General features: G+C 61.4%; 201 protein-coding genes and 1 tRNA gene (2 of these 202 cut by a window edge). 123 read left to right on the plus strand and 79 right to left on the minus strand.

Translation table 11 applies throughout. From position 1 onward, the window contains the following. The 3 genes from ACU0FH_RS21200 to ACU0FH_RS21210 all read left to right on the plus strand — a co-directional run. A protein-coding gene (locus ACU0FH_RS21200) for an MATE family efflux transporter (protein ID WP_446196683.1) crosses the window boundary here: on the plus strand, window positions 1–1,017 show its 3' portion. It extends 405 nt beyond the left edge of the window; 1,017 of the gene's 1,422 nt are visible here — the last part of the coding sequence; its start codon lies off the left edge, out of view; the stop codon is at window positions 1,015–1,017. Next, window positions 1,017–1,886: a 50S ribosomal protein L11 methyltransferase gene (locus tag ACU0FH_RS21205; protein WP_446196684.1), complete on the plus strand. Its 870-nt coding sequence runs from the start codon at window positions 1,017–1,019 to the stop codon at window positions 1,884–1,886. Before ACU0FH_RS21200 ends, ACU0FH_RS21205 begins: the two co-directional genes overlap by 1 nt. A 112-nt stretch (window positions 1,887–1,998) precedes the next feature. Next, entirely contained in the window at window positions 1,999–2,343 is a 345-nt protein-coding gene (locus ACU0FH_RS21210; RefSeq protein ID WP_238370096.1) for a hypothetical protein, read from the plus strand. A 191-nt stretch (window positions 2,344–2,534) separates the two neighbouring features. On the opposite strand, the gene ACU0FH_RS21215 is transcribed toward ACU0FH_RS21210, so the two are convergent. Beyond that, window positions 2,535–2,753 carry a DUF1127 domain-containing protein gene (locus tag ACU0FH_RS21215; RefSeq protein WP_446196685.1) on the minus strand — a complete coding sequence of 73 codons (219 nt, stop codon included), beginning with the start codon at window positions 2,751–2,753 and terminating at the stop codon, window positions 2,535–2,537. 341 nt (window positions 2,754–3,094) lie between these two features. Between ACU0FH_RS21215 and ruvC the strand changes: the two genes are divergently transcribed. The 13 genes from ruvC (at window position 3,095) to ftsH (ending at window position 14,800) form a co-directional block, all read left to right on the plus strand. Then, on the plus strand, window positions 3,095–3,583 hold the full coding sequence (ruvC, locus tag ACU0FH_RS21220; RefSeq protein WP_446196686.1) for a crossover junction endodeoxyribonuclease RuvC: 489 nt from the start codon (window positions 3,095–3,097) through the stop codon (window positions 3,581–3,583). After that, window positions 3,580–4,269, plus strand: coding sequence for a Holliday junction branch migration protein RuvA (gene ruvA / locus ACU0FH_RS21225; RefSeq protein WP_446196687.1), 690 nt, complete (start codon window positions 3,580–3,582; stop codon window positions 4,267–4,269). Before ruvC ends, ruvA begins: the two co-directional genes overlap by 4 nt. 7 nt (window positions 4,270–4,276) lie before the next feature. Next, the gene (gene ruvB / locus ACU0FH_RS21230; RefSeq protein WP_238370100.1) at window positions 4,277–5,296 is read left to right on the plus strand and encodes a Holliday junction branch migration DNA helicase RuvB; all 1,020 of its coding nucleotides are present in this window, start codon (window positions 4,277–4,279) and stop codon (window positions 5,294–5,296) included. 64 nt (window positions 5,297–5,360) lie between these two features. Beyond that, the gene (locus tag ACU0FH_RS21235; protein ID WP_446196688.1) at window positions 5,361–5,984 is read left to right on the plus strand and encodes a hypothetical protein; all 624 of its coding nucleotides are present in this window, start codon (window positions 5,361–5,363) and stop codon (window positions 5,982–5,984) included. Beyond that, window positions 5,981–6,364 carry a tol-pal system-associated acyl-CoA thioesterase gene (ybgC, locus tag ACU0FH_RS21240; protein WP_446196689.1) on the plus strand — a complete coding sequence of 128 codons (384 nt, stop codon included), beginning with the start codon at window positions 5,981–5,983 and terminating at the stop codon, window positions 6,362–6,364. The genes ACU0FH_RS21235 and ybgC overlap by 4 nt, the downstream gene beginning before the upstream one ends. Before the next feature lie 107 nt (window positions 6,365–6,471). Then, complete coding sequence (gene tolQ, locus ACU0FH_RS21245; protein ID WP_088634748.1) at window positions 6,472–7,167, plus strand: protein TolQ; 696 nt, start codon at window positions 6,472–6,474, stop codon at window positions 7,165–7,167. A 3-nt stretch (window positions 7,168–7,170) separates the two neighbouring features. Then, the gene (tolR, locus tag ACU0FH_RS21250) at window positions 7,171–7,656 is read left to right on the plus strand and encodes a protein TolR (RefSeq protein WP_088634747.1); all 486 of its coding nucleotides are present in this window, start codon (window positions 7,171–7,173) and stop codon (window positions 7,654–7,656) included. A 9-nt stretch (window positions 7,657–7,665) separates the two neighbouring features. Then, entirely contained in the window at window positions 7,666–8,805 is a 1,140-nt protein-coding gene (locus tag ACU0FH_RS21255) for an energy transducer TonB (RefSeq protein ID WP_446196690.1), read from the plus strand. Further along, window positions 8,802–10,121 (plus strand): Tol-Pal system beta propeller repeat protein TolB, encoded by a 1,320-nt coding sequence (gene tolB, locus ACU0FH_RS21260; RefSeq protein ID WP_446196691.1) that lies wholly within the window; start codon window positions 8,802–8,804, stop codon window positions 10,119–10,121. The genes ACU0FH_RS21255 and tolB overlap by 4 nt, the downstream gene beginning before the upstream one ends. An 83-nt stretch (window positions 10,122–10,204) precedes the next feature. After that, entirely contained in the window at window positions 10,205–10,717 is a 513-nt protein-coding gene (pal, locus tag ACU0FH_RS21265; protein WP_238370105.1) for a peptidoglycan-associated lipoprotein Pal, read from the plus strand. Window positions 10,718–10,720: 3 nt separating this feature from the next. Further along, window positions 10,721–11,554 carry a tol-pal system protein YbgF gene (gene ybgF, locus ACU0FH_RS21270; RefSeq protein ID WP_446196692.1) on the plus strand — a complete coding sequence of 278 codons (834 nt, stop codon included), beginning with the start codon at window positions 10,721–10,723 and terminating at the stop codon, window positions 11,552–11,554. Beyond that, window positions 11,551–12,801, plus strand: a complete 1,251-nt coding sequence (gene tilS / locus ACU0FH_RS21275) for a tRNA lysidine(34) synthetase TilS (RefSeq protein WP_446196693.1) — start codon at window positions 11,551–11,553, stop codon at window positions 12,799–12,801. Before ybgF ends, tilS begins: the two co-directional genes overlap by 4 nt. A gap of 79 nt (window positions 12,802–12,880) precedes the next feature. Beyond that, window positions 12,881–14,800, plus strand: a complete 1,920-nt coding sequence (gene ftsH, locus ACU0FH_RS21280; protein WP_238370108.1) for an ATP-dependent zinc metalloprotease FtsH — start codon at window positions 12,881–12,883, stop codon at window positions 14,798–14,800. A 234-nt stretch (window positions 14,801–15,034) separates the two neighbouring features. Here ftsH and ACU0FH_RS21285 read toward each other — a convergent pair whose 3' ends face one another. Beyond that, window positions 15,035–15,559, minus strand: coding sequence for a hypothetical protein (locus ACU0FH_RS21285; protein ID WP_446196694.1), 525 nt, complete (start codon window positions 15,557–15,559; stop codon window positions 15,035–15,037). Window positions 15,560–15,830: 271 nt separating this feature from the next. Here ACU0FH_RS21285 and ACU0FH_RS21290 point away from each other — a divergent pair, with 271 nt between their 5' ends. The 4 genes from ACU0FH_RS21290 (at window position 15,831) to folD (ending at window position 20,049) form a co-directional block, all read left to right on the plus strand. After that, entirely contained in the window at window positions 15,831–16,607 is a 777-nt protein-coding gene (locus ACU0FH_RS21290; protein WP_446196695.1) for a methyltransferase domain-containing protein, read from the plus strand. 33 nt (window positions 16,608–16,640) lie between these two features. Next, the gene (locus ACU0FH_RS21295; protein ID WP_446196696.1) at window positions 16,641–17,225 is read left to right on the plus strand and encodes an MOSC domain-containing protein; all 585 of its coding nucleotides are present in this window, start codon (window positions 16,641–16,643) and stop codon (window positions 17,223–17,225) included. A 173-nt stretch (window positions 17,226–17,398) separates the two neighbouring features. Next, window positions 17,399–19,075, plus strand: coding sequence for a formate--tetrahydrofolate ligase (locus ACU0FH_RS21300; RefSeq protein WP_446196697.1), 1,677 nt, complete (start codon window positions 17,399–17,401; stop codon window positions 19,073–19,075). Window positions 19,076–19,152: 77 nt separating this feature from the next. Beyond that, complete coding sequence (gene folD, locus ACU0FH_RS21305) at window positions 19,153–20,049, plus strand: bifunctional methylenetetrahydrofolate dehydrogenase/methenyltetrahydrofolate cyclohydrolase FolD (protein ID WP_238370113.1); 897 nt, start codon at window positions 19,153–19,155, stop codon at window positions 20,047–20,049. A gap of 9 nt (window positions 20,050–20,058) precedes the next feature. Here the strand turns inward: folD and ACU0FH_RS21310 are convergent, their stop codons facing one another. The 4 genes from ACU0FH_RS21310 to ACU0FH_RS21325 are packed head-to-tail and all read right to left on the minus strand — an operon-like array spanning window position 20,059 to window position 24,332. Continuing rightward, on the minus strand, window positions 20,059–20,496 hold the full coding sequence (locus ACU0FH_RS21310) for a PaaI family thioesterase (protein WP_446196698.1): 438 nt from the start codon (window positions 20,494–20,496) through the stop codon (window positions 20,059–20,061). 17 nt (window positions 20,497–20,513) lie between these two features. Then, entirely contained in the window at window positions 20,514–21,176 is a 663-nt protein-coding gene (gene pdeM, locus ACU0FH_RS21315) for a ligase-associated DNA damage response endonuclease PdeM (RefSeq protein ID WP_446196699.1), read from the minus strand. Window positions 21,177–21,217: 41 nt separating this feature from the next. Beyond that, the gene (locus tag ACU0FH_RS21320) at window positions 21,218–23,641 is read right to left on the minus strand and encodes a ligase-associated DNA damage response DEXH box helicase (protein WP_446196700.1); all 2,424 of its coding nucleotides are present in this window, start codon (window positions 23,639–23,641) and stop codon (window positions 21,218–21,220) included. 37 nt (window positions 23,642–23,678) lie between these two features. After that, the gene (locus tag ACU0FH_RS21325; RefSeq protein WP_446196701.1) at window positions 23,679–24,332 is read right to left on the minus strand and encodes a MarR family winged helix-turn-helix transcriptional regulator; all 654 of its coding nucleotides are present in this window, start codon (window positions 24,330–24,332) and stop codon (window positions 23,679–23,681) included. Window positions 24,333–24,487: 155 nt separating this feature from the next. On the opposite strand from ACU0FH_RS21325, the gene ACU0FH_RS21330 reads away from it, so the two are divergent. Then, window positions 24,488–26,062 (plus strand): MDR family MFS transporter, encoded by a 1,575-nt coding sequence (locus ACU0FH_RS21330; RefSeq protein WP_446196702.1) that lies wholly within the window; start codon window positions 24,488–24,490, stop codon window positions 26,060–26,062. 2 nt (window positions 26,063–26,064) lie between these two features. Here ACU0FH_RS21330 and hrpB read toward each other — a convergent pair whose 3' ends face one another. After that, window positions 26,065–28,518: an ATP-dependent helicase HrpB gene (gene hrpB / locus ACU0FH_RS21335; RefSeq protein ID WP_446196703.1), complete on the minus strand. Its 2,454-nt coding sequence runs from the start codon at window positions 28,516–28,518 to the stop codon at window positions 26,065–26,067. A gap of 103 nt (window positions 28,519–28,621) precedes the next feature. On the opposite strand from hrpB, the gene meaB reads away from it, so the two are divergent. The 3 genes from meaB (at window position 28,622) to ACU0FH_RS21350 (ending at window position 30,590) form a co-directional block, all read left to right on the plus strand. Next, the gene (gene meaB, locus ACU0FH_RS21340) at window positions 28,622–29,614 is read left to right on the plus strand and encodes a methylmalonyl Co-A mutase-associated GTPase MeaB (protein ID WP_446196704.1); all 993 of its coding nucleotides are present in this window, start codon (window positions 28,622–28,624) and stop codon (window positions 29,612–29,614) included. Window positions 29,615–29,768: 154 nt separating this feature from the next. Then, window positions 29,769–30,056: a 50S ribosomal protein L28 gene (gene rpmB, locus ACU0FH_RS21345; protein WP_238370120.1), complete on the plus strand. Its 288-nt coding sequence runs from the start codon at window positions 29,769–29,771 to the stop codon at window positions 30,054–30,056. Window positions 30,057–30,152: 96 nt separating this feature from the next. Beyond that, window positions 30,153–30,590: a copper chaperone PCu(A)C gene (locus tag ACU0FH_RS21350; protein ID WP_446196705.1), complete on the plus strand. Its 438-nt coding sequence runs from the start codon at window positions 30,153–30,155 to the stop codon at window positions 30,588–30,590. Here the strand turns inward: ACU0FH_RS21350 and ACU0FH_RS21355 are convergent. Further along, window positions 30,587–31,297, minus strand: coding sequence for an NAD-dependent deacylase (locus tag ACU0FH_RS21355; protein WP_446196706.1), 711 nt, complete (start codon window positions 31,295–31,297; stop codon window positions 30,587–30,589). The two genes, ACU0FH_RS21350 and ACU0FH_RS21355, sit on opposite strands and share 4 nt — an antisense overlap. A 55-nt stretch (window positions 31,298–31,352) precedes the next feature. Between ACU0FH_RS21355 and ACU0FH_RS21360 the strand changes: the two genes are divergently transcribed. Continuing rightward, complete coding sequence (locus ACU0FH_RS21360; protein WP_446196707.1) at window positions 31,353–31,841, plus strand: low molecular weight protein-tyrosine-phosphatase; 489 nt, start codon at window positions 31,353–31,355, stop codon at window positions 31,839–31,841. A 143-nt stretch (window positions 31,842–31,984) separates the two neighbouring features. Here the strand turns inward: ACU0FH_RS21360 and ACU0FH_RS21365 are convergent, their stop codons facing one another. Next, entirely contained in the window at window positions 31,985–32,950 is a 966-nt protein-coding gene (locus ACU0FH_RS21365; protein ID WP_446197003.1) for a LysR family transcriptional regulator, read from the minus strand. Between the two features lie 80 nt (window positions 32,951–33,030). Here ACU0FH_RS21365 and hisD point away from each other — a divergent pair, with 80 nt between their 5' ends. After that, complete coding sequence (gene hisD, locus ACU0FH_RS21370) at window positions 33,031–34,335, plus strand: histidinol dehydrogenase (RefSeq protein WP_446197004.1); 1,305 nt, start codon at window positions 33,031–33,033, stop codon at window positions 34,333–34,335. Between the two features lie 3 nt (window positions 34,336–34,338). On the opposite strand, the gene ACU0FH_RS21375 is transcribed toward hisD, so the two are convergent. Together ACU0FH_RS21375 and ACU0FH_RS21380 are read right to left on the minus strand one after the other, a co-directional pair. Beyond that, on the minus strand, window positions 34,339–34,674 hold the full coding sequence (locus ACU0FH_RS21375; protein ID WP_238370124.1) for a hypothetical protein: 336 nt from the start codon (window positions 34,672–34,674) through the stop codon (window positions 34,339–34,341). 111 nt (window positions 34,675–34,785) lie between these two features. After that, window positions 34,786–36,591 (minus strand): calcium-binding protein, encoded by a 1,806-nt coding sequence (locus tag ACU0FH_RS21380; RefSeq protein ID WP_446196708.1) that lies wholly within the window; start codon window positions 36,589–36,591, stop codon window positions 34,786–34,788. Between the two features lie 125 nt (window positions 36,592–36,716). On the opposite strand from ACU0FH_RS21380, the gene lepA reads away from it, so the two are divergent. Beyond that, window positions 36,717–38,516 carry a translation elongation factor 4 gene (gene lepA / locus ACU0FH_RS21385; protein WP_446196709.1) on the plus strand — a complete coding sequence of 600 codons (1,800 nt, stop codon included), beginning with the start codon at window positions 36,717–36,719 and terminating at the stop codon, window positions 38,514–38,516. Between the two features lie 312 nt (window positions 38,517–38,828). On the opposite strand, the gene ACU0FH_RS21390 is transcribed toward lepA, so the two are convergent. The 3 genes from ACU0FH_RS21390 to ACU0FH_RS21400 all read right to left on the minus strand — a co-directional run bounded on the left by ACU0FH_RS21390 (window position 38,829) and on the right by ACU0FH_RS21400 (window position 40,209). Beyond that, window positions 38,829–38,948 carry an entericidin A/B family lipoprotein gene (locus ACU0FH_RS21390; protein WP_238370127.1) on the minus strand — a complete coding sequence of 40 codons (120 nt, stop codon included), beginning with the start codon at window positions 38,946–38,948 and terminating at the stop codon, window positions 38,829–38,831. 135 nt (window positions 38,949–39,083) lie between these two features. Continuing rightward, on the minus strand, window positions 39,084–39,278 hold the full coding sequence (locus ACU0FH_RS21395) for a hypothetical protein (RefSeq protein WP_446196710.1): 195 nt from the start codon (window positions 39,276–39,278) through the stop codon (window positions 39,084–39,086). Window positions 39,279–39,453: 175 nt separating this feature from the next. Next, window positions 39,454–40,209: an alpha/beta fold hydrolase gene (locus ACU0FH_RS21400; protein ID WP_446196711.1), complete on the minus strand. Its 756-nt coding sequence runs from the start codon at window positions 40,207–40,209 to the stop codon at window positions 39,454–39,456. Between the two features lie 91 nt (window positions 40,210–40,300). On the opposite strand from ACU0FH_RS21400, the gene ACU0FH_RS21405 reads away from it, so the two are divergent. Next, the gene (locus tag ACU0FH_RS21405) at window positions 40,301–40,666 is read left to right on the plus strand and encodes a hypothetical protein (RefSeq protein WP_446196712.1); all 366 of its coding nucleotides are present in this window, start codon (window positions 40,301–40,303) and stop codon (window positions 40,664–40,666) included. 137 nt (window positions 40,667–40,803) lie between these two features. Here the strand turns inward: ACU0FH_RS21405 and glyA are convergent, their stop codons facing one another. After that, window positions 40,804–42,099 carry a serine hydroxymethyltransferase gene (gene glyA, locus ACU0FH_RS21410; RefSeq protein WP_446196713.1) on the minus strand — a complete coding sequence of 432 codons (1,296 nt, stop codon included), beginning with the start codon at window positions 42,097–42,099 and terminating at the stop codon, window positions 40,804–40,806. 171 nt (window positions 42,100–42,270) lie between these two features. Between glyA and ACU0FH_RS21415 the strand changes: the two genes are divergently transcribed. Continuing rightward, window positions 42,271–43,032, plus strand: coding sequence for an NAD kinase (locus ACU0FH_RS21415; RefSeq protein WP_446196714.1), 762 nt, complete (start codon window positions 42,271–42,273; stop codon window positions 43,030–43,032). 645 nt (window positions 43,033–43,677) lie between these two features. Here the strand turns inward: ACU0FH_RS21415 and ACU0FH_RS21420 are convergent. Both ACU0FH_RS21420 and ACU0FH_RS21425 read right to left on the minus strand, forming a co-directional pair. Next, window positions 43,678–45,237, minus strand: a complete 1,560-nt coding sequence (locus tag ACU0FH_RS21420; protein WP_446196715.1) for a long-chain-fatty-acid--CoA ligase — start codon at window positions 45,235–45,237, stop codon at window positions 43,678–43,680. A gap of 58 nt (window positions 45,238–45,295) precedes the next feature. Next, window positions 45,296–46,726: an amidase family protein gene (locus ACU0FH_RS21425; RefSeq protein ID WP_446196716.1), complete on the minus strand. Its 1,431-nt coding sequence runs from the start codon at window positions 46,724–46,726 to the stop codon at window positions 45,296–45,298. A gap of 252 nt (window positions 46,727–46,978) precedes the next feature. On the opposite strand from ACU0FH_RS21425, the gene ACU0FH_RS21430 reads away from it, so the two are divergent. Next, window positions 46,979–47,188, plus strand: coding sequence for a CsbD family protein (locus ACU0FH_RS21430; protein ID WP_088634717.1), 210 nt, complete (start codon window positions 46,979–46,981; stop codon window positions 47,186–47,188). Window positions 47,189–47,263: 75 nt separating this feature from the next. Here ACU0FH_RS21430 and prpE read toward each other — a convergent pair whose 3' ends face one another. Together prpE and ACU0FH_RS21440 are read right to left on the minus strand one after the other, a co-directional pair. Continuing rightward, window positions 47,264–49,153: a propionate-CoA ligase PrpE gene (prpE, locus tag ACU0FH_RS21435; RefSeq protein WP_446196717.1), complete on the minus strand. Its 1,890-nt coding sequence runs from the start codon at window positions 49,151–49,153 to the stop codon at window positions 47,264–47,266. Between the two features lie 574 nt (window positions 49,154–49,727). Beyond that, the gene (locus ACU0FH_RS21440) at window positions 49,728–52,001 is read right to left on the minus strand and encodes an NADP-dependent malic enzyme (protein WP_446196718.1); all 2,274 of its coding nucleotides are present in this window, start codon (window positions 51,999–52,001) and stop codon (window positions 49,728–49,730) included. Between the two features lie 151 nt (window positions 52,002–52,152). Here ACU0FH_RS21440 and ACU0FH_RS21445 point away from each other — a divergent pair, with 151 nt between their 5' ends. Further along, window positions 52,153–53,238, plus strand: coding sequence for a cupin domain-containing protein (locus tag ACU0FH_RS21445; RefSeq protein ID WP_446196719.1), 1,086 nt, complete (start codon window positions 52,153–52,155; stop codon window positions 53,236–53,238). Between the two features lie 6 nt (window positions 53,239–53,244). Here the strand turns inward: ACU0FH_RS21445 and ACU0FH_RS21450 are convergent, their stop codons facing one another. Next, window positions 53,245–53,457, minus strand: coding sequence for a hypothetical protein (locus ACU0FH_RS21450; RefSeq protein WP_446196720.1), 213 nt, complete (start codon window positions 53,455–53,457; stop codon window positions 53,245–53,247). 46 nt (window positions 53,458–53,503) lie between these two features. Here ACU0FH_RS21450 and ACU0FH_RS21455 point away from each other — a divergent pair, with 46 nt between their 5' ends. The 5 genes from ACU0FH_RS21455 to ACU0FH_RS21475 all read left to right on the plus strand — a co-directional run bounded on the left by ACU0FH_RS21455 (window position 53,504) and on the right by ACU0FH_RS21475 (window position 58,418). Further along, the gene (locus ACU0FH_RS21455; protein ID WP_446196721.1) at window positions 53,504–53,965 is read left to right on the plus strand and encodes a cytidine deaminase; all 462 of its coding nucleotides are present in this window, start codon (window positions 53,504–53,506) and stop codon (window positions 53,963–53,965) included. A gap of 3 nt (window positions 53,966–53,968) precedes the next feature. Further along, a complete protein-coding gene (locus tag ACU0FH_RS21460; RefSeq protein WP_446196722.1) occupies window positions 53,969–55,276 on the plus strand; it encodes a thymidine phosphorylase in 1,308 nt (435 codons plus the stop codon). Further along, window positions 55,273–56,484 (plus strand): phosphopentomutase, encoded by a 1,212-nt coding sequence (locus ACU0FH_RS21465; RefSeq protein ID WP_446196723.1) that lies wholly within the window; start codon window positions 55,273–55,275, stop codon window positions 56,482–56,484. Before ACU0FH_RS21460 ends, ACU0FH_RS21465 begins: the two co-directional genes overlap by 4 nt. A gap of 67 nt (window positions 56,485–56,551) precedes the next feature. Beyond that, entirely contained in the window at window positions 56,552–57,184 is a 633-nt protein-coding gene (gene upp, locus ACU0FH_RS21470) for a uracil phosphoribosyltransferase (RefSeq protein ID WP_238370143.1), read from the plus strand. 67 nt (window positions 57,185–57,251) lie between these two features. Beyond that, the gene (locus ACU0FH_RS21475) at window positions 57,252–58,418 is read left to right on the plus strand and encodes an SPOR domain-containing protein (protein WP_446196724.1); all 1,167 of its coding nucleotides are present in this window, start codon (window positions 57,252–57,254) and stop codon (window positions 58,416–58,418) included. 3 nt (window positions 58,419–58,421) lie between these two features. On the opposite strand, the gene ACU0FH_RS21480 is transcribed toward ACU0FH_RS21475, so the two are convergent. Together ACU0FH_RS21480 and ACU0FH_RS21485 are read right to left on the minus strand one after the other, a co-directional pair. Further along, window positions 58,422–59,435, minus strand: a complete 1,014-nt coding sequence (locus ACU0FH_RS21480; RefSeq protein ID WP_446196725.1) for a hypothetical protein — start codon at window positions 59,433–59,435, stop codon at window positions 58,422–58,424. Window positions 59,436–59,515: 80 nt separating this feature from the next. Beyond that, the gene (locus ACU0FH_RS21485; RefSeq protein ID WP_446196726.1) at window positions 59,516–61,141 is read right to left on the minus strand and encodes an AMP-binding protein; all 1,626 of its coding nucleotides are present in this window, start codon (window positions 61,139–61,141) and stop codon (window positions 59,516–59,518) included. A 129-nt stretch (window positions 61,142–61,270) separates the two neighbouring features. Between ACU0FH_RS21485 and ACU0FH_RS21490 the strand changes: the two genes are divergently transcribed. After that, window positions 61,271–61,924: a sulfotransferase family 2 domain-containing protein gene (locus ACU0FH_RS21490; protein WP_446196727.1), complete on the plus strand. Its 654-nt coding sequence runs from the start codon at window positions 61,271–61,273 to the stop codon at window positions 61,922–61,924. A 171-nt stretch (window positions 61,925–62,095) separates the two neighbouring features. Here the strand turns inward: ACU0FH_RS21490 and ACU0FH_RS21495 are convergent, their stop codons facing one another. The 10 genes from ACU0FH_RS21495 to ACU0FH_RS21540 form a co-directional block, all read right to left on the minus strand. Beyond that, window positions 62,096–62,767, minus strand: a complete 672-nt coding sequence (locus ACU0FH_RS21495; protein WP_446196728.1) for a VPLPA-CTERM sorting domain-containing protein — start codon at window positions 62,765–62,767, stop codon at window positions 62,096–62,098. A 339-nt stretch (window positions 62,768–63,106) separates the two neighbouring features. After that, entirely contained in the window at window positions 63,107–64,633 is a 1,527-nt protein-coding gene (locus ACU0FH_RS21500; RefSeq protein ID WP_446196729.1) for a cryptochrome/photolyase family protein, read from the minus strand. Then, window positions 64,627–65,289 carry an SDR family NAD(P)-dependent oxidoreductase gene (locus tag ACU0FH_RS21505; RefSeq protein ID WP_446196730.1) on the minus strand — a complete coding sequence of 221 codons (663 nt, stop codon included), beginning with the start codon at window positions 65,287–65,289 and terminating at the stop codon, window positions 64,627–64,629. Before ACU0FH_RS21505 ends, ACU0FH_RS21500 begins: the two co-directional genes overlap by 7 nt. A gap of 201 nt (window positions 65,290–65,490) precedes the next feature. Beyond that, window positions 65,491–67,692, minus strand: a complete 2,202-nt coding sequence (locus ACU0FH_RS21510) for a 3-hydroxyacyl-CoA dehydrogenase NAD-binding domain-containing protein (protein WP_446196731.1) — start codon at window positions 67,690–67,692, stop codon at window positions 65,491–65,493. Window positions 67,693–67,714: 22 nt separating this feature from the next. Beyond that, entirely contained in the window at window positions 67,715–68,926 is a 1,212-nt protein-coding gene (locus tag ACU0FH_RS21515) for an acetyl-CoA C-acetyltransferase (protein ID WP_446196732.1), read from the minus strand. A 10-nt stretch (window positions 68,927–68,936) separates the two neighbouring features. Beyond that, on the minus strand, window positions 68,937–69,575 hold the full coding sequence (locus ACU0FH_RS21520) for a glutathione S-transferase family protein (RefSeq protein WP_446196733.1): 639 nt from the start codon (window positions 69,573–69,575) through the stop codon (window positions 68,937–68,939). 298 nt (window positions 69,576–69,873) lie between these two features. Then, complete coding sequence (locus tag ACU0FH_RS21525) at window positions 69,874–71,031, minus strand: acyl-CoA dehydrogenase family protein (protein WP_446196734.1); 1,158 nt, start codon at window positions 71,029–71,031, stop codon at window positions 69,874–69,876. Between the two features lie 246 nt (window positions 71,032–71,277). Next, entirely contained in the window at window positions 71,278–73,059 is a 1,782-nt protein-coding gene (locus tag ACU0FH_RS21530; RefSeq protein ID WP_238370155.1) for an acyl-CoA dehydrogenase C-terminal domain-containing protein, read from the minus strand. Between the two features lie 55 nt (window positions 73,060–73,114). Continuing rightward, entirely contained in the window at window positions 73,115–73,516 is a 402-nt protein-coding gene (locus tag ACU0FH_RS21535; protein WP_088634893.1) for a MerR family transcriptional regulator, read from the minus strand. 211 nt (window positions 73,517–73,727) lie between these two features. Then, on the minus strand, window positions 73,728–74,096 hold the full coding sequence (locus ACU0FH_RS21540; protein ID WP_446196735.1) for a MerR family transcriptional regulator: 369 nt from the start codon (window positions 74,094–74,096) through the stop codon (window positions 73,728–73,730). 124 nt (window positions 74,097–74,220) lie between these two features. On the opposite strand from ACU0FH_RS21540, the gene ACU0FH_RS21545 reads away from it, so the two are divergent. From ACU0FH_RS21545 to ACU0FH_RS21605, 13 genes are all read left to right on the plus strand, one after another. Further along, a complete protein-coding gene (locus ACU0FH_RS21545) occupies window positions 74,221–74,640 on the plus strand; it encodes a PaaI family thioesterase (RefSeq protein WP_446196736.1) in 420 nt (139 codons plus the stop codon). Further along, window positions 74,640–75,161: a PaaI family thioesterase gene (locus tag ACU0FH_RS21550; protein WP_446196737.1), complete on the plus strand. Its 522-nt coding sequence runs from the start codon at window positions 74,640–74,642 to the stop codon at window positions 75,159–75,161. Before ACU0FH_RS21545 ends, ACU0FH_RS21550 begins: the two co-directional genes overlap by 1 nt. Then, window positions 75,154–76,491 carry an MATE family efflux transporter gene (locus ACU0FH_RS21555; RefSeq protein ID WP_446196738.1) on the plus strand — a complete coding sequence of 446 codons (1,338 nt, stop codon included), beginning with the start codon at window positions 75,154–75,156 and terminating at the stop codon, window positions 76,489–76,491. The genes ACU0FH_RS21550 and ACU0FH_RS21555 overlap by 8 nt, the downstream gene beginning before the upstream one ends. 380 nt (window positions 76,492–76,871) lie before the next feature. Then, on the plus strand, window positions 76,872–77,438 hold the full coding sequence (locus tag ACU0FH_RS21560; RefSeq protein WP_446196739.1) for a hypothetical protein: 567 nt from the start codon (window positions 76,872–76,874) through the stop codon (window positions 77,436–77,438). A 40-nt stretch (window positions 77,439–77,478) separates the two neighbouring features. Next, complete coding sequence (locus tag ACU0FH_RS21565; protein WP_446196740.1) at window positions 77,479–80,073, plus strand: methyl-accepting chemotaxis protein; 2,595 nt, start codon at window positions 77,479–77,481, stop codon at window positions 80,071–80,073. A 33-nt stretch (window positions 80,074–80,106) separates the two neighbouring features. Further along, window positions 80,107–80,655 carry a chemotaxis protein CheD gene (locus tag ACU0FH_RS21570; protein ID WP_446196741.1) on the plus strand — a complete coding sequence of 183 codons (549 nt, stop codon included), beginning with the start codon at window positions 80,107–80,109 and terminating at the stop codon, window positions 80,653–80,655. Between the two features lie 12 nt (window positions 80,656–80,667). Next, window positions 80,668–80,940, plus strand: coding sequence for an STAS domain-containing protein (locus ACU0FH_RS21575; RefSeq protein ID WP_446196742.1), 273 nt, complete (start codon window positions 80,668–80,670; stop codon window positions 80,938–80,940). Then, complete coding sequence (locus tag ACU0FH_RS21580; RefSeq protein WP_446196743.1) at window positions 80,937–81,305, plus strand: response regulator; 369 nt, start codon at window positions 80,937–80,939, stop codon at window positions 81,303–81,305. The genes ACU0FH_RS21575 and ACU0FH_RS21580 overlap by 4 nt, the downstream gene beginning before the upstream one ends. A gap of 4 nt (window positions 81,306–81,309) precedes the next feature. Further along, a complete protein-coding gene (locus tag ACU0FH_RS21585) occupies window positions 81,310–83,424 on the plus strand; it encodes a chemotaxis protein CheA (RefSeq protein ID WP_446196744.1) in 2,115 nt (704 codons plus the stop codon). Next, a complete protein-coding gene (locus ACU0FH_RS21590; protein WP_446196745.1) occupies window positions 83,425–83,898 on the plus strand; it encodes a chemotaxis protein CheW in 474 nt (157 codons plus the stop codon). After that, on the plus strand, window positions 83,888–84,766 hold the full coding sequence (locus ACU0FH_RS21595; RefSeq protein ID WP_446196746.1) for a protein-glutamate O-methyltransferase: 879 nt from the start codon (window positions 83,888–83,890) through the stop codon (window positions 84,764–84,766). Before ACU0FH_RS21590 ends, ACU0FH_RS21595 begins: the two co-directional genes overlap by 11 nt. A gap of 12 nt (window positions 84,767–84,778) precedes the next feature. Beyond that, entirely contained in the window at window positions 84,779–85,165 is a 387-nt protein-coding gene (locus tag ACU0FH_RS21600) for a response regulator (RefSeq protein WP_446196747.1), read from the plus strand. A 2-nt stretch (window positions 85,166–85,167) separates the two neighbouring features. Beyond that, the gene (locus ACU0FH_RS21605) at window positions 85,168–85,542 is read left to right on the plus strand and encodes a hypothetical protein (protein WP_446196748.1); all 375 of its coding nucleotides are present in this window, start codon (window positions 85,168–85,170) and stop codon (window positions 85,540–85,542) included. Between the two features lie 476 nt (window positions 85,543–86,018). Here the strand turns inward: ACU0FH_RS21605 and truA are convergent, their stop codons facing one another. Next, a complete protein-coding gene (gene truA / locus ACU0FH_RS21610) occupies window positions 86,019–86,783 on the minus strand; it encodes a tRNA pseudouridine(38-40) synthase TruA (protein ID WP_446196749.1) in 765 nt (254 codons plus the stop codon). A 105-nt stretch (window positions 86,784–86,888) separates the two neighbouring features. Between truA and ACU0FH_RS21615 the strand changes: the two genes are divergently transcribed. The 5 genes from ACU0FH_RS21615 (at window position 86,889) to ileS (ending at window position 94,338) form a co-directional block, all read left to right on the plus strand. Then, window positions 86,889–88,292, plus strand: a complete 1,404-nt coding sequence (locus ACU0FH_RS21615) for a YcjX family protein (RefSeq protein ID WP_446197005.1) — start codon at window positions 86,889–86,891, stop codon at window positions 88,290–88,292. Continuing rightward, entirely contained in the window at window positions 88,289–88,738 is a 450-nt protein-coding gene (locus ACU0FH_RS21620) for a GNAT family N-acetyltransferase (protein ID WP_446196750.1), read from the plus strand. Before ACU0FH_RS21615 ends, ACU0FH_RS21620 begins: the two co-directional genes overlap by 4 nt. Continuing rightward, window positions 88,735–89,739 (plus strand): YcjF family protein, encoded by a 1,005-nt coding sequence (locus ACU0FH_RS21625; protein WP_238370171.1) that lies wholly within the window; start codon window positions 88,735–88,737, stop codon window positions 89,737–89,739. Before ACU0FH_RS21620 ends, ACU0FH_RS21625 begins: the two co-directional genes overlap by 4 nt. A 126-nt stretch (window positions 89,740–89,865) precedes the next feature. Then, on the plus strand, window positions 89,866–91,167 hold the full coding sequence (locus tag ACU0FH_RS21630; RefSeq protein WP_446196751.1) for a calcium-binding protein: 1,302 nt from the start codon (window positions 89,866–89,868) through the stop codon (window positions 91,165–91,167). Between the two features lie 249 nt (window positions 91,168–91,416). Next, complete coding sequence (ileS, locus tag ACU0FH_RS21635) at window positions 91,417–94,338, plus strand: isoleucine--tRNA ligase (RefSeq protein WP_446196752.1); 2,922 nt, start codon at window positions 91,417–91,419, stop codon at window positions 94,336–94,338. A gap of 169 nt (window positions 94,339–94,507) precedes the next feature. On the opposite strand, the gene ACU0FH_RS21640 is transcribed toward ileS, so the two are convergent. Further along, complete coding sequence (locus ACU0FH_RS21640) at window positions 94,508–96,304, minus strand: serine protease (protein ID WP_446196753.1); 1,797 nt, start codon at window positions 96,302–96,304, stop codon at window positions 94,508–94,510. A 207-nt stretch (window positions 96,305–96,511) separates the two neighbouring features. Between ACU0FH_RS21640 and ACU0FH_RS21645 the strand changes: the two genes are divergently transcribed. The 9 genes from ACU0FH_RS21645 to glmM all read left to right on the plus strand — a co-directional run bounded on the left by ACU0FH_RS21645 (window position 96,512) and on the right by glmM (window position 108,065). After that, window positions 96,512–97,441 carry a glycine--tRNA ligase subunit alpha gene (locus ACU0FH_RS21645; protein ID WP_446196754.1) on the plus strand — a complete coding sequence of 310 codons (930 nt, stop codon included), beginning with the start codon at window positions 96,512–96,514 and terminating at the stop codon, window positions 97,439–97,441. Beyond that, window positions 97,438–97,971, plus strand: coding sequence for a DUF6446 family protein (locus ACU0FH_RS21650; RefSeq protein ID WP_446196755.1), 534 nt, complete (start codon window positions 97,438–97,440; stop codon window positions 97,969–97,971). The genes ACU0FH_RS21645 and ACU0FH_RS21650 overlap by 4 nt, the downstream gene beginning before the upstream one ends. Before the next feature lie 68 nt (window positions 97,972–98,039). Then, entirely contained in the window at window positions 98,040–98,909 is an 870-nt protein-coding gene (locus ACU0FH_RS21655) for a DUF1206 domain-containing protein (protein ID WP_446196756.1), read from the plus strand. Window positions 98,910–99,102: 193 nt separating this feature from the next. Further along, window positions 99,103–101,190 (plus strand): glycine--tRNA ligase subunit beta, encoded by a 2,088-nt coding sequence (glyS, locus tag ACU0FH_RS21660; protein ID WP_446196757.1) that lies wholly within the window; start codon window positions 99,103–99,105, stop codon window positions 101,188–101,190. A 130-nt stretch (window positions 101,191–101,320) separates the two neighbouring features. After that, window positions 101,321–103,915, plus strand: a complete 2,595-nt coding sequence (locus ACU0FH_RS21665; RefSeq protein ID WP_446196758.1) for a putative PEP-binding protein — start codon at window positions 101,321–101,323, stop codon at window positions 103,913–103,915. A gap of 128 nt (window positions 103,916–104,043) precedes the next feature. After that, on the plus strand, window positions 104,044–104,685 hold the full coding sequence (locus ACU0FH_RS21670; protein ID WP_446196759.1) for a cell wall hydrolase: 642 nt from the start codon (window positions 104,044–104,046) through the stop codon (window positions 104,683–104,685). A 112-nt stretch (window positions 104,686–104,797) separates the two neighbouring features. Next, on the plus strand, window positions 104,798–105,718 hold the full coding sequence (locus ACU0FH_RS21675; RefSeq protein ID WP_446196760.1) for a dihydroneopterin aldolase: 921 nt from the start codon (window positions 104,798–104,800) through the stop codon (window positions 105,716–105,718). Next, a complete protein-coding gene (folP, locus tag ACU0FH_RS21680) occupies window positions 105,715–106,713 on the plus strand; it encodes a dihydropteroate synthase (protein ID WP_446196761.1) in 999 nt (332 codons plus the stop codon). Before ACU0FH_RS21675 ends, folP begins: the two co-directional genes overlap by 4 nt. Window positions 106,714–106,718: 5 nt before the next feature. Then, window positions 106,719–108,065 (plus strand): phosphoglucosamine mutase, encoded by a 1,347-nt coding sequence (glmM, locus tag ACU0FH_RS21685; RefSeq protein ID WP_446196762.1) that lies wholly within the window; start codon window positions 106,719–106,721, stop codon window positions 108,063–108,065. Window positions 108,066–108,220: 155 nt separating this feature from the next. On the opposite strand, the gene ACU0FH_RS21690 is transcribed toward glmM, so the two are convergent. The 4 genes from ACU0FH_RS21690 to ACU0FH_RS21705 form a co-directional block, all read right to left on the minus strand. Further along, window positions 108,221–108,295: transfer RNA gene (locus ACU0FH_RS21690), tRNA-Gly, on the minus strand. 303 nt (window positions 108,296–108,598) lie between these two features. After that, window positions 108,599–109,120 (minus strand): DUF1697 domain-containing protein, encoded by a 522-nt coding sequence (locus ACU0FH_RS21695; RefSeq protein WP_446196763.1) that lies wholly within the window; start codon window positions 109,118–109,120, stop codon window positions 108,599–108,601. Between the two features lie 33 nt (window positions 109,121–109,153). After that, window positions 109,154–112,594: a pyruvate carboxylase gene (locus ACU0FH_RS21700; protein WP_446196764.1), complete on the minus strand. Its 3,441-nt coding sequence runs from the start codon at window positions 112,592–112,594 to the stop codon at window positions 109,154–109,156. A gap of 91 nt (window positions 112,595–112,685) precedes the next feature. Next, the gene (locus ACU0FH_RS21705) at window positions 112,686–113,852 is read right to left on the minus strand and encodes an alpha-hydroxy acid oxidase (RefSeq protein ID WP_446196765.1); all 1,167 of its coding nucleotides are present in this window, start codon (window positions 113,850–113,852) and stop codon (window positions 112,686–112,688) included. Window positions 113,853–113,997: 145 nt separating this feature from the next. On the opposite strand from ACU0FH_RS21705, the gene ACU0FH_RS21710 reads away from it, so the two are divergent. Then, window positions 113,998–116,412, plus strand: a complete 2,415-nt coding sequence (locus tag ACU0FH_RS21710) for an ATP-dependent helicase (protein WP_446196766.1) — start codon at window positions 113,998–114,000, stop codon at window positions 116,410–116,412. A 32-nt stretch (window positions 116,413–116,444) separates the two neighbouring features. On the opposite strand, the gene ACU0FH_RS21715 is transcribed toward ACU0FH_RS21710, so the two are convergent. Then, on the minus strand, window positions 116,445–118,853 hold the full coding sequence (locus tag ACU0FH_RS21715) for a methyl-accepting chemotaxis protein (RefSeq protein ID WP_446196767.1): 2,409 nt from the start codon (window positions 118,851–118,853) through the stop codon (window positions 116,445–116,447). A gap of 185 nt (window positions 118,854–119,038) precedes the next feature. Between ACU0FH_RS21715 and ACU0FH_RS21720 the strand changes: the two genes are divergently transcribed. From ACU0FH_RS21720 to modC, 4 genes are all read left to right on the plus strand, one after another. Continuing rightward, on the plus strand, window positions 119,039–119,398 hold the full coding sequence (locus ACU0FH_RS21720) for a winged helix-turn-helix domain-containing protein (protein WP_446196768.1): 360 nt from the start codon (window positions 119,039–119,041) through the stop codon (window positions 119,396–119,398). A gap of 64 nt (window positions 119,399–119,462) precedes the next feature. Continuing rightward, window positions 119,463–120,239, plus strand: coding sequence for a molybdate ABC transporter substrate-binding protein (modA, locus tag ACU0FH_RS21725; RefSeq protein WP_446196769.1), 777 nt, complete (start codon window positions 119,463–119,465; stop codon window positions 120,237–120,239). Next, window positions 120,236–120,928 (plus strand): molybdate ABC transporter permease subunit, encoded by a 693-nt coding sequence (gene modB, locus ACU0FH_RS21730; RefSeq protein ID WP_446196770.1) that lies wholly within the window; start codon window positions 120,236–120,238, stop codon window positions 120,926–120,928. The genes modA and modB overlap by 4 nt, the downstream gene beginning before the upstream one ends. Continuing rightward, a complete protein-coding gene (gene modC, locus ACU0FH_RS21735; RefSeq protein ID WP_446196771.1) occupies window positions 120,925–122,028 on the plus strand; it encodes a molybdenum ABC transporter ATP-binding protein in 1,104 nt (367 codons plus the stop codon). The genes modB and modC overlap by 4 nt, the downstream gene beginning before the upstream one ends. Here modC and ACU0FH_RS21740 read toward each other — a convergent pair. Then, the gene (locus tag ACU0FH_RS21740) at window positions 122,017–130,617 is read right to left on the minus strand and encodes a calcium-binding protein (RefSeq protein WP_446196772.1); all 8,601 of its coding nucleotides are present in this window, start codon (window positions 130,615–130,617) and stop codon (window positions 122,017–122,019) included. The genes modC and ACU0FH_RS21740 overlap by 12 nt on opposite strands. 61 nt (window positions 130,618–130,678) lie before the next feature. Next, window positions 130,679–131,683, minus strand: a complete 1,005-nt coding sequence (locus ACU0FH_RS21745; protein WP_446196773.1) for a hypothetical protein — start codon at window positions 131,681–131,683, stop codon at window positions 130,679–130,681. 282 nt (window positions 131,684–131,965) lie between these two features. Between ACU0FH_RS21745 and ACU0FH_RS21750 the strand changes: the two genes are divergently transcribed. Further along, window positions 131,966–133,129 (plus strand): amidohydrolase, encoded by a 1,164-nt coding sequence (locus tag ACU0FH_RS21750; protein ID WP_446196774.1) that lies wholly within the window; start codon window positions 131,966–131,968, stop codon window positions 133,127–133,129. On the opposite strand, the gene metG is transcribed toward ACU0FH_RS21750, so the two are convergent. The 4 genes from metG to ACU0FH_RS21770 all read right to left on the minus strand — a co-directional run bounded on the left by metG (window position 133,126) and on the right by ACU0FH_RS21770 (window position 137,790). Beyond that, window positions 133,126–134,835 (minus strand): methionine--tRNA ligase, encoded by a 1,710-nt coding sequence (gene metG / locus ACU0FH_RS21755; protein ID WP_446196775.1) that lies wholly within the window; start codon window positions 134,833–134,835, stop codon window positions 133,126–133,128. The genes ACU0FH_RS21750 and metG overlap by 4 nt on opposite strands. A gap of 135 nt (window positions 134,836–134,970) precedes the next feature. After that, the gene (locus tag ACU0FH_RS21760) at window positions 134,971–135,591 is read right to left on the minus strand and encodes a lectin-like protein (RefSeq protein ID WP_446196776.1); all 621 of its coding nucleotides are present in this window, start codon (window positions 135,589–135,591) and stop codon (window positions 134,971–134,973) included. Between the two features lie 177 nt (window positions 135,592–135,768). Then, complete coding sequence (locus ACU0FH_RS21765) at window positions 135,769–137,004, minus strand: MFS transporter (protein ID WP_446196777.1); 1,236 nt, start codon at window positions 137,002–137,004, stop codon at window positions 135,769–135,771. A gap of 135 nt (window positions 137,005–137,139) precedes the next feature. Beyond that, complete coding sequence (locus ACU0FH_RS21770) at window positions 137,140–137,790, minus strand: ImuA family protein (protein ID WP_446196778.1); 651 nt, start codon at window positions 137,788–137,790, stop codon at window positions 137,140–137,142. Between the two features lie 109 nt (window positions 137,791–137,899). Between ACU0FH_RS21770 and ACU0FH_RS21775 the strand changes: the two genes are divergently transcribed. Then, window positions 137,900–138,943 (plus strand): aldo/keto reductase, encoded by a 1,044-nt coding sequence (locus ACU0FH_RS21775; RefSeq protein WP_446196779.1) that lies wholly within the window; start codon window positions 137,900–137,902, stop codon window positions 138,941–138,943. Window positions 138,944–138,983: 40 nt separating this feature from the next. Here ACU0FH_RS21775 and ACU0FH_RS21780 read toward each other — a convergent pair whose 3' ends face one another. Continuing rightward, a complete protein-coding gene (locus tag ACU0FH_RS21780; RefSeq protein ID WP_446196780.1) occupies window positions 138,984–139,976 on the minus strand; it encodes a GlxA family transcriptional regulator in 993 nt (330 codons plus the stop codon). An 81-nt stretch (window positions 139,977–140,057) separates the two neighbouring features. On the opposite strand from ACU0FH_RS21780, the gene ACU0FH_RS21785 reads away from it, so the two are divergent. The 4 genes from ACU0FH_RS21785 to ACU0FH_RS21800 all read left to right on the plus strand — a co-directional run bounded on the left by ACU0FH_RS21785 (window position 140,058) and on the right by ACU0FH_RS21800 (window position 143,858). Then, window positions 140,058–140,969 carry a 3-keto-5-aminohexanoate cleavage protein gene (locus ACU0FH_RS21785; RefSeq protein WP_446196781.1) on the plus strand — a complete coding sequence of 304 codons (912 nt, stop codon included), beginning with the start codon at window positions 140,058–140,060 and terminating at the stop codon, window positions 140,967–140,969. Window positions 140,970–141,058: 89 nt separating this feature from the next. After that, the gene (locus tag ACU0FH_RS21790) at window positions 141,059–141,550 is read left to right on the plus strand and encodes a lipocalin family protein (RefSeq protein WP_446196782.1); all 492 of its coding nucleotides are present in this window, start codon (window positions 141,059–141,061) and stop codon (window positions 141,548–141,550) included. A gap of 74 nt (window positions 141,551–141,624) precedes the next feature. Continuing rightward, window positions 141,625–143,100 (plus strand): carnitine 3-dehydrogenase, encoded by a 1,476-nt coding sequence (locus ACU0FH_RS21795; protein ID WP_446196783.1) that lies wholly within the window; start codon window positions 141,625–141,627, stop codon window positions 143,098–143,100. Continuing rightward, the gene (locus tag ACU0FH_RS21800) at window positions 143,097–143,858 is read left to right on the plus strand and encodes an SDR family oxidoreductase (protein WP_446196784.1); all 762 of its coding nucleotides are present in this window, start codon (window positions 143,097–143,099) and stop codon (window positions 143,856–143,858) included. Before ACU0FH_RS21795 ends, ACU0FH_RS21800 begins: the two co-directional genes overlap by 4 nt. Before the next feature lie 145 nt (window positions 143,859–144,003). On the opposite strand, the gene ACU0FH_RS21805 is transcribed toward ACU0FH_RS21800, so the two are convergent. Continuing rightward, window positions 144,004–144,864, minus strand: a complete 861-nt coding sequence (locus ACU0FH_RS21805; protein WP_446196785.1) for a helix-turn-helix domain-containing protein — start codon at window positions 144,862–144,864, stop codon at window positions 144,004–144,006. A gap of 105 nt (window positions 144,865–144,969) precedes the next feature. Here ACU0FH_RS21805 and ACU0FH_RS21810 point away from each other — a divergent pair, with 105 nt between their 5' ends. After that, window positions 144,970–145,896, plus strand: coding sequence for a fatty acid desaturase (locus ACU0FH_RS21810; protein WP_446196786.1), 927 nt, complete (start codon window positions 144,970–144,972; stop codon window positions 145,894–145,896). 14 nt (window positions 145,897–145,910) lie between these two features. Next, on the plus strand, window positions 145,911–146,810 hold the full coding sequence (locus ACU0FH_RS21815) for an EamA family transporter (protein ID WP_446196787.1): 900 nt from the start codon (window positions 145,911–145,913) through the stop codon (window positions 146,808–146,810). Window positions 146,811–146,814: 4 nt separating this feature from the next. Here ACU0FH_RS21815 and ACU0FH_RS21820 read toward each other — a convergent pair whose 3' ends face one another. Together ACU0FH_RS21820 and ACU0FH_RS21825 are read right to left on the minus strand one after the other, a co-directional pair. After that, complete coding sequence (locus tag ACU0FH_RS21820; RefSeq protein ID WP_088635565.1) at window positions 146,815–147,510, minus strand: NUDIX hydrolase; 696 nt, start codon at window positions 147,508–147,510, stop codon at window positions 146,815–146,817. Between the two features lie 24 nt (window positions 147,511–147,534). Then, entirely contained in the window at window positions 147,535–147,960 is a 426-nt protein-coding gene (locus ACU0FH_RS21825) for a DUF983 domain-containing protein (RefSeq protein WP_446196788.1), read from the minus strand. A 191-nt stretch (window positions 147,961–148,151) separates the two neighbouring features. On the opposite strand from ACU0FH_RS21825, the gene ACU0FH_RS21830 reads away from it, so the two are divergent. The 4 genes from ACU0FH_RS21830 to ACU0FH_RS21845 all read left to right on the plus strand — a co-directional run bounded on the left by ACU0FH_RS21830 (window position 148,152) and on the right by ACU0FH_RS21845 (window position 150,269). Further along, window positions 148,152–148,658: an EF-hand domain-containing protein gene (locus ACU0FH_RS21830; RefSeq protein WP_446196789.1), complete on the plus strand. Its 507-nt coding sequence runs from the start codon at window positions 148,152–148,154 to the stop codon at window positions 148,656–148,658. 205 nt (window positions 148,659–148,863) lie between these two features. Then, window positions 148,864–149,439 (plus strand): RNA polymerase sigma factor, encoded by a 576-nt coding sequence (locus ACU0FH_RS21835; RefSeq protein ID WP_446196790.1) that lies wholly within the window; start codon window positions 148,864–148,866, stop codon window positions 149,437–149,439. After that, window positions 149,426–149,788, plus strand: coding sequence for a hypothetical protein (locus tag ACU0FH_RS21840; protein WP_446196791.1), 363 nt, complete (start codon window positions 149,426–149,428; stop codon window positions 149,786–149,788). Before ACU0FH_RS21835 ends, ACU0FH_RS21840 begins: the two co-directional genes overlap by 14 nt. A gap of 1 nt (window position 149,789) precedes the next feature. Further along, on the plus strand, window positions 149,790–150,269 hold the full coding sequence (locus tag ACU0FH_RS21845; protein ID WP_446196792.1) for a periplasmic heavy metal sensor: 480 nt from the start codon (window positions 149,790–149,792) through the stop codon (window positions 150,267–150,269). A gap of 10 nt (window positions 150,270–150,279) precedes the next feature. Here the strand turns inward: ACU0FH_RS21845 and ACU0FH_RS21850 are convergent, their stop codons facing one another. Continuing rightward, window positions 150,280–151,677: a diguanylate cyclase domain-containing protein gene (locus ACU0FH_RS21850; protein WP_446196793.1), complete on the minus strand. Its 1,398-nt coding sequence runs from the start codon at window positions 151,675–151,677 to the stop codon at window positions 150,280–150,282. A 94-nt stretch (window positions 151,678–151,771) separates the two neighbouring features. On the opposite strand from ACU0FH_RS21850, the gene ACU0FH_RS21855 reads away from it, so the two are divergent. The 3 genes from ACU0FH_RS21855 to ACU0FH_RS21865 all read left to right on the plus strand — a co-directional run bounded on the left by ACU0FH_RS21855 (window position 151,772) and on the right by ACU0FH_RS21865 (window position 154,438). Beyond that, on the plus strand, window positions 151,772–152,056 hold the full coding sequence (locus tag ACU0FH_RS21855; protein WP_446196794.1) for a DUF3572 domain-containing protein: 285 nt from the start codon (window positions 151,772–151,774) through the stop codon (window positions 152,054–152,056). A gap of 3 nt (window positions 152,057–152,059) precedes the next feature. Then, on the plus strand, window positions 152,060–152,749 hold the full coding sequence (locus ACU0FH_RS21860) for an HAD family hydrolase (protein ID WP_446196795.1): 690 nt from the start codon (window positions 152,060–152,062) through the stop codon (window positions 152,747–152,749). 129 nt (window positions 152,750–152,878) lie between these two features. Next, window positions 152,879–154,438 carry a trimethylamine methyltransferase family protein gene (locus ACU0FH_RS21865; RefSeq protein ID WP_446196796.1) on the plus strand — a complete coding sequence of 520 codons (1,560 nt, stop codon included), beginning with the start codon at window positions 152,879–152,881 and terminating at the stop codon, window positions 154,436–154,438. A 4-nt stretch (window positions 154,439–154,442) separates the two neighbouring features. Here ACU0FH_RS21865 and ACU0FH_RS21870 read toward each other — a convergent pair whose 3' ends face one another. Next, window positions 154,443–154,913, minus strand: a complete 471-nt coding sequence (locus tag ACU0FH_RS21870; RefSeq protein WP_446196797.1) for a GNAT family N-acetyltransferase — start codon at window positions 154,911–154,913, stop codon at window positions 154,443–154,445. 158 nt (window positions 154,914–155,071) lie between these two features. Here ACU0FH_RS21870 and ACU0FH_RS21875 point away from each other — a divergent pair, with 158 nt between their 5' ends. From ACU0FH_RS21875 to ACU0FH_RS21945, 15 genes are all read left to right on the plus strand, one after another. Further along, complete coding sequence (locus ACU0FH_RS21875) at window positions 155,072–155,659, plus strand: heme NO-binding domain-containing protein (RefSeq protein ID WP_446196798.1); 588 nt, start codon at window positions 155,072–155,074, stop codon at window positions 155,657–155,659. Beyond that, window positions 155,656–156,717 (plus strand): diguanylate cyclase, encoded by a 1,062-nt coding sequence (locus ACU0FH_RS21880; RefSeq protein ID WP_446196799.1) that lies wholly within the window; start codon window positions 155,656–155,658, stop codon window positions 156,715–156,717. The genes ACU0FH_RS21875 and ACU0FH_RS21880 overlap by 4 nt, the downstream gene beginning before the upstream one ends. Before the next feature lie 420 nt (window positions 156,718–157,137). Further along, complete coding sequence (locus tag ACU0FH_RS21885) at window positions 157,138–157,824, plus strand: hypothetical protein (RefSeq protein WP_446196800.1); 687 nt, start codon at window positions 157,138–157,140, stop codon at window positions 157,822–157,824. 2 nt (window positions 157,825–157,826) lie between these two features. Beyond that, window positions 157,827–159,470: a trypsin-like peptidase domain-containing protein gene (locus tag ACU0FH_RS21890; RefSeq protein ID WP_446196801.1), complete on the plus strand. Its 1,644-nt coding sequence runs from the start codon at window positions 157,827–157,829 to the stop codon at window positions 159,468–159,470. A 3-nt stretch (window positions 159,471–159,473) separates the two neighbouring features. Continuing rightward, a complete protein-coding gene (locus ACU0FH_RS21895) occupies window positions 159,474–160,697 on the plus strand; it encodes a hypothetical protein (protein ID WP_446196802.1) in 1,224 nt (407 codons plus the stop codon). Continuing rightward, complete coding sequence (locus ACU0FH_RS21900) at window positions 160,667–163,756, plus strand: virulence factor SrfB (RefSeq protein ID WP_446196803.1); 3,090 nt, start codon at window positions 160,667–160,669, stop codon at window positions 163,754–163,756. Before ACU0FH_RS21895 ends, ACU0FH_RS21900 begins: the two co-directional genes overlap by 31 nt. A 14-nt stretch (window positions 163,757–163,770) precedes the next feature. Beyond that, window positions 163,771–166,398 (plus strand): virulence factor SrfC family protein, encoded by a 2,628-nt coding sequence (locus tag ACU0FH_RS21905; RefSeq protein WP_446196804.1) that lies wholly within the window; start codon window positions 163,771–163,773, stop codon window positions 166,396–166,398. Further along, entirely contained in the window at window positions 166,395–167,450 is a 1,056-nt protein-coding gene (locus tag ACU0FH_RS21910) for a hypothetical protein (RefSeq protein ID WP_446196805.1), read from the plus strand. Before ACU0FH_RS21905 ends, ACU0FH_RS21910 begins: the two co-directional genes overlap by 4 nt. Next, the gene (locus ACU0FH_RS21915; protein WP_446196806.1) at window positions 167,434–169,356 is read left to right on the plus strand and encodes a vWA domain-containing protein; all 1,923 of its coding nucleotides are present in this window, start codon (window positions 167,434–167,436) and stop codon (window positions 169,354–169,356) included. The genes ACU0FH_RS21910 and ACU0FH_RS21915 overlap by 17 nt, the downstream gene beginning before the upstream one ends. 6 nt (window positions 169,357–169,362) lie before the next feature. Continuing rightward, entirely contained in the window at window positions 169,363–170,085 is a 723-nt protein-coding gene (locus ACU0FH_RS21920; RefSeq protein WP_446196807.1) for an ABC transporter ATP-binding protein, read from the plus strand. After that, complete coding sequence (locus ACU0FH_RS21925; protein ID WP_446196808.1) at window positions 170,079–171,275, plus strand: ABC transporter permease; 1,197 nt, start codon at window positions 170,079–170,081, stop codon at window positions 171,273–171,275. Before ACU0FH_RS21920 ends, ACU0FH_RS21925 begins: the two co-directional genes overlap by 7 nt. Then, entirely contained in the window at window positions 171,275–172,846 is a 1,572-nt protein-coding gene (locus ACU0FH_RS21930; protein ID WP_446196809.1) for a formylglycine-generating enzyme family protein, read from the plus strand. Before ACU0FH_RS21925 ends, ACU0FH_RS21930 begins: the two co-directional genes overlap by 1 nt. Before the next feature lie 197 nt (window positions 172,847–173,043). Beyond that, complete coding sequence (locus ACU0FH_RS21935) at window positions 173,044–174,375, plus strand: peptidoglycan-binding domain-containing protein (protein WP_446196810.1); 1,332 nt, start codon at window positions 173,044–173,046, stop codon at window positions 174,373–174,375. A 221-nt stretch (window positions 174,376–174,596) separates the two neighbouring features. Beyond that, complete coding sequence (fdxA, locus tag ACU0FH_RS21940) at window positions 174,597–174,935, plus strand: ferredoxin FdxA (RefSeq protein ID WP_088635587.1); 339 nt, start codon at window positions 174,597–174,599, stop codon at window positions 174,933–174,935. Between the two features lie 275 nt (window positions 174,936–175,210). Continuing rightward, window positions 175,211–175,720, plus strand: coding sequence for a CarD family transcriptional regulator (locus ACU0FH_RS21945; protein ID WP_088635588.1), 510 nt, complete (start codon window positions 175,211–175,213; stop codon window positions 175,718–175,720). Between the two features lie 55 nt (window positions 175,721–175,775). Here the strand turns inward: ACU0FH_RS21945 and cobS are convergent, their stop codons facing one another. Further along, window positions 175,776–176,537 carry an adenosylcobinamide-GDP ribazoletransferase gene (gene cobS / locus ACU0FH_RS21950; RefSeq protein WP_446196811.1) on the minus strand — a complete coding sequence of 254 codons (762 nt, stop codon included), beginning with the start codon at window positions 176,535–176,537 and terminating at the stop codon, window positions 175,776–175,778. Window positions 176,538–176,618: 81 nt separating this feature from the next. Between cobS and cobT the strand changes: the two genes are divergently transcribed. Beyond that, window positions 176,619–177,635, plus strand: a complete 1,017-nt coding sequence (cobT, locus tag ACU0FH_RS21955) for a nicotinate-nucleotide--dimethylbenzimidazole phosphoribosyltransferase (RefSeq protein WP_446196812.1) — start codon at window positions 176,619–176,621, stop codon at window positions 177,633–177,635. A 32-nt stretch (window positions 177,636–177,667) separates the two neighbouring features. Here the strand turns inward: cobT and ACU0FH_RS21960 are convergent, their stop codons facing one another. Continuing rightward, window positions 177,668–179,557 carry a monovalent cation:proton antiporter-2 (CPA2) family protein gene (locus ACU0FH_RS21960; protein ID WP_446196813.1) on the minus strand — a complete coding sequence of 630 codons (1,890 nt, stop codon included), beginning with the start codon at window positions 179,555–179,557 and terminating at the stop codon, window positions 177,668–177,670. Between the two features lie 39 nt (window positions 179,558–179,596). Next, a complete protein-coding gene (locus ACU0FH_RS21965; protein ID WP_088635592.1) occupies window positions 179,597–180,052 on the minus strand; it encodes an Lrp/AsnC family transcriptional regulator in 456 nt (151 codons plus the stop codon). Between the two features lie 145 nt (window positions 180,053–180,197). On the opposite strand from ACU0FH_RS21965, the gene hppD reads away from it, so the two are divergent. After that, window positions 180,198–181,292, plus strand: a complete 1,095-nt coding sequence (gene hppD / locus ACU0FH_RS21970) for a 4-hydroxyphenylpyruvate dioxygenase (RefSeq protein WP_446196814.1) — start codon at window positions 180,198–180,200, stop codon at window positions 181,290–181,292. A gap of 86 nt (window positions 181,293–181,378) precedes the next feature. Here hppD and ACU0FH_RS21975 read toward each other — a convergent pair whose 3' ends face one another. Continuing rightward, the gene (locus tag ACU0FH_RS21975; protein WP_446196815.1) at window positions 181,379–184,123 is read right to left on the minus strand and encodes a hypothetical protein; all 2,745 of its coding nucleotides are present in this window, start codon (window positions 184,121–184,123) and stop codon (window positions 181,379–181,381) included. Between the two features lie 182 nt (window positions 184,124–184,305). Here ACU0FH_RS21975 and ACU0FH_RS21980 point away from each other — a divergent pair, with 182 nt between their 5' ends. Continuing rightward, window positions 184,306–185,022 (plus strand): SIMPL domain-containing protein, encoded by a 717-nt coding sequence (locus ACU0FH_RS21980; protein WP_446196816.1) that lies wholly within the window; start codon window positions 184,306–184,308, stop codon window positions 185,020–185,022. 72 nt (window positions 185,023–185,094) lie between these two features. On the opposite strand, the gene ACU0FH_RS21985 is transcribed toward ACU0FH_RS21980, so the two are convergent. Then, a complete protein-coding gene (locus ACU0FH_RS21985; RefSeq protein WP_446196817.1) occupies window positions 185,095–186,387 on the minus strand; it encodes an O-acetylhomoserine aminocarboxypropyltransferase/cysteine synthase family protein in 1,293 nt (430 codons plus the stop codon). A gap of 182 nt (window positions 186,388–186,569) precedes the next feature. On the opposite strand from ACU0FH_RS21985, the gene ACU0FH_RS21990 reads away from it, so the two are divergent. Further along, window positions 186,570–187,214 carry a hypothetical protein gene (locus tag ACU0FH_RS21990; protein WP_446196818.1) on the plus strand — a complete coding sequence of 215 codons (645 nt, stop codon included), beginning with the start codon at window positions 186,570–186,572 and terminating at the stop codon, window positions 187,212–187,214. A 48-nt stretch (window positions 187,215–187,262) separates the two neighbouring features. On the opposite strand, the gene ACU0FH_RS21995 is transcribed toward ACU0FH_RS21990, so the two are convergent. The 3 genes from ACU0FH_RS21995 to ACU0FH_RS22005 form a co-directional block, all read right to left on the minus strand. Then, window positions 187,263–187,679, minus strand: coding sequence for an ester cyclase (locus ACU0FH_RS21995; RefSeq protein WP_446196819.1), 417 nt, complete (start codon window positions 187,677–187,679; stop codon window positions 187,263–187,265). Further along, the gene (locus tag ACU0FH_RS22000) at window positions 187,672–188,280 is read right to left on the minus strand and encodes an exonuclease (protein ID WP_446196820.1); all 609 of its coding nucleotides are present in this window, start codon (window positions 188,278–188,280) and stop codon (window positions 187,672–187,674) included. Before ACU0FH_RS22000 ends, ACU0FH_RS21995 begins: the two co-directional genes overlap by 8 nt. 134 nt (window positions 188,281–188,414) lie before the next feature. Then, window positions 188,415–189,419 (minus strand): hypothetical protein, encoded by a 1,005-nt coding sequence (locus tag ACU0FH_RS22005; RefSeq protein ID WP_446196821.1) that lies wholly within the window; start codon window positions 189,417–189,419, stop codon window positions 188,415–188,417. Between the two features lie 147 nt (window positions 189,420–189,566). Here ACU0FH_RS22005 and ACU0FH_RS22010 point away from each other — a divergent pair, with 147 nt between their 5' ends. Then, window positions 189,567–190,289, plus strand: coding sequence for a hypothetical protein (locus ACU0FH_RS22010; RefSeq protein WP_446196822.1), 723 nt, complete (start codon window positions 189,567–189,569; stop codon window positions 190,287–190,289). A gap of 110 nt (window positions 190,290–190,399) precedes the next feature. On the opposite strand, the gene ACU0FH_RS22015 is transcribed toward ACU0FH_RS22010, so the two are convergent. Next, window positions 190,400–191,089 (minus strand): helix-turn-helix transcriptional regulator, encoded by a 690-nt coding sequence (locus tag ACU0FH_RS22015; protein WP_446196823.1) that lies wholly within the window; start codon window positions 191,087–191,089, stop codon window positions 190,400–190,402. 73 nt (window positions 191,090–191,162) lie between these two features. Here ACU0FH_RS22015 and ACU0FH_RS22020 point away from each other — a divergent pair, with 73 nt between their 5' ends. Next, window positions 191,163–191,366, plus strand: coding sequence for a hypothetical protein (locus ACU0FH_RS22020; protein ID WP_446196824.1), 204 nt, complete (start codon window positions 191,163–191,165; stop codon window positions 191,364–191,366). Here the strand turns inward: ACU0FH_RS22020 and ACU0FH_RS22025 are convergent. The 6 genes from ACU0FH_RS22025 to ACU0FH_RS22050 all read right to left on the minus strand — a co-directional run bounded on the left by ACU0FH_RS22025 (window position 191,363) and on the right by ACU0FH_RS22050 (window position 198,457). Then, a complete protein-coding gene (locus tag ACU0FH_RS22025) occupies window positions 191,363–192,979 on the minus strand; it encodes an AMP-binding protein (RefSeq protein WP_446196825.1) in 1,617 nt (538 codons plus the stop codon). The two genes, ACU0FH_RS22020 and ACU0FH_RS22025, sit on opposite strands and share 4 nt — an antisense overlap. A gap of 2 nt (window positions 192,980–192,981) precedes the next feature. After that, window positions 192,982–194,112, minus strand: coding sequence for an acyl-CoA dehydrogenase family protein (locus tag ACU0FH_RS22030; RefSeq protein WP_446196826.1), 1,131 nt, complete (start codon window positions 194,110–194,112; stop codon window positions 192,982–192,984). A gap of 67 nt (window positions 194,113–194,179) precedes the next feature. Continuing rightward, the gene (locus ACU0FH_RS22035) at window positions 194,180–194,983 is read right to left on the minus strand and encodes an enoyl-CoA hydratase family protein (protein WP_446197006.1); all 804 of its coding nucleotides are present in this window, start codon (window positions 194,981–194,983) and stop codon (window positions 194,180–194,182) included. 5 nt (window positions 194,984–194,988) lie between these two features. After that, entirely contained in the window at window positions 194,989–195,429 is a 441-nt protein-coding gene (locus ACU0FH_RS22040) for a MarR family winged helix-turn-helix transcriptional regulator (RefSeq protein ID WP_446196827.1), read from the minus strand. Then, entirely contained in the window at window positions 195,426–196,175 is a 750-nt protein-coding gene (locus ACU0FH_RS22045) for an SDR family NAD(P)-dependent oxidoreductase (RefSeq protein ID WP_446196828.1), read from the minus strand. The genes ACU0FH_RS22040 and ACU0FH_RS22045 overlap by 4 nt, the downstream gene beginning before the upstream one ends. After that, a complete protein-coding gene (locus tag ACU0FH_RS22050) occupies window positions 196,172–198,457 on the minus strand; it encodes a bifunctional salicylyl-CoA 5-hydroxylase/oxidoreductase (protein ID WP_446196829.1) in 2,286 nt (761 codons plus the stop codon). Before ACU0FH_RS22050 ends, ACU0FH_RS22045 begins: the two co-directional genes overlap by 4 nt. Before the next feature lie 248 nt (window positions 198,458–198,705). Here ACU0FH_RS22050 and ACU0FH_RS22055 point away from each other — a divergent pair, with 248 nt between their 5' ends. The 3 genes from ACU0FH_RS22055 to ACU0FH_RS22065 all read left to right on the plus strand — a co-directional run bounded on the left by ACU0FH_RS22055 (window position 198,706) and on the right by ACU0FH_RS22065 (window position 202,838). Next, on the plus strand, window positions 198,706–200,040 hold the full coding sequence (locus ACU0FH_RS22055) for an NAD(P)-dependent oxidoreductase (RefSeq protein ID WP_446196830.1): 1,335 nt from the start codon (window positions 198,706–198,708) through the stop codon (window positions 200,038–200,040). A 67-nt stretch (window positions 200,041–200,107) separates the two neighbouring features. After that, window positions 200,108–201,412 carry an NAD-dependent dihydropyrimidine dehydrogenase subunit PreA gene (gene preA, locus ACU0FH_RS22060; RefSeq protein ID WP_446196831.1) on the plus strand — a complete coding sequence of 435 codons (1,305 nt, stop codon included), beginning with the start codon at window positions 200,108–200,110 and terminating at the stop codon, window positions 201,410–201,412. An 85-nt stretch (window positions 201,413–201,497) separates the two neighbouring features. Then, complete coding sequence (locus tag ACU0FH_RS22065; RefSeq protein ID WP_446196832.1) at window positions 201,498–202,838, plus strand: MFS transporter; 1,341 nt, start codon at window positions 201,498–201,500, stop codon at window positions 202,836–202,838. A 142-nt stretch (window positions 202,839–202,980) separates the two neighbouring features. Here ACU0FH_RS22065 and ACU0FH_RS22070 read toward each other — a convergent pair whose 3' ends face one another. After that, window positions 202,981–203,598: a TetR family transcriptional regulator C-terminal domain-containing protein gene (locus ACU0FH_RS22070; RefSeq protein ID WP_446196833.1), complete on the minus strand. Its 618-nt coding sequence runs from the start codon at window positions 203,596–203,598 to the stop codon at window positions 202,981–202,983. Between the two features lie 146 nt (window positions 203,599–203,744). Between ACU0FH_RS22070 and ACU0FH_RS22075 the strand changes: the two genes are divergently transcribed. The 9 genes from ACU0FH_RS22075 (at window position 203,745) to ACU0FH_RS22115 (ending at window position 212,014) form a co-directional block, all read left to right on the plus strand. Continuing rightward, window positions 203,745–204,029: a cupin domain-containing protein gene (locus ACU0FH_RS22075; protein ID WP_446196834.1), complete on the plus strand. Its 285-nt coding sequence runs from the start codon at window positions 203,745–203,747 to the stop codon at window positions 204,027–204,029. 11 nt (window positions 204,030–204,040) lie between these two features. Beyond that, the gene (locus ACU0FH_RS22080) at window positions 204,041–205,294 is read left to right on the plus strand and encodes a Zn-dependent hydrolase (RefSeq protein WP_446196835.1); all 1,254 of its coding nucleotides are present in this window, start codon (window positions 204,041–204,043) and stop codon (window positions 205,292–205,294) included. A gap of 4 nt (window positions 205,295–205,298) precedes the next feature. Next, entirely contained in the window at window positions 205,299–206,348 is a 1,050-nt protein-coding gene (locus ACU0FH_RS22085) for an acyltransferase family protein (protein WP_446196836.1), read from the plus strand. A gap of 37 nt (window positions 206,349–206,385) precedes the next feature. Continuing rightward, window positions 206,386–206,700, plus strand: a complete 315-nt coding sequence (locus tag ACU0FH_RS22090; protein ID WP_446196837.1) for a hypothetical protein — start codon at window positions 206,386–206,388, stop codon at window positions 206,698–206,700. Window positions 206,701–206,715: 15 nt separating this feature from the next. Continuing rightward, a complete protein-coding gene (hydA, locus tag ACU0FH_RS22095; RefSeq protein WP_446196838.1) occupies window positions 206,716–208,170 on the plus strand; it encodes a dihydropyrimidinase in 1,455 nt (484 codons plus the stop codon). 108 nt (window positions 208,171–208,278) lie between these two features. Continuing rightward, the gene (locus ACU0FH_RS22100; protein WP_233145592.1) at window positions 208,279–209,052 is read left to right on the plus strand and encodes an ABC transporter ATP-binding protein; all 774 of its coding nucleotides are present in this window, start codon (window positions 208,279–208,281) and stop codon (window positions 209,050–209,052) included. A gap of 42 nt (window positions 209,053–209,094) precedes the next feature. Next, a complete protein-coding gene (locus ACU0FH_RS22105; protein WP_446197007.1) occupies window positions 209,095–210,024 on the plus strand; it encodes an ABC transporter permease in 930 nt (309 codons plus the stop codon). Window positions 210,025–210,109: 85 nt separating this feature from the next. Next, complete coding sequence (locus ACU0FH_RS22110; protein ID WP_446196839.1) at window positions 210,110–210,955, plus strand: ABC transporter permease; 846 nt, start codon at window positions 210,110–210,112, stop codon at window positions 210,953–210,955. A gap of 63 nt (window positions 210,956–211,018) precedes the next feature. Next, window positions 211,019–212,014, plus strand: coding sequence for an ABC transporter substrate-binding protein (locus tag ACU0FH_RS22115; protein WP_446196840.1), 996 nt, complete (start codon window positions 211,019–211,021; stop codon window positions 212,012–212,014). A gap of 58 nt (window positions 212,015–212,072) precedes the next feature. Here ACU0FH_RS22115 and ACU0FH_RS22120 read toward each other — a convergent pair whose 3' ends face one another. Beyond that, window positions 212,073–212,474: a VOC family protein gene (locus ACU0FH_RS22120; protein ID WP_446196841.1), complete on the minus strand. Its 402-nt coding sequence runs from the start codon at window positions 212,472–212,474 to the stop codon at window positions 212,073–212,075. A 145-nt stretch (window positions 212,475–212,619) separates the two neighbouring features. Between ACU0FH_RS22120 and ACU0FH_RS22125 the strand changes: the two genes are divergently transcribed. The 3 genes from ACU0FH_RS22125 to ACU0FH_RS22135 all read left to right on the plus strand — a co-directional run bounded on the left by ACU0FH_RS22125 (window position 212,620) and on the right by ACU0FH_RS22135 (window position 214,927). Continuing rightward, on the plus strand, window positions 212,620–213,333 hold the full coding sequence (locus ACU0FH_RS22125) for an ABC transporter permease (protein ID WP_446196842.1): 714 nt from the start codon (window positions 212,620–212,622) through the stop codon (window positions 213,331–213,333). Further along, complete coding sequence (locus ACU0FH_RS22130) at window positions 213,326–214,060, plus strand: ATP-binding cassette domain-containing protein (RefSeq protein ID WP_446196843.1); 735 nt, start codon at window positions 213,326–213,328, stop codon at window positions 214,058–214,060. The genes ACU0FH_RS22125 and ACU0FH_RS22130 overlap by 8 nt, the downstream gene beginning before the upstream one ends. Before the next feature lie 90 nt (window positions 214,061–214,150). Continuing rightward, entirely contained in the window at window positions 214,151–214,927 is a 777-nt protein-coding gene (locus ACU0FH_RS22135) for an extracellular solute-binding protein (protein ID WP_446197008.1), read from the plus strand. Between the two features lie 105 nt (window positions 214,928–215,032). Here ACU0FH_RS22135 and ACU0FH_RS22140 read toward each other — a convergent pair whose 3' ends face one another. From ACU0FH_RS22140 to ACU0FH_RS22190, 11 genes are all read right to left on the minus strand, one after another. Then, a complete protein-coding gene (locus ACU0FH_RS22140; RefSeq protein WP_446196844.1) occupies window positions 215,033–215,905 on the minus strand; it encodes a substrate-binding domain-containing protein in 873 nt (290 codons plus the stop codon). A gap of 2 nt (window positions 215,906–215,907) precedes the next feature. Further along, entirely contained in the window at window positions 215,908–216,033 is a 126-nt protein-coding gene (locus tag ACU0FH_RS22145; protein WP_273544946.1) for a hypothetical protein, read from the minus strand. 21 nt (window positions 216,034–216,054) lie between these two features. After that, entirely contained in the window at window positions 216,055–217,314 is a 1,260-nt protein-coding gene (locus tag ACU0FH_RS22150; RefSeq protein WP_446196845.1) for a c-type cytochrome, read from the minus strand. A 16-nt stretch (window positions 217,315–217,330) separates the two neighbouring features. After that, entirely contained in the window at window positions 217,331–218,545 is a 1,215-nt protein-coding gene (locus tag ACU0FH_RS22155) for a formate dehydrogenase subunit gamma (RefSeq protein ID WP_446196846.1), read from the minus strand. 279 nt (window positions 218,546–218,824) lie between these two features. Then, window positions 218,825–219,796 carry a calcium-binding protein gene (locus tag ACU0FH_RS22160; protein ID WP_446196847.1) on the minus strand — a complete coding sequence of 324 codons (972 nt, stop codon included), beginning with the start codon at window positions 219,794–219,796 and terminating at the stop codon, window positions 218,825–218,827. Window positions 219,797–219,997: 201 nt separating this feature from the next. Next, window positions 219,998–220,591, minus strand: coding sequence for a formate dehydrogenase FDH3 subunit beta (fdh3B, locus tag ACU0FH_RS22165; protein WP_088632752.1), 594 nt, complete (start codon window positions 220,589–220,591; stop codon window positions 219,998–220,000). 13 nt (window positions 220,592–220,604) lie between these two features. Next, window positions 220,605–223,640 (minus strand): formate dehydrogenase subunit alpha, encoded by a 3,036-nt coding sequence (locus ACU0FH_RS22170; protein ID WP_446196848.1) that lies wholly within the window; start codon window positions 223,638–223,640, stop codon window positions 220,605–220,607. 154 nt (window positions 223,641–223,794) lie between these two features. Next, window positions 223,795–223,986: a ubiquinol-cytochrome c reductase iron-sulfur subunit N-terminal domain-containing protein gene (locus ACU0FH_RS22175; RefSeq protein ID WP_238370308.1), complete on the minus strand. Its 192-nt coding sequence runs from the start codon at window positions 223,984–223,986 to the stop codon at window positions 223,795–223,797. Window positions 223,987–224,055: 69 nt separating this feature from the next. Next, a complete protein-coding gene (locus tag ACU0FH_RS22180) occupies window positions 224,056–224,664 on the minus strand; it encodes a TorD/DmsD family molecular chaperone (RefSeq protein WP_446196849.1) in 609 nt (202 codons plus the stop codon). Further along, entirely contained in the window at window positions 224,661–225,248 is a 588-nt protein-coding gene (locus ACU0FH_RS22185) for a DUF3306 domain-containing protein (RefSeq protein ID WP_446196850.1), read from the minus strand. Before ACU0FH_RS22185 ends, ACU0FH_RS22180 begins: the two co-directional genes overlap by 4 nt. After that, on the minus strand, window positions 225,245–225,772 hold the full coding sequence (locus tag ACU0FH_RS22190; protein WP_446197009.1) for a DUF3305 domain-containing protein: 528 nt from the start codon (window positions 225,770–225,772) through the stop codon (window positions 225,245–225,247). The genes ACU0FH_RS22185 and ACU0FH_RS22190 overlap by 4 nt, the downstream gene beginning before the upstream one ends. 252 nt (window positions 225,773–226,024) lie before the next feature. Here ACU0FH_RS22190 and ACU0FH_RS22195 point away from each other — a divergent pair, with 252 nt between their 5' ends. From ACU0FH_RS22195 to apbC, 3 genes are all read left to right on the plus strand, one after another. Next, window positions 226,025–227,977 carry a 4Fe-4S binding protein gene (locus ACU0FH_RS22195; protein ID WP_446196851.1) on the plus strand — a complete coding sequence of 651 codons (1,953 nt, stop codon included), beginning with the start codon at window positions 226,025–226,027 and terminating at the stop codon, window positions 227,975–227,977. Between the two features lie 72 nt (window positions 227,978–228,049). Beyond that, complete coding sequence (locus ACU0FH_RS22200) at window positions 228,050–228,244, plus strand: DUF6494 family protein (protein WP_446196852.1); 195 nt, start codon at window positions 228,050–228,052, stop codon at window positions 228,242–228,244. 3 nt (window positions 228,245–228,247) lie between these two features. After that, window positions 228,248–229,238: the 5' portion of an iron-sulfur cluster carrier protein ApbC gene (apbC, locus tag ACU0FH_RS22205; RefSeq protein ID WP_446196853.1), read on the plus strand. The gene runs 71 nt beyond the window's last position; 991 of the gene's 1,062 nt are visible here — the first part of the coding sequence; it begins with the start codon at window positions 228,248–228,250; its stop codon lies off the right edge, out of view.

Raw genomic sequence — 229,238 nt, forward strand, 5'->3', positions numbered from 1 at the left:
GGGGAAACCGCCGATCTGGCCGCTCGCTACCTGCTGATCTCGGTGCCCTCGCTGTCGGTGATGGCGATTTCGATGGTCGCCAACGGGGCGCTGCGGGCGCATGGCGACGGGGCGCGCTCGATGTATGTGACCCTGACCTCGGGCGCGATTGCGATGGTCGTAGACCCGGTCCTGATCTACGGGCTTGGCCTTGGGCTTGACGGTGCCGCCATCGGGATTTCCCTCTTTCGCTGCGTGATGCTGATCATGGCGCTGCGCTTTGCAATCAGCGTGCATGACCTGATGGCGAAAACCTCTCTGGCCTATATGCGTGAACTTTTACACCCGTTTTTCCTGATCTCGATCCCGGCGATCCTGACCCAGATGGCCACTCCGGCAGGAAACTACTTGATCACGACAGTCGTGGCTCGTTTCGGCGACGATGCAGTTGCAGGCTGGGCAGTCGTGGGACGTCTGAGCGTCGTGGCTTTTGGCGGGATCATGTCGCTGTCCGGTTCGGTCGGTGGCATTTTTGGCCAGAATTTCGGCGCGCGTCGATATGACCGGCTCGAGACGACGTTCCGCGATGCCATGCGATTTGGCATCGGTTATTCCCTTGTTGCCTGGGGGCTTCTGTCGCTCAGCGCGCCGCTGGTCATCAAGGGCTTTGACCTTGAACCGCTGGGGGCCGAGGTGGTGCGGGCTTTCACCAATGTCGGCGCGGGCGGGTTCGTTTTTGCTGCCGCGCTTTTCGTGTCGAACGCGGCGTTCAATTCTCTGGGCCGTCCGACCCGGTCCACCGTCATCAACTGGCTGCGCGACGGGGCGATGACCCTGCCGCTGGCGCTGCTGATGACCGGGTTGTTCGGGGCGGCCGGGGTGATTTATGCGCAGGCGGGGGCAAATCTCATCGTCGGATCGCTTGCGGCCTGGTGGGCGTGGCTGTACATCCGGTCCCTGCATCGGCTAGCCCTGCCACCGGTAGAGGTGGAACCGCCGCGCCCCTATGCCAATGCCGATCGTTTCCGGAGACGCTGATGACGACCTTTACCGCCCTGACCACCCTGAACGGCAAACGCCCCGCCGAAGCGCTTGGCGAAGCGATGGAACGGCTTGAGCCCGAACCCACCGGTATCGGTGTCTTCGAGGTCGAGGATGATTCCGGGCTCTGGGAAGTTGGCGGCTATTTCACCGAAGCCCCGGACGAGGCTGCGCTGGCACTGCTGGCGGCAGCGTTTGAGGCAAAACCCTTTGTCATCTCGGAACTGCCCGAAACCGACTGGGTCGCCCATGTGCGCCGCGAACTGGCGCCGGTGCGGGCCGGGCGGTTCTTTGTCTATGGCAGCCATGATGCCGACAAGGTGCCCGCGGGCGTTCAGCCCTTGCTGATCGAGGCCGCGATGGCCTTTGGCACGGGTCACCATGGCACCACGCTCGGCTGTCTGCGGGCGCTTGAAACCCTGCTTGGCAAGGGGTTCGAGGCCGAACGGGTTGCGGATATCGGTTGCGGCACCGCGGTGCTGGCCATGGCGGCGGCGCGGGTCTGGCCGGGACGTTCGATCCTTGCCAGCGACATCGATGACGTGGCGGTGGACGTGGCCATGGCCAACCTGCGGGCCAATGACATGGAGGGCGAGGTGACCTGCCTTCAGGCCGCAGGATTCGACAATGACGCGCTCAAAGGATCGGCGCCCTACGATCTGATCTTTGCCAATATCCTGAAGGGGCCGCTGATAGCGCTTGCAGGCGATCTTTCGGCCAATCTGCGCCCCGGTGGTTATGCGATTCTGTCCGGCATTCTTGAGGACCAGAGCGCCGATGTCGAAGCAGCCTATGCCGAAGCCGGGGTCAATCTTGTCGAAAAAGAGCAGATTGGCGACTGGATGACGCTGCTTTTGCAAAAGTAGGCGGCGGGTCGGCTGTTTTCCGCCAATCCGGCCCGGATTGCCAAAGTTTGGCCTTATTCCCTTAGAAACATGGATCCCGGGCGGCTGGGGGCCACCTCATGGGGACGGTAAAATGTCTGGACATGCAGAGTTTCGGGAAAGGATCACACGGCTGCTAAAAAAGCACCGGGAAATGGCGCATGGCTATGCGGCTGTGATGGGGCCGGACGGTCTTGTCGAATTCAAGCCAAGGCGCGCGAGCAGCAATTCCGCCTCGCCGCGATATTTCGCGATCTTCCTTGGTGCCTTCGTGTTGTTCAAGGGGACGCTTCTGGCTGAACTGGGGCCGGAAACCTATGACCGGCGAGTCGATATTCTGAACACAGGAAACGTCATTGCACAGGCCGGAGCGCTGGCCATGCGGGTGGATCCCCTGTCGGAGATCGTTTCGGGTCAGATCCGGCGTGTATTTCACTGAAATCCGGGGGTGATAGCTGTACAGCATCTGTACACCCCCTGTACATCGCGATGGCAGCTTTGCGTGCTTTCGACCGTATGATGCGCCGCTGACCGTCGACAGCGTTAATAAACCCTGAAAATTGAAAAAGCGCCTCGTGAGGGCATCACGCTGCGCTTTTAACAATAGCCGTGAGTGGCTTTGCCTGTGGTTCAGAACAGGCGGTGGCTTTGGGCGACCTGATCGATATCGCCACGAACCAGACCGATGTCTTCGAGTTCGCGGTCGGTCAGGGCAGACAGAGCGTTGCGGGTAACGCGGGCGTCGTTCCAGTCAACGACGGACGCGTAGACGTTCGCCAGAACGGTGCCGATACGGCCAGCAAAAGTTTGAAGGCCATCGTGAGAGCGGGTGATGTAATATGCAGCCATATCCTTGTCCTCTTTTCAGGGGTTGCAGTTTCTGTTGTTGTCCCGGGCAATTAGGGGGGAAATTTTGCCCGGGCAAGTCTGCAAAATGCATAATGACCATGCGCTTTTTGCATGGCTTGCACATAAGATGATCGTTTTTGAAAAATTTATGACTTCAGCGTGTCTGTTTTGCAGATTTTAGTTGATTTTTGGTATCGTTTTTGAGCCGAGCTGTCGCTCTGTGGCTGGCGGGTGTCGGTTTCAGACTTTGCGCGAAAGGACTGGCCCGTGTTCACGTTTCGTGCTATTTCCGAAAAAAACTGGTAACATCCGTGAGATATCGCGGCGGGACAGGGCAGGACATGCGAATTCTGGGTATCGATCCGGGGTTGAGAAACTCTGGCTGGGGCGTAATCGATTCGGTCGGCTCACGCCTGAGCCATGTCGCAAATGGGGTCTGTGTCTCGCAGGGCGAGACTCTCGCAGAACGGTTGCTGTCCCTTTATAGTCAATTGAGCGATGTGATTGCGCGCTATGGTCCGGATGCGGCTGCGGTCGAGCAGACCTTTGTCAACAAGGACGGGGCCGGGACGCTGAAGCTGGGGCAGGCGCGAGGCATTGCCATGCTGGTGCCTGCAAAGGCCGGGCTTGTCGTTGGGGAGTATGCGCCGAACACGGTCAAGAAGACGGTCGTGGGGGTTGGCCATGCGGACAAGCAGCAGGTTCTGCACATGGTCTGCCTGCAATTGCCGGGATGTGACCCGGCGGGGCCGGATGCGGCCGATGCGCTGGCCATCGCAATTTGCCATTCCCGTCATGCCGGTCACGTGCTGCGCGAGGTGGCGTCTTGATCGGGCGGCTGCGCGGGCGGCTCGATTACCGGGCCTCGGATCATGTGCTGATCGACGTGGGCGGGGTGGGTTACCTTGTCTATTGTTCCGAGCGCACGCTGGCATCGCTGCCGGGGATCGGTGAGGCGGTGTCGATCCATACGGATCTATTGGTGCGCGAAGACCTGTTGCAGCTTTTCGGGTTCGCGACGCTGGTCGAGAAAGAGTGGCACCGGTTGCTGACCAGCGTGCAGGGGGTCGGGGCCAAGGTGTCGCTGGCGATCCTCGGGGCGCTGGGGCCGGACGGGGTGAGCCGGGCCATCGCGCTGGGCGACTGGAACGCGGTGAAGGCGGCCAAGGGTGTCGGGCCGAAGACGGCGCAGCGCATCGTGCTTGATCTCAAGGACAAGGCCCCGGCGGTGATGGCGATGGGCGGAGAGCCGGACGGCGCGTTCCCGGCGGCGGGTGATGTGATCGACGCGGGCGACGGGGCAGATACGAGCGGCGCGGCCGCCCGAGCGCCTGCGGCCGCTGTTGCGCGGGGATCGGGCGCGGCGCAGGCGGATGCGCTGTCGGCGCTGGCCAATCTTGGCTACGGGCCAAGCGAGGCGGCGGCGGCGGTGGCCGAAGCGGCAGCAAATAACCCCGACGCAGGCGAGGCGTTGTTGATCCGCGCGGCGCTGAAGCTCTTGGCACCGAAGTCGTGAGGCGGGGATGATGGAAAGCGATCCGACCCTGCGCCCAGAACCCCTGCCGGAAGATCATGACCGTGCCCTGCGGCCCCAGGTGCTTGATGAATTCATCGGGCAGGCCGAGGCGCGAGCCAATCTCAAGATTTTCATCCAGTCGGCGCGGCAGCGCGGCGAGGCGATGGATCATACGCTGTTTCACGGACCGCCCGGTCTTGGCAAGACGACGCTGGCGCAGATCATGGCGCGCGAGTTGGGAGTCGGTTTTCGCATGACCTCGGGACCGGTGCTGGCGAAGGCGGGCGATCTGGCGGCGATCCTGACAAATCTCGAAGCGCGCGACGTGCTGTTCATCGACGAGATCCACCGGCTGAACCCGGCGGTAGAGGAGGTTCTCTATCCAGCGCTGGAGGATTTCGAGCTGGACCTCGTGATCGGCGAGGGACCGGCGGCGCGAACCGTGCGGATCGAATTGCAGCCCTTTACACTGGTCGGGGCAACCACGCGGATGGGGCTTTTGACAACGCCGCTGCGGGACCGGTTCGGAATTCCGACCCGGCTGCAATTCTATACGGTCGAGGAGTTGCATGAGATCGTGACGCGCAATGCCCGCAAGATGGGCGCACCGGCGGATGATGCCGGGGCGCGCGAGATCGCGCGCCGGGCGCGGGGCACGCCACGGATCGCCGGACGTCTGCTGCGCCGGGTGGTGGATTTCGCGGTGGTCGAGGGGGATGGTCGGATCAGCCGGGAGTTGGCGGATAATGCGCTGACGCGGCTGGGGGTGGATCACCTTGGGCTGGACGGGGCGGACCGGCGCTATCTGCGGCTGATCGCGGAGAATTACGCAGGCGGGCCGGTCGGGATCGAGACCATGTCGGCGGCGCTGTCAGAGAGCCGGGACGCGCTGGAAGAGGTGATCGAGCCCTACCTTTTGCAGCAGGGGCTGATCCAGCGCACGCCGCGCGGGCGGATGCTGGCGCAGAAAGGGTGGGACCACCTTGGACTGCCAGCGCCCAAGGGGCAGAACGATCTGTTCGGTTGATCTGTTGCTTTCTAGATTTTATGCCTCCGGCGGGGATATTTTGAAACCCAAAGAAGAGGCGGCCATGTCACCGGAAGAGATCGAAACCCTGTTTACCCGCGATGACGGGTCTTACCGGTTTGCCCGCTGGGGGCGGCCGTTGGCACCGGTTGTGTTCGGGGTCGAGGAAGAGACGCTGTCGGTGCTCAAGGGGGCGTTCGAGGCGGTGGTCGTGTTAGCGGATCACAAGATGGCCGAGACCGATCCGGAATTCGGCAGCAATTGCATGATCTTTTTCATGCGGGACTGGTCCGAGCTGCTGGCTGTGCCGAATCTGGGCAAACTGATCCCGGAGCTGGACGAGATGGTTTCGCGCCTGCGGGAGGCGGGGGCGAACCAGTACCGGGTGTTCCGGTTCGACGAGGATGGCGCGATCAAGGCGGCGTTTGTGTTTATCTGCATGGACGCGGAGATGGCGGCGCAGCCTGCCGGGGATCTGGCGCTGAACCAGGTGGTGCAGGTGATGCTGCTTTGGTCGGAAGGGGCGTTCCGGGAACGCTCGCCGCTGGCGCGGGCCGGGGAGTCGACGATCTTGCGACCAGAGATCGCCGGGGTGATCCGGGCGGCCTATGATCCGGTGATGCCGGGAGCGGCGGTGGACAGCGCCCATGCGCTGCGGCTGTTCGCGCGGATGGAGGCGGGGGCATGATCCATCAATTTCCGGTGCAGGTTTATTATGAAGATACCGATATGGGCGGGGTGGTGTATCACGCCAATTACCTCAAGTTCATCGAGCGGGCGCGCAGCGATTACGTGCGCCAGCTGGGCAATGACCAGAACGCGATGCGCGAGGCGGGGATCGTCTGGGTGGTGCGGCGGATCACGGCGGAATACATCGCCGCCGCGCGTTTCGAGGATCAGCTGGTGATCGAAACCGAAGTGACAAGCGTGTCGGGCGCGCGCCTTAGCATGGGTCAGCGGGTGCTGCGCGGCGATAAGGTGATCTTTACCGCCGAGGTCGAGGCGGTCTGCATGAACGCCAAGGGGCGTCCGGTGCGGCTTCCGGCAGAGATTCGCGCACTCCTGTAACAAAAACGCGTGCCGCTGCGGTATTGTTGGCAATTGCATCGGATCTGCGCTAGATCGTTTGGCAATGAAGGGCCGAACCAATACGGCCCGCTGAAACGAGCAGGCTTATGGAAACAGAAACTCTGGCGCTGGCGCAGGAGATCGATTTCTCCATGTGGGCGCTTTTTGCGCGTGCAACCTTTACAGTGAAACTGGTGATGCTGCTGTTGCTGGCAGCCTCTGTCTGGTCCTGGGCGATCATCATCCAGAAACATATCCTGTACCGCTGGGCGCGGCGCGAGGCCTCGGTCTTTGATCAGGCCTTCTGGTCGGGTGAGCCGCTGGATACGCTGTTCGACCAGATCGGCGCGGATCCGGAGGGCAATGCGCAGAAGGTCTTTGCCGCCGGGATGACCGAATGGCGTCGCTCGCATCGTGACAACGGGGCGCTGATCCCGGGCGCGCAGGCGCGGATCGACCGGTCGATGGATGTGGCGATCAACAAGGAAGCCGAGGATTTGCAGCGCGGCTTGCCGGTGCTGGCGACTGTTGGCTCTACCGCGCCATTCATCGGGCTGTTCGGTACGGTCTGGGGCATCATGCATGCCTTTGTGCAGATCGCCGAGCAGCAAAATACCAACCTTGCCGTCGTCGCGCCCGGTATCGCCGAGGCGTTGCTGGCGACGGGTCTGGGGCTGATCGCGGCCATTCCGGCAGTGATCTTTTACAACAAGCTTTCGGCGGACAGTGACCGGATCGTGGCGGGGTATGAATCCTTTGCCGATGAATTCGCGACCATCCTGTCGCGGCAGCTGGATTCCTGAACGATGGGCGCGGCAGTACAGCAACCGGGCGGAGGCGGGGGCAAGCGCAGGCGGTCCCGGCGCAGCAACCGGCCAATGTCGGAAATCAACGTCACGCCTTTCGTGGACGTGATGCTGGTGTTGCTGATCATCTTCATGGTGGCGGCGCCGTTGATGACAGTGGGTGTGCCGGTGCAGCTGCCCAAAACCGCCGCCAGCGCCCTGCCGGGCGATGAGGAAGAGCCGCTGACGGTGACGATCACCGCCGAGGGGCAGGTTCAGATCCAGACGACCGATACGGCGCGGGACGAGCTGGTGCCCAAGCTGCGCGCGATTGCAGCCGAACGCAGCAGCGACCGGATATTCCTGCGCGCCGACGGGGCGATTCCCTATGAGACGGTGATGCAGGTGATGGGCGCGCTGAACGCGGGCGGATTTTCCAACGTGGGTCTTGTGACCGATACGGGCGGGCCGACATTCGACGGGACGCCGGGCGGCGCGGACAGGTAGGGTGGCACCGTGCAGACGGGCACAAAAATCTCAGGCGCGGGTCATGTCGCCGTCATCCTTTTCGCCCTTTTTGCCGGCAGCTTTGACAGCGAGCCGTTGCCGTTTGACGTGGCCAATGTCTCGGTCGTGACGGAAGAGGAATATGCCGCGCTGACCGCGCCGCAACAGGCCGAACAGCAGGGGGCAGAGCCTCGGCCTGCGGAGCCTGTGGAACCGGTCGTTGAGCCGGAACCGGAACCCGAACCGCAGCCTGAACCTGAGCCCGTGGCCGAGCCGGAACCGGCGCCGGAGGTGTCTCCGGAGCCGCCGGTCGTGCCCGATCCGCCTGCGCCCGAGGTGGCTGATGACCCCCAGCCGGAGCCGGAACAGCCCGAAGTGATTGCCGAGCCTGAGCCGACTCCCGAAGTCGTCGCACCGCCGCCGATCGAGCGTGTCGCGCCCGAGGTGGTCGAAGCACCGCCCGAAGATACGCGGCCCGACGAGGTCGAGCAGAGTGAGGTCGTGGAGGACGACGGGGCGGAAACCGCGCAGGAGGTGCAGGAAGCAACCGCACCCGAGGCCGCGACCGACCGGATCGAGCCGGAAACCGCGCCGGAAGCCCGGCTGGCGCCAAGCCAATCACGCCGCCCGCCCACACAGCGTCCTGCGCCGCGTCCCGAGCAGCCGGTCGAGACCGCCGAAACCAGGCCCGAGCCGGAGCCTGCGCCCGTTGAAACGCCGCCCGCCGAACCCACGCCTGCGCCCATCGACACCACCGATGCGGTGAACGATGCGCTGGCGCAGGCCCTTGGCGGGGCGAGCGAAACCGCGCCTGCGCCGTCGGGTCCGCCGCTGTCGGCGGGGGAAAAAGAGGCATTGCGTGTGGCGGTGTCCCGGTGCTGGAACGTTGGGTCCTTGTCAACAGAGGCATTGAGGACAACAGTGGTTGTGACCGTATCAATGTCACAGGATGGAACGCCGGATGTCGGAACCATTACCATGACGTCGAGTTCCGGTGGAGACAGTACCTCGGCACGTCAGGCTTTCGAGGCCGCACGCCGGGCGATCATCCGCTGCGGCGCCTCCGGCTTTGACCTGCCGGTCGATAAATACGCGCAATGGCGCGAGATCGAAATGACATTCAATCCTGAAAGGATGCGCATAAGATGAAGCGATTTCTGCTGAGCCTTTTCGTTGGTCTCTCCTGTGTTACGACTCCGGTGCTTGCGCAGAATGGGCCGCTCAGGATCGAGATTACCGACGGGGTGATCGAACCGCTGCCTTTCGCGGTGCCAAACCTTGTGCCCGCGACGCCGGGGGATGTGCAGATCGGGGCCGATCTGGCGCGGGTGATTTCGGCGGATCTGTCGGGAACGGGTCTGTTCCGCGAAGTGCCGTCGAGCGCCTATATCAGCGGCATCAATGACTTTAACGCGCCGGTTCAATATGCGGACTGGAAGGCGGTCAACGCGCAGGCGCTGGTGACCGGGTCGGTCAGCACCTCGGGCGACACGCTGACGGTGCAGTTCCGCCTTTATGACGTGTTTTCCAACGCGGAACTGGGCAACGGGTTGCAATTCACCGGTTCGGTTCAGGGCTGGCGGCGCATGGCGCACAAGGTGGCCGACGCGGTCTATTCGCGGATCACGGGCGAGGGTGGGTATTTCGACAGCCGCGTGACCTTTGTGTCGGAAAGCGGGCCCAAGGATCAGCGGGCCAAGCGGCTCGCGATCATGGATTACGATGGCGCGAATGTGCAGTACCTGACGGACAGTTCCTCGATCGTGCTGGCGCCGCGGTTCTCGCCCAGCGGTGACCGGGTGCTTTACACGAGTTACGAGACCGGCGCGCCGCGGATTTACGTGCTGGACGTGGGGCAGGTGCAGCGCCGGGTGCTGGAACAGAAGGAAGGCACCATGAGCTTTGCGCCGCGTTTCGCGCCGAACGGGCACACGGTGGTGTTCTCTCTGACCGAGGGTGGCAACACGGACATTTACACGATGGAGATCGCCTCGGGCGAGATCGTGCGGCGCACCAGCGCGCCGTCGATTGAAACCGCGCCAAGCTATTCGCCGGACGGCAGCCAGATCGTCTTTGAGAGCGACCGTTCGGGTACACAGCAGCTTTACGTGATGCCGGCAGCGGGGGGCGAGGCCACGCGGATCAGCTTCGGGCAGGGCCGCTATGGCACGCCGGTCTGGTCGCCGCGCGGCGACATGATCGCCTTTACCAAGCAGAGCAAGGGCCGGTTTCACATCGGCGTGATGCGCACGGATGGGAGCGAGGAACGCCTGCTGACCGCGTCTTTCCTTGATGAAGGTCCGACATGGGCGCCGAATGGCCGCGTCATCATGTTCGCCCGTGAAACGCAGGGCGCTCAGGGACGGTCGGGGCTTTATTCGGTCGATATCTCGGGGCGCAACCTCAAGCCGATCCCGACGCCGGATGGCGCGTCGGACCCGGCCTGGTCGCCCTTGCAGGATTGATCGCGGCCCTGCAGGGCGGCGTTCACAAGGCGTTTTGCCTGTGATAGACAGGAAGCAACAATAAACCCGATCGAGGCATCGAGATGAGCATTCTGAAGAAGACTTTGATGATTGGCGCGATGGTCGCCATCAGCGCCTGTACCAATGCGGGCCGATTTGGCGATGACGCCTATGGCAGCGGCGGCGCGGGCAGCGGCGCGATCGTACCGGGATCGGCCAATGACCCGACCTCGACCGCCTATTTCAACCAGACGGTCGGTGACCGCGTTCTGTTCCTCGTGGACCAGTCGAACCTGTCGCCCGAGGCGCAGCTGGTGCTGGACGGTCAGGCGAAATGGCTTATGACCAACGCGGATTATGTCGCCGTGATCGAAGGTCACGCGGATGAGCAGGGCACGCGCGAATATAACCTTGCGCTGGGTGCCCGCCGGGCCAACGCGGCGCGGGAATACCTGATTTCGCGGGGCGTTGCGCCGAACCGGCTCAAGACGATCAGCTATGGCAAGGAACGCCCGATCGAGATTTGCAGCGAAGAGGCCTGCTATGCCAAGAACCGCCGCGCGGTCACGGTGCTGTCGGCCGGTCTGACGGGGTAAGCCATGAAGGTCGGAGGTCTTCTTGTCGCCGCGCTGGTTCTGGTCGCTCCGGTACCCGCTATCGCGCAGGACCGCGAACAGACGCTTGCCGATATCCGGCAGGAGCTGAACGTGCTTTACGTCGAGATGCAGAAGCTCAAGCGCGAGATGTCGACAACCGGCGCGCCAAGCGCGACGGTCACCGGATCGTCCGTGCTTGAACGGGTGGCGTCGATGGAGGCCGAGCTTCAGCGGCTGACGTCGCATACCGAGGAACTGACCAACCGGGTGAACCGGATCGTGGCGGACGGGACCAACCGGATCGGCGATCTGGAATTCCGTCTGGTCGAGCTTGAAGGCGGCGACCTTTCCAAGCTGGGCGAGACGACGACGCTCGGCGGTCCGACTGAAACCGTGCAGCCGTCGGCGGTGACGCCGCCGCCAGCCTCGGACGGGGTCCTGACGACCGAACTGGCCGTGAGCGAGCGCACCGATTTCGAAAACGCCAGCAAGGCGCTGGACGAAGGCGATTTCCAGAAGGCGGCGCAGCTGTTCGCCGGGTTCAACCAGACTTATCCGGGCAGCCCGCTGGCCGCGCAGGCCGAGCTGAAACGCGGCAAGGCGCTGGATGGGGTTGGCGATACGCGCGAAGCGGCGCGGGCCTATTTAGCCAGCTTCAGTGCGGATTCCGCCGGGCCGGTGGCGCCGAGTGCGCTGTTCGAACTGGGCGCGGCGCTGGGCCGGTTGCAACAGACGGAACAGGCCTGCATCACGCTGGGCGAGGTCGGCACGCGGTTTCCGGGTGATCCCGCGGTCGCCTCGGCGCAGTCGGAAATGGCCAAGCTGGGCTGTTCTTGACCGAAAGCGAGGCGGTGATCCTGCGAGCGCTGGAAACGGCGCTCGCGGATCAATCTCTTGAAAAACTGGGTGTCGCCGTGTCCGGCGGCAGCGATTCAACCGCGCTTTTGTATGGGCTGCAGGCGGTTCTGGGCGACCGGGTGCAGCTTTTCGTTGCGACTGTGGACCACGGGCTGCGGCTCGAGGCGGCAGCGGAGGCGGAGGCCGTAGCGGCCAGCGCGGCTGCTCTTTCTCTTAGACATGACACGCTGAAATGGACCGGCTGGGACGGGGCGGGGAACCTGCAGGACCAAGCGCGGCGCGCGCGGTACGGTTTGCTGGCGAAATGGGCCGGGGTACATGGACTGGACGCGGTGGCGCTGGGGCATACGGCGGACGATCAGGCGGAAACCCTGCTAATGCGGTTGGGCCGGTCCTCGGGGATCGACGGTTTGTCGGGCATGGCCCCGGTGCGGGAGGTCGACGGCGTCCGATTTCTGCGGCCCCTGCTTGGGGTGACACGGGCGGAGCTGCGCGCCTATCTTACCGGGCGCGGGATCGGCTGGATTGATGATCCGAGCAACGAGAACGAGAACTTTACCCGAATCCGGGCGCGTCGGGCGCTTGGGGAGCTGGGCGATCTTGGAATTTCCGCGCGGGGACTGGCTGACGTTACGGCAAATCTGGCGGAAGCCCGCGAGGCGCTGGCCTATTTCGCGCATGATGCCGCCTGTGCGCTGGTGCGGATCGACGGAGGCGATGTGCTTGTCGACATCGCGGGCTTCATCGCGCTGCCCGCCGAGACCCAGCGGCGTCTGCTGGTGCATGCCTTCGGCTGGATCAATCAGCGCGCCTATCCGCCGCGCCGCGCGCCGGTTGGCGACGCGCTTGCCGCCATCGCTGAAAAACGGCCCGTTACGCTGGCGGGATGCCGGGTGCTGCACGAGAGCGACAGCTTTCGGATTTGTCGCGAGTTCAACGCGGTACGCGATGAAGTTTGTGCGGTTGACGGGCTTTGGGACGGGCGCTGGCGGATCACCGGTGACGGGCTTGAGGGGGGCGAGATCCGTCCCCTTGGCGAGGCGGGGCTGGCGCAATGCCCGACGTGGCGTGAAACGGGGCGTCCTCATGCCGCGCTGATTGCTACTCCGGCGCTCTGGCAGGGGGGTGAACTGGTCGCGGCCCCGCTTGCCGGGGCGGGCGGTTCTTGGCGCGCTGATCTGTCGTCTGGCGCGGAGTCGTTTTATACGACACTATTATCGCATTGAATCTGGCCCGTTCATCTCTATTTTAAGTCGGAAGCCAAAGCCCTGCGAAACTTGCGGGGCAAAACGAGGAGAGTTCCCTTTGGGCAATGCACGCAACATCGCGTTCTGGGTCGTTCTGTTTCTGCTGATTCTTGCCCTGTTCAACCTGTTCAACGGGCCGGGCGGCACCTTGCAGAGCCGCGAAATCACCTATTCCGACTTTGTGACGGCGGTGGAATCCGGCGAGGTCAGCCAGGCGACGCTGGATGGAGAGCAGATCCGTTTCCGCGGTGCGGGTAACGAAGACTACGTGACTATCAAGCCGGAAGATGCTGAAATCACGCAACTTCTGATCGAAAATGATATTCCGATCCGGGCCGAGAAACAGCAGCAGTCGCTGTTCCAGTCCTTCCTGATCACCCTTTTGCCATTCCTGCTGCTGATCGGTGTCTGGGTTTATTTCATGAACCGGATGCAGGGCGGCGGCAAAGGCGGGGCCATGGGCTTTGGCAAGTCCAAGGCCAAGATGCTGACCGAGAAGCATGGCCGTGTCACCTTTGACGACGTGGCCGGTATCGATGAGGCCAAGGAAGAGCTGGAAGAGATCGTGGAATTCCTGCGCAACCCGCAGAAGTTCAGCCGACTCGGCGGCAAGATCCCGAAAGGCGCGCTGCTCGAGGGCCCTCCGGGTACCGGTAAGACGCTGCTGGCCCGTGCGATTGCGGGTGAGGCAGGTGTGCCGTTCTTTACCATCTCGGGCTCTGACTTTGTCGAGATGTTCGTCGGTGTCGGTGCAAGCCGTGTCCGCGACATGTTCGAGCAGGCCAAGAAAAACGCGCCCTGCATCGTGTTTATCGACGAGATCGACGCGGTGGGCCGCCATCGTGGTGCCGGCTATGGCGGCGGCAATGACGAGCGTGAACAGACGCTCAACCAGTTGCTGGTCGAGATGGACGGTTTCGAAGCCAACGAAGGTGTGATCATCATCGCGGCCACCAACCGTAAGGACGTTCTGGACCCGGCGCTGCTGCGTCCCGGTCGTTTTGACCGTCAGGTGACCGTCGGCAATCCCGACATCAAGGGCCGCGAAAAGATCCTTGGGGTGCATGCGCGCAAGACGCCGCTGGGGCCGGATGTGGATCTGCGGGTGATCGCCCGCGGGACGCCCGGTTTCTCGGGTGCCGATCTGGCGAACCTTGTGAACGAGGCGGCGCTGACCGCCGCGCGTCTGGGGCGTCGGTTCGTGGCGATGGTCGATTTCGAAAGCGCCAAGGACAAGATCATGATGGGCGCCGAGCGCCGGTCCATGGTGCTGACGCAGGACCAGAAGGAAAAGACCGCCTATCACGAAGCCGGTCACGCCATCGTGGGCATGAAGCTTCCCAAGTGCGATCCGGTCTACAAGGCCACGATCATTCCGCGTGGCGGTGCGCTTGGCATGGTGATGAGCCTGCCCGAGATGGACAAGCTGCAGATGTTCAAGGACGAATGCGAACAGCGCATCGCCATGACCATGGCAGGCAAGGCGGCCGAGATATTCAAGTACGGTGCTGCCGAAGTGTCCTCGGGTCCGGTGGGTGACATCATGCAAGCGAGCCAGCTCGCCCGGGCGATGGTCATGCGCTATGGCATGTCGGACAAGGTCGGTAACATCGACTACCAGGAAGCCGCGGCAGGCTATTCGCCCAATGGCGGGGCCGGGGGCTTTTCGGTGTCGGCAGCGACCAAGGAGCTGATCGAATCCGAGGTCAAGCGGATCATCGACGAGGGCTATGAAACGGCCCGCACCCTGATCGAGGAGAACCAGCAGGAGTTCGAATATCTTGCGCAGGGTCTGCTTGAGTACGAAACCCTGACCGGCGAGGAAATCCGTCGCGTCATGCGGGGCGAGCCGCCCACCACGGATGACGAGGATGACAACTCGGATGCGGGTAATGCGCCCAGTGTCACGGCTATTCCGAAAACCAAGCCCAAGAAATCGCCCCCCGAGGGCGGGCTAGAGCCGGAACCAAGCGCCTGACAGGCATTGAAATGAAATACGGCCGGGCATCACGCCCGGCCGTTTTCGTTTGCACCGTCTTTCAAGTCCTACCAAGGTCACCTGCTACGGGCAGCGCAAGGGTACTCTTGCAGCGGTTGGACCGCAGGGTTTGGCAGGTGCCAGTCGGGCCATGACGCCGAGGTATCGCCATGGCGCGGCTTTGGCCGGAACAGCGTATGACTTCTGCTCCAATCCCCCCGCCCGGGATCTCGATCAGGGGTTAAGGGTCAGGTTGCATTCCTTGGCGGCTTCGACAGCGGCAGCGCCTCCTGACAAGTCAAATACGACGGACATTTCGGCACCGTCTTCAAAGACGACCACCTCCTTGGCGACGGTCGCGCCCTCGGCAAAGCTGAGATCGTCCGCCTTGATATAGGTGCCGGTATATTCGACCCCCTCACGGGTGTTACGGCGCGGCACGACAGTGACTTGCTCCTCTCCATTCACTTCAAGGAATATCTCTTCTTTCTTGTTCATGTGCTCTGGGGGCAAGGGCATGAAAAGACCGAGATAGGCGTGGTCGTGGTCTTTGGTCAGCCCGACCTGAACCGCGTTGCGGTTGGCGTCGAACTTTTCGATCAGGCAGGTCTGGCGTTCGTTATCGACAAAGATGATCCAGTCGCCGGATTTGCCCCATTCGGTGAAGCCGTCGCTTCCCGGCGGTACCGCGTCCTGGGCGCTTGCGATCGGTGCGGCGAGCAGGCCCGATAACAGAGTCAATATCTTGGCGGTTCTCATGAAAGTCCTCCTTCAGATCAAGTAGAAGCGTGGCAGCACATCGGCCCCGTACAATCATAGGCTGTATAAAATTTTAAATGCAACAGCTTAGGTTGATTTTTGCCGGGGATACTCGCCTTAAGCGAGTGATCGCTTACATCCGGGCCGGGCAATGGCAGGCAAGAGCCCGTCCCGCGACGCATCGGTTTGATGTTTTGGGGTGGCTCCGGGGCACATGTCGCGGCATACAAGAGGCTGGTTGACCTGTACCCGAGACAGACAAGGGAGCCACATGGCAGATACAGACTGGAACCCCGAGAGCTATGGCCGTTTCGCCAGCCTGCGGCTTCGTCCGGCGCTGGACCTCTTGATGCGGGTCGGAGACCTGCCCGCAGGGGATATCTGCGATCTCGGCTGCGGCGCGGGGGCGATGGGGCTGATCCTGATGTCGCGTTACGACGGGCGGCGGATCGTCGGCATCGATTCTTCTCAGGCGATGCTGGAGAAGGCGCACGGGACCGGCGGATATGACCAGCTGATCGAAGCCGATATCGCGCGGTGGGTGCCGGAAAACCCGCCCGCGCTGATATTTTCAAATGCGGCGCTGCACTGGCTGCCGGAGCATGGGAAGCTCTTGCCGCGGCTGGCCGGTCTGCTCGCGCCGGGCGGGACGCTGGCGGTGCAGGTGCCGCATCAGAACCGGGCGCCGTCCCATCGGCTTTGGCACGATCTGGCGGAACAACTGTTCCCGGGCCGTTTCGATCCCGGTTCGGGCCCCGGTGTGCTGGAGCCGGTGGATTACCATCGCGTCCTTTCCCCGCTGGGCGATGTAGCGCTTTGGGAGACCGAGTTCTACCAGCAATTGCCCGCTGCGGACGATGGCCACCCTGTGCGCCATTTCACGTCTTCGACCTATGCGCGGCCCGTCTTGCAGGTGCTGGACGAGGCTGAGACCGCACGACTGGTCGAACGCTATGACACGGCAATGGAAACGGCCTACCCGCTGGCATCCGATGGCAGCGTCCTGTTCCCGTTCCGCCGTCTGTTTTTTACCCTGACCGTTAGATGAGACGCCCGTGGCGTCGCCTGTGAAAGTCCTGACATGCCTGTACTGATCGAATCCGAATATTGCGCCGAAGTGGTCTGGCTGGGCCATGTACCCGGAGACCGGGAGAGCTTGCGCGCCGAGGCGGTGGACCGTCTTGACCTCGGCTTTGCCGGGGACGAAGGCGCACGGCATGAGGGCGTCAACCGTGCCTCGTGCACACGGGTCAAGAACCTGTACCCGGTCGGTACCGAGATCAGGAACGTGCGCCAGCTGTCGATCCTTTCCGAGGAAGAACTGGCGGTGATCGCCGACAAGATGAAGCTCGACTCGCTTGATCCGGGGCTGGTCGGCGCGTCGATGATCCTGCGTGGTATTCCCGATTTCACCTATGTACCGCCATCTTCTCGCCTGCAGGCGGAGTCGGGGCTGACGCTGACCATCGACATGGAAAACCGACCCTGCGTTCTGCCGGGGCGTGAGATCGAGGCTGTCGAGCCCGGGCATGGCACGGCTTTCAAGCGGGCGGCGACGAACCGGCGGGGCGTGACCGCCTGGGTCGAACGGCCGGGGAATATCCGGGTCGGTGAAACGCTGACGCTGTTCCTGCCCGATCAGCGCGCCTGGGCGCCGAAGGGCTGAGCCTTGCTGCCGTCGGGGGCCATTGCGTTCCGATCAGGTGCGCGGTGCTTCGAATAGGGAACCGACAGAACGGGACGGGGGAGAAAGCGCCGGAAATTCCGCTGAGCCGGCGCTCATCAACTTGTAAGAAAATCAGCGGACGATAACACCGACAATATCCTGGGGAATTCGCAATGACATACAAGACCGACATCGAAATCGCGCGGGACGCACAGAAGCGTCCGATCCAGGACATCGGGGAAAAGCTGGGCATCCCGACGGAGGCATTGCTGCCTTATGGGCATGACAAGGCGAAGGTCAGCCAGGATTTCATCCAGTCGCTTGACGAGCGCGAGAACGGCAAGCTGATCCTTGTAACCGCCGTCAACCCGACCCCGGCGGGCGAGGGCAAGACGACGACGACCGTGGGGCTTGGCGACGGGCTGAACCGGATCGGCAAAAAGGCGGCGGTCTGCATCCGCGAAGCCTCGCTGGGGCCGAACTTCGGGATGAAGGGCGGGGCAGCCGGGGGCGGCTATGCACAGATCGTTCCAATGGAAGAGATGAACCTGCATTTCACCGGCGATTTCCACGCGATCACCTCGGCGCATAACCTGCTGGCGGCGATGATCGACAACCATATCTACTGGGGCAATGCGCTGGATATCGACACCCGCCGCGTGGTCTGGCGGCGCGTGGTCGACATGAACGACCGGGCGCTGCGTCAGGTGAATGTCTCGCTTGGCGGCGTGTCGAACGGTTTCCCGCGCGAGGATGGCTATGACATTACCGTGGCCTCCGAGGTCATGGCTATCCTGTGTCTGGCGCGGGATCTGCCAGATCTGCAGGAGCGGCTTGGGCGGATGATCGTCGCCTACCGCCGGGACAAGAGCCCGGTCTATTGCCGCGACATCAAGGCCGATGGTGCGATGACGGTATTGCTGAAGGATGCGATGCAGCCGAACCTTGTGCAGACGCTCGAGAATAACCCGGCTTTCGTGCATGGCGGGCCGTTCGCGAATATCGCCCATGGCTGCAATTCGGTGATCGCGACGACGACCGCGCTTCGGCTGGCGGATTACGTGGTGACCGAAGCCGGGTTCGGGGCCGATCTTGGGGCGGAGAAATTCCTCAATATCAAGTGCCGCAAGGCCGGGCTGGCACCGTCCTGCGTGGTGCTGGTGGCGACGGTGCGGGCGATGAAGATGAACGGCGGTGTCGCCAAGGACGATCTTGGTGCGGAGAACGTGGCCGCTGTTCTCGCCGGGTGCAGCAACCTTGGGCGCCATATCGAGAACCTCGGGCAGTTCGGCGTGCCGGTAGTCGTGGCGATCAATCATTTCGTCACCGATACCGAGGCCGAGGTCGATGCGGTGAAAGGATTTGTCTCTTCGCTGGGGGCCGAGGCGGTGCTGTCGCGGCACTGGGAACTGGGCTCGGAAGGTTCCGCCGATCTGGCGGCGAAAGTGGTCGAGGTGATCGACCGGGGCGAGGCCGACTTCGCGCCGCTTTATCCGGACGAGATGTCTCTGGCGGACAAGATCACCTCTGTTGCCACTCGTATCTATCGCGCCGACGACGTGGTCATGTCACTGGCGGTGAAACGTCAGCTGGAAGCCTGGGAGGCACAAGGATATGGCGATCTGCCGGTTTGCATGGCCAAGACGCAGTATAGTTTCACGACCGATCCGACCCAGCGCGGCGCGCCGAGCGGGTTCAGCGTGCCGGTGCGCGAAGTGCGCCTGAGCGCGGGGGCCGGGTTTGTCGTGGCGATCTGCGGCGAGATCATGACGATGCCGGGCCTGCCGCGCCAGCCGGCGGCGGAAACGATCCGGCTGAACGCCGAGGGGCAGATCGAGGGATTGTTCTGACGCGGGCGTCGCGCGGGGCGTGAGGTTGGGACCGCCTCCGGCGGCCGTATTTGAAACGAGAAGAAGAAGGTGAGCGCATGGTCGCGAAAATCATAGACGGCAAGGAATTCGCGGCGCGGGTGCGTGGCGAGGTTGCGGCGCAGGTTTCGGCCCTGGCCGGGCACGGTCAGCCCGGGCTGGCGGTGGTGCTGGTGGGCGAGGACCCGGCGAGCCAGGTCTATGTGCGCTCAAAGGGCAAGATGACCGTCGAGGTGGGGATGAAGTCGGTGGAGCACAAGCTGCCGGCCGAGACCTCGGAGGCGGAGCTGCTGACCGTGATCGCGGATCTGAATGCGGATGAGAGCATTCACGGGATTCTCGTGCAACTGCCGCTGCCGGGTCACATGAATGAGGATCTGGTGATCAATGCCATCGATCCGGCCAAGGATGTGGACGGGTTTCATATTTCGAACGTCGGGTTGCTGGGCACGGGGCAGAAAAGCATGGTGCCTTGTACGCCGCTGGGCTGCCTGATGATGCTGCGCGATCACCATGGGTCGCTTTCGGGGATGGATGCGGTGGTGATCGGGCGTTCGAACATCGTGGGCAAGCCGATGGCGCAGCTTTTGCTTGGCGACAGCTGCACGGTGACGATCGCGCATTCGCGGACCAAAGACCTGGCCGATGTGGTGCGGCGCGCGGATATCGTGGTGGCGGCGGTGGGCCGGCCCGAGATGGTGCCAGGCGACTGGATCAAGGAGGGGGCCACGGTAATCGACGTCGGTATCAACCGGATCGATGCGCCGGAAAAGGGCGAGGGCAAGACCCGGCTGGTCGGCGACGTGCATTTCGAGAGCGCGGTCGAACGGGCCGGAGCGATCACGCCGGTGCCGGGCGGGGTGGGGCCGATGACCATAGCCTGCCTGCTGGCCAATACGCTGACCGCGTTCTGCCGGTCGAAAGGATTGCCGGAGCCGGAGGGGCTGACCGTCTAGTCGGTTCAGTTACGCGGGCGCGATGGGGATCATCGTGCCCTGCATCACGGCGATGAGGGTTTCGCGGCCCTTGTCGTCGATGGCGTGGATGTCGCTGCTGACCACGACGATGCGCCGGCCGGATTTGATGACATGGCCGGTGGCGCGGAGTTCGGCGCCTTTGGCCGGGGCAAGCAGGTTGATCTTGATCTCGGCGGTGAGCACGTTCCAGCCGGGATCGAGCGCGCTGATCGCCGCGTAACCGGCGGCTGTGTCGCCGAGGGCAAACGTCAGCGCGGCGTGCCCATAGCCGTTTTGTTGTTTCGTACCCGGCAGGATCGGGGCGGCGATCTGCACCTCTCCCTTTTGGATGGTGGAAATCCGCGCGCCGATGGTTTCCATCATGGTCTGGGAGGCAAAGCTGTCCCGGATCAGGGATTTGTGGCTTGCATCCAATTCGGTGGTCATTCGGCGTTTCCTTTGTCTCAGCGCGGCATTGGTACGGCGTATGCCCGGGGGCCGGTGAGAATGGCAAGCGCGTCGGGGCGCATCAGGGTGGTAAGCGTGGCATCGTGGCTGTGCAATCCCCCTGTATAGGTGCCATAGGCGGGCATGATGATGCGGTCTCGATCCGACAGAAAAGCGGCACGGGTGATGCGGCGGGCGCGGGTCGTGAGGCTGGCCTTGGGGTGGTAATGGCCCGAGATCTCGCCGCGCGCGCCGGTCTGTGCGATATGGCGGAAGATCAGCGGCCCAAGCGCCAGTTCGGCCAGATGTGTGCCGCCAAGGTCGACAGGGCCGGAGTCGTGATTGCCCTCGATCCAGATCCAGCGGCGGCCCGCCTGCATCCGGGTGAGCGCGGCCTGATCCTCTGCCGCGAGGGCGCGGGCGGCGTCGAGATCGTCGAAACTGTCGCCAAGACAGATGACCGTGGCGGGTTTCATGCGGTCGAGATCGTCGGCGAGGCGCAGCAGGGTGTCGCGGGTTTCATAGGGGGGCAGGATGGTGCCGCCGCGCCGGGCGATGCGCTCGGATTTCCCGAGATGCAGGTCAGAGACGCAGAGTAGCCGTTCTGCGGGCCACCAAAGCGCGCCAGAGCCCAGCGCGACGAGCTTGGCACCGGCAAGGGAAAGGGAGCAGTTGTTCATGCTCCGTTCCTTGCTCAGGGCGGGCGGTTTTGCAAGCGGTTTCAGGCGGTGCCGGTCAGATCGGCGATCCCGGCGGTTTCCAGCAGGCGCTCGGCCTCTTCGGCAAGCAGGCGTTCCTCGGCGGCGCCTTCGACCGGGACGCGGCCCATCTCGAGCAACAGCGGCGCGGCGAGCGGAGTGACGCGGGACAGGCGCTTGTGATCGATGCGGCCCTGAATGCGCGCGACCATTTCCTCGATGCGGCCGAAATCGACGAGGCCGGTGTGGGCTTCTTCGCGGGTGATCTTGAGCATCAGGTGGGTCGGGTCGTATTTTTGCAGCGTGTCATAGAGAATGTCGGAGGAAAATGTCGCCTGCCGCCCGGATTTGCGCGCCGAGGGGGTGTTGCGTTCGATCAGGCCGGCAATCGTGGCCGAGGCGCGAAAGGTGCGTTTCATCACCGCGTTCCCGGCAAGCCAGCTGTCGAGACCGTCCTGCAGGGCAGCAAGGTCGAAGAGCGGCGCGGGGTCGTCGAGCCGGTCGAGGCCCCAGATCAGCGTCGCGTAATCGGTGGCGACAAAGCCAAGCGGGTGCAGTCCGATCTCCTCCATCCTCTTGGTCAGCAAGAGGCCGAGGGTCTGCTGTGCGTTACGACCAGCAAAGCCGTAGACGCAGGTATGTTCGCGCCCGTCATGGGGAAAGCTCTCGATCAGCAACCGGCCTCGTTCGGGCAGACGCGAGACATCGCGCTGGAGCGCCAGCCATTCGGCGGTATGGGGCGGAAGCTCGGGCCAGTTTTCCTGCTGGAACATGCGCAGGATGCGGTCGGAAAGCTGGGTGGAGGTTGCGAACTTGGTCCCGGCAAAGGTGGCGATCTTGGGTTTCTTATCGGCGCGGCGGGTGACTTCGACCGTCATTTCGCGCAGCCCCTCGTAGCGCACGATCTGGCCGCCGATCAGGAAGGTATCGCCGGGGGTGAGCGAGGCGGCAAAGCCTTCCTCGATCTCGCCCAGCGGCTTGCCGCCCCGGTTGCGGCGCAGGCGCACCTTGAGCGTATCGGTATCCTGGATCGTGCCGAGGTTCATACGGATGCGTTGGGTGGCGCGGGGATCGCGCAGCTGCCAGAGCCTGTCGGGGCGCTGCTTGAGCCTTTGCCAGCGGTCATAGGCGGCCAGCGCATAGCCACCGGTGGCGCAGAAATCGAGACACTCGTCGAATTCGGCACGGGTCAGGGCGGCATAGGCCCCGGCGGTCGTGACCTCGTCATAGAGCGTGTCGGCATCGAAAGGACCGGCGCAGGCGGCGATCAGGATATGCTGGCAGAGCACGTCGCGCGGGCCGGGGCGGCGTGGCTCGCCATCCAGATCGCCTTCGCGGACGGCTTCGAGCGCGGCGACGCATTCCACCACTTCGAACCGGTTGGCGGGCACCAGCAGCGCCTTGGAGGGCGCGTTATAGCGGTGATTGGCACGACCGATCCGCTGCACCAGCCGTTTGACGTTTTTCGGGGCGCCGATCTGGATCACCAGATCGACATCGCCCCAGTCGATGCCAAGATCGAGCGAGCCGGTGCAGACGATGGCGCGCAGCTCTCCCCTCACCATCGCCGCTTCGACCCGCTGGCGCTGGGTCTTGTCGAGGCTGCCATGGTGGATGCCGATGGGCAGGCTGTCGTCATTGGCAAGCCATAGATTGTGAAAGAATATCTCGGCCTGCGCCCGGGTGTTGTGAAAGATCAGCGTGGTCTTGTGGGCCTTGACCTGTTCCAGAACCGCCGGGATCGCATGGGCGGCGCCACCCCCGGCCCAGGGTGGGCGTTCCTCGGTCGTCAGCATCTGGATGTCCGGGGCGGGGCCGGGATCGGCCAGCAGGATGTCGCAGGGGTCCGGGTGGCGCGCGAGCAGGGTGGCGATGGCGGCGGGGTCGTCCACTGTCGCCGACAGCCCGACGCGACGCAGATCCGGGCAGAGCGTCTGCAGGCGCGAGAGGGCGAGGAACAGCTGATCGCCACGCTTGCTTTCCGACAGGGCGTGGATTTCGTCGATGACAATGCGCTTCAGCCCGGCAAAAATGCGGGGCGCGTCCTCGTATGAGATCAGCAGCGCAAGGCTTTCCGGCGTGGTCAGCAGGATCTGCGGGGGATCGACCCGCTGACGTTTCTTCTGAGTGGCGGTGGTGTCGCCGGTGCGGTCCTCGATGCGGATGTCGAGCCCCATCTCGGCCACCGGTCCGGTCAGGTTGCGTTTAATATCGGCGGCCAGCGCCTTGAGCGGGCTGACATAGAGCGTGTGCATGCCCGCGCGCGGAGTCTTGGCAAGATCGACGAGGGTGGGCAGGAAACCCGCCATTGTCTTGCCGCCCCCCGTAGGGGCGATCAGCAGGGTGGCGGGGTTGTCGGCGCGCTCCAGCATGGCGCGCTGATGCGGATGGATCTCCCATCCGCGTTTCTCGAACCAGCCGGTGATGATCGGGGGAATTGCACTCATGCAGGGGATGTAGGGCGCGAGCCCGCCATTGGGAATGTCACCCCGAGGCGGTTTCGCGCATATGCGCCACGATTTCAGCGACTTCTTCGGTGAAACGGTCAGGGCCGACCTGCGCGGATTCGTCCGTCCAGGCGCTGAAGCGTTCCATCAGCGGGATGAAGGTGGCGATTTCCTCTTCGCTCCAGCCCGACAGGAATTCGCCCATAACAAGGAATTTGAACCGGCGCACGGCATCGACCACCGCCTCTCCCTTGTCGGAGAGTTCCACGATGGTGCGGCGCGCATCCTGCTGGCTGACCGCCCGGCGGGCGTAGCCGCGTTCGATCAATTCGCTCACAAGGCGCGAGGCGCGGGAAGGGTCGATGCGCAGCCGTTCCGCGATGGTGGAGACCATCGTTTCCTGCTGCTGGTCGGCGCCGAATTCGTTCAGCGGCGCGCGGATTGCGACCAGCACGTCAAGCTGCGCAAGATCGAGTTCGTCCTTGAGTTCGAGCGCTTTCAACGCGCTATGGCCCAGTTCCTGCTTGGACACGCGGCGACGCCAGCGTTGCAGCACCGCATCAAGCGTCAGCGAGGCATCGGCAACTCGACCGTCGATTCCGGCCTTGGCCAGAAAGGCCTTTAGATTGGTGTCGCGCGTGGATATCGATCCGTCCTCCGGTTGGTTGAGCCGCATATTCCACAAAAACATGCTGCGCCGCAATACATGCCGTTGACATGTAATTGTTCGTGACACATATATGATTGCAACACAGGGCTTACCATACTCCCCCCTGAGCCCGGGATGGCCGTTCAAGCCCATGAAATGCGCCGTCCCGGCTCTTTTTTGTTCGCTAGGTTTGAAAATTGTCTGACGTACACCCGAACCCCGATTCTTCTGCCGATGATGCGCTGGACTGGACCCGCATTCGCGTGGTCCTGTCTGCCGTTGCGGTCACGCTTTTCCTGGCCTCGCTGGGGCAGACCGTTGTTACCACCGCCTTGCCCACGATTGTCGGAGAACTGGGCGGTCTGGACCAGATCACATGGGTGATCACTGCCTATTTGCTGGCCGCCACGGTGGCCGCGCCCATTTTCGGCAAGCTGGGTGATCTGTTCGGGCGCAAGGCGATCCTGCAATCGGGGATCATTGTGTTTTTGACCGGGTCGATCATCTGTTCGCTGGCCCCGAATATCTGGCTTCTGGTGCTGGGACGCGCGGTACAGGGGCTTGGTGGCGGTGGGCTTATCGTGGTGTCGATGGCCACGATTGCCGACGTGCTGCCACCGCGTCAGCGGGGCCGGTTCCAGGGGCTGATGGGCGCGGTGTTCGGCATGTCGACGGTGATCGGGCCGCTCGCGGGCGGGTTCATCGTGCAGCATATCAACTGGCACTGGATCTTTCTGATGAACCTGCCGCTGGGCGTGCTGGTCTTTGTCGTGCTGGCCTTTGCGCTGGAAACGCCGGAGCCGGGCAAACGGCCCAAGATCGACTATATTGGCGCCTCGTGCCTTGCGCTACTGTTGTCGGTTCTGGTGATCGTGGCAAGCCTTGGCGGGCAGACATTCGCATGGGACAGCGCCACCATGCTGGCGCTTTATGCCGGCGCGGTGACCGCCCTTATCGGTTTCCTCGTGGCCGAGACCCGCGCGCCGGAGCCGCTTTTGCCGCTGAGCCTGTTTAAAATCAACAACTTCATCGTGTCGAACTCGGTCGGTTTCATCACCGGGATCTGCATGTTCACGACGATCACCTTCGTTCCGTTCTTCATGCAGGTGGTGAAAGGCGTCTCGCCCTCGGCTTCGGGGATGTTCACCTTTCCGATGATGGTCGGGCTGATCACCGCTTCGACGCTGTCCGGTCAGTTCATGTCACGGACCGGGCGGTACAAGTATCTACCGGTGTTCTCGACCCTGTTGCTGGGGCTGGCGATGACGCTGATGGCGACGCTGACACCACATACCCCGAATGGGCTGATCGTGCTCTTCATGCTGATGACGGGCCTGGGGATCGGGCCGGTGATGGGCGTCGGAGTGACCGCGATCCAGAACTGCGTGCCGCCGCGTATGGTCGGGGTCGGGACGGCCAGCGCCAATATGTTCCGCATGATCGGGGGCTCGCTGGGTACGGCAGCCTTTGGTGCGCTGTTCGCGGTCGGTCTTGGCCGCCATCTGGGCGATGTGCTGCCCGGCACCAATCCGCGCGGGTTGAGCGCCCAGACTATCTCGGCGATGGATGACGGGATGCGCGAAGCGGTGGTGCAGGGGATCGCCCATGCGCTGCACCCGGTGTTCTGGTCCGCCGCCGTTCTAGCTTGTATTGCCAGCGGCATCGCCATGCTGATGATCGAGCGGCCGCTGTCGGATACCCTGCCGGGCGCCAAGGTTTCGCGGACACCGGCGCAGACGGCGCAGTCGGTGGGGCAGACCCCGGCGGAGTAATCTTACCGGTTTCGCGGCTTGGCACGCAGGGTCGGATCGGCCTGCGTCGGGTCCTCGGGCCAGGGGTGCTTGGGGTAGCTTGCCCGCATGTCCTTGCGCACATCCGCATATGACCCGGCCCAGAACCCCGGCAGGTCGCGGGTGATCTGGATCGGGCGCTGGGCGGGTGACAAGAGCGTGATCTTGAGCGGCACGCCGCCGCTGGTCGGGTGCCGGGTGACGCCAAATACCTCTTGCAGACGCAGCGAAATCTCGGGGCCGTCCTCACCGTAGGTGATGGGCACCTCGCGGCCGAGCGGGGTGGTGAACCGGGCCGGGGCCTCGCGGTCGACAAGCTGCTGCTGGTCCCAGTTCAGCATCGCGCGCAGGGCGGGGAGGACATCGAACCCTTTCCAGTCCTGCGCGGAACGCACGCCCGAGAGCATCGGCAAAAGCCAGTCCTCGAGGCTCTCCATCAGCGCAGTTTCGGTCATGGCGGGCAGGTCCGCGCCCTCGGCCCGGACCAGTTCGACCCGCGCGGCAAAGCGCCATGCCGCGCCTTTCAGCCGCAAGCCAAGTATGCGGACACCGTCCAGCATGGCGCGGGCGATGGCCTCGTCCGGCGCGTCTTTCCAGATCCGGTCCGAAAGCGTGATCGCGCCGAACCTTTCCTGCTGCCGCGCCACCACGCGATTGTCGCGCCGGGACCATTCGCAGATGTCGTGCCAGCCGATCTGATCCGCAAAGAGGTCTCGAATCTCGGATTCGGTGATCTGGGTGGCTAGCCGGATGCGCGCCTCGCGCGGGTTGCCGTCGGTGTCGATTGCCACGAGGTAGGGCGCATTGGCAAGTGGATCGGACTCCGTCAATACCGCGCCTTTTCCACCCGAGAGCACATAGCGCGCGGCATCGCCCTTGCGGCGCTGGCCGATCCTGTCGGGATAGGCGAGCGCGGCCATGGTGGCGGGGCTGTGCGCTCCGGTCGCGCCCTGCTGGCCGGCCAGACGTTTGCTTTCCGTTCGGATGCGTTCGACCACGCCCCGGTTCAGCTCATACCGGTGCTGGCGGGCAAAACCGCTGGGATCGCGCAGGGCTTTCAGGCGCAGCGCCAGATCAACGGGCGCACCCCGCAGGGGGTCACGCTCGGCCATCAGTGCGGCAAGGGGGGCTGCGTCACTGCCCGCGATGACCAGCATGTGCGCCAGACGCGGGTGCAGGGGCAGGGCAGAGAGGGCGCGCCCATGCTCGGTAATGCGGCCCGCATCGTCCAATGCGCCGAGCATATGCAGCAGGGTCTGCGCCTCGGCCATCGCACCTTCGGGCGGGGCGGTCAGAAAGGGCAGATCGCACGGCTGCGCGCCCCAGAGCGCCAGTTCCAGCGCCAGACCGGTGAGGTCCGCCGCCTCGATCTCGGCCGGGGGAAAAGCGGCAAGCGCGCCTTCCTCGCCACGGGTCCAAAGCCGGTAACAGGTGCCTTCCGCCACACGTCCGGCGCGGCCCCGGCGCTGTTCCGCCTCGGCGCGGGTGACGCGCTCGGTCACCAGCCGCGACATGCCCGAGCCGGGATCGAACCGCGCGCGGCGCGACTGGCCCGCATCCACCACGACGCGGATGTCTTCGATGGTGAGTGACGTTTCGGCGATGGAGGTCGCAAGGACGACTTTCCGGCCCTTGGCAAGCGGAGCTATGGCGGCGCGCTGGGCGTCGAATTTCATCGCGCCGAAGAGCGGGCGGATCTGGCATTCCTGCGGCAGACGGGCGCTTAGCATGGTTTCGACACGGCGGATTTCGCCCTCGCCGGGGAGGAAGACCAGAATGCCGCCGCCGGTGGCGCGGGTTTCCTGTTCGGCCTGCACCACAAGGTCCGCCAGCGCGTCAAGCCGCCGCGCCTGTGGCCCGAGCGGCCGGTCGAGCCAGCGGGTTTCGACCGGGTAACTGCGCCCCTCCGAGGTAACGAGCGGGGCATCCATCAGCGCGCCAACTGGCCCGGCATCCAGCGTGGCCGACATGGCCAGCAGGATCAGGTCGTCGCGCAGGGCGCCCGCGACCTCGAGGCAAAGCGCGAGGCCAAGATCGGCGTTCAGGGAGCGTTCGTGGAATTCGTCGAAGATCACCGCACCCACGCCCGGCAGGTCCGGGTCGGATTGCAGCATCCGGGTTAGGATGCCTTCGGTGACAACCTCGATCCGCGTGGCCTTTGAGGTCTTGGATTCGCCGCGAATGCGATAGCCCACGGTCTGCCCGACCGGTTCGCCAAGACTGTCCGCCATGCGTTCGGCTGCGGCTCGGGCGGCAAGGCGGCGGGGTTCGAGCATGACGATGCGCCCCTTGGTCAACCCGGCGTCGAGCATCGCCAGCGGCACGCGCGTTGTCTTGCCCGCGCCGGGGGGCGCCTGCAGCACGGCGCGGCCACGGTCGCGCAGGGCGTCGATCAGGTCGGGCAGGGCCGCGTCGATGGGCAGGGTGGTCTTTGACATGGCTCGCTTATCGCCAAAGCGGCGGGCAAGGTCCAGCGTGCTGCTCTGGACATTGCGGGGCCCGATGCGTCATGTATCCGAGGCGAAAAGACGGGACGCAGGCATGGATATCAAAGAGCTGGGCGCAAAGATCCTCACGGGCGACCGGCGCGCGCTGGCGCGGGCAATCACGCTGGTGGAAAGCCGCCGCGACGATCATCGCGCCGCCGCCGGAGAGCTGCTGGATGAATTGGCAGGGTCAGGGCGCGAGGCACTGCGGATCGGTCTTTCCGGCACGCCGGGGGTGGGCAAATCCACCTTTATCGAGAGTTTCGGCATGATGCTGACCGGGCAGGGGCTGCGCGTCGCGGTGCTGGCTGTCGATCCGTCGAGCGCGCGCTCGGGCGGATCGATCCTTGGCGACAAGACCCGGATGGACCGTCTGTCGCGCGATCCCAACGCCTTTATCCGGCCCTCGCCCAGCCAGACGCATCTGGGTGGGGTGGCGCGCCGCTCACGCGAGGCGGTGGCGCTTTGCGAGGCGGCGGGGTTCGATGTGGTGTTGATTGAAACCGTGGGCGTCGGCCAGTCGGAAACCGTGGTGGCGGAAATGTCCGACCTCTTCGTGCTCTTGCTGGCCCCGGCGGGTGGCGATGAATTGCAGGGGGTCAAGCGCGGCATCATGGAGATGGCCGACCTGATCCTTGTGAACAAGGCCGATGGCGATCTGAAAGCCACCGCCACGCGCACCTGTAGCGATTACGCGGGCGCGCTGCGGCTCTTGCGCAAACGCCCGCAGGATCCCGAGGGTTTTCCGAAGGCGCTGATAGTTTCGGCGGTCGAGGAAAGCGGTCTGGACAAGGCATGGGAAGAAATGCGCGCGCTAACCGACTGGCGGCGCGAGAACGGTCACTGGCAGGGACGGCGGGCGGCGCAGGCGCGGTACTGGTTCCGGCAGGAGGTGCAGCAGGCGCTGATGTCGCAGCTTGAAACCCCGGCCATGCGCGCGCTGATGGAAGAGCTTGGCGACAAGGTGGCCGACGGCGATATGGCCCCGGTCATGGCGGCGCGCGAAATCCTCGGCAGGCTGGGTGAAACGCCTGCCGAGCCGGACTAGGGCGGATTTGCGGGGAAAGCCGGTCTTCGCCCTTGACGCTTGCTGCGATTCCCCCTAAACGCAGCAAACGAATTCAGGGCGCGGCGATTTGCGGCGTCCTTATGTTTTGACCGGGCCACCTGACGCGCCCGATGACGAACCAGAGGATGATCTCATGTCGCGCGTTTGCGAATTGACCGGAAAAGGCCCGATGTCTGGCAACAATGTCAGCCACGCCAACAACAAAACCCGTCGGCGTTTCCTGCCGAACCTGAACGACGTTACCCTGCAGTCCGAAACGCTCGGTCGCGGCATCAAGATGCGCATCTCCGCATCTGCGCTGCGCAGCGTTGACCACCGCGGTGGGCTCGACAAGTTCCTTGCAAAAGCCAAGGACACTGAACTGTCGACCCGCGTTCTGAAGATCAAGAAAGAGATCGCCAAAGCTTCCGCTTCGGCCTGATCCGTTTCTGACGATCACGAAATGCAAAGCTCCGCTTCGGCGGGGCTTTTTGCGCTTGTCGCGCCTGTTGGAATACAACGTAACGAGGAGAGAACCATGTCGGGCAAAACGATCCTGCTGGGGGGCGTCATGGCGGCGCTGGCGTCTGTGGCGATGGCCGGAGAGAGCATCGAGGTACGCGACGGTTACCTGATCACATCGCGCCCGAACGCGCCTACGGCGGCGGCCTTCATGGAGCTTGCGAACAGCGGCGATCAGGATGACCGGCTGGTGTCGGCCGCGAGCGAGGCCGCCTCGATGGTGGCGCTGCATACGCATGATGTCGACGACAACGGCGTGGCCCGGATGGGAGAGATCGAGGGTGGTCTGCCCGTAACCGCTGGGTCGACGCGCGCGTTGGAACGGGGCGGCGACCATATCATGCTGATGGGATTGACGCGCCCGCTGAATGATGGCGACACGGTGCCTGTCACGCTGACCTTTGAGCGGGCAGGCGAGATCACCATCGACCTGCCGGTCAATCCGGTCCGTTAAGACCCCAATAGCTCGCTGACCCAGGCCGGGACGGTCTGTCCCGCCGGGCCGGGGCGGGTTTCTGCGAAATCGGACACGACAGCGGACGGGTCGAGATTCAACTCGATCGTGTGAGCGCCCGATGCGGCGGCCTCTTGAACAAAGGCGGCGGCGGGGTAGACTTGGCCCGAGGTGCCGATGGCGGCGAAGAGGTCCGCCTCGGCGAGATGGGCAAAGATCTCCTCCATGTGATAGGGCATTTCGCCGAACCAGACGACATCGGGCCGTGCGGTCGGATTGGCGCATTGAGGGCAGGGCTCTCCGACCGCCATGCTCTCGGGGGCGGTCCATCGGTGACCGCAGGCGGCGCAGAGCGCCCCGGCGAGTTCACCGTGCATGTGAATGACCGAGTCAGACCCGCCGGCCTCGTGCAGGGCATCGACATTCTGCGTCACGATCACTACCTCGCCCGGCCATTCCTGCTGCAACCGGGCCAGCGCCTGATGGGCGGGGTTGGGCGCGGCTTTTGCGGCGGCCTGACGACGCTGGTTGTAAAACTCCTGAACCAGCGCGGGGTTGCGGGCAAAGCCCTCGGGCGTGGCGACATCCTCGATCCGGTGCTGCGACCAAAGCCCGCCCTCGTCCCGGAACGTGCCCATGCCGCTTTCTGCGGATATGCCCGCCCCGGTCAGGATGACGATCTTTTCGGGCCTTCTCTGGCTGGTCATGGCAGGCGCTTTCCCTCTAGTCTCTTGCCCGGACCCTAACCAAGAGCGATGCCCGATGCCCAGAAGAATTCTCTTTGTCTGCCTTGGCAATATCTGCCGTTCTCCCGCCGCCGAAGGGGTGATGCGGGTGCGTCTGCCGGGGTATGAATACGACAGCGCGGGCACCTCGGGCTGGCATGTCGGAGAGCCGCCTTATCCGCCGATGCGCCGGGCCGCCGCCGAGCGCGGCTATCCTATCGACGATCTCAGGGCACGGCAGTTTTCGCCCGGTGATTTCGACGCCTTCGACCTGATCGTTACGATGGATGACGACAATCTTGCAGCGGTCGAGGCGATGCGCCCGCAAGGGTCCGACACGCGGGTTGTGCGCTGCGTCGATTTCCTGACCGACCCGGTGAGCAATCACGTGCCCGATCCCTATTATACCGGCGATTTCGAAACCGTTCTGGATATGCTGGAAGAGGCCGCGCCCGGTTTGGAAGTGGCGATGAAGCAGGCAGAAACGGGCGGACTATTAAGCAAAACCAAATCTGGGCGGTCCTGATTCGGAATCTCACATCTTGGCCATTGTCTTGCCGTGATCGCGTGCGTTGATGGATGAAACGCAGCCTTTGACGTGGTTTCATGCGATCAGCGACACGCATATCCAGACCGACAGCGCGGCGGGTTTCAGCCCGCTCGCAGGCCTCAGGAGTCGATGACGCTGAAGCGTCCCGACAGCCACGGGAGCTGCGTCAGCGCCGGATCGATCACGTGGTTCTGCACGAGGTGCCGCATCGTGCGGGAGACGTCGCGGGGCACCTGATCGACCCAGTCGGTCCCGGCGAACAGCGAGATATTGCGCGAGAAGGCGCCAAAGGGCAGCGGGAAAACATCGATATCCGGATGCGAACGCGCCGCGCGCATATAGCCAAGCGGCGTGGTGATCGCCCAGCCGATACGCCGCGCCACCATCGCCATCAGCGCCGGGTTCGAGCCGATCTCGAAACGGGTTTCAAAATCGAGTTTCTGGCGCGCAAGATGGGCTTCGATCTGTCGGGCGATCAGCTGGTCGCGGCTGTAGCGCAGCAACGGAAGCTCGGCCAGATCGCCCATGATATCGTTCTTGTTGCGCACGATCCCATGCGGCGCGACAAGGATGAATGGGTCACGCACGATCGGGTATTCGGTAATGCCCGGCGCCACGTCGCCGGTACTCGCGGCCACCGCCATGTGCAATTCGCGCGCCTTCATCGCCTCCTGGATCTGCGTGCTCGACGCGGTGATCAGCTTGAAACGGCATTTGGTCAGGCTTTCGGCCAGAACGGTGGCAAGGCGCGGTGTAAGATCGCTGTCGAAATCGTCGATCAGCCCGACAGAGAGCGTGCTGAGATGGCTGAGATCCATCACCGTCAATTCGCTCTGGGCAAGGCGCAACTCGTTCAGCACGGCCTCGGTACGCGCAAGAAAGCTGCGACCGGCGGGGGTGACGCGCATGGGGCGGCGGCTGTGGTCCACCAGTTCGGTGCCCAGCGCGCTTTCGAGATTACGCAACTGCTGGCTCACGGCGGGCTGACTGAGGCCGGTCATATCGGCCGCCTGTGCCACCGATCCCGTCGAGGCCAGCGCCTCGAAAACTTCGAGCCCGCGCAGGGTGACACCTTTGATAAGCAGCTTTTTGACCTCCGGGGTTTCACTATTTGTGAAACTCCGGCTGTTAAGGGTCAAGGGCCAAATCCGAAAGGCTCCGCATGATGGCGACGCACTATCTCAAGCACTCCACGATCCCCGATCACGGGTCAGACGAAAAGACTGTTGCGATCGTGCAGTCGATGCTCGCCCGGATCGCCGAAGAGGGCGAGGCCGCGGTCCGGGACTATGCCGAAACGCTGGACGGCTGGACCGGGCCGATTGTCGTGACCGAGGCGCAGATTGCAGCAGCGGCGGGACAACTGCCCGAGGATCTCAAGGCTGACATCCGCTATGCCCATGAAAACATTCGCGCCTTTGCCCTTGCCCAGCGGGCCAGCGCGCATGATATGGAAATCGAACTGCGCCCCGGACTTTTCGCCGGTCAGCGCCATATCCCACTGACAACCGCCGGTTGCTACGTGCCGGGCGGGCGCTATGCCCATATCGCTTCGGCGCTGATGTCGATCACCACGGCGCGGGCAGCTGGTGTCAGCAATGTGATCGCCTGCACCCCCGCGCGCGGAGCCGAGGGGCCGGCCGCGGCCGTGCTTTACGCGATGCAGCTTGCCGGGGCGGATTGTATCCTGACCCTGGGAGGTGTGCAGGGGATCGCCGCTTTGGCGCATGGCCTGTTCGGCGGTGCGCCCGCCGATATCCTCGTTGGGCCGGGCAATCAGTTCGTGGCCGAGGCCAAGCGCCAGATGTTTGGCCCTGTCGGTATCGACATGTTTGCGGGGCCGACGGATTCCTTGATTGTGGCCGATGACACGGCGGATGCGCTGACCGTGGCCTGGGACCTTGTGGGGCAGGCGGAACATGGCGCCAATTCGCCGGTCACGCTGATCACCGACGCCGCAAGCCTTGCGCGCGACGTGATGCGGCTGGTGCCGCGCTGTATTGCCGAATTGCCGGAGTCGAACGCGCAGGCCGCGCGTGCCGCCTGGGAGGCGATGGGCGAGGTGATCCTGTGCGAAATCCGCGAGGAGATGGCCGTCCAGGCCGATCTTGCCGGTCCCGAGCATCTGCATGTGCAGGCCCGCGACCTAGACTGGTGGAAAGATCGCCTGCGGTCCTATGGCTCGCTGTTCCTTGGTGAGAATACCACCGTTGCCTTTGGCGACAAGGCCGCCGGACCGAACCATGTGCTGCCCACGGCGGGCGCGGCGCGCTATACGGGCGGGCTGAGCGTGCACAAATTCCTCAAGACCGTCACATGGCAAAGGGTCGAGGATCAGGCGCTGCCCGATCTGGCGCAAGCGACCGCGAATATCTCGCGCCACGAGGGAATGGAGGGCCACGCACGCACCGCCGACATCCGGCTGGACCGGTTCAGCCCGCCGCCGATGGTTGCCAATAGTGGTAGTTAGGCCTCAGGTGCAGATCTTGGCGGCCTGATCGCCAAAATCGCGCCAGCGTTTCCAGAATGCGGAATGGGAGCTGCTGCTTGACTGACGGATTTCCTGTGCCGCGTGAGGATCGCCGAAAAAGCTGGCACCAAGACGTTGATCGCTGCCTGAAAGCGTCTGGTTGGCGACGCTTTGCACGCAGCTGCACCGTTGAACGGTCGCGCCCTTGCGACCCTGTTCAAGACAGGCGGAATTGATCGGCCCGCCGACGACCCGTGTCATTCCGCCGTGCCCGCGCTGCCCGCCGCCACAAGCCCCAAGCGCCGTGACCGCCAGTGCCAAAACCAACATACCCTTCATGCAAACTGCCCTTGTTTCGCCTGCGTTTTACCCCTGCCGGTGTATCCCCGGCTGCGGCGCAATATGAAGCATTCCGGGCAGTGGTTCAATCTGGTTGACCGTTCAAGTACTTCACGTTGCAAAGAGGAAATGGCTCTCGTTCAGGTTCGAATACTGGTTCTGAATGATGATATCGACGATGAGCACTTCGTTGGCAAAGCCGATGGTGTAGCGTTCATTGACATGGCTGATCGACAGGTCGTCGTAGGTGAGGCCGGTGCCGAAATGGGTGAGATCAATGGTCTCCCGGTCGAAATCCCTGATGTAGTCGGTCTCGCCATCCGCGATAAAGACAAAGTGATCGCGATCAGTGCCGCCATAGAGAATGTCTTCGCCTGCGCCGTCTATCAGCGTGTCCTCGCCGCTGGCGCCCTTTAACAGGTCATCGCCGTCGCGGCCGAAGAGGAAATCGTCTCCGCCGCCACCGATCAGCGTGTCATCGCCCTCGCGCCCGTCGAGCATATCGTTACCTCCCTGACCATAGAGCTTGTCCGACCCGTCATCGCCGATCAGAAAATCGTCGCCACCGCCGCCCTTGAGCTTGTCATTGCCGTCCCCGCCAAAAAGGCTGTCACTCCCGTCGCGACCGATCAGCTTGTCCTTGCCGTTGCCGCCGTCGATGGCATCGTCGCCATTACCGCCATCAATCCTATCCTTGCCGTCCAGCCCGGTGATCTGGTCAGCCTGGCCGGTGCCGCTGATCGTATCGTTCGTGTTGCTGCCCTCGATCACCGTGGATTCAGGTTTGAATTCAAAGGACTGAACAGAATCCTCCTGACCGCTGAGGGAAAAGAGGAATTGTTTTCCGCCGATCTCCGCCTCGTCGAGCTGAAGGATGAATTCCTCGGAATTGGGGCCGAAATCATAGCTGTCAATCCGGGTGAGCGCGCCGCGTTCAGACATTTGGAAAATCACCAGCGGGGTCTTGAACCCGCCCGCAGCAACGTAGTGCACGCCCTCGAATTCAAAGGCACGCAACACCCCGGCATCCGCGCCGGTCACCCAATCGTCAGCGGCAATCACCTGATCGACAAGCAGCAAATCTCCGTTTTCGTCGACCTCGTAGACAACCGCCCGTCCGCGATCGTCTTCGGTGACCACGGCAAAGCCGCGTTTGCCGATTTCGACGGTTTCGATGTCGCTGACGTTATGACGTTCGATGGCGCCGTCGTAATGGGGCGCGTCAAAGGTATGGGTAAGCGACCCGTCACGCTTGAACTGGTGCACCTGCAACTCGGGGCCCAGATCCTTGCTTGAAACAAGGAACGTCTTGCCACCCGCCGTCACCGTGTCGTTGATATAGGCCATCCCATGCTCAAGCTCGGTGGCGGCAAGCTCTTTTATCCGGCCGCTTTTGGCGATCTTGTAGGTGGTCACGACATCCTCGGCATAGGTGGTGGTGCCGGTTGTCGTATAAACCACGTCTTTCTTGCCAATTTTCAGGGTATTGAGCGGATAGCTCGTCAGCGGATCGGTGGCCTCGAAATCCACGATCACAGGCGCGCCGCTGGCGTTCAGCTTGATCGTGACGATGGCCTTGGTCGAGATATTCGGCGTCCCCGGTTCCGTGATATGGGTCGCGAGCAGCGCAAATTCCTTGCCGCCCTTTGTAAAGCTGAGCGGCTTGCTGCCCGCCATGTATCGGCCAAGGTCATCCTGAGTCCGGTTAGTCAGGTAGACGTCATCGACCGAGAGCTTGCCCGACCCGGCAATGTCGACAACGGCGATGCCGCCACCCACGCCGCTTGCCAGCAGGTGCGGCTTGCCCTTGATGGAGGTGAAATCGATGGCGAACGGCATGATGTAGCTGCTGCCATAGGCATGTTTATAGGAAAAATCACGCTCGTCCTGAAGCGAGCCGGTCCGGAGAATCGACATGAAAAATGACCTTGATGCTGTAATTGCCCTCTGACGCTACGAAGAGCTTTGAACCCTGTCAAACTTATTGGATCTGCCCTCACGTGGCGCTTGACCGATGCCGCGTTCCCATACATATCACCGCCATGACAGACCTCGCACATATCCGCAATTTCTCCATCGTCGCGCATATCGACCATGGGAAATCCACGCTTGCCGACCGGTTGATCCAGTCGACAAACACCGTCTCGGCACGTGAGATGAAAGAGCAGTTGCTCGACGCGATGGATATCGAACGCGAACGCGGCATCACCATCAAGGCGAACACTGTCCGGATCGAGTATATCGCGGATAACGGGGAGCTTTATGTCCTCAACCTGATCGACACGCCCGGCCATGTTGACTTTGCCTACGAGGTATCCCGGTCGATGCGCGCGGTGGAGGGGTCGCTGCTGGTCGTGGACTCGACCCAAGGGGTGGAGGCGCAGACTCTGGCGAACGTCTATCAGGCCATCGACGCGGATCATGAGATCGTGCCGGTGCTGAACAAGATCGATCTGCCGGCCTCGGAGCCCGACCGGGTGCGCGAGCAGATCGAGGATGTGATCGGCATCGATGCCTCTGAGGCTATGCTGGTTTCGGCCAAATCGGGCATCGGCATTCACGAAACCCTCGAGGCGATTGTGCACCGGCTGCCCGCGCCGACAGGGGATCGGGATGCGCCGCTCAAGGCGATGCTGGTCGACAGCTGGTACGATCCCTATCTCGGCGTTGTCGTGCTTGTCCGGATCATGGACGGCGTGATGAAAAAGAACGAGCGCGTGCGGTTCATGCAGAACGGCACCGTGCATCAGATCGACCGGATTGGTGTGTTCCGTCCCGCGATGCAGAACGTGGATGAGCTTGGCCCCGGTGAAATCGGGTTCATCACCGCATCGATCAAGCAGGTGCGCGACACCAAGGTGGGCGACACGATCACCCATGAGAAAAAGGGTGCGGACAAACCGCTTCCCGGCTTCAAACCGTCGATCCCGGTGGTCTTCTGCGGTCTCTTCCCGGTGGATTCCGCCGAGTTCGAGGACCTGCGCGATGCCATCGAGAAACTGGCGCTGAACGATGCGTCGTTCTCTTATGAAATGGAAACCTCGGCGGCGCTTGGGTTCGGGTTCCGCTGCGGTTTCCTCGGCTTGCTGCATCTTGAAGTGGTCCGCGACCGGCTTGAACGTGAGTACGATATCGAGCTTATCACCACGGCACCGTCGGTGGTTTACCATGTCTTCATGAAAGACGGGACGATGCAGGAGCTGCATAACCCCGCCGACATGCCCGACCTGACCTATGTCGATCACGTGGAAGAACCGCGGATCAAGGCCACGATCATGGTGCCTGACGATTACCTCGGCGACGTGCTGAAGCTGTGCCAGGACCGTCGCGGTATCCAGCAGGAGCTGACCTATGCCGGTTCGCGCCCGCTGGTGGTCTATGACCTGCCGTTGAACGAGGTGGTGTTCGATTTCTATGACCGTCTGAAATCGGTCACCAAGGGCTATGCCTCTTTCGATTACCAGATGATCGGCTACCGTCAGGACAATCTGGTCAAGATGCAGATCCTCGTGAACGATGAACCGGTCGATGCGCTGTCGATGATGGTTCACCGTGATCGCGCGGAAGCGCGCGGGCGGGCCATGTGCGAGAAGCTCAAGGAGCTGATCCCGCGCCACATGTTCAAGATCCCGATTCAGGCGGCGATCGGGGGCAAGGTTATCGCACGGGAGACGTTGTCGGCCATGCGCAAGGACGTGACCGCGAAATGTTACGGCGGTGACGCGACCCGTAAGAAAAAGCTGCTGGAAAAGCAGAAGGCGGGCAAGAAGAAGATGCGCCAGTTCGGCAAGGTGGACATCCCGCAGGAAGCGTTCATTTCCGCGCTCAAGATGGACGGCTGATATGTCCGGCTGCGTGACGTTTCGCGGCCGGAACATTTTCTATTCGAAAAAATGTCGGAAAATCCAAGTAATTGCTGCATGCGCAAAATAACTTTGCAATTGCAGCAATTGCGCGTGCTTTACCTTGCGTAAATTATACGCCGACCCTCGTGGAAATACCGATATGAATTGTGCGGCAGAAACCTAAATTAAGTCTGAACCAAAGCTTTCCGCCAATAGAACACCGGTCGATACAACAGGCGTATCGACGACATGCGAATGCCGGAAATGCGGTCGGTTGTGATTTGGTTGAAGAGGGGCCGAGGCCGCGGATTATTCCGCTTCGTCCTGGATATTGCGGCCGAGAGATTCAACGTCCTTGCCGAAACCCTTGGCGGTTTCACAGGCGGCGAGAGGCAGAAGGACGAGGGTGATGGCAAGGATGCGCAGCATGACAAAGCTCTTGATTCAGACGGGGTGAGACGCAGAATTCGGGCTTAATCTCGATATCTGCACGGCATATTCAACCACATCTAGTGGTTGCTGCGCAAGCGGGCAATGGCCTGAGACGACGATTGCCCGGCTATGTCAGCGTGCGGCCCGAAAAGTGTTCTCGCGCATGTTATTGCTGATCAGCACTGCCGCGACCATGGCCGCAAGCCCGGCCCAGCCGCCGATCAGATACCATCCGAGTACGTGTATCAGGTCGTTTCCATAAGCGAGAAGCCCCAAGGCACCTCCGAAAATGCCCGTCATAGAAGACGAGAGTATGTATCCAGTCATTCTGTCCGCCCTTACCCATCCAAGTCCTCTTATAGAGAATCAGGTGATTCCTGCCCAGACGGCATTCTTCAATTTTGAAGAATTAGTGACATTTGTGACCTTAGGTTACTAATTCAACGTATTAACAAATGTTAATGAATGCCCTGCGAGGCTCATAAATAACTGAATTGGCTATTCAATCGAGGAACACGCGCAGGGTGGCTTCGAATTCACGGGGCTTGTCTGCGTGGAGCCAGTGGCCCGCACCGGGCAGTTTTGCAAAGCGGGCAGAGGGGAACAGGCTGCGGATCTTGTCGCGATTGTCCGATGTTACGTAATCGGAATCGGCGCCGCTGAGGAACAGGGCAGGGCCGTCCCATTGCGCCTCGATATCGGGAAAGGCCATGATCTCGGGCATATTCGCTTCGAGCGCGTCGAGGTTCAGTTTCCACTTTTGGTTGGCGACATCGAGCGACTGGGTGAAAAAGCTTTGCAGGGCGGGTTCGACGCCAAGCTCGGCCAGTTGCTGCGCCGCCTCGGAACGACGGGTGACGCGCTCCAAATCCACCGCGCGCATCTTCTCGATAAAATGCAACTGCGTGTGGGTGTAGGCCACGGGGGCAATGTCCGCGATTACCAGACGGTTCAGGTGCTCGGGGTGGGTCAGGGCCAGCATCATCGCGGCCTTGCCGCCCATGGAGTGCCCAACCAGATCCACCGGGCCGGGCAGGGTGGCCATCACCTCGGCCAGATCATCGGCCAGATCGGCGTAGGTATGGCTGTCATGCCATGGGCTTTCGCCGTGATTGCGCAGATCGACGGCGATGACCTCGCGGCTGTCGGAGAGCCGTTTCGCAATCACGCCCCAGTTGCGGGCAGAGCCGAAAAGGCCATGCACGATGAGAAGGGGCGGGAGATCCGTGGCGGTGCCGTGGCGAATGGTGTTCAACATGACATCTTGTCTAGCGACTGCCCGGGATGGCTTCCAGCCCCATTGAGCACGCGCCGACAGCGCGCTATGTCTGGGGATGTGAGGGTGAGTGATGAGCCAGGTTCAGGAACAGACTTTAGAGCTGAAGAAATTAATGCGCGACAAACTCGGCGTGCGTGCGGGCAGCTTTTCTGTCGCGCTGCGCAAGGCCGGGCGTCGCCTGCCACGTTCAGTGCGCCGTTACGGGCGTGAACTGGCCAAGGCCGAAGGTTTGGCAGAACACCCCAAGCTGCGGAATACATTGGATGAATCGCGTCTTGATACGGCGGCGAGCCGCATTCGCGAACACCTCACCGGCATTAATGTTTCGGATCGCCGCAAGGGCTATTTCCTTGGCGTTCTGGGCGTGGTTGCGTTCAATATTCTGGTGATTGCCGCGATCCTGATGGCCATCCTGATGTGGCGCGGCTTTATCTGACAGCCTGTCGGACCCGCGTCGTCCGGGTGGAATGCCCCCCGAAATGAGGGGGTGATTCCCGTACACTACCTGTACACCCCCTGTACATCGGGCGTGCATCGGCGCCGGGGCTTTTGCCCCGGGCCTGTTTGATCAGGTCAGAGGTTGGGGTAGATCGGGAAGCGGGCGCAGAGCTCTTCCACTTCGGCTTTGACCTTTTCCTCGACCGCGCTGTTGCCGTCTTCGCCATTGGCGGCCAGACCGTCGACCACTTCGATGATCCAGTCCGCGATCTGGCGGAACTCGGCCTCGCCAAAGCCGCGCGTGGTGCCCGCGGGCGAGCCCAAGCGGATGCCGCTGGTCACGGTCGGTTTTTCCGGATCGAAAGGAACGCCGTTCTTGTTGCAGGTGATATGCGCGCGGCCCAGCGCCTTCTCAGTGGCGTTGCCTTTGACGTTCTTGGGGCGCAGATCGACGAGAACAACGTGGGTGTCGGTACCGTGGGTCACGGTGTCGAGTCCGCCCTTGATCAACTGGTCCGAGAGCGCCTGCGCATTGGTGACGACCTGCTTGATGTAGTCCTTGAATTCGGGACGCAGCGCCTCGCCAAAGGCGACGGCCTTGCCCGCGATCACATGCATCAGCGGCCCGCCCTGGATACCTGGGAAGATGGCCGAGTTGAACTTTTTCGCCAGCGCCTCGTCATTGGTGAGGATCATGCCGCCACGCGGACCACGCAGGGTCTTGTGGGTGGTGGTGGTCGCCACATGCGCGTGCGGGAACGGGGAGGGATGCTCGCCCGCCGCGACGAGACCGGCGAAATGCGCCATGTCCACGTGCAGGTAGGCGCCGACGCTGTCGGCAATCTCGCGCATGCGCGCAAAGTCGATCTGGCGCGGGATGGCAGAACCGCCGGCGATGATCAGCTTGGGCTTGTGCTCTTTCGCGAGTTCTTCGACCTGGTCGTAGTCCAGCAGGTTGTCCTGCTTGCGCACGCCGTATTGGATCGCGTTGAACCACTTGCCCGACTGGTTGGGCGCGGCGCCGTGGGTGAGGTGGCCGCCGGCGTCGAGGCTCATGCCGAGGATGGTGTCGCCGGGCTGCAGCAGCGCGGTGAAGACGCCCTGGTTGGCCTGCGAACCGGAGTTCGGCTGCACATTGGCAAATTCGCAGTCGAACAGCTTGCAGGCGCGTTCGATGGCGAGGTTCTCGGCGATGTCGACGAACTGGCAGCCGCCATAGTAGCGACGGCCCGGATAGCCTTCGGCATATTTGTTGGTCATCACCGAACCCTGCGCTTCCATCACGGCGGCCGAGACGATGTTTTCCGACGCGATCAGCTCGATCTCGTCGCGCTGGCGGCCCAGTTCGGAGGTGATGGAGCCATAAAGCTCGGGGTCGCGGCTGGAGAGGGATTCGGTAAAGAAACCGTTGTCACGAGTGGGCGCGTTCATTGGATGCTCCGGGTAATGAAAGGGGCGTGATTGCGGGGTTTCGTATCGGAAACGGCGCAGCGTGGAAAGGCTGTAAAGCGACGAATTGTACCCCGCGCGCGCCAAGGCTGGTCACGCCCGGAAAGGTATGATTGTTTCGGAACAAGTTGCGTAATACCGGAAACCTTTGGAATGACCCTGAAAATCGCGTTCATGGCCGGCAAGAGCGAAGTGGCCCAGTCGGCCCATGATGTGCTGACCGCGAGATATGGCGACGTGCCGCCAGCCGAGGCGGATGTGATCGTGGCGCTCGGCGGGGATGGTTTCATGCTGCGCACGCTGCATACGACGCAGGATCTTCCGGCCCCGGTTTACGGCATGAACTGCGGTACCATCGGCTTTTTGATGAATGAATACAACGAGGATGGCCTGATGGAGCGCCTCGAGGAGGCGGTTCAGGAAGATATCAACCCGCTGTCTATGCAAGCGATGGACCAGACCGGGCGGGTGCATCGGGCGCTGGCGATCAACGAGGTCTCGCTATTGCGGGCGGGGCCGCAGGCGGCCAAGCTTAAGATTACCGTCGATGGCAAGGTCCGGCTGGACGAACTGGTCTGCGACGGGGCGCTGCTGTCCACCCCGGCGGGATCGACCGCGTATAACTATTCGGCCCATGGGCCGATTCTACCAATCGGGTCGGATGTGCTGGCGCTGACGGCGATTGCCGCATTCCGGCCCCGGCGTTGGCGCGGGGCTTTGCTGCCGAAACGGGTCACGGTGCGGTTCGACGTGCTGGAATCGGCCAAGCGCCCAGTCATGGCGGATGCGGATTCGATTTCCATCGACAATATCGACTGGGTCGAGATCAAATCCGATCCGACGATAAAGCACCGGATTCTCTTTGATCCTGGCCACGGGCTGGAAGAGCGGCTCATTTCCGAACAATTCAACTGATTTCCTCGCTGCTGGCTTTTGGAAATTTCTGAAATCTTCATTCCTATTTGTGAAGAAGATCACGGAAGTTCCAAGCGGGCTTCGTCATACAAGGATCATCGGATCGGGCGCCACCGGTTAGGCGCTCTCCGAGTACGAGTGAGCGAGTTTGTAAAGAGTATGCGTGTTTCGCGAAGTCGCGGGCGTGGGGCCCCAAACTCCACGTCCGCACTTTGCCGGTACGAGTGATTTTTCCCCGTGTTTCATACCGGTGTGACAGACGTCGATTACTGAGTCGTCATACCAAAGGCATAGACCCCTTGGCTGAATTGACAGTGATCTGTTCTCGGATCGGGAAAAGCGTAAAAGGTAAGCGGTTTCAAATCAGGAATGGCGGGTGCAGGGGAAACCCTGTGCCCGCAATTATGGTAGGATCGGCCCGGTATTGTGATGCCTTGCCGGGCGTTCTTGCCCGAAAATCCAAAAGCGGCATGTTTTTTGGAATTAGGCTAATGATTGTGCTTTTATTTTTACACAACCATGGCATGAACCATGCAGGCTGAGTTTTTCAGCACCCTGGCCGCTTTCCCTCGGCCGCAGTAATTGTTCCGAGTTTTGCGGGCCCGGCGTGAAAACACCGGGTCCGTTATTTTTTGAGGGCGCGCTTCAGGCGATCTGCCGCTCCTGTCCTTCCCAATAGGGCTTGCGCAATTCCGTCTTGAGCACTTTGTTGGCGCCGGACAGCGGAAAGGCTTCGGTGCGGAATTCCACGCTGCGCGGGCATTTGTACCCGGCGATCAGCTCGTGGCAGTGGTCCTTGATCTCCTGCTCGGTGGCTTCAGCTCCGGGTTTCAGGATGACCAGCGCATGAACTGCTTCGCCCCATTGTTCGCTCGGGATTCCGATCACCGCGCTGGTGGCGACGGCCGGGTGCTGGCCAATGGCGTTCTCGACCTCGGCGGAATAGACGTTTTCGCCGCCCGAAACGATCATGTCCTTGAGACGGTCCATCAGGAAGATGAAGCCTTCGTCATCCATATAGCCCGCATCGCCGGTATGGACCCAGCCGTTGCGGATGGTCTTGGCGGTGACATCGGGTTTCTGCCAGTAGCCGAGCATGGTGATTGGCCCCTTGACGGTGATTTCGCCCACCTCGCCGCGCGGAAGCTCGTTGCCGTCCTCATCGACGACGCGGATCTCGACACAGCGGGTGGCACGACCGGCGGAGCGCAGCTTGCCCGCCTTGGGGCCTTCGACCACGTGGTAATCGGTGGCAAGCACCGTCGCGACGGGGGAAAGCTCTGTCTGGCCAAAGGCTTGCAGGAACTGTGCCTTGGGGAAACATTTGAACCCGTTTTCCAGCGCCGCCTGTGTGATGGGCGAGGCACCGTAGGCGATAAGCTCAAGCGAGGAGACGTCGGTTTCCGCCAGCTTCGGGCTGGCCATGACCATCTGCAGCATCACCGGGACCAGCAGGATGTGGCTGGGGCGATGGGTTTCGATGGCTTCCAGCGTCGCGTCCGGCGTGAAGGAGGGGATCGAGACATGGGTACCAGAGACGAAGGTGATGGCCATGAACCAGAGCAGGTCGGCGATATGGAACATGGGCGCGGCGTGGAGATAGACGGTGCCGTCACGCACCCCCAGTTCCTGCGCGTTCGACAACCCGCCGACGTAGAAATTCGTATGGCTGAGCATCACGCCCTTAGGGAAACCGGTGGTGCCGCCGGTATAGAAAATTCCGGCGAGATCGTCGCCCGATCGGCCCGCATCCTCGACCGGATCGGCAGCGGCGATGATCTCTTCGTAGTTCTGCATCCCCTCGGGCGTGTCGCCGTCACCGCAGAAGATAAGCGTTTTCAGGCCTTTGGCTTTCTCCTGGATCGGTGCGGCAGCCTTGGCAAAGGCATCATCGACGATCAGGATCTCGGCCCCGGCATCGTTCATCGCATAGGCGCATTCTGCTGGCGACCAGCGGATGTTCATCGGCATCATCGCCCCGCCGCCCCAGACTGTCGCAAAGAAATATTCGATGAAACGGTCCGAGTTCAGCGACAAAAGCGCGACCCGGTCGTTCGGCTTCATGCCCAGTTTCTGCAGCGCGCCGGCCAGTTTCTGCACCCTGTTCAACAGGGTCTCCCATGTCTGGCTGCGGTCTGCGTGAACGGTGGCCGTGGTCGTCGGATTGACCTGCGCCGCACGGCGCAGGGCTGACGATATCTGCATTTAAGTCTCCTCCCAGGACGTTATGCAAAGGCGCAAGCGCCTGTTATGTAGAGGTAATTTACCCCATTCTCTCCCAAAGTACATCACACATGCGCCCGACGCGCGATTCAATCGCGATCATCGCGTCAACGATGAGATCCTCGCGCCAGCGCTGTCCGATCACCTGCACATTGATGGGTTGGGGACCTTTGGGCAAGTCCGCAAGCCGCGCGGGCACGGAGCCGGCGGGCAGACCAACAAAGTTCATCGAATAGGAGTAGAGCGCGGCGCCCAGCACCTCGAGCACGCCTGCCGCACCCTCGAGGTCGCGATCGGGGCCAAAGAAGGGGGTGGGCATAAAGGGCGTGAGCGCGAGCGGGTATTCGGCGAGGAACAGCGAAAGCTCGCGCGCGTAATGGGTGCGCTTGGCCATCATCGCGAGCAGTTCGGCCCCTTCAAACGGTTGGAACTGATCGAAATATTCGTTGAAGAGCGCGTTGATATCGTTCGATCCAAGCACCTTGATGTCGTCGCGCATCATGCCGGCCATCTCGCCCATGAGGGTTCGATAGCCCTCCATGCCGCAGTCGCGGATAAGGGGCGGGTCGATTTCCTCGACCTGGTAGCCCGCGTCCTCGAGCGCTTCGCGGGCGGTATCCAGCGCCTTTTCGACCTCGGGGTGGAGATCGAATTCAAAGGTGTTCTTGGTGAAGGCCACTTTGATGGGAGAGCCGAGCGGGGCGCCCTGCCATGGCAGCGGGATATGGAAGGGATCGCGCGGATCGGGGGCGATCATGCTGGGCATGGACATGTGCAAATCCTGCGCGGTGCGGGTGATCAGCCCCTGCACGGACATGGATTGCGACAGCATCCCGCGTTCGGCTTTCTGGCTCGGGTTATAGGCGGGGACGCGGCCGAGGCCCGGCTTGACGGTCACCGCGCCATTGGCGGCGGCGGGAAAGCGCAGTGAGCCGCCGATGTCGTTGCCATGAGCGAGCGTGCCGATCCCGGCCATGATCGACGCACCCGCACCGCCCGAAGAGCCGCCGGGCGAGATATGGGTGCCCCAGGGGTTGCGCGTGCGGCCGTAGAGCGGGTTGTCCGTATCGGCGCGGAAGGAAAATTCGGGTGTATTGGTGCGTCCGATCACGATAGCACCTGCCTTTTGCAGGTTTTCAACCACCGGGGCGTCATGTTCGGCGATGACATCACGCAGGGCGAGCACGCCGTTTGTCGTCGCGTGACCGGCCTGGTCGACGTTGACCTTGATGGTGACGGGCAGACCGTACAGCGGGCCGGGGGTGGCGCCACCGGCGCGGGCCTTGTCGAGCGCAACCGCGCGTTCCATTGCCTCATCGCCGAGGTCTTCGACAACGGCGTTCAGGTCGGGGTTCACCGCGTGCATCCGCGCGATGGCGGCGCTGACGGCAGCTTCGGCACTCAGCTCTCCGCTGCGGGTTTTTTCGGCGGTTTCGGTCGCGCTCAGGCGCCAGATCGTATCATTGGTCATGTGTATTCTCCTGCGCGGGCACGTTAGGCGCGCGGCGCAGGGAAAGCCAAGAGGGGACGGGCAGAAACATCGCCCCGCACGGCTCATCAGGACAACAAATGTGCTCGTAGTGACCACAGGCAAAACCCCGCCATCGTGTACTGTGACAGCGATTTGAGCGGAACCAACGGCCTGCTGTCACGTTTTGTCCCCGAGGCAACGCAGGGTGCGGGGCCTTGGGGTGGAAGCCCCGCAAAGAATAGGAGTTATGTTATGAACTGGGATCAAATCCAAGGTAACTGGAAACAGATCAAAGGCTCGATTCAGCGCGAATGGGGCGAGCTCACCGATGATGACCTCGACAAGGTCGAAGGTGATCGCACCAAGCTGATTGGTGTTGTTCAGGAACGCTATGGCCTTGCCAAGGACGAAGCTGAACGCAAGGTTGATGAATTCGCTGCGCGCGATCACAGCGCAGTCTGAATTCAAAGCATTTAAGCGGTACAAGGGCGGCTGTTTCAGCCGCCCTTGCGCGTTTCCGGGTGTCGGTTCGGCTGGTTAGCCGCCGTAGCCAATCGATTTGAGCGCATCGCGAATTTCGTCGAGAATGGCGGGGTCGTCAATCGTGGCGGGCATCTTGAAATCTTGATTGTCTGCGATCTTGACCATGGTTGCCCGAAGGATTTTGCCCGAACGCGTCTTGGGCAGGCGATCAACGACAACCGCCAGTTTGAAGGCCGCGACTGGTCCGATCTGGTCACGGACGAGTTTCACGCATTCCGAAGTGATTTCCGCCTCTGGCCGGTTCACGCCCTTGGTCAGGATCACGAACCCGACGGGCATCTGGCCCTTGAGGTCGTCGCTGACGCCGATCACGGCGCATTCGGCGACATCCGGGTGGCTGGCCAGCACTTCCTCCATCGCGCCGGTCGACAGACGGTGCCCGGCGACATTGATCACGTCATCGGTGCGGGCCATGATGTAGACATAGCCGTTTTCGTCGATCATCCCGGCATCGCCGGTTTCGTAATAGCCGGGGAAATGTTCGAGGTAGGATTTTTTGAACCGTGCCTCGGCGTTCCAGAGCGTCGGCAGCGTGCCGGGAGGCAGTGGCAGCTTGATCGCGATGGCGCCGAGCTCACCCGGTTTCATCTGGTGCCCGGCCTCGTCGAGGATCTGGATATCATAGCCGGGCATGGCGACGGTGGGTGAGCCGATCTTGACCGGCAAGGCCTCGAGCCCCGCCGGGTTGCCCGCGATGGTCCAGCCGGTTTCCGTCTGCCACCAGTGGTCATAGACCGGCTTGTCGAGGACGCGCTGGGCCCATTCTATGGTGTCCGGGTCGGCGCGTTCCCCCGCGAGATAGAGGGCGCGCAGGCAAGAGAGGTCGTATTTCTTGAGATATTCGCCTTTGGGGTCTTCGCGTTTCACCGCGCGGATCGCCGTTGGCGCGGTAAAGAAAGACCGCACGTTGTGTTCCGAGATGACGCGCCAGAAGGTGCCGGGGTCGGGGGTGCCGACAGGCTTGCCCTCGAACACGATGGTGGTGTTGCCGTGGATAAGCGGGCCATAGGCGATGTAGGAATGGCCCACGACCCAGCCCACGTCGGATGCCGCCCAGAAGGCGTCGCCGGGATCGACGTTGTAGATGTTCTTCATCGACCAGTTGAGCGCGACAAGGTGCCCGCCTGTGTGGCGCACCACGCCCTTGGGCGCACCTGTGGTGCCGGAGGTGTAGAGGATATAGGCGGGGTGGGTGCTTTCGACGGGGAGGCAATCGGCGGGCTCAACACCGTATTGAAAACCGTACCAATTGAAATCGCGGCCCTCTTCGAGATGAGCAACCTCTTGTTCGCGCTGGAAGATCACGCAGAAATCCGGCTTGTGCGTGGCCTGTTCGATGGCCCCATCCAAGAGCGGTTTGTAATGGACGACGCGGCCCGGTTCGATCCCGCAGGAGGCGGCGATGATCGCCTTTGGTTGGCAGTCGTCGATCCGCACGGCCAGCTCATGCGCGGCGAACCCGCCGAAAACGACCGAGTGGATGGCGCCGATCCGGGCGCAGGCGAGCATGGCCTCAATCGCTTGCGGCACCATCGGCATGTAGATGATGACCCGGTCGCCCTTTTCGATGCCCTTGGCGCGCAGGGCACCGGCAAGCATGGCGACGCGGTTGCGCAACTCGTCATAGGTGATCTTCTGGATCGTGCCCGTGACGGGGCTGTCATGGATCAGCGCGATCTGCGCGCCGCGCCCGGCTTCGCAATGGCGGTCAACCGCGTTCCAGCAAGTGTTGACCATGCCGTCGTTATACCAGGTGTAGAGCGGGGCGTTTTCGTCGTTCAGCGCCCTTGTCGGAAAGCGGTCCCAGTCGATTGACTTGGCCTGTTCGAGCCAGAACCCGTTCGGGTCGGCCATGCTGGCCTCGTAGACTTCCTTGTAAGACATGAGATCCTCCTCCGCATCCGTTAGGGTTTGTTAAGGAGCGAAGGCAGGTCCGGCAAGCCGCGAGACCGGTGGCGCGACAGTCTGGCGCAAATTTTCGTGACCGTTAGCGCAACAGTTTGCAAACCGGGTAGGGCGGTCTTTGTCGCAAGGGTCGGGTTTGCAAAGTTTCCATATGATCCGGAGGGTTCGGCAGCAAATTGCCGCAAGGGAAAACGAGGTTAAAATGCGACGTCGAGGTCGAAAATGGGCAAGCTGGAATCAGGGACGCGGTGGTAAATCTGGTCACAGGGCAGGCATGGTGCCTGTACCTTTGCATTGAGGATTGCCCCGATGGGCGACAAGAAGTCCAAGCCGTCTAAACCCGGCGAGAAAACCGTCAAGAAATAACTGACCCACCCATTTTTCCTAAAGTATCCGCCATGTGGGTTGCCACATGGCGGAATTGCGTTCTGATGCGGGCTTTTTTCACTGTATTGAGTTTAGCCAGAATGCGCGCCGTAATTTCAGAGCTTCGTAGCGCTGCATCTGTCGGCGGATATTCTCGCCCCGCTAACGGGGCGAGGGGAGAAGGCTCCTAGCCGTATTGCGCAACCGGGGTGCCTGCGATGGCGGCCATGTTCAGCAACCCGCGCGTGGTGATTGAGGGGCTGACGATATGGGCTCGGTTGCCCATGCCCATCAGGATCGGTCCGACTTCGAGCCCGCCCGCGCGCATCTTGAGGATGTTGCGCACGCCGCTGGCTGCGTCTGCATGGGCAAAGACCAGCACGTTGGCTATGCCTTCCATGCGAGAGTTCGGGAAGACGCGAGCGCGAAGTTCCCCGTCGAGCGCGGCTTCGACGTTCATTTCGCCTTCGAATTCAAAGGAGCAGCCCTTGCGGTTCAGAATGTCCATCGCGGCGCGCATGCGCTGGCCGGAACTGTCGTTCTGGCTGCCGAATTGCGATTGCGAACACATGGCGACCTTGGGGGTTAGGCCAAAGCGGCGCACGTGACGCGCGGCCCCGATGGCGATATCCGCGAGTTCCTCGGCGCAGGGTTCGGTGTGAACCTGCGTGTCGGCGATGAAAAGCGGCCCCTCTTCGAGGATCATCAGGCTGAGTGCGCCCGCAGGATGCAATTCCTCCGATCCAAGTACCTGATTGATGTAGTTCAGGTGCCAGCGGTATTCGCCGAAAGTGCCGCAGATCAGGCAATCGGCCTCGCCTCGCTGCACCATGATCGCGCCAATGGCCGTGGTATTGGTGCGCAGGATCGCCTTGGCGAGGTCCGGTGTGACACCGCGACGTTCCATGATCTCGTGATACGAAGTCCAGTAATCGTAGTAGCGGGGGTCGTTTTCCGGGTTCACGAGCTGCACATCGCGGCCCGGGCGGATATCGAGCCCGAACCGTTCGCAGCGCTGCTCGATCACTTCGGGGCGACCGATCAGGATTGGCGTTTCGGTGGTCTCTTCTAGCACCGCCTGCGCGGCGCGGAGAACACGTTCGTCCTCGCCCTCGGCAAAGACGATCCGGCGCGAGGCGGAGGCGGCGGCCTCGAACACCGGGCGCATCAACAGTGCAGAGCGGAAGACCGACTGGTTCAGCTTGTGCTTATACGCGTCGAGATCCTCGATCGGTCGCGCGGCAACGCCGCTTTCCATCGCGGCGCGGGCCACGGAGGACGAGACCACGGCAATCAGGCGCGGATCGAAAGGCTTGGGGATCAGGTAATCGGCGCCAAAGGTAAGCTGTTCACCGGAATAGGCGGCGGCGGCCTCGGCACTGGTGGTGGCGCGGGCGAGTTCCGCGATCCCGTCGATACAGGCAAGCTGCATCTCGTCGTTGATCTCGGTCGCGCCAACGTCCAGGGCCCCTCGGAAGATAAAGGGGAAGCAGAGTACGTTATTGACCTGATTGGGAAAATCGCTGCGTCCCGTGGCGATGATCGCATCCGGTGCGACTTCGCGGACAAGGTCGGGCATGATCTCGGGTGTGGGGTTGGCGAGGGCAAAGATGATCGGACGGGTCGCCATGCGCGCCACCATTTCTGGTTTGAGCACGCCGGGGCCTGAGAGACCGAGGAAGAGATCGGCACCGTCGATGACCTCATCCAGTGTGCGCAGATCGGATTTCTGCGCATATTCGGCTTTTTGAGGGTTCATGTCCTCGGTGCGGCCTTCGTAGACGAGACCGTGAATATCGCAGAGCCAGACATTCTCGCGTTTGACGCCCAGTTTCAGCAGCATATTGAGGCAGGCGATGCCCGCCGCGCCACCGCCGGTCGAGACGATCTTGATGTCCTCAAAGGATTTCTGCGCGACGAAAATCGCGTTCTTGGCGGCCGCGCCGACAACGATGGCGGTGCCGTGCTGATCATCGTGGAACACCGGGATGTTCATGCGTTCGCGGCAGATCCGTTCGACGATGAAACAGTCGGGGGCCTTGATGTCTTCGAGATTGATCGCGCCAAAGGTCGGTTCCATCGCGCAGACGAGATCGGCCAGCTTTTCCGGGTCGGGTTCGTTCAATTCGATATCGAAACAGTCGATGTTGGCGAATTTCTTGAAGAGCACGGCCTTGCCCTCCATCACCGGTTTCGAGGCCAGCGCGCCGATGTTGCCAAGCCCCAGAACCGCAGAGCCATTGGAGACCACGCCGACCAGATTGCCCCGCGTTGTGTAGCGCGCGGCGTTTGCTTCATCTTCCTTGATTTCAAGGCAGGCCTCGGCCACGCCGGGGGAGTAGGCACGGGCCAGATCGCGCCCATTCGCCATTGGCTTGGTGGCGCGGATTTCGAGTTTTCCGGGCTTGGGATGTTCGTGGTAATACAGCGCAGCCTGGCGCAGGCTCTGGTTTTCGGACACGGGAACGGACCTCTTTCTGGGTTTAGTTTAGTGCTAAACCATTTTTTTGTGGCGTTAAACGGTTCTTTTCGCATCCTTCACCAAGCCGCTTGCTTGCAAGTTTGGCGGCGGCTCGTCAAAGTCGCGAAAAACACGGTGAAAGAGAGCAAAGATGACCGAGATCCGGGGGGAAATCCGACTTCCCACGCAAGAGCTGCGCGATGATATTCCGTTTTTTACCAAGGTGTTGGGGATGCGGCTGGATATGATCTATCCGGCGGATGACCCCCAGGTGGCGGTTTTTTCCGGGCATGGGCTGCGGCTGCGGGTCGAGAATGGCGCGGCGGAATCTCCGGGGACTTTGCGTATTCTGACCGACGCGCCGGATGAATTCGCTGAGGGCAAGCGGGAGCTTATGGCGCCGAACGGCACGAAGATCGAAATCGATGAGTTGAACCCGCCGATGCAGATGCCGACGACTGTGCATTCCTTTGTGGTGCGGCGGCTGGCGGATCAGGCGCCGTGGATCATCGGGCGGGCGGGGATGCATTACCGTGACCTGATTCCCGACCGGCTGGGCGGGTCTATCATTGCGAGCCATATCCGGATTCCCGACGGTGGCCCGGTGCCCGACATGGTGCATTTCCACAAGGTCGGCTTTCAGCTCATCTTTTGCATAAACGGTTGGGTGGACGTGGTTTACGAGGATCAGGGGCCGAAGATGCGCCTGACGGCGGGCGATTGTTTCATCCAGCCGCCCGAAATTCGCCATCGTGTGCTGGAAGCGAGCGACAATGTTCAGGTGATCGAGATCGGCGTACCCGCCGAGCATGTCACGGAAATCGACCACGAGATGGAACTGCCGACACCGCATCTTCGCCCTGAGCGCGAATGGCAGGGGCAGCGTTTCGTTTACAATCAGGCGAAGGATGCGATCTGGGCACCGTTCCGGATTCCGGGGTTCGAGGCGCGGGACACGACGATTGCCGAGAATACCAAGGGTGTGGCCGGTGTTCAGGTGGTGCGCAAGGGACAGGGTGCGCCGGACTGGGCGCGCCACGACACGGATATTCTTTTCACCTTTGTGATGTCGGGTAAGGTGACGCTCGACGGAGAGGGGCGTGAGCCTTATCCGCTGACCGAAGGGGATGCATTCGTCATCCCGCCCGGCATGAAAACGCGGCTGAGGGATGCCAGTGAAGACATTGAATTGCTTGAAGTATCGCTGCCGGGCGTGTTTCAGACAAAGCTCGGCTGATACGTGTCAGGACTCGCGGTGCCGCTTCAGCTGGGCGATCCGGAGACGCGCCTCGCGCTCGGTCAGTTCGCCGAGTTCGGGGTGGCCTTCCTGCTCGGAAAGCCGCAGAAGTTCGGCCTCGGTGCGCGACGTCGCCGGTTTCTTGCGTTCTTCGTGCTGGGGTGTGCCGCCGTTCTTCTTCAGGGCGACACGGGGGCGAGAGTAGAGTGAACTTGTCATGGACCTGTACCGGTTGCTGCGGTGTCAGAACGCGCCGCGGCATTTAATGTTCCTTGCATCCAATGGTTACAGCCGGGAACATGACATAGCTATGAAAAAGAAGGGCCTTGAGATGAAAGATCTGAGAGCGGCGGCGAGCGCGGTGCGAAAGAATGCCCATGCGCCCTATTCGGCGTTCAAGGTGGGGGCTGCGATCCGGTCGGACTCTGGCGCGGTGTACATCGGGTGCAACGTGGAAAACGTCGCCTATCCAGAGGGGACCTGCGCCGAGGCGGGTGCGATTGCCGCGATGGTCGCGGCGGGCGAAACAACGCTTGCCGAAGTCTATGTCATCGCGGGGTCGCCTAGCCCGGTGCCGCCCTGCGGCGGGTGCCGTCAGAAGCTTGCCGAATTCGGTGGCGGCGATGTGCCGGTGACCCTTGCGACAGTGTCGGGAGAAGAGTTTCGGACCACCATTGGCGATCTGCTGCCGGGCGCTTTTGGAGCGGCGCATATGAGCGGGGAATAAACCGTGGATGCGCGTTCGATCATCGCGCGGCTGCGGCGGCGCGAGGTGCCCGATGTGGCCGAGCTGCGCTGGTTTGCGCAGGGGCTGGCCGATGGCACGGTCAGCGATGCGCAGGCGGGGGCCTTTGCGATGGCGGTCTGCCTTGGCGATCTGGGCACCAAGGGGCGTGCGGCGCTGACGCTTGCCATGCGCGACAGCGGTGAGGTTCTGTCATGGGATATTGACGGGCCGGTGATCGACAAGCATTCGACCGGCGGCGTCGGCGATTGCGTGTCGCTGATCCTTGCCCCGGCGCTGGCGGTCTGCGGGGGCTATGTGCCGATGATTTCGGGGCGCGGGCTTGGGCATACGGGCGGTACGCTGGATAAATTGGAATCGATCCCCGGATTCACGACAGCGATTGCGCGGGACCAGTTTCAGCAGATTGTCGGCAAACATGGCTGCGCCATCGTGGGCGCGACCGAGGGGATCGCCCCGGCGGACCGCCGACTTTACGCGATCCGGGATGTGACTGGGACGGTGGAAAGCCTTGACCTGATCACGGCGTCGATCCTGTCGAAAAAGCTGGCGGCGGCGCCTGGCGCGCTGGTGCTGGATGTTAAACTGGGCAGCGGCGCTTTCATGAAATCCCTGCCCGAGGCGCAGGCGCTGGCACGGGCCCTGCGGGACACCGCAGAGGCGGCAGGATGCCCGACAAGCGCGGTGATCAGCGATATGAATCAACCGCTTGCACCCAGCCTTGGCAACGCGCTTGAAGTGGCCGAGGTGATGCAGGCACTGAGTGGAGAGGACGGTGGGCCGCTGGTCGAGATCACTGTCGCGCTGGGCGGTGTGCTGCTAGCCGATGCGGGGCTGGCCGATGATGCGGCGGCGGGAGAAGCGCTGATCCGAGCGGTTATCGCCGATGGGCGCGCGGGCGAGAAATTCGGTCAGATGGTAGCGGCGCAGGGCGGGCCGGTGCAATTCCTCGACAATTGGCGGCGGCTGCTGCCAGAGGCAAATATCATGCGCGAGGTCGTGGCCTCCGAGGCTGGTTATGTCGCCTCGATAGACGGCGAGGCGCTGGGGCTAGCGGTGATCAGTCTGGGCGGCGGGCGTCAGGTGGAAAGCGACCGGATTGACCCTTCGGTCGGGCTGTCAAAGATTGTGCGGCTGGGCACGCGGATTGAAAAAGGGACGCCGCTGGCGATGGTGCATGCGGCGCGCGAGGAGGCGGCGGAAGCGGCCCGTGCGGCCGTGCAAAAAGCGATTGTGATCGCGCCTGAAAAGCCCGCGATACCGCAAGTTGTTCACGAGAGGATCGTCAGATGAGCCGTGCCTTTTTGATCGTCATGGATTCTGTCGGGATCGGCGGGGCACCGGATGCGGACCGGTTCCTTAACGGCGATCTGCCGGATACGGGCGCGAACACGTTGGCGCATATTGCGATGGCCTGCGCCGAGGGGCGTGCCGAAGAGGGGCGGAGTGGGCCGTTGAAAATGCCCAATCTCGACCGGCTTGGGCTTGGGGCGGCGGTCCGGCTGGCCTCGGGCGAGGACGCACCGGGGCTTGGGGCGGAACCCGAGGGCATGTGGGGCGCGGCGAGCGAGATCTCACCCGGCAAGGACACGCCTTCGGGACATTGGGAGCTGGCAGGCGTGCCGGTGCCATGGGACTGGCATTACTTCCCCGAGGAACGTCCAGCCTTTCCCGAAGACCTGAGCCGCGCCGTGGCCGAAGCGGCGGGCACCGGAGGCATTCTTGGCAATTGCCACGCCTCGGGCACGACGATCATCGAAGAACTTGGCGCGGAGCACATGAAAACCGGCTGGCCGATCTGCTATACCTCGGCGGACAGCGTGTTCCAGATCGCCGCGCATGAAGAGACATTCGGGCTGGAGCGCCTGCTGAAGCTTTGCAAGAACGTCGCGCCACGGTTGCATGCGATGAAAGTGGGCCGGGTCATTGCGCGGCCCTTTGTCGGCTCGCCTGAAGAGGGGTTTCAACGCACCACGAACCGGCGCGACTATGCGATTGAACCGCCTGCACCGGTGCTGGGCGAATGGGTGCAGCAGGCCAGCGGGCGGGTTTATGGTGTAGGAAAGATCGGCGACATATTCTCCATGCGGGGAATCGATGACCTGCGCAAGGGATCGGATGCCAAGCTTATGGATCATATGGAAGATCTCATGCGCGAGGCAGTACCTGGTAGTCTGACATTCGCCAATTTCGTGGAGTTTGACAGCCTTTATGGGCACCGACGCGACATTTCGGGCTATGCCCGGGCGCTGGAGTGGTTTGACGCCAAGGTTGGTGCTCTTGTCGCGGCGATGCAGCCGGGCGACATGATGCTGTTCACGGCGGATCATGGGAACGATCCAAGCTGGAAGGGCACCGATCATACGCGCGAGAGGGTTCCCGTTCTGGTTGCAGGAAGAGGGGCGGGCCCGCTGGGACAGGTTGCGTTCACGGATGTGGCAGCCAGTGTCGCGGCGCATCTTGGAGTGGCATCACAGGGCCCCGGGCGCAGCTTTTTCTGAGCGATGGCTTGCCTGCATCGTCTCGCTGTCACAATAAGGGGAAAATCTCTTAGCCGGAGCGCGCCACATGACTGAGCATCTGACCGAAGTGAAACACCCGCTTGTGCAGCACAAGCTGACCTTGATGCGGGACAAGGCGACCTCGACCGCGGTGTTCCGCCAACTTCTGCGTGAGATCACGCAATTGCTGGTCTATGAAGTCACACGCGAGATGCCGCTTGAGGACAAGACTATCCAGACTCCGATGGAGACGATGGATGCGCCGTCGCTTGCGGGCAAGAAACTGGCGCTGGTGTCGATTCTGCGGGCCGGGAACGGGATGCTGGATGGCGCGCTGGAGCTGATCCCCTCTGCGCGGGTGGGTTTTGTCGGTCTTTATCGCGACGAGGAAACGCTGCAACCGGTGCAGTATTACTTCAAGGTGCCGGAATCGCTCGACAACCGGTTGGTGATCGCGGTCGATCCAATGCTGGCGACGGGCAATTCCTCGGCGGCGGCGGTCGATCTGCTGAAAAAGGCCGGGGCGACGGATATCCGGTTTCTTTGTCTGCTGGCCGCTCCCGAGGGGATCGCGCGGATGAAAGAGGCGCATCCGGATGTGCAGATCGTCACGGCGGCGGTCGATCGCGGATTGAACAGCAAGGGCTATATCATGCCCGGTCTGGGCGATGCGGGTGACCGGATGTTCGGCACCAAGTAACGAAAGGCTGCTTTACTCAGCGTCCGATTCGCTGCATCTTTGACCGCAATATATCGTGGGTGCTGCTGTGAAGATAACAAGAACTATTGCTATCTCTCTGCTGCTGGCGGGCGCCGGCCCGGCGGTGGCACAGCCGCTTCGCGATGCCCGGCCTCCGGCCGAATTCCCGCCAAGTTCCTATACCGCAAGGCAATATGTCGACAGCCGGGGCTGCATCTATATCCGCGCCGGGATCGACGGGACCGTCACATGGGTGCCGCGCGTGGATCGCGCGCGGCGGCAGGTCTGCGGGTATCAGCCGTCGTTGAGCGAGGCGCAGCGGGCAGAGCTTGCGAGTGGATCGGGCGGACGGGCCTCGACGACGGGGCCGGTCGAGATCATCGAGCTTGACCCGTCAGATCGCGCCACCGCGCCTGCCGGTCCATCGGCTCCGCCAAGGGTGACAACCGCCCCGCGCGAACCATCGCCGGGACCGGCGCCGACCGTATTTACGAACGAACCATCCGCGCCCGCGCCGCGTGTCACCACCGCGCCGGAGAGTGCGCCAACGGCCCCTGTTCGCAAACCGTCCCCCGGACCGGAACCGACGGTGTTTACCAACGTGCCCGCTGCGGAAGCTGCACCCCAGCCCGCTGCGCCGCCGCGCACTGCCCGGCAAACCGCGCCCGCACGCCAGCCCTCGGCAGGACCTGCGCCGACGGTATTCACCAGCACGGCACCGGCCAAACGGACGGCGACGGCTAAGGTCACGACTTCTTCGGAGGCCGCGCAGGCGGGATTGTCACCGGATACGCGCGCCGTTCGTCGCCATATCTATGAGAACCGCAAGAACGCAGGCACGTTTACCGTGCCAAAAGGCTATCGCCCGGTCTGGACTGATGACCGGCTTAACCCGAAACGGGCGGAAATGACGCTGCGGCCAAGCGTTGTCACCCATGGTCCGGCCGTACCCATAGGCTATCGCCCGGCATGGGACGACGACCGGCTGAACCCCAAGCGCGCCTTGGTGTCGCAAACCGGAGAGGCGCAGACGGACAGGATCTGGAGCAAGGACCTGCCGCGCCGTCTTTTGCCGCAGGATGCGTCTGCGCGCGTGGTCACGGTAGAAGAACCGGCGGTGCGGGGCAATTCGCCATTCTGGACTCCGCCCGTTGCGCAGACGGCGCCGGTTGCGCGGGTGTCTACCCGTTCGGCCCCGGCAAACAAGGCGGGCAATCGGGGTGGAAGCCGCTAGGTTTCAGCCGCCGCAAATACCCTGAAGTAGGACCCAGTCGCGATCCCTCATCAGAGAGGTCTGGGCTTTCCCGGTGAGGGGATCGGCCTCGATCAGGCCGATCGTGGTTTCCCCGGTCACATCGACGGCATAGGCATAGGGCTTGGTGGAAAGCTTGGCCTCGGCAAAATTCTCAAGCAGCGCGTCCTGGGGCAGGGGCGTCTTGGGCGCGACCACGATGCGCTCGCTGTAGCCGTCGAGGATTTCCTGCGTGAGTTCGCCAGTGGTCAGCAGGTGGAAAGAAGCGACAACGCCGCTTTCCTGCAGCAGTTCTTTCAGCGGGTCGAGATGCTCGGCACGGGTTTTCTCAGCCAGCACATATCCGGCGGCGACGGCGGGGTCCTCATAATCTTCGACCAGCGCCTTGTTCAGCACGACGACATCGCCGGGCAGGTGGAGGCTGTCGCGGACACCGGCGGGCAGGATCACGATGCGGCGCACGCCAAGTTCACGCGCGAGCCGTTTGAGGACCGGCTGGGTTTCGGCAGAGCGGCAGGCCCGGCCGGATACGCGTTCGAGCCGGCCAAGCAGTGCCTCGCCTATGTCCTGACGCCGGATGTCCGGCACCACGTTCAGCGTGTGGCGCATCATCGCGCCGGGCAGCCAGAGCGTCGCGGCAGCGATCATCCCGATCACGACGGCGGCGATGCCGACACCGCGCAGTCGTCCGGGCCGGGGGCGGGCACGATCGACGGCGCGACGCAGCCTTTCGATGGCCTCGATCATTTCCGCTTCGTTTTCCGAGAGTTCAAGCGTTTCATCCGGATCGCCATCGGGGTGATAGATGGCAGGCATGCTGTTCGGATCGGCCCGTTCAATCGCGGCGAGAGACCAGTGGGTCAGCGCCTGATTGTGAAAATTCGAAATGGTCAGAGTGGCCTTGCCAATGGAAACATAAACCTCTCGCCGCTGCTCCTGCGGGTTCGGTCGCCAGAGGCCGGTGGCCTCCAGCCGTTCATACTGGGTCAGGGCTGTCATCTGCGCCGGTTTTGCCTGTGCCTCGGTGTTTTTCTTTTCATAACATGGCCAATGTCAGCAGGGCAAACTTCTGACAAGTGTCAGAGTGCCTTGGCGCGGTTGCGCAGCTCGAATTTCTGGATTTTGCCTGTCGATGTCTTGGGCAATTCCTCGAAAACGACGGTCTTGGGCGCCTTGAAATGGGCGAGGTGGTCACGCGCATAGGCGATCAGCCCCGCGGCATCGGTGCTTGCGCCGGGTTTGAGTTCCACGAAGGCGCAAGGGCTTTCGCCCCATTTCTCGTCCGGCTTGGCGACAACGGCGGCAAGATTTACGTCCGGGTGGCCCATCAGCACGTTTTCGACTTCGACCGAGGAAATGTTTTCGCCGCCCGAGATGATCACATCCTTGGCGCGGTCGGTGATCTGCATGAACCCGTCGGGATGCTGGATGGCGATGTCACCGGAGTGGAAGTACCCGCCTTTGAAGGCCTCGGCGGTAGCTTCGGGGTTCTTATAATAGCCCTTCATCACGCCATTGCCGCGCATCACGATTTCCCCGTGATCGACGCCGTCCATTGTAATCTGGTCCATGTTATCATCCACCACGGTGATATGTTCAAAGATCGGCATGGCAACGCCCTGTCTCGCCTTGACCGCGGCGCGGTCGTTGCCCTGTAAACCGTCCCACTGTTCGCCCCATGTGCATTCGGTGGCAGGCCCATAGGTTTCGGTCAGGCCGTAGACCTGCGTGATGTTGAAGCCCATCGGTTCGATCTTGGCGAGCGTGGCGGGGGCCGGCGGGGCACCGGCGGTAAAGACCTCGACCACGTGGTCGAATTCGCGACGCTCGCTTTCCGGCGCGTTGACCAGCGCGTTCAGCACGATGGGTGCACCACCGAAATGGGTCGCGCCCTCATCCGCGATGGCGTTGAAGATCGCGGGCGCGGTGATGTCGCGGCAGCAGATCAGGCGGCCGCCAACCATCGGCATCATCCATGTGTGGCACCAGCCGTTGCAGTGGAACAGCGGCACGATGGTCAGGTAGCGGGGCCGCAACACCATGCGCCAGCTGAGGATCTGGCTCATCGCGTTCAGATAGGCGCCTCGATGGTGATAGACGACGCCCTTGGGTCGCCCGGTCGTGCCGGAGGTGTAGTTGAGCGCGATGCTTTCCCACTCGTCCTCTGGCATGATCCAGTTGAATTCGGGATCGGCGCTGACCAGCATGTCTTCGTAGGTTTCGAAGTCTCCGCTCGCGGGGTGGTTCGCGTGATCGTCGGGTACCTCGATGACTTCGGGTTTTGTCTCTCCCATGCGGGAAAGCGCGTCTTTCATGAGGGGGATGAACTGGCTGTCGACCAGCACGATCTTCGCCCCGCCATGATCAAGGATATAAGCGACGGTATCGGCGTCGAGCCTTGTGTTGATCGTGTTCAGCACGGCGCCGCAGGCGGGCACGCCGAAATGAGCCTCGGCCTGGGCGGGGAGGTTGGGGATCACAGTTGCGACCACATCGCCGGGATTTACACCTTTGGCCGCCAATGCAGAGGCGAGCCGCGTCACGCGATCGGTGTATTCGCGGTAGGTTTTGCGGTGCGGGCCATAGACCACGGCCAGTTCGTCAGGATAGATCAGCGCGGCCCGTTTCAGAGTGGAAAGCGGCGTGAGAGGCACGTAATTGGCCGCGTTACGCTCCAGCCCGGTTTCATCCTGCATCCAGCCCATGATCTGTCCCCTCCCAGACGGTGTGTTGTCGCGTAATATTGCGCCGCGCCGAGGGTATTGAAAAGAGGCAGATGCGCAATATTCGCAGCTTGTTATTGCGGGGCCATGGAAATCGGATAGCGTTGGTACATGATCCTAAGTCCCGGACGCCGTTATGTTTTCATCCATATCCCCAAGACCGGAGGGACCTCTCTGGCGCTCGCGCTCGAGGGGCGGGCGATGAAGGATGACATCATGCTGGGCGATACGCCCAAGGCGCTGAAGCGGCGGCACAGGGTCAGCGGCAAGAACACGCGGGGTCGGTTGTGGAAGCATTCCACCCTCGCCGATATCGAGGGTCTGGTGCCGGATCCGGTGATGGACGGGCTGTTCGCCTTTACGCTGGTGCGCAACCCGTGGGACCGGGCGGTGAGCTATTACCACTGGCTGCGCGAACAAGCGTTCGGCCATCCGGCTGTGGCGCTGGCCGGTGCCTTGGATTTCACGGATTTCCTGTGCCATCCGAAAACCTGCGCGGCTTTTGCGGCCTCTCCGGCGGCAAGCTACATGCGGCGCAGCGACGGGCGGGAACATTGCGGCGCTTATATCCGGATCGAAGATTTCGAGCGGGGCTCCAGTGTTTTGTGGGAGCATCTTGGGTTCAAGCTTGATCTGCCGCATGTGAACCGGTCGGACAGGGTGTCGGATTACCGCAGCTATTACGACGATCGCGCCGCAGAAGCGGTTGCCGATTCCTGCGCCGAGGATATCGCGCGTTTCGGGTATCGGTTCGAGGGGGTCTAGACGGGCCGCTCTGGCGGTATCGGTTGAAATGGCAGGGATAGAGCCGAGTGCCCGTTCAGGGAGCCTGATCGCTTGTTGGCAAATGTGAATGCCGGTTAAAATAGCGCGTTTCACATAGAAACGCGCGCTGCATTGGTCACGCCAGTTTGGGAACCCCGGATGGTTTGAACTCTAACGCGGGTCCGTCACCACGTGTTGCCGTCCCCGAAACGCGGCAAATCCCATCAGTCCTGAGAGCAGCAGAATGCCACCCGCAGGCAGCGGGATCACCGGTGTGGGAACCGATTCCGCCACGAAGCTCACAAATTCCCCTTGCACCGTGCCATTGAAGGAAAACCGGGCAACTGCGTCGGGGTCCAATAAGAGCGCCTCGACATCGGCAAAGAGCGTTGGCGCGGGAGCGCCCGGCTTCAGGATCGAAAATGAACCTGCCAGCGTACAGCTCAGGGCAATGCAGTCCGCACCGGCTAGCGAAATTGTGATATTGCTGAAGCTCCCGTTGCTAAAGCGGGCGCCACCCGGGAAACCGAAAATGCTCACATCGGACAGGTCGGAGGTTAGCCCGCCAATCGTCGCCTCTGCGTCGGCGAGAGACTGGGAAAGAGGGGCATCAACATTGATGCCTGTCAAAGGATCTCCGTCAGAGTCCAGTGTGGCGGCATCCAGAAGGAAGGTCACGGTCCCGACCGTCCCGACATCCGGCAAATCGAATGTTGGCGACGGCACGACATCGATGCTTTCGACAACTTGGACGTTGAAAACAAAGGTTGCTGCCATGGCCGGCAGTGCTGTTATTGAAACAGCTGTGGATACCAAAGCCCCGATGATGCTGCGGAATTTCATGCAATAAGCTCCTCTTTAAAGTCGTTCTTTTAACAGGCCATTCGGACCTCGAAGCAGGCCAATGAGTTTGAAAAATTTATTACTTAGAAGTAAAAGATACGCGAACGCCCCTTGGAATGAAAGGCGCGTGTAGGGCCATCGCAGGGCGAACGGCGGGTTACTGCTGTTCGACCAGCACAAGATTTTATCCGGGACGCGGTGTTGAACGTTGGTCAGGCTTTTCGACGCGTGCAATATGCTTGCAGAAGCTCGCGAAAGCCGGGTCGGAGCCCTTGCCGAGGGATCAAACAGTGGGTTATCTGCCGGGACGGGTATTACGGCGGTAGCTACCAAGCTTGCTCAGACCGGGTCGCCCGCGTCCATACGGCTGAGGAAGTCTTCCGCGCCGGTCAGGATCTCATCCTGGCGATCGGACTCCATCTTGTCCCATGTGCGATACATCATGGCCATGCGGGGATTGTCTGAGAACCGGCTGCGATGGCGGGACAGGAAATGCCAATAGAGCAGGTTGAACGGGCATGCGTCTTTTCCGGTTTTTTCCTTTACGGAATAGGAACATTCGGAACAGTAGTCCGACATCCGGTCGATATAGCTGCCCGATGAGACATAGGGTTTGGATGCGACCAATCCGCCGTCGGCGAACTGGCTCATGCCCACGGTGTTCGGGGCCTCGACCCATTCGAAGGCATCGAAGTAGACGGAAAGATACCATTCATGCACCTGGGCAGGGTCGATCCCGGCCAAAAGGGCGAAATTCCCGGTGACCATCAGTCGCTGGATGTGATGCGCGTAGGCTTCCTCATTGGTCTGTTCGACAGTTTTTGAAAGACAGGTCATGCCGGTTTTCTGCCCCCAGTAGAGACCTGGAAGCGCCCGGTCGTGTTCGAGCCAGTTTCTGTTGGCGTAGTCGGGACCTTCATGGAAATAGATCCCGCGCACGAATTCGCGCCAGCCGATGATCTGGCGGATGAAACCCTCTGCAGAATTGAGCGGGGCGTGCCCTTTCTGCCATGCCTTTTCCACCCGGCGGCAGACGTCCAGCGGGTCGAGCAAGCCGATGTTGAGATAGGCAGAGATCAACGCGTGGTAGAGGAACCGGTGCCCGGACAGCATAGCATCCTGATAGTCGCCAAATTGGGGCAGGGCGGTTTCGATGAAATTGTCGAGCACGGCCTCGGCCTCGGTTGCGTCGGTGGCAAAACCAAAGTGGCGTAGTTCGCCGAAGTTGTCGGGAAAGGTCGCTTCGACGAGGTCGAGCACTTCCTGCACGGTTTCGTCCGGTTCGAAATTCAGCGGACTGGGCATGAAGAGATCGGGTTTGGCTGGCTTGCGGTTGTCCTGGTCGAAATTCCATTTGCCCCCGGTTGGCTCATCATCCTCCATCAGAAGTCCCGTCTTGCGACGCATCTCGCGATAGAAATACTCCATGCGCAGCTGTTTGCGCCCGTCCGCCCAAGCGTTGAAATCGGCATGGCTGGCGACAAAACGGTCGTCTTCCAGGATGTCGAGATCGAGCGGCGTGTCCTCCAGCGCCTCGATCAGCCGCCATTCGCCGGGGCGCGTGGCGATCACGCTGGATGCGCCGCTATCAGACGCGCGGCGAAGCAGCTCTCCCGGGATCGACCCGGCGTTGTCCGGATCGTCGAGCCGGGTGTAATCCACCGTCCAGCCGTCGTCGCGAAGCTGTTGCGCGAATTTGCGCATGCAGGCGAAGACCAGCGCGATCTTTTTCGGGTGGTGGGGGACATAGGAGGCCTCGGAGGTCACCTCGGCCATGACGACGCGATCATTTGCCTTGTCTGCCGCGCGGAGCGAGGCAAGCGTCGGGGTGAGCTGGTCGCCGAGAACGAGGACCAGTTTCACCACGGGACTTCCTTTCCAGCCCAGTCGAAGAACCGTCCGTTATCGTTTCGGTCCAGCCCGTCGATCACGCGCAGAAGGTTTTCGGCGGCCTCCGTCGGCGCGACCTTTCTGTGACCGGGATAGTCTTGGGTGAAACTGGTGGCGACCGTCCCGGGATGAAGCGCGACGACGACCGCCGATTTATTCTTTCGCCCGATTTCGATGGCCGCTGTGTGGACGATCTGGTTGGCGGCCGCTTTGGAGGCGCGATAGCTGTACCAGCCGCCGAGGGCATTGTCGCCGATCGAACCCACGCGCGCCGTGAGAACCGCGACGACAGGCCGACCTTCTTGCGCTAGTAAACGGGGGGCATGGCGCAGAACCAGCGCCGGGCCAATCGTGTTGACGGCCAGCAACTCTGCCATTGCCGCCGCGTCGATCTGGTCGAGCGATTTCTCGGGTTGTCCGCCCTGCGGTGCGAGGATGCCTGTTGTGACTAGGATCAGGTCGAAGGGGCCGGTCAGTTCCCCAAGCACGCGGTCGACCGAGTCCGCGTCGGTGACGTCCAGTTGATCGCTGCTGCGCGACAAACGGGTCACCTCGATCTCGCTCTCCTCAAGCCTTTTGGCGATGGCTTTGCCAATTCCCCCGGACGCTCCGATGATCAGGGCCTTTTTCACGCGCTTCTCCCTTTTGGTAGCGCTTGGATCTAGTTCTGATCGGTGGGATTAAAACCCCGGGGATCAGGCCATCGGGGACAGGGGCGTGCGGTCGGAAACGGTCATAGGGGCTCGCAGGATGTGGCCAATGAGGTGATCCCGGTGCGTATCGTTGGACCAAAAGAAAAGGGCGCCACGCGGGCGCCCTTTAGCTTTTGTCGATCAGGCCGCTTTGGCCTCGGGCGAGAAGCGCCCGTAAAAGGTCTGGTTCTTGGACGCCATCTCGCGCAGGAGATCGGGGCATTTGAACCGCTCGCCGAATTTCGCCTCAAGCTGGTCGCAGCGTTCGGCGGCATAGGGCGTGCCGATGATGTCGAGCCAGCTGAACGGGCCACCGGACCACGGCGCAAAGCCCCAGGCGAGGACCGCGCCGACATCGCCTTCGCGAATGTCTTCCAGTACGCCCTCTTCCAGCGCGCGGACAGCTTCGAGCACCTGCGCGAACATCAGCCGTTCCTGAATCTCGATCAGGTCGGGCTGTTCATCGGCCAGCGGGTACTTGTCGTGGATACCTTTCCAGTAGCCCAGACGTTTGCCTTTTTCGTCATAGTCGAAGTAACCGGCCTTGGCCTTTCGGCCCAGACGGCCTTCTTCCTCCATCCAGAACACCAGATTGTCGGCCTCGGACGCGGGGTATTCGTTGCCCATCGCTTCCTTGGTGGCGCGGGTGATCTTGGCGGCAAGGTCGATGCTGGTTTCATCGCCCAGCTGGATCGGACCGACGGGGAAGCCAAGCTGGCGCGCGGCATTGTCGATCAGCACCGGTGCGACACCTTCGGTGACCATGCGGGTCGCCTCGTTGCCGTAGGGGATGATGCAGCGGTTGCAATAGAAGAAGCGCGCATCGTTCACCACGATCGGGGTCTTGCGGATCTGGCGCACGTAGTCGAGCGCCTTGGCCACGGCCCGGTCACCGGTTTCCTTGCCCTTGATGATCTCGACCAGCAGCATCTTCTCGACAGGCGAGAAGAAGTGGATGCCGATGAACTGCTCGGGGCGCTTGGACGCCTTGGCCAGCCCGGTGATCGGCAGGGTCGAGGTGTTGGAGGCAAAGATGCAATCCTCGGGGATGATCGCCTCGACCTTCTGGGTCATCTCGGCCTTGACCTTGGGATCTTCGAAAACGGCTTCGATGATCAGGTCACAGTCTTTCAGCGCGTCGAGATCCGGGGTCGCGTTGATCAGGCCAAGCATCGCCTCTTTCTTTTCGGGCGTGACCTTTTTACGGGAAATGCCTTTGTCGAGATAGGCCTCGGTATAGGCTTTGCCTTTGTCGGCGGCGGCCTGATCCCGGTCGATCAGCACGACCTCCATCCCGGCCTGAGCTGAGACAAGCGCGATGCCCGCGCCCATCATGCCCGCGCCAAGAACGCCCAGCTTTTTCACGCGCTGATCCGGTATACCTTCGGGGCGGACCGCGCCTTTTTCCAGAGCTTCCTTGTTCACGAAAAGCGAGCGGATCATTGCGCCCGAAGAGGGGTTCATCAGCACATGGGTGAACCACCGCGCCTCGATCTTGAGCGCCGTGTCAAACGGAACAAGCGCACCCTCGTAGACCGCGCTCAGCAGCGCCTTGGCCGCCGGGAAGGCGCCCTGCGTCTTGCCGTTGACCATGGCGTTCGCGCCCACGAAGGTCATGAAACCTGCCGGGTGGTAAGGCGCGCCGCCGGGCATCTTGTAGCCCTTGGCATCCCAAGGTTTCAGGATGTCTGCGTCGGTCGCGTTCAGCACCCATTCGCGTGCAGCGGCAACCGGATCGGCGACAACCTCGTCGATTACGCCCGCGCCTTTGGCTTTGGCCGGTTCCAGCATCTTGCCTTCGAGCAGCAGCGGCGAAGCTGCCATCGCGCCAAGCTTGCGCACCAGTCGCGTGGTGCCGCCCGCGCCGGGGAAGATTCCGACCATGATTTCGGGCAGGCCGATCCGTGCCTTGGGATTGTCGGCGACAAAGATGCGGTGGGTGGCCAGCGGCAGTTCCAGACCGATACCGGCCGCGGTGCCGGGCAGGGCGGCGGCAATCGGTTTGCCGCCCTTGTTGGTTTTCGGATCCATTCCGGCGCGCTCGATCTTGCGCAGCAGGGCGTGCATTTCCATCGTGCCCTCGAAGAGCCCTTTGGCCGGATCGTCGCCCGCGCTTTCCTTGAGCGTCGCAAGCAGGTTCAGGTCCATGCCACCGGCAAAGGAGCCTTCCTTGCCCGAGGTGATGACCACGCCTTTTACCGCATCATCCGCCAGCGCGTCATCGATGCAGGATTCCAGTTCCTTCAACCCGTCGATCGACATGACATTCATCGTCTTGCCGGGGCAGTCCCAGGTGATCAGAGCGACGCCATCGGCGCCTTTTTCCATCGTGAAATCAGTCATTTGATGTCTCCTCTTTCCCGGCTTACACGCGTTCGATGATGGTGGCCGCGCCCATGCCCGAGGCGATGCAAAGCGTCGCCAGACCGGTTTCCTTGTCGGCGCGTTCCATTTCGTCCAGCAGGGTGCCGATGATCATCGCCCCGGTCGCGCCCAGCGGGTGGCCCATCGCGATGGAGCCGCCGTTCACGTTGACCTTGTCGCTATCCACATCGAAGGCCTGCATGAAGCGCAGCACGACAGCGGCAAAGGCCTCGTTCACCTCAAACAGGTCGATGTCCTTGATGTCCATACCGTTGTCGGCGAGGATCTTCTGCGTCACCGGGACAGGTCCGGTCAGCATGATGGTCGGATCGGTGCCGATCTTGGCGGTTGCCCTGATGCGGGCGCGGGGTTTCAGCCCGTATTTCTCACCGAATTCCTTGTTGCCGATCAGCACGGCGGCGGACCCGTCTACGATGCCAGAAGAATTTCCCGCGTGGTGGATGTGGTTGATCTTTTCCAGATGCGGGTATTTCAGCATCGCCACCTTGTCAAAGCCGGGCATGACTTCGCCCATCGCCTGGAACGAAGCATTCAGCGCACCAAGGCTTTGCATGTCGGTCTGGGGGCGCATGTATTCGTCATGATCGAGGATCGGCAGACCGTTCTGGTCGCGCACGGTGATCACCGATTTGTCGAAACGCCCGTCGTCCCAGGCGGCCTTTGCGCGGCGCTGGGATTCCACGGCCAGCGCATCGGCCTCGTCGCGGGTAAACCCGTATTCGGTGGCGATGATGTCAGCGGAAATGCCCTGCGGCACAAAGTATTTCTCCATCGCCAGTGTCGGGTCGACGGCAATGGCCGCCCCGTCGCTGCCCATGGCCACGCGGCCCATCATCTCGACGCCGCCCGCGATATAGGCATCGCCAGCACCACCCTTGACTTGGTTTGCGGCTAGGTTGACCGCCTCCATGCCCGAAGCGCAGAACCGGTTGATTGCGAGACCGGGGATCGATTCATCGAGATCCGAGGCAAGCACCGCCGAGCGTGCAAGGCAGCCACCCTGTTCCGTCACCTGGGTAACATTGCCCCAGATCACGTCCTCGACCGCATGGCCATCAAGATTATTGCGCTCTTTCAGCGCGTTCAGCGTCAGGGCGGAAAGGCGCAGCGAGGTCACCTCGTGCAGGGCGCCGTCCTTGCGGCCCTTGCCCCGTGGCGTGCGCAGCGCGTCATAAATGTAAGCGTCGGTCATATGGTCCTCCTTAGGCCCGGTCGGCAGGCGATCCGGGCATCAAGTCATAGGGGTGTTTCCAGCCCGGCTGTTCGCTGAGGCGCGCCAGCCAGGTATTGATATGAGGCCAGTCCTTGCGGTCGAAACCGAAGGGTTCCGGGTAATAGAGATACCCGCAGCAGGAAAGGTCCGCATTGGTGACGTCGCTGCCCACGATCCAGTCGCGCTCTGCGAGATGGTCGTTCAGCGTCGCATAAGCCGATTTCAGGCGGCCGAGGTTGAAAGAGATTACATCTGCCGGTCGTTTGTCCTCGGGCAGGAAGTTCATGAGAAAACGGGTCAAACCGGCCATGGAACTGAGCTTGTGGTTGTCCCAAAGCACCCAGCGCAAAACGTCGTATTTCTCGGCCTGATTCTTGCCTGCGAATTTGCCCGATTTGTCGGACACATACTGCTGGATAACGCCCGACTGGCTGAGGCGGATATCTCCATCGATCATCACAGGCGCTTCGCCCATGTTGTTGACGGTGCTCCGGTAGTCCGGGCTGCGCGTCGCGCCGTTGAAAAAATCAACGTAAACCGGTTCCCAGTCGAGGCCCGAGAGTTGCAGCGCTATCGCGGCCTTGTAGGAATTGCCGCTTTCACCGAAACAGTGCAGCTGGATCGTCATCGTTCAAGCCCTCCCAAGGCGTGTGCTGAGATGTCGGAATTTCCGTATTTGAAACGAGAAGAAGCACAGGGTGCGTTTCTTTCGTAACCTTGTCTTAAAGTTTTAGGTGTCAAGTGAGAGCTGCGGTACAGGCTGCCGAGCCGATGACCGCACGAGGAGAAGCCCCGCGGCCCCGCTCGAGTGACGGAGAGTCGGATCGGCGCCGGGTCGCGGGGTGAACGCATACAGCCTTTCTTCTCGTTCCAAATACGGCCGCCGGAGGCGGGAGCAAGGGGGCAGGTTGCGGGACGCTGCTGTGTCAAAGCGACCTCGCAATCAACTCTTTCATGATCTCGTTGGTGCCCCCGTAGATGCGCTGGACGCGGGCATCTGCCCACATGGCGCCGACCGCATATTCCATCATGAAACCGTAGCCGCCGTGTAGCTGTACGCATTCGTCAAGCACCTCGCATTGGGTGTCCGAGGACCAGTATTTGATCATTGCGGCTTTTTCGACGCTCAGCTTGCCTTCGAGGTGTTCTAGCATGCATTCGTTGAGGAAAGCGCGGGAAACCATCGTTCTCGTCTTGCATTCGGCAAGCTTGAAGCGGGTGTTCTGGAACTGGGTAAGAGGGCCGTTGAAGGCCTGTCGTTCCTTGCAATAATCGATCGTGCGCTCGACTGCGCCTTCCATTGCGCCCTGCGCGGTGCAGGCGATGGTCAGACGCTCCTGTGGCAACTGGCTCATCATCTGGTAGAACCCCTGTCCCTCTTCGCCGCCAAGGACGTTTTCGGGCGGGATTTCCACGTTATCGAAGAAGAGCTCCGAGGTATCTGCGGCATGCATGCCGACCTTCTCAAGATTTCTGCCACGCTGGAAGCCGCTGGCACCGTCGGTTTCAAGGACCACCAGCGACACGCCTTTTGCCCCGAGGGACGGGTCCGTTTTGGCAGCCACGACGATCAGGTTCGCGTGCTGGCCGTTCGAGATGAATGTTTTCTGACCGGAGAGCTTGTAGGAATTCCCATCACGGATCGCCTTTGTCTTGATGTTCTGTACGTCTGACCCGGTTGAGGGTTCGGTCATTGCAAGAGCGCCGACCAGTTCGCCGGAGACCATTTTTGGCAACCAGCGTTGTTTCTGTTCTTCGCTGCCATAGGCCAAGATGTAATGCGAGACGATCGGGCCGTGGATGGCCGCGCCCCAGCTGGCGAGGTTCGCGCGGGCGGCTTCGATGAGGATCGCGGCTTCGTGGCCGAAATCCCCGCCGGCGCCGCCATATGCTTCGGGAATGGAGGGGCAGAGCAGGCCGAGCGCACCGGCTTCCTGCCAGATCTCGCGATCCATCTGACCCTGATGGCGCCATTTCTCGAATTTCGGGGCCCATTCGCGATTGATTAACTGGGCCGTCATATCGGCGAGCATGTGATGATCGTCGCTCATCCACGCGCTTGTTGCCGAGAACGTATTTTTCATTGTGCCTTTCCTCCCCTGGCATTCGACCGGCTGTCCCGCGCTGGGCGGGGCGCGCCTTTCTTTCATGCAGTGAACGCGAAACCGGTCTGGTGGCATCTGCAGGCGGGATCCGATAAACGGAAAACCTCCGGCAGCGCCATCGAACCGGAACAATGCGCAGTTTCGCATTAACAGGTTGCGTCTTTCTTGAGTTCTCCTCTTGCCGGGAAGCCGGGCGGCGTACCGCCCGGTTCGCAGGAACGGGGTTCAGAAATTCGCTGCTTCCAGCGCCATGACCGTGTCGGCACCGCTCTGGATGCGCGAGAGGTGCAGAGCCGTCGCCGGGAGCTGGCGCGCCATGTAGTAACGACCGGTGGCGAGCTTGGTTTCATAGAACTCCTTGTCCGAGGCGCCATCGGCGAGCGCGGTCATAGCGGCCTTGCCCATCTGCGCCCAGACAAGCCCCAAGCAGACATGACCGAACATGTGCATGAAGTCATAGGACCCGGCCAGCGCGTTGTTCGGGTTCTTGATTCCTTCGGCCATGAAATACATGCCTGCGGCCTGAAGGTCTTTCGAGGCCTTCTTGAGCGGCTCGAGAAAGTCCTTGTCGAACGCTTCGTCCTGACCCGAGTTCTCTTTGATGTAGTTCTTGACCAGATCGAAGAAGGCCATCACGTGTTTGCCACCATCGACAGCCAGCTTGCGGCCCACAAGGTCCAGCGCCTGCACGCCGTTGGCACCTTCGTAGATCATCGCGATGCGGGCATCGCGGGTGAACTGCGACATGCCCCATTCCTCGATATAGCCGTGACCGCCGTAGATCTGCTGGGCCTTGACGGTCATGTCGTAGCCCTGATCGGTGAGGAAGCCCTTGATGACCGGGGTCAGCAGCGACACCAGGCCGTCGGCATCCTTGTCGCCTGCACGGTGGGCGCGGTCGATCATGCTGGCGCCCCAGAGGATGAAGGCGCGGGCACCTTCGGCGAAGCTTTTCTGGTCCATCAGCGAACGACGGATGTCGGGATGCACGATCAGCGGATCGGCCGGGCCATCGGGGTTCTTGACGCCGGTCACGTCGCGGCCCTGAAGGCGGTCCTTGGCATATTCAAGCGCGTTCTGGAACGCGACCTCGGCCTGCGACAGGCCCTGCATGCCGACGCCGATGCGGGCTTCGTTCATCATGGTGAACATCGCGCGCATGCCCTTGTGCTCTTCGCCGAGCAGGTAACCGGTGGCCTCGTCGTAATTCATCACGCAGGTCGAGTTGCCGTGAATGCCCATTTTCTCTTCGATCTTGCCGCAGGCGACGCCATTGCGCGCGCCAAGGCTGCCGTCCTCGTTGACGAGGAATTTGGGCACGATGAAGAGGGACACGCCCTTGATGCCTTCCGGCGCGCCGGTGATCTTGGCCAGAACGAGGTGGATAATGTTGTCGGCCATCTCGTGCTCGCCTGCCGAGATAAAGATCTTCTGGCCGGAAATCTTGTAGCTGCCGTCATCCTGCGGTTCGGCCTTGGTGCGCATCAGGCCAAGATCGGTGCCGCAATGCGGTTCGGTCAGGTTCATTGTGCCAGTCCATTCGCAGGACACCATGTTGGGAAGATAGGTGTTCTTCTGCTCGTCCGACCCGTGGGCAAGAATGGCCGAAGCCGCGCCGTGGGTCAGGCCTTGGTACATGGTAAAGGCCTGGTTGGCGGAGGAGAACATTTCACCCACGGCGGTGTTCAGCACGTAGGGCATGTTCTGGCCACCATATTCCTCGGGCATGTCGAGCCCGGGCCAGCCGCCTTCCTTTACCTTGTCAAAGGCTTCCTTGAAGCCCGTGGGGGTACGAACGACGCCGTTTTCCAGCTTGCAGCCTTCGGTATCGCCCACCGCGTTCAGCGGCTGGAGCACCTCGGAGCTGATCTTGCCGGCCTCTTCGAGGATGGCATTGGTAAACTCGGGCTCAAGTTCTTCGTAGCCCGGAACATCGGCCTGCGTGACTTTCAGCACCTCGTGCAGAATGAATTGCATATCCTTTGTAGGGGCAGTGTAACTTGGCATATGGGCGCTCCGTCTTAGCTGGTTTGCGTCGTTGTGGGGGGAAGGAAGGGCCGCCTTATTCGGCGGCCTGCTTCGGGTTTTCGTCGGCCTGCATGATCTTTTCGGCCCAGCTCATCTGCTCCTGGAGGTCCGAAATGGCCGCGTCGAGTTCATCGCGCTGGCGCTGCATGTCGGCCAGTCTTTCGCAGGCGACCTCGTAGGTCTTGCGGATCTGCGTCTGTTGCTGGTCATCGATGTGATAGAGGTCCAGCAACTGGCGCACCTGCTCCAGCGAAAAGCCAAACCTCTTGGCCCGCAGGATCAGCTTGAGCCGCGCGCGGTCACGCTTGGTGAACAGCCGCTTCTGTCCCTGGCGGACCGGAAACAGAAGTTCTTTGGATTCGTAGAACCGCAAGGTACGTGCGGTGACGTCGAAGACGTCGCACATTTCGCGGATGGTCAGGAATTTTTCTGTCATCATGTCTTATTGCTCGTGTGGGTTGTGTTCTCGCGAAATGATGATCTGGGCGCCTCATTACAACGAAAGTTGACGTTCACGTAAGTTGAACGTCACGTCATTTCACAAACGGCGCAAGAGAATTTCTTCAGCCTTGGCTGTCAGGAAATATTTTACCTAAGGGAATGTGGAATTCGCGCAGGAAACGGCAAGTGTGAGGGGCGGAATCGACTCAGTCGATCTCTGATTCAGCCTCACTGCGAAGCTTGCGAAGCTCGCTCATCGCTTCTTCGATCTGCTGTTTCTGCTCCGCAAGGTCCACGAGCTGGCGATCGGCCATTTCGACAAAGGCCCGCATCTGCGGTTTTGTGCCGTCTTTCTCGTATATCAGTAGCCACTGACGGATATCTTCCAGCTGAAAGCCGAATCTGCGCCCGCGCAGGATCAGCTTCATCCGGGCAATTTCACGTGGTCCGTAATGGCGCGTGCGCCCCTCGCGGTGGGGGTGGATGAGTTCAATATATTCGTAATAGCGCAGGGTTCTTGGCGTAACGTCGAACCGCGCGCACATTTCTTTGAAACTCAGGTTAACGTCGGCCATCGGATTTCTCTGCTTGCATAGTTCAAAGGTTAAGGCCGCAGGCGCGTAGACGCAACCAGCGGGCTTGCCCTTTGGGGAAGGGTTTGATCATAAGGTGATGACAGCAGGAAAACAGGAACGCGGCATGTCTGAAAAAACCGAACTGGCCCAACAGTTCATTCACGCCCTGCCGCATGCGCGTGAACTCGGCCTGAAGATTACCCAACTTGGGGCCGGATATGCCGAAATGACGATGCCCTATGACGAACGTCTTGTCGGCGATCCGCAGACAGGTGTCCTGCATGGCGGTGCGGTTTCCACGGTGATCGATACCTGCTGCGGCACGGCGGTCATGAGCCATCCGGACGCGCGGGGCATAACAGCAACGATCGATCTTCGTATTGAATACATGCGTGCGGCGACGCCGGGACAGTCGATTGTCGCCCGCGCCACCTGCCATCACATCACCCGCAACGTCGCTTTTGTCGAAGCGACTGCCGTGGACGATGATACCGACGTGCCGGTGGCGCGCGCCTCGGGGTCGTTCACCGTGGGAGAAGCATGATGGCGCGTGCCCGTCCCGAACCGGTCCAGGTCGTCAAGCAACGCCGGGACGGGGCCCTGTCCGCTCTGGTCGAGGGGGTGCCTTACGTGCGCTTTCTGGGCATCGATTTCGACCGGCGTGGCGACGAACTGACGGGCGTTCTGCATTTTTCCGAGAAACTGATCGGCAATCCGATGCTGCCTGCCATCCATGGCGGGGTTACGGCGGCCTTTCTCGAGGTGACATCGATCATTTCGCTCAGCTGGGCCTATCTTTGGCCCGATATCGAAAGCGGCGCGCTGGATCTGTCCGAGGTCACGCCGATAACCATGCCACGGCTGCCTAAGACAATCGGATTCACCGTCGATTACCTGCGCACCGGTTTACCGCGCGACGCTTATGCCCGCGCGACGGTGACCCGGCAGGGACGGCGCTATGCCTCGGTCCGTGCCGAGGCCTGGCAGGACAATCGCGACAAGCTCTTTGCGCAAGGGTCCGGCCACTTCCTCATGCCGCCGGCTGTGTCGGTGGCCGATGACTGAAACGGTCGCGCCTACGCCACCGAAGCCGATCACACATCGCCGCGTTCTGAACATCGCGGCGCCTATCGTTCTGTCCAACGTAACGGTGCCGATCCTTGGGATCGTTGATACCGGCGTTGTCGGGCAGATAGGCGAGGCCGCCCCGATTGGCGCGGTTGGGATCGGCGCGATCATCATCACGACGCTTTACTGGTTTTTCGGCTTCCTGCGGATGGGCACGACCGGGCTGACGGGGCAGGCCGAAGGAGCAGGCAATAGCCGAGAAGTGACCGCGATCTTGATGCGGGCGCTGCTGATCGGCGTTTCTGCCGGTGTCGTGCTGATTCTGTTGCGACTGCCGCTGCTCTGGGGCGCATTCATGCTCTCTCCCGCGTCGGAAGAGGTAGAAACTCTCGCGCGGTCCTACATGTCGATCCGGATCTGGTCGGCCCCTGCCGCCATCGCGATATTCGGCATCACCGGCTGGCTGATCGCGCTCGAGCGGACACGTGCCGTTCTTGCGATACAGCTCTGGATGAACGGGCTGAACGTACTGCTGGACCTGTGGTTCGTACTGGGGCTTGACTGGGGCGTGTCCGGTGTCGCCATCGCGACGTTTCTGGCCGAGTGGTCCGGTCTGGTGCTGGCGCTCTGGTTCTGCCGAGGTGCTTTCCACGGCCCGGACTGGCGCGACCGGTCGTCGATCTTCGATCCGGTGGCCTTGCGCCGGATGATGGTCGTGAACAGCGATATCCTTGTCCGATCACTGCTGTTGATGTCGGTGATGGTTTCCTTCCTGTTCCTCGGCGCCGATTTCGGAGACGTGACGCTGGCCGCTAACCAGATCCTGTTGCAGTTCATCGAGATAACCGCCTGCTTCCTTGATGGTTTTGCCTTTACGGCCGAGGCGTTGGTTGCGCAGGCGATTGGCCGAAAAAGCATCCCGCGACTGCGCCGTTCCATCGTGATGGCGTCGGTATGGGCCGTCGTAGGGGCGTTTCTGCTTGGCGCTGCATTCGCATTGTTTGGCGGGATGATCGTGGACACGATGGCAAAGGTGCCCGACGTACAGGCAGAGGCACGGGTATACCTTGCCTATATGGTCGCCGTGCCCGTTCTGGGCGTGGCAAGCTGGATGCTGGACGGTGTTTTCATTGGCGCGACTCGCACCGGCGATATGCGCAACATGGCCTTTATCTCCACCGGAGCTTACGCCATTGCGGTTGTGGTGCTGGTGCCGATCTGGGGCAATCACGGCTTATGGATGGCTTTCCTGCTGTCCTACGTCGCGCGGGGCCTGACGCTTGCGGCGCGCTACCCCGCGCTGGAACGTGGTGTCGCTCCTGATTAAGGGCAGACTTCCCGAAAAATATCACGCTGTTACCTGCGGGGAGACAATCTATCGGGTGCCGGTTCCTGCATTTCCTGCAAATTTTAGCAGTAATTGTGCAATCGGTTCAGAACCTTCGAAGCGACATAGCTGATAAACGGCGAACAAGAATCCGCTCCGGTTTCCTGAAATCGTTTGTTTCCAGTTCCTTGGCTTATGGATAGGCGCTGTCTCGCGACTCCTTAGGGCAGCGATGCATGCCCGTAAAACCCCGAAATCACCGCCCATTGCACCTTTGATATGCGCGACGTCAGAGCATTTCCGACTTCACCGAAATTTAAGCCTTTGCCCCCAGTTTCACCGGCATCAGCGCAATGCCCAGTTATCGAATGGACAATTCAATGAAAAAGACACTTCTTTCGACCGCATTTGTTTTCGCGGCATCCCTTGTCAATGCGGCAGAGCCGGACGCAGGGATGGTCGATTTTGTAAATTCCACCGCGCGCGCATGGTTCCAGACGGATGAAGCGCAGGCCGCGATCAAGGCCAGCAACGCAGAACATGCTTCAGTGTCGGAGGAGAAACTGATTCAACTCGACCGGGAATGGCGGGATCAGGTCGGACAATCCGACCAACCGCTGATCGCATCCATTATGGACTCGTCCTTTTCGGATACGCTGCGCGCCCATGCCGAGGCAAGCCAGGGCGTCATCAGTGAAATCATCGTTATGGACAATCGGGGCATGAATGTCGCCCTGAGTTCGGTGACCTCTGACTTTTGGCAGGGTGACGAAGCGAAGTATCTCGAGACGTATCCGCGTGGTGCCGATGCGATGCATGCCGGCGATATCGAACTGGATGAATCCAGCCAGACTTATCAGGTTCAGGTTTCTTTCACGGTTACAGATTCTGCCACGGGCAATGCGATCGGCTGCGTCACCATTGGCTTGAACGCCGAAGCATTCTGAAAATGAAAACAAGTGAAGCCAGAGGCCATCGGAGAAATTGATGTCGGGCAAGGTAAAATTAAAAGGTTTGCAGTCCATTTTCGCAAAGATAGCGATTGTAATTATTCTTTCCATGGCAGTCGTCGTCGCCACCATAACTTTTGTTGAAGATCATTTCACCGAACGGCTTACAGCAGAGATCATTTCTGAGATGGCGTCGTCGAAAACGGTGCTAGTTGGTGAAAACATCGCTGGCGCTGTCAAGTTCGGTAAGGGTGACATTGCGACAGCCGCCCTCGAACAGATGAAAGAAAACTCGGACGGACAGCTTCTGGGATTCGTCGCGCTCAATCAGGCCGGTGAAGTCCTTGCGAATGGATCGAGCGAGGGGCTGGACAATGCCGAATTGATGCAACTTGCACGCCGGGCGTTGGAGCTCAAAGAAGAAGCCCGGTCGGAAAATGGACACCTGATCGCGACACCTGTTCAATTTGGGGCCAATGGCGATGTGGTCGGAGCCGTCGCAACAGGTTGGACGCCGGACGTCATCCTCGCAAAACAATCTGAAGCAGCCCAGACTGCGCTGCTGGCTGCAGGGGCGGTGTTCCTTTTGTCGGTCATATGTTCGATGTTGATCTTCGGACGCTCGATCATCACGCCAATCAAGAAATGCACTCGCGCCATCAAATCGATGGCCAATACGAATTACGACATAGAAATTCCCGGGTTAAAGCGCGGCGACGAGATCGGCGAAATCGCGAATTCGCTGGAAACGCTTAGAAAAGAGCTTGCGACGGCACAAGCCGCACAGGTCGATACAGCCTTCAAAAGCGCGGGTTTCATGTCAGCTTCTGCCGCGATCATGATCACGGATCAGGAAATGAGAATAAACTATGTCAATCCAAAACTCACCGCGTTCTTCGAAACGCATATTGAGGAATTGCGAAAGACGATACCCGATATGCATCCGGACAAGTTGGTTGGAAAGTCGATTGAAGATTTCCACGGCGTCACCGGGTTTCGCGGCGATGCCCAACAGATCAAAAGACGACTGGCAGCGCTGGGGGGCCAAGAGTTCCAGGCCATTGTTCAGTTTGGAGAGTCGCGGATTTCGCTAAAAGCGAGTACCGTCTATCAGGATAACGGCGAAGCCATCGGCTATGTCTTGGAATGGGAAGACGTTACCCAGCAGTTCATCAACAACGCAATTATAGACGCGATCGACGCGAACCAGGTAAAAGCGCAGTTTGACATCACTGGAGATTGTTTAAGTTGTAACAAGCTGTTTTCAAAAGCCAGTGGCGTCAGCGTTGAAAGTTCCAGGCAGCTGAAACTGCAAACCCTGGTGTCCACCGCCGAAGATGCATCGAGCGAAAAAACTGACCTCGTTTCCTATGTATTGAACGAAAAGCCTTACATTGGGCAGTTTCAGATTGCGGGAACGGATGGGGGAAAGACGACAATCGACGGCAGCCTGAGTTGCGTCAGAAACCACAAAGGAGATCCGATCCGGATATTGTTACTTGGCAAGGATGTCACCGAATCCGAAGCGGAACTCAAGGCGTCACGACGAGAGCGTGTCGAAAATGAGCGTAGTCAAAACCAAGTTGTTGAAGAACTGCGCATCGGCCTCAGCAAGCTAAGTGGTGGAGATCTTACCTCAATCATTTCTACGCCTTTTCATGAAAAGTATGAAGAGCTTAGGTCTGATTTCAACCAGGCGGTACAAAATCTCGCTAAAGCAATGAACGAGATAGCCGAAGATGCCGAAAACATCCACAACGAAGCGCGCGACATCAGTACGACTGCTGACGGTTTGTCGAAACGAACCGAGAGCACCGCTGCGACGCTAGAGCAAACCGCGGCGGCTCTAGATGAATTGACCAGTTCCGTCAACGAAACAGCAGGCGGCGCGGCGAAGGCGGACCAAGCGGTAACAGCTGCTAAGGGTAATGCTGAAGAAAGTGGAAAAGTCGTACTGGATACGGTCGCCGCTATGGATCAAATCGCTGATTCATCCGAGCGAATAACATCAATCATCAAGGTGATCGACGATATCGCCTTCCAAACCAATTTGTTAGCTCTGAATGCGGGTGTAGAAGCCGCAAGAGCAGGAGACGCTGGAAGGGGCTTCGCCGTTGTGGCTTCAGAGGTCAGAGCGCTAGCTCAGCGTTCTTCTGATGCCGCCAGGGAAATCAATGAGCTTATCGAGAAGAGCGGATCTAAGGTTAAAACCGGTGTGGATTTAGTCGGAAAAACGGGCGTTGCGTTGCAGCAAATTGTTGGGTCCGTTTCGGAAATATCCAAATTGGTTGCGAATATAGCCGAATCCTCTCGTCAACAATCAGAGAATCTAACCGAAATTAACTCTTCGCTGTCTCAATTGGATCAATCAACTCAGCAAAACGCTGCGAGATTGGAGGAAACTACAGCAGCCAGCGAGTCGCTCAGGAATGATGCTGTTTCGCTTGTAAACACTGTTTCGCATTTCAGGTTGTCCAAAGCGGATCGGATTGAGGCTAAAGGCAGTTTAAAGCTGCATCAAGAAAAGCAGGGAAAGCTAGAGCCAAATCGAAAGCCGAGTAAGGTCGCGAGTTCGGGTTATAGTAAAGGGTCGCAGGTCGAAAAAATAAAAGACGAGTGGGAAGATTTTTAGAAGTGGAAATTTTGTAAGCTGAGGACTGAATGATTGGAAGAGAAAAATAAGCTATTAGGCGCTGATACCAAAAATGTACACCACGTAATTCAAGGCGAATATTTTGTTTCAGACGATCCGTCCATTGTTTTAACAACAATTTTGGGATCCTGTGTCGCAACATGTCTCTGCGATCCCGTCGCAAAAGTTGGAGGTATAAATCATTTCTTGCTTCCAAACGGAGATGGCAAAGGCGGGATGGAGTTTCGGTATGGAATTCTTTCCATGGAGCTATTGGTTAACGGTTTACTGAAAATGGGCGCAAGTAAGGCAAGATTGGAGGCGAAAATATTTGGAGGGGCGGCAATGAACAATGGTCTAGCACGCATCGGAGAATCGAATAGCCGGTTTGCGTTGAGCTATTTAAATGACGAGAACATTAAATGCCTTTCTAAAAGTTTAGGTGGGAGCAATGCGAGGAGAGTGAGGTACATTCCGACGACAGGCCAAGCTCAGCAAATGTTGGTATCGGAGCAAGCTACAGAGGAATTAAATTACAGTAAAAAGTTGGCAAAAGTTGAGCCTGACGTAACTCTATTCTAGGGGCTGAAAGAAATGAAGAATATTAAGCTAAGCGAAAAAATGGATTTAAAATACGCGGACGAGCTTAAGTCAGAGTTAATTGAAAGTCAAGGCTTGGATGTAAATTTGGATGGAGCTCATGTGTCTGCCATGTTTGCGACATGTTGCCAAGTGCTAGTAGCTGCAAAAATAGCATGGATAGATAGGGGTAAAGTCTTATCAATTAGCCCTTCAGAGAACATGATAAGAGATCTAGAGACGCTTGGCGCAAAGAAATTTTTAATTGCCGAGGAAATTAAGTTATGACGGTGAAGGTTCTAGCGATCGATGATTCGAAGACGATAAGGGAGATGCTGAGGCACACATTGTCACAAGGTGGATTCGAGGTTTACGTTGCGGATGATGGAGTTGATGGTTTGGAGAAGCTTGAATGCATAGGGCCGGATGTAGTGATAACGGACATAAATATGCCGCGGCTCGATGGTTTTGGAGTAATTGAGAAAATTCGATCTCAAGCAGTTTATTCAGCTCTTCCAATACTGGTGCTGACGACGGAGAGTGCACAAGATTTGAAGCAAAGGGCAAAGAATAGTGGGGCGACAGGATGGGTCGTTAAGCCCTTTGATGATGAAAAATTAATTCATGCTATAAAAAGAATTACAGTCGGGTAGCGAGATGAGTTCTTCAGCAGAAATAAGGCAGACTTTCTTTCAAGAGTGTGATGACCTTCTTGAAGCTCTGGATGACGGTCTTTGTGAAATTGACGAAGGGGTGTCAGATTTATCTTTCGATCCAGAAACAGTTAATGCTGTTTTCCGATCAGTGCACTCAATTAAGGGAGGCGCTGCAGCTTTTGGGTTGGATCAGCTGGTTCAGTTCGCTCATCAATTTGAAACAGTTCTCGATTCGATGCGTTCCGGAAGTTTGACTGTAAACGAAGAAGTTTTGAAATTATGTCATAGAGCGGCAGATTGCCTAAATGACTTAGTTGTTGCAGGTCGCGATGATATCAATCCACCGGAAAATGTAAGCCAAGATTTGGTTGAGAAGCTTGCAAATTTAGTTCCAAATAAAACAGAAAATGCAAGTGTTCAAAGTGAAGGGGCAAGTGACGATTTCAGCTTTGCCCCAACTTCAATTTCAATAATTGATGAGGTTCGAGAAGCGGTTTCCGCTGGTTCGACTTATATAGTGAAGTTGCGCCCTCACAAAAGTCTCGCGTCAAGCGGCAATGATCCGCTCTTGCTATTTAGAGAGCTATCAGAGCTTGGTGACTTAAAAGTGTCAGCAGACTTTGCAGAGGTAAAATCGCTTGAGAACCTTCAGGTTGAGGAATGCCGAATAACTTGGGTGCTGGAGATCAATACAAATTTCGGTGAGGCGGAGATCCGAGAGGTTTTCGAATTCGTCGATGGAATGTGTGATCTTGATATTTCCAAGCTGAACTCGACTGTTTTGCAAGATGATCCATATTCAAGTACGAACCAGTCCGAGGTTGGTGCAAATCCTGAAAATGACGCTAATGTCCCCAGCGGAAGCGACCCGGTTGGGCGTGGGAAGAGTGGTGCTGTGGGCGGGGCTGCCAATGCTACGGTTCGTGTAAATCTTGAGTTGGTTGATAGGTTAATAAATATGGTAGGGGAGCTGGTAATAAACCAGGCGGTGCTGACCCAGTGTATTGATGACGCAGGTGTGTTGGATAATGGTGAGCTATCTACCAGTCTCGCAGAGTTCAAAAATTTGGCGCGCGATATTCAAGAAAGCGTTATGGCAATTAGAGCGCAGTCTGTTAAGCCGTTGTTTCAACGAATGGCGAGGATTGTCAGGGAAGCGTCGGAACTATCGGGAAAAGAAGCGCTCTTCGAGACAGAGGGAGAAACAACAGAAGTGGACAAGACTATTATTGAGCGTCTTGTCGATCCATTAACTCACATGATCAGAAATGCCGTTGATCATGGGTTGGAGGCTCCAGAACTGAGAAGGTCGGTGGGCAAATTAGAGACAGGCAAAGTGAAATTGTCTGCAGCGCACCGATCGGGCCGCGTTATCATCGAGGTATCTGACGATGGAGCCGGAATAAACAGAGAAAAGGTTTTCAATATTGCTGTAGAAAAGGGTCTTATACCGGCTGATTCTTCATTGAAGGACAGTGAAATTGACAATTTGCTTTTTCTTCCAGGGTTTTCAACAGCAGAAAAGGTTTCTAATCTCTCCGGTCGAGGGGTTGGTATGGATGTCGTCCGGAGCGCAATTCAAAAATTGGGTGGAAGGGTAAATATATTCTCTAAACCCGGCGCCGGTACAACGATGTCAATTAGCCTGCCGCTGACTCTTGCCGTTTTGGACGGTATGGTTGTGGATGTTGCTGGGCAGACTATGGTTGTTCCTATAACAGCTATTGTCGAAACACTCCGTCCCGACCCAGACGACATACATAAATTAGGAAGTGATAATACAGTCGTTTCGGTTCGAAACAAACTGGTTCCGGTCGTTGATCTAGGTGTCGTATTCGGTCACCGATCTTCTGCCGTATCTTTGTCGGAAATGGTTTTGCTCTTGGTTGAGTCTGACGATGCTACGAGTTGGGCCTTGGCTGTAGATCAAATATTTGATCAAAGACAAGTTGTAATTAAAGGACTCGAGTCAAATTATGGGTATGTACCTGGTGTTGCTGCTGCAACAATTTTGGGCGATGGAAATATAGCTCTTATTATTGATCCCGAAGAAACTGCGCGTCGCTCCGATGAGGCGGGGGAATCGCTGAATATTCTTGCCATGGAGGGAAAGTAGATGTCTGAACCTGCACTGTCTCAATCCGGTCATCGTGAGCTCGTCACCTTTCGAGTCGGTAATCAGGATTTTTGTATTGATATTATGCTAGTTAGAGAAATACGTGGCTGGACGCCCGCCACGATATTGCCGCACGCTCCATCATACGTTTTAGGAGTGATAAACTTGAGGGGGTCTGTTGTCCCCATAGTGGACTTGTCGGCTCGTCTGGGTCTCCAAGCTTCGGTACCTGACGACCGGCATGTTATTGTAATAGCTGTAATTGATAGTCAAACCGTTGGTTTTCTTGTTAGCTCTGTTTCGGACATTATAAGTATTGATCAAGTGGATATTCAAGGAACGCCAGACGTAACATCAGAAACGACTAGGGCTTTCATCGAAGGCGTTATAGTTACTGATGAGCGAATGTTGCGAGTTATTGATATAAAAACAGTTCTTCCAAAGTCGGTTGAAAAACGGCTGCATGATGAATAGCTTGAATACAACCTCAGGGAGATCCAGCGCGGCTTCTGATGTTTCTTACACTTCAGAGGATTTTACTCGAATATCAGAAATTTTGCATTCCATATCTGGTATCAAAATGCCGGAATCCAATGAGGCATTGGTTTTTTCAAGGTTGTCTAGAAGGGTTCGAAACTTGGGCTTGGGCGGCTTCAGGGATTACATAAATATTCTGGAATCAGGGGGCGACATCGAAGAAAAAGAGTATATGGTTTCTGCCTTAACAACTAATACGACTAGATTCTTTCGTGAGGATTACCATTTTGCAACTTTCTCTGATGATGTGCTGCCTTCGTTGGTTTCCAGGGCTCGTAAGGGAGAGCGTATTAGGATTTGGTCTGCGGGATGTTCTTCCGGGGAGGAGCCGTATTCGATCGCGGCTTGCATATTGAAATCATTTCCAGATGCATATCGTTTCGATTTCAGGATATTGGGCACAGATATTAATAAATCCGTTTTAAGTGTTGCGGAGAAAGGTGTTTACGAGAAATCTGTCTTAAATTCTTGCGGGCATCATCTTATTGCGGATGTATTTGAGGATGAAGTAGGGGTTAGCGGGCGCTTATCGGTGCGTGAGGATCTTAGAAAGTTGATTACCTTTCGCTACATGAACTTTATGGATCCATGGCCGGTTCGAGGTCCATTTTCAACTATTTTCTGCCGAAATGTGATGATTTACATGGAGAACGATGTTCAAAGCATGGTCTGGAAGGGGATGTCGAAAATTCTAGAGCCGGAAGGTTACCTCTTTATCGGGCATTCGGAGCGAATAGGTGACGAGTTAAAAAGTGAACTTGAACTTGTCGGAAAGACCACTTTTCGAAAATTAGAAAAAAAGTAAAGAGGTGATTAAATGGCTTTGAGGGATTCTCTTCAGATTTTGGTTGTTGATGATATGGCGACTAGTCGGAGCTTGATCATTATGGCTTTGGAGGAAATTGGGATAAAGAAAATAGATTTTAGTGTTGATGGGAAGTCAGCCTTGCAGTCATTGTCAGCGCGTCCCGCGCATCTGGTGATTTCAGACTACAATATGCCTGAAATGGATGGTTTGCATCTTTTGCACGCGTTGAGGAATGGTCCTGCGACAAAAGGCATTGGGTTCATACTAGTAAGCGGCAGAGTTGATCAAAAGATTATCTCAACGGGGAAGCAGCTCGGAATGAATAACTTTATACAAAAGCCATTTACTACTCCGCAAATGAAAGACTGTATTCAGGCAGTTGTTGGCCCATTGTAGGAATGCCCAAAGTAGAAATTGCTCCAGTTGCAATGGGTCCCTTGTTGTCACGGGTGTCTGTTCAACTTCAAGAGCTACAAAGAAATGGAAGAGTTGTTGAGGATGCGATCGCACGGTCTTTGTTGGGGGATGAACTCTCGATCAAGGAAAATCTGACGAATCTCCAGGGTATAGATTCTATTGTTCAAGTCCTCGGAGAGTTGGAAAAGTATATCGGTAACCTTGCGGATCAGGCATGTAGCGATCATTTAGTTGATATCAATGTGTCGGTTCAGGAAATTAAGCTTAGAGACCTGGCTCGAAACTTGGTGGGTCCACTTACGGAAGCCATTGTTGACGAAGACGGCGGGGTTAGTGGTGAAGTGGACCTGTTCTAATTAGCGCTTCTTTTCTAACGTATGAACTTAGTATCCTTTGTGTGCTAATGATTGGTGGTTCCCTTTTCTCGGATCGATGTGGTATTAAATTGGTTCCACCAGCTTGGCCCAACTGTTGAAGCAGCTAATCGCTTAGTGGAAAATATTGCGCTGGCCAGCTGTAATGGGATGAACGGATACAACGGATTTGTTTAAGTTGGGAATCTCAATCTGGGGCTCATGGGCTAAGGTTAAGTTTTTCGAACTGAATTAGGCATGCCATTTAGGCAGTATCATTGCGTTGAGAAAACAACGCCTGGGTCCGAGTATTTATTTGCGAAACGACCCAGCCTACGAGTTTGGGATGGTGTGTGATATTGAAATTGGGTATTCAGTTCTATTTGTGATGCAGGGACGACAATTGGCTTGAATTTTCCAATCGTGCTTAGACCTTTTCGCAATGCCAATTGTCGAACGCCGAAGATAACGTGCCGAGCTCAGAACAGCTCGTTGTCATACTCCACTCGCTTCAAATACAGCCCTTGCGGAGGGCAGACCGGGCCGCAGGCGGAACGGTCTTGCGCGGCGAGGGCCGACGCCACATCTGCGGGGTTCCATGCTCCGGCTCCTACGCGTTCGAGTGTTCCGACGAAGCTGCGCACCTGGTTGTGCAGGAAGGATCGCGCGCGGACCAGAAAATGGATTTCGGAACCAGACAGTCCATCAGTTCGAAAAACCTGAAGGGAATCCAATGTTTTCACCGGGCTCGCTGCCTGGCAGATCGAGGCTCGGAAGGTGGTGAAATCGTGGCGGCCGATGAGGTGGTTCGCAGCTTCCTGCATAGCCTCTGCGTCAAGGTCATGACCGATCTGCCAGACAAGGCCCATTTCATGGGTGGCCGGCGCGCGCCGCACCAGAATTCGAAACAGGTACTCGCGTTTCGTGGCAGAAAACCTTGCATGCCAGTCATCCGCTACTTTCGCGCAAGCGATAATGGCAACGGGCGCCGGTTTCAGATGGTAGTTCAGCGCCTCGGAAAGCCGAAAGGGATCCCACTCCTTTACCATGTCACAATGGGCAACCTGACCCAACGCATGCACGCCGGCATCGGTCCGGCCCGCTGCCGCAATTGTATGGGCACGTGGTTCTAGCCTTGCGAGAGCGGCCTCGATCGCACCCTGTACGGATGGCTGATCGGCCTGCCTTTGCCACCCGGCAAAAGGTGCACCATGGTATTCGACCTTGAGAGCATAACGTGGCATGTCAGCGCCTTAACCAAAGCTCAGCTCGCGGACAAGTGGCCTTGGCTCTGGTAAGAGGGCAGGGGCTTGCTTATCTTGGTGTTCAAGGCAGAGCAGGGTTTTGGTTTGGGTATTACTTCGATTGCGGATGAATTGTTGCGTCGGGCCGACCGTGTGAGCGGCGCAGTAACCGAAGCCTTCTTTGAACCCGTGATCCGCCTTGGTGTGACGGGGCTTGCGCGTTCTGGCAAGACGGTCTTCATTACCTCTCTGGTTGCCAATCTAATGGAACGCGGACGAATGGGGGGCCTCGTCGCAGTGCGCGAAGGCCGTGTCGATGCGGCGTTTCTGCAACCTCAGCCCGATCATACGGTGGCGCGTTTCGAATACGAAGATCATATTGCCGCGCTGACCGGCGCGTCTCCGACATGGCCTGACAGCACGCGCACTGTATCTGAACTGCGTCTCTCTATGCGGGTCAGGTCCTCGGGGTTGCTGGCTGGGGTCAAGGGACCACGGACAATACATCTCGATATTGTGGATTACCCGGGCGAATGGCTGCTTGATCTCGCTCTGCTCGATAAAAGCTACGAGACATGGTCGGAAGAAACGCTGAGCCGTATCCAGAAACGGCCGGAGGCATCGGAATTCATCGATTTGGCCCGCGCCGAGGACAGCGGGGCGAAGCTTGACGAACCGCGCGCCAAATATCTGTCGGATGCGTTTACACGATATCTAAAGGCGGCGCAGGAAAAGGGGTGGTCCGATTGCACGCCGGGTCGCTTTCTGTTGCCCGGGGATCTGGCCGGCGCGCCGGTTCTGACTTTTGCGCCGTTACCGCCCAATGTCGAGGCCTCGCGTGGATCGCTCTGGCGCGCGATGGAACGGCGTTTCAAGGCCTATCAGTCGGAAGTCGTCAAACCGTTCTTTCGTGACCATTTTGCACGTATCGACCGGCAAGTGGTGCTAGTCGATGTGCTCGGGGCACTTCAGCGGGGCCCCGAGTCTCTTGTAGATATGCAGGATACGCTGGCCGATATCCTGAGCGCCTATCGTCCGGGCAAGAGCGCCTTTCTCACGAGACTTCTGGGCAGCCAGAGGGTTGAAAAGATCCTGTTCGCAGCAACCAAGGCGGATCATCTGCATCACACGCAGCACCCGCAATTGACCGCGCTGATCGAGGCGCTGGTTCGTCAGGCATCGGAACGTGCGCGGTTTGCGGGGGCCGAAACCTCGGCCATGTCGATTGCCGCCTTGCGAACGACCACGGAGCTCACCCGCGAGCATGCGGGGAGTAATCTCCACATGGTGCGTGGAACCCTGTTGGAGACGGGCAAACAGGCGGCATTTCATCCAGGCGACCTGCCGGAGAACCCAGCAAGCCTGCTGGCATCCGGCGCAACATGGGATGAGGACAGGTTTCAGGCGATGTCATTTGCACCTGCGCCGCTGACCCTGCGCCCGGGCGACGGTCCGCCGCACATCCGTCTTGACCGGGCAGCGCAGTTTCTGATCGGAGATCGGCTATGAAGGCACGTTTGCGGGCTGCCGATCTTGCCGATGCAGGGGGCATGGGCGACATTCTGTGGGACTTTCAGGACCAGAATGACTGGATGCCGAACCTGTATCCACGTGGCGAGCTGATCCGGTTTTCCGAGCAAATGACGGGCAAGGGCTGGGTAACCGTCGCTCTGTATGGTGAAATCCTTGCGGGTTTCATTGCCCGTGATGGCTATGAAATATGCGCACTCTACGTGCGGCCGGGGCTTGAACGGCAGGGAATCGGCAAGCAACTGCTCGATTCTGCAAAATCGGAATGTGAATCGCTTTGGCTGCGCTGTCTTGCCCCGAATGCGGCGGCCCGGCAATTCTATCGCCGCGAGGGTTTTGCTGAAATTGATCGCGGCAATGGCGATGGAAACGATGAAGGGTTGCCAGAAGTGACATATGGATGGGCCTTGGAGCCATCGACATGAGCAAGGGACCGGTACTTATCGACCTCGATCCCGTTGAAGAGGCGGCAGATGTGACGGAAGCCCCGTCGGTACCTGATGTGGGCGAAGATTTTTCCAATGCCGGGCAGGGGATGCAGATGGCTTCTCGCATCGCGACCCGGCGCACGTCGTGGCTGGCAAAGACCTTCTGGTCGCTCGCGGGGGCAGCACTTGGCGCGGTTATCTCGATCGCAGCCTGGGAATTCGTTCTTGGGCTGATGGATCGCGCGCCGGTCCTTGGCTGGGTTGTGACAGGTATCTTTAGTGCGCTCCTGTTCGTGCTGGCCCTTATCTGCATGCGTGAACTGGCGGCCTTTGCCCGGTTGGGGCGGATCGATTCACTGAAACAGGCCGCGGATCAGGCGCTGGCAGATCAGGATCTGGTGGCAGCGCGTGATGTGGCCGGGAGGCTGGTGACTTTCTACAAGGGCCGCGAAGACACGCGGTGGGGCAGGGAGCGGCTGGAAGAAAGGGTCGGTGATCAGTTCGATGCCGTCGCGGTCTTTGATCTGGTCGAAGCTGAACTGCTGGCCCCGCTTGATGCAGCTGCGACGCGCGAAGTCGAAGCTGCCGCACGGCAGGTGGCGACGGTCACGGCCGTCGTCCCTCTGGCCCTCGCGGATGTGGCAACGGCGCTGGCCTCGTCCTTGCGGATGATCCGCCGGATTGCGGAAATCTACGGTGGCAGGTCCGGTTTTCTTGGAAGCTGGCGTCTGACCCGCGCGGTGTTTTCGCATCTCGTTGCAACGGGCGCGGTCGCGGTCGGCGACGATCTGCTGGAACCGGTTCTTGGCGGGTCGATCCTGTCACGCCTGTCCCGTCGATTTGGCGAGGGGCTCGTGAACGGTGCCCTTTCGGCACGCGTGGGCGTCGCTGCGATGGAGGTCTGCCGTCCCCTGCCTTTCGGTGCGGGCCGTCGCCCCTCGGTGCGCCGTATCGTGCAGCGCTCGCTTACTGGGCTCTTCGGCAAGAAAGACGGCTGAACGAGAAACCTTTCCTTTCTTTCCAGTCGGTTAGGAGGGAAATCCAACAAAAATGAAGAAAGCTGAAACTTTCCGGCACTCCCCGTCCGTATCAGTGGCCGTAAACGTTAACAGGGGAGAACGACCATGGCCCACCTGGCCTCAGCCTTTTCATCTTACCAGACATTTCTAAACGGCGCGGATGCCTATTGGTCCGTTGACCTTGCGGCGATGAACAACTCCGGCGTGACCGGCAATGTGATCCTTGCGACCAATACCGAGGATGACGGCACGCGCTATCTGAACGTCTCTGTCTTTGCCGAGGGTCTGACCCCGGATGTCCAGCACGCGCAGCATGTGCACGGTCTCTTCGATGAAGACGGCAACCCGGCGGATTCGCGCATGCCGGTTATCAGCGACGACGCTGACAAGGACGGGTTCGTCGAGGTTTTCGAGGGGCTTGCCGCTTATGGCGACATCATCCTGCCCCTCATCAACGGCGCTGGTGCGCTGCCGATGACCGATGCGAATGGTCAGCTTAGCTTTATCCAGAGTTACGAACTGGGCGATGACAGCAACTTTTTCAGCCCGGTGACCAGCACCGATTACACCGCAGATGACCTGATGCCGCTGGAAACCCGTGAGATCGTGATCCACGGCCAGAACGTCGGCGCGGGCTTTGGTGCCGGCACCACGGGTGAAGTCGATGGGACGCAGGACGGCTATGTCGGTTTGCTGCCGGTGTCTTCGGGTGAAATCGAGATGACCGATCTGGCACAGGCGCTCGACCTGCTCGAAGATCAGTTTGCAGGTGCTTCCGACAAGTTCCGCCTTGGTGGCGGGGATGACATGCTGGATGCTGGCACGGGCAACGACAAGGTGTTTGGCGGCCGAGGTAATGATCGGATCAGCGGTGGCGAGGACGATGACAAGCTGATCGGCGGCAAGGACAATGATGTGCTGCGTGGTGACGGTGGTGATGACAAGCTGAACGGCAGCGAAGGCGATGACTGGCTCTCCGGCGGGGCCGGCGATGATGTCCTGCGCGGCGCGAAAGGCTCCGACACCGTGTATGGTCGAAGCGGTGACGATGTCATCAAAGGCAATCGCGGCGCCGACACGCTTGTCGGCGGCGCTGGCAATGACGTCATAAAGGGCCAGAACGGCAATGATTTCATTACCGGGTCGGGAGGTGCCGATGAACTTTACGGCGGCGACGGCTGGGATGAGTTCATCTATGCGGACATGCGCGAAGGCAACGACAGGATCATGGATTTTCAGGACGGCATGGACCTTCTGAACATGACCGGGGTCGGGATCGGCTTCGACGACCTGACAATCGAATCCGCAGATGGTGGCGCATCGACGGTGGTCATGTACGGCAATACGAACATCCTGCTCGACGGGGTCGAGATGAGCATGATCGACAGCGCAGACTTCGTCTTCTGATCCGAAAACTTCGCGACATCTGACGCTACTGCCGCGCCCGGTACGGTTTTGCCGGGCGCGGCTTTGTTCTGCCCACTTTACCCCGCCAATCAGCCGACCTATAAGCGCGGCCATGATACAGTATTCCCGCGCTCCTACGCGAATTATCAGCCCGGCGCTCTGAGCCACAGAGCAGCCGGACAAAGGTGCTTGAGCTATCGCACCGCCCCCTGTCGCTATACCGATCCCAATTCCAAGGACGCCTGAGCCATGTGCGCCGACACGACCGATTACAAAGACACGCTGAATCTCCCGAAAACCGACTTCCCGATGCGCGCGGGACTGCCGAAACGCGAACCCGACTGGCTGGCGCGCTGGGAGAAGATCGGCGTCTACGACCGCCTGCGCGAGAAAGAGGGCCGCACCAGTTTCGTTCTGCACGACGGCCCTCCCTATGCCAACGGGCACCTGCATATCGGTCACGCGCTGAACAAGACGATCAAGGACATGATCGTGCGCAGCCACCAGATGATGGGTTATGACTCGCGCTATGTGCCGGGCTGGGACTGTCACGGTCTGCCCATCGAATGGAAGATCGAGGAACAGTACCGCGCCAAGGGGCTCGACAAGGACGAGGTGCCGATTGTCGATTTCCGTCAGGAATGCCGCAAGTTCGCCGAGGGCTGGGTCGACATCCAGCGCGAGGAGTTCAAACGGCTTGGCATCACCGGCAACTGGGCTGATCCCTATCTGACGATGGATTATCATGCCGAGGCGGTGATCGCCGAGGAATTCATGAAATTCCTGATGAACGGCACGCTCTATCAGGGCTCCAAGCCGGTCATGTGGTCCCCGGTCGAACAGACTGCGCTGGCCGAGGCCGAGGTCGAATATCACGACAAGGAAAGCCCGACGATCTGGGTGAAGTTCCGGGTGACCGAAACGGAAGATTCCAAATTGGACGGCGCATATGTCGTGATCTGGACGACGACGCCTTGGACCATTCCGTCTAACAAGGCTGTAGTTTTCGGCGAGTCGATTTCTTATGGGCTCTACGAAGTCACCGGCCGCCCCGAAGAATGCTGGCTGAACATCGGCGATCGCTACCTTCTTGCTGATAATCTGGCGGCGGATGTATTCACCCGCGCCCGACTGGAAGAAGGCATGTATCGCCGTCTTGGCGATGTGAGTGCCGAAGATCTGGCTAAAATCAAGCTCACGCACCCGTTGAAGGGTGCCGAAGGCTCGAATGGCGAATGGGACGATCTGCGCGACTTCCGCGCGGCCGAGTTCGTCACCGACACAGAAGGCACGGGTTTCGTCCACTGCGCCCCTTCCCACGGGATGGAGGAATTCGAACTTTACCGTGATCTTGGCATGCTTGAGCAGGTCATCACCTATAACGTGATGGACGATGGCTCTTTCCGCGAGAGCCTGCCGTTCTTCGGCGGCAAGATGATCCTGCGCGCCAAGGCCAAGAATGGCAGCTGGGAAGGCGATGCGAACAAGGCGGTGATCGACAAGCTGACCGAGGTTGGCGGATTGCTGGCCCGTGGCCGGATCAAGCACAGCTATCCGCACAGCTGGCGTTCCAAGGCGCCGATCATCTATCGCAACACACCCCAGTGGTTTGCGGCGATCGACAGAAAGCTATCGGACGGGATGTCCACTCATGGGGACACCATCCGCGAGCGGGCACTGACCTCGATCGACGAGCTGGTGAAATGGACCCCGAAAACCGGTCGCAATCGATTGCATTCGATGATCGAGGCGCGCCCCGATTGGGTGCTGTCCCGTCAGCGCGCATGGGGCGTGCCGCTCACCTGCTTTACCAAGAAAGGGGCGATGCCGACGGATGCGGATTTTCTGCTGCGTGACGAAACCGTCAACGCGCGCATCGTCGAGGCGTTCGAGACCGAGGGTGCGGATGTCTGGTTTACCGAAGGCTTTAAGGAAAAGATGCTGGACGGCGTCGTCGATCCCGAAGCCTTCGAGCAGGTGACCGATGTTCTCGACGTGTGGTTCGACTCTGGTTCGACACACGCCTTTGTCCTGCGTGACCGGGCGGACGGTACCGAAGATGGCATCGCCGATGTCTATATGGAGGGCACCGACCAGCACCGCGGCTGGTTCCACTCCTCGCTGCTGCAGGCCTGTGGCACCAAGGGTCGTGCGCCTTATCGCAACGTGGTGACGCATGGGTTCACGCTCGACGAAAAGGGCATGAAGATGTCCAAGTCGCTGGGCAACACCATCGTGCCGGAAACAGTGGTGAAGCAATATGGCGCGGATATCCTGCGGCTCTGGGTGGCCCAGACCGATTACACCGCCGACCAGCGTATCGGGCCGGAGATCCTGAAAGGTGTGGCCGACAGCTATCGCCGTCTGCGCAACACGATGCGCTACATGCTCGGATCGCTATCGGATTTCTCGGAAGGCGACCGGGTCGACCCGGCGGATATGCCCGAACTCGAACGCTGGGTGCTGCACCGTCTGGCCGAGCTGGATGAAACCGTTCGCAAGGGCTATGCAGCTTTTGATTTCCAAGGCGTTTTCAGCGCGGTTTTCAACTTTGCCACGGTCGATCTTTCGGCATTCTACTTCGATATCCGCAAGGACGCGCTTTATTGCGATGGCGATACGCCGCGCCGTCGGGCCGCACGGACGGTGCTTGACCTGCTGTTCCACCGCCTGACCACATGGCTCGCGCCGGTGCTGGTCTTCACGATGGAAGAGGTCTGGCTCGAGCGGTTCCCGGGCGACGACAGTTCGGTCCATCTGGTAGATATGCCGGAAACACCGGCAGATTGGCGCGATGCCGAGCTTGCCGCGAAATGGGCGGCGATCCGTCGTGTGCGCCGGGTGGTCACGGCGGCGCTGGAAATCCAGCGTACCGAGAAGGTCATCGGTGCTTCGCTCGAAGCGGCACCTGTGGTTCATGTCGAAGATGCCGCCGCGCGTGAAGCGCTGTCGACCGTGAACTTCGACGATATCTGCATCACCTCCGACATATCGCTGACGAGCGATGCGATCCCTGCCGAAGCGTTCCGCATGCCGGACGTCGAAGGGGTAGGGGTCGTCTTTGAAAAGGCGGAAGGTGAGAAATGTCAGCGCTGCTGGAAGATACTGCCCGATGTGGGCACGCATTCCCACGCAGGTGTCTGTGGACGCTGTGACGAAGCATTAAGCTGACACGATTTAAGAGCCGAGCTGTCAGAAAAAGCCCCGGACGACGCGATCGTCCGGGGCTATTTTTTAGTCTGGCCTATGGGCGTTGCCCTCGGCGTTCTGCAATTTGAAGTTACTCAAAAGCGCATGAGCGTTGGAAGGCGGCCTTACGCCTGAACGCAAGGCGTGCCGTTTAGGAATCCCAGCAGCTGACCAGTACAGTCATCCCGTTTGCCAGCCGGTTCATCTCGGCCGCGGGAAGAGAGCCGCGCTCGTTGCTTGGCTCGGTCGTGATACCCGCCCGCAGCAGAATGCTGTGCAGCGAGGCAGCATTCGCTGCAAGGCTGACATTCTCGGGAAGCTGGCGCGCCGCGTTCTTGGCCGGAAGCAACATACCCACGACGCCGCCGCTGATGTCCATCACCGGGCCACCCGCATCACCGGGCAGCGCGTTCAGCGTCAAACGCTGGAGGTTCTCTTCGCCGCCAAGTCCCTTGATATCGGCCAGCGTACCGAAGGTGAGAGTAGGTGCGCCGAGAATTCCCTCATAGGAATACCCCGATACAGCGATGTCCGATTGCAGTTGCGGAGCGTTGTCGCGAAGACGCGCGACCGAGATCGGGGCGAGGGCCTGTACGGGGCGGAGGACCGCAACCCCAAGAGCATCATCGGTTGCAACGACTTCAGCCTGATAGTCGTGGTCGATGGTTATCCGTGTGCATTGCTCGACCGCTTCGGCGGTGGTGACAATGGCCCCCTTGTTGTCGACATAAAAACCCGAGCGCGACAGCTTGGGCTTGCGAACCGCAAGACCGGAAACCAGATCGATGCTCTGCTCGGAATTCGCTCCGGCGCCGGGATCGAGAACGTTTTCGGTACGTGTAAAGCTTGCCCGCATCTCGGCCAGGACGCGCGCGCGCCGTGCCTCGTCCCCGTTGGGCCAGATCAGGGTGAACCCCTTGATCTGGCCATTTTCCAGCGAGGCCTGCGTATAGGAATGGATATCGGAGTTACGCCCTTCCAGCGTGAAGCTGGAACTCCCACGGTCGCGCGGGCCGTTCAGCGGCACGATCTCAAGCGTCTGCATGATGTCGTAGAGACCGAAAAGCGTTGCCTGATCGCCGGGCTGGCTGATGAGAAGTACCCGCGCCCCGACCGAGCCGCTTGTTTCGTAATGCGCGAACGGCGGTTCGTAACGGTCAAACTCGACTTCGCCCATGGGAAGCTGCATCTGGATGCCTGCCTGTCTGTCGGTCACAAGACGCATGCCAACAGAGATGAGCGGGGCGTTGTACTCATCCATCAGCGCCTTTCGCTGGGCGGTGGTCAGAACGCCTGTCGGTTCGTAGTTGTTCGCGTATTGCCACGCTTCCATCGAGCTGCGCGTGCCGCGCCCGAAGGCGCCATCAATGGCTGATTCATAAAAGCCCGCGGCCTGAAGCGCGACCTGCAGCTCCATACGCTCTTCGCGAGTGAGAAGGCGTTCGCTCTGGCGCGCCTCGGCGGGTGTTTCCTGGGATACGATCACCACGGGTTCTGCCGGTTCTTCTACGACAGGTTCGGTCGGACCCGTCTCGACAGGCTCGGCAACTGTGGTGGTTTCGGGGGCCTGTGCGGTTGTCGGGGCCGCCACCGTGCCGCTGTTGAGGGCATTCGCACCGACAGGCCAGTATTGCTGTCCGAAATTGCTCGAAAAGGCTATGAAGCTGTCCTGCGGAATGCGCCGTTCAGCCTTGTAGAAATCCAATGCCCGTTCCGCATCTTCGCGTGAGTAGGGGCCAAGCACGATCCCGTACCAGTTGCCACCCAATGCGAACCCGTTCACATCCTCGAGAGAGCCAGAGTACAGGCGGGCACGTGCCTGTGCGATGCTCAGGCTGGGATGCGCCTCGATCTGAACCCAGGCGATGTCCTGTCCGGCCTGTTGCGCAAGGCCCGGCCGCAGCATTAGTGCGATCATGAGCAGGAAGGAAGTCAATATGGTTTTCATTTGCGTCTCGCGGCCCCAAAGTCACTCGTTCGCGGCACATAATCAGGAAACAATCGTTAAATCCATGCCTACGGGAACGCTTTTACCACGCCTGTGTGCCGTTGACCCCACATGCCCGCGCGCATAGGAAGGGCGCATCTTTTGACCCCCTCGCGATAGGCTCGATTTCGGCGGGAGATCGCACAAGGGAACGGGCAGGAAGCTGACATGACGACCAATGAAAACGCCCCGCGATCCTTCCAGGAAATCATTCTGAGGTTGCAGAATTACTGGGCGGCCAAGGGCTGCGCGATCCTGCAACCCTATGATATGGAAGTGGGCGCGGGAACCTTTCACCCGGCAACCACCCTGCGTTCGCTGGGCAGCCGTCCCTGGGCCGCCGCCTATGTTCAGCCCTCGCGCCGCCCCACCGACGGACGCTATGGCGAGAACCCGAACCGCCTTCAGCACTACTACCAGTACCAGGTGCTGATCAAACCAAGCCCGCCGGATCTTCAGGCGCTTTATCTTGGAAGCCTCGAAGCCATCGGCATCGACATGGATCTTCATGACATCCGTTTTGTCGAGGACGACTGGGAATCACCGACCCTCGGTGCGTGGGGACTGGGCTGGGAAGTCTGGTGCGACGGTATGGAAGTCAGCCAGTTCACATACTTTCAGCAGGTAGGCGGCCACGACTGTCACCCGGTCTCGGGCGAGCTGACCTATGGTCTGGAACGACTGGCCATGTACGTGCTTGGCGTCGAGCATGTGATGGACATGCCCTATAACGATCCGCAGACACCGATCGCGCTGACCTATGGCGACGTCTTCAAGCAGACCGAAGAGGAATACGCCCGCTGGAATTTTGACGTGGCGAATACCGAGGTCCTGCTGGATCACTTCGTCGAGGCCGAAAATGAGTGCAAGGCCATCCTTGCGCAAGATGCTGAAGATCCCAAGACGGGCAAGCGCATCATCATGGCGCATCCGGCGTATGATCAGTGCATCAAGGCAAGCCACATATTCAACCTGCTCGATGCGCGCGGCGTGATTTCCGTTACCGAACGTCAGGCATATATTGGGCGCGTGCGGGCGCTGGCCAAGCAGTGCGCGGATGCCTTCGTGCAGACCCGGGCCGGCGGATATGTCGAATGAATGGAAAGGTCGTTGCCATCGTGCTGATTCTTTCCGGGGCCATTGCGGGCGGCTTTCTCTACTACCTTCAGGTATACGGCTATTACCATCAGGTGCAGGCGACCGTCGGTGAAGACGTCAAGCTGGTCTCCCTTGCCAGCAACGAACCCGAACCGATCCTCTATGAGAATTTTCAGGCCATCGACGCTGAAAGCTCTCCGATTCGCTACCGTGCCTGCTTTGACACCCAGATGAGCATTCCGATGCTGACCGAAACCTACGAACTGGTCGACAACGTGATCCCGCGCAATGCGCCAAGCTGGTTCGACTGCTTCGATTCAGCCGAGATCGCCGCCAAGCTCGAGGCTGGTACCGCGCTGGCGTTCATGGGCGAGAAGAACGTGCATTACGGCGTCGACCGTATCGTGGCGATCACCGATGACGGACAAGGATATGTCTGGCATGAACTCAACGATTGTGGCGAAAAATCCTATGACGGCACGGTGATAGGCGAAGAATGCCCGCCGCGTCCTGACGCCGGCTCGCAATAAACTCAGCGTTGAATCGGAACCAATTCCGCATCTGATCGCTTGTTCCTCTGAAACAAGGGGGTACAGACATGTCGGACAATCGCGACGCACCAGACTGGGTCATACCGCTTATGCGGCTCGGCTATTCCGCACGGGGTGTGACATATCTTATCATTGGCGCGCTCGCGTTTCTGGCGGCATGGACCGGTGGACAGGCCGAAGGCACCAGCGACGCCCTGAGTACGTTGAAACAACATCCCCTGGGCCTTGTCGCACTTTGGGTAATTGCCATCGGGATGTTCGCTTATGCTATCTGGCGTTTCATCTGCGCATGGTACGATCTGGAACAGCGGGGAACCGACGCCAAGGCAATCATCGCTCGGATTGGCCAAACGGTCACCGGTCTGATCCATTTGGGTATCGGCGTGTCCGTGGGACGTATGGCCATGGGTTCAGGCGGCAGTGGCGGAAACGGCGAGAGCGGCGCGCAGAGTGTTACCTCGTGGCTTATGACCCTTCCTTACGGTACTTACATCGTCATGGCGGTTGGCGTGATCACTATCGGCGCAGGTGTGTACTACGGCTACAAAGGCATTGCAGAAAAGTACAAGAACCACCTGATGCGCACCGAGTGGTCCGAAAAGCTTGACCCGCTGGTCAAGGCAGGTCTGGTCGCGCATGGGATCATCATTGTCATGATCGGCGTCTTCCTGATTTATGCGGGCATCAACACCGATCCCGGCCAAGCAGGGGGCATCGGCAAAGCCTTTCAGACAGTCCGGAGCCAACCGTATGGCATGTTCCTTCTGGGGGCGCTCGGCCTCGGTACGATCGCCTTCGCCGTCTACTGCTTTGTCGAAGCTGTCTATCGCGTGGTTCCGCAACTCGCAGGGCCGGACATGCAGACTCTCGCAAGCGAAGCTAAGGGTAAGGCACGCCGGGCCGCGGCAAGCGTCTGATCTTTAAGCACAAGAACGATCTGGAAAAGAGGTAGTCCGTCGACGCGGACTGCCTCTTGTCCTTTTGCAGATGATAAGGTGGCATGGACGGGTGCGATTTTCGCCACTGTGATCTGGACCCTTCCGCGGCGCTTCGTTATCCACGCCCTGAACTAAAGGCTGCATGGCGCGGCCATGACGGGCAGGAGCCGATATGCCGGACCTATTGATCGAACTCTTCTCTGAAGAAATCCCCGCGCGGATGCAGGCGCGCGCTGCCGAAGATCTCAAGAAGAAAGTGACTGATGGTCTCGTCGAAGCTGGCCTGACCTATGCGGGCGCGGCAGCCTTTCACACGCCGCGTCGTCTGACACTGACACTCGAAGGATTATTGGCGGCCTCGCCTCGCCTGAGTGAAGAACGCAAAGGCCCCAAGGTCGATGCGCCGGAAAAGGCCATCGAAGGCTTCCTGCGCGGCGCGGGACTGACGCGCGATCAGCTTGAAGAACGCGATACGCCAAAAGGGCGGGTTTTTTTTGCCGTCATTGAGAAAGAAGGCCGCCCGGCCGAGGAAATCGTCGCCGAAGTACTCGAAGCCACGATCCGAAACTTTCCCTGGCCAAAGTCAATGCGTTGGGGCAGTGGGTCGCTGCGCTGGGTGCGCCCGCTGCATTCCATTCTCTGCCTGCTGACGGACGAAAACGGTGCCCGAGTTGTCCCTATGGAGATAGACGGCATAAAGGCGGTGGACAGCACCGAAGGTCACCGCTTCATGGCGACGGGCCGTTTTTCGGTAACCTCGTTCGAGGATTATGAGGCAAAGCTGAAGCGGGCGCATGTGGTGTTGTCTGCCGATGAACGGGCGGAACACATTTGGGCCGATGCGACCAACGCGGCTTTCGCAGCCGGTCTAGAAGTCGTCGAGGACAAAGGTCTTCTGGCCGAGGTCGCGGGCCTTGTCGAATGGCCGGTGGTTCTGATGGGGCAGATCGACGACGATTTCCTCGACCTGCCGGTCGAAGTTCTGCAGACTTCCATGAAAGAGCACCAAAAGTTCTTTTCGGTGCTGAACCCCAAGACCGGACGGATCGAACGGTTCGTCACCGTAGCGAACCGCGAAACCGCCGACAACGGCGCGACTATTTTGGCCGGGAACCAAAAAGTGCTTTCGGCCCGCTTGTCGGATGCGAAATTCTTTTGGGAAAACGACCTGCGGATCGCCAAGGACGATATGAGCGTCTGGACCGATGCGCTGAAAACCGTGACTTTCCACAACAAGCTGGGCAGCCAGGGCGAACGGATCGACCGTATCGCCGACCTAGCGCGTGAGCTCGCTCCGGTAACCGGTGCGGACGCTGATCAGGCCGAAAAAGCCGCACGTCTGGCCAAGGCGGACCTCTCTTCGGAAATGGTCTATGAATTCCCGGAACTTCAAGGGCTTATGGGGCGCTATTACATCACGGCAGCGGGCGAAGACAAAACCGTGGCAGCGGTTGCGCAGGAACATTACTCGCCGCTTGGTCCGTCGGATGATGTGCCATCTGCGCCGCTTTCCGTGGCCGTTGCTCTCGCTGACAAAATCGACACTTTGACCGGGTTCTGGGCCATCGACGAAAAACCGACGGGTTCAAAAGATCCGTTCGCTCTGCGCCGCGCCGCGCTGGGCGTGATCCGGCTGGTGCTGGAAAACGGTCTGGATCTGCCCCTGATCGCCGTTCTTCTCAAGGCTGGCAAAACCATGCCATGGGCTCAAGGCATGAAAGAAGAGGACGCAGTTGCCGACCTCCTTTCCTTTATCCACGACCGGCTCAAGGTTTACCTGCGCGATCAGGGCATCCGCCATGACGTGATCGACGCCTGTATCGCGATGGACGGCAATGACGACCTGACGCTGCTGGTCAAGCGGGCGCAGGCATTGAACGCGGTGATCCAGACCGAAGAGGGCGAGAACCTCGTGCAGGGGTTCAAGCGCGCGAACAACATACTGAGTCAGGCCGAAGAAAACGACGGTGTCGAGTATTCCTTTGGCGCGGATCGGAAGTTCGCGAGCGACCCCTCCGAGGTGGCCCTATTCGACGCGCTTGAGCAGGCCGAGGCGGCAATCAAACCAGCCATCGAGAAACAGGATTTTCCGGCCGCGATGGCAGCCATGGCATCCCTGCGTGCCCCGATCGACGCATTTTTCGAAGCGGTCAAAATCAATGACGACAATCCCATGATCCGCCGCAATCGACTCAATCTGCTGTCACAAATTCGGTCAACCTGCGCGCGGGCTGCGGATTTGTCAAAGATCGAAGGCTGATGGCGGAACGTTCCCGGAACGGGATCGGCACATGTTAACTAAGCTGTCGCAAATATCCGCGTCACGCCGCCGTTACACTTGCACCAAACGTTAACGTGCCTATTCTGCAAAGCAGTAAAAAGGTGCCGCAGTGCAGAATAATCCGAACACCACGCTCATAACGGCGAAAGCCCCGGTCAATGTGTCGACCCACGGGGGCCGTGCCAAATGTCTGCAGCGTCTGATCCGGCTTGAACTGCCGGTTCCGACCACGGTGGCGCTATCTTTCGATGCAGTTCGGCAGATCGCCGAAGGCTACCTGCCAGACGTTTCCGCTATCGTAGAGCAGTTCAGCAAAGACACCCTGCTGTGTGTGCGCCCGTCCTCGGAGGATCCCGATTGGGGTGGTCCCGGCGCCGTTCTCAACATCGGCATGAACGAAATCCGCTATGCGCAGCTGAGCAACACGCTGGGCCATGATGCGGCGGCGGCCATATATTCAAGGTTCGTGCAATCCTACGCGATCAACGTGGCGCGGCTTGACCCGGATGTCTTCGATGAAATTCCGAATGACGGCTCCGACAGCCTTCTCGCGATGCTCCAGGCCTATGAAGAGGAAACCGACGAGCGTTTCCCGCAGGATCCGCGCGAACAGCTTGCCGCCGTTCTGGGCTCTATGGCGCGGGCGTGGGACGGCACATCGGCACGGCTCTTGCGACAGGCCAAGGGCGCGCCCGCCGACGCCGGGCTGGGGCTGGTCGTACAGGAGATGATCCCCGGTTTCGGCAAGGGTGAATGTGGCTCGGGCGTGTTCCAGCTCGTGAATACCGTCACCGGCCTGCCGCAGATCACGGGCCGTTACCTGAGCCAGAGCCAGGGTAGGGAGGCGCTGGGGGCTGGAAGCGCGGCGCTTTACCTTGAAAAGGATGAACGGGGTCCCTCGCTCGAAGAACTGGCGCCGCGCGCTTTCGAAGAACTCAAGGAAGATGCGGCGCTGATGCGCGTCAAGCTGCGCGAAGAAATGCAGATCGAGTTCGTCATCGGCAATGGCAAGGTGCATATCCTCGATGGCGTTCGGGTGCCGCGGTCCTCGCGCGCGACGGTCCGGATCGCGGTGCGGCTGGCGCAGGACGGTATCATAACCCCGCAGGAAGCGCTGATGCGGGTAGAACCGAACAACCTCACCGAACTTTTGCACCGGCAGGTCAATCCGGAATCCAAGCGCGACGTATTGGGCAGCGGGATCGCGGCCAGCCCCGGTGCCGCCACAGGACGGATCGTGTTCAACTCAGCCGACGCGCAGGCAAGCGCCTCGCGGCGGGAACCCTGCGTGCTGGTCAGACGGGAGACCTCGCCGGAAGACGTGCGCGGCATGCATGCGGCGGCGGCGGTTCTGACCGAAAAGGGCGGGATCACCAGTCACGCGGCGGTCATCGGGCGCGGCCTCGGCCTGCCTTGCATCGTCGGCGCTTCGGCCATGCGGTTCGACACCAAGAACCAGACGATTACCGCCTCGGACGGGCGCGTTCTCAAGGCGGGCGATGTTATCACGATCGACGGCTCGTCAGGCGAAGTGCTCGCCGGCGCGCCGGAGATGCTCGAAGCAGCGCTGGACGATGCCTTTCAGAGCCTGATGGCCTGGGCCGATGCGGAACGCGACATTGGCATCAGGGCGAATGCTGACACGCCTGAAGACGCACAGACCGCACGGAATTTCGATGCGCAGGGGATCGGCCTCTGCCGGACCGAGCATATGTTCTTTGATCCTGCGCGTCTTATCGTCATGCGGGAGATGATCTTTGCCGAAACGAGCGAGGGCCGGGCCGCCGTTCTTGCCCGACTGCTCCCAATGCAACGCGATGATTTCACGCAGCTTTTCAGGATCATGGAGGGCAAGCCGGTCTGTATCCGACTGTTCGATCCGCCGCTGCACGAATTCCTGCCGACCTCTCGCGCTGGCCAGCGCGAGCTTGCCGAGGCGCTGGATATTCCGGTGAGCGATGTAACCCGTCGCGTTGACGAGATGGGGGAATACAACCCGATGCTGGGCCTGCGCGGCGTCCGTCTTGGGGTCACCGTGCCGGAAATCTACGATATGCAGGCGCGTGCGATTTTTGAAGCGACCTTGGAGGCCAGCGACAAGGGCGACCCGGTTGTGCCCGAGATCATGATCCCGCTGGTTTCTGCCCGGCGCGAGGTCGAGCTCGTCAAGGCGCGCCTCGATGCCGTCGCGAGCGCTGTGCGCAGCGAGCGCGGGCGCGATTTCGACTATCGGCTTGGTGTAATGGTCGAAACGCCCCGGGCGGCGCTCCGGGCGAATGAGATTGCGCCTCACAGCGCGTTTCTGAGTTTCGGCACGAACGACCTTACCCAGATGACTTATGGTCTGTCGCGCGACGACGCCGGTAGGTTCATGTCCGCTTACATCCAGAAAGGCGTCTTTCCCGAGGATCCGTTCCACGTGCTCGATCAGGATGGCGTCGGCGAATTGCTCAAGCTTGGGGCCGAGCGCGGCAGGATTGGAAACCCGGGAATCACCCTGTCGATTTGCGGTGAACACGGCGGGAATCCCGAATCAATCGCCTTTTGTCGCGAAGCTGGATTCGACTATGTTTCATGTTCACCGTTCCGGGTTCCGGTGGCCAGACTCGCGGCGGCGCAACTGGCAATAAACCACAAGATGGGCGATCAGAAATCATCTCTGGCCCAGATGTTGTGGAAGTGGCGCGCACGTAACAGAAAGTAAATAACGCCATTTAGGCGAAAGAATGCTTGCTTTTTGTCAAAAACTGGACCTTATCGCCCGTCTCGGCTAAGTCGTCCCTTGGACTATACGCCGAGGGATCCTTAACGGATCGTTCCCAGGGGGATAGAATGAAGAGTTTTTTTGTCGCGGCTGCCGTGTTTCTGGCCGCATTTCACACGGCTGCTGCCAGGGCCGATACTGACCTCACGGATCTGTTCCAGAAAGAACAGATCGCGTTGAAAAATGTTCCTGGCCGCCATCTCAAATCTCTTCTGACACGCGGCGATGTCCGCGCCAAGCCGCGACCGCAATCGGTGAAATATACCCGGTCATGGATCGACTCGCAGCCAAAGGCGAAGGGCGATGAACAGTGGCGTTGCCTTGCCGAAGCGCTGTATTTCGAAGCTCGGGGCGAAACCATCAAGGGTCAGTTTGCCGTCGCCGAGGTTATCCTTAACCGCGTCAAGAGCGCCCGATTCCCCTCGACCCTCTGCGGTGTCATCAAGCAAGGCACAGGTCGACGCTTCCAATGCCAGTTCACCTATACCTGCGACGGCCACAAGGATACGATTGCCGAACGCAGCGCCTATGAGCGCGTGTCCAAGGTTGCGCGGGCCGTGCTTGACGGGGCTGCAGGTGGCCTGACCGGCGGGGCGACCCACTACCACACCACCGCCGTGAACCCGAGCTGGTCCCGTGTCTACAAACAGACCGCGCGCATCGGGGTGCATATCTTCTACCGGCACAATTACCGCACCGCGAGCAACTGACCTCACGGGTAAAACGCCGTTTTCGGGTGCTGGTACGGCGGAGGTGGGTCTGTTAAATGCCGCCGCGTGGTCTATATCGCCACTGAATGAAGCGACCGAAGGCAGCCCCCAAATGAATTCCGATATCCGCCTTGCCTTCGCACATCCCACTGAGCGCGCCGAGGCAACAGCCGAAGATCGGCCGCTCGACAGAATTTCGCTGCGAGACCACCTTGTCGACGTCGAGATTGGAGCGTTTCAGGCCGAACGCGGTCGCACCCAACGCATCCGGTTCAACGTGGTCGTCGAAGTGCAACCGCTGACCGGCCCGATTGACGACGATGTTGATCGCATTCTCAGCTATGATCGCGTGACCGAAGCTATCGCGGCGGAACTTTCTGAAGAGCGTCTGAACCTGCTCGAAACGCTTGCCGAACGCGTGGCCGAACGCATTCTGCTTGAACCCCAGGCGGTTCGTGTTTTTGTCCGTGTGGAAAAGCTCGACCGGGGTCCGGGGGCTCTTGGTGTTGAAATCGTGCGCGCGCAGGATGGCCATGCACCGGATGCGACGGCGTTCGAACGTCCGCATCCCCGTCTGGTTTACCTCTCCAACGGGGCAATCGCGTCAGAGCATCTGTCGGGCTGGATCGATCAACTGACCGCGACTTCCGGTCCGCTCATCCTCTGTGTCGGCGCGCCCGAGGTAGAGGCACCGCAGACAGGTCACCGGATGACCCAGCGTCGCATTGATCTGCTGTCCATCGAACAGAACGCCTGGGTTCTGGCCGCGCGTGATCCGCGTTGCGTTGTGGTGTCCACACGGACGGAACTCGATTGGGCGATGAAAAACGGGCAAATCTCTGTCTGGGCCCCATCGAAAATCGTTCTCGACGCGGTCGATGGCCCCTCTGCCCAACCGGGCGATGCCGTGGCGCTTGCCGCGTGGTTTGCGCGCACTTTCGAGGCCGAGGAAATGCTGGTGATCGGGGGCGAGTTGCCCATCAATCCCGACGTTCCCTTGCGCCAGTGCAGGATTGATCGGGAATTGCTGTGACCGTTCGTTATCGCCCGCTTGTCCAACAGGACAATCTCCGCCCGCCCGAAGCCGTTGCACTGCATGGCGGCCCTCTCTGGTTCGCCTCGGTCGAAGTTCTTGAGCGTGGTGCTCCGGGCCATCTGATACCGGCGGAAAAGGCGCCGCATGACGTGCTCACCCGGCTAAGCACGGCGCATCTGCCGATTGCCGGGCTCGACCTGACGCAGCCGCAAGTGATGGGCATTCTGAACGTGACGCCCGACAGTTTCTCGGACGGGGGCAGGCATGTGAAGCCGCAGGTCGCCGTGCAATCGGCGCTCGCAATGGTGGCTGCAGGGGCGACGATCATCGACATTGGTGGTGAATCGACACGACCCGGTTCGGAAACCGTGCCTGATGAAGAAGAGATTGCCCGCACCGCGCCGGTTATCGCTGCCATTCGTGCGCATAGCGATGTGTCGATTTCCATAGATACGCGCAAGCTCGCCGTGGCCCGCGCCGCAGTCGAGGCTGGCGCGACGCTGATCAATGACGTCAGCGGTTTCGAATATGACCCCGAACTTGCGCCGTACTGCGTGGAACACGGTCTGCCGGTCTGCATCATGCATGCGCAGGGCGATCCGGCCACCATGCAGATGGCACCGCGTTACGATGATGTGCTGCTGGACGTGTACGATTTCCTCGAAGCCGCCGTTCACCGGCTTGAAGAGGCGGGCATGCCGCGTGGCGCAATGCTGGTCGATCCGGGCATCGGTTTCGGAAAGTCCAAGGATCACAATCTGACCATTTTGCGTAACCTGAGCCTGTTTCACGGTCTGGGCTGCGGCGTGCTTTTGGGCGTGTCTCGCAAGAAGTTCATCGGTACCATAGGCGAAGAACCGGTGGCGGATCGCCGGGTGGCCGGTTCCATCGCCGTCGGGCTTGCGGGGCTGGCGCAGGGTGTGCAAATCCTGCGGGTTCACGATGTGCCGGAAACGGTGCAGGCGGTCAGGCTCTGGAATGCGGTGAGGTAGACGATATGCGCAAGCTCTTTGGAACCGATGGTGTACGCGGTCGCGCGAATACGCATCCGATGACGGCTGAGATGGCGCTTCGGATCGGGGCGGCGGTCGGGCGCTATTTCCAGCGCGAGTCGGGCGGTGTGCATCGTGTCGTCATTGGCAAGGATACACGGCTGTCAGGCTACATGTTTGAAAACGCGCTGACCGCCGGGCTGACCTCGACCGGGATGAGTGTGCTTCTGCTGGGGCCGGTGCCCACACCGGCGGTCGGTCTGATGACCCGTTCCATGAGGGCCGATCTGGGTGTCATGATCTCGGCCAGCCACAACCCGGCCGAAGATAACGGAATCAAATTCTTTGGCCCGGACGGGTTCAAACTCTCCGACGCGGCGGAAACCGAGATCGAGGCGCTTATCGAATCCGGAGTAGAGCCGGAAACTGCCGAGAACATCGGCCGCGCCAAGCGTATTGACGACGCGCGTTTCCGCTATGGCGAGCGGGTCAAAGCTTCGCTGCCCCGCGATCTGCGGCTCGACGGGCTGCGGGTCGTGGTGGATTGCGCGAACGGGGCCGCCCACCGCACCGCGCCCGAAATCCTCTGGGAACTGGGGGCGGATGTGATTCCGATGGGGGTCACGCCGAACGGGTCGAACATCAACCGCGGCTGCGGCTCGACCCAGCCCATGGCGGCGGCTGAAATGGTTGTCGCCCAGGGCGCTGATGTGGGCATCTGTCTCGACGGTGATGCTGATCGGGTCATCATGATCGACGAAAATGGCGTCTTTGCCGATGGCGATCAGTTCATGGCCTTGCTCGCGTCGCGCTGGGCGGCGGACGGGCAACTCAAGGGCGGCGCACTGGTGGCAACCGTCATGTCCAACCTCGGGCTTGAACGTTTCCTGCAAGGGCAGGGGCTGCGGCTTGAGCGGACCGCCGTTGGCGACCGCTACGTGGTGGAAAGGATGCGAGAAGGCGGGTTCAACCTCGGCGGTGAACAGTCCGGCCATATCGTGATGAGCGATTATGCCACGACGGGCGACGGTCTCATGGCGAGCCTGCATTTCCTGTCGGAAATGGTGCGGTCAGGCCTGCCTGCAAGCGCGCTGGCACGGCAGTTCGATCCGGTGCCGCAGCTGCTCAAGAACATCCGCTACGAACAGAGCCAGTCTCCGCTGGATGCCGAAAGCGTCAAGGCGGCGATCCGCGAGGCGGAGTCGCAATTATCGGGCAAGGGCCGTCTCTTGATCCGCCGTTCCGGGACCGAACCTCTGATCCGCGTCATGGCGGAGTGCGAGGACGAGGCGCTGATGACCTCGGCCGTCGATTCCGTCTTGCTGGCGATACAGGGCGTCGTGACTGCCTGAGCCGTCCCTAGGGAACCCGCATCATCAACAAGGCCGCCTGAACATTTCTCGGGCGGTTTTTTGCGCGCTAGAAAAAATCATTTCCAAGGTGCTGAAAACACAAAGGCCGCCCGAAGGCGGCCTTGTCACACTAACCGAGGGTCATCCGGTTATATTGGAGCGGGCGAGGCGATTCGAACGCCCGACCCTAACCTTGGCAAGGTTATGCTCTACCCCTGAGCTACGCCCGCTTCCTTGTGTAGCGGGGATGTATAAATAACCGCCGGGGTCTGCAAGAGGAAAAACGACGCTTTTCAATTTTTTTGTCAGGCGGCGACGGAAAGTGTCGAGTGCTGCGTTACACCACCCAAAGAACCCAACGGGAGTAACGGGAGATGAAGTACCTTCAGACCATCAAGATCGCAATTCTGGGCGCTGCGATTTTCGTAGCCCTCCTGATTTCGTAATCCCAGCGCCTTGTCTTCGAAATGTGGCGGGCATCAATCGTCCGCTATGGTAAGGGATGTAAGGCAAGCCGAGGCGACGCTGCCCGCCTAGCCAGACAAGTTTGCAATCTTCCGGCATGTGCGCAGGTTTCGACCGGTTGCGGTGCTGCCCAATGCGCTTTCCATCTTGGCGGCAAGTTTCGACCGTCCAAAGCCATCCGGCGTGTAAAAATACGCGATGTTGGCGTTTATCCTCAGTTCTTCCGACTGCGCTCTGAAGTTGCCAATGATTTCCTGATCAAGCCAAATTTCGCTGTCGGGAAAGAACAGATGCACCTGCCGGTCGTCCTCAGGCTCAAAAGGGCAGGCGTCCAGCGCCTCTCCAAAGCTGGCCGAGATCAGGACTATCACCGACAGGTTTAATCCAAACGCGCGCTCCAGAGCGTCGGTCATCTGGTTGGCAAGAAAGCGGGGCGAAAACTCCGAGCGAAACAGCAGGTTGCCCGAGGCCAGAACCGTCCGCACGTCGGACCATCCTAGCCTTTCCGCCAAACCGCGCAGATCCGCCATGTTGAGGTTGTTCGCCCCGCCGACGTTTATGCCCCGCAGCAGGGCGATACGGTCCGTCATCTTCACGCCTCGGCAGACAGACGGACCATCGCTTTATTCCAGCTCGATCAGCAAATCCTTGGCATCGATCTGACCGCCGGGCTGTACATGGACCGCCTTGATCACCGCATCGCGCTCTGCGTGGATACCGGTTTCCATCTTCATCGCCTCGATGGTTAACAGCAGATCGCCGGATTTGACCTTTTGGCCCGCGGTGGCCGCAACGCTTGCCACGACACCGGGCATCGGCGCACCGATGTGATTGACGTTACCTGCTTCGGCCTTGATGTGTTGGGTCGTCGTTGCCTTGACCATCCGGTTGGGCACCCGGACCACACGCGGCTGGCCGTTGAGTTCAAAGAACAGCTTTACGTCGCCGTTTTCATCCGTTTCACCGATAGCCTGCAGCCGGATTTCCAGGGTCTTGCCCGGGTCGATCTCAGCCGCGATCTCTTCGCCCGGCTCCATGCCGTAAAAGAAAGCGTGAGTCGGCAGGCTGCGGACCGGGCCATAGTTGCGGTGACGGCCCATGTAGTCGAGGAAGACCTTTGGATACATGAGATAGCCGTTCAGATCCTCGTCGTCGATCTCCTTGCCTTCTAACTCGGCGCTGACCTTGGCGCGGACCTCTTCCAGATCGACCGGGGGCAGGTGCTTGCCGGGGCGCTCGGTTCCGGGTTTTTCGTCCTTCAGAACCTTCTTGACGATATGGTCTGGGAACCCGCCCGGCGGCTGGCCCAGATTGCCGCGCATCATGTCGATCACGCTGTCGGGAAACGCGACGTCCACGGCAGGGTCTTCGACCTGTTCGCGTGTCAGTCCCTGGCTGACCATCATCAGCGCCATGTCGCCGACCACTTTGGACGAGGGCGTGACCTTGACGATATCGCCGAACATCATGTTCACGTCGGCATAGGTGCGGGCGACCTCGTGCCAGCGTTCCTCAAGCCCAAGCGAGCGGGCCTGACCTTTCAGGTTGGTGAACTGACCACCGGGCATCTCGTGCAGGTAAACCTCCGAGGCGGGGGCCTGCAGGCCGCTTTCAAAGGCTGTATACTGACCGCGCACGGCTTCCCAGTAATCCGAAATCGCGCGAATTGCCTTGATGTCCAGCCCGGTGTCGCGATCCGTGTGGCGCAGCGCTTCGACGACCGAGCCCAGCGTCGCCTGCGACGTGTTCCCGGAAAGTGCGTCCATCGCACAATCGACCGCATCTACACCCGCCTCTGCGGCGGCGAGGATGGTGGCGCAGGCCACGCCCGCGGTATCGTGCGTGTGGAAGTGAATTGGCAGCCCGACCTCTTCCTTCAAGGCGCGGATCAGGATGCGGGCAGCCGCCGGTTTCAACAGCCCCGCCATGTCTTTAAGACCCAGCACGTGCGAGCCAGCATCGCGCAGCTCCTTGGCCATGTTGACATAGTATTTCAGGTCGTACTTGGCACGATCTGGATCGTTGATATCGCCTGTATAACAGACCGTGCCTTCACAAATCTTGCCGGTCTCAAGCACCGCATCCATGGCGACACGCATGTTCTCGACCCAGTTCAGTGAATCGAACACGCGAAAGACGTCGATGCCGGTTTCTGCCGCGCGTTTCACAAAAAACTGCACGACGTTATCGGGGTAGTTCGTATAGCCAACCCCGTTCGAGCCACGCAAAAGCATCTGCGTCATCAGGTTCGGCATTGCTTCGCGCAGGTCTCGCAGCCGCTGCCACGGGCATTCTTGCAGGAACCGATAGGCCACGTCGAAAGTCGCGCCGCCCCAGCATTCGACCGAGAACAGCTGCGGCAGGTTGGCGGCATAGGTCGGGGCCACTTTGATCATGTCGATGGAGCGCATCCGCGTGGCCAGCAGCGACTGGTGCCCGTCGCGCATGGTGGTGTCGGTGATCAAAAGCTGGCGCTGGGCCTTCATCCAGTCGGCGACCGCCTGCGGGCCTTTCTGCTCCAACAGGTTGCGCGTACCCATCATCGGCTCGCCATTCGGTTTGGGCGGTTTCGCGGGTTTCAGATCGGGATGGGGTTCGGGGCGTCCCTTCGTTTCGGGATGTCCGTTCACCGTAATGTCGGCGATATAATTCAGAACCTTCGTGCCCCGGTCGCGCCGCTTGGAGAACTGGAACAGCTCGGGCGTCTCGTCGATGAAGGTGGTCGTGTATTCGTTTGACAGGAAGGTCGGGTGCTTCAGCAAGTTTTCGACGAAAGCGATATTGGTGCTAACGCCCCGGATGCGAAATTCGCGCAGCGCCCGGTCCATCCGCTTGATCGCCATTTCCGGGGTGGGGGCCTTGGCGGTGATCTTGGTCAGAAGGGAATCGTAATACCGCGTGATGACGCCGCCCGCATAGGCGGTCCCGCCATCAAGACGGATTCCCATGCCCGTGGCCGAACGATAGGCGGTGAGACGACCGTAATCGGGGATGAAGTTGTTCTGCGGATCTTCGGTCGTGACCCGGCATTGCAGCGCATGGCCAGTCAGTTTCACATCATCCTGCGTTTCCTTGCCGGTCGCCTCGGCGATGGTCTTGCCCTCGGCAATCAGGATCTGCGCGCGCACGATATCAATGCCGGTGACTTCCTCGGTCACCGTGTGTTCGACCTGAACCCTCGGATTGACCTCGATAAAAAAGAACTGGCCCGAGGCCATATCCATCAGGAACTCGACCGTACCGGCGCATTCGTAGTTCACGTGCTTACAAATCTTGTAGCCAAGCTCGCAGATCTCGGCGCGCTGTTCGTCCGACAGGTAAGGGGCTGGGGCGCGTTCGACGACCTTCTGGTTACGGCGCTGAACCGAACAGTCCCGCTCAAAGAGGTGATACATCCCGCCATGCTTGTCGCCAAGGATCTGCACCTCGACGTGGCGGGCGCGGGTGATCATCTTTTCAAGATAGCCTTCGCCATTGCCAAAGGCGGCCTCGGCCTCGCGCCGTCCTTCCTTGACCTTTTCGGCGAGCTCTTTCTCTGACTTGATCGGACGCATCCCGCGTCCACCACCGCCCCATGAGGCCTTGAGCATGAGCGGATAGCCGACTTCGCCTGCCTGCTTGCGAATTTCTTCCATGTCATCGCCGAGCACTTCGGTCGCAGGAACAACCGGCACACCAGCCTCAATGGCGACCTGACGGGCGCTGGCCTTGTCGCCAAGCTTGCGCATGGTTTCCGCGCGGGGACCGATAAAGGTGATTCCGGCGTGGTCGCAGGCATCCACGAAATCCGGGTTCTCGCTCAGCAGACCATAACCGGGATGAATCGCATCCGCGCCGCTTGCCTTGGCCACACGGATAATATCGTCGATCGACAGATAGGCAGCGACAGGTCCAAGTCCTTCACCGACACGATAGGCTTCGTCGGCCTTGAAACGGTGCAGGCCAAGCTTGTCTTCTTCGGCATAGATGGCGACCGTTTTCTTGCCCATCTCATTCGCGGCCCGCATGATGCGGATGGCGATCTCTCCACGGTTCGCGATGAGAATCTTTGAAAATTCAGGCATTTAGGGTCTCCCTTCCCAGGCACTTAACGACCTTGCCGACTGGCTATCACTTAGTTAACAAACGATATGCTGCAACGCGGCGCAAGCAATATCAATACGCTCTCCCTGCCGGATCGATATGGTCCAGCGAAATCGGCTTGGGCAGGCCCGAGAAGCTTTCGATCCCCATCTGTCCCATGTTCGCGATCAGGTCGAGCCTGAGCATATCTATCAGATGGGCGGGGCCCTGCGAACCAAGCGCGCCAAGCGCGTAATGAAAGGCACGCGCCAGCATGACAAAATCTGCCCCCAGCGCGAGCGCACGCAAAATATCCAGCCCGCCTTCGACGCCCCCATCAAAAATCAGCGGCAGGCCCGTGGCGGCGCGAATCGCAGGCAGCGCCTCGATCGAGGCCATCGCGCCATCGAACTGGCGTCCGGCGTGGTTCGACACCCAGATCGCATCGACACCGAGGTCTTCCAACGCGCGAGCGTCATCGACCCGCATCACACCCTTGACGATAAAAGGCCCGTCCCAGTGATCGCGCAACCAGCGGGCGTATTCCCAGTCCGGCGAGGTCCGCAAAAGGTAGCCGACATGGGCGGTCGATGGCAGGTTCGCGTGCTCTTCGCCGATATATTTGTCGAGCCCCCGCATATGCGGCATGCCGCGACGAGCCATACCCCGTGCCCATGATGGGCAGCGCATGACCTGCGCCATAAGCCGTGGCGTGAGGCGGGGCGGTTGCGTCAGTCCAGATCGTGTCTGTCGTTCGCGCCGCGATGACACGGGCACATCGGCGGTCAACACCAGTGTCGTGAACCCGCTGTCGCGCGCACGCTGCAACATGTCCGTGCGGATACTCTCGTCCTTTGGCGGATACATCTGGAACCAGCCATGCTTGCCCAGCACGGGTGCCACGTCCTCGGGGCTCTGGCTGGCGACCGTGCTTAGCGTATAGGGCAACCCGGCCTCTGCCGCCGCTTTCGCCAGCAGCTGTTCCGCGCCAGGCCAGATCAAGCCCGACATACCCACCGGTGAAATGCCAAAGGGCAGGGGGAATTCATGACCCAGAAATGTCTGCCGCAGGTCCGGCGTCTGCTCGCCATGCAGGATCGATGGCTCGAAACCGATCCTGTCCAGGGCCAGCCGGTTGCGCTGCTTGGTCGCTTCCTGCCCGGTTCCGCTGTCGAGGTATTCCCAGACGAATTTCGGGATGCGCCGACGCGCTCTCTTTTTCAGATCGTAAAGTCCGGGGTATTTGCCGTGTAGGTCCATGACCGCATTTGCGTGCAGGCCGAAAGGATTGTCCAGTCAATCCCTGCCCGCTTGGAAGGCCGTGTCAAATCTGCCCTTGAATTTGTGAAGAACGAAATGCGAACGTATCTTTAAACCCGGGCCACGCTGCGATAGGTTAAAAGGTATGAGCAGTTTCGATGATACGGACGCCTTTGAGGCCGCCTCCCTCTCCGCCCGCGCCATGGCTGCGCGGCCGACACCCTATCTCGACGGGCTGAACCCGGCGCAGCGCGAGGCGGTGCAAACCCTTGACGGGCCAGTGCTGATGCTGGCCGGCGCGGGCACCGGCAAGACCCGTGCGCTCACCGCCCGGATCGTGCATTTGTTGAATACCGGCACAGCGCGTCCGAACGAAATTCTCGCGGTGACCTTTACCAACAAGGCCGCGCGCGAAATGAAAAACCGGGTCGGTCAGATGCTCGGCCAATCGATCGAAGGTATGCCGTGGCTTGGCACCTTCCACGCGATCTGCGTCAAGTTGCTGCGCCGCCATGCCGAACTGGTCGGTCTCAAGTCCAACTTCACCATCCTCGATACCGACGATCAGATCCGCCTGCTGAAACAACTGATTTCCGCCGCGAATATCGATGACAAGCGATGGCCCGCCCGCATGCTGGCCTCTTTCATCGACGACTGGAAGAACCGCGCCCTGACGCCGGACAAGGTGCCGGCTTCGGATGCGGGCCATTATAATCACCGCGGCACCGAGCTCTACGACCAATACCAGACCCGCCTGAAAGAGCTGAACGCTGTCGATTTTGGCGATCTTCTTCTGCACATGGTGACGATTTTCCAGACGCATGAGGATGTTCTTCAGCAGTACCAGCGCTGGTTCAGATACATCCTGGTCGATGAATATCAGGATACCAACGTCGCCCAGTACCTCTGGCTGCGGCTGCTTGCTCGGGGCCACAAAAATATCTGCTGCGTCGGCGACGACGACCAGTCGATCTATGGCTGGCGAGGCGCTGAAGTGGGCAATATCCTTAGGTTTGAAAAGGATTTTCCCGGTGCCCACGTGGTCCGTCTGGAACAGAACTACCGGTCGACCCCACATATCCTCGCGGCCGCTTCCGGTGTTATCCGGGGCAATCAGGGCCGGCTTGGCAAGGAACTCTGGACCGAGGAGCAGGACGGCGAAAAGATCCGTCTGATCGGTCATTGGGATGGCGAGGAAGAAGCTCGCTGGGTGGGTGAGGAAATCGAGGCGATGCAGGGCGGCACCCGCGGCATGCGCGGCTTCGATCTCGACGACATGGCGATTCTCGTGCGCGCCTCCCACCAAATGCGCGCCTTCGAGGACCGTTTCCTGACGATCGGCTTGCCCTATCGCGTCATCGGCGGTCCGCGCTTTTATGAACGGCTCGAAATCCGCGATGCGATGGCCTATTTCCGTGTCGTGACCTCGCCCGATGACGATCTGGCGTTCGAGCGGATCGTGAACACGCCCAAGCGCGGTCTCGGTAACAAGGCGCAGCAGATCATCCAGACCACCGCGCGAGACAATGGCGTGTCGCTGGTAGACGGGGCAAGGATCGCCCTGCAGGAAGGCGCAATCAAGGGCAAGGGTGGCGGCGAATTGCGTCATCTTGTCGACGGGATCGCGCGCTGGCACGAGATGACGCGCGGCCCGCGTGTTGTGATCTCAGACAGTGACGACAGCGTGATCGAAGACCTCGATAGCCCCTCCGAATTTGGTTCGCCCGAGACACCGCATACGGAACTGGCCGAGATCATTCTCGACGAATCCGGCTATACGGCGATGTGGCAGAACGACAAGACGCCCGAGGCGCCAGGTCGGCTGGAAAACCTGAAAGAGCTGATTAAGGCACTGGAATCTTTCGAAAACCTTCAGGGCTTTCTCGAACACGTCAGCCTGATCATGGACAACGAGCAGGCGGATTCCGATGCCAAGGTCAGCATCATGACCCTCCATGCCGCGAAGGGGCTCGAATTTCCGGCGGTGTTCCTGCCCGGCTGGGAGGATGGCCTCTTCCCCTCGCAGCGCAGCATGGATGAATCCGGCCTCAAAGGACTCGAGGAAGAGCGCAGGCTGGCTTATGTCGGGATAACCCGGGCCGAAGAGATTTGTACGATCTCATTTGCAGCCAACAGGCGCGTCTTCGGCCAGTGGCAATCGTCAATGCCGTCGCGTTTCATCGATGAACTGCCCGAGGAGCATGTTGATGTTCTCACCCCGCCGGGGCTCTACGGGGGCGGTAGCATGGCGGGCATGTCAGGCGGCGGGATTGAAGAACGGGTCGCAAAGGCGAATGTCTACAACTCTCCCGGTTGGAAACGGCTTCAGGAGAACTCGAACCGGCGCGGTTTGTCACAGCCGAAAGAGACCCGGAACACGGTTATAGATGTAACCGCGACGAGCAGTTTCACCGTTGGTGAGCGCGTTTTTCATCAAAAGTTCGGCTACGGCGCAATTCTTAATATCGAGGGCGACAAGCTTGAAATCGATTTTGAGAAAGCCGGTATCAAGAAAATCGTCGCCCAGTTCGTAAGTTCGATTGAGGATATGCCCTTTTAACCAGAGGTTATCTCGTCAACGGTCAGTTCCTGTCACGCACGCATGGCCATTTCCTGTCGAGACGTACCGCTCGCTTGCTTTGAACCCGTCTTGAAAAAGTCCACTTCGTTCAAAAGCGTCAGGGTCGCGTCTTTCATCTTTGTGATGACCTGCGTGTTATCTTCGAACATGGATGCGTTGTCCTGAGTGGACCGGTCGAGTTCGTCGGTGGAGGATGCGATATGCTTGATGCCAGCGGCCTGATCATCCGCGCTCTCCGCAACTGAATCGATATTCTGAGCGACGGTCAGAATAGAATTGGTGATCACCTTCAGTGCATCGCCGCTCAGGTTGACGAGCCGCACGCCCTCGTCGACTTTTTCCCCTGTGTCCGAAATCACGCTGGAGATTTCGCTCGCCGCTTCCAGTGAGCGTGCGGCCAATGCCCTGACTTCGGATGCAACCACCGCAAAACCACGACCCGACTCACCGGCACGGGCCGCCTCGATCCCCGCGTTGAGCGCCAGAAGATTGGTCTGAAAGGCAATTCCATTTATCAGGTCGATGATTTTTGAAATGGAATCCGAGCTTTCCTTGATCTCCTGCATGGCAGCGACAGCCTGATCGACCGTCGCGATGCCGCTTTGCGATTCCTGAACCACGCTGGCGGCGCTGTTCCTCGCTTTCCGCGCATTCTCCAATGCGCCGGAGACCGATTTCTCGATCTGGGAGAGGGCGGCGCTGGTTTCTTCCAGCGCGGCAGAGTTTCGGACAGTACGCTGCGAGAGGCTTTCCGAAGACTTGGAAAGATCGCCCGCGTAACTGTACACCACATCCGTATTACCGCGAATGCTCGTGACGATCGTATTCAGCTTTTCGAGCATCTCGTTGAGTGTCAGGGCGATATCGCCGAAAACGCCCTTGTGAGTTGTCGCTACGGTGTGGTTCAGATCGCCGTGAGACAATGCGCTCAGCGCGTCCGAAATGTCGTGCAAGGCTTTCCCGGTCGATTCCGAAATGTCGTTAATGCCGGAACAGATTTTTTTGAACACGCCATCCTTGTCTTGTAGTGACAGTCGTTTGCCAAAATCACCCTGGGCACAGGCCGCCACAACCTCGGAAATCTCTTCGGCGATAGCGATTTCCCGTTTTCTTGTAGCTTCAAGTTCGGCTTCGCGATGCAAAGCCTTTTCCTTCTCGTCTTCCTGCTGTCGCCTTTTTTCTTCCTGCAGAAGCCTCTGATCTTCCTTTTCCCTTTCATGCCGCAGCGCTTCCTGTTCGCGCGCTTTGATGGTTGCGGTCCGGAAATGATCCAGTGCAACGACAATCTCGCCAAGCTCAGAGCTGGTAGCCTGCGGCATCAGTATCGCGAGGTCCCCCTCGGCCATCCGCGATGCGGATTGTGAAACCTCGGCCATGTATGCGCGAACGGGGTGTGACACCATCCAGACCGCGAACGCGCCTAGAATGACAGCGACCAAGCTCGCCACCAAACTGATGATTGCCTGGTTTCGCGTGTCGCCATGACGAGTTTCGAGCGCTAAGAGGATATCCTTTGCAAGCTGATCTTCGAAGCCTTTTAGTAGGTTGATTTTCTTTGTCATTGCGCCGAAAAAATCGTTGCCGGTGATTCCCTGAAGGTTCTGAAAGGCAGTGCTTTCAAAGGCGACTTCTCGCATGCGTTCGACATCGCCAAAGGCTTCCGAGGCGGTCATTTCTTCGTAGGCTGTCGCGACCTTTGTGCTGGCTTCCTCAAGGAACATGTTGAAATACGCGTTCTGAATGCTGATCAACTCTTGAAGTTTCAGCAGCCGGTCGACAGTGAAGCGTCCGATGCCAAATCCGCTGGAACCGATAGCGCGTTCGATACCGGCGCGTTCCTTGCCGTTCAGAAAGCTAGAAAAAGCCTTTATTTCCATTGCCGTATTCGTGTCATTGCTGGCAAGAGAGGCCAGCGTCACGACACTCAGCATGGCATTGTTCAGCCCGGTATAATAGGAAATCGCCTGTGGCGGTGCGATGGAAAGCGCATCGACTTGTTCTCGGATTTCGGTCATCTCGCCGAGTTTCTGCTTTATATCGCGGAGCTTTTCGATAGCTCGGAGACTGGTCTCGCTGTCATCGGCCCGGCCCATGTATTTCGCCATCGATTGCTCGGCGAGCCCGCGTTTTTCGTCGGTATTCTTTCTCTGCGCGGCGAGCTCTTCGGAAAAGGAAGCACCGGCGGTGCTGATGAATACCGCCGTGGCGCCGCGTTCCTTTTGCTGCTCATGCACGAGGTCCGAGAGAAAGGTCGTCAGTTCCGCAATGTCCAGGATCCTGTTGTATTCCGACATCTGGCGGAGCTTTGGATAGGTCAGAAAGAAGGACAGGCAAATGGTGAACGCCACCGGCACAGCCGCGACAAGGATCATGGAACGGGTGATTGGCATGCTTCGGATGGCATGGGCAAAATTTCGCATGGATCTCTTTCTGGAAAACGCTCTTGGTGAAACTGGTAAGCGACAGGGGTTACGGGCCTGTTAATTTGGGTTGCCCTCTGTCGTTCACAGCTTTCGAATCCGTGCCAAATTTGACGGATCTCGCTCGAAGAAAGGAACGCGCAACTTTGCTTGCCCTGCTTGTACAAAGAAACCAGACTGCCGCAATGACGGAAGAGGATTTCAAACTGCGTCTCAGGCTGGTGTTCGGGCCCGAGGAAATGATCGGACCGGGCAAGGCCGAATTGCTGGAACGCATCGCGCGCACCGGCTCTATCGCTGCAGCGGGGCGTGAGATGGGTATGAGCTACAAACGCGCCTGGATGCTTGTCGAAACGATGAACGCCATGTTCAAATCGCCTGTCGTCACGAGTTCGCGCGGCGGGGCCAAGGGAGGTGGCGCCGAGGTGACGGAAACCGGCAACGAGGTGCTGCAAGCCTATCGTGCGCTTGAGGAAAAGGCCCGTTACGCGGCCATCAAAGAGATCGAACAGCTGAACAACCTACGGAAACCGACTGAAACCTGAAGTTTTTCCTTGCGAGCACAAGGAGTAGGGTCGATATGTTTTGAGGAACATATCGGAAGTTGGAATGCGCCACGTCCCGCGAAACCTGTTGTCCGCCTTTCTTTTGGCGGTTCTGGTCCTGACCCCGTGGGCAGGCAGGGCGGCGGATTTGACTGTGTTCGCCGCCGCAAGTCTCAAGACCGCGATGGATCAGATCTCCGACCGATTTGAAGAGGCTTCCGGTCTTGAGATAGCCGTGGCGCTTGCCGGTTCGTCCGCACTGGCGCGGCAGATCGAACAGGGTGCGCCAGCGGATGTCTTCATTTCCGCGAATTCAGATTGGATGGATCATCTTGAAAGAAATGGATTTATCCGGTCGGGCAGCCGATTTGATCTTCTCGGCAACAGACTTGCGCTGATCGCTTATGGCACTTTTTCTGAGCCGGTTGTCATCGATTCAGCGCTGGATTTAACCGATATGCTGAAGGGAGGCCGCCTTGCCATGGCTCTCGTCGATGCGGTGCCGGCCGGGATCTATGGCAAGCAGGCACTTGCTTCGCTTGGGCTCTGGGAGGAAGTGGCACCACAAGTTGCACAGGCCGACAACGTACGCGCCGCGCTTGCCCTCGTGGCGACCGGCGCGGCTCCTTTGGGTCTTGTCTACGCCAGCGACGCCATGGCTGAGAAACGGGTTAAGGTGCTTGGTATCTTCCCCAAGGAGAGCCACGATCCGATCATCTATCCCGTCGCGATCACGTCACGTGGCGATGCAGAACCGGCACAGCGCTTTCTCGACTTCCTGCGCGAGCCGGAAAATCGCCTGATATTTGAAGAACAGGGGTTCGAGGTGCTGGCTGAATGAACTGGCTGACGCCCGAAGAAATGGCCGCCGTCATGCTGTCGATGAAGGTGTCTTTCTGGGCGACCTTGGTCAGCCTGCCGTTCGGCATTCTGGTGGCGCATGCGCTGGCGCGGTGGCAGTTTCCGGGCAAGCTTTTGTTGAACGGGCTGGTTCACCTGCCGCTGATCCTGCCGCCTGTCGTAACAGGTTACCTGCTTTTGATGACGTTTTCACCGGTGGCCCCCTTGGGTCGGGCACTGGAAAGCATCGGTATTGTCTTTGCCTTTCGCTGGACCGGCGCGGCGCTTGCGGCGGCGGTCATGGCCTTCCCTCTCATGGTCAGGGCAATCCGTCTGTCGATCGAAGCTGTCGACCCCGGGCTCGAGCAGGCGGCAGCCACGCTTGGCGCTTCAAGCGTCTGGGTCTTTCTCACAGTCACCTTGCCCTTGATCCTGCCGGGCATTCTGACCGGGTGCATTCTTGCCCTTGCCAAGGCCATGGGCGAGTTCGGCGCCACGATCACCTTCGTGTCGAACATCCCCGGCCAGACCCAGACTCTGCCGACAGCGATCTACGCATTCCTACAGGTGCCCGGCGGGGAATCTTCCGCCTTCCGTCTGGTTCTGATCTCGATTGCGCTGGCGATGGGGGCCCTTCTGCTGTCGGAAATCCTCGCTCGTAGGCTCGGCAAGAGATTGGGGGGCGCATGACGGTTTCGGTTCGGCTGTCGCATCAATTCTCGGGGTTCGGTCTCGACGTCGATTTCGAAGCGCCCGCAGGTCTTACCGTGCTCTTCGGGCGATCCGGGTCGGGCAAGACGACCATCATCAACGCGGTCGCGGGTCTGCTGAAACCGGACCGGGGGCGGGTGACCATCGATGGGCGCGACCTGCTTGATACGGATCGGCGGATCGACCTTTCGACCCATCGACGTCAGCTTGGCTATATCTTTCAGGATGCGCGGCTGTTTCCGCATCTGACGGTTGCCCAGAATCTGTCCTACGGGCGATGGTTCGCGCGCGGCCCTCACCATGCCGATGAAATGGATCGCACGGTCGACATGCTCGGACTTGGCCCGCTCATGTCGCGCAGACCGGCGCGGTTGTCCGGCGGCGAAAGACAACGCGTGGCTATCGGGCGCGCGCTGCTGGCCGGTCCGCGTCTGCTGCTGGCGGACGAACCGCTGGCCTCGCTCGACGAAGGGCGCAAGGCGGAAATTCTCCCGTATTTTGAACGGCTCCGGGATGAGGTTGACGTGCCGATACTCTACGTCAGCCATGCCCCTGCCGAGGTTGCGCGGCTGGCAACCACGGTCATCGCGCTCGAAAATGGCCGGGTCGTCCGGCAGGGTCCGGCGCTCGAAGTGCTGGGCGATCCGATGGTGACACCTGCAGGGATCCGCGCTGCAGGGGCGGTCCTGCGCGCAGAGGTAAAGGCGCATCACGACGATGGTCTGAGCGAGCTTGATGCCGGGGGCATTCCGCTTTTCCTGCCGCGCGTCCCGCACCGACCGGGAAGCTTCATCCGCATCCGGATCGCCGCGCAGGAGGTGATCCTGTCGCGGGAGCGTCCCGCAGGCCTCTCGGCGCTCAACATCCTGCCGGGCCGAGTGGAATCGCTTCGGGCGGGCGAGGGGCCGGGCATGCTGGTATCACTCGCGACGCCCGCCGGAACCATCCTTTCCCGCATCACCCGGCGTTCGGCCATGACCCTTGGTCTGGACGAGGGCGTCGATTGCCACGCCATCGTCAAATCCGTCGCCATCGCACCCGAGGATGTGGGCGGGGCCCGACCCCGGTCAGACGGATAGAACCGTCCAGCTGCCATCGTCGAACATCAGCCGCTCAAAGGCGTACTCGTCCGAATAATAGTGGTTCTTCAGCAGGATATCGCCCTTGGCCCAGCTGATCGAAAGATCGTAGGTGCCGCTGCGGGCAAAGCTCAGCTCATCCACCGAGGAGACCGAGTTGAACAGGATCGTGTCGAGACTGTCCGAGCGGCTGTCGTCGAAAGTATCGCTGCCTTCGCTGGCGACATAGGTATCGTCGCCGGTCGAGCCGTAGAGGAAATCGTCGCCAAGTCCGCCATCCATCCAGTCGTTGCCATCATAGCCATAGAGACGGTCATCCCCGTCCAGTCCGAACATCCGATCATTTATCGACCCGAGATCGGCCCTGTTGCCATTAAGGGTGTCATTCCCTCCGGTGCCTCTCAATTCGGCATTGATGCTGGTCAGATCCACCTTGGTGCCATCGGCAAACTCAAGGGTTTCAACAGCATAGCGCGTGTTGAAAGCGTACTGAATGGTGACGGACCCGCTATCCCAGTGGATGATCAGTTCTGATCTTGAGGTGAGAGTATAGCTGACATCGCTGGCCGAAATCCCGGATTTCAGCTTGATCACGTCGGCCTTGTCCGCCGCATCACCATAGTCCGAGATCGTGTCGTGCCCGTCGCCGACAAGATAGGTATCCGCCCCCGCCGCACCATACATTGTATCATTGCCAAGGCCCCCGATCAGCGTGTCGTCGCCGTCGTATCCATAAAGCCGGTCATCGCCGTCGAGCCCGTAAATCACGTCCGTCTTCGACCCGATATCGCCATTGTTGCCCGAAACGGTATCGTTCGCGTTGGTGCCATAGGTCGGCGCGGCGATCTTGGTCAGGTCCACCGTGGTCCCGTCGGAATAGATGAGCTGTTCGACCGCATAGGTCGACCGGAACGCATTCTGGATGGTGAATGACCCGTCGGCCCATTCCGCGATCAGACTGCCGTTGCTGCGCGAATAACTGACATCCGACGCAGAAACCCCGGACTTCATCCGGATCACGTCCTTGGGGTCGCCCGTCTGCCCGTAGTCCCAGATCTGATCGTGACCATCTCCGACGTAATAGGTATCGCCCCCTTCGGCCCCGTACATGCTGTCATCGCCAAGCCCGCCGCTGAAACGGTCGTTGCCGTCGTAGCCATACATGGTGTCGTTGCCGTCCAGCCCGACCAGCAGGTCGTTGCGCGAGCCGAAATCCTCGCGGTTGCCATAAAGCGTGTCATCCGCTGTAGTGCCGTGGGTCTCGAGCGCAAGCGAGGTGAGATCGACCACGGTGCCGTTGCCATAGCGCAGCTTTTCGACCGCGTAGGAGCTGTCGAGCCCGTTGTCGATCATGACCGACCCGCCGTCCCAGCCGATCCAGATATCGCCGTTTTGCAGGCGCATCGTGACATCGCCGGGATTGATCCCGCTTTTTAGCCGGACTTCGTCATCGCTGTCGCCGGTCGTGCCGCGATCCGAGATATAATCGTCTCCGTCGCCGACGAGGTAGATATCGCCGCCCTCGGCACCATAAAGATTATCGTCCCCAAGCCCACCATCCAGAATGTCGTTCCCGTCATAACCGTAAAGCTGGTCGTCACCATCAAACCCGCGCAGCGTATCGTTGCGCGAACCGAGCGTTTCGCGGTTGCCGCGCAGGTTGTCGTTCCCCCCTGTGCCGATTGTTGCAACAGAGATCGTCGTCAGATCCTGTGTGGAACCATTCCCATAGCGCAATGTTTCCACAGCATAATTCGTGCTGAACGCATTTTTGACCGAAACCGATCCGCCCTTCCAGTCCAGCAGGAGAGTGCCAGAACTGTCGCGGCTGAAAGAGACATCGCCGGGATTGATCCCGGATTTCAGCTGGATCACATCCGCCGCGCTGCCGCTGCTGCCATAGTCGGTGATCTCGTCATCACCATCGCCCACCTTGTAGGTGTCGCCCCCGTCACCACCCTGCAACGTGTCATTGCCAAGACCGCCCTCAAGCGTGTCGGCCCCGGCATAGCCATAAAGCCTGTCGTTGCCGTCTTCGCCGGTCAGGGTATTATTTCCGGCATCCCCGGAGAATGTCTTGTTCGCAGGTGTCGTGTAAGGTGTCTTTGCCTGTGTCACGAGGTCGATGATGGTGCCATCGGCCAGCCGTACCTTTTCCACCTGGTATCGCGCTGTCGACCAGTTCTGCACCTGTACCGAACCTTCGTCCCAAGTCACCCTCAGATGCTGGCCATCGACCAGCAGAAAGGATAGATCGCTCGCGTCGATACCCGCGACAAAGCTCAGATAATCGTCGCCATCGCCGGTGTCGCCATAATCGTTGACTAGGTCATGTCCCTGACCGACGATGTATTCGTCCTCGCCCGCGGCGCCGTAGAGCTTGTCATCGCCAAGCCCGCCGTCAAGCGTGTCATTGCCGTCATAGCCGTAGATCGCGTCATCCCCGTCAAGTCCGGTGATGACATCGTCCCGCGTGCCGAATTCCTCGTCATTGCCATAGATCGTTTCACTGCCGTTGGTGCCAGTGATGGTCACCGCAAGCGTGGTCAGATCGACCGTCACGCCGTTGTCGTAGACCAGCCGTTCCACGGCATAGCGTTGGTCGAAAGCATAGGCGATGCGTGCAGAACCCGTGCCCCAAGAAATCAAAAGATCGCCATTGCTGTATGCCTGATAGGTTACCATGGCCTGCGTGATCCCGGCGGCCAGCCGGATGGTGTCGGGCCCGTCGCTCAGATCCGACTTGGCAGCATCGTTGATATAGTCGTCGCCTTCGCCAACGCGGTAGGTATCCGCGCCTTCGCCACCGTACATGGTGTCGTCGCCATTGCCGCCTTCGAGGATATCCGCGCCATCATAGCCGTAAAGAGTATCGTTCCCGTCGCGCCCGACGAGATAGTCGTCGCGGCTGCCAAGCTCCTCTCGATTGCCGCCGAGGGAGTCGTTGGCGTTCGTGCCCATGGTCGGCGCGAAGGCATCTGTGAGAGCGATTTTGCTGCCATTGGCGAATTGCAGCGTCTCGATGGCGCTGCTCTGGTCATAGGCCGACTGGATGCTGACCGACCCGCTGCCCCAATCCACGAGCAGGGTGCCGTTGTGGGTACGGGTATAGTCCACGTCACTGGCGGAAATGCCCGCCCCGAGAAGAAGCGTATCTGCACCGCCTGAATCCTGAATAAAGTTCTCGCCCGCGCCGGGGAGGTAGATGTCGTCGCCATCCCCGCCGTACATCTGGTCGTCGCCGTCACCGGCATCCAGCCGGTCATTGCCATCATAGCCGTTCAGCCGGTCATCGCCGTCCAGACCATAGAGCATATCGTCGATGCCGCCATAATCCTCGGTGTTGCCGTAGATGTAGTCATTGGCGCTGGTGCCAATGGTGTGGACGGACAGCTTGGTCAGATCGACGGTTGTGCCATTGGCGAAGGCCAGTGTTTCAACCGCGTAACGGGCATCGAACGCATAGGCGATCCTGGCCGAGCCGGTGGCCCATTCGATCATCAAGGCACCGTCCAGCGTCCGGCGATAGCTGACATCGCCGGGCGCGATGCCCGGTGCCATCTCGATCCGGTCCTTGCCTTCGCCGCTGGCACCCGATCCGTAATCGCGGATCAGATCGTGGCCGAAACCAACGCGATAGGTGTCTCCATCTGCGCCGCCTTCCAACTGGTCATCGCCTTCGCCGCCATCGAGAATATCGGCCCCGTCAAACCCATATAGGTAATCGTCCCCATCCAGCCCGTAGATGGTATCATCACGGCCGCCGTAATCGGCGCGGTTGCCATAGATCGTCTCGCCGCCGTTGGTTCCGATCGTATCGGCAGAGATGCTGGTCAGATCGACCGTGGCACCGTTGGCAAATTCCAGCAGTTCCACCGCGTAACGCTTGGAAAACGCGTTATCGATCCGGGCCGATCCGCCCTTCCACGAGATTACGAGATCGCCGTCGGAATTGCGGGCATAGCTGATGTCGGCGGCGCTGATGCCGGTGGCAAGGACAACCCTGTCCTTGCCATCCGTATCGTTGCCGTAGTCGCTAATGAAATCATCGCCCGAACCGACAAGATAACGGTCCGCTCCGATGCCGCCATACATGTCGTCATCGCCTTCGCCGCCGTCGAGCGTGTCGTTGCCGTCCTGACCATAAAGTCGGTCATCGCCGCCAAGCCCGACAATCTTATCGTCGTGACTGCCAAGTGCCTCGCGGTTGCCGTAGATGGTTTCTCCGTCTTCCGTGCCACGGGTGACAACCGCCTGACTGGTGAGGTTGACCACCCGGCCACCGGCCAGTTCCAGCTTTTCGATCGCGTAAGCTTCGCGATAGGCATTGTCGATCCGGACCGACCCGCCTTTCCACGAAATCAGCAGATCTCCGTCCAGCATCCGCGCAAAGTCGAGATCGCCCAGACCAAAGTTGCGGTCCAGCACGATCCTGTCTGCCTTGCCGCCTTGATATTCATAGTCCTGAACGAAATCGTCGCCGAGGCCGACCACATAGCTGTCGCCGTCCGCGCCCCCATACATCCAGTCATTGCCAAGACCGCCGATAAGGGTGTCATTGCCGTTAGCGCCATAGAGATAGTCGTCGCCCGCACCACCATCGAGCGTATCGTCGTCTTCGTAGCCATAGATGCGGTCGATGCCGAGCCCGCCGCGCAGCACGTCCTTGCGGGCCACGCCGCCTTCGTCACCGCGCAGGTAATCGTTCGCATCGCTGCCCCGCGTCTCGATCGCCATGTCCGCGATATTGAGTGTGCTGCTGCCGTTTTTGTTCTTGAGCTTGAGCTGCTCGATGCCGCCGCCTTCGGTAAAGTGGCCCTGCACAAGAATGGAATCCTTGCGGGTTTCGATTGTCAGGTCATCGGACAAAGCTGTGCGATACAGCGTTATGTCTTTTTCCGTGAGACCCTTGCGCATCATCACGGTATCGGTGCCGCCATCCTCGATGATGGTTTCCTTGCCGCGCGCCTTGTAGGTGTCATTGCCCATGCCGCCGCGGCTGATGTCGACCCCGGCGCCGCCGATGAGCATGTCCTTGCCCGCGCCGCCAATCTGGATGTCATCGCCTTTGCCGCCCTTGAGCTTGTCGTTACCGCCTTGTCCTTCGAGAACATCAGAGCCCTTGCCGCCCTTGATGATGTCCTTGCCGGCAAGGCCGACGATCCGGTCCGAAAGGATGAATTCGTTGACATCGCCTCTCAGCACATCGCCCTTGCGGGTGCCGACGATGCCCTGTGCCTGACGTTCAAGATCAAAGATCGTGCCGTCCTTGAGCTCAAGCAGTTCGATGGCGCCATTGGTGCTGTAAAATCCTTCGATGCGCACGATCAGCTCGCCCGAGGCATAGATTTCAAGATCAAGTTCGTTGGCCTGCGACTTGAGAAAGGCCATATCCGATAGATCGAATTTCTTCTGGATGCGCAGACGGTCGTTGCCGCTGGTATCGACGATCGTGTCAAAACCGCTGCTGTAATAGTAGATATCGTCGCCATTGCCGCCGAACATCAGGTCATTGCCCGCGCCGCCGTTCAGGATGTCATCGCCTTCGCCTGCGTTCAGGTTGTCGTCCCCGCGCAGACCGAAAAGACTGTCATTACCGACACCGGTGGACAGGCTATCGCGCCCGCCACCGCCGCGCAGATTGTCGTCGCCGCTTGTCCCGTTTAGGCCAAGCGACTGGGCAGGGTAGATCTCGGACAGGGCCGCGTCCACGGTGATGCCGGTGTCGCCGTCGAACTTGGACATGACCTTGTCGAGCTTTTTCGCCTGTTTGCGCGACATGGTGTCGATATCGATGGCGGTATCGATCACGCGGATGAGGTTGGTCCATACGCCAGCCATCTCCGCGCCTGATTTCTCATAGTCTTTCGCCAGCTTTTTCAGGGCCTTGAAGTCCAGCTTGAGCGGCTCTGCGAAATGGTCCGGCTCCCATTCGTAATCCGGTTCGCCCTTGAAGATCACCGCCGCATCGGTCTGGGCAAGGATCTTGGTCAGCGTCACGTTGCGCGCGTTCTCATAGGCGGTCTTGAGCGTACGTCCTGCTTCGGGCGCCGGATCCGAGCGATAGCCCTGCAGGAAAGCGCGGTCGGTGAAGGCCTCGATAAAGGCAAGCTGACGGCCATCGATATAGTAGCCGCGACCGCTTGGATCTTCGCCTGACACCTCGGCCCACCGGTAGAGGATCGAATCCATCCGGCCAAGCGCATCCTGATCGGGATCAAAGACCTCCTTCGCTGAAAGCGCGGCCAATTCGGCGACAAGCTTTTCCAGCTCGCCGTCGCGCGCCATGGCGGTGTGCAGATCGGGCAGCATGCCATAGCCGCGCAGGTGGGGCAGGGCAAAGGCATCGGGATCAAACGGCACGTCGCCCTGCGCGCGGGTTAGCACGTTGTCATAGGCAAACCAGACATCCGAGATTTCGCGGGTCTGGCCCTTGTCGTTGGTATAGCTCGAAATATGGGTGACGCGGTTGTCGGCGATCATGCCCGTGCCAAGCGCGGCATCCAGCTTGATCGAGACCACGCCGGATTTCTCGAGGCTTTTCAACTCGCCCGGATCGGAATCGCCGTCCTGGTTGAGATCACGCCAGACGACGAGATCCTCAAAGGCGTCGTCTTTCTTGTCGATCACCCCGTCAAAATTGGAATCGAGCACCGCGAGATTGGTGAAACCGTCAACGGTTTCGGTGCCGAAGAGCTCGGAGTGATCGTCGATTTCGTCATTGTTGTTGCTGTCGATGGCAAGCAGGCCGTCGTCGGATTTCACCCATCCGCTGACTTCGCGCATGCCGTCATTGTCGATGTCCCAGAAAACCGCGCCCTTGGAGGAAATCGAGGACAGTTCAAGCCCGTCGCCATCGAGGTCGAGGATAAGTGGCGAGGCTTCGGTACGGGCCGTGGTGCTGCGGTCGCGCACGTCCTCGGCATATTCGACCGGCGCGGTATCGTCGCCCGTCCACCATTCGACGAGACCATCCCAGAATCCGCCGATCCGCTCAAACCCTGTGTCGATCGCTTCCTTGATCCGGTCGAGGAAATCCGCGCCCCAGTCGTCGGGATTGCTGCTGTGATCGCGGAAATTGTCGGTCAGATCGTCAAAGGCCTGTTCCAGCCAGTCGCGGCCCTTGCCAAAGATATCGGCACCGTAATCGATCACGTCCGACCCGGTATCGCGCAGCCAGTCGAGCGTGTTATCGGCCATTTCATTGGCCTGCGTGCCGATGTCTTTCCAGGTGTTGACCACGTCCTTGCCAAAGTCGGTGGACTGATCGACGACCCAACCGGCCAGCTTGTTAAGCTTGTCGGCCTTGTCCGCCACCCATGCGCCGGTGCTGTCGAGCGAATCCTGCGCCCAGATGGCAAAGTCACCCATTTGCTTGTCGAAGAATTTGAGCGCCGCGTCCTTGGCGTCACTGATGCTATCAAGCGCCTTTCCCGCCTGGTTGGTGGTCCATTTGGTGCTGGTGCTCCATGCCTCCGAAGCTGTGTCCCAGCCGTGGCGCAGCGCCTGTTCGGCAACCTGAAGCCCCCGGGTGCCGATCGCGCCCAGATCCTCACCCAGATCGATCGCGGCATTCCACCCGGCATTGCCGGTTTCGATGAACAGGTTCGCGCCTTCGGTGCCGATCCAGCGGAAGGCCTCGACCGCCGCCCCTGTCATCGCGTCGGTGATCAGGCGTTTAGTTTCAGGCACTTCGGCGGCCAGCTTGGGGATCTGCGAAAGTGCGGTCCACGTTTCGTCGAGATCGACATTCGTCAGCGTGCCGGGTCCTCCAAGCGCCAGTTTGCCGATCCAGGTGGCGAGCGGCTTGTAGAGACCCGGATTGGCCGTCTGGATCGCCTCGTTGTCGTAGTAACCGGGCGTGCCGGTCTTGGCACCGGCAATCGCCGCGTCCGTGTAATTGCCCAGCTTGTGATCCGAATAGAGGCCGCCGGGCAGCAGGCTCGGGTTCGCCACGACACTGGTTGCTCCAAGGTGATCGCCGCCGGTTTTCGACACCAGATCGCGGTCGATGTAGAGGTTGAGCATCTCAGCACCGCTCAGCCGCGCGGTATCCAGCGCACCGCCGTTATTTTCACGGATGGCGTGTTCCGCACCGGGGGCCGACTGGGTGTGGAGGTTCATGTCCGACACGCGCTTGTCATAGGTCCCGGCCGTTTCGTAGATCGCGTATTGCGCCAGCGCACCCCCAAGGCTGTGACCGGCAAAGGTGACTTCGTCGCCGCTTTTCCAGTTGTTCTGAAGGAAGGAATTTACCTGAGACCGGGCTTCGTCCCATTGCGCCCAGCCGATGCTGGCCACGTCATCGTAGAAATCGCGTGCTTCCTGCGAGCCCTTGAAGGCGACGACCACATCGCCGGTCGCATCGTTCTTCAGCCCAAAGGCCTGCAGCCCGTCCTTGGTATCGCCCTCGATGATCGTGACCACCCGGTATTCGGCCAGCTGAGATTTGTCACCGACTGAATTCGGTCCGAGGTTCAGATCCTTGAGCTTGGTCCCGGCACCCTGTTTCTGAAGCTGTTTTCGGATCGTGTCCGCATCGATATAGGCGAATTCAGAGGCATCGCGGCCAAGGGTGGCGTTCGTCATGGGAAAAGGCCTTTGTCAAAATACTCGGTCGGAAGAGGTGGCGAAGGGGTAAAAAAAGTACTTAGTTCAAACAGATACTGGCAGTCATAAGCCGGGGTTTCAGAGGTTCTGAACCGCCCGGCGGCTCGACCCAGAACAGGTGGCAGCCGTCCGGCGACACCCTGAGTGTTTCTGGCAGCAGGTCGGTTGGATGGATGGAGGTCCAGCCGCCGGCCTCGGCATAGATCCCGGCGATGTTGCCGGTGTCGCGAGTGCCGCCGGTCGTTGCAAAGATCAGCCCGTCACGCGTCATGTCGATGCGATAGCTGCCCTTGGCGTTCCATTCCGCCCAAGGCACGTAAGAGGTAACGGGGTCCTCACCAACCGAGAGATCCCAGACCGGAATCCCCGGCAGATCGGCCTTGAAATCGGCACGGCGACGGCCTGACCAAGCTGGATAGACAAGGAAATGGCACGCTGCAAAACCCGCCGCCGGCATTGGCTGAACGCTGACCGGATCAAGCATCAGTTCAACTTCGCTTTGCCATTGGCCCAGCACGTCTTGTTCGTCGTAAAGCAGCAGTTCTGCGCCTTCGGGATGTTCGATCAGCCCGGCCCAGACCTGACCGTTCGTTCCAAGCGCTGACTGCCTGCCGAAACGCGGCTCCATCGCAAGGTTCATCTCGGCTTCGCGGTTCAGGCAGTGGTCGAGGGCATCCGGGTCTGTCGCCTCGGTCGCATCCCGCTGCCAGTGCAGGCTGTTGCCATTGGCATCGGTCAGCAACAGGCCGCCTGTTGGCAGGGGGCAGTGGCCCGGTCCATCGAGCATGAGCACGGTTTCGGGTGCGCGGTCCGTGCCTGTGAGGATCAGCGCATAATCCGCACTCTGCGACCCCGGCCTTTCCGCGATCACGGCGACGGTTGTATTGTCGAGCCAATAGCTGTTTTCGGTCGGGTGCCAGTTGTCGCCAAGCGCCAGTTCCTGAACGGTAAGACGCTCCAGAACGGTGGACCCGGCGGTCACCGGCGTTGCCCCGATGAACAGGACCGTGCATAGCATTTTGACCGGATAAAGGTCATGCCCCACGCCGCGCGTCCTGTTGGACCCGCGCATGAAAGCTGCGAAGGAACACGCCTGCACCTGTTGAAATCACCCCGATTGCCCCCCGGAAACCCGCCAGCCGCTTGTTTTTGACTGGAATATAAAAATACGAATCAAAATGTCGCAAATGCGCTGCGGGGAGAATAGCCGCGCGCGATCCTTTGCGGCAACTTTAGATGGCTATCATTTTCGAAAAAGTGGGACGGGATGTTTGCCACTCGTTTTGATGCGGGGCAGGGTGGGGGCGGACGGATGAAAAGGATTACGATGTCATACCAGCTCGGCAACAGCGATATCGTGGAATTGACCGAATGGCGACGCGAGCTGCACCGTTATCCCGAGATCAGCGGCGAAGAGACGCAGACCGCCAGTCGGGTCGAAGACCGGCTGCGGGCGCTTGGCCCGGATCGTATCCTGACCGGGCTTGGCGGCCACGGCGTCGCGGCAGTGTTCGACGGCGCTGCCGAGGGGCCGGGTATCATGATCCGCTGCGAACTCGACGCGTTGCCGATTCCCGAGATTTCGACATTCGAACATCGCTCGCAGGTGCCGGGCAAGGGGCATCTCTGCGGGCATGATGGGCATATGAGCATGGTCATGGCGGTGGCGCGGGTCCTGTCGCGGCAACGGCCGGAAAAGGGACGCGTGGTGCTGATGTTCCAGCCCGCCGAAGAGGACGGGTCGGGCGCGGCGGCGGTTATCTCCGATCCGCGATTTGATGAGATACGGACAGATTACGCGCTGTCGCTGCACAACATGCCGGGCCTGCCGCTTGGATCGGTTACTCTGCGCTGTGGGCCGGTCAACTGCGCCTCGCGCGGCATGTGCATCCGGCTGAACGGGCGCACCGCCCATGCCTCCGACCCGGCGACCGGGGTTTCCCCGATGGCGGCGCTGGCACGGCTGATGCCGGAACTGACGGCGCTGGGTCGCGGTCATGGTCCCGAGGATGCCGGTTTCACACTTGCGACGGTGACCCATACCCGGCTGGGCGAGCCGACCTTCGGAGTCGCGCCGGGGGAGGCCGAGCTTTGGGTCACGCTGCGCACCATGCTGGATGCGGACATGGCCGATCTGGTCAGCCGCGCCGAGGCGCTGGTTGCGGATTGCGCAACGGAGGCAGGGCTGGAACACCAGATCGATTATCACGACGTGTTCCGCCACTGCGAGAATGACCCGGAAGCCGTTAAATTGCTGACCCGTGCGATGGCGGCCGAAGGGCTTACACCTGGTGACGCCGGCCAGCCCATGCGTGCGTCAGAGGATTTTGGCCGTTTCGGAGATCATGCCAAGGCGGCGATGTTCCTTTTGGGTGCGGGCGAAAGCTGCCCGAGCCTGCATAACCCGGATTACGATTTCCCGGACGAGCTGATCCCGATCGGCGCGCGGATCTTCCTGCGCGCCGTAAATCAGTTGCTGAACGAGACCTAGCTGCGGGTGCCCGAGAAACGCGACTGCCAGTCCTCGCGATCTTCATCGCTGATCTTGGCAAAAAGCACGTCCGGCACGCTGAACTCGTGGCCGACGGGCAGGGCAGAAAGAGCCGAGGCCACATCGTCCGGCCAGCCGGTATCCAGCGTGTTCATTGCGCTTAGCATCCGGGCCGCAGCATCGGGGATGAAGGGCGCCGAGAGCACCGCGTAAAGGCGGATCAGGTTCAGGCCCAGACGAACCTGCATCGCGGCTTTCTTGGGGTCTTCCTTAAAGGTCGACCACGGTGCGGCGGCTTGCAGGTATTCGTTGCCCAGCACCCAGATCGCACGCAGCTCCTGCGCCGACTTGCGCACCTCCATCGCGTCCATGAAACCTTGATACGCGGTGATGCGGGTGGTCAGGTTGGCAATCAGTTCGGCTTCGGGCGCGCCTTGTTCGCCGCCTTCGGGTACGGTTTCACCGAATTTGGAGCGGCAGAACTTGGTGATGCGGCTGACGAAATTGCCCAGCACATCGGCAAGGTCCTTGTTCACCGAAGACTGGAAGTTTTCCCACGTGAATTCACTGTCCGAACTTTCCGGCGCATGCGACAGCAACCACCAGCGCCAGTAATCCGACGGCAGGATCTCGAGCGCCTGATCCATGAACACGCCGCGGCCTTGGCTGGTCGAGAACTGGCCACCGTCATAGTTCAGGTAGTTGAAGGATTTGAGGTGGTCGACCATCTTCCACGGCTCGCCCGATCCCAGCAGAGTGGCCGGGAAGCCGAGCGTGTGGAAAGGCACGTTGTCCTTGCCCATGAACTGGACATAGCGCACGTCATCGGCCCCCTTGTCGGTCCGCCACCAGCGTTCCCAGTCATTGCCGGTCGCCTCGGCCCATTCCTCGGCACAGGCGATGTATTCGATGGGGGCGTCGAACCAGACGTAGAACACCTTGCCTTCCATGCCGGGCCAGTCTTCTTCGCCCTTCTTCACCGCGATGCCCCAGTCGAGGTCGCGGGTGATGCCGCGATCCTGCAAGCCGTCGCCGTCATGGAGCCATTTCTTGGCGATGGACACGGTGAGGATCGGCCAGTCGGTTTTCGTGTCGATCCACTTGTCGAGATCGTCGCGTAGGGCGGACTGGCGCAGGAAAAGGTGCTTGGTCTCGCGCACTTCAAGATCGGTCGAGCCGGAGATCGCCGAGCGGGGCTCGATCAGGTCGGTCGGGTCAAGCTGCTTGGTGCAGTTTTCGCACTGGTCGCCGCGCGCCTTGTCGTAGCCGCAGTTGGGGCAGGTCCCCTCGATATAGCGGTCAGGCAGGAAACGCCCGTCGGCGTTTGAAAAGACCTGCTTTTCCGACACTTCGCGGATCAGCCCGGCCTCGGCCAGTTTGCCGGCGAAATGCTGGGTCAGCTTATGGTTCTGCGGGCTGGAGGAGCGCCCGAAATGGTCAAAGCTCAGCCCGAAACGGCGCGCGATATCGGCCTGTACTTCATGCATCTCGGCGCAGTATTCCGCAACAGGCTTGCCGGCCTTGGCAGCGGCGAGCTCGGCCGGGGTGCCATGTTCATCGGTCGCGCAGAGAAACAGGACCTCGTTGCCGCGACCGCGCAGGTAGCGGGCATAGAGATCGGCCGGAAGCTGCGAGCCGACGAGATTGCCGAGGTGTTTGATCCCGTTGATATAGGGCAGTGCGGATGTGATGAGCGTACGTGTCATGATGCGCCTTTTCTCGATTGGCCTTCCTGTAACGCAGAGTATGTCAAAGGACCAGCCGGGGATTGAGGCGCCGCACGGAAAACGCCGCTCCCGGATCGGGAACGGCGTCGGGAAATGGGTTTAGCGCTGTGTTGTTCAGGCGGTCTTGCGGCGACGGCGTGCGATCAGGCCGAAGACGCCGAAACCGGCAGCGGCCAGCGGCAGCGACGCGGGAACCGGCACGTTCGAGATCGGCGGCGCATCGTATTCGACGACGTATTTCTGGAGGCTGGCGCTGTTCCAGCCATCGTTCCACTTGTCGCCAGAATACCAACCCATAAGGTAATCTTCATTCCAGTAGTTGTTCGGCTCGCCCGAGGCCCAGTTGGAATAGGTGAAGGCTTCGCCGTTTTCCCAGATCCAGTTGCCTTCGGAATCCCTGTCGGTCGCGCCAAGCCATGCAGTCACGTAGGTGCCGCTGTGGGCGGGCGAGCTTGCGGTGAAGGCTGCATTCAACGCATTCAGAAACATCTGCTCTGCCGCGCTGGTGATCGTCGCCAGGTAGCCGGACATGCCATTGTGAGTCGACGAGGTCGCCTTAGCATTGGCTCCGGTCCACGATATATTCTGACCCCAGCCGTAAGAGTTCTTGTTCCAGACGACTTCGTACCAGTGGTCGTTGCCGCCGTCCGCGGCTTTCCATTGCACAGGCGCTGCAACGGCAGGTGCCGCCAGACCCAAAGCAAGGATCGTCCCCACGATCATTGATTTCTTCATTCTAGTCCCTTTCCAGTTCAAAAAATCGATACTTGTGAAAATACCGCGACAACTTAGATGACACAGTTTTGCCACAATGTCATTTTCTGAATGATTTCAAGCGTTTCGTCTGGGATGAAACTGTGTTTCCCGAAGGGAAACCTATGCGTTACGCAGGTAGAGCAGCGTTGCGTAAGCTCATCTTTTCGAGGTGGAGCTGTCCCGGCTGCGGCCCATCAGGCGACCGATGAGGAAGGATGTGCGCGGGGCATACAGGTAAGGTGTCCGCGTGGTGGCCGAGGGGCGCGCGCGCATCCGGGCGATGCCGAAAATGACCAGAATGACATGGCCCATGGCGATCATGGTGAACAGGGCGTCGGGGCCGTAGGCGGTGATCAGGCTTGACGCGGCAAAGGGCGCGGCAATGGCACCGAGCGCGTAAAAGAACATCAGCGCCGCCGAAAGCTCGACCCGTTCGGAACTGTCGGCAAAGTCATGGGCGTGGGACGAGGCGATGGAATAGATCGGAAAGGTGGTCAGCCCAAAGACAAAAGCCGCGCCCATCACACCGACGGTGCCGAACCCCTGCGCACCCATCGTGAGCGCGGAACTGGCGATTGCCGCGACCGAGAGCCAGATCAGCACCCAGCGCCGGTCGTACTTGTCCGCGAGGAGACCCACGGGGAACTGCGCCAGCGCACCGCCGAGAACGAAGGAGGCGAGGAACCAGCCGATCTGCCCCGGGTTCAGCCCGACTTCCTGTCCGTAGATCGGGCCAACCATCCGGAACGAGGCGCTGGAGAGCGCGGCGACAATCACCCCGGCCGCCGCCAGAGGGGAGCGTTCCACCGCGAGCCAGGGCCGCAGCCGCGGGGCCTCGGGCGTTTCGGGTTGACGGGTTGTGGTCAGGGTCAGCGGCAGGATCGCGGCACAGCAAAGGATCGCGAGGATGTTGTAGGAAACATAGCTGGCCGGGGCGAGCACCCCGATCATAAGCTGCGCCACGAGAGAGCCGCTCATATCGACGACACGGTAGGCGCCCGTGGTGCGGCCGCGGGTTTCGTTGGTGACCTTGTCCTGCATCCATGCCTCGATCACCGTATAGCAGCCCGCAACGCAGAGACCGGACATGACCCTCATCAGCGTCCAGGCATAGGGATCGACGACCAGCATATGCGCCAGCAGCCCTATGGCGCCGGTGGCGGTAAAGGCGGCAAAGGCGCGCGAATGTCCGACGCTGCCCATGAGACGCGGTGCCCACCAGCAGCCGATGAAGAACCCAAAGAAATGCGCTGAGCCGAGCAGACCGATTTGCGTCGTGGTAAAGCCAAGCTCGAGCCCGGACAGCGCATCGAGCGGGCCGACGCCGCCCGAGGACAGTTGCAGAAGCAAAACAGAGAGGAAAAGGGCGGCGAAGGAAATGATCAGGCGCATGACGTGCTACAAAGAGCCTCTGGGAACCGGGCAGGCTTGCCCCTTTTCGACGGGGAGATGTCGTTCTTGGCCCTTGTGACCACTTCCGGCAGAGAGGTCGACCGGAAACCGCCCCGGCCGGTAAATGCGTTCTGGCTAGATGTATTTGAGCGGCACGTCCGGCGGGGTGTAAGTCAGGACGGGCGCGCCGGGGGTCACCTCCATCTCGGTGCGGGGGGCGCGCATGATCGCGGTCCATGATTTCACCGGCTCGGTCCGGGCGCGGCGCCGTTCGAGATGCCAGCGCGGGATTTTCCCGAGATAGGCCGCCGACATGGCCCAGCGGGTTTCCACCCCCGGGGCGCCGCCATTGCCGGGCGTGACCAGCAGGCCAAGCGGCGGATTGCCGGTTCTTTCCGCCCCCTGTTCGGCGGCTAGGTGCATCCGTCGCACCGCCGTCAGGTTGGGCGGGGCAGGCAGGTCGGCCACCACCAGCGGGACCACGCCCGAGCGCAGCGCCTCTTCGATGCACCAGAGCAGATCCTCGGCCCGGCGCGGATCGACAAAGATGAACCGGCCCGGATCGACAAAGGGCCACATGCCGTCGGGGTTGAGCTTTTCCTTTTGCCAGGCAGGCGAGATCCACATCACCGTCCCCTCCATCCGGCCGGCCAGCCAGACGGCAAAGGTGTGGCGGGATTCGCCGCAGCATTCGTGGACACGGGTCTTGGCCAGCCCGATGTCGCGATGCAGCATCTGGAGCGGGCGGTGCGGGGCCGCGAGGGAATCGAAGAGATGAGTCGTCATGGGGAGATTTTACATGTTCCTGTTTCGTTCTCAAGGCTGACCTGCGCTTTGCGGTTGCCATCGGTATCCGGGCGGTTAGGGTCGGGCGCGACAAAAAAGGATCCTCCCGATGAAGATGAACCCGCTTGGCCGCACCGGCCTGACCGTTTCCGAACTGTGCCTTGGCACCATGACCTTCGGCACCCAGACCAGCGAGGCCGAAGGCCATGCCCAGATCGACCGGGCGCTGGCCGCGGGCATCAATTTCATCGACACCGCCGAGATGTACCCGGTGAACCCGATCCGCGCCGAGACCATCGGGCGCACCGAAGAGATCATCGGTAACTGGAACGCGGCCAACAAGGGGCGGCGCGATGAATTCGTGCTCGCCACCAAACATTCCGGGGAGGGCTCCCGGGCGCGGAACGGCGCGCCGATTTCGTCCAAGACGATCCCGGAAACGGTTGAAGGGTCGCTGAAGCGGTTGCAGACGGATGTGATCGACCTTTACCAGTTCCACTGGCCGAACCGGGGCAGCTACATGTTTCGCCAGAACTGGACCTATGACCCCTCGGGCCAGAACAAGGATGAGACCATCGCGAACATGGAGGACTGCCTTGAGGCGCTGCAAAAGCAGGTGGACAAGGGCAATATCCGATTTTTCGGCCTGAGCAATGAAAGCGCCTGGGGTACGGCGCAGTTCCTGCGGATCTCGGAAGAGCGCGGCTGGCCCCGCGTGGCGACGATGCAGAACGAATATTCGTTGCTCTGCCGTTTGTATGACACGGATCTGGCCGAGCTGAGCGTGAACGAGGATGTGGGGCTGATCGCCTTTTCGCCGCTGGCGGCGGGTCTTCTGACCGGCAAATACCTTGACGGTGCGGTGCCTGAGGGCTCGCGCAAGTCCATCGTGTCGGATCTGGGCGGGCGCATGACGCCGCGGGTGCACGGGGCGGTTGCAGCCTATGTGGATATCGCCGAGCGACACGGGCTTGACCCGGTTCACATGGCGCTGGCCTGGTGTCGGACGCGGCCCTTCATGGCCTCGGCGATCTTTGGCGCGACGACGATGGATCAGCTGGAAGTGGCGCTGGGCTCGGTTGACGTGGTTCTGTCGGAAGAGGTCATGGGTGAGATCGACAAGGCGCACCGGGCCCATCCCATGCCTTACTGAGGCGTCTGGCGCGGCGGCGGGAGCCTCCGGCGGGGATATTTTAAGAACCCAAAGAAGCAGGGGATTTAGCTCTCTGTCGCAGGCGGCGGGCGGCGCTGCCGTGGGCCTTGTGGAAGGCGCGGGAGAAGCTGGCGGGCGAGGCGAAGCCGGTGGCCAGGGCGATGGCGGTCAGGGGCATGTCGGTGTCGGTGACCAGGCGGAGCGCCTCTGTCAGGCGCAGGTGCAGGTAATGCGCCTGCGGGGTTGTGCTAAGCCGGGTGCGGAACTGCGCCTGAAGCGCGCGGGGGCTGGTGCCGGTGTGTCTGGCGATGGCGGCAATGGTTAGGGGCGTGTCGAGGTTGTCTTCCATCAGGGCGCTGGCGCGGGCGGTGAGGGCCGAGTGGCGCACTCTTGGGCCGGTGCGGCGCTGGGCGCGGGCCGGGTCGGCGGTGCTGTCGTAGATGAAGACCCCGGCGACGCGGGAGGCAAGAGTCTCGCCGCCACGGGCGCCGATCAGGTGCAGCATCATGTCGATTGCCGGGGTGGCGCCGCCGCTGGTCATCCGGGCGCGATCAATATGGAACCGGTCGCGCAGGACGGTGATGGCCGGGAAGCGGATGGCGAAATCTTCCAAGTCTTCCCAGTGTGTTGTGGCGCGGTAGCCGTCGAGCAGACCGGCGCGGGCCATGAGCCAGGGGCCGCCGTCGATGCCAGCGAGGGTGGCGCCGCTGGCGGCGATGCGGCGGAGGCTGGCGATCAGGGCCGGGGTGGCATGGGTTTCGAGATTGAAACCGGCGATGACCAGCAGCAGGTCGCAGGATTCGAGCCGCGAGATCGGGTTGGCCGGGACCTGTAACCCGCTGGTGAGTGTGGCGGGGCTGTCGGTTGCGGTGACATAGTGCCACTCAAAACTCTTGCCGGGGCCGAGCCGGTTGGCGGCGCGCATCGGGTCGATGGCGGCGGCGAAGGACAGCGTGTTGCAGTCGCTCAGCACGAGGGCGGCGACGCGCAGGGGAGTCCGGCTTGGCTGAAAGATGTTTTTGGCGGATTTCATCAATTCGGATTCGTATCATGCAAAGTAGGGTGCGCCAAGTCACGGCATGATCCGCGCCAAAGAGACAAGAAGGAAAAAGCGATGCCGCTGGAAATGAACAAAGAGGTTTTCATCACCTGTGCCGTAACCGGATCCGGGGGAACCCAGGACCGCAGCCCGCATGTGCCACGCTCGCCTGAAGAGATCGCTAACAGCGCGATCGCGGCGGCCAAGGCAGGGGCGGCGGTGGTGCATTGCCATGTGCGCGACCCGGAAACCGGCACGCCGAGCCGGAAAGTCGAATATTATCGTGAGGTTACCGACCTGATCCGCGCCGCTGACGTGGACGTGGTGCTGAACCTGACGGCCGGGATGGGGGGCGATATCGTCTTTGGTTCGCCCGACGCGCCTCTGCCGCTGAACGAGGCCGGGACTGACATGATCGGGGCCAAGGAGCGCATGGCGCATGTGGTCGAATGCCTGCCGGAGATCTGCACGCTCGATTGCGGGACGATGAATTTCGCCGAGGCCGATTACGTGATGGTGAACACGCCGGGCATGTTGCAGGCGATGGGGTCGATGATGACCGAGCTGGGTGTGAAGCCCGAGATCGAAGCCTTCGATACCGGCCATTTGTGGTATGCAAAACAACTGGTTAAGGACGGTATCCTTGACAGCCCGGCGCTGGTGCAGCTTTGCATGGGCGTGCCTTGGGGCGCGCCGGACGACCTCAATACCTTTATGGCGATGGTCAATAACGTGCCAAGCGACTGGACCTTTTCCGGCTTTGGCCTCGGGCGCAACCAGATGGCCTATGTGGCGGCCTCGGTTCTGGCGGGCGGCCATGTGCGGGTCGGTCTGGAAGACAACCTCTGGCTGGAAAAAGGCGTGCTGGCCGAGAACTGGCAGCTGGTCGACCGGGCGAAGACCATCATCGAGAGCATGGGCGCAAAGGTCATCGGACCGGAAGCCGTGCGCGAGAAACTTGGCCTGACCAAGCGGATGCCCAAGTGATCGCTGAGGGGCGGTGGAAGGGGGCGGTGACAGGCATGCACAAGCCGTGCACAAGCCGTACACCCCCTGTACACCGCCGCAGTGCAGCATTGGCGGGGCTTTTGCTGTTGCTCGCCGGGTGTGGCGGGCTTGCCGAGGCGCCGGGCTATCGCGACCCGGAGGCGCCGATTGCGGCGACGACACGGTTCGAACCGGCAGAGTTTGCCGGGACCTACTATGTTGTCGCGGCTTTCGCGGCTGAGGGGCAGGCGCCCCATGCGCTGCCGGTCAGCTATGCTTGGGACGGCACGGCCGAGACCTTTGCCGTGGGTGGGCCGGGCGCGCCCGAGGCGCGTTTTGCACCGCTTGAGGTTATCAAACCGGGACGTCTGCGTCCGGTGGGGCGCAGCGATGTCGAAGACGAGATCTGGGTGCTCTGGACGGATGCGGATTACCGCACCGTGTTGATCAGCGACCGGGCGGGCACCTTCGGGCAGATCCTTGATCGCAGCCCGGGCGGATCGCCCGACCGGATCGCGGCGGCGCGGGACATCCTCGACTGGTACGGGTTTGACCTGAACAAGCTGGAGATGGCGAAATAGGCCGCGTTTCGGCGGCTGGATGAACGGGCCGGGCAGAGGTCGCGCACCCGCCCGAGAAAGAAGAGAGACAGGATATGACAAAGACAGCAGCGATAGTTGGCGGTGGGGTGATCGGCGGCGGATGGGCCGCGCGGTTCCTGCTGAACGGGTGGAACGTGCAGGTGTTCGACCCCGACCCGGAAGCCGAGCGCAAGATCGGTGAAGTGCTGGCCAATGCGCGGCGCTCGCTGCCGGGGCTTTCGGATGCTCCGTTGCCCGAGGAAGGCAAGCTGAGCTTTCACGACGACATGGGCGCAGCGCTGAAGGGCGCGGTCTGGATCCAGGAAAGCGTGCCGGAAGTGCTGGAACTCAAGCACAAGATATTCGCGCAGATCCAGTCGCATTGCGACAAGGGCGCGGTGATCGGGTCTTCGACCTCGGGCTTCAAGCCGAGCGAATTGCAGCAGGGGGCGGACGCGCCGGGGCAGATCATCGTGACCCACCCGTTCAACCCGGTCTATCTGCTGCCCTTGATCGAAGTGGTGACGACCGAGGAGAATGACGCCGATTTCATCGAGGCGGCCAAGGCAGAGCTGACCGGGCTTGGGCTTTACCCGCTGCATCTGAAGAAAGAGATCGACGCGCATATCGCCGACCGTTTCCTTGAAGCGGTGTGGCGCGAGGCGTTGTGGCTCTTGAAGGACGGGATCGCCACGACTGAAGAGATCGACAATGCAATCCGCTATGGTTTTGGCATTCGCTGGGCGCAGATGGGGCTGTTCGAGACCTATCGCGTGGCCGGGGGCGAAGCGGGGATGAAGCATTTCATGGCGCAGTTCGGGCCCTGCCTGAAATTCCCATGGACCAAGCTGATGGATGTGCCCGAGTTCAATGACGAGCTGGTCGACCTGATCGCCGGGCAGTCGGACGAACAGTCCGGGGCCTATTCGATCCGCGAACTCGAACGCATCCGCGACAATAACCTTGTGGCCATGATGCGGGCGCTCAAGGCCCAGGACTGGGGCGCGGGCGCTTTGCTGAAATCGCATGACACGCTGCTGAAGGGTGGCACTCCGCTCGGCACCCCGCTTGAGGCGATGGGCGATCTGAGCCAGCCGATCGTGACGCTGTCACGGGCGGTGCCGCTCGACTGGACGGATTACAACGGGCACATGACGGAATCGCGCTATCTCGATGCCTTTGCCCAGTCGACCGACCGGTTTATGGACCTCATCGGCGCCAATAACGAGTATATCGAAGGTGGCATGAGCTATTTCACCGCCGAGACCCATATTCGCCATCTCGACGAGGTTAGGGCGGGTGAGCGGATCGAGGTGCGCACGCAGATGCTCTTGGGCAAGGGCAAGAAGCTGCACCTGTTCCATTCCATGTATGCGGGTGACAAGCTGCTGGCCACGGGCGAGAGCTTCCTGCTGCATGTGAGCCTTGAGACGCGCCGTCCTTGCGAGCCGTCCGAGGCGGTGTCGGCGGCGATGGCCAAGATCGCCGAGGCGCAGGCCGGGCTGCCCTATCCAGAGGGGGCAGGCAGCGCGATCCGGGCACCGAAGTGAAACGCCGGGTTCTGATCACGGCGGGCGCGGGCGGGATCGGCCGCGCCATGGGTGAGGCCTTTGACGCTGCTGGGTTCGACGTCTGGGTTTCGGATGTGGACGAGGCCGCGCTGGCCGCCTGTCCCGATAGCTGGGCGACCAGCCTGACGGATGTGTCCGATGAGGCTGCGGTCGAGGCGCTGTTTGCCGAGGTGGCGGGCAAGTGGAGCGGGCTGGATGTTCTGTGCATCAATGCCGGGATCGCCGGGCCGACGGCCTCGGTCGAGAATGTCGCGCTGGCGGACTGGCGCGCCTGTCTGGGGGTGACTTTGGATGGCGCGTTTCTTACCGCGAAACACGCCATACCTCTGTTGAAACAGGGGCGGGCCGGATCGATTGTGGTGACCTCCTCGACTGCCGGTCAATATGGCTATCCCAATCGCTCGCCCTATTCGGCGGCGAAATGGGGGGTGATCGGGCTGATGAAAACGCTCGCGATGGAGCTGGGCGCGTACGGCATCCGCGCCAATGCGATCTGCCCCGGCGCGGTGGAAGGGCCGCGTATGGAGGGCGTCTTGCAACGTGAAGCGGCGGCCAAAGGGATGACCCGCGATCAGGTCTATGACGGCTATGCCAGCGGCACCGCGATGGGCCGCTTCGTCGAGGCACGGGATATCGCGGATATGGCGGTGTTTCTGGGCAGCGAGGGGGCGCGGCTGGTGTCGGGTCAGGTGATCGCGGTAGACGGGTTTACGGTGAATCCGGACCCAAAGGTGTAATCAAGGGGCGCGCCTGTAGGCGCATTCTTTTTGTTTATTTGGCATGCCCTCGCAGGCGTTGCGCTTGCCGAGAGGGTGTTGTTCAGCGGGGCGCCTGCGGCGCGTTCCTCTGATTAGATTTGCCGCCCCGGGCAAGTGTTGACCTTTACCGGACAAAATCGCGCAGGCGTTTAAGATGTTTGGGGAAATGTCGGGCCGAGAGATCGGCCTCGCGCACGAGCATGTCGAAATGGCCGGTGAAGGTGGCGATGCGGTCGCTGTCGCGGAAGGCCATGTAATGTCCACCTGCATAAAAGACACAGAGCAGCGGGCCGAAAATGGTGATCGGCGCGGAATATAGCCGTTTCGCATCAAAGAGATAGATCCGCAGGCGCGGGTAGAGCTGGTCGCAGAGGTCAAGCAGGAAATCGATCTGTTCGCGCCGCACCCCGGCATCGAGATCGTGATAATAGCCGATGCCTTGCGCGAAACAGTAGAGCTCGTAGATCGGGATACAGATTTCGTAATCCGAGGCCGAGCCACGCATCCATTGCAGCCGGTCCTCGGAAGCGCCGATGGCCTGATCGGCGGTGCGGCCAAGATGCGGTTTGTATTCCCATTCGATCAGGGCGCGGGTCTTGAGCATGTCGGGCAGGGAGGCAGGCACGTGGCGGATCTTGTAGCCCGCCGCCTCTTTGTGCCAGTCAAAGATTTTCTCATCCACCAGCGCGCGCGGGGCCTCGGTGAGCGAGAGCGAGCCGGCCATGAGTTCCGCCGCGCTTTCGCGCCGGTCCGAGAGGGACAGCAGCCAGTCGGCGGACACCCCGAGCACCGAGGCGCAGGCCCCCACCACATGGGCATTGGGCAGTCGCGCCCCCTCATCCGCCAGAAGCTGGGAAATGGTCGACCGGTCCACCCCGATCCGCCGTGACAGCTCGCTTTGCGTGGTGCCGGTCTGCGCCATTGCGTCTGCGAGGCGGGCGCGGAATTGGGCAGCCCTAACCCTTTTGTCCATTTTTTCGATCATATGTTTATAATTATCATCACTGTGGAGATTTGTTTACTGTAAACCGAATTGTCACAGTTTTGTGATGCTGTTTACTGGAGGCGGGACAGACACGGAAAAACAACAATGACAATTGCGACACGCGCGCGGGTACAGGACCGCGCGCCGACGGTGGAGTGGTTTACATTCCTATTGATAACAGGATGTTACGGAACTTGGTTGGGGGCCTTGTTCTGGGCAGCCGCGCCTCTGGGGGCTTGGGGCATACCGGTGATTTCCTTTGCCGCCGTTCTGCATTCATCGCTGACCCATGAGGCGCTGCATGGTCATCCGTTTCGTAGCCGTTTCTGGAACGAGGCGGTGATGTTCCTGCCGCTATCGCTGAGCGTGCCTTATGCGCGGTTCCGCGATCTGCATCTGGCGCATCACCGCGACTCAAACCTGACCGATCCTTACGACGATCCCGAAAGCAATTACCTCGACCCGGTGGTCTGGGCGCGACTGCCCATGTGGCAGCGCAGGCTGCTGAGGGTCAACAACACGCTGGCGGGGCGCGTCCTGATTGGGCCGGTCATCGGGCAGGTGGTGTTCATGGTGTCAGAACTGCGGCTGATCCTGGCCCGGGAAGCGGGCGTGTTACGGGCGTGGATCGCGCATCTGATCGGCGTGGCGGTGGTGCTGGCGCTGGTCTGGCTGTCGCCGATGCCGCTCTGGGCCTATCTCGTGGCTTGCTACATCGCGCTGGGCGTGCTGCGCATCCGCACATTCCTTGAGCATCAGGCCCATGAAAAGGTGCGCGGCCGCTCGGTGATCATCGAGGATCGTGGTGTGCTGGCTTTTCTTTTCCTGAACAACAACCTGCACTTGGTCCACCACATGCATCCCGGCGTTCCGTGGTACCGGCTGCCCGCGGTCTACCGGGCGGGGCGGGCGCGCTTTCTGGCGATCAACAAGGGCTATACCTACCGGTCATATGGCGAGGTGTTCCGACGCTTTTTCCTGCGCGCAAAGGATCCGGTGGTGCATCCGCTCTGGCGGGGCCCGGGAAAGTAAGCCATTAGCATGGCATGGAATTATGGATCCCCGTCACGCTAGCGGCCGCGTCGTTCCAGACGGCGCGGTTCATGCTGCAAAAGACGCTGAGCACCACGCGGCTCAGTGCCGCCGGTGCGACATTCGCGCGGTTTCTCTATTCTGCGCCTTTCGTGCTGATCGCGTTTGCGATCTATCTCTACGCCACCGGGAAATCGCTGCCGCCGCTGGGGCCGGCATTCTGGGGCTTTGCCGCGGTCGGCGGGCTGACGCAGATCCTTGCGACGGTCTTTGTGGTGATGCTGTTCAAGCAGCGCAATTTCGCGGTGGGGATCACCTTCAAGAAGACCGAGGTGATCCAGACCGCGCTGGTCGGCTGGGTGGTGCTGGGCGAGGGGGTGAGCCTGCCTGCGTTTCTGGCTATCCTGATCGGGTTGATCGCGGTGCTGATCCTGTCGAATACGCCCGAGATCACCGGGCCGTGGTGGCGGCAGCTGACCTCACGCGGGCCGTTGCTGGGGCTGGGATCGGGCGTGCTTTTCGCGATCTCGGGGGTGACTTATCGCGGCGCGTCGCTGCAGCTTGACCTTGCAGCGCCCGAGCGGGCCGGGATCACGCTGGCGGCGGTGGTGACGATGCAGATGATTGCCATGGCGATCTGGCTGACTTGGCGCGAGCCGACCGAGATCCGTGCGGTCTGGGCGGCGCGGCGCACGGCGGTCTGGATCGGGCTGACCTCGATGGCGGGGTCGTTCTGCTGGTTCACGGCCTTTACCTTGCAGAACGCCGCCTATGTGAACGCGCTCGGCCAGATCGAGATGGTGCTTTCGCTGCTGGCGACAGTGCTGTTCTTCCGCGAGAAAGTCTCCATGCGCGAGTTGTTCGGCATGGCGCTGCTGGGTCTGTCGATCCTTGTGCTGATCGCGGTGATCTAAGGGCCTAGTCCGGTTGCGGGTAACCCTTGAGGCGCAGGAAAAGGCTCTCTTCGGCGCCATTGTGGAAATAGGGCACGGATTCGGGTGGATTTTCATCGCGTACGCGGGCCTCGACCTCGGCCAGAACCACCTCGGTGATGAAGGGCAGGTCGAAATTGCGCGCGTCGGTCAGCTTGATCCATTGCAGGTGTGAAAGCTCGTCGCAGGCGGCGTCGAAGTCATCCAGATCGCCCTGGATATGGGTGGCATCGACAAGGAAGAACCGCGCATCGAAGCGGCGCGGGCGGCCCGGCGGCGTGAGCGCGCGGAACACGAATTGCAGCGCCTCGGCCGAGGGCAGGTGGCCGGTGGCGGCAAAGGTTTCCCAGTCGGGCGGCGGGGCCATGGGCCAGTCGCCGGGCGTGCCGAGCACGAGGCCGGTTTCCTCCCACAATTCGCGGATCGCCCCGGCAGCCAGCGCGTGCTGAAGCCCCGGTTCGGCGTTTTCGGCCAAGCGTTCGCTGCAGAGCGCGGGCAGCGGGCGGGCCAGAGGGATCTCGGCATCGCCCGGGTCGATGGCGCCGCCGGGAAAGACGAACTTGTTCGGCATGAAGGCGGCCTTTGCGCCGCGCTGGCCCATCAGAATGGCAGGTTCATGATGACGGTCACGCAGCACGATCACCGTGGCTGCGTTCCGGATTGCCGATTTGTCTATGCTCATTCGCCCCCCTTCGCGGGGCGTCTCTTAGCCGGTTTTCCCGAAGCCATAGAGTTGTCGCGCCCATTGATAGCCGACAATCGCCCCTTTCAGTCTGGGCAGAAGGTAGAGGGATAAACCGACGCAGCCAACCGCAAAAATGGTGAAGAGTGTCATCGGTTCCGGACGCCATGTGACAAAGGCGAAATGCAGTCCCGGCGCCATCAGATGGCCGACGATCAGGATCGTCAGATAGGCCGGGCCGTCGTCGGCGCGGTGGTGAAAGAATTCCTCTCCGCATACCTGACAACTGTCGTTCACCTTGAGATAGCCCTTGAGCAGGGGACCCGAGCCGCAATTGGGGCATTTACGCCGCCAGCCACGCCACAGCGCTGGTTTCAGCGGGCGTCCGTCCGCCTTCTCATCGGTTTGCGGCAGCTCCGATGGGGTCGTCACAATGGTATCATGGCTCATGGCAATCGTACTCCTTGCGCAGAAAATACGCTTTGATGCGCGATCCGAAAGGGGGCAGGTCGCCGTTGCGTCGCGATGTCGCAAAGCCGGGCGGGCAAAAAAAATCCGAAAGCGATGCGACGGAAACCTGGGGGGGTCGCGTTTGAAGTGTATGGTCGGCGGGACAAGCCGGTCGAGTAAAGAGGAAAGATATGATGAATTATAAAGGTTTTATCTCGGGCATTCTGGTTGTCGCAGCGACTGTGACGGCAACGTCGGTTCTGGCCGAGGGCCGTATGCACCCGCGTCCCGAGCCGATCAGCTTTGAGTCGCTCGACACCAATGGCGATGGCGGCATCACCATGGAAGAGATGCAAGCCCATCGCATGGATCGTTTCAACGAAGGCGATGCGAACGGTGATGGCGTGCTGGACCGCGATGAGATGCTGGCCGGTGCGATGAAGCGGGCCGAAGCGCGGGTCGACGGCATGATCGAGCGCTTTGACAAGGATGGCGACGGCATGATTTCCGCCGAGGAAATGCCGCAGCCCCCAAAGGACCGCGCCGAGCGGATGTTCAACCGGGTCGACGCCAATGACGACGGAGCCATCTCGGAAGAGGAATTCGCCCAGATGCAGGAGCGGATGAAAGAGCGTCACGGTGACGGCCACATGAAGCGGGGCGACAAGGGCGAAGCGAAACCCGCGCCGCAGGATTGATCCGGTGCCGGGACGCGCGATTCTGAGCGGCTTGCCGCAGGACGGCGTGTCCCGGGAACCGGCATGGGTCTGGCCGGGACCGGCCGGACATGCAAGGAAGAGGGTCAGCAGCCTGACCCCGGCGAGGACGGTGCCCGCGGCGGGCACCGCAGCCCGGCCCCGGGATCAGCGACCGGCTGGCAGGAAAACGGAAGTATCGCCCTCTATGACGTCCATCCAGGATCCCGATGCCAAGTGGCTGGAACGTTTTGCCGCCGGTGATCCGCGCGCCGCCAGGGCGCTGACCGACAGTCTGGCGCCGCGCAGCTATGCGGTGGCCCTGCGGGTGCTGGGCGATGCGGCCGCAGCCGAGGACGTGGTGCAGGATGCGATGATGCGGCTCTGGCGGGTGGCGCCAGACTGGGAAAGCGGCTCGGCCAAGGTGTCGACCTGGCTTTACCGGGTGACGCTGAACCTTTGTATCGATCTCAAGCGTCGGCGGCGCGGGGGCATGGCCTCGATCGACGAGGTTGCCGAACCGGCCGATCCGGCGCCCACGGCACCAGAACAGATGCAGGACGCGGCGCGCGTGGACGCGTTGCAGGTGGCGCTGATGCAACTGCCCGAGCGGCAACGCGAAGCGGTGGTCTTGCGCCATATAGAGGAATTGTCCAACCCGGAGATCGCCGGGATCATGGATATCAGCACCGAAGCCGTCGAGAGCCTGACGGCCCGGGGCAAACGGGCGCTCGCGGCTTTGCTGGCCGGGCGCAGGGAAGAACTGGGGTATGAACATGGATGACAAGCTCAGCGATCTGAACGCGTTTTTCGACGCCGCGCGGCGTGACAGTGTCGTCCTGCCCGAAGGATTGCGCGCGCGCATATTGGCGGATGCCGGGCGGGTGCAGGGCGGGGTCGCGTTGAATGCGCCCGCTGGCCAAACCGGTTTCTTCGAGCGGCTGCGCGAGGTGCTGGGCGGCTGGGCCGGGATCGGCGGGCTGGCGGCCGCCTGTGCCGCCGGTGTCTGGATGGGCTTTGCACCCCCGGCGGCGATGCCCGATCCGGTGGCGATCCTGATGCAGAACACCGAGACGCAGGTCGATCTGTTTGCCAGCGAGACGCTGCAAATGGCGATGGCAGAGGATTTCTGAGATGGTTGAGGATGTGACACCCGGCCGGTCGCGCCGGTTCCGTATCGTGCTGATCCTGTCGCTGGCGGCGAACCTTCTGTTCATTGGCTTGATGGTGGGCGCGGTCATGCGCCACGGCCATGACGTTACAAGATACCGTGACCGTCCGCCTTCGGTCGGGGCGGCGCTGTTCCGGGCGCTGCCGCGCGAGGACAAGCGCGAGATCCGCGAGGCGATGCATCAGCGGGACAGCCTTGTCAGGGATGCGGAACGACAGTCGGATTTCGCCGAGATCCGAGCCCTTTTGATCGCCGAACCTTTCGATTCCGCGGCACTGGAAGACGCTATGCGTCGCCAGATCGACAAGCGCCACGATTTCATCGAGCAGGCACAGGTGGACTGGGTCGCACGTATCGCGGCGATGGATGCGGGCGAGCGGGCCGAGTATGTCGAACGGCTCGACCGGGTGATCGAAGAGAAAACCAGCCGCAAAAAGCCCTGAGAGCGCCGGATCAGGCCGCCTGTTCCGGGGACAGCATGACTTGGTTCCGGCCGCCGTTCTTGGCTTGGTAGAGCGCGCGGTCTGCTTCCTCGATGAGGGATTTCGCGCTGCCTTCGATATCGGAGGGCAGGATGTTGCCGGGCAGCCCCACCATCGCGCCAATGCTGATCGTGAGCGGCACCGGTTCGTGATGGTCCTTGATTACAAAGGGGCGCGCGTTGATTTCGCGGCAAAGCCGTCCTGCGACCTCGGTCGCCGAAGCACTGTCGATGCAGGGCATGACGATCATGAATTCCTCGCCCCCGACGCGGGCCAGCATGTCGATCGGGCGCATCAGCCCGTGCAGCCGGTCGGCGGTTTCAACAAGCACCGCGTCGCCTGCGAGATGGCCGAATTCATCGTTGATCCGCTTGAAGTGATCGAGATCGGCGAGCAAAAGCGCGAATTGCGTGCCATCGCGCACCGCCTCGCGCAGGGTCCGGCTTAGGTAGGGGAGCGCATAGCGACGGTTGTAAAGCCCGGTCATCGGGTCGAGCACCGCGTCGCGCAACCCGCTGCGGACCGAGGCGCGCAGCTGGTCGAACCTTGCCTTGCGCTGCAATTGCTTGTCGAGCCGCAGCATCAGTTCCGCCGGGTCGAACCCGTTCTGCATCACGTCATGCGCGCCGCGATCGAGCGCCTCGACCGCGCGTTCCATGTTGGCCGGATCGACCACCGCGATCATGGCCGCGTGATGGGTCGAGGCACGCGCCCTGAGATCGGAGATCATCTGAAGCCCGTTCAGATGCGGCGCGTTCGACACCTCGATCACGAAGGCATCGGCGACCGGGTCCGCCAGCAGCGCCTGTATGTCGTTGCTGGGATGAACCGTGAAATGATGCCGTCCTTCGGATTTGAGGGCCATTTGCCAGCGCAGGGCCGTGCGGCTGTCATTGCTGATGACGGTGACGCGGGCTTTGCGGCCAAAGCTGGCGACCGGTTCGGAGAACCCGAATTCGCGGGTGGCGACGGCGGAGAGATAGGGATCTTCCTCGGAGAGGCGGGCGCGCATAAGCGAACGGATCCGGGCCTGAAGCAGGCGGTCGCTGATCGGCTGGTTGATCACGTCTTCGATCCCCGAGGCAAGCGCGGCGATGCGGCTTTCCTTGTCGTTTTCGGCGGCGATGGCGATGATCGGAATGCGCGGGGTAAGATCGGGCTGGCCGATGATGCGCCCCACATCCATCGCGTTGCCATCGGGCAGGCGCATCGCGGTGAGGATCAGATCGGGCCGGCAGCGGCGCAGCAGGCTTGGCAGGTCGGCAATCCGGTCGGCCTGCACAACATGGTAATAAGAGGCCGACAATTGAACCTTTAACATGATTCGGTTCGTGGAAATTCCATCTAGGATAAGGATGGTACCAAGCACATCGGAGCCTTTCCGAATTCGATTATTATTTGAATGACAATGTTGACGAGAGACCTTAACAAACTGTTTCCGCTGACTGAAAAGGGGCTGCGATTTGTCACTCTCCACCGAAGCCGCCGAGGTTCTGGCGCTCCAGGCGCTGGGCTGGCTCTTGTCTCAGGACGAGCTTTTGCCGGTTTTCCTCGGCTCGAGCGGCACCAGCGAAACCGACCTGAGAGAACGGGCAGGAGACCCGGTTTTCCTTGGATCCGTGCTGGATTTCCTGTTGATGGACGACGCGTGGATCGTGTCGTTTTGCGACGCGAACGAAACCCCCTATGACCGTATCATGATGGCGCGCGCGGCGTTGCCCGGCGGTGAGCAGATGAACTGGACCTGACCCATGACAATCGAGGCGATCATTTTCGACAAGGACGGCACGCTGTTCGATTTCGCGGCGACCTGGGTGTCCTGGGCCGAAGGGTTTCTTCTGCGCGCGACGGATGGCGATCGTGCCCGCGCGGCCAGGATCGGCCATGCCATCGGGTTCGATCTGGAGGCGCGGGAGTTCTCGCCCGAGAGCATCGTCATCGCGGGTACGCCGGTGGAGGTGACCGAGGTCCTCGCGCCCCATTTCCCTGAGATGAGCCGCGAGGAATTGTTCCGGATGCTGAACGAAGAGGCCGAGATCGCGCCGCAGGCCGAAGCTGTGCCGCTGGCGGCTTTTCTTGAGCAGTTGAAAGGGTTTGGCCTGCGTCTTGGGGTGGCGACGAATGATGCGGAAAGCCCGGCGCTGGCCCATCTGGACGAGGCGGGCGTGCGCGGGATGTTCGATTTCATCGCCGGATGCGACAGCGGTCACGGGGCCAAGCCCGCGCCGGGCCAATTGTTGGCCTTTGCCAAGCAGATCGGCGTCGCGCCAGAGCGGATCGTGATGGTGGGCGACAGTACCCATGATCTGTTTGCCGGACGCGCGGCGGGGATGAAGACCATCGGCGTGCTGACCGGCATGGCGGTCGAGGGTGATCTGGCGCCGCATGCGGATGTGGTGCTGCCCGATATCGGGCATATCCCCGCATGGCTGGGGCGCTGACCCGTCAATTAGGGGGACCAAAGGCCGAAATGGCTGGCCTCTATCCGAAAACGACAGATCCTGTCGCAATTGGCGCGGAAAGCTTTTGACGGCTTTGGCCTTCTGAATGCGCAACAAGCGGAGGTCGTCATGGGTGATACGTTGAGCAGGCGCAAACGCGGCGGTGGCCGGGCCGGCAATGCAGCACGGCGTGGCGGGGCTGTCATCGAGCAGATGCCGTGGCGGCTGCCGATCAACGTCGACCGCCCGACCGAACCGCTCTCGGAAGAAGGGGTGGCCGCGATCCACGAGGGCGCGATGCGCATCCTCGAAGAGATCGGCGTGGCTTTCCTGAACGAAGAGGCGCTCGAAATCCTGCGCGAGGCCGGGTGCCGCGTCGACGGTGACGTGGTGCGCATGGAGCGCGCATTCGTGATGGAGATGCTCGGCAAAGCACCGTCGCAGTTCACCATCACCCCGCGCAACCCGGATCGCGAGATCATCATGGGCGGGAAATACATGCTGTTCGGCAATGTCTCATCGCCGCCGAATTACTGGGACATGTCGATCGGCCGCAAGGTGGCGGGCACCCGGGAAATGTGCGCCAACATGCTGAAACTGACGCAGTATTTCAACTGCATCCATTTCGCTGGCGGCTACCCGGTCGAACCCGTCGACATCCACGCGAGCGTGCGCCACCTGGACGTGCTCTATGACAAGCTGACGCTCACCGACAAAGTGATGCACGCCTATTCGCTTGGGGCCGAGCGGGTCGAGGACGTGATGGAGATGGTGCGCATCGCGGGCGGGCTAAGCCACGAGGAATTCGAAGCCAAGCCGCATATGTACACCAATATCAACTCGACCTCGCCGCTGAAGCACGACCATCCGATGATCGACGGCTGTCTCCGGCTGGTGCGGCGCGGGCAGGCGGTGATCGTGACCCCGTTCACGCTGGCCGGTGCGATGGCGCCGGTGACGATGGCGGGGGCTGTGGCGCAATCCATCGCCGAGGCGCTGTGCGCGATTGCCCTGTTCCAATACGTCCGGCCCGGCTGTCCCTGCGGGATCGGGACGTTCACCTCGAACGTCGACATGAAATCCGGCGCGCCGGCCTTTGGCACGCCCGAATACATGCGCGCCACGCAGATGACCGGGCAACTGGCGCGGTTCTACGGGCTGCCGATGCGGTCCTCGGGCGTCTGTGCGGCGAATGTGCCGGACGGGCAGGCGATGTGGGAGACGTCAAACTCGCTTTGGGCGGCGGTGCAGTCGGGCACCAACATGGTTTATCACGCGGCGGGCTGGCTGGAAGGCGGGCTGATCGCGAGCCCCGAGAAATTCATCATGGATTGTGAGGTCCTGCAGCAGATCCAGCGCTATATGGAGCCCGAAATCTTTGCGACCGGACCGGATGAAATCGCCCTGGATGCGATAAAATCGGTGGGCAACGCGGGTCATTTCTTTGGCACGCAGCACACGCAAGATCGTTATACAACAGCGTTTTACCAGCCGTTCCTAAGTGATTGGAAGAACTATGAGGGCTGGGAGGCGGCGGGTGCGGTCTGGACGCCGGAACGCGCGCATGCGCTGTTCAAACTGATCATCGAGAATTTCGAAGAGCCACCGATGGACGCGGCGATCCGCGAGGAACTGGCCGCCTTTGTCGCGCGGCGCAAGGAGGAGGGCGGCGCGCCGACCGACTTCTGATCTGTCAGGGGGTTACGGGACGCTGCATGGTGATCGAGGTCGGCCTGTCATAGCCGTCATGCGCGGTTTCGCCGGTTTTGACGAAACCCATCCTTTCAAAGGCATGGTGGTTTTCGACCAGCTCCACCCGCGTTTGCAATTCGAGCCGGGGCAGGCCAAGGGCGCGGGCGCGATCCTCGGCTATGGCAATCAACTGACGTGCAAGCCCTTGGCCGCGAAGAGTTTTGTCGGTCGCCAGCTTGCCGATGTAAAGCGCATCTGGCTTGAACGTCAGCACCACGCAAGCGCGGGGCGGCGGGCCAAGCGACCAGACCTCACCCGTCTCACATGCCTTGGCCAGTGCCCCGCGCGTGAGCCGATGCATGGAGGAGGGTGGATCGATCCGGCCCTCCATATAGGCAAAATTTTCACGGATCAGGGCCAGGATGCGATCAAGATCCGGATCATCGGGGGCGTGGCGTGTCGGCGTGAACATGGGTCTATCTGAGCGGGTTTCCGGCGGTCGGCAAGGCGGAAAACCGAAATATAGCGTTATTTGCCGTCGGTAAGCGGCAGGTTCGTAAAGTTTTACCATTGGCCGTTTCTTAACGTCTGCGCGGCATATGCTGACCCGACTTTCAACAAGGGTTCGCGATGCACGGCCTAATCAACAAGGCAGTCGAGACATTTTTCTGGCACACCTACGGGGCAGAGCGCTGGCAGCGCGTTGTCACGACGGCCGAGCTTGGCTTTTCGGAGTTCGAGGCGATGCTGATCTACGACGATGAGCAGTCGGAACGGCTGCTCGAGGTCGTCTGCGCCGAAATCGGCCGCCCGCGCAACGAGGTGCTGGAAGATCTGGGCACTTTTCTCGTTTCCCACCCCATGCTTGAGCCTTTGCGCCGCCTGCTGCGCTTTGGCGGGGTGACCTATGTGGATTTCCTGAATTCCCTCGACGATTTGCCCGACCGGGTGCGTCTGGCGGTGTCGGACCTGCACCTGCCACAACTGGAATTGCAGGAGCATACGCAGGGGCTGTTCAGCCTTGTTTGCGACCCGGACATGCCGGGATTCGCAAATGTCCTTGTCGGGGTGCTGCGGGCGATGGCCGATGATTACGGAGCTCTGGTCATGATCGATCATCGCCGACGCCGCGACGGGGCCGAGCTGATCACCATCGCACTGATCGAAACCTCCTATTCCGAGGGGCGTACGTTCGAACTTGGGGCGGGGACGGGATGACGCAAACCGACAATCTGGCTGCGATGCTGGATATCATGTGCCCGCTGTCGATTTCGGTAGATCAGGACGGGCGGATCAGGCGCGTGGGGCCGACGCTGCAAAAACTGCGCCCGGATGAGCCGATGCCCGGGCGTTTGCTCTTCGATTTTTTTGAGATCAGGCGGCCCCGCAACAATAGCAATCTTGCCCGGGTGCTGACCCAACCGGGTGAGCGGCTTGATCTGCGGTTTCTCGATGCGCCGCGCACGGAACTGAAGGGGGTGGTCGCTCCGTCCCCGGATGGCGAGGGGGCGGTGATCAACCTGTCTTTTGGTATCTCTGTGCTGGACGCGGTGCGGGATTATTCCCTGACCTCGGCGGATTTTCCGGTGACCGATCTGACGATCGAGATGCTTTACCTCGTGGAGGCGAAATCCGCCGCGATGGAGGCATCGCGCAAGCTGAACCTGCGACTGCGCGGGGCGATGATCGCCGCCGAGGAACAGGCCTTTACCGATACGCTGACCGGGCTGCGTAACCGGCGGGCGCTCGATGTGATGGTGCAGCGGCTGATCGACTCGCGCACGCGGTTCTCGCTGATGCAGCTCGATCTGGATTTCTTCAAACAGGTCAATGACACGCTGGGCCATGCGGCGGGCGACCACGTGCTGCAGTGCATCGCCGAGATCATGCATGAGGAGACCCGCGAGAGCGATATTATCGCGCGGGTCGGGGGCGATGAATTCGTGATCGTTCTGAACGGGTTGGTGGAAAAACATCGGCTGAGCATGATTGCGCGCAAGCTGATCTCGCGGATCAGCAAACCAATCCCGTATGGCGGCGCGAAATGCCGGGTGTCAGCCAGTATTGGCACGGTGCGCGCTCCAGAAACGGGGTTCGTCGATATCGACCTGATATTGCATCAGGCGGATCTGGCGCTTTACGCGGCCAAGCGGTCGGGGCGGGCGACGCATGTGTTCTACAGCTCTGACATGGACGACCGGCAGGCGCCGATGGGCGCGCCGGTCCGGCCGGCCCGCGTCGAACTTGACCGTCCGGCAAGACGCAAGCGGAGCTGAACGGGCAGGTCGCGCGATCGGGTGTGTAGGCTTTTGCGCCGTTTAGAGGTGCATGACCCGAGCGGTCACGCGAAAATGTGAGATTTAGTGACAGATCAGACGGGGCTTGCGGTTCCGTCGGACAAACTCTCGACTTGTTTGTGCGTTCTGCGTGCAGCCGCCGCAAGGTTCAAGAATAGAACCGCGTAGAAACCCGACGGATGGCGACGTTTCCGGCGACATTACTATCGACATTCTTCCAATTTCGGGGCGCAGCCTCCGCAAGGCTGAATGGCAGAACCGTGCCGAAACCGGGGGTGGGGCCTGTTGCATGGGCCTTGCTCCGGGCGCGGGGGTCGGATTAGGGTTAACCTGTTGGAAATCCGGCCTTTGCTTCCCCGTCGACCGGGGCGGGAGATGGCGGTCGAAATCGGGAGTGACATGCGTCTTGCTGTAGCGATCCTTGCGCTGCTGCTTGTGTTGGCAAGCGGCGCGTCGGCCTATCTGGTGCTGCAAGCCTGTGGTGTCCTGTTGCCGTTGACGGGTACGCGGATCAGCGTCTGCGAAGATCCGGGCCGGGCGACGGTGCGGGCCGAGCTTGCCGGGGCCTTGCAGGAACGCGATGACCTGAGTGCGCAGGTGGCCGGGCTGGAACGCGAGATCGCGCTGTTGCAATGCAAGGCCGATCCTCCGCCACCGCCGCCACCCCCACCACCGCCGCCGCCGGAAACCCCGAGCGGGCTGGCCCCGGATGCCTTTGACGAGAATGACATCTCGGTGATGGAAGGCTGCTGGGAGCTGTCATCGAATTACGATGTGCGCGATATCCGGACGAACCGGATCACGCGGTTCCGGTATTGGCAGATCTGTTTCGACGAGAATGGCAACGGCCGCGAAGTGATGCGCGCGACCAATGGTACGCGCTGCGAGGGGCGGCTGAGCGGCACGCTGAACAACGGGCAGCTAAGCATGCGCGAGCCCGGCAATCTGCAATGTGACAATGGATCCGAGATTTTCCGGCGCGACGTGTTCTGCACGCTCGATGCGCAGGGCGTTGCGAATTGCGACAGCCTGCAGCCGGAGATCAACGGCCGCGGCTCAGCCACGCTGCGCCGGGCAGGGAGATAGGAATGGCAGAGCATTATCTGGGCAAGCTGAAGGTCGACAATGCCGATTTCGTGGAGATCGGCGGCACGCCCGCGTTGGAACAATACGACGCGCTCTACCGGCTGCTGAGCGAACGCGCCGGGCCGGAAGTTGCCGCGCTTTTTGCCGAGCCGCTGATCAGCCGGGGCAACGATGCCGCGCCGCCTACAGTATCATGGTATGGCGAGGGCGAGGGGCGACCGCTCGAGAGCCTGTCGGGGGCGGAACGGGCGCGGGCCGAGGCCTATCTGGCGGATCATCTGCGGCCCGTCCGTGCGCTGGCCGAAGAACCGGGCGGTGCGCTTGCGATGGCGGCGCTGACGGTCTACGGGGCCGAGGATGTAATGGTCGTCGGCGATCGCCCGATTATCGTCAACTGGGGTCTGATGCCGGGAGGGAAGGGCGCGAGCGTAGCGACGCGCCCGGCGCATTATGCCAAGACGCTTGGGAAATTCGTGCCGATGGAGGCCGCCGCGCGTCCGGTCGCCGAGCCACCAAAGGCAACGCCTGCAGCGGCGGCCGTCGCACCGGTCACGCGGGTCGAAACCCGCCGCGTGGTGACGCCGCTGGCCTGGGTGCCGCTGCTGATCCTGCTTTTGCTCGCGGGGGGCACGCTGGCCTGGCTGCTGACGCCGGGGGTACGGCTTTTTGCGAATGATACGGTCCCGGCGGTGACGGACGAGGCGCTTTTGGCGGCGACGCGGGCCGAGACCGAGGCGCTAAATGCGCGGCGCGATCAGCTGGAGGCGGCGCTTGCCGGGGCGGTCTGCCGCGCGGACGGGCAGTTGATCCTGCCGGGGGGGCTGACGCCCGAAGGTCTTTTGCCGCCGGAACCCGGCGTGCAGCCTGCCGAGCGGGCCGAGGCCGCGCCGGATGCGATCCTGCCGAGCCGCAGCAGCCGGGTGGTCATGCCGGATGAAACTTCGCTTTTGGCGCGGATCGAGGCAAGCACGGTGATGGTGTTGGCTTCGGGCGCGGGGCCGGTTTCGACAGGGTCGGGTTTCGTGATCGGACCGGGGCTGATCGTGACCAACCATCACGTGGTGGAAAATGCGCTGGACGGGGCCGGGCAGGTGCTGGTGACGGGCGGGGCGCTGGGCGCGCCGCAACCCGCGGAAATCGTCAAGACCCAAGGCCCGCTGGCCGAGACCGGGGGCGATTTTGCTCTGTTGCGGATTGCCGAGACATCGCTGCCCGCGCTGTCAGTGCATCTGCCCGAAGGCTCGCTGGTGCTGAACAACGTGGTGGCGGCGGGCTATCCGGGCGATGTGCTGGAAACCGATGCCGGGTTTGCGGCCCTGCGCGGCGGCGATTTAGGCGCGGTGCCGGGGCTGACGGTTACCGACGGGATCGTGAACACTCAGCAACAATTGTCGCCGACGACCCATGTGCTGTTGCATTCCGCCGCCTTGTCGAGCGGCAATTCGGGCGGGCCGCTTCTTGATATGTGCGGACGGCTGGTCGGGGTGAATGCCTTTGTCCGGCAGGGGGTGATGCAGAACCGGGGCTTTGCGCTGACGACCGGCGATCTGATGGCGTTTCTGAACGGGACGGGGGCCGCGCCTACGGTCGTGTCGGAGCCTTGCGCGCCGGTGGTGGCGCGCCCGGATGTGGCGATTGGGGAATAGCGCATGGCGGAAGGCGTGATCGTCACCACCTCAACGGAAGGCTTGCAGCCGCTGGGTTCAGCGGCGCAGCGGTCCTATGAGTTGGTGAGCGACGCGGTGGCCCGGCGGTTCGGCACCGATTACGGCGCGCTTTTCGCCGAGCCGGTGGCGGCCGAGCATGGCGACCGGATCGACTGGCACGGGCCGGTGCATACGGTGCCGCTCGCCGATCTGGGCGGGACCGATCAGGCGACACTAAAAGCGCGACTGGGCGAAATGACCGTCGCGATCCGGGCCGAGGCGGCGCGGCTTCGCGACAGCGACAGTGCCGACGACCAACGTCTGGGTGAGGCACTGGATAACGCGCTTGAGATCCCGGGCACGGACATGATTTATGCCGCGCCGGTGGGGCCGGGCTGGGCGCCGGTGCTGGTACACTGGGCGTGGCTGCGCGACGATGCGCGCGCGGTGCGCGGCGTGCTGAGCGCGATGGTGCCGCGTCCTGCCGCGCCTGCGCCCGAGGTGGCGGAACAGCGCGAAAGCCGCTTTCCATGGGCTTGGCTGCTCTGGCTCGGGTGGATCCTGCTGGCGCTGATGATTGCCGCGATCCTCTACCTGCTGATCGCGCCGTGCGGCGTAAAAGGTGGGCGGCTGATCTTTTGCCCGACGGACCCGCAGGCGATTGAATCCGCCCTGAGCGAGGGACGGGTTGCCGCCGACGAAGTCGCCGCGCTCGAACGCGAGATCGCGCTGGTGGATCGGCAATGCCATCCGACGGTGCCGGTGTTGCCTGCGACGCCTGTTCCGGACGCGCCGCAGGACGAGACCAATGCCGATCCGTCGAACCGAGACGTGGTCGAGCAGGCCATAGAAGAGCGTGGCGCCAAGCGGGGCGATCTGAATTTCGCGCTGGCCTGGCCGACGCTGGACGATATCGACCTCTATGTGACCTGCCCGAACGGGGTGACGGTTTCGTACCAGAACCGGACGGGCTGCGGCGGCGTTTACGATCTGGACGCCAATGTGGTCGAGGCCGAGGCGATCAACGACCCGGTGGAGAATATCGTCTTTGAGGCGGCCGAGCCGGGCATCTACACGGTGCGCGCCCATCTGCGCAGCGAGCGGACGGCAGGCGAGAAACAGGTGAATTTGCATGTCTTGCGTCGCGATGGACCTTCGTCGAGCTATGCAGGTAAGGTGGGGGGAACGGTGACCGAATGGACGACCAACATAAGCATTTCAAGGTAGGCCCGATGCAGAATGCCCAAACCCTTGCGCAACTGACCGACTGGCGGGACGAGATCACGCTGGTGCCCTACTCGGGGACGCAGATGCTGGATTTCGGCTTTCAGCTCGACGCGCTTGAGCTGCGTAGCGCCCGGTTTGTCGAGCGCGTCGTGGGCGGCAGCGCCGAGGCCGAGGAATGGGCGCTGGTGCCGCTGACCGGGGATGCCGATACGGATGCGGCGGTGGAAGACTCTGCTCGGGCCGATGACGACGAATATTCGGTGCGCTCGGCAGCGGCGCTTGAACCCTTTTTGAACAAATGGGTGCCGGTGCCGGTCCTGCGCATCCGCAATGATCGCGGTCCCGGTGGAGAGGAACGCTATGACGCGGGGCCGTCGGCATGGGCGCGGGCGCGGGTTGTTGAACTGGACGAACCCGACGAGGACACCGGGCACACGCACCGGGTGCAGCTTGCGCTCGATACGGCGTTGATGGAATCGGCCCAGCCCTTGCAATACACCGCGCCGGAACGGGCGGATGCGGAAAAGGCGCGCGATTTCAGACTGGTGAGCGATCCGGCGCGGATGGACTGGTTCCTGCGGCGGCTGGAACCGGACAGCGAAGGCGAGATGCTCGACTTGCAGAAATGGGTCTCGGACTGGCTGGACGATCTGTTCATGGCGCATAAGCGGGCGGAACGACCTGGGCGCAAGATCACCCATGAGACGTTGCCGCACCGGTTTGAACACTGGGCGCGCTACCTTGCCTTCTTGCGGCTGATCGACCACGCGGTCGAGGTGCCCAAGATCCGGCTCGCCAATACGGTGAGTGAGAGGGAAAGCGTGTCGCCGGTCGAGGTGGAACTGGTGTTGGACGTGGGCAATTCGCGTACCTGCGGCATCCTGATCGAACGGTTCCCCGGTGAAACTCGGCTGGATCTGGCGCGGTCCTTCCCGCTTGAGATCCGCGATCTGTCGCGGCCCGAATTCCTTTATTCCGGGCTGTTCGACAGCCGGGTCGAGTTTTCCGAGCACAAAATGGGCGATGAACGCTATGCCTCGCGCTCGGGGCGGCGCAACGGGTTTCTCTGGCCGTCAATCGTGCGGATCGGCCCCGAGGCGCTTCGACTGGTGGCCGGGGAAGAAGGCACCGAGACCGCCTCGGGCCTGTCTTCACCGAAGCGATACCTTTGGGACGATGCGCCGGTGCAGCAGGACTGGCGGTTCCATCATCATTCCGATCCGAACAACCTGCCGAAATCCCTGCGGGCGGCGATGCGGCATCTGAACGAGGGGGGCGATGTGCTGTCGCAGATCCGCGCGGATGAGCAGGCCAAGCTGCGCCCGCGTGGCAAGACTCCGCTGAGCCCCGCCATCCGGCCGCGTTTCGCCCGGGCCTCGTTGTTCGGTTTCATGCTGGCCGAGATCATTGCCCATGCGCTGATCCAGGTGAACGCGCCGGCAAGCCGGGCGCGGCGGCCGCAGTCAGAGCTGCCCCGGCGGCTGGACCGGATCATCCTGACCCTGCCGACCGCGACCACGGCGCAGGAGCAGGCGATCATCCGGTCCAAGGCCAAGGGTGCGCTTGCGCTGGTCTGGACTATGCTGGGGCTGAAGGATGGCGAGAGCACGATTTCGCGGATGCCCGAGCTGGTGGTGGAATGGGACGAGGCGAGCTGTACGCAGCTGGTTTACCTCTATTCCGAGCTGACCCAGAAATTCGACGGGCGGATCGACCGGTTCCTGTCGCTCAAGGGGCGCGAGCGGGGCGGGGAGCCATCGCTGCGGCTGGCCTGTGTCGATATCGGCGGCGGCACGACAGACCTGATGGTGACGACCTATCGGGGTGAGGCCGGGCGGGTGCTGCACCCCGAGCAGAATTTCCGCGAAGGGTTCCGGGTCGCCGGGGACGAGCTGATGCAGCGCGTGATTGCGACTGTGATACTCCCCGGTTTGCAGGCCGGGATCGAGGCGATGGGTGGCCGTTTTGTCGGCGAGAAGCTGCGCGAATTATTCACTGGCGATATCGGCGGTCTCGATCAGCAGAGCGTCCAGAAACGCCGCCAGTTCGCGCTGCGGGTGCTGATGCCCGTGGCAGTGGCGATCCTGAACATCTGCGAAACCGCCGATCCCTATGAGCCGCTGAATGTCAACCTGAGCGATGTGCTGCCGCTGGGCGAAGAGGACAACGACCTGCCTGCCGCCCTTGTCGCCTATATCGAGGATGCGGCGGCCGGGCTTGGTGCGACGGATTTCCGGCTGGCGGATGTGACGCTGAGTTTCAACCGCGAGGATGTGGATGCGGCCGCGCGCGAGGTGTTCCAGCAGGTGCTGAGCAACATGGCCGAGGTGATTGAGCATCTGGGCGTGGATGTGGTGCTGCTGACGGGGCGGCCATCGCGGCTGCCGGCGGTGCGTTCTATCCTTGAGGAAATGATGGTGGTGCCACCGCATCGGCTGATCTCGATGCATGCCTACAAGACCGGGCGCTGGTATCCGTTCCGCGATCCGGTGACCCAGCGCATCGGCGATCCGAAATCGACCGTGGCGGTGGGTGGTATGCTGATCGCGCTATCGGAATCGCGCATCCCGAATTTCAAGGTCACGACACAGGCGTTCCGGATGCAGTCGACCGCGCGCTATATCGGTGAAATGGACAGCTCGGGGCAGATCATGTCCGACCGTATCCTGTTCAGCGATGTCGATCTGGATGCACGCAAGAGCGAGGCGGATATGGTGTCGAGCCTGACCATGTATGCGCCGGTTTACCTTGGGTCGCGGCAACTGCCGCTGGAACGCTGGACGACCACGCCGCTTTACCGGCTGGATTTCGCGACCCCCGCCGCCGAGACGCGCGCACCGCTGCGCGTGACGTTCGAGCGGACCGAGGCGGATGACGATCCCGAGCGCGAGACGCCGGAATCCGTGCTGCGCCGTGAAGCCATGCGCGAGGCGTTCGACGTCGTGGAACTCGAGGATAACGAGGGCACGGCGATGAAAAAGGGTGAGGTCAGGCTACGTCTGCACACGTTGGGATTCGAAGATGACTACTGGATTGATACGGGACTGTTCCGGCTGTGAGGGATGAAACAGGCATGACGCAGGAACAGGAACAACTGGCGCAGGACTGCGCGGCGCTGACCGATCTGAGCGGGCAGGCGCTTGCATGGGTGAACGACCCGGAGAACGCCGAACTGGTCGGGGCCGAGGCGCGTTCGCTCACCAAGATGATGCGACGTGCGGCGCGGCGGTCACGGCGGCTGGGGCGGGCGGCGGTCACGCCGATGTCGGTCAGCGTTTTCGGACCCTCGCAGGCGGGGAAATCCTTTCTGGTCTCGGTTCTGGCGCGCCCCGAAAATAGGCGTCTGGTCGGCGATTTCCCGGACCGGCAGCTTGACTACATCAGCGAGGTCAATCCCGAGGGAGAGGGCGAAAGCACCGGGCTGGTGACACGGTTCACCATGCGCCGCGAACCGTGCCCTGACGGGTTTCCGATCCGCCTGACCCTGTTGAGCGAGGCGGACATCATCCGCACGATCCTCAATTCTTTCTTCAACGATGGCGATGAATCCGAAGTGCCGCCCGACGCGGGCGAACTGGCCGCGCATCTGGATGCCTACAAGGCACGCGCCGGGGCGGCGCAGCCCGGTCTGGATGCGGACGGGGTGCAGGAAATCGGCGAATATGTCGAGAATGTCTTTCGCAAGAGCGCCTATGCGGCGGCGCTGCGCCCGTTCTGGGATGAGGCCTCTGAAATCGCGCCGGGTCTGTCGCTGGCGGATCGGGCCGGGTTCTTTTCGATTCTCTGGGGCGGGCACGAGGCGCTGGGCGAGATGTACCAGCAACTGGCCGGGGCGCTGGCGCGGCTGGGCCATGCCGAGGAGATCCATGTGGAGATGGCCGCGCTGATCCCGCGCGAGCAATCGATCATCGACGTGAAAACCCTGCGCGGGCTGCGCGGCGGCGACGTGGGGCCGGATCTGCGGGTACATGCGGGTGGGCGCGATCTGCGCCTGCCACGGGCCGAGATTTGCGCACTGGCGGCGGAACTGGTCTTTCCGATGGCCGAGCAGCCCTCGGAGCTTTTCGGGCGTACCGACCTGCTGGATTTCCCCGGTGCACGCAACCGGTTCGAGGAACCGTTGTCGAAAACGCTGGGCAATCTCGACAAGAACCTGCCCGAGCTGCTGTTGCGCGGCAAGGTGGCCTATCTCTTTGATCGCTATGTGGAAAATCAGGAAATCACCTCGATGCTGCTTTGCGTGCCGGGCAGCAATATGGAAACGCTCGACCTGCCGGGGCTGGTCGATCAGTGGATCGCGCTGACCCATGGCGCCACGCCCGAGCTGCGGGCGCAGACGGAGACCGCGCTGTTCTTCGTACTGACCAAATTCGACATGCAGCTTGGCGATTCCGCCGCCGATGGGGGCGCGATGACGCGGTTTGAACGGCGTATGAAAGCCTCGCTTCTGGAGCGGTTCGGTCGCGGACAGGACAGCTGGGTCGAGGAATGGGAGCCGGGCAGGCCGTTTGACAATTGCTATTGGCTGCGCAACCCGAATTATTTTGTCGATGGCTTGATCGACTACGACGAGAACCGGCGCGAGATTCAGATCCGGCCCGATAAGGAGGCGCGGATTGCCGAGTTGAAAGCGGGCAGCCTGGCCGCCGCGCCGGTGCGCCGTCATTTTGCCGACCCTGAGGCGGCATGGGACGCGGCGCTGACGCTGAACGACGGTGGCGTGACCTACCTGATGGAACAACTTGCGAAGGTCTGCAAACCCGACAGCAAGCTGCGCCAGATCCGGGTGCAGCTTGACCAGATCGCCGCCGATCTGACCCGCGCGATGGCGCCGTTCCATGTGTCGGACGATGTGGAACAGCGCATCGCCGAGAAACAGGAAGCGGTGACGCGGGTGATCGACGATCTGGAACAGGCGCTGGGGCGGCATCGGTTCGGCGCGGTGATGGCAGCGCTGATGGTCGATCAGGACGAGATCGAAACCCGCATCGCGCGGGTGCCAAGTTCCGTGCGGATCACCAGCGCGGTCAGCGCGGCTTCGGCCTCGGCGGCGGAAACCGTGGCCAAGGGCCCGGCGCGGCCCGGCCGTCCAGCGCGGCCCCGCCCGGTGCGTCCGGTTGAAAAAGCCGAGATCCGCACGCTGACGCTGGAACAGTTTCAGGCGGAGACGGCGATCGAGACATGGATCGACCGGCTGAAATCCCTGCGTGACGACCCGGTGCGACGCAATGCCTATGGTCTCGGCGAAACCACAACCGCCGATCTGGTGACCGAATTGATCCACGCGGCGCGGCGTGTCGGGCTGTCGCGGCGCACGGCCGAGGCGCTGCGGGCGGTCAATTTCGGCCTCAGTGTCGAAAAGCAGGCCCAGCCCGCCGCCATTCTGGGCGCCGAGAGCATCAACGGCTTTGTCGCGACCCTTGGCATGGAGGATGTGCCCCTGTCGGAACGGCCACAGGTTGAATTGCCCGAGGGCGGCTCGCGCCCGATCTTTGCCCTGCGCGAGGCGGCGGATCATGTCGACGGGTTGCCTGAACAGCCCCGCAACCTTGCCGAAGAGGTCTGGAGCGACTGGGTTTTTGCGCTGGATGCGATTGCGCTTGCCAATGCCAAGGACGGCGTTGGCGGCGAGATCAATGTCGAGCAGAACCTTGCGCTTGGACGCATTCTGACGGCGCTTGGGGAGCAGCGCGCGGCATGAGCCTGATCGTCCATCCCGATCCGCAGCAACCGGCTGGCGGTTTCGCCTTTTTCGAACTGCCGGAAGGAAGGCTGACGGGCGAGGAGGAGACGGTCGCGATCTTTGACGCCTACGGCGAACGCTGGCTGGCCGAAGGGGAGGGGCAATGGCAGGCCGATCCGCATGAATTCGGTCCCTACAAGGTTTATCGCCACGAAGGCGCGGACTGGCTGCGGATTGGCCCCGAGATCGTCGACCAGATCGAGGAATATGCACCGCTGAAAATCCGCGTCGCCGGGCGCGACTATGATGTGAACTGGCCCGATGACGTGCCGCCCCGCGCCGGTGCGGCGGTGCGCGGCGGGTTGCAGCCGGTGGCGCGCGCGCAGGCGGAGGAATCGGTTTCGCAGCTTGTGGGCCGGGTTCAGAATGAACCCGAGCCGGTAGAGGCCGAAAGACCGAAGACGATGCCGGAGCACGCGCCGGTCGAAACAGCAGCGGTTGCAGAAGCGGTGCGCAGATCGCCGCGACGGCGGCGGCGTTTGCGCAGGCTGCTGCTGGCGCTTTTGGTTATCCTGCTGCTTCTGGTGGGCGGGCTGCTTTGGTGGTATTTCGATCCGTTGACCCTGCTTGCGACCGAAGAACCTGTTCAGAACACCACCGAGGAAGAAGTCATCACGCAAGAGGTCGTGCCGGAAAATCCATGTTCGCGTGAAGCGTTGCGGGCGATTTCCGGCGGTTTTGAAGGGGTCGATCAGAGGTTGCGGGAATGCGGATCGGAGGTTTCTGCCGATACAGCATTGGCGCTGGTCGAGACCTATGCCGGGGTGGACGATCCGGCGGCGCTTTATCTCTTTGGCGCGCTTTATGATGGTGAAACGCTTGAGGCGCGGATCGAGAACCTGATCGGTCTGAGCTTTGAACCCGACGATGCAAAAGCGGCGGAATATTACGCCCGCGCCGTTGAAGCCGGGTCGGACCGGGCGACCGCGACGCTTGAGGCGACCTGCGAAAGACTGTCCGGATCGGGCGATACATTGGCGAGAGGGGCTTTTGATGATTACTGCCGGTAAAACCCTGTTTCTGTCGGCTCTGCTGGGGCTTGGGTTGAGTGCGGGGGCGGTTGCGGCACAGGACGGCGACCGTCCGCTGCTGCGCGAGGGGCGCGAAACTGTCTATCAGCGGGTGCTGACGCGCCCCGGTGCGACGCTTCTGGATGCGCGCGACGGGGAAGAGCTCCGAGTCTACCCGGCATTTCAACCGCTTTATGTATTCGCGGCAGAACCGGGTTGGGTGCAGGTGGGCCCGTCGGTTTCCGCGCCTCCCGAAGGCTGGGTTACCGAGGACTCGGTTGTCGAATGGAAACAGAATATCGTCGCGGCCTTTACCAACCCGGCGGGTCGAGAGCGCCAGATCCTGTTCGAAAGCGAGGAGCGGCTGCGCGATCTGATGGAGCACGAGGCGCTGCGCGAGATGCAGGACCAGATCCTGCAGGAGATCGAGACAGGCGAGGTGCCGGATGAGCGTGGCGTCGTCGCCGCCGAACCGCCGGTCTACGTCAATATTGTCGATCAGCTCTACCTCATGCCGATCCTCGATTTCACGCAGGACCTGCATCCTCTGAACTATGACGAGAACCTGCTGATGGAGGTGGCCTCGGTACCGCTGCGCGCCGAGGGCGAGACTGCCGCGCCATCTGGCGGGACGGATGATTTCGACGTGGGGATCGTGTTTGTCTTTGATACGACCCAGTCGATGGAGCCGTATATCTCGCGCACTCAGAGCGCGGTTGAGCAGGTGGTGCGCGACATGCGCGGCTCGGATATCGGGGATCACGTGCAATTCGGCGTGGTCGGGTTCCGCGACAGTATCGAGGCCGCGCCCGCGCTTGAATACCGCACCCGGACGCTGTTGCCGCTGCAACGGCGACAGGACCAGACCGAGGTGCTGGCCACGATCCGCGCCGCGACGCGTGTGGCGCAGGCCGACAGCCCCGGGTTCAACGAGGACAGCCTTGCCGGGGTGGAGGATGCCATTGACCTGACCGACTGGAACGGCGGCGGCGATCCTTTCGATGCACGGATCGTCATCCTGATCACCGATGCCGGTCCCAAGGATGCGCGCGACCCGAATGCGCGCTCGGCCATCGGTACCAAGGAATTGCAACGCGCCGCGCAGGACAAGGGGATCGCGGTGATGACGCTGCACCTCAAGACCACCGCCGGGGGCGAGGCGCAGCATGCCTATGCGGCGGATTCCTATCGCAGCCTGTCACGGTTTCAGGACGACACCTATTACTACGGGATCGAAAATGGCTCGCCACAGGCGCTGGAGGCGACGGTTAAACGGCTCGTCACGGCGATGAGCGACGTGATCCGCCGGGCGCAGGATGAAACGCCGGTGCTGAGTTCGGAAGAGACCGGCGAGGAGCTGGTGAACCTTGGGCTGGCGATGCAGCTTGCCTATCTTGGCCGCAAGCAGGGCGCGCAGGTGCCGGACGTGATCCGGGGCTGGGTTTCGGAGAAGGCAATCGAAGACCCGTCGCGGCTGGCGATCGAGCCGCGTCTTCTGGTGACCAAGAACGAGATGGCGACGATGGCCGATCTGCTGTCGAACCTGCTCGATCTGGGCGAGCAGAGCCGCAGCGCCGAGGACGCGGCGAGCTTTTTCGCGCAGGTGCGCGACGTGGTGGCGCGGATGGCGCAGAACCCGGACCGGCTGGTCAATACGGATGTGGAAACGCTGGGCGGCGCGCTCGAATTTCTCGAAGACCTTCCGTATGAAAGCCAGTTGATGCTGACGACCGAGGAACGCTGGTCGCAAAGCGCGATGAACCGGCGGCAGATCCTAGACGCGATGCGCCAGAAGCTTGTGCAATATCGCAAGTGGCTTCTGGATCCGTCGGTCTGGACCCGGCTTTATCCCGGTGCGCCGGATGGGGAATATGTCTTTGCGATGCCGTTCGACGTTCTTCCCTGACAGCTTATGGACCGGGGCCTGCACCTGCAATCTGGACGGATCGAGCTTGCCGATGGCGAGCGGTCCTTTCGGCTGGAAGTCGACGATTTCCGGCTGGTGCCCGGGCAGGCGGTGGCGCTGACCGGGGCGAGCGGATCGGGGAAGACCCTGTTGCTGGAACTGCTTGGCCTGCTGCGCGCGCCTTCTCTGGGCGCCGTGTACCATTGGTATGGTGAGAAGAGATCGCGCGATCTTGCGGCGCTTTGGGCGAAAGGACCACGCGGGGTAGAGCTTGCCCGGATGCGCGGTGGACTGTTCGGGTTCGTGCCGCAGACCGGCGGGCTGGTCCCGTTCCTGACCGTGTCTGAAAACATCGCGCTGCCGCAGAAGGTTACCGGACGGCTCGACGCCAACCGGGTCCATGAACTGATCGAGCGGCTGGAAATCGCGGATGTCGCCGGGCTGCGCCCAGCGGCCCTGTCCATCGGTCAGCGCCAGCGCACCGCGATAGCCCGCGCCCTTGCGCATCGCCCGCCCTTTGTCGTTGCCGATGAACCGACCGCCGCGCTGGACCCCGAGGCGGCGGACCGGGTGCTGACGCTGTTGCTGGAGACCGCCGAGGCGCAAAAGACCGGCGTGATCCTGTCGTCGCATGACCTCGACCGGGTCGCGCGTTTCGGGCTTGAGCGTCACGGGCTGGTTGTCAGCAATGACCCCGTGGTCAGTCGGCTGGAGCCTTTGGCATGCTGATCCTGCGGCTGGCATGGGCGGATATGATCCGCGACCGGTTCTTCCTGTTCTGCAACGCGGCGGTGATGGTCGGGATTCTGGTGCCGCTGCTTGTGCTTTTCGGGGTCAAAAACGGGGTCTATACGGCGCTGATCGGGGAAATGCTCGCCGATCCGGCGAATTTGCAGATTGATACGGCGGGGAACGTGACGCTGTCCGAGGCGGATATCGCGCCGCTGCGCGACTGGCCTGAGATCGCCTTTATGACCCCCAAGGTGCGCGGCCAGTTCGATTACGTGAACCTGCGCCCGGTGGACGGGCGGCGCATCCGCGCGGCGCTGATGGTGCCGACCGGTGCGGGCGATCCGACATTGCCTGAGGGCGCGACGCTCGGCGAAGGTGAGGTCGCGGTGAGCGCCCAGCTTGCCCAACAGCTTGAGTTGCAGGCGGGCGATGAGGTGCAGCTCATCACGCAGGCCGAGGACCGTCCACGTCAGCTGGTGCTGGACAAGCGGATCGGGCTGGTACTTGACCCGGGTGCGACATCGGGGCGGACGGTGCTGGCGCCCTTCGATACATTGTCTTTGATCGAGGCGTTTTACGACAGCTACAGCCTGCCCGAGCATGGCATCGAAGGCAGCCGCGATCTGGCCGACAGGGTGGCGGCCTATGCCGGGCTACGGATCTATGCGCACCGGCTTGAGGATCTGTCGGCGCTGCAGTCCCGTGTCGAAAGCGAACTGGGGCTGGGGACCACCGCCAATACACGCGCGGTCGAATCCCTACTGGGTCTGGGGCGCAAGCTGAACATGGCGCTGGCGGGTACCGCGGTGCTGGCCGCGCTGGGCTTGGGCGCGGCGCTGGTGCTGGGGTTCTGGTCGGATGTGGCGCGCAAGCGGGGGGTGCTGGCGGGTATCGCGCTGATCGGCGTGCCCAGTCGCCAGCTTGCGCTGTTCCCGGTGATACAGGCCGGGCTGACCGCCTGTCTCGGGTTGATCCTTTCCTTTGCGATCTTTCTTGTCGCCGGGCAGGGGGCCGAGGCGCTGTTCGGGCAGGGGCTGCCCGGGGCGGCACCACTGGTGCTCTTGCAGCCGGGGCAGGCGCTGACCATCGCCGCCGCTGTGCTGGTGCTGGTTGTTCTGGCCGCCGGGGCGGCGGCCTGGTCGGCGCTGCGGCTTGATCCCGCCAGCGTGCTGCGCGAGGCCGCGTGATGCGCCGATTTTGGATCAATATCGCCTGTTTTGCCGCTCTGGCGACGCCCCTGGCGGCCCAGACGGAAACCGGCGACGCGCCCTGGCCGAAAGAGCTGTACGATCCGGCCTTTGAAGGGGCGCCCGCTGACCTGATCCTGCCGATGCCCTGCGGCGGGGCGATGGCGTTCCAACGGGTGAATGTGCCGATGGAGGCCCCCGATCCGATGGCCGACCGGCGGGTCCGGCTTGGGCAGACGCAGGAGGAAAGCGGCTATTCCGATTACCTGCACCCTGCCTTTCTGCGTGGCTCCTTCACCGATGAGAATTCAGGCGCGACCTACTACTACATCGCCCGGTATGAGTTGACCCAGGGCCAGTTCCGCGCGCTGAGCGGGGATTGCGAGGCACCGACGCGGGCGGATCGTATCGCGCAGGGCGAGATTTCGTGGTTCGACGCGCAGGCGCTCGCGCAGGCCTATTCCGGCTGGCTGCTGTCTGTGCGCCCGCCCGAACTGCCGATGGCCGATGGTGTGCCGGGGTTCGTCCGCCTGCCGACCGAGGCCGAATGGGAATATGCAACCCGGGGCGGGGCGCGGATTGAACCGACTCTGTTTCCGGGACGTCGCTTTTTTGGCGATGGCGACCTGCGCGACTATGCACGCTATCAGGCGCCCGGATCGTCGCGGGGTACGCTGGGTGCGGTGGGGCTGCGCAAACCCAATCCGCTTGGGCTTTACGACGTTTACGGCAATGCCGAGGAGTTGATGATGGAACCGTTCCGGTTGAACGCGCTGGGACGTGCGGGCGGGCAGGTGGGCGGTATCGTCACGCGCGGCGGATCGGTCCTGTCGCAGGCCGCGCAAATTTATAGCGCGGTGCGTACCGAATACCCGCCCTATGACCTGTCGAGCGGACAGCCACTGGGGGCCGAGACCTTTGGCATGCGGCTGGTCATCGCCACCCACATCACCACCTCCGACGCGCGGCTGCGCGCGATCCGCGATAGGTGGCAGGCGCTGGCCGATACGCTGGATGTGCAGACCGATGCCGATCCGCAGACCTTGCTGTCCGGGCTGATCGACGCGGAGATCGACCCGTCGCGGCGCGACGCGCTCACCGATCTCGATCTTGAATTCCGTCGCGCGACCGACCGCGCCCAGACCGCGCTGCAACAATCGGCGCGGGCCACTTTGCTGGCGGGGGCGGTGTTCGTCGATTCCATTATCGAGACAACGGCAGATATCGCGGCAAAGGCGGCCAATATCCGGATGCTGGTGGATCTGCAGCGTGCCCGCAGCCAAACGCCGGTTTATGCCCGTCAGCTTGACCGGCATGTCGAAGAGATCAACGCGATGCGGCGCGAGCAGGCGACGTTCCTTCTGTCGTTCCGCGCCGCCCTTGAAACGCTAAGCTCGGATGTGCCGGAACCGGCCCGTATCGCGGCCTATAACGTGCTGAGCGAGGAATTGTCGCTTGCCGGGCGCGGGCAGGTGGCGCGGATGCTGGAGCGTTTCTGGGAAGACCTCGCGTATTACGGTGCGCATCCGGATCTGGAAATCGACGCGCTGCGCGACCTCGCGCTTCAGTGAGATCGGCGCGGGGGGCCGAGCGGTGCGAATTTGCGCCAATTCCCCTTAATTTGATCGCGGTGATCGGTATGCACGCTTGACTTTCAAGTCTATGTTTGTTCGTCTCTTGTTCCATGGCGGGGAGTCATTGACCACCGTACCGATCATGTTGCGTGCGCGTGGCTGACCAAAGTTTGCTACCGGAGGGTTTCTTTATCATGTTTAAAACAAAACACATTTGTGCGTCATTCGTTGCTGCCAGCCTTGTGGCGGTGCCGGTTCAGCGGGCTCAGGCCAACGAGGCTGCGGCATTCTTGGGCGGTGCGCTTCTTAGCGGCATCATCGTGAACGAAGTCAACAAGAACAAGCGTCGCCAGACCTACACCAGAAGTTCGAATTCGGCGGCTTATTCGGCGCAGCGCGAGCAGAACCGTCAGGTTCAGACTGCGCTCAACTATTTCGGCTATAACGTCGGCAGCGCTGATGGGGTGCTTGGCAGCCGTTCGCGCGCGGGCATCTCGCAGTACCAGGCGCAGATGGGGTTCAACCCGGACGGTCGGCTTGACGATTACGAGCGGGACTTCCTGCTGGGCAGCCACCAGCGTGCGCTCGCAAGCTCGCATGTAGCGCCCTATAACCAGATCATCGCGTCGCAGGGGCCGTCCGGTCTGCTGCGGACCTATCGCAACGAACAGCTTGGCATTTCGACCACAGCCGCGGTTCAGCCCGCGCCGGCCCCGGCTCCGATTCCTGCGCCCGCCCCTGCACCGGTTGCGGCGGCAGCAGCGCCTGCACCGGCTCCCGCGCCTGCACCGGCGCCGGCCCCAACAGAGCCTGTCACCACCCGGTCGGAAACCGCAACGCTGCCTAACTTTACCTTTGGGCAGACCGACCGTTCGGTCAACGAGCACTGCAACGAGATCAACGTGCTGACTGCCGCCAATGGCGGGATCACCGCACCGGGCCGCGTGTCGGATTCCGAATTCGTGCTGAACGAACAGTTCTGCCTTGCCCGGACCCATGCGATGGCGGAAAGCAGCTCGATCACCGCGACAATCCCGAACATGACGGATTCGCAGATCGAGGCACAGTGCGGCGGTCTTGCGCAGGTTATCGCGCCGCAGCTTGACGGTCTGTCGACCAAGCGTCCCGATCAGGTGATCAGCGATGCGTCGGCCGTGCTGCAAAGCTCGGGCCAGCCGATGGATCAGCTTGTCTCCGGCGGCAAGGTCTGCCTGGGTGTTGGCTACCGTATCGACGATGCACAGATGGCGCTGGCGTCGGCCGTGCTGCTCGCCTCGGCCGGTCAGCTTGGCTATGGCGAAGCAGTGAGCCACCACATGCGCGAAGGCTTTGGTACATCCAAGGCGGATGCGTCCAAGTCGACCGCATGGATGAACCTCGCGATGGACTCGGTTTCTTCGACCGCGGGTGCGGCGGTGATGGGCCAGTCGCCTGACCGTGTCGCCGTTATCGAAGAAGCGCTGAGCGGCAGCGGTGGCGGCGCAAGCAGCGCGGCGTTCCCGGTCTTCTCGGTGCCGAAGAACTGATCGACACGACATTCCGGAAATAGGGGAATCGCCTGCCGTCTTCGGCGGGCGATTTTCGTTTCAGCCAAGGACAGCCATTTCATGAGCGGGCCGATTGCCGGAACATGCGTCCCTTGGGCACAGACATGCGGAACTTAACGTCTTTATGACGCGCGGGTGCTTGAATGCTTGGCGGGGCTGATCTAGCTAGACCTCAAACGGTGCAACGGAAAGCCGCCCTAATGACCTATATCGTCAACGACAACTGCATTGCCTGCAAATACACCGACTGCGTCGAAGTCTGTCCCGTGGACTGCTTTTACGAAGGCGAGAACATGCTGGTCATCCACCCGGATGAATGCATCGACTGCGGCGTGTGCGAACCGGAATGCCCGGCGGATGCGATCCGCCCGGACACGGATCCCGAGGCTGAGAAATGGGTGGAATTCAACCGGAAGTACTCTGAGCTCTGGCCGGTCATCATCACCCGCAAGGATCCGCTGCCCGAGGCCGAGGAGCGCGATGGCGAAGAGGGCAAGCTCGACAAATACTTCTCGGAAGCGCCGGGCGAGGGCGGCTGATCGATTCGCCCTTTGCGTTGCACGGCAAGGCATGCCACAGTGCGAAAAATACCGTGATTCACTGAGGTTTCGAAGATGACCCAACGTCATCTTCCAATCATGCAGTTTTTGTGATATATTTATCCTACAGATGATGGAAAATACCGGATCGTCCGCGACGCGCTCACGTCGGGATGGGCATATCGGAGATTGAGAACGCTGTTGGACGGGTCATACAAGTGGCCCGCTGCGGTGTCTTTGTCGCCTAAAGCACCCGGTCTGCAAGGAAGTGCTGAATGACCAAATCAAAGAAGCTGGAATTTCGTCCCAACGAGTATGTTGTTTACCCGGCGCATGGCGTCGGTCAGATCGTATCCATCGAGGAACAGGAAGTCGCGGGTATCGCGCTTGAACTCTTCGTGATCTCCTTTGAAAAAGACAAGATGACCCTGCGGGTGCCCACGAACAAGGCAACCGAGATCGGCATGCGCTCGCTAAGCTCGCCCGATGTGATCAGCCAGGCGATGAAGACGCTCAAGGGCAAGGCCAAGGTCAAGCGGGCCATGTGGTCGCGCCGCGCGCAGGAATATGAACAGAAGATTAACTCGGGCGACCTGATCTCGATTGCCGAGGTCGTGCGCGACCTGCACCGTACCGATGATCAGCGTGAGCAGAGCTACTCCGAGCGTCAGCTCTATGAAGCCGCTCTCGAACGCCTGACCCGCGAAGTCGCGGCTGTCAGCGGCGGCGATGAAACCGTTGCGGCCAAGCAGGTCGATGACGTGCTGATGTCGCGCGCCGCCTGATAACGGCTAGCAAGTTTTCTGAAAAACCGGTCGTCCCTTGGGCGGCCGGTTTTTTTCATGCGGCGGCCAATGCGATGAGCAGGATGATTTCGCTGACCTGCTGGGTGGCGCCAAGGATATCGCCGGTTTGGCCGCCGATCTTGCGTTTGGCGATCATGCCAAGGATGACGACGGCCAGAAGGGCCAGCAGGAATGGCCCGATTACCGCAGGACCGCTCGCCAACAGCGCGATGAAAAGGCCAAGGCCAAGCGCGCCCATACTGGTGGTCCACCCGGGGCGTCCGACGCTATGCGACAGACCGTCCGCGCGGGCATGGGGCAAGGCTGTCATCATCGCAGGTAGAACAGCGCGTGACAGGGCGGCAACGGCGACGGTCGTCACGACTCCGGTTTCGAGAATGGCCGCCAACGCCATCCAGCGCAGGCCCAGCGACAGGATCAGCGCCAGAACGCCATAACTGCCGATGGCGCTGTCCTTCATGATCTCGAGCCTGCGGGCTCGGTCGAACCCGCCCCAGAGACCGTCGGCGGTATCGGCCAGCCCATCCTCGTGCATGGCGCCGGTCACCATGATCTGTACGGCGAGCACCAGCCCGGCGGCGATCAGGGGCGCAATGCCCAAACCAAGAGCTGCCCAGCCAGCAAACGCCGCCGGGACGGCGACCGCCAGCCCGGCGAGCGGAAAGGCCCATGCGGCACTGGCCTGACGTTGAAAGGCACTCGCGGGAAGCGTGGGCAGGGGCAGACGCGTCAGCAGAACGCAGGCAAGCAACGGGTCCATAAGTGAAATCCGACCGGCTGTTTTGCCACCTTCCATGCGCGGCGCCCTTTCTTGGGGTTGTGATGCTCTGCCCAGCGGTTAAACAACGGGGTCAGTTTCGATGCAATGAGGCTTTCAATGCTGCCCGATCTTACAAACATGGACACGTTACGCGATCTGCTGAGATCCGCCCCGGGGATCGGGGTCGATGCGCGGGCCGCCGCGACTGAACGCAATGCCCAGCTGACCAAGCCGCCGGGGGCGCTGGGGCGTCTCGAAGATCTAGCGATCTGGTACGCGGGCTGGCGGGGCGAGGCGCGGCCCTGCATCGCGACGCCGCACGTGATCGTATTCGCAGGCAACCACGGGGTCACGGCGCAGGGCGTTTCGGCCTTTCCGCCGGCAGTGACCGAGCAGATGGTCGCGAATTTCCAGCATGGCGGCGCGGCAATCAACCAGCTTGCACAGGCGGCGGGCGCGCGGATGGATGTGCATGCGCTCGATCTGGACCGTCCGACCGGCGATTTCACGGAAAAAGCCGCCATGAGCGACGCAGAATGTCTTGATGCACTGCGCCGGGGCTGGTCGGCGGTGGATCTGTCCGCCGATCTGCTGGTGGTCGGAGAGATGGGCATCGGCAATACCACTTCGGCAGCGGCACTCTGCCATGCGCTCTTTGGTGGCAATGCGGCTGACTGGACCGGGCGTGGCACCGGTGTCGACGAGGCGGGGCTTTCGATCAAAACGCAGGTGGTCGCACGGGCCGTAGGGCTGCACGGCGGGGCGGGCGATGGCCTGTCGCTGCTGGCCCGACTTGGCGGACGGGAAGTCGCGGCGATGGCCGGTGCCATCGCGGCGGCGCGTGTGCTGCGGATTCCGGTGATCCTTGACGGGTTCATTTGCTGCGCGGCGGCGGCCTGCCTGCAGAATGTGGCGGCAGGTGCGCTCGATCACGCGGTTGCAGGCCATCAGAGCGCCGAGGGCGCCCACGGCGCGCTGCTGCAACGGCTGGGCAAGGATCCGATCCTGTCGCTGGGACTGCGGCTTGGCGAAGGCTCTGGCGCAGCGCTTGCGATCAATATCCTCAAGAGCGCGGTGGCCTGTCACAGCGGCATGGCGACATTCGCCGAGGCGGGCGTTGCTGCTGGAAACTGAGTGATCGCCCGGTCTCGAAACCGGGCGATCCTTTACGCTGATTTGCGGCCGTTTTCGTAAACGCGGTTCAGCAGCGCGGCTTCAAGCTCTTTCTCAAGCTCCTTGGCCTTGGCGATATAGGCCGCGTTTTCGCTGGCCGGGATATTCGGATCCCAGACCTCGGCCAGTTGCCGGACCGTGACCCGGTCATGGGCATAGAAGGTCTGAGCCGCCTCGCTTGCCTCGTATTCCGAAAGACCAATGTTCTCGAGCACGTAGCGCCCGGCGCGCAGGGAGCTGTCGAACATCTCGCGCACGATGTCGTTCGCGCCTGCCTTGTAGAGTTCGAACACATGCGGGCGGTCATAAGCACGGGCCACGATATGCAGGTCGGGGCGCTGGCGGCGCGCATAGGCCACCAGCATCGTGGCCTTGTCCTTGTCATCCATCGCCACGACCAGCACGCGCGCCTTCTGCAAGCCCGCCGCGCGCAGCAGCTCGGGCCGGGTTGGATCGCCAAGAAAGCCCTTGAACCCGAAACGGCGCATCAGCTGGATGGTCTGCATGTCGTGGTCAAGAACGATGGTCTTGAACCCGCTGGCTTGCACCAGCCGGTTGACGATCTGTCCGAAACGGCCAATCCCGGCGATGATAACGGGGCCTTCCTCGTCGATCTCGTCGGGCTTGTACTTGGGGCCTGCCACATCACTCATCCGGCGCGAGATCAGCTCGTACAGGATGAACAGGAGCGGCGTGATCAGCATCGTCAGGGCGACGATCAGCAAGAGTTTTTCCGCGACATCGCCGGGGATGACGTTCTGCTGGGTTGAAAAGGAGATCAGCACGAACCCGAACTCCCCGGCCTGTGCCAGCGAGAGGGTAAAGAGCCAGCGGTCGCGTCCCTTGAGCTTGAAGGCGCGTCCCAGCAGGTACAGCACGATGCCCTTGACCAGAATGACCAGCACGGCCAGCCCGATCAGGTCGGCGGCATCCGCGAAAAAGGCGGTGAAATTGATCCCCGCGCCCACGGTAATAAAGAACAGCCCCAGCAAAAGGCCCTTGAACGGTTCAAGGTCGCTTTCAAGCTCGTGTCTGAATTCGCTGTTGGCCAGCACCACGCCCGCGAGGAACGCGCCAAGCGCGGGTGACAGGCCCACCAGCGTCATCAGGAAGGAAATGCCGACCACGATCAGCAGCGCCAGCGCCGTATACATCTCGCGCAGGCCTGCCACGTGGATGAACCGGAACACGGGCCGCGTCAGGTAGATGCCCGCAAGGATGACCAGACCGATCACGCCGATCGTCACCAGCGTGACCGCCCAGCCCGGCAGGCCCTCGACAAGCGAAACCGCGTGGCCATGCCCCTCGGCGGCGGCCTCGTGTATCGCAAGAGAAATCGACCCGTCGTCATTGATCGCGCCGTAGATTTCGTTGACGGCAAGCAGCGGCAGCAAGGCAAGGATCGGGATCACCGCGATATCCTGCGTCAGCAGCACCGAAAAGGCGGAACGCCCGCCGCCCGTCTGCATTAGCCCCTTTTCCGACAGGGTCTGAAGCACGATGGCGGTCGAGGAGAGCGACAGAGCAAGACCGATGGCGACGGCGGTCGCAAAGGGCTGCCCGGCGGCAATGGCGGCGGCCATGATGACCAGCGTGCTGAGGACGACTTGCAACCCGCCCAGACCGATCAGCTTGTGGCGCATGTTCCAGAGCGCCCTCGGTTCGAGTTCGAGACCGATCAGGAACAGCATCATCACGACGCCGAATTCGGCGAAATGGCGCAGTTCTTCCATTTCGGAGCCGACCAGATGGAGCACCGGACCAATGACGATGCCCGCGGCCAGATAGCCAAGCACGGATCCAAGGCCAAGCCGCGCGGCAATCGGCACAGCGATCACTGCGGCCGCCAGATAGATCGAGGCTTGGTAGAGGAAACTATCCATTGTCAGTCGGTTCCTTCCCGAGAGGGACGAAGTACATGTTTACGTCGGCAGCGGCGCGTCGCGTTTGAGCTGATCCATCACGATCTGGCTTTGCACGCGCGCCACGGCGGGGTGCGGCAGGATGACTTCGTGTATCAGCGCATTCAGGGCGGGCAAATCACTGCAATAGACGCGTAACAGATAATCAGCTTCGCCGGTCATGGTCCATGCGCTTGTGATCTCGGCCCGGGATCGGATCAGCCGCGCGAAAGAGGCCGATTGCTCGGGGCCGTGGGTGCCAAGCTGGACCTGCACGAATCCCTGCACGCTGAGCCCGAGGCGCAGCGGGTCGAGCCGCGCAGAATAGCCTTGGATAATGCCATCGGCCTCAAGCCGCTGGCGGCGGCGCCCGGCCTGGCTGGGCGAGAGGTTCAGAAGCTCACCCAATTCCTGCGCTGTCAGATGCGCATTGCCCTGCAGCGCCGCGAGCAGGCGAGTATCCGTATCATCAAGCATATGCGGCGAATCCTTTATTCTTACTTACGTAGTGCATGTTTCCCGCATAACTACCCTTGATCCTAATCAAAAACGCGCAACTTCAGCATGAAGTTTGCGTTACGATTTGGCTAACCAGAAATGACAGCCAGAGGAGAAGCGAATCATGGGTCCTTTCCCGCATGACGCCCCGAAATCCGAAATCACCGAGGCCAACCCGGCCGGAACGGACGGGTTCGAATTCGTCGAGTTCGCCCATCCCGATCCCGAAGAACTGCGCGGTGTTTTCTCGCGTATGGGCTACGAATGCGTCGCTCGCCACAAGTCCAAGAATGTCGAACTTTGGCAGCAGGGCGATATCACCTATATCCTGAATGCCGAGCCGAACAGTTTTGCCTCACGCTTTGTCGATCTGCACGGTCCTTGTGCACCGTCGATGGGCTGGCGCGTCGTGGACGCGCAGCATGCGTTCGACCACGCGGTTGCGAATGGTGCCGAGCCTTACACGGGCGATGACAAGACGATGGACGTGCCCGCAATCCTCGGGATTGGCGGATCGCTGATCTATTTCATCGACCAGTATTACGACACCTCGCCTTATAACGAGGAATTTGAATGGCTGGCGCAGTCCAAGCCGCGCGGTGTCGGGTTCTATTACCTCGATCACCTGACCCATAACGTGTTCAAGGGGAACATGGACACTTGGTTCAAGTTTTACGGCGATCTGTTCAATTTCCGCGAAATCCGCTTTTTCGACATCGAGGGCAAGTTCACCGGGCTGTTCTCGCGCGCGCTAACCTCGCCCTGTGGCCGGATCCGTATTCCGCTGAACGAGGACCGGGGAGAAACCGGCCAGATCGTGTCCTACCTCAAGAAGTACAATGGCGAAGGTATCCAGCATATCGCGGTCGGGTCGGACAATATCTATGACAGCACCGATGCGATTGCCGACAAGGGCGTGAAATTCATGCCCGGTCCGCCGGATACCTATTACGACATGTCCAAGGATCGCGTCGTCGACCATGACGAACCGATCGAGCGGATGAAAAAGCACGGTATCCTGATCGATGGCGAAGGCGTCGTCGATGGCGGTGAAACCCGCATCCTGCTGCAGATCTTCTCGAAAACCGTGATCGGTCCGATCTTTTTCGAGTTTATCCAGCGCAAGGGCGATGACGGGTTTGGCGAAGGCAACTTTAAGGCGCTGTTCGAGTCCATCGAACAGGAGCAGATCGATAATGGTGAGATCGCGGCGGAGTAACGTCTCCCGCTTGCAAGCGATCCACGGGGAGGAGAACGGGCGGCATCCAGCCGCCCGTTTTTTTGCGTAATGCGAAGAGGGGGCGTTTAACCGCTCGGAATCTTCAGGGTCAGGTTGCGCCCGCCCTTGGAATAGCGCAGCTCGCTGTCGCCGATGGCCACGATGCGTCCGCCATCGACGCTGTCGCCGACCTGAACCTTTTTATACCGTCCGCTGGGCAGACGCACGAGCGCGCGCCGGTTCGACGGCGTGCCATAGACCCCGATGAGGTTCACGCGGCGCAAGTTGATCGCATTGTCGAGCGTTGCCTGCCGTGCCACCGAAGCGGAGGATGGAATGGTCGGCTGCACACGGACAGGCGCGACAGGTTCGGGTTCGTCTTCTTCCTCGGGTGCCGCCCGAGCAGTGCTGACGATGCTGGCGAAATCGGCAGGGCGTGGATCGGGACGCCGCGACGCGGCGACGGCCTGTGCCGATGGCGGCGCGGGGGTTGCCTGTTCAGCGCGCAGGGTTTCCGCCTCTTCCTGAAGCGAGCGAGGCCGCAGCTTGGGCCGCAGCGTAGCGAGTTCGTCGCGGGTCAGCCCGCCAAGCTGCGTGCGTTCCTGACGTTCGGCCAGATCCTCGGGGCGCAGGCGCGGGCGCAGTTCGGCCAGACGGTCGCGCAGCGCATCGCTTTCCGCCTCTTCCTGCACGTCGAGCCGTTCGGGAATAGAGGAGGGGCGTATGGGCGGCAGACCGGCATAGATCCGAACCCCTTCCTGGTTCAGCGTGCCTTCGGGCGTGGCCTCGACAAGACCGTTTTCATCCAGCGCAAAAAGCGTACCGGCGGCGGCAGGCGAGCTCACCACATCCGGCGCCTCGTCCGTTTCAAATTCCTTGGGCTGGGGCAGGGCCACCGCGTCCTGAGACATGTCGGTGCGGTCGATCGACGCGATGAACAGGTCGTCAAGACCGATCACGGCGGGCGAGGCGGGGGCCTCGGGCGCTTCGGGCCAGATGCCGGTCGCGGCATAGCGGGCCTCTTTCTCGGCCTCGGTCTGCGGCTCGGCGGGGACCTCTGTCGCAACAGCCGTGTCTTCGCCTTCAACCGGGGCCGTTTCCATATCCTGCGCATCGGCAACGGCTTCGTCATCCAGCACTTCGCTGTCGATCCCGGGCAAATCGTCGTCAATCGCGGGCAGCTCGTCTGCAGGGATCGCGTCACTTTCACCTTCGTCCAGCGCGTCAAGAACCGCCATGTCAGTTTCGCTCAGACCGGGCGCATCGGGAAGGTTCTGCAGGCTGTCATCCGCGGCCGGCGCCTCGGGCGCGCCGGGTTCCGCCGCGATCTGCGGGCCCTGATCCACGTCCGTATCCGGCGCGGCATTCGGGTCGGTGTCGGTATCCGCCGCGCCCGGGCGAAACACGCCTTCGCTTTGTTCCACAGCGGTGACAACCGGGTCCGTGTCCAGCACATCGGGGGCTGGCACTACGGCAGGGGTCAGCGCGTGATCGCTCGGAGCATCGTCGGTGCCGAAGAGACCGGCAATCCCGTCATCCAGGAACAGGCTGGCCCATATCGCGACGGCCGCAAGGAACAATAGCAGGCCGGCGGTAAGGATCAGGCCAAGGTGACGGGGTTTGCCGCCCACCTTGTTGTCGCGGGCGCCAAAGACGGTCATCTTGGCGGCTTCGTCACCGGCTTCGCTCATGGCGGCGGGGGGCGGCGGCGCGATCCGGCTGGTCGTCTGTTTCGGTCTGGTGGTAACGGGCGGGTCTTCTTTTTCACGCTTGCGGCTGAGAAAGGCGCTGAACCCGGTGGCCGTCGGCACCGGGTCTTCTTCGGGTTGCGTGCGGAATTCGGGGGCCGTCAACGTGAGATCCGGTTCGGCCTCTTTATACTCCGGTTCTTGATACTCAGGCGCGGCCACGACCGGGTCGGGGTCGGTTTCGCTCTTGGCCCTGACCTCGGCCTCTTCTTGCGGCTCGTCCTCATCGTGTTGAGTGACGGTTTCAGCGATTTCGGCAGCCACCGGCGTATGTTCGACCTCGGGGGCGACGCCACTGGCGACAGGACCGGGCGCCAGCGAGAAACGCGGCCGTTCGGCAGTCAGCAACTCGCCGGTCGCAGGGATGTCTTCGGCAGGGGCGGGGCCTTCCCGTCGTGCCCGGCGCGAGGAAAACCCGGCGGGCGTGGTCGGCTGCGGGGCGGTGTCTTCCGTTTCGGGGGGCTCGTCGTTGCCTGGTTCAGGCTCTCCCACAGTTTGAGATTCTTCGACCGGTTCAGGTTCCGGCTCGGGGTAAACCGCCTTGCCGACGACCACGACCGCGATTCCGTCCGGTTCTACCGTGTTCTTGCCAAACTCATGGGTCGCGGCCTTGGTCTGGCCAAACCACGGCTCGCCCAGAAACGCCTCATCGCCGGGGATGGCCACAAAGGACAGCGGCCCCATCTCATGCTCAACCGCAAAGGCTTCCGCTTCTTCAAGCGTTTCGCGCGCGACCGCCGCAACATGGGTCATGCGCCCGTCGCTGGCGGTGTCATAGACCAGTTCGCTCAGGTCATAGGGCGTCGCCTCGGCAAGCGCCTCGCGCACGAGACTGTCGCGGATATCGCCCCGCGCATCCCCGGTTTCGACGCTCAGATACCTGATCTGCTCATTCGGCAGGATCAGCTTGGTGCGCAGTTTGCCGGTGGCAAGCTTCTTTGCCCTGGCGCGCAGCTCGGACACGGCAGCGGCAAGATCGGGCGCCTCGAATGCGGCGTCACCCACATGACGCCATCCGCCGGCCGCCCGGTGCAGCAGGGTAATTCCGTCGAACGTCAAGGAAAGGGCAAAATCGGGTTTCATTCCGCGGCCATTCATCCCATTTTCAATATGTTGCCACCCCGGCATCCGGCATAGCCAGTGCCATCCCGATCGGGCCCAGTTTAAAGCAGGACTCTGCCGAGGAAAAGAAAAACACCACAGCAGACCTTGCGATATCACGGGCAACGCTTTCATCTTGAGATATAGTTCAAAGGAAACGAGTAATGAAACCATCTATCCTTCTTGCCGGTGTTTTGGCTGCATTCTGCGCGACCACCGCGCCAGCCCTGCTTGCCGCACAGGAGCTAACCCAATCCCGTCAAATTATCGTCAACGGTGAAGGAGAAGTCACCGCCGCGCCTGATATGGCCACGATCACCCTTGGCGTGACCCATCGGGCAGACGAGGCTAAGGCCGCAATGGACATGACATCGGATAATGTCGCGGCGATTCTCGAACGTCTCGCGACGCTTGGCGTGGCCGAGAGTGACATGCAGACCCGTAACCTGACGCTCAACCCGGTCTGGTCCGACAATGGCCGGACCGATCTGGAACAGAACGTCATCACCGGTTTCGTGGCGAGCAACACGATCTACGTCCGGGTCCGCGACCTTGAGGGCCTCGGCCCGCTTCTGGATGCGGTGATCGAAGACGGTGCAAATGATTTCAATGGCTTGCAGTTTTCCATGCAGAACCCCGATCCGCTGATGGACGAGGCCCGCAAGGCCGCCGTCAAGGACGCGATGGCCAAGGCGGTGCTCTATGCAGATGCCGCCGGTATCGAACTGGGGCAGGTGCGTTCTATCACCGAACAGGGCGGCGGACGCCCGATGATGATGGAAATGGCGGCTTCGGCGCGCAAGGGTGGTGTGCCGATCGCGGCGGGCGAGGTGACTGTCAGTTCCTCGGTCAGCATGGTCTTTGACATCGTCAGCCCCTGAAACCGTTCAAATCGAACAATAAAAGCGCGCCGTTCGCAGCGGCGCGCCTTTCGTTTTCGGGAAGGCGATGCCTCAGGCCGAAGCTTTGGCCAGCGCCTGATCCAGATCGGCAATCAGATCGTCCGCGTCTTCGATCCCGATGGAGATCCGCACCATGTTCGGCCCGGCGCCCGCCGCTTCCTGCTGGTCTGCCGTCAGCTGGCGGTGCGTGGTCGAAGCGGAATGGATCACCAGCGACCGCGTATCGCCAAGGTTCGCCACATGGGAAAAGATCTCGAGCGCATTGACGAATTTCACGCAGGCCTCGTATCCGCCCTTGAGCGCAAAGGTGAAAAGCCCGCCCGCGCCCTTGGGACAGATGCGCGATACACGTTCGTAATAAGGCGAGGATTCCAGACCCGCGTAGGTCACGAAATCGACCCGCTCGTCCTGTTCCAGCCACGTCGCGACCTTCACGGCATTGGCCACATGACGTTCCATCCGCAGCGACAGGGTCTCGATCCCCATCAGCGTGTAATGCGCGCCTTGCGGGTTCATCGTCATGCCCAGATCGCGCAGACCAACAGCGATCCCGTGAAAGGTAAAGGCCAGCGGACCAAAGGTTTCCGCGAATTTCAGCCCGTGATAGGCGGGTTCCGGTTCCGACAGCGACGGGAACTTGCCCGAAGCCGCCCAGTCGAACTTACCCGAATCCACGATGCAGCCGCCCGTTACCGTGCCGTTGCCGGTCAGGTACTTCGTGGTCGAATGCACCACCAGCGTCGCCCCATGTTCGATGGGCCGGCACAGATAGGGCGTAGCCGAGGTGTTATCCACGATCAGCGGCAGCCCCGCTTTGTCGGCCACCGCCGAAACCGCGTCCAGATCGGTGATATAGCCGCCGGGGTTCGCGACGCTCTCGCAGAAGACCGCACGGGTGTCGTCGTCAATCGCCGCCTCCAGCGCATCGAGATCGTCGAAATCGACGAATTTCGCGCTCCAGCCAAACCGTTTGATGGTCTGCGACATCTGCGTGACCGTACCGCCGTAAAGACGGGTGGATACGACCACGTTGCGCCCCGGTGCCATCAGCGGGAACAGCGCCATGATCTGCGCCGCATGACCCGAGGAACAGCAGACCGCGCCAACCCCGCCCTCAAGCGTGGCAATGCGTTCCTGAAGCACGGCCACCGTCGGGTTGGTCAGGCGGGAATAGATATAGCCGACCTCCTGCAGATTGAACAAAGCTGCCGCGTGATCGGCGTCGCGAAAGACATAGGCGGTGGTCTGGTAGATCGGCGTCTGCCGCGCGCCGGTGGCCGGATCGGGCCGAGCGCCGGCATGGATCTGCAAGGTGTCGAAACCATAACTGGGGGCGTCGCTCATCTGTCTCTCTCCCGTGTTCAGATGTGTCGCATATGCCTAGGTCATCGCGTCGATCAGGGCAACAACCATGGCGCTGCACGGCAATGTCACCCGCCGGTCACGATCGGAACATACTCTGCGACTATGTTGACTTTTGAAGGCGAATAACATAGTCGGTAACTATGTTGAATATGGAGGCTGAAATGCCAGCAACAGTAGAGACACTTGAAAAAGCGAATAAAAAGCGTGCCGGCAAGGCAAAAACAGGCGCCCGCGCCGACGCTGCGACATCCGCCGAAATTGGTGAAAAACCGACCCTCGCCCAAAAGCGCGCGCTGAAACGCAAGCGGATGGTCGAACAGAACACCGTTACCTTCCTGCTCGATACCGAGGTGCGCAAGTTCGTCGGCGCGGCTGCAAAAGCCGCCGGTATGGATATCGCCCCCTTCATGCAGAAGATGGCCGAAACCTACGTGATCGAAAACGCCCCGGCCGAGGATCCGATGGCGCGGCGTATCGCGGCCAAACGTGCCGTGCTCGACCGCGCCGTCGAACTCGCCCGCGAAGTCGATGCTGAGGGCGGTTTCGACGAAAACTTCATTCTGACCGTTGTCCGCAAGGCGTCGAGCGAAATCGAATTCGTCGACAACTACGAAATCGCCGTCGATGCCAAAACCGCCGATGACCGCGCGCTTGCCCGGGCGCAGGCGCCAATCAACCAGCAGATGGGCCGCCTTATCAAGCGGGCCGCCGGTGCGAGGAGCAAACGCGACGCGAATGGCAAGATCATGCGCGGCCAGATCCAGAATGAGTTGATCACCACCTACACGCTGCTCGAAAAAGCCTGAACACAGCAACTGATCCCGGCGCGCCGGCCTCGGCCCGCGCCGGGCATGTCAGTCGATCTGTTGGCGCACGGCATCCTTGTCGATCACAGACCAGACCCGCCGGATGCGGCCCGCTTCGAACTCGTAAAACACGTTCTCGTCAAACCGCACGCGTTGCCCGTTCACCGGCAGGCCAAAGAGCAGCCCAACCGGCGTACAGTCGAAATGGATGCGACTGGCGATGACAGGTGCGTCGCACAGGATCATCCGCACATCGAAGAACAGGTCCGGAATGGCCGCCACATCGCTCTTCAGCATCTCCCGATAGCCGGACAGTCCGATCCTGGTGCCGTTATGTTCTGCCTCTGCATGCACAAAGTTTCCAAGTGCCGCCCAGTCCCGTCGGTTCAGGCACTCGATATAGTCAAGATAGAGACGTCGCAGGCCTTGCGCCGTCATCTCCCCCACAACCGGTGCCTCAGTCAAAATCCGACGGCTTTAATCGACCGTCATTCAGCAGATGCTGCGTCGTATAGGCCACGGAAAGCGCATCATCCAGCGCGTCATGCCCCCTTAGCGGCGGGTGTTCGATCCCGAAATAGGCCGAAAGCGTATTGCTCCGGGTCACCTTGAGGTCCTCATAGGGCATCCCTGCTTTCAGCAGCAACTGGCAGGCATTCCCAAACCGCGTGACCGGGATGGGCGGCACGATCCCCGCCACATAACAGCTGATCGCCAGCATGTTGAACTCGTCCTTGCCCCAGGACCAGAGCTTCGCCCCACCACAAAACGTCTCGACCTCGGCCAGCGCCTGTTCCAGCACCAGCCCCTCGGCATCAATCACCTGCTCATCGATCCCGGTCAGTCGCGTGAACAGCGGATCAAGCGCCTGCCGACCGCCCACCCGGTCCGGTGGCACAACATAAAGCCGCTTGGTCTCGGCAACAGGATAATTCTCCTCCAGCCCCAGCCGGACAATACCGATCTGCGCCACCACGGGGTCGGGGTCGAACGGCCCGCACCAGAACCGAGATGGCGCCCCCTCCGCCGTCAGAAATTCGCAGTCAAAAATGAATGCATCCGCCATCTGTTTCCCTCTCTTCGATAATCCCGTCGCCGCAGGCGGACCCGGCTCCTGATACCGACCGGCCCCTGCTTCTTTGGGTCATAAAATATCCCCGCCGGAGGCTCCCGTCCTCACCGCGGGCGCGCCCGACACGTTCAGCGCATCCAGAAGCCATGTGCCTTGATGCGGTTGCGGATCGCCTGTTCGCGCCGGGGCAGGGCCGATCGGTCGAAGAGCGCGCGCACCTTCTGGCCGCGCCCCTGGTAGATCATCCGCTTGATCGGTTCATGTTGTTTCAGGATTTTCTTGATCCGGTTCGGCGCGGCGCAGGCTTCGACCATTTCGATCACCGCATCGCTTTCGCGCGCATAGAGCAGCGGAAACATACGGTAATGACAGCTGACGCGCCCATCCAGCAGACCGGCGGGCAGGGCATCCCGACCGCCCCCAAGCCCGTGAATGACCAGCGGCAGCGCGATCTGGTCAAGCCACGGATCAAGGCTCTGACAGGTCAGTTCGACAGGCGGGTCGTCGCGGATCGACCGCGCATAGTCGAGGTATCTCTCGCCAAACTCTTTCGGGCAGCGGTAAAAGAAATAGCCTGCGTTGAAATACAGGTAGCGTTCCCAGTATTCCTCGGGATGCTCCGTCGCGAGACTCGACGCAAAATCGAGCCCGAAGCGGTCATAAAGCGACTTCCAGATGCCGTGATAGCCGGGGCCGTAAAGCGTGGGCGTGGGCCAGCTGCCTTCCCGGCGCAGCGAGGCACCGGGATACGAGAAATCGAACGGCACCTCGTTCAGATCGCCGGTGATCAGGGTATCGCTGTCGAAAAAGACAAAAGGTTGCCCCTCGGGCAGGGCCGCCAGAGCTTCGATCTTGTTGCCCTGCGGGTAGGACTGGCCAAAAACATGATTGTCAAAGGGCAGGATTTCCGCGCCAAGCTCGCCCAGCATGTCGAGCACGCCGCCGTCTCGGATCGCGGGGTCCCGGTCCCAGAGTGGTCCGTCATTGGGCACGGCGACGAACAGCCGCCCGGCAAATTCCGGATTGGTATGGCGCAACGTCGCCGCGAACAGCAGGCATTCATATTGCAACCGACCCGATTGCCCGATGATCAGGATATTGAAGGCTTGGCGAGGGTGCTGTTTCTTTGCCATACTCGATTCAGCCGCTTGATTTGGTCTGCGGCATTAGCCGATGCCGCTGATTATAGGCATGAATTTTGAAACAAAAAACCTGAAATTCGGGAAGGGCAGGCTGCCCGGAGAATGGCAGTCCCGCAGGAAAAGCGAAAGGCCAGGGTCATGCTGGAAGTGTTCTTGTTGATGTTTTCCGCCTCGGTGCATTCCCTTGCCACCGTCGATCAGGTGGCGGCCGATAGCGCGGCGCCGGCGCTTGCGGTGGCCCCGATGGACGTCGCCCAAGCCCCGGGTGAGGCGGAGGTACCCGAAAACGCCGTTGCCACCAGCCCAGAGACAGAGACAAAAGAAGCGGTCGCCGTGGCACCGCAAGAGGACAAGGGGACGTCTGCTGCCGGTCAAGAGTCCGACACCGGGGAGGAGATTGCCGTCATGCCGGAAAGCGAGGATGATCCGGCAGCGCTGCCATCGGAGACGCCCGGGGCAGATGCAAAGCCGGCGACCGGCTTTGTGGCAGAACCGCAAATCGCCTCGGGCCGCTTCCTGACGGCGCTTGAAGTGCGCCCGATCCTGAACGCCACCCGTGGCAACTGGATTTCGGTGCGTGAATTCGGCGGGCAGGATCTTTTGTATGTCAGCCATCTCTGGGCATGGCGCTGCGGACTGCATGAAATCCGGGTCGGCGTGAACGGTGCGGCGCCGGAAGTCTGGGACATGCCCGAATGCCGCCCCGACCAGCCCGCCCCGGCAGCCGTTCTTGACGGCGATGGCCTGCCATACCGCAGCTTTCCCCGGCGCAGTGTGCAGCTGATCGAGGTGCATCTTCTCTATGATGACATGACAACGGCGCAGCTGCGCTTCAATCGGGCGGGTATCGTGATTCCTTAAGGCGCGGTTGCGTGACGTAACGAGCGGCGCGACTGCTGATGGGGCAGGAGCCTCCGGCGGGGATATTTTTGACCCAAAGAAGCAGGGGGGTGTCGTATCCTTCAGGGCGTTCAGCTTGCAGCGGGCGTCGCGTAGCGGTTGTTTTCCAGCCAGAGGCGGCGCAGCGCATTGCCTTCGCCGCTGAAATAGCTGTCGAGCGCGGTGCAGGTCCAGATCCGGTCGACCCTGAAGTGGCGGAATGACTGGCGCAACTCGCACCAGCCCGCGAGCATGGCGCAGTCGAGGTGATAGACGACGCCCACCGGACGTACGGTTCTTTCCGTCTCACGGTCATCGGCATCCCGGTAGGTGATCCGCAGCTTGCGTTCGTCGCGCACTGCTTCGCGCATCAGGGCGATGGAGACGCAGCCCTTGAGCGGGTCGTCCTTTTTTGCCCCCCAAGGGGCGACCTGCAGCCAGTCGGCGGCACAGTGCAGCGCGTCGATCTTGGCGCAGATGCGGCTGGCGGCGGCCTGCAGGGCGCTGTCACCGGTGCGGGCGAGGAGGGCGAGACCGACGTGCAGCGCTTCGATTTCCTCGGAATCGAAGTTCAACGGTGGCAGGTCATAGCCGCGCCGCATGACATAGCCGATGCCCGCTTCGCCTTCGATCGGGGTGCGCATTGCCTGAAGCGCGGCGATGTCGCGGTAGATCGTACGTTCGGAGACTTCGAGCTGTTCGGAGAGTGCGCGGGCGGTCACTGGCCGGGAGGTGGCCCGCAGAAGCTGGATGATTTCGAACAGGCGGTTGGAACGGTTCATTGGGTGGGCCTCTGGATGTGCTGCTGACACAATAGCAGCGGCTGCTGACAGCAGGATGTCAGGAGAGACGTGATTGAAAGAAATTGCAATCACGGAGTTTCCCATGTCCTATTACGATCACGCCGTCGCCATGGCCCTGCAACTGGGGCGCTGGGCGGCACCGACCCGACGCCTGCGCCCTCACGAGCGCGAGATTGAAGCCGCGCGGGAAGAACAGGCTCCCGTCTCAGAGGAACACCGCAAGGAGCGCGATCTCTGCCGCAGGCGGATTGCCTAGGTGTCGCGCAGGCGGAAGCGCTGGATCTTGCCGGTCGCCGTTTTCGGCAGGGCATCGGTAAAGATGACAGAACGCGGGTATTTATAGGGGGCGATCTGCGCCTTGACGAAATCCTGCAGGAGTTTCACCTGCAGAGGGCCGGGTTCGACGCCATCCCTCAGCACCACATGGGCCTGCACTATTTCACCGCGTGCGTCGTCCGGAACCCCGATGACGGCGCATTCCGACACGTCCTGATGGGCGAGCAGCGCGGCTTCGACCTCGGGGCCGGCGATATTATAGCCCGATGAGATGATCATGTCGTCAGAGCGGGCGGCGAAATGCAGATAGCCGTCGGCATCCATCGAGAAGCTGTCCCCGGTGAGGTTCCAGCCGTCCTTGACATATTCGGCCTGCCGCTTGTCGTTCAGGTAGCGGCAGCCGGTGGGGCCGCGCACCGCCAGCCGTCCGACCTTGCCCGGTTCGACGTCGGCGCCGTTTTCATCCAGGATACGTGCCTCGTAGCCGGTCACCGGTTTGCCGGTGCAGGCCGGGCGGTGATCGTCAAAGCGGTTCGAAATGAAGATATGCAGCATCTCGGTTGACCCGATCCCGTCGAGCATCGGCTTGCCGGTCTTTTCGATCCAGTCGTGATAGACCGGGGCGGGCAGAGTTTCTCCGGCGGAAACCGCGGCGCGAAGGCTGGAAAGATCCGCGCCTTCCTCCATCGCCGCCAGCATCACGCGATAGGCTGTGGGGGCGGTGAAACTTACGGTCGCGCGGTATGTCTCGATGATCTCGATCATGTTCGGCGGCGAGGCATTCTCCAACAGCACTGCGCAGGCGCCAAAGCGCAAGGGGAACACCGCGAGCCCGCCAAGGCCAAAGGTAAAGGCAAGCGGCGGAGAGCCGACGAAGATATCCTCGGGGGTGACGCCCAGCACCTCACGCGCATAGCCATCGGCGATGATCAGCAGATCGCGATGGAAATGCATCGTGGCCTTCGGCTCACCCGTGGTGCCAGAGGTAAAGCCCAAGAGCGCCACATCGTCCCGCCCGGTCTCAACCGCGTCAAAGGTGACGGGCTTATTCAGGGCGGCGCGATCCAGTTCGGCATCGTGATTGGCGGTGCCATCAAAGCCAACCACCGTCTTGAGCGTGGCGCTGGATTTGGCGCAGGTGATCATCTCGTCCATCAGCCTTGTGTCGCAAAGCGCATGGGTGATCTCGGCCTTGTCGACGATCTTTGCCAGTTCTCCGGCGCGCAGCATCGGCATGGTGTTCACCACCACCGCGCCCGCCTTGGTCGCGGCCAGCCAGCAGGCCACCATCGCCGGGTTGTTCGCGCTGCGGATCAGGATGCGATTGCCCGGCTTGACGCCGTAATCCTCGACCAGCGTGCGCGCGATCCGATTGGTCCAGTCGGTCAGCTCCTTGTAGCTGCGCCGCCGCCCGTTGCCGATCAGCGCGGTGCGATCGCCGTGCCCCTGCGCCACCAGCCGGTCGGTCAGCTCGACGCCGATGTTGATATATTCGGGGTAGCTATGCGCCCCGAGGTCGATCTCGGGCCACATCTCCGGCGCGGGCAGGTTGTCCCGCGTAAACGTGTCGCTATGCGCGCTTGGTCCCAGCATGGTCATGCTCCCATCACCTGTCTTGCAATCACCACCTTCTGCACGTCCGAGGCACCTTCGTAGATGCGCAAGGCCCTGATCTCGCGGTAAAGGCTCTCGACGATATGCCCGTGGCGCACCCCGTCGCCGCCATGCAGCTGCACCGCCGCGTCGATCACCTGCTGGGCGGTCTCGGTCGCATGCAGCTTGGCCATCGCCGCCTCGCGGCTGACCCGCGGTGCGCCCATGTCCTTGGTCCAGGCCGCGCGATAGACCAGCAGGGCCGAGGCATCGACCCCCAGCGCCATGTCGGCCAGATGCCCCTGTACCATTTGCAGATCGTTCAGCGGCGCGCCGAACAACTGCCGCGACCCGGTGCGGGCAAGGCTCTCGTCAAGCGCACGCCGCGCAAACCCCAGCGCCGCCGCGCCCACGGTCGAGCGGAACACATCCAGCACCGACATGGCAATCCGGAACCCGCTGCCCGCCGTGCCGATCAGCGCCTCGCGCGGCAGGCGCATATCGTTGAACCGAAGCCGCGCCAGAGGGTGCGGCGCGATCACCTCAAGCCGCTCGGCAATCTCAAGCCCCGGCGTATCGGCCGGAACCAGAAAGGCCGACAATCCCTTGGCGCCCGGCGCTTCGCCGGTCCGCGCGAACACAGTGTAGACATCCGCGATCCCGCCGTTCGAAATCCAGGTTTTCTCGCCATTCAGCACATAGCCGTCGCCATCCGCCACGGCAGTCGTCGAAATCTGCGCCACGTCCGAGCCGCTGGCAGGTTCGCTTAGCGCAAAGGCGGAAATCGCCTCCCCGGCGCGGGTCCGTCCCAGCCACTCCCGCTGCTCCTCCGAGCCAAAGAGCGATACCGCCCCCATGCCCAACCCCTGCATGGCAAAGGCGAAATCCGCCAGCCCGTCATGGCGCGCCAGAGTTTCGCGGATCAGGCACAGCGAGCGCACATCAAGTGCCTCGCCGCCGGAATGCTGCAGGAACCCGGCCGCCCCCAGCGCCGAGACCAGCCCGCGACAGGCTCCGTCCACATCGCCGTGATCCACCGGCAGGTTCGCCGCGCACCACTCCTCCAGCGCCGCCGCCAGCGCGCGATGCCGATCCTCGAAAAACGGCCAGTCCAGAAATGTCCGGTCCACCATGATGCGCAACTCCCCCTTCTTCTCGTTCCAAATACGGAAAATCCCGGCCCCTCGGCCCGCCCTGCGCTCAGTTGCCTTCGAACACCGGTTTTTCCTTGGCGACAAAAGCGCGATAGGCGCGTTCGAAATCGCCGGTCTGCATGCAGATCGCCTGCGCCTGCGCCTCGGCTTCGATCGCCTGATCGAGGCTCATGTCCCATTCCATGTTCAGCTGGTTCTTGGTCATCGCGTTGGCGAAGGTCGGCCCCGCCACGATCCGGCGCGCCATTTCCATCGCCGCTTTTTCCAAGGCGTCGGCCTCGTGCAGCGCGTTCCAGTAGCCCCATGCCAGCCCTTCCTCGGCCTTCATCGCGCGGCCGGTGTAAAGCAGCTCCGCCGCACGGCCCTGACCGATGATGCGCGGCAGGATCGCGCAGGCACCCATGTCACAGCCCGCAAGGCCGACGCGGTTGAACAGAAAGGCGCATTTGGCCTCCGGCGTCGCCAGCCGCAGGTCCGAGGCCATGGTGATGATCGCCCCGGCGCCAGCGGCGATTCCGTCCACGGCGGCGATGATCGGCTTGCCGCAATGCAGCATCGCCTTGACCAGATCGCCGGTCATCCGGGTGAATTGCAGCAGTTCCGGCATTTCCATCGCCACCAGCGGCCCTATGATGTCATGCACATCCCCGCCCGAGCTGAAATTGCCGCCGTTCGAGGTGAAGACCACCGCGTGAATATCGCTCGCATAGGCCAGCGCGCGGAACATGTCGCGCAGCTCGGCATAGCTCTCGAAGGTCAGCGGGTTCTTGCGCTCGGGCCGGTTCAGGCAAATCTTCGCGATGCCCTCCGCCGCTTCGAATTTAAAATGTTCCGCGACGTATCCGCTCATCTCGCTCATGCGTTTTCTCCTCCCATCCGCTCCAGCAGACGGATCAATTGTTCCAGCTCATCGCTGTCGAATGCCGACAGCTGCTCGTCAATCCAGCCCTCGTGGGCCGTTGCCATCTCGGCAAAGCGCTCGGCGCCCGCCGGGGTCAGCCGCACCTGCATCGCGCGCCGATCGCCATCCACGGCCACACGCTCGACCAGCCCTTCGCCCGCCAGCCGCTCGACGATGCCGGTCACGTTCCCGTTCGATACCTTCAGCTTGGCCGACAGTTCGCTCATTCGCAGCCCGTCGCGATAGCGATCCAGCGCCGAGAGCACGTCGAACCGGGGCAGGGTGCTGTCGAACTTCAGCCGCAGCGCCTCGCGCAGACCGGTTTCAATCTCGCGCTGGGCCGCCAGCATCCGCAGCCAGACCCGCAGCCGCTGCTTCGGCAGCGGGCGGCTCAAACCTCGCCTCCCGAGATTGAAATGGCCTGTCCCGTGACCCCTTCGGAGCCCGCGCCGCAAAGCCAGAACGCCGCCGCGCTGACCTCTTCGGGCTTGATTAGCCGGTTCTGCGGCGACATGCGCGCAAGGCTGGCATGGGCGTCCTCGGCGCTCATCCCGGTCTTCTGCACGATATTGTCGACACTGCGCACTGTCATTTCCGTATCAAGAAACCCTGGGCAAAGCGCGTTGACCGTCACACCCGACTTCGCCGTCTCGAGCGCGAGCGATTTTACCAGCCCGATCACCCCGTGTTTCGCCGCCGCGTAGGGCGCGACATAAGGATAACCCTTAAGCCCGGCGGTCGAGGCCACGGCAATCAACCGCCCCCACGGGCTGTCCTTCATCCGACGCAGACCTTCGCGGAAGGTCAGGAAAACACCGGTCAGGTTCACCGACAGCATCGATTCCCATTCAGCCAGTTCGGTGCGCACCAGTGGCCCGCTCGACGACGCCCCGGCATTGGCGATCACGATATCGGGCGTGTCGATGAAATCGAACATCGCCGCGACCGAGGTCTCGTCGGTCACATCCGCCTCGACCATGTGGATGTCGCCATGCTGGCCCGCCACCTGTTCCAGCGTCGCCGCCGTCCGTCCGGAAACCCAGACCCGCGCGCCCTCGGCGGCAAAGCGGGCCGCCATATCCGCGCCCAACCCGGTGCCGCCGCCGGTAATCAGAACCGTCTTGCCTTTGATGCCGCTCATACCTTGATCCCCATGCCTTCGCCGCGCTCGGCCAGACGTTGCATCTGGTCGCGGCCGGGCAGGTAGGGCAGGGGCCATTGTGTCGCTGTATCGCCAAGCGCCGCCGCCGCGTGCAGTGTCCAGTAGGGATCGGCCAGATGCGGACGGGCAAGGCAGACCAGATCGGCACGGCCCGCCATCAGGATCGAATTGACGTGATCGGGCTCATAGATATTGCCCACGGTCATCGTCGACATCTCCAGCTCGTTACGGATGCGATCCGAAAACGGCGTCTGGAACATGCGCCCGTAGATCGGTTGCGCCTCGGTGCTGGTCTGCCCGGCCGAGACATCGACGATATCGACACCCGCATCGCGGAACATGGCAGCGATCTCGACCGCTTCCTCGGCACCGACGCCGCCCTCGGCCCAGTCCGTTGCGGAAATCCGCACCGACATCGGCTTTTCCTCGGGCCAGACCGCGCGCATCGCGGCAAAGACCTCCAGCGGATAGCGCATCCGGTTTTCCAGCGATCCGCCATATCCATCCGTGCGCCGGTTCGACAGCGGTGAGATGAACGAGGAAATCAGGTACCCGTGCGCCGCGTGCAGTTCGACCATGTCGAACCCGGCGCGGTCAGCCATTTCCGTCGACGCGACGAACTGGTCCCGGATTTCATCCATATCGGCGCGCGTCATCTCGCGCGGCGCGGCGTTGTTATCGGACCACGGCACCGAGGAGGCCGAAAGCAGTTCCCAGTTGCCATCCTTCAGCGGCGCGTCCATCACCTCCCAGCCCAGCTGGGTTGACCCTTTGCGCCCGGAATGGCCGATCTGCATACACAGCTTCGCCTCGGTCTCGGCATGCACAAAGTCACAAAGCCGCTTCCACGCCGCCTCGTGTTCAGGCGCATAAAGCCCCGGACAGCCCGGCGTGATCCGCCCTTCGGGCGACACACAGGTCATCTCGGTATAGACCAGCCCCGCGCCGCCCTTGGCCCGTTCCGCGTAATGGGCAAAATGCCAGTCCGTCGGGCAGCCGTCGACCGCCTTGTACTGCGCCATGGGCGAAACCACGACCCGGTTGACCAGCCGCATGTCGCGCAGCTGGAAAGGCGCGAACATCGGTGCACGATGTACCCCGTTCGCCCCGGCCTGCGTCTGAAACCATTCCTCGGCCGAGCGCAGCCATTCCGGGTCGCGCAGACGCAGGTTTTCGTGACTGATCCGCTGCGATCGCGTCAGCAGCGAATAGTTGAACTGTACTGGGTCCAGATCCAGGTAACGCTCGACTTCCTCGAACCATTCAGTCGAGTTACGCGCCGCCGATTGCAGGCGCAGCACGTCCAGCCGCCGGTCTTCCTGATAGCGGGTAAAGGCGTCTTCCAGCGTCGGTTGGCTCTCGATCAGATCCGCCAGCGCAATCGCCGATTCCAGTGCCAGTTTCGATCCCGACCCGATCGAGAAATGCGCCGTGGCAGAACTGTCGCCCAGCAGCACGACATTCTCGTGGTGCCATTTTTCGCAGAGCACCCGGTTGAAATTGATCCATGCCGAACCGCGAATATGTTTCGCATTGGTCATCAGCGCATGACCGTCCAGATGGTCGCGGAAGATTTCCTCGCAGGCCGCGATGCTTTCCTCCTGGGTCATATTGCCAAAGCCCCAAGCGTCGAACGTCTCTTCCGAGCATTCGACGATGAACGTCGCCGTGTCGCTGTCGAATTGGTAGGCATGGGCCCAGACCCAGCCATGCTTCGTCTTTTCAAAGATGAAGGTGAACGCGTTGTCGAACTTGGCATGGGTGCCCAGCCAGACGAATTTACAGGCGCGGGTGTCGATCTCGGGTTTGAAATGTTCCGCGTAATGGCTGCGCACCCGCGAATTGATCCCGTCGGCGGCGACCACAAGGTCGTATTCCTTGGAGAGCGCGTCGATGTCGGTCACGTCGGTTTCAAACTGCAGGTCGACGCCCAGTTCGCGCGCCCGTTCCTGCAACAAGAGCAGCAGCCGCATCCGTCCGATACCGCAGAACCCATGCCCGGTGGAAACGGTGTTCACCCCCTTGTGGATGACTGAAATGTCATCCCAATAGGCAAAATGCGCGTGGATCGCATCGGCGCTTTTGGGATCGTTTTCGCGCAGGTTGGTCAGTGTCTCATCCGACAACACCACGCCCCAGCCAAAGGTATCGTCAGGGCGATTCCGTTCAAGCAGGGTGATTTCATGCTCGGGATTGCGCAGTTTCATACTGATCGAAAAATACAGCCCCGCAGGACCGCCACCCAGACAAACAACTTTCATGATACGCTCCGCTTTCGGGCTTCCTCCGGGAAAGAGTGGCAGTCTCCAGAATTTATTTCAAGTATAAAATATCTGCACATGAAATATCTCTTTTTACCGGGCTAAGGCGGCTTTCCTGCCCAAGGGAAAGGCATTTTGGGCGCTCAGATGAATATTTTGACCTTTCGGTAAAAAAATTATTGCCAAGTGGCAAAGCTGTGGCAGGGTGGATGTAACAATAAAGCGAAACGATCATCAGGGAGATGATGATGGGCAATAGCCAGACGACCCCGGGCATCGTGGCCGGGCGCCTTCCAGCCGACCGAATACAAGAAAATTTCGACGATCTGCATCCGGCCTACGCACCGCACGAAGCGGCGGTGGCCGCGGACCGGTGCTATTTCTGTCACGACGCGCCCTGCATGACGGCGTGCCCGACCAGCATCGACATCCCGCTCTTTATCCGCCAGATCGCCACCGGCACGCCCGAGGCGGCGGCCAAGACGATCCTGAATCAGAACATCCTTGGCGGCATGTGCGCCCGCGTCTGCCCGACGGAAACGCTCTGCGAAGAGGTCTGCGTTCGTGAAGTGGCCGAGGGTAAACCGGTCGAGATCGGGCGTCTGCAACGCTATGCCACCGATACGCTGATGGAGGCGGGAAAGCACCCGTTCACCCGCGCCGCGCCCACGGGCAAAAGCGTCGCGGTGGTCGGGGCAGGGCCTGCGGGTCTTTCCTGTGCGCACCGGCTCGCGATGCTGGGCCATGACGTCGTGATCTACGAAGCGCGCCCCAAGGCGGGCGGGCTCAACGAATTCGGCATTGCCGCCTATAAGGCACCTAACGGTTTTGCCACGGCCGAGGTCGAGTGGCTGATGCAGATCGGCGGCATCACCATTCAGGAAGGGCAGGCGCTGGGCGACCAGATCACGCTGTCGGGCCTGAAAGACTCCCATGACGCGGTGTTCCTCTCCATCGGTCTCAGCGGCGTCAATGCCCTGCGGGCCGAGGGCGAAGACCGCGAAGGCGTCGAAGACGCGGTCTCCTTCATTGCCGAGCTGCGCCAGACGAGCGACCTGACCACCCTCCCGGTGGGCCGCAACGTGGTCGTGATCGGCGGCGGCATGACAGCCGTGGACGCGGCGGTTCAGTCGAAACTGCTGGGCGCGGAAAACGTGACCATCGCCTATCGGCGCGGGCAGGAAGCGATGGGCGCAAGCCGGTATGAACAGGATCTTGCGGCCCAGAACGGCGTGCGCCTGATGTTCAACGTCCAGCCCGTCGCCGTCCACGGCAATGGCCGCGCGGTCGAGATCGAGCTGGAATACACCACCGACACCGGCAGCGGACTGACCGGCACCGGCGAAACCGTCCGACTGGCTGCGGATCAGGTGTTCAAAGCCATCGGTCAGACGCTCGGCGACACGCCCGAGGGCATCACGCTCGAGGGTCGCAAGATCGCCGTGAACGACACGGGTCGCACCTCGCTTGATGGTGTCTGGGCCGGGGGCGACTGCGCCAGCGGCGGCGATGACCTCACCGTGACCGCCGTGGCCGAAGGCCGCGACGCCGCAATGGACATTCACGCCACACTGGTGGGCTGACCCATGTTCGACAAAGACAAGACCAGCAAAGCCAATCCAAGTTTCCGTTTCATGGGAGATACGCCAAATGGCTGATCTGACAACAGAATTCCTCGGCATCAAGAGCCCCAACCCGTTCTGGCTGGCCTCGGCGCCGCCCACCGACAAGGAATATAACGTCCGCCGCGCCTTTGAGGCCGGCTGGGGCGGGGTCGTGTGGAAAACCCTCGGCGCCGAAGGCCCGCCGGTGGTGAACGTGAACGGCCCGCGCTATGGCGCGATTTACGGCGCCGACCGCCGTCTGCTCGGGCTCAACAATATCGAGCTGATCACCGACCGGCCGCTGCAGACCAATCTTGATGAAATCACCCGCGTCAAAAAAGACTACCCCGACCGCGCGATCATCGTCTCGATCATGGTGCCCTGCGAGGAAGAGGCCTGGAAAGACATCCTGCCCCGGGTTGAGGCCACGGGCGCGGACGGGATCGAGCTGAACTTCGGCTGCCCGCACGGCATGGCTGAACGCGGCATGGGTTCGGCCGTTGGCCAGGTGCCGGAGTACATCACGATGGTCACGGAATGGTGCAAGAAATACTACTCCAAGCCAGTGATCGTTAAGCTGACGCCGAACATCACCGATATCCGCAAACCGGCGCAGGCCGCATTCAAAGGAAATGCCGACGCGGTCTCGCTGATCAACACAATCAACTCGATCACCTCGGTTGACCTCGACCTGCTGGCACCCCAGCCGACCATCGATGGCAAGGGCACCCATGGCGGCTATTGTGGCCCCGCGGTCAAGCCCATCGCGCTGAACATGGTGGCCGAGATCGCCCGCGAGCCCGAAACCCACGGCAAACCGATCAGCGCGATCGGCGGCATCACCACATGGCGCGACGCGGCGGAATTCATGGTGATGGGCGCAGGCAACGTGCAGGTCTGCACGGCGGCGATGACCTACGGCTTCAAGATCGTGCAAGAGATGATCTCGGGCCTCAGCCAGTGGATGGATGAAAAGGGCTATGCCTCGACAGCCGAATTCGTCGGGGCGGGCGTGCCGAACGTAACGGACTGGCAGTATCTCAACCTGAACTACATCACCAAGGCGCGCATCGATCAGGACGCCTGCATCAAATGCGGCCGCTGCTATGCCGCCTGCGAGGATACCTCGCATCAGGCGATTTCCATGTCGGCGGACCGGGTGTTCGAAGTGCAGGATGACGAATGCGTGGCCTGCAATCTCTGCGTCGATGTCTGCCCGGTCGAGAACTGCATCACGATGATCGAGCTGCAACCCGGCGAGATCGACAAACGCACGCAGAAAGTTGTCCAGCCGGAATACGCGAACTGGACGACCCACCCGAACAATCCCGCAGCGCAAGCGGCGGAATGATCCCTCCCGACCGCGCCCAAGAAAATCTCATTTTCTTGTAAAATTTCTTGAAAGAAATTTGGGCGCGGTCACATAAGGGCGGGACATGAAACAGTTTCTTCCCATCAGCGCTCTACTTTTCGGCTCCGCCCTGCTGATCTTTGCGGGCGGAATCAATGCTTTGATCCTGCCGATCCGGGGCTCTGCCGAAGGGTTCAGCGCCGCCTCCCTCGGCCTGCTCGGCACCGGTTGGGCGATTGGCTACGTGCTCGGCTGCATCTTTTGCCCAAGGCTCGTGGGCAAGGTCGGTCATATCCGGTCTTTCGGCGTCATGGCCGCTTTTGCCGCCATCTCGGTCCTCTTTTCGCTGCTCTACATGAAAACCTGGGTCTGGGTGCCACTGCGCGGGCTGTCGGGGTTCTGTTTCGCCGGGGCCGCGATGATCGTCGAAAGCTGGCTCAGCGAAAGGGCCGAGCCCGAATCCCGCGGTCGGATCTTTGGCATCTACACGATGGTGAATCTGCTGGCCTCCACCGGCGGCCAGATGTCGCTGGCGCTGGGGGATTCGGGCGGTTTTACCTTCTTCGTCTTCGCCGCGATTTTTTATTGCCTCGCGCTGGTGCCGCTGTCGATCTCTTCCAGCGCCACGCCCAAACCGCTGGTCAGCGTCCGCCTCGATCCCGGCGCGCTCTGGCGCAACTCCCCGGTTGCGGTGGTTGCGGTGTTCTGCGTCGGTGTCTCCAACAGCGCCTTCGGCACGCTCTCGGCGGTCTATGCCGACAGGGTTGGGCTCATGCTCGGTTCCGTTGCGCTTTTTGCGAGCTTGCCGGTGCTTGCCGGGGCGATATCGCAAGTGCCCATCGGCATGGCCTCGGACCGCCTCGACCGGCGCAAGGTGTTGATCGCGGTGGCCATCGCAGCCCTGCTGGCCGACCTCGCCTTTATCCTGCTGCAACCCGAAACGCTCAGCATCAACCTTCTGCTGGCCGCGGCCTTTGGCGCGACGGTTTTTGCCATGTACCCGATCATCGTGGCCCATGCGAATGACCACGCGCCGCCCGGCACGGGTATTCAGGTCAGCGGTGGCCTTTTGATGATCTACGGCGTCGGATCGATCATCGGGCCCACGGTCGCTGGTTTTGGCATGGCCCAGTTCGGCTCTTTCGGACTCTTCCTTACGACTCTTGCGGCGCATGTCCTGCTGATCTGCTTCGCGATCCTGCGCATCCGGACCCGTGCCCCCGTGGCCGAGGCTGAAAAGGGCAGCTTTGTCATCACGCCTGCCGGTCGCGGGTCGACACCGGAAACCGCCGCGCTGGCTTATGGTGAGGGCGAAAGCGCGCCCGTCGAACCCGAGGCTGCGCAAACCGGGGACGTGCCACAGAACCATGACCGGCCAGGCAGCGCGATGCCGGAAACCAAAGCGGCGGACGAGCCAAAAACCTAAGGATGCCGTTGCGCATCCTTTCAAGAAAATTGCGCGGGAGCCACTGCCAGTGCCCGCAAATTGTGCAGAAACAACCGGTTGCCTGCGGCCAACCGCCCTGCGGCGACGCGCAGGCCAGCCATTCAGAGGGCGAATCTCTCGCTCAGGACGGGGTCAGCATGCGGGTGAAAAGGGTGGTCAGATAGATCTCTGCCTCGGGGAAGGGGTCGTCCACGCCTTCGCCAAGAACGGCGCGCACCTGCACGTCGAAATCGGCGTAATGCTGGGTCAGGGACCAGATCGAAAAGAACAGGTGATGCGGGTTCACGCGGGCAATGCGGCCCTCATCCGCCCACTGGTTTATGATCTCTGCCTTCTCGTCGACGAGGCTGCGCAGGGCGCCGCTCAGCTCACTTTCAATCAGCGGCGCGCCCTGGATGATCTCATTGGCAAACAGCCGGCTTTCGCGCGGGAAATCCCGGCTCATTTCCAGCTTTCGCTGTACGTAGGCAAGGATTTCCGGCAGCGGTTCGCCGCTTGGTCTCATGGCCCGAAGCGGGTCGAGCCATGTGTCCAGAAGCCCGCCAAGAAGCGCCTCGTAGATCGTCTCCTTTGTCGGGAAATAGTATAGCAGGTTGGGCTTGCTCAGCCCCGCCGTCGCCGCGATCTGGTCCACCGTCGCGCCGCCGAATCCCCGCTGCGAAAAAACATCGAGCGCCGCATCAAGGATGGTTGCGCGGTTTTTCTGCTGGATACGGGTCACGGGGCGGGCTTCGTTCATCGGGGCTCCTTCGTCTGCCTAAATTCGCGTCGTTCCCGACGCCCAACGCAAGAGGGTTTCGTGTCAACTTCTTGACGTATCACCCTGTCGTGATAGCGTCGCTTTGACCAGATGGTCAAAAAGATAATAGCCAAGGGGATCCAGCCATGCGCGCTGCCGCCAAAGCCACGCAAATGATCGATGATGAGCGCGTCCGCGTCACTCGTTTCGATTTCGAACCCGGTGCGGAAACCGGCTGGCATAAGCACGGCATGGATTACGTTGTCACGACGCTGACCGACTGTACCATGGAACTTGAAGATCCCGATGGCATCTCGCGCGTGGTCGAGATGGCGGCGGGCACCAGCTATCGTCGCTCCTCCGGCGTGCATCACAACGTGATCAATGGCGGGGACCAGCCCATGGCCTTTGTCGAAGTAGAATTGAAATAGGAGAACCACCCATGGCCGCAGCACCGGGCGAAAACCTCAAGATCAATGGTGAAAGGCTGTGGGACAGCCTGATGGAGATGGCCAGGATCGGCCCCGGGATCGCGGGCGGCAACAACCGCCAGACCCTGACCGACGAAGATGCCGAAGGCCGCGCCCTGTTCCAGAAATGGTGCGAAGAGGCAGGCTGCACCATGGGGCTCGACCAGATGGGCAACATGTTCGCCCGGCGTGAAGGTACCGACCCGGACGCGCTGCCGGTCTATGTTGGCAGCCACCTCGATACCCAGCCCACCGGCGGCAAGTATGACGGTGTTCTCGGCGTGCTCGGCGCGCTCGAGGTGATCCGCTCGATGAACGATCTGGGGATCAAGACGAAACACCCGGTCGTCGCCACCAACTGGACGAACGAGGAAGGCACGCGCTTTGCCCCCGCCATGCTGTCGTCTGGCGTTTTCGCGGGCGTTCACACGCAGGACTGGGCATATGAGCGCGAGGACGCCAAGGGCAAGACATTCGGCGATGAGCTGAAACGTATCGGCTGGCGTGGCGAGGAAGAAGTCGGCGCGCGCAAGATGCATGCCTTCTTTGAACTGCATATCGAACAGGGTCCGATCCTCGAAGCCGAAGGCAAGGACATCGGCGTGGTGACCCATGGTCAGGGCCTGAGCTGGACGCAGGTGACGATCACCGGCAAGGACTCGCATACCGGGTCGACCCCGATGCCGATGCGCAAGAACGCCGGTCTCGCGATGGCCCGCGTGCTGGAAAAAGTCGAAGAGATCGCCCTGTCGCACGCGCCGGATGCGGTCGGTGCGGCCGGTCATATCGATGTCTATCCGAACTCGCGCAACGTGATCCCCGGCAAGGTGGTCTTTACCGTCGATTTCCGCTCGCCCAGTCTCGCGGTGATCGAGGATATGGTCGCGCGGCTCAAGACCGACGCGCAGGCGATCTGCGATGACATGGGCATGGAGATCGAATTCGAGAACGTGGGCGGTTTCGACCCCGTTGCCTTTGACGAAACCTGCGTGGGCGCGATCCGCTCGGCCGCCGAACGGCTGGGCTATTCCCATCGCGACATCATCTCGGGCGCCGGGCATGATGCCTGCTGGATCAACCAGGTGGCGCCGACCGCGATGGTGATGTGCCCCTGTGTCGACGGTCTTAGCCATAACGAGGCCGAGGAGATCAGCAAGGACTGGGCCGCCGCCGGTGCGGATGTGCTTCTTCATGCTGTGCTCGAAACGGCCGAGGTCGTGGAGTGAAACAGTGACCCCCGTCAGCACAAGGCTGGACGGACTTCAGGCGGGCCGTGCCGTGGCCGCCGTGATGGTCGTTCTGTACCACCTGACGGTCTATTTCCTGCCGGAGCATTACTATGGCGGGGCAAAAGTCGGGCCTGGCCTCTTCAGGATGGGCTACGCGGGGGTCGAGTTCTTCTTTGTGCTGTCGGGGTTCATCATGGTGTTCGTGCATCTGCGCGACTTTGGTGTCCCCGACCGCGCGCCGCGCTTTCTCGAAAAGCGTATCGTGCGGATCTATCCGATCTACTGGGTCATCTACGGGTTGCTGACGCTGGCCTATTTCGCTGTCCCCAGCGCGGGGCCCGAAAACGCGCGTGATCCGATTGCGATCCTGACCTCGGCGTTGCTCTGGCCCATGCCCGAATTGCCAGTGCTAAGTGTGGCATGGTCGCTTCAGTACGAGATGCTGTTTTACCTCGTCTTCACCCTGCTGGTGCTGAACCTGCGCATTGGTGCGGTGGTTTTCGTGCTCTGGACGCTGGCCTGCGTCTGGGCCTCTATGGCCCGGTTTGACAGCTATCCGTTCAATTTCCTGCTGTCCTTCTACAACCCGCTTTTTGCCTTTGGCATCCTTGCAGCCCTCAGTTTCCGGCGGCTCGACCTGCCGCGTGCGCGTTGGGTGCTTCTCGTCGGGGCGTTGGCCTTCTTTGCCGTGGGCATCAGCGAACTGCTGGCCCTTGTCGACTGGAGCAAGGCTGTGCGGACGTGGTGCTATGGGATCGGGGCCTGCCTTGCGGTGATGGGGCTTGCCGCCGGAGCCATCCAGCCACCAAAATGGCTGTCCTTTCTCGGCGATGCCTCCTATTCGATCTACCTCGTCCACATCCCCGCGATCAGCTTTGCCGGTATCGTTCTGGTCAAGCTCGGCGCACCCTGGGGTCTGCCGCCGCTGGGCATGATGGCGGTTATGACGATCTATGCCGTGGCGGCAGGGGCCATCGTGCATCTGTTTGTCGAAAAGCCATTGTTTTCAATGCTGTCGCGCCGCCGCGCCCCGGTTCCAGGCGGGGCATGATGGCACATACACCAATCATACGCACAGCGGTGACGGCATGAGTGACACCGCAACACCGGAACGGATCAAGGCGCTGATCCAAGCCGAGATCGAGGATTACGACATGTCCGCGCGCGAAGCGGCTCCGACGATCGAAGCCTTTCGCGCCGCGCTGCGCGAACCGCGCGAGGTGACGGTGAATTTTTCGGGCGGGATCACCCAGAAATGCTGGTCGGTCACCCGCCCCAACGGACCCTACCGGGTCATATATCTGCCGACGGCAGGGTACTTTTCGCTTTGCGTCGAAAGCGATTTCGGACCTCTGGACATCGGCGTGCATGGAAAGGCGATCGGGTGTTATGCCTCGGTCTGACAACAGGAGAGACACATGAGTACAGTCATCAAGAACGGGACCATCGTCACGGCGGACCTCAGCTATGAAGCGGATGTGCTGATCGAGAACGGCCAGATCATCGAGATCGGCAAGGGGCTGCGGGGCGACGAGGAACTTGATGCAAGCGGCTGTTACGTGATGCCGGGCGGGATCGATCCGCATACCCATCTCGAAATGCCCTTCATGGGCACCTACAGTTCCGACGATTTCGAAAGCGGTACCCGTGCGGCACTGGCAGGCGGCACCACGATGGTGGTCGATTTCGCGCTGCCTGATCCCGGTCAGGGGCTGCTCGACGCGCTGAAGCGCTGGGATAACAAATCCACCCGCGCGCATTGCGATTATTCCTTCCACATGGCCGTCACATGGTGGGGCGAGCAGGTCTTCAATGAGATGGAAACCGTCGTCAAGGAACGCGGCATCAATACGTTCAAGCATTTCATGGCCTACAAGGGCGCGCTGATGGTGCAGGATGACGAAATGTATGCCTCGTTCCAGCGCCTGTCCGAACTGGGTGCCATCGCGATGGTTCATGCGGAAAACGGCGACGTGGTCGCGGATCTCTCTGCGCGTCTGCTGGCCGAGGGCAATAACGGCCCCGAGGGCCATGCCTATTCCCGGCCCACGCAGGTCGAGGGCGAGGCCACCAACCGCGCGATCATGATCGCCGACATGGCTGGCGTGCCGCTTTACGTGGTGCATACCTCCTGCGAGGAAAGCCACGAAGCGATCCGCCGCGCGCGCCAGCAGGGCAAACGCGTCTGGGGCGAGCCGCTGATCCAGCACCTGACGCTGGATGAGAGCGAGTATTTCAACCAGGACTGGGATCATGCCGCCCGTCGCGTGATGAGCCCGCCGTTCCGCAACAAGAAGCACCAGGAAAGCCTCTGGCACGGGCTGATGTCTGGCTCTCTGTCGGTCGTGGCGACGGACCACTGCGCCTTTACCACCGAACAGAAACGCTATGGCGTCGGCGATTTCACCAAGATCCCGAACGGGACCGGCGGTCTAGAAGATCGCCTGCCGATGCTCTGGACCCATGGCGTTGCGACCGGGCGGCTCACGCCGAACGAATTCGTCGCCGTGACCTCGACCAATATCGCCAAGATCCTGAATTGCTACCCCAAGAAGGGCGCGATCCTTGTCGGCGCGGATGCGGATATCGTCGTGCTTGACCCGAAAAAGGGCAAGACGATCTCGGCCGCCACGCAGCAGTCCTCGATCGATTACAACGTGTTCGAGGGGCAAGAGGTCACGGGTCTGCCGCGCTTTACCCTGACCCGCGGGCAGGTCGCGGTTTATGACGGTGAAATGCGGGTCGAGGAAGGCCATGGCAAGTTTGTCGAACGCGCGCCGAACACACCGGTCAACACCGCGCTGTCCCAGTGGAAAGAGCTGACCTCGCCGCGCCCGGTGCAGCGTACCGGCATTCCGGCAACCGGTGTCTGACCGTCTCTGGCACCGTTGCGATGTACAGGGGGTGTACAGGATGTGCACCGCTTGTGCATCGCCTGAAATCGGGTGCCTTAAGTTTTTATGAACAAGAAGAGAGCCTTAATGCCGGTCATTGAAGCCAGAAATCTCGAGCTGACCTTTCAGACCAATGACGGTCCGGTTCATGCGCTCAAGGACGTGAACCTTTCCATCGAAAAGGGAGACTTTGTCAGCTTTATCGGCCCCTCGGGCTGTGGCAAGACGACCTTTCTGCGCTGCATGGCGGCGCTTGAACACCCGACCGGGGGCGAGATCACCGTGAACGGTGTGTCGCCGGAACAGGCACGCCAGGCGCGGGCCTATGGCTATGTGTTCCAGGCGGCGGGCCTTTACCCGTGGCGGACCATCGCAGGCAATATCAAGCTGCCGCTCGAGATCATGGGCTTTTCCAAGGAAGAGCAGGAAAAGCGCGTCAAGGACGTGCTGCAACTGGTTGATCTGGAAGGGTTTGGCGGTAAATACCCCTGGCAGCTTTCAGGCGGTATGCAACAGCGCGCGAGCATCGCGCGGGCGCTTGGGTTCGATGCCGATATCCTGTTGATGGACGAACCCTTCGGCGCGCTGGACGAGATCGTGCGCGATCACCTGAACGAACAGCTGCTCGCGCTCTGGGCGCGAACGGAGAAGACGATCGGTTTCGTAACCCATTCGATACCCGAAGCAGTGTACCTGTCGACGCGGATCGTGGTGATGAGTCCGCGGCCGGGCCGGATCACCGATGTGATCGAAAGCCCGTTGCCGAAAGAGCGTCCGCTTGAAATCCGGGATACGCCGGAATTCATCGAGATCGCGCACCGGGTGCGGGAAGGTCTGCGGGCGGGGCATCTTGATGAGTGATGTCATGTGCTTGCAGGCTGACCTTGATGCGAGGGCGGCATGATGCGGACGTTCTGGGCCGTGCTGGTGGTGGTCGCCGCGATCGTACTGTTCTGGTACGCGGCGGCGGTGCCGATGAATATCAAGACCGCGCTGACGCAGGCCGAGCGCGAGGGGGCCGTGATCTCTCCCGAAGGCGCGGCGGCGCGACGCGACATGAGCGCGATTGCGCTGGCGCTGGCGAACCCTGCCCAATGGGGGGATACGCTGGTGCAGGACAAGCCGCGCCTGCCGACGCCGGACCAGGTGGCGGTGGAACTCTGGCAGACCAGCGGCGCGATGGTGCTCAAGGGCCGTGCCTTTTCCAAGCGCAGCCTGCTGTTTCACGGCTGGGTGACGCTGAGCGCGACGCTGCTTGGGTTCGGGATTGGCACGGTGCTGGGCATCCTGCTCGCGGTCGGGATCGTGCACAGCCGGGTGATGGACATGAGCGTGATGCCCTGGGCCATCGTGAGCCAGACCATCCCGATCATCGCGCTGGCGCCGATGATCATCGTGGTGCTGTATTCGGTCGGGGTACAGGGGATCATCCCCAAGGCGATTATCTCGGCCTACCTGAGTTTCTTCCCGGTGGTGGTCGGCATGGTGAAAGGGCTGCGCAGCCCGGATTCCATGCAGCTTGACCTGCTACGGACCTATAATGCGAGCACCTCGCAGGGCTTCTGGAAGCTGCGGCTGCCATCGTCGCTGCCCTATCTCTTTGCATCGCTGAAGGTGGCGATTGCCGCCTCGCTGGTTGGCGCCATCGTGGGCGAGTTGCCGACCGGCGCGGTGTCGGGCCTTGGCGCGCGGCTGTTGGCCGGGAGCTATTACGGGCAGACGATCCAGATCTGGTCGGCGCTGTTTGCGGCGGCCATACTCGCGGCCTTGCTGGTCGGGATACTGGGCATGATCGAGCGGCTGTTGCTGCGCCGCATGGGGGTGGTCGCATGAGGCTATGTCGGAGGGGCTCTGCCCCGGTCGCGCAGGCGCGACCTCCCCGGGATATTTTTGACCCAAAGAAGCAGGGGAACGCAGCATGACGGAACTGGTGCTGGCACTCGTGATCTGGGCCGCCGGCTGGGGGCTGAATGCATGGCTGGCCCGGAGCGCGGCCTCGGAGACGCGGGTTGTGAAATTCCTTGTGCCCTTCATCTTTGGCGCGACGCTTGTGCTGGTCTGGGAAATGGTGGTGCGGGGGCTGAATGTGCCGATGGTGATCCTGCCGGCGCCCTCGGTCATCGCGATGCGCTTTGCCTCGAGCCTGCCGATCCTTTGGGTCGATTTCGTGCAGACCTTTCTGAAGGGGGCGCTGGGTGGCTATGTCATCGGCTGCGCGGCGGCCTTTCTGGTGGCGATCCTTGTGGACCGGTTCGATTTCCTGCGGCGCGGGCTGTTGCCGGTCGGAAATTTCGTGGCGGCCCTGCCAATTGTGGGAACCGCGCCGATCCTGGTGATGTGGTTCGGTTTCGACTGGCAGTCAAAGGCGGCGGTGGTCGTGGTCATGGTGTTCTTTCCGATGCTGGTGAACACGGTGGCCGGTCTGCGCGAGGCGAGCGCGATGCAGCGCGACCTGATGCAGACCTACGGGGCCAGCTATAGCCAGGCGTTTTTCAAACTGCGCCTGCCGGCGGCGATGCCGTTCATTTTCAACGGATTGAAGATATCGACGACGCTGGCCCTGATCGGGGCGATTGTTGCCGAATTTTTCGGCTCGCCAACGCTGGGGATGGGGTTTCGCATCTCGACCTCGGTGGGGCAGCTTGCGCTGGACATGGTCTGGGCCGAGATTGTGGTGGCGGCGCTTGCCGGGTCGGCGTTTTACGGGGTTGTGGCGCTGGTGGAGAAGGCGGTGACCTTCTGGCACCCGTCGCAGCGGGCCTGAGGCCCATAACGACAGAAGAATTCCGGATAAACCGGGGTGAAGTGTAAACAAGGAGTGTAGAATATGAAGAAACTGATGACAGGGATGGCGCTGGGACTGGCGATGGCCGGTGGCTCGGTGACGGCGGAGACCGATCCGAACAGCGTGAAACTGCAGCTTCAATGGGTCACGCAGGCGCAGTTCGCGGGCTATTACGTGGCGCTCGACAAGGGCTATTATGAGGAAGAGAACCTCGACGTCGAAATCCTGCCCGGCGGGCCGGATATTGCCCCGCCGCAGGTGCTTGCCGGTGGTGGCGCGGATGTCATGCTGAACTGGATGCCCTCGGCGCTGGCGGCACGTGAAAAGGGCCTGCCGGTTGTGAACATCGCGCAGCCATTCAAGTCTTCGGGTCTGATGCTGACCTGCTGGAAGGACACCGGCATCACCAGCCCGCAGGATTTCAAGGGCAAGACTATCGGCGTCTGGTTCTTTGGCAATGAATACCCGTTCCTCAGCTGGATGAGCCAGGAAGGCATCTCGACCGATGGCGGCGAGGATGGTGTGACCGTGCTCAAGCAGGGCTTTAACGTCGATCCGCTGATCCAGCGTCAGGCCGACTGCATTTCCACCATGACCTATAACGAATATGGTCAGGTGCTGGATGCGGGCGTTTCCGAGGACGAGTTGGTGACCTTCAAATACGAAGATCAGGGCGTTGCCACGCTGGAAGACGGGATCTGGGCGCTTGAGGAAAACCTCGAGGATCCGGTGTTCGTCGACAAGATGGTGCGTTTTGTCCGCGCTTCGATGAAGGGATGGAAATACGCCGAGGAGAATCCGGAAGAGGCGGCGATGATCGTGCTCGACAACGATGCGACCGGCGCCCAGACCGAAGCGCATCAGGTGCGGATGATGGGCGAGATCGCCAAGCTGACCGCTGGTTCCAACGGTGCGCTGGATGAAGCCGATTACCAGCGCACGGTCGATACCCTGCTGGCGGGCGGTTCCGATCCGGTGATCTCCAAGGCGCCGGAAGGGGCCTGGACCCATGAAATCACCGACGAAGCGCTAAACTAAGTTTACGGTTTTGCGATGAAAAAGGCGCGGCTCCCGGACCGGGGGCCGCGTTTTTCGTTCAGATCTCGGCGTAGATTTCCAGCAGGTTGCCGTCGGGGTCGCGGAAGAACAGCGTACGATGGCCAAAGCTCTGGTCGGTGGGGGGCGCGACGGGTGTTATGCCACTGCGCTCAAGCGCTTCGGCGCAGAGATCCACATGGCCGGGCGGGACGCGGAAGGCCAATTGCAGGGCGGCGCTGCCCTGGGGAAGCGGAGCGTCTTTTGCGGTAAGACCGGGCTTTGAGAGCGCGAGGATATTCGAGCCCACGCGGTATTCGATCCAGCTGGCGGATAATTCCCGTTCCAGCGCAAAGCCCAGAACGCCCTCGTAAAATCGGCGCATCGCCGGCATGTCGCGGGTCAGGATGACGGTGTAGTCGATAGCGCGGATCGCGGCAAAGGGGGAGGATTGGTCGTTCAAGGCAGACAGGCTCCGGGATGACAGGGCCACAAGAGCAGGAGCGGTCCCGGGGCGTCAAGAAGCTTGCATGATTTCAGGGTGACCTTTCGTCGGTCTTATGCAATATACTGTACGTCATACGGAATTGAGGAGCGTTTCGTAAAAATTGCAGAATTTTGCAGAAGAACTCCGCCATGCGATGGTGCTGATCCTGTCAGGCGACAGGGATTTGTGGGAAATTGTCCTGCTTTCCTTGCGGGTCTCGGTCTTTGCGGTTCTGATCGCGGCAATTCTGGGGATGCCGCTTGGCGCGGCATTGGCGGTCGGGCGTTTTCCGGGGCGGCGCGGCGTTATCATTCTTGTGAATGCGCTGATGGGCTTGCCCCCCGTAGTCGTCGGATTGCTGGTCTACCTGTGCCTGTCGCGCTCGGGGCCGCTTGGGGTGCTGCAACTGCTTTATACGCCGACCGCCATGATCATCGCGCAGGTGGTTCTGGTGACGCCGATCATCACGGCACTGACCCGGCAGACGGTCGAGACGCTGAACGCGGAATATGCCGAACAGCTGCGTTCACTGGGGGTATCGCGGCTGGCTTCTGTGCCGACCCTGCTCTGGGACGGGCGACTGTCGCTTTTGACGGCGCTTCTGGCCGGGTTCGGGCGCGCGATTGCCGAGGTCGGAGCGGTGATCATGGTGGGCGGCAATATCAACCATGTGACGCGCGTCATGACGACGACGATCGCGCTCGAGACTTCCAAGGGCAATCTTGCGCTGGCGCTGGCGCTTGGTGTGATTCTGATCGCGCTGGCGGTCAGCATGACGGCCTGTGTGAGTTTGCTGATCCAGCGCAGCGATGTTGAGGGGCTTCATCATGCGTGACTTTGCCGAGCAGCTGCATCCCGAAATCGAGGTTTCCGGTCTGCGGATCGAACGTGATGGCAAACGGCTGCTGGATATCGACCGGCTTGTGCTGAACGGGCCGGGGCCTTTGATGATCCTTGGGCCGAACGGGGCGGGCAAAAGCCTGCTGCTGCGCTATCTGCACGGGCTGATCCAGCCAGATGGCGGGGTGGTCCGGCAGGACGGGCAGGAAATGGGGCCCGCCGACCGGCTGCAGCAGGCGATGGTGTTTCAACGCCCCGTCTTATTGCGGCGCTCGGTGGCGGGGAACCTGAATTTCGTGCTGCGGCGACAGGGGTTTGACCGGCATCTGCGGGGCGCGCGGGTGGCCGAGCTATTGGCTGAAGGCGGGCTTGAGGGAAAGGCGCGGCAACCGGCGCGGTCCCTGTCAGGCGGTGAAGCGCAGCGGCTGGCGATCCTGCGGGCGCTGGCCACTGAACCAGAGTTGCTTTTTCTGGACGAGCCGACCAGCGCGCTTGATCCGCAGGCCACGCAGGCCATCGAAGCGCTGATCGCGGCGGCGGCACGGCGCGGGGTGCGCATCATCATGGTAACCCATGACATCGGGCAAGCCCGGCGGCTGGGTCAGGATATCCTGCTGATGCAGGGGGGGAAGGTGGCCGAACAAGCCGAGGCCACCGCATTTTTCACCAATCCGGAAAGCCAGGCGGCGCGACGCTTCCTGTCGGGCGGTCTGGTGATCTGAAATTTGACTAAAGGGAAGTGGAGTAAGACGATGACTGTAAATATGAACCGCGGCCTCTGGCTGGCGGGGGCGCTGGCGGCTGGATTGCAGATGAGCGTTCCCGGGGGCGCTTGGGCCGCGGATGAGTTCATCGTGGTTCAGTCGACCACGTCGACCGCGAATTCGGGCCTGCTCGACGCGATGCTGCCGGAATTCACCGAAGCTTCGGGCATCGAAGTGCGGGTCGTCGCTGTTGGCACCGGTCAGGCGATCAAGAACGCGATCAATGGCGACGGCGATGTGCTGCTTGTTCATGCAAAACCGGCTGAGGAGAAATTCGTCGCCGATGGCTGGGGCGTGCAGCGGTTTGACGTGATGTATAACGATTTCGTGCTGGTCGGCCCGGAGGAAGATCCGGCGGGCATCAAGGCCGGGTCCGACATTGTCGCGGCCCTGCAGGACGTGGCCGAAGCGGGCGCGGTCTTTGCTTCGCGCGGGGATGACAGCGGGACCCACAAGGCCGAGCTGCGTCACTGGCAGGCGGCGGACGTAGATGTGGCTGCCGTCTCGGGCGACTGGTACCGCGAAACCGGCAGCGGCATGGGCGCAACCCTTAATGCTGCGCAGGGTATGGGCGCCTATGTGCTGACCGACCGTGCGACCTGGATCTCGTTCGGCAACAAGGACGGAATGGAGATAATGGTCGAAGGCGATGAACGGCTGTTCAACCAGTATGGCGTGATCCTTGTGAACCCCGAGAAACATCCGGGCGTTAAGGCCGATGCCGGGCAGGCGTTTATTGACTGGCTGACCGGGGAGGAAGGTCAGGCCGCGATTGCCGGGTATCAGGTTGACGGGCAGCAGTTGTTTTTCCCGAACGCCGAGTAAAACGAATGCCCTGCCGGGCATGCCTCCGGCGGGGATATTTTTTGACCCAAAGAAGCAGGGGCGTGGCTATATGGCCGCGCCCTTGCATTATGTGGGCGAGGGCGATCAGGCGCGGGCGCCGTTGTGGTGCACTGTTCCGAGGCCGGCAAGGTCGTAGCCGCCGAGTTCTCGGGCCCGGTCTGCACAGGCGGGGCTGGCGAGGAAGGCCATCAGTTTCTGAAGCGGCGGTTCGAACCATGCGCGACGCCAGAGAGCGAGGTCGAAGCGTTCTTCGGTGAGTGGTGTGAACCCGAGCCCGTAGAGGCCCGAGAGCGCGCCGAGGCCAAAGCCCGCCTCGGCCTTGCCGTCATGCAGGGCGATGGCGAGTTCTTCTTCGGTGCGGGCGCGGGTATCGAGCGGCGCGATGTCGGCGGGGGTGAGACCTGCCTCTGTGAGGCGGGTGTCGAATTCGCGCTGGGAGGCGGCATTGTCCTGCCGCAACACGACGCGGCGGCCTTTCAGATCGGCGAAACTCTCGATGCCGGTGACACCGGGGGCGAGCAGAAGGCCGCGCTGACGCCGGGCGATTTCGACCAGTACGAGGGGGGCTTCGCCGAGCTTTGCCCTGAGTGCGCCGCGGTTCCAGCCATCGCCTTCTCGGATATGCAGCCCGGCGGCCTGTGCCTCGCGCCTGGCAAGCCTTTCGATACCGTCGAAAGAGCCATCGTAATAGCTTGCCAGACCCGAGCCGCTTTCGCGCAGCGCCCAGTCGAGCAGGGGGTCGTGGCTGCCGGCGAGGATCGGGGGCAGGGACTGGTCGGCAGTTTCGGGACCGCTGCGCGAGGCGGAGAGCCATGCGGTGATCTCAGCCTGTGGAAAGAGCAGTTTGCCGACGGCGCGGACGCAGGGCACCTCGCCGTTGGCGGCGAGGTCATAGACCTTGCGCTCGCCGATGCGCAGCAGATCGGCCAGTTCGCGGGTGGTCAGGTAGTCGGGCAAACCTAGTCGAGCCGCACGTCGGGGCTGCTGGTGGCCTGGGCCGAGCTGAAGCCGATTTCGTGCAGCCCGTACCAGGCGGCTACGGAGATCACGGCGATGGCGGCAAAGGCGAGAATCGCGGCTTTCATTCTGTCGGGTTCCCTCTGATGTTACGGGGTGGTGGCGCGGCGCAGATAATCGATCAGGTCAGCCCGGTCATCGGGGTCGGCGATCCGCTGCATCGGCATTTTCGAGCCGGGGATGTAATGATCGGGGCCGAGGTCGAACAGGGCGTCTATGCTCTTGTCATTCCAGACGATATCCGATCCGTCAAGCCTCTCGGAATAGCTGTAGCCGGCGACCGTTCCGGCCCGGCGCCCGAAAAGCGCATGCAGCGTCGGGCCGGCGCGGCGGTTGCTGCCGGGGGTCAGGGTGTGGCAGATCGAGCATTTCCGGGCGAACTGGCGCTCGCCGTTTTCCATCTCTTCCGGGGCGCGCTGAAAGCTGTTTTCGGCGACGGCGATGGGAGAACCTTCGCCAGCCTGTGCGACCGGCCAGCCGTAGAACGTGCTGTCGAGGCCGCCCGCGTACAGCCATGTGCCATCGGCTGAGAAGGCAAGCGTCCAGACCGGGCCTTTGCTGGCGGCGCGCCGGTCGCTTTCGATCTGCCATTGACCCGTGTCGACCACGGTGATGAACCCCATGCCATCGCCAATGGCGAGCCGGGCGCCATCGGGACTTTGGGCAAGGGCAAGGATCGGACGGCGTTCCAGCGTGAAATCGGCGATTTCCTCGTCAGTGCTTAAGTCGACAACCTTGGTCGATCCATCTACCGTACCATAGGCAAGCCAGCCAGCCTCTTCGTTCAGCGCCAGCCTGTTGATGCCAAACCCGTGCTGGAGGAGCTGCCGGCTCTCGCTTTTATCGCCAATGTTCCAAGCCCGGATCGTCCCGTCGCTTGCAGCCGAATACAGCGTTGCGCCATCGGCACTGGCGGCCAGCGCGTTGACTCCGCCGCCTTTTCCCGTGAGGCGGGTCGGGGCGGCACCATCCAGCGGCCAGAGCCCGATGGATCCGTCCCAGCTTGCCGAGGCGATCAGACCGGGGAGGGCGGCGAGGGCGGTGATCTTGCCCTCATGGCGGCCGATGACCTTGCCCGTGGGCCAGCGGCGCAGGGTGAAATCGTCGCCGCCGGACCAGAGGGTGTCATGGGCATACAGCACCGTGTTCACGGCGGCTTCGTGTCCGTCGAGCCAGATAGGGGTCGTATCTTCCCAAAGACCGACCGCGTTATCGAAGCTTGCGGTGGCCAAGCGCCCATCGGGCAGGGCTTCGATGGCCATGACCGGCCCGCCATGGCCGGACAACGCCTGTACCTCTTGTGAGTGAGCGCCCAGCGGCGCAAGACATAAGGCAAGTGACAGGCGCATCGCGCAAAGGGCCATGTTACTCGGCCGGGGTTGCGACACCTTTACCGGCCTCGCGGGATTTAACCTCATCGACCCAGAGACTGTGGTGCTCGCGCGCCCATTGTTCCTCGACGCGGCCGGTGCCCATCGCGTCGAACGCCCCCTCCATGCCCAGCGTGCCAAGGTAGATATGGGCAAAGATGATGGCGATGAAGACGAAGGCGACAATCGAGTGCCAGAGCTGCGAATACTGCATCTCTTCATGCGGGGCCATCTGGTCGGGCAGCGGCCCAAGGCCGACAAGCTGCGGCAGGCCCCAGTCGTTCAGATGCGCAAAGGTCGAGGCGAACATGGGCAGCTGGAAGGGAAACAGCAGCGACAGGCCCGAGGCGCTGATCGACAGGCCCAGGACGATGCAGGCCCAGAAGATAAGCTTTTGACCTGCATTGAATTTCTTGGCGGGCGGGTGCGTGTGCTTGGAGAACAACCCGCCGCCCTGCGCCAGCCATTTCAGATCGGTCTTGTCGGGCAGGTTATGCCAGATCCAGTTCACCGTGACGATGACAAGCCCCAGCATAAAGGCCCAGGCGACGTTGTTATGCACCCATTTCGAGGCGATCGCGAGGGTCGAAAACGCCTGATGTCCAAAGGCGGGGATCAGCACCATACGGCCGAAGAGCGATATCAGACCGGTTAGCGCCAGCAGCAGAAAGGACCCCGCGAAAAGCCAGTGGCCGAAGCGTTCAAAGCCGGTGAAACGCAGCAGCTTGCGCCCGGTTTTCCGGCCCTCGATACGGATGCGGCCCCGGATCAGGTAGAACAGCGCCAACACGACAAGCGTGCCGCCAAGCAGCCAGGCGCCATAGGTTGCCAGCGGGCCACGGCGGAATTCCAGCCACCACATGCCGCCGTCCTGTATCAGCACGTTCGAGGCAGGACCGTTATTCGAAACGGTCACATCCGCGCTGCCATAGCGGATCGCCCGGTACATCTCGGAATCCGAGGCGCCACCAAGCGTCCCAAGCTGGTTGGCGATGCCCGCCGCGTTATCGGCGCTGCCGGTTGCATCGCGGCGGAAACTATCGTCGATTTCCTGACCACGCTGACGGGCGAGGATATCCTCGAGCGTCTGGGCACCGCCGGTTGCGCTGCGGTCAACGGGGGGAGCTGTGGTTTCCTGCGCCTGCGAGATCATCGGCCAGGGTGTCAGCACCATTGCAAGGATGACAAGAAAACAGCGCAGATAGGACATTGAAACCTCCCCGTAATCAATTGCCTCAAACCTAGCTCTTTCCGGGGGATTTGCAAAGAAAATGCGGATGAAAGTCAGGTTTATCCCGGGATGTGGGGTAAGGTTTTCAATCCGGAAATCTTAACATTTACAGTCTCATGTTAAGGAAGGTTAATGTGCTGGTGGAAGGTGGGCGCTTGGCCGGACAGTTACAGTTTCCTGACAGAACCGAGCAAGCCCTCCCTCATTCCAAGTCTTGGGGTGCCCGGGCCGGTCGGGAAACCGGCCCGGTGGCGTCGCTTAGTAGTAATAGTCGTAGCGCACGGTATCCACGGCGCTTTCCACCTCGGCCAGCACAGCGTCGAGAACGGTGACCATATTGTTGTTAAAAGTGATGACGACATCATTGCCGTCCTGGGTGAATTCCAGCTCCATATTGCGGCGGAATTCGGTGAAAAGCAGCGTGTCTCCCTCTTCGAAATCCATGATCGTGTGCGCGATCGTCAGGTCGTCCTCGCCGAATTTCTTGAAGATGAAGGTGTCGTTGCCGCTGCCGCCGGTCAGGGCATTGCTGGCATTGTCGGAAATCAGGGTGTCGTTCTTGGCGCCGCCATCCATGATGTTGTCACCACGCCCGCCGACGATCCAGTCGCGCCCGGCACCGCCGGACATATGGTCGTCACCGCCGCCGCCATAAAGGTTGTCGCGCCCGGCATTTCCGAACATCCGGTCGCTGCCCTTGCCGCCGTAAAGATAGTCGCCACCATCGCCGCCGCGTATCCGGTCATTGTTGTCGCCCCCGTACAGGCTGTCGTAGCCCGCCATGCCAAACAGCTTGTCCCGCCCGTCATAGCCTTGAAAGTAGTCGGATTCATCGGTGCCGTTGAACGTGTCGTTTCCGCTGAAGACTTCGACCTGATATCCTGAACCGCCGTTCAGCAAGGCCCAGATCCGGCTTGCGTCGCCATTGATACCGGTGATCTCCATCAGGTCTTCGCCATCAACGCTTACCGTGATCGAAGAAATCGTGCCCGAAACGGTCGCAAGATCGCCATAGGTAAAGCTGCCCGCGATGGTGACATCCGCGATCTCGTCCCCGCCATAGGGCGGATAGGGGTAGTAGGGGTCATAGAACTGGTAGGCGTAGAGAGTCGTCACGCCGACAATCGTCGTCGCATCGGCGCTGACCGCGCCATCGACTCGCAGGGCATCCAGCAGGTTGTAATAGGTCGAATTGCCCGACCCGACAGGAAAAAAGGTAACGGTAGCCATGAGGATTACCTCGTGAAAGGGGATGAAGGAAAATAGAAATCAGGAAATCGGATAACGGGAATTTTACCCTAACCCCGCCGTCCCGGACAATGCGCCATTTCGATGCGCGCGCGGCTGAGTTGTGACAGGCGGATGCGGATCAGATGCAAAAAGCCCCGGCACAGGGCCGGGGCTTTGCGTTTAGTCATAAATCAAAGGGGCTTAGTTGCCCTTTTGGTCATAGGCTGTGCCCCAGCCCCATGCGCCCGAGCCAAAGCCGCGTGCCACGACGCGTTCGCGGTAGATTGCCGAAACTGTGTCGCCATCGCCTGCAAGCAGTGCCTTGGTCGAACACATCTCGGCGCAGATCGGCAGTTTGCCCTCGGCGATCCGGTTGCGCCCGTATTTGGCGAATTCGGCTGCCGAGTTGTTTTCCTCGGGGCCGCCGGCGCAGAAGGTGCATTTGTCCATCTTGCCGCGCGATCCGAAATTGCCCGCCTGCGGGTATTGCGGCGCGCCAAAGGGGCAGGCGTAAAAGCAATAGCCACAGCCGATGCAGAGATCCTTGGAATGCAGGACGATGCCTTCCTCGTTCTGGTAGAAACAGTCCACCGGGCAGACCGCCATGCAGGGCGCGTCCGAGCAATGCATGCAGGCAACCGAGATCGAGCGTTCGCCCGGATCGCCGTCATTAATTGTCACCACCCGGCGGCGGTTGATGCCCCAGGGCACTTCGTGTTCGTTCTTGCATGCGGTGACGCAGGCATTGCACTCGATGCAGCGTTCGGCATCGCAGAGAAATTTTGCTCTAGCCATATCGTTCTCCTCCTTACGCTGCCCAGATCTTGCAGAGAGTCGCCTTGGTCTCTTGCATCTGGGTCACCGAGTCATAGCCATAGGTCTGCGCGACGTTGGTACTTTCGCCCAGAACATAAGGGTCCGCGCCATCCGGGTACTTGTCCCGCAGGTCGACACCCTCGAAATGGCCGCCAAAGTGGAAGGGCATAAAGGCTACGCCCGCGCCTACCCGGTTGGTGACCATCGCCATCACCTTGACCTTGCCGCCTTCCGGGCCTTCGACCCAGACCTGCGTGCCGTCCCGGACCCCAAGGTTGTTGGCGTCGCGGGTATTGATCTCGACAAACATGTCCTGCTGCAATTCCGCCAGCCACGGGTTGGACCGTGTCTCGTCCCCGCCGCCTTCGTATTCGACCAGACGACCCGAGGTCAGGATGATCGGATATTCTTCGGAAAAGTCGTTCTTCTGGATCGACTCGTACATGGTCGGCAGACGGTAGAACTTGCGGTCTTCGTAGGTCGGGTAATCCGCCACCAGATCGCGCCGGTTCGAATAAAGCGGCTCGCGGTGGACAGGCACCGGATCGGGGAAGGTCCAGACCACGGCTCGGGCCTTGGCATTGCCAAAGGGCGCGCAGCCATGGGCAATCGCAACCCGCTGGATACCGCCCGAGAGGTCGGTCTTCCAGTTGATCGCGGCGACCTTCTCGTCATAGTCGGACGGGAAGGGGGACATCGACTGTTCGCCGACCTCCTCGTTCGAGGCCTGATCGCCGCTGGGCGAGGTGGTGCCATCGTCGCCGTCATCGCTTTCGCCGACCGTGGCATCAAGCCCCTCGAAACCGACGATGCCGCCCATGACGATCTTTTCCTCGCGGGTCAGATCGCCGTCCCAGCCCAGATCCATCAGCATCTGGTAGGTGAACTCGGGATAGCCGTCCTGGATTTCCGATCCGACCGAATAAACACCTTCGGCCAGCAGGTTTTCACCATCGCGTTCCACCCCGAAACGGGCGCGGAAGGTCAGGCCGCCTTCGGCCACAGGTTTCGACATGTCGTAAAGGTTCGGCGTGCCGGGGTGGTTGATCTCGGCCGTGCCCCAGCAGGGCCATGGCAGACCGTAATAGTCGCCATCGGCAGGACCGCCGACCGCCTGCAGCGTGGTGCGGTCAAAGGTCTGCTGGTTCTCCATGTGCATCTTGAGCCGTTCAGGCGTCTGCCCGGTATAGCCGATGGTCCACATGCCCTTGTTGATCTCGCGCAGCGTGCTTTCGACGTTGGGCGTGTTCGCATCGTCCATCTCGATGTTGCGGAACAGGCGGTCGGCAAAGCCGAACTTGTTCGCGAACAGGCCGATGATCTCATGGTCAGGCTTGGATTCGAACAGCGGCTGTACCACCTGTTCGCGCCACTGAAGCGACCGGTTCGAAGCAGTCACCGAGCCACGCGTTTCGAACTGGGTCGCGGCCGGCAGCAGATAGACGCCATCGGTGCGGTCGTTCATCACGGCGGAAACGGTCGGATAGGGATCGATCACGACAAGCATGTCGAGCTTTTCCATCGCCGTCTTCATTTCCTTCATCCGCGTCTGCGAGTTCGGCGCGTGACCCCAAAGGACCATCGCCCGGACCGGGTTCGGCTGATCTGTGTTGGCCGGATCTTCCAGCACGCCGTCGATCCAGCGGCTGACCGGGATGCCGGTCAGGGTGCACAGGTTCTGATCCTCGCCACCCTCGCCCTTGACGGTGGCGAACTGGCCTTTCAGCCAGTCCAGGTCTTCGCCCCAGACGCGTGCCCAATGCGCCCAGGCGCCATCGGACAGCCCGTAATAGCCGGGCAGGGTGTGCGACAACACACCAAGGTCGGTTGCGCCCTGCACGTTGTCATGGCCGCGGAAGATATTGGTGCCGCCGCCTGCGGTGCCCATATTCCCCAGCGCCAGCTGCAGGATGCAATAGGCGCGAGTGTTGTTGTTGCCCGTCGTGTGCTGGGTGCCGCCCATGCACCAGATCACCGTGCCGGGGCGGTTGTTCGCCAGCGTCCGCGCCACGCGCTTGAGCTGGCTGCCGGGTACGCCGGTCACGCGCTCGGTTTCCTCGGGCGTCCATTTTTTCACCTCGTCGCGGATCTGGTCCATGCCCCAGACACGGGTGCGGATGAATTCCTTGTCCTCCCATCCGTTCTCGAAAAGATGCCAGAGGATGCCCCAGACCAGCGCCACGTCGCTGCCCGGGCGCAACCGGACGAATTCGTCCGCATGGGCCGCCGTACGCGTGAAACGCGGATCGCAGACGATCAGCGGCGCGTTGTTCTGCTCTTTCGCCTTCAGCAGGTGCTGGAGCGAGACCGGATGCGCCTCGGCGGGGTTGCCGCCAATGATGAAGATCGCCTTGGAGTTATGGATATCGTTGTAGCTGTTGGTCATGGCGCCGTAGCCCCATGTGTTCGCCACCCCCGCAACGGTGGTGGAGTGGCAGATCCGCGCCTGGTGGTCGACGTTGTTCGTGCCCCAGTAGGCGGCGAACTTGCGGAAGAGGTAGGCCTGTTCATTGGAATGCTTGGCCGAGCCGAGCCAGTAGACGCTGTCGGGACCGCTCTCCTCGCGGATCACGTTCATCTGGTCGCCGATCTCGTTGATCGCGTCTTCCCAGCTGATCCGGGTCCATTCGCCGCCGACTTTCTTCATCGGATACTTGAGCCGCCGCTCGCCATGGGCGTGCTCGCGCACCGATGCGCCTTTCGCGCAATGGGCGCCAAGGTTGAACGGGCTGTCCCAGCCGGGTTCCTGTCCGGTCCAGACGCCGTTTTCGACCTCGGCAATCACCGTGCAGCCGACCGAGCAATGGGTGCAGACCGATTTGATGGTTTCAACCGCCGTCTGTGCCGCAGATTGCGCCGTGGCGCGGGTGACTGTACCGCCGGTTGCGCCGACCGCGGCGAGGCCACCGATGGCCAGCCCCGAGCCGCGCAGAAAGGCGCGGCGGTCAACAGTACTTTCCCCGACACGGGAAAGAACACTTGTCCGCTGCGGGCGTCGCGCCACCCCATTGGTCTTTTTCCTCAGCATCTTCTTGTCCTCCAAAGCTCGCCGTTTCGCTCGGCTGGCATGGTTCCTGTTCTTCTCCTCCCGCGTGATGGCCAAACCAAGCCACTGCGGGGGCGATCTCCGTCACCGATCATCCGCGACACCAGTCGCTGGCGCCTCGGTGCCCGTCATGAAACTAGAAGCGGGCGCTTTCGTAATAGGCCCGGGTATGTTCGGTATCCTGTAGCCGCGTCTCGTTGACGGGGGCTTCGGCGGCCTGTGCCTCGGTCCCGCTCATCGCGGCGGCAGCCACGGCGGCAGGGGCCGCAGTTCCGGCAAGTTTCAGAAAATCGCGGCGGCTTGCACCGTCTTCGTTTTTCTTGGTCATCGGGGTCTCCTCCCTTCCTTTTCTTCTTCCTTTATCCCGCCCCGTTCATCGTGGCAGGTACCGCGCCGGTCAGGCTGCGGCCATGCGGAAACCTTCTTTTTCGATTTCCATGTAATTGCGTCCGATTGCCCCGACCGAGGCGTAAAACACCGAATTCTTCGCTGCTTCGAGATCGGCAAAGAAATGCGCGGCCCAGGGGCCGATGTGCCGATTCCAGAATTCCTGCTGTGTCGCGAGGCCTGCCGGCTGACCAAAGCGACCGGCGATCATGCCGCCCATCATCTCCATCAGCGAGGCGATGTTGTCTTCGGGTTCATAAACGTTCGGGGCGCGGGTGATGCCGCGCGCCGCCATGTCTGACCGCAACTGGGCCAGGGGTTTTTCGTTCAGGAACCCGGTCAGGTAATAACTGGCGTACGGGAGCAGTTCGCCGCGCCCGAGCCCGATGAACAGCGCGTTGAACTCCCGTTCCGCCGCGGCGGGCTTGGTCACGTGGGCGACCCGCGCCAGCCCGCTGATGGACTGGCCAAGCGCGGTGTCATCGCCCGAAAGCGCCGCCGTCCGCGTCAGGACCGTCTGAGATGGAGGACGGGCAAGCAATAGCCCGAGAAAATCGTAAAGATCGGCGCGCATCCGGTCTTCTTCTGGGATTTCAATCATTTCAGACGTGTCGTTCATGCGCTTTCCACCCAGGTATCCTGTGGCGTCGCTTCAGTAAAACGGAACCGCATGCGCCGGGGGCGTCGGTCTTCGACAACCTCTGCCGGTCGCGCCGTGGTCTCGGCTTGTACCGCTGGTGCTGGTTCGGGTTCGGCTTCGGTCTCTGCCACCAGTTCTTCAGGCGTCTCTTCGATCTCTTCCACGTCAGCGTCGCGCGCCATCGCCTTGATATGCGACAACATTCCCTTGCCGACCTGATAGGTCGTCTGCAGATTTTCGACTACCGTGGCGCTGTCGGTGAAATCCTCGCCGTATTCGACAAGGCCGTCTACATTCGCCAGCACCGGATTGACTTTCCACAACCGGCGCAGGGCCATGCGCCGCAGATGCTCCGGCACGGCCTTGGCCATGAAGGCGCGGATATCGTCGCCCGCTTGCAGGGTTTCCGGGTGGGGCAGGTCCAGTTCCGCCAGCAGGGTGGCGTCGTCCTTTTCGGCTACCACACCCTCGCGGATCTGCGCCTCGGTCATTACTTGCGCAGCACTTTCCTCGGCCCTGACGGCTGCCTTTCGGCGGCTCCAGAAATCTTTCCGCTCGGTCATGGCATCATCCTTCGCGGCGCGCGATACACATCGGAAACCTGCCGGATGCGCGCATCGCCCTTTCCGTCTTCGGTCAGGTCCACGCGTTTTTTATCGCGCCGACGCTTAACAAAAGCTTCATCTTCGTGATGCTCCTGCGCAAAGCGGCGCACCCACGCGGCCAGACCGTCAGGCATCGCCACCTTTTCGACGATATCCTCGCCGTTATCCGCGTAATCCTGCCCCTCATAGGGCGAAGCGGTCACCAGAAGAACCTCCAGCGGCTTGTTGCGATCAGTGCTTTCGCGCAAAACCACGTAGATCGATGGCACCTTGTCCGCGAGGTTCGTGAGGTATGCTTCGGTATCCGTGGCCCAGAGCGTCAGCACCTTTGTTGCCGCGTGATACTCGACCGTTTCGCCATCGCGGCGCAGCTCTGCCCAATCTGCCGGACGCGCGCCCGGCAGCACGGCGACCGCACGCCAGTGCCATTTTGCCCAGCGGGTCACACCAGGCATTCTGCGAATGACGATGCCCAGCGGCATCTCCGCGCGAATGGTCGTCGTTTCGATCAAGGCTATGCTTTCGTTGGCTTATGATCTGTGCAACTGGTCCGACTATGTAACTTTTCGTCCCGATGGCCAAGCCTCATTCGCGGAAAGTGATCAGATTTTCTGACCAGTTCGGGGTGGCAGCGGCGGCCCGGATCGCGCTAGTGTCGTCCAGAAGCAGCGTGGCAGGAAAAATGACCGCACAGCGGTACACTGTTCCGCGCTGACCCGAGGGGAGAGCAGGGAATGACAGGCAAGATAATTCTGTGCGATTGCGCGGGAAGTCAGCGTCTTGATGTGGATGCGATCGAGGCAGGCGGGCTGACCTGTTCCCGCGTCCATACGGCGCTTTGTACCCGCGAAATAACCAAGGCGGCACGCTTTCTGATGGAACCTGACATGACCATCGCCTGCGGGCAGGAACAGGCGGTGTTCGAGGATCTCGCGGCAGAGCTCGGCGTCGATGCGCCCGGTTTCGTAGATCTGCGCGACCGCGCAGGCTGGTCCGAAGAGGGCGCAAAGGCCGGGCCGAAAATGGCAGCTCTCGTCGCCGAATCCCAGCTGCCCTCGGCCCGGTCGCAAAGTTTCGATGTGATCAGCGAAGGCGTCTGCCTTGTCACCGGCCCGGCCCGCGCCGCGCTCCCCATGGCCGAGATGCTGGCAGAGTCGCTCGCCGTCACTGTGGTGCTGACCGACGAGGCGGAACCGCCAATGGACCGGCGGTTTGACTGCGTCCGTGGCCGTATCCGGCGTCTGAGCGGCGCTCTGGGGGGTTTCAGGGTGGAAATCGATGGTTTCCAAGAACTTGAGCCGGGCGGGCGTGGCGAATTCACCTTTGCCCCGCCCCGCGACGGGGCGGAATCGGAATGCGATATCGTCATCGACGTGACAGGCGATACGCCCCTCGTCCCCGCGCCGCAGAAACGCGACGGCTATCTGCGGGCCGATCCGCATGATCCGCTGGCGCTGTCGCGTTTGGCTTTCGATGCGGTGCAACTTGTCGGGACTTTTGAAAAACCGCTTTACGTGCGGCTCGACCAATCGCTTTGCGCCCATTCCCGCGCTGGCCAGACCGGCTGCTCCAACTGCCTTGATATCTGCCCGACGGGGGCAATCCTGCCCGATGGCGATCACGTGGCGATCGATCCGTCAATCTGCGCGGGTTGTGGTGCCTGCGCGGCCCTGTGCCCCTCGACGGCGATCACCTATGACGACCCGCCGCTCTCGAATCTTGTCTCGCGTCTTCAGGTGCTTGCGGGCACCTATTCATCTGCGGCAGACAATGCGCCCCGGCTCTTCGTGCATGAAAAACACGGGGCCGAGATGATCCGCCTTGCGGCGCGTTTCGGCCGCGGGCTTCCGGCGGATGTCATCCCGTTTGAGCTCGAGGTGATCTCGGGCTTTGGTCATGCCGAGATGCTGGCGGCGCTGGCACTCGGGTTCAGCGATGTCACCATCCTGCTTGCCCCGACAACTGAACGCGACGCCCTGAGGCGCGAAAGCGCGCTTTGCGAGGCCATTGCGGGTTCTGGCCGCGTCACGCTGCTCGACGAAAGCGACCCTGACCGGATGAGCGACGCGCTCTACGCCGCTGAAAAACAGGCAAATATCGGCAAACCCATCCTGCCGCTTGGCAATCGTCGCCAGGTCGCCAGGCTCTCGGCGCAGGCGTTGAATCGCAGCGCCGAGGCACCGCTGCCCCTGCCGGAAAACGCGCCCTATGGCGCGGTGCTGGTGGATACGGATGCCTGCACACTTTGCCTTAGCTGCGTATCGCTGTGCCCGTCCGGGGCGCTGATGGACAACCCCGACATGCCGCAGCTCCGGTTTCAGGAGGATGCCTGCCTGCAATGTGGCCTCTGCCGCAACATCTGCCCCGAGGATGCGATCACGCTCGAACCCCGTCTGGACCTGAGCGAAGCCGCGCTGACTCAGAAAATCCTGAACGAGGAAGAACCTTTTGCCTGCATCGAATGCGGATCGCTATTTGGCGTGAAATCCACCATCGAGCGGGTGATGGAAAAGCTCTCGGGCACCCATCCGATGTTTGCCACGACGGCGCAGGCGCGGATGATCCAGATGTGCGACAATTGCCGGGTGAACGCGCAATTCCACAGCGATGACAATCCGTTCAAGGGCAAGGAACGGCCACGGCCGCGCACCACGGACGATTATCTGAACGCGCGCCGGGATCACTAAACCAACTGGGGGCTGGCGGAGGCTGCGCCTCTCAGGCAGAACGTACCTGATCACGATAAAGGAGAACGGGTGATGAGCGACGATTTCAACATGTCGATGCGCAAGTTCCTGAAACAGGTTGGCGTGACTAGCCAGCAGGCCATCGAGGAAGGGCTGCGCAAAAAGGATGCCAAGCCGGGTGACAGTTTCACGGCCAAGGTGGTGCTGACGGTTGACGGGCTCGATGTCCATCACGAGGTCACCGGGACGATCAAAGGGAACGAGTAAGACATGGCAAGCCGGGACGCGGTTCTCGCGGAACTGAAGAATATCAAGGATCCGGTCAGCGGCAGTGACATCGTCGCCGCCGGTATCGTGCGGGCGTTGAATGTCGAGGACGGGCAGGTGCGTTTCGTGCTGGAAATCGACCCGGCCCGGGCCGAGGCAATGGAACCGGTGCGCGCCGAGGCCGAAGCCCGCGTCAAGGCATTGCCCGGGGTCGAAAAGGCCTCGGTCATGATGACGGCCCATAGCCAGAAGGCGCCGCCCGAGCTGAAACCCAAGCCCAAGCCTTCGGCGACACCGCCGCAGCGGGTGGCCGGGGTGGATCACATCATCGCCATCGCCAGCGGCAAGGGCGGGGTGGGCAAATCCACCGTCGCCGCGAACCTCGCCGTGGCGCTGGCCGCCGAAGGCCGCCGCGTCGGGCTGCTCGATGCCGACGTCTACGGACCGTCCCAACCCCGCATGCTGGGGGTGAGCGGCCGTCCCGCGTCGCCCGATGGAAAGATCATCCTGCCGCTGCGCAACCATGGCGTCACCATGATGTCGATGGGCCTGATGACTAACGAGGATCAGGCGGTGGTCTGGCGCGGGCCGATGCTGATGGGCGCGCTGCAGCAGATGATGAACCAGGTGCAATGGGGTGCCCTCGACATCCTGATCATCGACCTGCCGCCCGGCACCGGGGACGTGCAGCTGACCCTCAGCCAGAAGTTTGAGATCGACGGCGCGATCATCGTCTCGACACCGCAGGACGTCGCGCTGCTGGATGCGCGCAAAGGGATCGACATGTTCCGCCAGCTCAAGACGCCGATCCTTGGCATGATCGAGAACATGAGCACGCATATCTGCTCGAACTGCGGGCATGAGGAACACGTCTTTGGTCATGGAGGCGTCAAGGCCGAGGCTGAAAAGCTGGGCGTGCCGCTGCTCGCGGAAATCCCGTTGCATCTTGATATCCGCACTGCTGCCGACAGCGGCGCACCGATCGTGGCGACCA

The organism is Heliomarina sp., from assembly GCF_052826185.1.

Excerpts from the sequence above, each read along its gene's own strand:
- ACU0FH_RS21205 (WP_446196684.1), top strand. The coding sequence starts at position 1,017 with ATGACGACCTTTACCGCCCTGACCACCCTGAACGGCAAACGCCCCGCC.
- ACU0FH_RS21210 (WP_238370096.1), top strand. The coding sequence starts at position 1,999 with ATGTCTGGACATGCAGAGTTTCGGGAAAGGATCACACGGCTGCTAAAA.
- ACU0FH_RS21215 (WP_446196685.1), bottom strand. The coding sequence starts at position 2,753 with ATGGCTGCATATTACATCACCCGCTCTCACGATGGCCTTCAAACTTTT.
- ruvC (WP_446196686.1), top strand. The coding sequence starts at position 3,095 with ATGCGAATTCTGGGTATCGATCCGGGGTTGAGAAACTCTGGCTGGGGC.
- ruvB (WP_238370100.1), top strand. The coding sequence starts at position 4,277 with ATGATGGAAAGCGATCCGACCCTGCGCCCAGAACCCCTGCCGGAAGAT.
- ACU0FH_RS21235 (WP_446196688.1), top strand. The coding sequence starts at position 5,361 with ATGTCACCGGAAGAGATCGAAACCCTGTTTACCCGCGATGACGGGTCT.
- ybgC (WP_446196689.1), top strand. The coding sequence starts at position 5,981 with ATGATCCATCAATTTCCGGTGCAGGTTTATTATGAAGATACCGATATG.
- tolQ (WP_088634748.1), top strand. The coding sequence starts at position 6,472 with ATGGAAACAGAAACTCTGGCGCTGGCGCAGGAGATCGATTTCTCCATG.
- tolR (WP_088634747.1), top strand. The coding sequence starts at position 7,171 with ATGGGCGCGGCAGTACAGCAACCGGGCGGAGGCGGGGGCAAGCGCAGG.
- tolB (WP_446196691.1), top strand. The coding sequence starts at position 8,802 with ATGAAGCGATTTCTGCTGAGCCTTTTCGTTGGTCTCTCCTGTGTTACG.
- pal (WP_238370105.1), top strand. The coding sequence starts at position 10,205 with ATGAGCATTCTGAAGAAGACTTTGATGATTGGCGCGATGGTCGCCATC.
- ybgF (WP_446196692.1), top strand. The coding sequence starts at position 10,721 with ATGAAGGTCGGAGGTCTTCTTGTCGCCGCGCTGGTTCTGGTCGCTCCG.
- ACU0FH_RS21285 (WP_446196694.1), bottom strand. The coding sequence starts at position 15,559 with ATGAGAACCGCCAAGATATTGACTCTGTTATCGGGCCTGCTCGCCGCA.
- ACU0FH_RS21290 (WP_446196695.1), top strand. The coding sequence starts at position 15,831 with ATGGCAGATACAGACTGGAACCCCGAGAGCTATGGCCGTTTCGCCAGC.
- ACU0FH_RS21295 (WP_446196696.1), top strand. The coding sequence starts at position 16,641 with ATGCCTGTACTGATCGAATCCGAATATTGCGCCGAAGTGGTCTGGCTG.
- ACU0FH_RS21300 (WP_446196697.1), top strand. The coding sequence starts at position 17,399 with ATGACATACAAGACCGACATCGAAATCGCGCGGGACGCACAGAAGCGT.
- folD (WP_238370113.1), top strand. The coding sequence starts at position 19,153 with ATGGTCGCGAAAATCATAGACGGCAAGGAATTCGCGGCGCGGGTGCGT.
- ACU0FH_RS21310 (WP_446196698.1), bottom strand. The coding sequence starts at position 20,496 with ATGACCACCGAATTGGATGCAAGCCACAAATCCCTGATCCGGGACAGC.
- pdeM (WP_446196699.1), bottom strand. The coding sequence starts at position 21,176 with ATGAACAACTGCTCCCTTTCCCTTGCCGGTGCCAAGCTCGTCGCGCTG.
- ACU0FH_RS21320 (WP_446196700.1), bottom strand. The coding sequence starts at position 23,641 with ATGAGTGCAATTCCCCCGATCATCACCGGCTGGTTCGAGAAACGCGGA.
- ACU0FH_RS21325 (WP_446196701.1), bottom strand. The coding sequence starts at position 24,332 with ATGTTTTTGTGGAATATGCGGCTCAACCAACCGGAGGACGGATCGATA.
- hrpB (WP_446196703.1), bottom strand. The coding sequence starts at position 28,518 with ATGTCAAAGACCACCCTGCCCATCGACGCGGCCCTGCCCGACCTGATC.
- meaB (WP_446196704.1), top strand. The coding sequence starts at position 28,622 with ATGGATATCAAAGAGCTGGGCGCAAAGATCCTCACGGGCGACCGGCGC.
- rpmB (WP_238370120.1), top strand. The coding sequence starts at position 29,769 with ATGTCGCGCGTTTGCGAATTGACCGGAAAAGGCCCGATGTCTGGCAAC.
- ACU0FH_RS21350 (WP_446196705.1), top strand. The coding sequence starts at position 30,153 with ATGTCGGGCAAAACGATCCTGCTGGGGGGCGTCATGGCGGCGCTGGCG.
- ACU0FH_RS21355 (WP_446196706.1), bottom strand. The coding sequence starts at position 31,297 with ATGACCAGCCAGAGAAGGCCCGAAAAGATCGTCATCCTGACCGGGGCG.
- ACU0FH_RS21360 (WP_446196707.1), top strand. The coding sequence starts at position 31,353 with ATGCCCAGAAGAATTCTCTTTGTCTGCCTTGGCAATATCTGCCGTTCT.
- hisD (WP_446197004.1), top strand. The coding sequence starts at position 33,031 with ATGGCGACGCACTATCTCAAGCACTCCACGATCCCCGATCACGGGTCA.
- ACU0FH_RS21375 (WP_238370124.1), bottom strand. The coding sequence starts at position 34,674 with ATGAAGGGTATGTTGGTTTTGGCACTGGCGGTCACGGCGCTTGGGGCT.
- ACU0FH_RS21380 (WP_446196708.1), bottom strand. The coding sequence starts at position 36,591 with ATGTCGATTCTCCGGACCGGCTCGCTTCAGGACGAGCGTGATTTTTCC.
- lepA (WP_446196709.1), top strand. The coding sequence starts at position 36,717 with ATGACAGACCTCGCACATATCCGCAATTTCTCCATCGTCGCGCATATC.
- ACU0FH_RS21390 (WP_238370127.1), bottom strand. The coding sequence starts at position 38,948 with ATGCTGCGCATCCTTGCCATCACCCTCGTCCTTCTGCCTCTCGCCGCC.
- ACU0FH_RS21395 (WP_446196710.1), bottom strand. The coding sequence starts at position 39,278 with ATGACTGGATACATACTCTCGTCTTCTATGACGGGCATTTTCGGAGGT.
- ACU0FH_RS21400 (WP_446196711.1), bottom strand. The coding sequence starts at position 40,209 with ATGTTGAACACCATTCGCCACGGCACCGCCACGGATCTCCCGCCCCTT.
- ACU0FH_RS21405 (WP_446196712.1), top strand. The coding sequence starts at position 40,301 with ATGAGCCAGGTTCAGGAACAGACTTTAGAGCTGAAGAAATTAATGCGC.
- glyA (WP_446196713.1), bottom strand. The coding sequence starts at position 42,099 with ATGAACGCGCCCACTCGTGACAACGGTTTCTTTACCGAATCCCTCTCC.
- ACU0FH_RS21415 (WP_446196714.1), top strand. The coding sequence starts at position 42,271 with ATGACCCTGAAAATCGCGTTCATGGCCGGCAAGAGCGAAGTGGCCCAG.
- ACU0FH_RS21420 (WP_446196715.1), bottom strand. The coding sequence starts at position 45,237 with ATGCAGATATCGTCAGCCCTGCGCCGTGCGGCGCAGGTCAATCCGACG.
- ACU0FH_RS21425 (WP_446196716.1), bottom strand. The coding sequence starts at position 46,726 with ATGACCAATGATACGATCTGGCGCCTGAGCGCGACCGAAACCGCCGAA.
- ACU0FH_RS21430 (WP_088634717.1), top strand. The coding sequence starts at position 46,979 with ATGAACTGGGATCAAATCCAAGGTAACTGGAAACAGATCAAAGGCTCG.
- prpE (WP_446196717.1), bottom strand. The coding sequence starts at position 49,153 with ATGTCTTACAAGGAAGTCTACGAGGCCAGCATGGCCGACCCGAACGGG.
- ACU0FH_RS21445 (WP_446196719.1), top strand. The coding sequence starts at position 52,153 with ATGACCGAGATCCGGGGGGAAATCCGACTTCCCACGCAAGAGCTGCGC.
- ACU0FH_RS21450 (WP_446196720.1), bottom strand. The coding sequence starts at position 53,457 with ATGACAAGTTCACTCTACTCTCGCCCCCGTGTCGCCCTGAAGAAGAAC.
- ACU0FH_RS21455 (WP_446196721.1), top strand. The coding sequence starts at position 53,504 with ATGTTCCTTGCATCCAATGGTTACAGCCGGGAACATGACATAGCTATG.
- ACU0FH_RS21465 (WP_446196723.1), top strand. The coding sequence starts at position 55,273 with ATGAGCCGTGCCTTTTTGATCGTCATGGATTCTGTCGGGATCGGCGGG.
- upp (WP_238370143.1), top strand. The coding sequence starts at position 56,552 with ATGACTGAGCATCTGACCGAAGTGAAACACCCGCTTGTGCAGCACAAG.
- ACU0FH_RS21480 (WP_446196725.1), bottom strand. The coding sequence starts at position 59,435 with ATGACAGCCCTGACCCAGTATGAACGGCTGGAGGCCACCGGCCTCTGG.
- ACU0FH_RS21485 (WP_446196726.1), bottom strand. The coding sequence starts at position 61,141 with ATGGGCTGGATGCAGGATGAAACCGGGCTGGAGCGTAACGCGGCCAAT.
- ACU0FH_RS21490 (WP_446196727.1), top strand. The coding sequence starts at position 61,271 with ATGATCCTAAGTCCCGGACGCCGTTATGTTTTCATCCATATCCCCAAG.
- ACU0FH_RS21495 (WP_446196728.1), bottom strand. The coding sequence starts at position 62,767 with ATGAAATTCCGCAGCATCATCGGGGCTTTGGTATCCACAGCTGTTTCA.
- ACU0FH_RS21510 (WP_446196731.1), bottom strand. The coding sequence starts at position 67,692 with ATGACTGATTTCACGATGGAAAAAGGCGCCGATGGCGTCGCTCTGATC.
- ACU0FH_RS21515 (WP_446196732.1), bottom strand. The coding sequence starts at position 68,926 with ATGACCGACGCTTACATTTATGACGCGCTGCGCACGCCACGGGGCAAG.
- ACU0FH_RS21520 (WP_446196733.1), bottom strand. The coding sequence starts at position 69,575 with ATGACGATCCAGCTGCACTGTTTCGGTGAAAGCGGCAATTCCTACAAG.
- ACU0FH_RS21525 (WP_446196734.1), bottom strand. The coding sequence starts at position 71,031 with ATGAAAAATACGTTCTCGGCAACAAGCGCGTGGATGAGCGACGATCAT.
- ACU0FH_RS21530 (WP_238370155.1), bottom strand. The coding sequence starts at position 73,059 with ATGCCAAGTTACACTGCCCCTACAAAGGATATGCAATTCATTCTGCAC.
- ACU0FH_RS21535 (WP_088634893.1), bottom strand. The coding sequence starts at position 73,516 with ATGACAGAAAAATTCCTGACCATCCGCGAAATGTGCGACGTCTTCGAC.
- ACU0FH_RS21540 (WP_446196735.1), bottom strand. The coding sequence starts at position 74,096 with ATGGCCGACGTTAACCTGAGTTTCAAAGAAATGTGCGCGCGGTTCGAC.
- ACU0FH_RS21545 (WP_446196736.1), top strand. The coding sequence starts at position 74,221 with ATGTCTGAAAAAACCGAACTGGCCCAACAGTTCATTCACGCCCTGCCG.
- ACU0FH_RS21550 (WP_446196737.1), top strand. The coding sequence starts at position 74,640 with ATGGCGCGTGCCCGTCCCGAACCGGTCCAGGTCGTCAAGCAACGCCGG.
- ACU0FH_RS21555 (WP_446196738.1), top strand. The coding sequence starts at position 75,154 with ATGACTGAAACGGTCGCGCCTACGCCACCGAAGCCGATCACACATCGC.
- ACU0FH_RS21560 (WP_446196739.1), top strand. The coding sequence starts at position 76,872 with ATGAAAAAGACACTTCTTTCGACCGCATTTGTTTTCGCGGCATCCCTT.
- ACU0FH_RS21565 (WP_446196740.1), top strand. The coding sequence starts at position 77,479 with ATGTCGGGCAAGGTAAAATTAAAAGGTTTGCAGTCCATTTTCGCAAAG.
- ACU0FH_RS21575 (WP_446196742.1), top strand. The coding sequence starts at position 80,668 with ATGAAGAATATTAAGCTAAGCGAAAAAATGGATTTAAAATACGCGGAC.
- ACU0FH_RS21580 (WP_446196743.1), top strand. The coding sequence starts at position 80,937 with ATGACGGTGAAGGTTCTAGCGATCGATGATTCGAAGACGATAAGGGAG.
- ACU0FH_RS21585 (WP_446196744.1), top strand. The coding sequence starts at position 81,310 with ATGAGTTCTTCAGCAGAAATAAGGCAGACTTTCTTTCAAGAGTGTGAT.
- ACU0FH_RS21590 (WP_446196745.1), top strand. The coding sequence starts at position 83,425 with ATGTCTGAACCTGCACTGTCTCAATCCGGTCATCGTGAGCTCGTCACC.
- ACU0FH_RS21595 (WP_446196746.1), top strand. The coding sequence starts at position 83,888 with ATGATGAATAGCTTGAATACAACCTCAGGGAGATCCAGCGCGGCTTCT.
- ACU0FH_RS21600 (WP_446196747.1), top strand. The coding sequence starts at position 84,779 with ATGGCTTTGAGGGATTCTCTTCAGATTTTGGTTGTTGATGATATGGCG.
- ACU0FH_RS21605 (WP_446196748.1), top strand. The coding sequence starts at position 85,168 with ATGCCCAAAGTAGAAATTGCTCCAGTTGCAATGGGTCCCTTGTTGTCA.
- truA (WP_446196749.1), bottom strand. The coding sequence starts at position 86,783 with ATGCCACGTTATGCTCTCAAGGTCGAATACCATGGTGCACCTTTTGCC.
- ACU0FH_RS21620 (WP_446196750.1), top strand. The coding sequence starts at position 88,289 with ATGAAGGCACGTTTGCGGGCTGCCGATCTTGCCGATGCAGGGGGCATG.
- ACU0FH_RS21625 (WP_238370171.1), top strand. The coding sequence starts at position 88,735 with ATGAGCAAGGGACCGGTACTTATCGACCTCGATCCCGTTGAAGAGGCG.
- ACU0FH_RS21630 (WP_446196751.1), top strand. The coding sequence starts at position 89,866 with ATGGCCCACCTGGCCTCAGCCTTTTCATCTTACCAGACATTTCTAAAC.
- ileS (WP_446196752.1), top strand. The coding sequence starts at position 91,417 with ATGTGCGCCGACACGACCGATTACAAAGACACGCTGAATCTCCCGAAA.
- ACU0FH_RS21640 (WP_446196753.1), bottom strand. The coding sequence starts at position 96,304 with ATGAAAACCATATTGACTTCCTTCCTGCTCATGATCGCACTAATGCTG.
- ACU0FH_RS21645 (WP_446196754.1), top strand. The coding sequence starts at position 96,512 with ATGACGACCAATGAAAACGCCCCGCGATCCTTCCAGGAAATCATTCTG.
- ACU0FH_RS21650 (WP_446196755.1), top strand. The coding sequence starts at position 97,438 with ATGAATGGAAAGGTCGTTGCCATCGTGCTGATTCTTTCCGGGGCCATT.
- ACU0FH_RS21655 (WP_446196756.1), top strand. The coding sequence starts at position 98,040 with ATGTCGGACAATCGCGACGCACCAGACTGGGTCATACCGCTTATGCGG.
- glyS (WP_446196757.1), top strand. The coding sequence starts at position 99,103 with ATGCCGGACCTATTGATCGAACTCTTCTCTGAAGAAATCCCCGCGCGG.
- ACU0FH_RS21670 (WP_446196759.1), top strand. The coding sequence starts at position 104,044 with ATGAAGAGTTTTTTTGTCGCGGCTGCCGTGTTTCTGGCCGCATTTCAC.
- ACU0FH_RS21675 (WP_446196760.1), top strand. The coding sequence starts at position 104,798 with ATGAATTCCGATATCCGCCTTGCCTTCGCACATCCCACTGAGCGCGCC.
- glmM (WP_446196762.1), top strand. The coding sequence starts at position 106,719 with ATGCGCAAGCTCTTTGGAACCGATGGTGTACGCGGTCGCGCGAATACG.
- ACU0FH_RS21695 (WP_446196763.1), bottom strand. The coding sequence starts at position 109,120 with ATGACGGACCGTATCGCCCTGCTGCGGGGCATAAACGTCGGCGGGGCG.
- ACU0FH_RS21700 (WP_446196764.1), bottom strand. The coding sequence starts at position 112,594 with ATGCCTGAATTTTCAAAGATTCTCATCGCGAACCGTGGAGAGATCGCC.
- ACU0FH_RS21705 (WP_446196765.1), bottom strand. The coding sequence starts at position 113,852 with ATGGACCTACACGGCAAATACCCCGGACTTTACGATCTGAAAAAGAGA.
- ACU0FH_RS21710 (WP_446196766.1), top strand. The coding sequence starts at position 113,998 with ATGAGCAGTTTCGATGATACGGACGCCTTTGAGGCCGCCTCCCTCTCC.
- ACU0FH_RS21715 (WP_446196767.1), bottom strand. The coding sequence starts at position 118,853 with ATGCGAAATTTTGCCCATGCCATCCGAAGCATGCCAATCACCCGTTCC.
- ACU0FH_RS21720 (WP_446196768.1), top strand. The coding sequence starts at position 119,039 with ATGACGGAAGAGGATTTCAAACTGCGTCTCAGGCTGGTGTTCGGGCCC.
- modA (WP_446196769.1), top strand. The coding sequence starts at position 119,463 with ATGCGCCACGTCCCGCGAAACCTGTTGTCCGCCTTTCTTTTGGCGGTT.
- modB (WP_446196770.1), top strand. The coding sequence starts at position 120,236 with ATGAACTGGCTGACGCCCGAAGAAATGGCCGCCGTCATGCTGTCGATG.
- modC (WP_446196771.1), top strand. The coding sequence starts at position 120,925 with ATGACGGTTTCGGTTCGGCTGTCGCATCAATTCTCGGGGTTCGGTCTC.
- ACU0FH_RS21740 (WP_446196772.1), bottom strand. The coding sequence starts at position 130,617 with ATGACGAACGCCACCCTTGGCCGCGATGCCTCTGAATTCGCCTATATC.
- ACU0FH_RS21750 (WP_446196774.1), top strand. The coding sequence starts at position 131,966 with ATGTCATACCAGCTCGGCAACAGCGATATCGTGGAATTGACCGAATGG.
- metG (WP_446196775.1), bottom strand. The coding sequence starts at position 134,835 with ATGACACGTACGCTCATCACATCCGCACTGCCCTATATCAACGGGATC.
- ACU0FH_RS21760 (WP_446196776.1), bottom strand. The coding sequence starts at position 135,591 with ATGAAGAAATCAATGATCGTGGGGACGATCCTTGCTTTGGGTCTGGCG.
- ACU0FH_RS21765 (WP_446196777.1), bottom strand. The coding sequence starts at position 137,004 with ATGCGCCTGATCATTTCCTTCGCCGCCCTTTTCCTCTCTGTTTTGCTT.
- ACU0FH_RS21770 (WP_446196778.1), bottom strand. The coding sequence starts at position 137,790 with ATGACGACTCATCTCTTCGATTCCCTCGCGGCCCCGCACCGCCCGCTC.
- ACU0FH_RS21775 (WP_446196779.1), top strand. The coding sequence starts at position 137,900 with ATGAAGATGAACCCGCTTGGCCGCACCGGCCTGACCGTTTCCGAACTG.
- ACU0FH_RS21780 (WP_446196780.1), bottom strand. The coding sequence starts at position 139,976 with ATGAAATCCGCCAAAAACATCTTTCAGCCAAGCCGGACTCCCCTGCGC.
- ACU0FH_RS21785 (WP_446196781.1), top strand. The coding sequence starts at position 140,058 with ATGCCGCTGGAAATGAACAAAGAGGTTTTCATCACCTGTGCCGTAACC.
- ACU0FH_RS21795 (WP_446196783.1), top strand. The coding sequence starts at position 141,625 with ATGACAAAGACAGCAGCGATAGTTGGCGGTGGGGTGATCGGCGGCGGA.
- ACU0FH_RS21805 (WP_446196785.1), bottom strand. The coding sequence starts at position 144,864 with ATGATCGAAAAAATGGACAAAAGGGTTAGGGCTGCCCAATTCCGCGCC.
- ACU0FH_RS21810 (WP_446196786.1), top strand. The coding sequence starts at position 144,970 with ATGACAATTGCGACACGCGCGCGGGTACAGGACCGCGCGCCGACGGTG.
- ACU0FH_RS21815 (WP_446196787.1), top strand. The coding sequence starts at position 145,911 with ATGGAATTATGGATCCCCGTCACGCTAGCGGCCGCGTCGTTCCAGACG.
- ACU0FH_RS21820 (WP_088635565.1), bottom strand. The coding sequence starts at position 147,510 with ATGAGCATAGACAAATCGGCAATCCGGAACGCAGCCACGGTGATCGTG.
- ACU0FH_RS21825 (WP_446196788.1), bottom strand. The coding sequence starts at position 147,960 with ATGAGCCATGATACCATTGTGACGACCCCATCGGAGCTGCCGCAAACC.
- ACU0FH_RS21830 (WP_446196789.1), top strand. The coding sequence starts at position 148,152 with ATGATGAATTATAAAGGTTTTATCTCGGGCATTCTGGTTGTCGCAGCG.
- ACU0FH_RS21835 (WP_446196790.1), top strand. The coding sequence starts at position 148,864 with ATGACGTCCATCCAGGATCCCGATGCCAAGTGGCTGGAACGTTTTGCC.
- ACU0FH_RS21840 (WP_446196791.1), top strand. The coding sequence starts at position 149,426 with ATGAACATGGATGACAAGCTCAGCGATCTGAACGCGTTTTTCGACGCC.
- ACU0FH_RS21845 (WP_446196792.1), top strand. The coding sequence starts at position 149,790 with ATGGTTGAGGATGTGACACCCGGCCGGTCGCGCCGGTTCCGTATCGTG.
- ACU0FH_RS21860 (WP_446196795.1), top strand. The coding sequence starts at position 152,060 with ATGACAATCGAGGCGATCATTTTCGACAAGGACGGCACGCTGTTCGAT.
- ACU0FH_RS21865 (WP_446196796.1), top strand. The coding sequence starts at position 152,879 with ATGGGTGATACGTTGAGCAGGCGCAAACGCGGCGGTGGCCGGGCCGGC.
- ACU0FH_RS21870 (WP_446196797.1), bottom strand. The coding sequence starts at position 154,913 with ATGTTCACGCCGACACGCCACGCCCCCGATGATCCGGATCTTGATCGC.
- ACU0FH_RS21875 (WP_446196798.1), top strand. The coding sequence starts at position 155,072 with ATGCACGGCCTAATCAACAAGGCAGTCGAGACATTTTTCTGGCACACC.
- ACU0FH_RS21880 (WP_446196799.1), top strand. The coding sequence starts at position 155,656 with ATGACGCAAACCGACAATCTGGCTGCGATGCTGGATATCATGTGCCCG.
- ACU0FH_RS21885 (WP_446196800.1), top strand. The coding sequence starts at position 157,138 with ATGCGTCTTGCTGTAGCGATCCTTGCGCTGCTGCTTGTGTTGGCAAGC.
- ACU0FH_RS21890 (WP_446196801.1), top strand. The coding sequence starts at position 157,827 with ATGGCAGAGCATTATCTGGGCAAGCTGAAGGTCGACAATGCCGATTTC.
- ACU0FH_RS21895 (WP_446196802.1), top strand. The coding sequence starts at position 159,474 with ATGGCGGAAGGCGTGATCGTCACCACCTCAACGGAAGGCTTGCAGCCG.
- ACU0FH_RS21900 (WP_446196803.1), top strand. The coding sequence starts at position 160,667 with ATGGACGACCAACATAAGCATTTCAAGGTAGGCCCGATGCAGAATGCC.
- ACU0FH_RS21905 (WP_446196804.1), top strand. The coding sequence starts at position 163,771 with ATGACGCAGGAACAGGAACAACTGGCGCAGGACTGCGCGGCGCTGACC.
- ACU0FH_RS21910 (WP_446196805.1), top strand. The coding sequence starts at position 166,395 with ATGAGCCTGATCGTCCATCCCGATCCGCAGCAACCGGCTGGCGGTTTC.
- ACU0FH_RS21915 (WP_446196806.1), top strand. The coding sequence starts at position 167,434 with ATGATTACTGCCGGTAAAACCCTGTTTCTGTCGGCTCTGCTGGGGCTT.
- ACU0FH_RS21920 (WP_446196807.1), top strand. The coding sequence starts at position 169,363 with ATGGACCGGGGCCTGCACCTGCAATCTGGACGGATCGAGCTTGCCGAT.
- ACU0FH_RS21925 (WP_446196808.1), top strand. The coding sequence starts at position 170,079 with ATGCTGATCCTGCGGCTGGCATGGGCGGATATGATCCGCGACCGGTTC.
- ACU0FH_RS21930 (WP_446196809.1), top strand. The coding sequence starts at position 171,275 with ATGCGCCGATTTTGGATCAATATCGCCTGTTTTGCCGCTCTGGCGACG.
- ACU0FH_RS21935 (WP_446196810.1), top strand. The coding sequence starts at position 173,044 with ATGTTTAAAACAAAACACATTTGTGCGTCATTCGTTGCTGCCAGCCTT.
- fdxA (WP_088635587.1), top strand. The coding sequence starts at position 174,597 with ATGACCTATATCGTCAACGACAACTGCATTGCCTGCAAATACACCGAC.
- ACU0FH_RS21945 (WP_088635588.1), top strand. The coding sequence starts at position 175,211 with ATGACCAAATCAAAGAAGCTGGAATTTCGTCCCAACGAGTATGTTGTT.
- cobS (WP_446196811.1), bottom strand. The coding sequence starts at position 176,537 with ATGGAAGGTGGCAAAACAGCCGGTCGGATTTCACTTATGGACCCGTTG.
- cobT (WP_446196812.1), top strand. The coding sequence starts at position 176,619 with ATGCTGCCCGATCTTACAAACATGGACACGTTACGCGATCTGCTGAGA.
- ACU0FH_RS21960 (WP_446196813.1), bottom strand. The coding sequence starts at position 179,557 with ATGGATAGTTTCCTCTACCAAGCCTCGATCTATCTGGCGGCCGCAGTG.
- ACU0FH_RS21965 (WP_088635592.1), bottom strand. The coding sequence starts at position 180,052 with ATGCTTGATGATACGGATACTCGCCTGCTCGCGGCGCTGCAGGGCAAT.
- hppD (WP_446196814.1), top strand. The coding sequence starts at position 180,198 with ATGGGTCCTTTCCCGCATGACGCCCCGAAATCCGAAATCACCGAGGCC.
- ACU0FH_RS21975 (WP_446196815.1), bottom strand. The coding sequence starts at position 184,123 with ATGAAACCCGATTTTGCCCTTTCCTTGACGTTCGACGGAATTACCCTG.
- ACU0FH_RS21980 (WP_446196816.1), top strand. The coding sequence starts at position 184,306 with ATGAAACCATCTATCCTTCTTGCCGGTGTTTTGGCTGCATTCTGCGCG.
- ACU0FH_RS21985 (WP_446196817.1), bottom strand. The coding sequence starts at position 186,387 with ATGAGCGACGCCCCCAGTTATGGTTTCGACACCTTGCAGATCCATGCC.
- ACU0FH_RS21990 (WP_446196818.1), top strand. The coding sequence starts at position 186,570 with ATGCCAGCAACAGTAGAGACACTTGAAAAAGCGAATAAAAAGCGTGCC.
- ACU0FH_RS22000 (WP_446196820.1), bottom strand. The coding sequence starts at position 188,280 with ATGGCGGATGCATTCATTTTTGACTGCGAATTTCTGACGGCGGAGGGG.
- ACU0FH_RS22005 (WP_446196821.1), bottom strand. The coding sequence starts at position 189,419 with ATGGCAAAGAAACAGCACCCTCGCCAAGCCTTCAATATCCTGATCATC.
- ACU0FH_RS22010 (WP_446196822.1), top strand. The coding sequence starts at position 189,567 with ATGCTGGAAGTGTTCTTGTTGATGTTTTCCGCCTCGGTGCATTCCCTT.
- ACU0FH_RS22015 (WP_446196823.1), bottom strand. The coding sequence starts at position 191,089 with ATGAACCGTTCCAACCGCCTGTTCGAAATCATCCAGCTTCTGCGGGCC.
- ACU0FH_RS22025 (WP_446196825.1), bottom strand. The coding sequence starts at position 192,979 with ATGCTGGGACCAAGCGCGCATAGCGACACGTTTACGCGGGACAACCTG.
- ACU0FH_RS22030 (WP_446196826.1), bottom strand. The coding sequence starts at position 194,112 with ATGGTGGACCGGACATTTCTGGACTGGCCGTTTTTCGAGGATCGGCAT.
- ACU0FH_RS22035 (WP_446197006.1), bottom strand. The coding sequence starts at position 194,983 with ATGAGCGGATACGTCGCGGAACATTTTAAATTCGAAGCGGCGGAGGGC.
- ACU0FH_RS22045 (WP_446196828.1), bottom strand. The coding sequence starts at position 196,175 with ATGAGCGGCATCAAAGGCAAGACGGTTCTGATTACCGGCGGCGGCACC.
- ACU0FH_RS22050 (WP_446196829.1), bottom strand. The coding sequence starts at position 198,457 with ATGAAAGTTGTTTGTCTGGGTGGCGGTCCTGCGGGGCTGTATTTTTCG.
- ACU0FH_RS22055 (WP_446196830.1), top strand. The coding sequence starts at position 198,706 with ATGGGCAATAGCCAGACGACCCCGGGCATCGTGGCCGGGCGCCTTCCA.
- preA (WP_446196831.1), top strand. The coding sequence starts at position 200,108 with ATGGCTGATCTGACAACAGAATTCCTCGGCATCAAGAGCCCCAACCCG.
- ACU0FH_RS22065 (WP_446196832.1), top strand. The coding sequence starts at position 201,498 with ATGAAACAGTTTCTTCCCATCAGCGCTCTACTTTTCGGCTCCGCCCTG.
- ACU0FH_RS22070 (WP_446196833.1), bottom strand. The coding sequence starts at position 203,598 with ATGAACGAAGCCCGCCCCGTGACCCGTATCCAGCAGAAAAACCGCGCA.
- ACU0FH_RS22075 (WP_446196834.1), top strand. The coding sequence starts at position 203,745 with ATGCGCGCTGCCGCCAAAGCCACGCAAATGATCGATGATGAGCGCGTC.
- ACU0FH_RS22080 (WP_446196835.1), top strand. The coding sequence starts at position 204,041 with ATGGCCGCAGCACCGGGCGAAAACCTCAAGATCAATGGTGAAAGGCTG.
- ACU0FH_RS22090 (WP_446196837.1), top strand. The coding sequence starts at position 206,386 with ATGAGTGACACCGCAACACCGGAACGGATCAAGGCGCTGATCCAAGCC.
- hydA (WP_446196838.1), top strand. The coding sequence starts at position 206,716 with ATGAGTACAGTCATCAAGAACGGGACCATCGTCACGGCGGACCTCAGC.
- ACU0FH_RS22100 (WP_233145592.1), top strand. The coding sequence starts at position 208,279 with ATGCCGGTCATTGAAGCCAGAAATCTCGAGCTGACCTTTCAGACCAAT.
- ACU0FH_RS22105 (WP_446197007.1), top strand. The coding sequence starts at position 209,095 with ATGCGGACGTTCTGGGCCGTGCTGGTGGTGGTCGCCGCGATCGTACTG.
- ACU0FH_RS22110 (WP_446196839.1), top strand. The coding sequence starts at position 210,110 with ATGACGGAACTGGTGCTGGCACTCGTGATCTGGGCCGCCGGCTGGGGG.
- ACU0FH_RS22115 (WP_446196840.1), top strand. The coding sequence starts at position 211,019 with ATGAAGAAACTGATGACAGGGATGGCGCTGGGACTGGCGATGGCCGGT.
- ACU0FH_RS22130 (WP_446196843.1), top strand. The coding sequence starts at position 213,326 with ATGCGTGACTTTGCCGAGCAGCTGCATCCCGAAATCGAGGTTTCCGGT.
- ACU0FH_RS22135 (WP_446197008.1), top strand. The coding sequence starts at position 214,151 with ATGAGCGTTCCCGGGGGCGCTTGGGCCGCGGATGAGTTCATCGTGGTT.
- ACU0FH_RS22145 (WP_273544946.1), bottom strand. The coding sequence starts at position 216,033 with ATGAAAGCCGCGATTCTCGCCTTTGCCGCCATCGCCGTGATCTCCGTA.
- ACU0FH_RS22150 (WP_446196845.1), bottom strand. The coding sequence starts at position 217,314 with ATGCGCCTGTCACTTGCCTTATGTCTTGCGCCGCTGGGCGCTCACTCA.
- ACU0FH_RS22155 (WP_446196846.1), bottom strand. The coding sequence starts at position 218,545 with ATGTCCTATCTGCGCTGTTTTCTTGTCATCCTTGCAATGGTGCTGACA.
- ACU0FH_RS22160 (WP_446196847.1), bottom strand. The coding sequence starts at position 219,796 with ATGGCTACCGTTACCTTTTTTCCTGTCGGGTCGGGCAATTCGACCTAT.
- fdh3B (WP_088632752.1), bottom strand. The coding sequence starts at position 220,591 with ATGGCTAGAGCAAAATTTCTCTGCGATGCCGAACGCTGCATCGAGTGC.
- ACU0FH_RS22170 (WP_446196848.1), bottom strand. The coding sequence starts at position 223,640 with ATGCTGAGGAAAAAGACCAATGGGGTGGCGCGACGCCCGCAGCGGACA.
- ACU0FH_RS22175 (WP_238370308.1), bottom strand. The coding sequence starts at position 223,986 with ATGACCAAGAAAAACGAAGACGGTGCAAGCCGCCGCGATTTTCTGAAA.
- ACU0FH_RS22180 (WP_446196849.1), bottom strand. The coding sequence starts at position 224,664 with ATGAACGACACGTCTGAAATGATTGAAATCCCAGAAGAAGACCGGATG.
- ACU0FH_RS22185 (WP_446196850.1), bottom strand. The coding sequence starts at position 225,248 with ATGACCGAGCGGAAAGATTTCTGGAGCCGCCGAAAGGCAGCCGTCAGG.
- ACU0FH_RS22190 (WP_446197009.1), bottom strand. The coding sequence starts at position 225,772 with ATGCCGCTGGGCATCGTCATTCGCAGAATGCCTGGTGTGACCCGCTGG.
- ACU0FH_RS22195 (WP_446196851.1), top strand. The coding sequence starts at position 226,025 with ATGACAGGCAAGATAATTCTGTGCGATTGCGCGGGAAGTCAGCGTCTT.
- ACU0FH_RS22200 (WP_446196852.1), top strand. The coding sequence starts at position 228,050 with ATGAGCGACGATTTCAACATGTCGATGCGCAAGTTCCTGAAACAGGTT.